The sequence below is a fragment of the Nonomuraea composti genome (assembly GCF_012034275.1).
Lineage (GTDB): Bacteria > Actinomycetota > Actinomycetes > Streptosporangiales > Streptosporangiaceae > Nonomuraea > Nonomuraea composti.
Genome location: NZ_JAATEP010000025.1, coordinates 1 through 165356 on the forward strand (window position 1 = coordinate 1; position 165356 = coordinate 165356).

141 protein-coding genes and 3 pseudogenes are annotated in these 165356 nt (G+C 72.5%); 56 read left to right on the forward strand and 88 right to left on the reverse strand.

The features are described from left to right. Position 1: 1 nt before the first annotated feature. The 15 genes from HCN51_RS30830 to HCN51_RS30900 all read right to left on the reverse strand — a co-directional run bounded on the left by HCN51_RS30830 (position 2) and on the right by HCN51_RS30900 (position 23293). The gene (locus HCN51_RS30830; RefSeq protein ID WP_168014146.1) at positions 2-3829 is read right to left on the reverse strand and encodes a S8 family serine peptidase; all 3828 of its coding nucleotides are present in this window, start codon (positions 3827-3829) and stop codon (positions 2-4) included. Between the two features lie 197 nt (positions 3830-4026). Next, positions 4027-6282: a helix-turn-helix domain-containing protein gene (locus HCN51_RS30835; RefSeq protein ID WP_168014148.1), complete on the reverse strand. Its 2256-nt coding sequence runs from the start codon at positions 6280-6282 to the stop codon at positions 4027-4029. Between the two features lie 155 nt (positions 6283-6437). Then, positions 6438-7085, reverse strand: coding sequence for a sigma factor-like helix-turn-helix DNA-binding protein (locus HCN51_RS30840; protein ID WP_168014150.1), 648 nt, complete (start codon positions 7083-7085; stop codon positions 6438-6440). Further along, positions 7063-7773, reverse strand: a complete 711-nt coding sequence (locus HCN51_RS30845) for an alpha/beta fold hydrolase (protein WP_168014152.1) — start codon at positions 7771-7773, stop codon at positions 7063-7065. The genes HCN51_RS30840 and HCN51_RS30845 overlap by 23 nt, the downstream gene beginning before the upstream one ends. Positions 7774-7978: 205 nt before the next feature. Next, positions 7979-9859 (reverse strand): AfsR/SARP family transcriptional regulator, encoded by a 1881-nt coding sequence (locus HCN51_RS30850; protein ID WP_168014154.1) that lies wholly within the window; start codon positions 9857-9859, stop codon positions 7979-7981. Positions 9860-10244: 385 nt separating this feature from the next. Beyond that, a complete protein-coding gene (locus HCN51_RS30855) occupies positions 10245-11423 on the reverse strand; it encodes an MFS transporter (protein ID WP_168014156.1) in 1179 nt (392 codons plus the stop codon). A 78-nt stretch (positions 11424-11501) separates the two neighbouring features. Further along, a complete protein-coding gene (locus HCN51_RS30860; RefSeq protein WP_206068095.1) occupies positions 11502-14255 on the reverse strand; it encodes an AAA family ATPase in 2754 nt (917 codons plus the stop codon). 88 nt (positions 14256-14343) lie between these two features. Next, entirely contained in the window at positions 14344-14727 is a 384-nt protein-coding gene (locus HCN51_RS30865) for a DUF2809 domain-containing protein (RefSeq protein ID WP_168014160.1), read from the reverse strand. Positions 14728-15062: 335 nt separating this feature from the next. Beyond that, positions 15063-16301 (reverse strand): iron-containing alcohol dehydrogenase, encoded by a 1239-nt coding sequence (locus tag HCN51_RS30870; protein ID WP_168014162.1) that lies wholly within the window; start codon positions 16299-16301, stop codon positions 15063-15065. 69 nt (positions 16302-16370) lie between these two features. Continuing rightward, positions 16371-17831 carry an NAD-dependent succinate-semialdehyde dehydrogenase gene (locus HCN51_RS30875; protein ID WP_168014164.1) on the reverse strand — a complete coding sequence of 487 codons (1461 nt, stop codon included), beginning with the start codon at positions 17829-17831 and terminating at the stop codon, positions 16371-16373. Between the two features lie 72 nt (positions 17832-17903). Further along, the gene (locus tag HCN51_RS30880) at positions 17904-18980 is read right to left on the reverse strand and encodes an ABC transporter ATP-binding protein (protein ID WP_168014166.1); all 1077 of its coding nucleotides are present in this window, start codon (positions 18978-18980) and stop codon (positions 17904-17906) included. Further along, entirely contained in the window at positions 18980-20047 is a 1068-nt protein-coding gene (locus tag HCN51_RS30885; protein ID WP_168014168.1) for an ABC transporter ATP-binding protein, read from the reverse strand. The genes HCN51_RS30880 and HCN51_RS30885 overlap by 1 nt, the downstream gene beginning before the upstream one ends. Then, positions 20047-20958 (reverse strand): carbohydrate ABC transporter permease, encoded by a 912-nt coding sequence (locus HCN51_RS30890; RefSeq protein WP_168014170.1) that lies wholly within the window; start codon positions 20956-20958, stop codon positions 20047-20049. Before HCN51_RS30890 ends, HCN51_RS30885 begins: the two co-directional genes overlap by 1 nt. Further along, positions 20958-21908 (reverse strand): ABC transporter permease subunit, encoded by a 951-nt coding sequence (locus tag HCN51_RS30895; RefSeq protein ID WP_168014172.1) that lies wholly within the window; start codon positions 21906-21908, stop codon positions 20958-20960. The genes HCN51_RS30890 and HCN51_RS30895 overlap by 1 nt, the downstream gene beginning before the upstream one ends. Next, positions 21905-23293, reverse strand: a complete 1389-nt coding sequence (locus HCN51_RS30900) for an extracellular solute-binding protein (RefSeq protein ID WP_206068096.1) — start codon at positions 23291-23293, stop codon at positions 21905-21907. Before HCN51_RS30900 ends, HCN51_RS30895 begins: the two co-directional genes overlap by 4 nt. Before the next feature lie 416 nt (positions 23294-23709). Here HCN51_RS30900 and HCN51_RS30905 point away from each other — a divergent pair, with 416 nt between their 5' ends. The 4 genes from HCN51_RS30905 to HCN51_RS30920 all read left to right on the forward strand — a co-directional run bounded on the left by HCN51_RS30905 (position 23710) and on the right by HCN51_RS30920 (position 26949). Beyond that, positions 23710-24453: a GntR family transcriptional regulator gene (locus HCN51_RS30905; protein WP_168014380.1), complete on the forward strand. Its 744-nt coding sequence runs from the start codon at positions 23710-23712 to the stop codon at positions 24451-24453. Positions 24454-24540: 87 nt separating this feature from the next. After that, positions 24541-25110: a DJ-1/PfpI family protein gene (locus HCN51_RS30910; RefSeq protein WP_168014176.1), complete on the forward strand. Its 570-nt coding sequence runs from the start codon at positions 24541-24543 to the stop codon at positions 25108-25110. Between the two features lie 19 nt (positions 25111-25129). Further along, entirely contained in the window at positions 25130-25945 is an 816-nt protein-coding gene (locus HCN51_RS30915; protein WP_168014178.1) for an alpha/beta fold hydrolase, read from the forward strand. 518 nt (positions 25946-26463) lie between these two features. Beyond that, positions 26464-26949: a hypothetical protein gene (locus tag HCN51_RS30920; RefSeq protein ID WP_168014180.1), complete on the forward strand. Its 486-nt coding sequence runs from the start codon at positions 26464-26466 to the stop codon at positions 26947-26949. Positions 26950-27120: 171 nt separating this feature from the next. On the opposite strand, the gene HCN51_RS59945 is transcribed toward HCN51_RS30920, so the two are convergent. The 8 genes and pseudogenes from HCN51_RS59945 to HCN51_RS30960 form a co-directional block, all read right to left on the reverse strand. Further along, a complete protein-coding gene (locus tag HCN51_RS59945) occupies positions 27121-28959 on the reverse strand; it encodes a cellulose binding domain-containing protein (RefSeq protein ID WP_168014182.1) in 1839 nt (612 codons plus the stop codon). Positions 28960-29414: 455 nt separating this feature from the next. Beyond that, positions 29415-29843, reverse strand: coding sequence for an arsenate reductase ArsC (locus HCN51_RS30930; protein WP_168014184.1), 429 nt, complete (start codon positions 29841-29843; stop codon positions 29415-29417). Beyond that, positions 29836-30930 (reverse strand): ACR3 family arsenite efflux transporter, encoded by a 1095-nt coding sequence (gene arsB / locus HCN51_RS30935; protein WP_346433855.1) that lies wholly within the window; start codon positions 30928-30930, stop codon positions 29836-29838. The genes HCN51_RS30930 and arsB overlap by 8 nt, the downstream gene beginning before the upstream one ends. Then, positions 30927-31310, reverse strand: a complete 384-nt coding sequence (locus tag HCN51_RS30940) for a metalloregulator ArsR/SmtB family transcription factor (RefSeq protein ID WP_168014186.1) — start codon at positions 31308-31310, stop codon at positions 30927-30929. The genes arsB and HCN51_RS30940 overlap by 4 nt, the downstream gene beginning before the upstream one ends. A 243-nt stretch (positions 31311-31553) precedes the next feature. Beyond that, positions 31554-31928, reverse strand: a complete 375-nt coding sequence (locus tag HCN51_RS58275; protein WP_206068098.1) for a molybdopterin dinucleotide binding domain-containing protein — start codon at positions 31926-31928, stop codon at positions 31554-31556. Positions 31929-32451: 523 nt separating this feature from the next. After that, a pseudogene (locus HCN51_RS63075) lies at positions 32452-33003 on the reverse strand (molybdopterin-dependent oxidoreductase); the annotation flags it as partial. 80 nt (positions 33004-33083) lie between these two features. After that, on the reverse strand, positions 33084-33389 hold the full coding sequence (locus HCN51_RS30955) for a hypothetical protein (RefSeq protein WP_168014188.1): 306 nt from the start codon (positions 33387-33389) through the stop codon (positions 33084-33086). 74 nt (positions 33390-33463) lie between these two features. Then, positions 33464-34198: an SDR family oxidoreductase gene (locus tag HCN51_RS30960; RefSeq protein ID WP_168014190.1), complete on the reverse strand. Its 735-nt coding sequence runs from the start codon at positions 34196-34198 to the stop codon at positions 33464-33466. A gap of 313 nt (positions 34199-34511) precedes the next feature. Between HCN51_RS30960 and HCN51_RS30965 the strand changes: the two genes are divergently transcribed. After that, on the forward strand, positions 34512-35477 hold the full coding sequence (locus HCN51_RS30965) for an LLM class flavin-dependent oxidoreductase (RefSeq protein WP_168014192.1): 966 nt from the start codon (positions 34512-34514) through the stop codon (positions 35475-35477). A 113-nt stretch (positions 35478-35590) separates the two neighbouring features. Here HCN51_RS30965 and HCN51_RS30970 read toward each other — a convergent pair whose 3' ends face one another. Then, the gene (locus HCN51_RS30970; RefSeq protein ID WP_168014194.1) at positions 35591-36589 is read right to left on the reverse strand and encodes a zinc-binding dehydrogenase; all 999 of its coding nucleotides are present in this window, start codon (positions 36587-36589) and stop codon (positions 35591-35593) included. A gap of 103 nt (positions 36590-36692) precedes the next feature. On the opposite strand from HCN51_RS30970, the gene HCN51_RS30975 reads away from it, so the two are divergent. Together HCN51_RS30975 and HCN51_RS30980 are read left to right on the forward strand one after the other, a co-directional pair. Further along, positions 36693-37310, forward strand: coding sequence for a TetR/AcrR family transcriptional regulator (locus HCN51_RS30975; RefSeq protein ID WP_168014196.1), 618 nt, complete (start codon positions 36693-36695; stop codon positions 37308-37310). Between the two features lie 66 nt (positions 37311-37376). Beyond that, positions 37377-38273, forward strand: a complete 897-nt coding sequence (locus HCN51_RS30980; protein WP_168014198.1) for a hypothetical protein — start codon at positions 37377-37379, stop codon at positions 38271-38273. 58 nt (positions 38274-38331) lie between these two features. Here the strand turns inward: HCN51_RS30980 and HCN51_RS30985 are convergent, their stop codons facing one another. After that, the gene (locus HCN51_RS30985) at positions 38332-39183 is read right to left on the reverse strand and encodes an oxidoreductase (RefSeq protein WP_168014200.1); all 852 of its coding nucleotides are present in this window, start codon (positions 39181-39183) and stop codon (positions 38332-38334) included. 147 nt (positions 39184-39330) lie between these two features. Between HCN51_RS30985 and HCN51_RS30990 the strand changes: the two genes are divergently transcribed. Beyond that, the gene (locus HCN51_RS30990; protein ID WP_168014202.1) at positions 39331-40038 is read left to right on the forward strand and encodes a GbsR/MarR family transcriptional regulator; all 708 of its coding nucleotides are present in this window, start codon (positions 39331-39333) and stop codon (positions 40036-40038) included. Positions 40039-40070: 32 nt separating this feature from the next. On the opposite strand, the gene HCN51_RS30995 is transcribed toward HCN51_RS30990, so the two are convergent. From HCN51_RS30995 to HCN51_RS62470, 6 genes are all read right to left on the reverse strand, one after another. Beyond that, a complete protein-coding gene (locus HCN51_RS30995) occupies positions 40071-40682 on the reverse strand; it encodes a bifunctional 4-hydroxy-2-oxoglutarate aldolase/2-dehydro-3-deoxy-phosphogluconate aldolase (RefSeq protein WP_168014204.1) in 612 nt (203 codons plus the stop codon). After that, positions 40675-42471, reverse strand: a complete 1797-nt coding sequence (locus tag HCN51_RS31000) for a BNR-4 repeat-containing protein (protein ID WP_206068099.1) — start codon at positions 42469-42471, stop codon at positions 40675-40677. The genes HCN51_RS30995 and HCN51_RS31000 overlap by 8 nt, the downstream gene beginning before the upstream one ends. A gap of 272 nt (positions 42472-42743) precedes the next feature. Beyond that, positions 42744-44024, reverse strand: a complete 1281-nt coding sequence (locus HCN51_RS31005; protein WP_168014208.1) for an ABC transporter substrate-binding protein — start codon at positions 44022-44024, stop codon at positions 42744-42746. A 28-nt stretch (positions 44025-44052) separates the two neighbouring features. Continuing rightward, positions 44053-44928 (reverse strand): carbohydrate ABC transporter permease, encoded by an 876-nt coding sequence (locus HCN51_RS31010; protein WP_168014210.1) that lies wholly within the window; start codon positions 44926-44928, stop codon positions 44053-44055. Next, positions 44925-45767, reverse strand: a complete 843-nt coding sequence (locus HCN51_RS31015; protein WP_346433856.1) for a carbohydrate ABC transporter permease — start codon at positions 45765-45767, stop codon at positions 44925-44927. Before HCN51_RS31015 ends, HCN51_RS31010 begins: the two co-directional genes overlap by 4 nt. Next, on the reverse strand, positions 45764-46576 hold the full coding sequence (locus tag HCN51_RS62470; protein WP_168014212.1) for an IclR family transcriptional regulator domain-containing protein: 813 nt from the start codon (positions 46574-46576) through the stop codon (positions 45764-45766). The genes HCN51_RS31015 and HCN51_RS62470 overlap by 4 nt, the downstream gene beginning before the upstream one ends. Positions 46577-46656: 80 nt before the next feature. On the opposite strand from HCN51_RS62470, the gene HCN51_RS31025 reads away from it, so the two are divergent. From HCN51_RS31025 to HCN51_RS31040, 4 genes are all read left to right on the forward strand, one after another. After that, positions 46657-47748: an enolase C-terminal domain-like protein gene (locus HCN51_RS31025; protein WP_206068100.1), complete on the forward strand. Its 1092-nt coding sequence runs from the start codon at positions 46657-46659 to the stop codon at positions 47746-47748. 31 nt (positions 47749-47779) lie between these two features. Beyond that, positions 47780-48655, forward strand: a complete 876-nt coding sequence (locus HCN51_RS31030; protein WP_168014216.1) for a dihydrodipicolinate synthase family protein — start codon at positions 47780-47782, stop codon at positions 48653-48655. Positions 48656-48843: 188 nt separating this feature from the next. Then, positions 48844-49554 carry an SDR family oxidoreductase gene (locus tag HCN51_RS31035; protein WP_206068101.1) on the forward strand — a complete coding sequence of 237 codons (711 nt, stop codon included), beginning with the start codon at positions 48844-48846 and terminating at the stop codon, positions 49552-49554. Continuing rightward, positions 49551-50543, forward strand: coding sequence for a sugar kinase (locus tag HCN51_RS31040; protein ID WP_168014220.1), 993 nt, complete (start codon positions 49551-49553; stop codon positions 50541-50543). Before HCN51_RS31035 ends, HCN51_RS31040 begins: the two co-directional genes overlap by 4 nt. Positions 50544-50556: 13 nt before the next feature. Here the strand turns inward: HCN51_RS31040 and HCN51_RS31045 are convergent, their stop codons facing one another. From HCN51_RS31045 to HCN51_RS31055, 3 genes are read right to left on the reverse strand one after another with little or no spacing between them, the layout of a single operon-like run. Beyond that, positions 50557-51282: a GntR family transcriptional regulator gene (locus HCN51_RS31045; protein ID WP_080039807.1), complete on the reverse strand. Its 726-nt coding sequence runs from the start codon at positions 51280-51282 to the stop codon at positions 50557-50559. Positions 51283-51331: 49 nt separating this feature from the next. Beyond that, entirely contained in the window at positions 51332-52330 is a 999-nt protein-coding gene (locus HCN51_RS31050; RefSeq protein WP_168014222.1) for an acetylxylan esterase, read from the reverse strand. Positions 52331-52347: 17 nt separating this feature from the next. After that, positions 52348-53277, reverse strand: a complete 930-nt coding sequence (locus HCN51_RS31055; protein WP_168014224.1) for an amidohydrolase family protein — start codon at positions 53275-53277, stop codon at positions 52348-52350. A gap of 78 nt (positions 53278-53355) precedes the next feature. Here HCN51_RS31055 and HCN51_RS31060 point away from each other — a divergent pair, with 78 nt between their 5' ends. Both HCN51_RS31060 and HCN51_RS31065 read left to right on the forward strand, forming a co-directional pair. Beyond that, complete coding sequence (locus HCN51_RS31060; protein WP_168014226.1) at positions 53356-55248, forward strand: DUF8034 domain-containing protein; 1893 nt, start codon at positions 53356-53358, stop codon at positions 55246-55248. Continuing rightward, positions 55245-56210 (forward strand): aldo/keto reductase, encoded by a 966-nt coding sequence (locus HCN51_RS31065; RefSeq protein WP_168014228.1) that lies wholly within the window; start codon positions 55245-55247, stop codon positions 56208-56210. Before HCN51_RS31060 ends, HCN51_RS31065 begins: the two co-directional genes overlap by 4 nt. Before the next feature lie 101 nt (positions 56211-56311). Here HCN51_RS31065 and HCN51_RS31070 read toward each other — a convergent pair whose 3' ends face one another. Then, complete coding sequence (locus tag HCN51_RS31070) at positions 56312-57094, reverse strand: RraA family protein (protein ID WP_206068102.1); 783 nt, start codon at positions 57092-57094, stop codon at positions 56312-56314. Between the two features lie 59 nt (positions 57095-57153). Here HCN51_RS31070 and HCN51_RS31075 point away from each other — a divergent pair, with 59 nt between their 5' ends. The 6 genes from HCN51_RS31075 (at position 57154) to HCN51_RS31100 (ending at position 65580) form a co-directional block, all read left to right on the forward strand. After that, positions 57154-58464, forward strand: coding sequence for an alpha-L-fucosidase (locus HCN51_RS31075; protein WP_346433862.1), 1311 nt, complete (start codon positions 57154-57156; stop codon positions 58462-58464). Positions 58465-58548: 84 nt separating this feature from the next. Next, positions 58549-59793: an ABC transporter substrate-binding protein gene (locus tag HCN51_RS31080; protein WP_168014234.1), complete on the forward strand. Its 1245-nt coding sequence runs from the start codon at positions 58549-58551 to the stop codon at positions 59791-59793. Next, the gene (locus HCN51_RS31085) at positions 59772-60743 is read left to right on the forward strand and encodes an ABC transporter permease subunit (RefSeq protein ID WP_206068103.1); all 972 of its coding nucleotides are present in this window, start codon (positions 59772-59774) and stop codon (positions 60741-60743) included. Before HCN51_RS31080 ends, HCN51_RS31085 begins: the two co-directional genes overlap by 22 nt. A gap of 18 nt (positions 60744-60761) precedes the next feature. Next, entirely contained in the window at positions 60762-61616 is an 855-nt protein-coding gene (locus HCN51_RS31090; RefSeq protein WP_168014236.1) for a carbohydrate ABC transporter permease, read from the forward strand. 35 nt (positions 61617-61651) lie between these two features. Continuing rightward, positions 61652-64648 carry an Ig-like domain-containing protein gene (locus HCN51_RS31095; RefSeq protein WP_206068104.1) on the forward strand — a complete coding sequence of 999 codons (2997 nt, stop codon included), beginning with the start codon at positions 61652-61654 and terminating at the stop codon, positions 64646-64648. Between the two features lie 62 nt (positions 64649-64710). Continuing rightward, a complete protein-coding gene (locus HCN51_RS31100) occupies positions 64711-65580 on the forward strand; it encodes a phosphotransferase (protein ID WP_168014238.1) in 870 nt (289 codons plus the stop codon). Between the two features lie 43 nt (positions 65581-65623). On the opposite strand, the gene HCN51_RS31105 is transcribed toward HCN51_RS31100, so the two are convergent. Further along, the gene (locus HCN51_RS31105) at positions 65624-66895 is read right to left on the reverse strand and encodes an ABC transporter substrate-binding protein (RefSeq protein WP_168014240.1); all 1272 of its coding nucleotides are present in this window, start codon (positions 66893-66895) and stop codon (positions 65624-65626) included. A 382-nt stretch (positions 66896-67277) separates the two neighbouring features. On the opposite strand from HCN51_RS31105, the gene HCN51_RS31110 reads away from it, so the two are divergent. Both HCN51_RS31110 and HCN51_RS31115 read left to right on the forward strand, forming a co-directional pair. Next, on the forward strand, positions 67278-69101 hold the full coding sequence (locus HCN51_RS31110) for a DUF1996 domain-containing protein (protein ID WP_168014242.1): 1824 nt from the start codon (positions 67278-67280) through the stop codon (positions 69099-69101). A 51-nt stretch (positions 69102-69152) separates the two neighbouring features. Beyond that, complete coding sequence (locus tag HCN51_RS31115) at positions 69153-69653, forward strand: hypothetical protein (RefSeq protein ID WP_168014244.1); 501 nt, start codon at positions 69153-69155, stop codon at positions 69651-69653. 27 nt (positions 69654-69680) lie between these two features. On the opposite strand, the gene HCN51_RS31120 is transcribed toward HCN51_RS31115, so the two are convergent. Together HCN51_RS31120 and HCN51_RS31125 are read right to left on the reverse strand one after the other, a co-directional pair. Further along, positions 69681-70625, reverse strand: a complete 945-nt coding sequence (locus HCN51_RS31120) for a M28 family metallopeptidase (RefSeq protein WP_168014246.1) — start codon at positions 70623-70625, stop codon at positions 69681-69683. A 61-nt stretch (positions 70626-70686) separates the two neighbouring features. Next, on the reverse strand, positions 70687-73449 hold the full coding sequence (locus HCN51_RS31125) for a hypothetical protein (RefSeq protein WP_168014248.1): 2763 nt from the start codon (positions 73447-73449) through the stop codon (positions 70687-70689). Between the two features lie 180 nt (positions 73450-73629). Between HCN51_RS31125 and HCN51_RS31130 the strand changes: the two genes are divergently transcribed. Further along, positions 73630-74733 carry a serine hydrolase domain-containing protein gene (locus HCN51_RS31130; protein WP_168014250.1) on the forward strand — a complete coding sequence of 368 codons (1104 nt, stop codon included), beginning with the start codon at positions 73630-73632 and terminating at the stop codon, positions 74731-74733. A gap of 65 nt (positions 74734-74798) precedes the next feature. Here HCN51_RS31130 and HCN51_RS59950 read toward each other — a convergent pair whose 3' ends face one another. Further along, positions 74799-76652: an extracellular catalytic domain type 1 short-chain-length polyhydroxyalkanoate depolymerase gene (locus tag HCN51_RS59950; RefSeq protein WP_240973422.1), complete on the reverse strand. Its 1854-nt coding sequence runs from the start codon at positions 76650-76652 to the stop codon at positions 74799-74801. A gap of 284 nt (positions 76653-76936) precedes the next feature. Here HCN51_RS59950 and HCN51_RS31140 point away from each other — a divergent pair, with 284 nt between their 5' ends. After that, positions 76937-77401, forward strand: a complete 465-nt coding sequence (locus HCN51_RS31140) for a MarR family transcriptional regulator (RefSeq protein WP_168014252.1) — start codon at positions 76937-76939, stop codon at positions 77399-77401. A gap of 90 nt (positions 77402-77491) precedes the next feature. Here the strand turns inward: HCN51_RS31140 and HCN51_RS31145 are convergent, their stop codons facing one another. From HCN51_RS31145 to HCN51_RS31155, 3 genes are read right to left on the reverse strand one after another with little or no spacing between them, the layout of a single operon-like run. Next, entirely contained in the window at positions 77492-78091 is a 600-nt protein-coding gene (locus HCN51_RS31145; protein ID WP_168014254.1) for a TetR/AcrR family transcriptional regulator, read from the reverse strand. A 29-nt stretch (positions 78092-78120) separates the two neighbouring features. Next, on the reverse strand, positions 78121-79512 hold the full coding sequence (locus HCN51_RS31150) for an amidase (protein ID WP_168014256.1): 1392 nt from the start codon (positions 79510-79512) through the stop codon (positions 78121-78123). After that, entirely contained in the window at positions 79499-79732 is a 234-nt protein-coding gene (locus HCN51_RS31155) for a hypothetical protein (protein ID WP_168014258.1), read from the reverse strand. The genes HCN51_RS31150 and HCN51_RS31155 overlap by 14 nt, the downstream gene beginning before the upstream one ends. Before the next feature lie 108 nt (positions 79733-79840). Between HCN51_RS31155 and HCN51_RS31160 the strand changes: the two genes are divergently transcribed. Together HCN51_RS31160 and HCN51_RS31165 are read left to right on the forward strand one after the other, a co-directional pair. Then, positions 79841-80758, forward strand: a complete 918-nt coding sequence (locus tag HCN51_RS31160; RefSeq protein ID WP_168014260.1) for an MBL fold metallo-hydrolase — start codon at positions 79841-79843, stop codon at positions 80756-80758. 189 nt (positions 80759-80947) lie between these two features. Further along, a complete protein-coding gene (locus HCN51_RS31165; protein WP_168014262.1) occupies positions 80948-81661 on the forward strand; it encodes a DUF5995 family protein in 714 nt (237 codons plus the stop codon). Between the two features lie 51 nt (positions 81662-81712). On the opposite strand, the gene HCN51_RS31170 is transcribed toward HCN51_RS31165, so the two are convergent. Both HCN51_RS31170 and HCN51_RS31175 read right to left on the reverse strand, forming a co-directional pair. Further along, complete coding sequence (locus HCN51_RS31170) at positions 81713-82195, reverse strand: GNAT family N-acetyltransferase (protein WP_206068105.1); 483 nt, start codon at positions 82193-82195, stop codon at positions 81713-81715. Between the two features lie 26 nt (positions 82196-82221). Further along, complete coding sequence (locus HCN51_RS31175) at positions 82222-82959, reverse strand: dienelactone hydrolase family protein (protein ID WP_168014266.1); 738 nt, start codon at positions 82957-82959, stop codon at positions 82222-82224. A 327-nt stretch (positions 82960-83286) separates the two neighbouring features. Between HCN51_RS31175 and HCN51_RS31180 the strand changes: the two genes are divergently transcribed. Continuing rightward, complete coding sequence (locus tag HCN51_RS31180; RefSeq protein ID WP_346433857.1) at positions 83287-84951, forward strand: polysaccharide deacetylase family protein; 1665 nt, start codon at positions 83287-83289, stop codon at positions 84949-84951. Between the two features lie 41 nt (positions 84952-84992). On the opposite strand, the gene HCN51_RS31185 is transcribed toward HCN51_RS31180, so the two are convergent. The 5 genes from HCN51_RS31185 to HCN51_RS31205 form a co-directional block, all read right to left on the reverse strand. After that, positions 84993-86162 (reverse strand): right-handed parallel beta-helix repeat-containing protein, encoded by a 1170-nt coding sequence (locus HCN51_RS31185; RefSeq protein WP_168014270.1) that lies wholly within the window; start codon positions 86160-86162, stop codon positions 84993-84995. Positions 86163-86330: 168 nt separating this feature from the next. Continuing rightward, positions 86331-90389, reverse strand: coding sequence for a DddA-like double-stranded DNA deaminase toxin (locus tag HCN51_RS31190; protein WP_168014272.1), 4059 nt, complete (start codon positions 90387-90389; stop codon positions 86331-86333). 76 nt (positions 90390-90465) lie between these two features. Beyond that, positions 90466-92772 (reverse strand): S1 family peptidase, encoded by a 2307-nt coding sequence (locus HCN51_RS31195; protein WP_168014274.1) that lies wholly within the window; start codon positions 92770-92772, stop codon positions 90466-90468. Between the two features lie 132 nt (positions 92773-92904). Next, positions 92905-93273, reverse strand: coding sequence for a hypothetical protein (locus HCN51_RS58295; RefSeq protein ID WP_206068106.1), 369 nt, complete (start codon positions 93271-93273; stop codon positions 92905-92907). A gap of 323 nt (positions 93274-93596) precedes the next feature. Further along, entirely contained in the window at positions 93597-94184 is a 588-nt protein-coding gene (locus tag HCN51_RS31205; protein ID WP_168014276.1) for an XRE family transcriptional regulator, read from the reverse strand. An 84-nt stretch (positions 94185-94268) separates the two neighbouring features. On the opposite strand from HCN51_RS31205, the gene HCN51_RS31210 reads away from it, so the two are divergent. The 5 genes from HCN51_RS31210 to HCN51_RS31230 all read left to right on the forward strand — a co-directional run bounded on the left by HCN51_RS31210 (position 94269) and on the right by HCN51_RS31230 (position 99992). Next, entirely contained in the window at positions 94269-95822 is a 1554-nt protein-coding gene (locus tag HCN51_RS31210) for an MFS transporter (protein WP_168014278.1), read from the forward strand. A 205-nt stretch (positions 95823-96027) separates the two neighbouring features. Next, on the forward strand, positions 96028-97650 hold the full coding sequence (locus HCN51_RS31215) for a RecQ family ATP-dependent DNA helicase (RefSeq protein WP_168014280.1): 1623 nt from the start codon (positions 96028-96030) through the stop codon (positions 97648-97650). Between the two features lie 311 nt (positions 97651-97961). Further along, entirely contained in the window at positions 97962-98402 is a 441-nt protein-coding gene (locus tag HCN51_RS31220) for a hypothetical protein (RefSeq protein ID WP_168014282.1), read from the forward strand. A 263-nt stretch (positions 98403-98665) separates the two neighbouring features. Further along, complete coding sequence (locus HCN51_RS31225; RefSeq protein WP_168014284.1) at positions 98666-99541, forward strand: radical SAM protein; 876 nt, start codon at positions 98666-98668, stop codon at positions 99539-99541. Further along, positions 99534-99992: a nucleotide triphosphate diphosphatase NUDT15 gene (locus HCN51_RS31230; protein ID WP_168014286.1), complete on the forward strand. Its 459-nt coding sequence runs from the start codon at positions 99534-99536 to the stop codon at positions 99990-99992. The genes HCN51_RS31225 and HCN51_RS31230 overlap by 8 nt, the downstream gene beginning before the upstream one ends. On the opposite strand, the gene HCN51_RS31235 is transcribed toward HCN51_RS31230, so the two are convergent. From HCN51_RS31235 to HCN51_RS31265, 7 genes are all read right to left on the reverse strand, one after another. Continuing rightward, on the reverse strand, positions 99944-101593 hold the full coding sequence (locus HCN51_RS31235; protein ID WP_168014288.1) for a hypothetical protein: 1650 nt from the start codon (positions 101591-101593) through the stop codon (positions 99944-99946). The genes HCN51_RS31230 and HCN51_RS31235 overlap by 49 nt on opposite strands. Beyond that, positions 101590-102330, reverse strand: a complete 741-nt coding sequence (locus HCN51_RS31240; RefSeq protein WP_168014290.1) for a trypsin-like peptidase domain-containing protein — start codon at positions 102328-102330, stop codon at positions 101590-101592. Before HCN51_RS31240 ends, HCN51_RS31235 begins: the two co-directional genes overlap by 4 nt. Before the next feature lie 3 nt (positions 102331-102333). Continuing rightward, positions 102334-102642, reverse strand: coding sequence for a CU044_2847 family protein (locus tag HCN51_RS31245; protein ID WP_206068107.1), 309 nt, complete (start codon positions 102640-102642; stop codon positions 102334-102336). A 280-nt stretch (positions 102643-102922) separates the two neighbouring features. Then, the gene (locus HCN51_RS31250) at positions 102923-103252 is read right to left on the reverse strand and encodes a hypothetical protein (protein WP_168014292.1); all 330 of its coding nucleotides are present in this window, start codon (positions 103250-103252) and stop codon (positions 102923-102925) included. Positions 103253-103537: 285 nt separating this feature from the next. After that, the gene (locus tag HCN51_RS31255) at positions 103538-103819 is read right to left on the reverse strand and encodes a hypothetical protein (protein ID WP_168014294.1); all 282 of its coding nucleotides are present in this window, start codon (positions 103817-103819) and stop codon (positions 103538-103540) included. A gap of 148 nt (positions 103820-103967) precedes the next feature. After that, the gene (locus tag HCN51_RS31260; protein ID WP_168014296.1) at positions 103968-104909 is read right to left on the reverse strand and encodes an FAD binding domain-containing protein; all 942 of its coding nucleotides are present in this window, start codon (positions 104907-104909) and stop codon (positions 103968-103970) included. A gap of 58 nt (positions 104910-104967) precedes the next feature. Continuing rightward, positions 104968-107481 (reverse strand): molybdopterin-dependent oxidoreductase, encoded by a 2514-nt coding sequence (locus HCN51_RS31265; RefSeq protein ID WP_168014298.1) that lies wholly within the window; start codon positions 107479-107481, stop codon positions 104968-104970. Between the two features lie 94 nt (positions 107482-107575). Between HCN51_RS31265 and HCN51_RS31270 the strand changes: the two genes are divergently transcribed. Further along, positions 107576-108124: a TetR/AcrR family transcriptional regulator gene (locus HCN51_RS31270; protein WP_168014301.1), complete on the forward strand. Its 549-nt coding sequence runs from the start codon at positions 107576-107578 to the stop codon at positions 108122-108124. 45 nt (positions 108125-108169) lie between these two features. Here HCN51_RS31270 and HCN51_RS31275 read toward each other — a convergent pair whose 3' ends face one another. The 3 genes from HCN51_RS31275 to HCN51_RS31285 all read right to left on the reverse strand — a co-directional run bounded on the left by HCN51_RS31275 (position 108170) and on the right by HCN51_RS31285 (position 111446). After that, entirely contained in the window at positions 108170-109060 is an 891-nt protein-coding gene (locus HCN51_RS31275; protein ID WP_206068108.1) for an aldolase/citrate lyase family protein, read from the reverse strand. Between the two features lie 88 nt (positions 109061-109148). Continuing rightward, complete coding sequence (locus tag HCN51_RS31280) at positions 109149-110342, reverse strand: CoA transferase (protein ID WP_206068109.1); 1194 nt, start codon at positions 110340-110342, stop codon at positions 109149-109151. A gap of 174 nt (positions 110343-110516) precedes the next feature. Next, complete coding sequence (locus HCN51_RS31285; protein WP_168014307.1) at positions 110517-111446, reverse strand: LysR substrate-binding domain-containing protein; 930 nt, start codon at positions 111444-111446, stop codon at positions 110517-110519. 111 nt (positions 111447-111557) lie between these two features. On the opposite strand from HCN51_RS31285, the gene HCN51_RS31290 reads away from it, so the two are divergent. After that, positions 111558-112877: a CitMHS family transporter gene (locus HCN51_RS31290; RefSeq protein WP_168014309.1), complete on the forward strand. Its 1320-nt coding sequence runs from the start codon at positions 111558-111560 to the stop codon at positions 112875-112877. Between the two features lie 13 nt (positions 112878-112890). Beyond that, positions 112891-114378, forward strand: a complete 1488-nt coding sequence (locus HCN51_RS31295) for a CocE/NonD family hydrolase (RefSeq protein ID WP_168014311.1) — start codon at positions 112891-112893, stop codon at positions 114376-114378. Here HCN51_RS31295 and HCN51_RS59960 read toward each other — a convergent pair. Next, on the reverse strand, positions 114353-114517 hold the full coding sequence (locus HCN51_RS59960; protein ID WP_240973425.1) for a hypothetical protein: 165 nt from the start codon (positions 114515-114517) through the stop codon (positions 114353-114355). The genes HCN51_RS31295 and HCN51_RS59960 overlap by 26 nt on opposite strands. A gap of 24 nt (positions 114518-114541) precedes the next feature. Then, positions 114542-114688 carry a hypothetical protein gene (locus tag HCN51_RS59965; RefSeq protein WP_240973426.1) on the reverse strand — a complete coding sequence of 49 codons (147 nt, stop codon included), beginning with the start codon at positions 114686-114688 and terminating at the stop codon, positions 114542-114544. Between HCN51_RS59965 and HCN51_RS63080 the strand changes: the two are divergent. Continuing rightward, a pseudogene (locus HCN51_RS63080) lies at positions 114642-114740 on the forward strand (hypothetical protein); the annotation flags it as partial. The gene HCN51_RS59965 and the pseudogene HCN51_RS63080 sit on opposite strands and share 47 nt — an antisense overlap. Then, positions 114727-115413: pseudogene (locus HCN51_RS59970) on the forward strand (nitronate monooxygenase); the annotation flags it as partial. The pseudogenes HCN51_RS63080 and HCN51_RS59970, both read left to right, overlap by 14 nt. Positions 115414-115684: 271 nt before the next feature. Here HCN51_RS59970 and HCN51_RS59975 read toward each other — a convergent pair. The 5 genes from HCN51_RS59975 to HCN51_RS31330 all read right to left on the reverse strand — a co-directional run bounded on the left by HCN51_RS59975 (position 115685) and on the right by HCN51_RS31330 (position 124084). Continuing rightward, complete coding sequence (locus HCN51_RS59975) at positions 115685-117916, reverse strand: FtsX-like permease family protein (protein ID WP_240973427.1); 2232 nt, start codon at positions 117914-117916, stop codon at positions 115685-115687. Then, positions 117913-121074: an FtsX-like permease family protein gene (locus HCN51_RS31315; protein WP_168014313.1), complete on the reverse strand. Its 3162-nt coding sequence runs from the start codon at positions 121072-121074 to the stop codon at positions 117913-117915. Before HCN51_RS31315 ends, HCN51_RS59975 begins: the two co-directional genes overlap by 4 nt. Positions 121075-121090: 16 nt before the next feature. After that, a complete protein-coding gene (locus tag HCN51_RS31320; protein WP_240973428.1) occupies positions 121091-121843 on the reverse strand; it encodes an ABC transporter ATP-binding protein in 753 nt (250 codons plus the stop codon). A 16-nt stretch (positions 121844-121859) separates the two neighbouring features. Next, positions 121860-122813, reverse strand: coding sequence for an ABC transporter ATP-binding protein (locus tag HCN51_RS31325; protein WP_168014315.1), 954 nt, complete (start codon positions 122811-122813; stop codon positions 121860-121862). Between the two features lie 83 nt (positions 122814-122896). Next, positions 122897-124084, reverse strand: a complete 1188-nt coding sequence (locus tag HCN51_RS31330; protein ID WP_206068110.1) for an alpha/beta hydrolase family protein — start codon at positions 124082-124084, stop codon at positions 122897-122899. A gap of 106 nt (positions 124085-124190) precedes the next feature. On the opposite strand from HCN51_RS31330, the gene HCN51_RS31335 reads away from it, so the two are divergent. Next, complete coding sequence (locus tag HCN51_RS31335; RefSeq protein WP_168014317.1) at positions 124191-124625, forward strand: SRPBCC family protein; 435 nt, start codon at positions 124191-124193, stop codon at positions 124623-124625. A 68-nt stretch (positions 124626-124693) separates the two neighbouring features. On the opposite strand, the gene HCN51_RS31340 is transcribed toward HCN51_RS31335, so the two are convergent. Then, positions 124694-125266 carry a TetR family transcriptional regulator gene (locus HCN51_RS31340; protein ID WP_168014319.1) on the reverse strand — a complete coding sequence of 191 codons (573 nt, stop codon included), beginning with the start codon at positions 125264-125266 and terminating at the stop codon, positions 124694-124696. Positions 125267-125398: 132 nt separating this feature from the next. Between HCN51_RS31340 and HCN51_RS31345 the strand changes: the two genes are divergently transcribed. From HCN51_RS31345 to HCN51_RS31355, 3 genes are all read left to right on the forward strand, one after another. Beyond that, positions 125399-126298, forward strand: a complete 900-nt coding sequence (locus HCN51_RS31345; RefSeq protein ID WP_168014321.1) for an SDR family oxidoreductase — start codon at positions 125399-125401, stop codon at positions 126296-126298. A 99-nt stretch (positions 126299-126397) separates the two neighbouring features. Next, the gene (locus tag HCN51_RS31350; protein ID WP_240973429.1) at positions 126398-126601 is read left to right on the forward strand and encodes a hypothetical protein; all 204 of its coding nucleotides are present in this window, start codon (positions 126398-126400) and stop codon (positions 126599-126601) included. Position 126602: 1 nt separating this feature from the next. Continuing rightward, entirely contained in the window at positions 126603-127709 is a 1107-nt protein-coding gene (locus HCN51_RS31355) for an FAD-dependent oxidoreductase (RefSeq protein WP_206068111.1), read from the forward strand. A 64-nt stretch (positions 127710-127773) separates the two neighbouring features. Here HCN51_RS31355 and HCN51_RS31360 read toward each other — a convergent pair whose 3' ends face one another. Both HCN51_RS31360 and HCN51_RS31365 read right to left on the reverse strand, forming a co-directional pair. Continuing rightward, positions 127774-128880, reverse strand: a complete 1107-nt coding sequence (locus HCN51_RS31360) for a PTD012 family protein (protein ID WP_168014322.1) — start codon at positions 128878-128880, stop codon at positions 127774-127776. 54 nt (positions 128881-128934) lie between these two features. Further along, complete coding sequence (locus tag HCN51_RS31365; protein WP_168014323.1) at positions 128935-130308, reverse strand: FAD-binding protein; 1374 nt, start codon at positions 130306-130308, stop codon at positions 128935-128937. 114 nt (positions 130309-130422) lie between these two features. Between HCN51_RS31365 and HCN51_RS31370 the strand changes: the two genes are divergently transcribed. After that, a complete protein-coding gene (locus tag HCN51_RS31370) occupies positions 130423-131193 on the forward strand; it encodes a class I SAM-dependent methyltransferase (protein ID WP_168014325.1) in 771 nt (256 codons plus the stop codon). 8 nt (positions 131194-131201) lie between these two features. Here HCN51_RS31370 and folE read toward each other — a convergent pair whose 3' ends face one another. Genes folE through HCN51_RS31385 form a run of 3 tightly spaced genes read right to left on the reverse strand, consistent with a single transcriptional unit; the run spans position 131202 to position 132998 of the window. After that, the gene (folE, locus tag HCN51_RS31375) at positions 131202-131786 is read right to left on the reverse strand and encodes a GTP cyclohydrolase I (protein ID WP_168014327.1); all 585 of its coding nucleotides are present in this window, start codon (positions 131784-131786) and stop codon (positions 131202-131204) included. Continuing rightward, the gene (locus HCN51_RS31380) at positions 131783-132280 is read right to left on the reverse strand and encodes a 6-pyruvoyl trahydropterin synthase family protein (protein WP_168014329.1); all 498 of its coding nucleotides are present in this window, start codon (positions 132278-132280) and stop codon (positions 131783-131785) included. The genes folE and HCN51_RS31380 overlap by 4 nt, the downstream gene beginning before the upstream one ends. Continuing rightward, positions 132252-132998, reverse strand: coding sequence for a 7-cyano-7-deazaguanine synthase (locus tag HCN51_RS31385; protein WP_168014331.1), 747 nt, complete (start codon positions 132996-132998; stop codon positions 132252-132254). Before HCN51_RS31385 ends, HCN51_RS31380 begins: the two co-directional genes overlap by 29 nt. Before the next feature lie 192 nt (positions 132999-133190). On the opposite strand from HCN51_RS31385, the gene HCN51_RS59980 reads away from it, so the two are divergent. After that, positions 133191-134153 (forward strand): golvesin C-terminal-like domain-containing protein, encoded by a 963-nt coding sequence (locus tag HCN51_RS59980; protein WP_346433858.1) that lies wholly within the window; start codon positions 133191-133193, stop codon positions 134151-134153. Between the two features lie 160 nt (positions 134154-134313). Here HCN51_RS59980 and HCN51_RS31395 read toward each other — a convergent pair whose 3' ends face one another. Beyond that, positions 134314-135522, reverse strand: coding sequence for an ROK family protein (locus HCN51_RS31395; RefSeq protein WP_428981557.1), 1209 nt, complete (start codon positions 135520-135522; stop codon positions 134314-134316). Positions 135523-135702: 180 nt separating this feature from the next. Between HCN51_RS31395 and HCN51_RS31400 the strand changes: the two genes are divergently transcribed. After that, a complete protein-coding gene (locus tag HCN51_RS31400; protein ID WP_346433859.1) occupies positions 135703-136491 on the forward strand; it encodes a helix-turn-helix domain-containing protein in 789 nt (262 codons plus the stop codon). Between the two features lie 84 nt (positions 136492-136575). Then, positions 136576-136923 (forward strand): VOC family protein, encoded by a 348-nt coding sequence (locus HCN51_RS31405; RefSeq protein ID WP_168014335.1) that lies wholly within the window; start codon positions 136576-136578, stop codon positions 136921-136923. A 4-nt stretch (positions 136924-136927) separates the two neighbouring features. Here HCN51_RS31405 and HCN51_RS31410 read toward each other — a convergent pair whose 3' ends face one another. Then, positions 136928-137371: a hypothetical protein gene (locus HCN51_RS31410; protein ID WP_346433860.1), complete on the reverse strand. Its 444-nt coding sequence runs from the start codon at positions 137369-137371 to the stop codon at positions 136928-136930. A gap of 86 nt (positions 137372-137457) precedes the next feature. Here HCN51_RS31410 and HCN51_RS31415 point away from each other — a divergent pair, with 86 nt between their 5' ends. Then, complete coding sequence (locus HCN51_RS31415) at positions 137458-138042, forward strand: TetR family transcriptional regulator (protein ID WP_168014339.1); 585 nt, start codon at positions 137458-137460, stop codon at positions 138040-138042. 90 nt (positions 138043-138132) lie between these two features. Next, complete coding sequence (locus tag HCN51_RS31420) at positions 138133-138786, forward strand: hypothetical protein (protein WP_168014341.1); 654 nt, start codon at positions 138133-138135, stop codon at positions 138784-138786. Here the strand turns inward: HCN51_RS31420 and HCN51_RS31425 are convergent, their stop codons facing one another. The 3 genes from HCN51_RS31425 to HCN51_RS31435 form a co-directional block, all read right to left on the reverse strand. Continuing rightward, positions 138787-139110, reverse strand: a complete 324-nt coding sequence (locus HCN51_RS31425; RefSeq protein WP_168014343.1) for a maleylpyruvate isomerase N-terminal domain-containing protein — start codon at positions 139108-139110, stop codon at positions 138787-138789. A gap of 129 nt (positions 139111-139239) precedes the next feature. After that, complete coding sequence (locus HCN51_RS58300) at positions 139240-139431, reverse strand: hypothetical protein (protein ID WP_206068112.1); 192 nt, start codon at positions 139429-139431, stop codon at positions 139240-139242. Positions 139432-139721: 290 nt separating this feature from the next. Continuing rightward, entirely contained in the window at positions 139722-139976 is a 255-nt protein-coding gene (locus HCN51_RS31435) for a hypothetical protein (RefSeq protein ID WP_168014345.1), read from the reverse strand. Positions 139977-140187: 211 nt separating this feature from the next. Here HCN51_RS31435 and HCN51_RS31440 point away from each other — a divergent pair, with 211 nt between their 5' ends. Next, on the forward strand, positions 140188-142017 hold the full coding sequence (locus tag HCN51_RS31440) for an RICIN domain-containing protein (RefSeq protein ID WP_168014347.1): 1830 nt from the start codon (positions 140188-140190) through the stop codon (positions 142015-142017). Here the strand turns inward: HCN51_RS31440 and HCN51_RS31445 are convergent. The 4 genes from HCN51_RS31445 to HCN51_RS31460 are packed head-to-tail and all read right to left on the reverse strand — an operon-like array spanning position 141986 to position 146790. After that, positions 141986-143662 (reverse strand): amylo-alpha-1,6-glucosidase, encoded by a 1677-nt coding sequence (locus HCN51_RS31445; RefSeq protein ID WP_168014349.1) that lies wholly within the window; start codon positions 143660-143662, stop codon positions 141986-141988. The genes HCN51_RS31440 and HCN51_RS31445 overlap by 32 nt on opposite strands. Before the next feature lie 17 nt (positions 143663-143679). Beyond that, positions 143680-144486 carry a carbohydrate ABC transporter permease gene (locus HCN51_RS31450; RefSeq protein WP_080039864.1) on the reverse strand — a complete coding sequence of 269 codons (807 nt, stop codon included), beginning with the start codon at positions 144484-144486 and terminating at the stop codon, positions 143680-143682. Beyond that, entirely contained in the window at positions 144483-145514 is a 1032-nt protein-coding gene (locus HCN51_RS31455) for a carbohydrate ABC transporter permease (RefSeq protein ID WP_168014351.1), read from the reverse strand. Before HCN51_RS31455 ends, HCN51_RS31450 begins: the two co-directional genes overlap by 4 nt. Positions 145515-145518: 4 nt before the next feature. Continuing rightward, positions 145519-146790: a sugar ABC transporter substrate-binding protein gene (locus tag HCN51_RS31460; protein ID WP_168014353.1), complete on the reverse strand. Its 1272-nt coding sequence runs from the start codon at positions 146788-146790 to the stop codon at positions 145519-145521. Between the two features lie 231 nt (positions 146791-147021). Between HCN51_RS31460 and HCN51_RS31465 the strand changes: the two genes are divergently transcribed. The 3 genes from HCN51_RS31465 (at position 147022) to HCN51_RS31475 (ending at position 153479) form a co-directional block, all read left to right on the forward strand. After that, the gene (locus HCN51_RS31465) at positions 147022-148038 is read left to right on the forward strand and encodes a substrate-binding domain-containing protein (protein WP_168014355.1); all 1017 of its coding nucleotides are present in this window, start codon (positions 147022-147024) and stop codon (positions 148036-148038) included. A 627-nt stretch (positions 148039-148665) separates the two neighbouring features. After that, positions 148666-150870 (forward strand): AAA family ATPase, encoded by a 2205-nt coding sequence (locus HCN51_RS31470; protein WP_168014357.1) that lies wholly within the window; start codon positions 148666-148668, stop codon positions 150868-150870. Beyond that, the gene (locus tag HCN51_RS31475) at positions 150867-153479 is read left to right on the forward strand and encodes an NB-ARC domain-containing protein (RefSeq protein WP_168014359.1); all 2613 of its coding nucleotides are present in this window, start codon (positions 150867-150869) and stop codon (positions 153477-153479) included. Before HCN51_RS31470 ends, HCN51_RS31475 begins: the two co-directional genes overlap by 4 nt. A gap of 134 nt (positions 153480-153613) precedes the next feature. On the opposite strand, the gene HCN51_RS31480 is transcribed toward HCN51_RS31475, so the two are convergent. The 3 genes from HCN51_RS31480 to HCN51_RS31490 form a co-directional block, all read right to left on the reverse strand. Further along, complete coding sequence (locus tag HCN51_RS31480; protein ID WP_168014361.1) at positions 153614-154495, reverse strand: NmrA family NAD(P)-binding protein; 882 nt, start codon at positions 154493-154495, stop codon at positions 153614-153616. A gap of 119 nt (positions 154496-154614) precedes the next feature. Then, positions 154615-155472 (reverse strand): helix-turn-helix domain-containing protein, encoded by an 858-nt coding sequence (locus tag HCN51_RS31485; protein ID WP_168014363.1) that lies wholly within the window; start codon positions 155470-155472, stop codon positions 154615-154617. Positions 155473-155482: 10 nt separating this feature from the next. Next, positions 155483-156253, reverse strand: a complete 771-nt coding sequence (locus HCN51_RS31490; RefSeq protein ID WP_168014365.1) for an MBL fold metallo-hydrolase — start codon at positions 156251-156253, stop codon at positions 155483-155485. 145 nt (positions 156254-156398) lie between these two features. Between HCN51_RS31490 and HCN51_RS31495 the strand changes: the two genes are divergently transcribed. Then, entirely contained in the window at positions 156399-157034 is a 636-nt protein-coding gene (locus tag HCN51_RS31495; protein WP_168014368.1) for a LysE family translocator, read from the forward strand. A gap of 15 nt (positions 157035-157049) precedes the next feature. On the opposite strand, the gene HCN51_RS31500 is transcribed toward HCN51_RS31495, so the two are convergent. After that, on the reverse strand, positions 157050-157727 hold the full coding sequence (locus HCN51_RS31500; RefSeq protein WP_168014370.1) for a response regulator: 678 nt from the start codon (positions 157725-157727) through the stop codon (positions 157050-157052). Between the two features lie 136 nt (positions 157728-157863). After that, a complete protein-coding gene (locus tag HCN51_RS31505) occupies positions 157864-159126 on the reverse strand; it encodes a histidine kinase (protein ID WP_168014372.1) in 1263 nt (420 codons plus the stop codon). 174 nt (positions 159127-159300) lie between these two features. On the opposite strand from HCN51_RS31505, the gene HCN51_RS31510 reads away from it, so the two are divergent. The 3 genes from HCN51_RS31510 (at position 159301) to HCN51_RS62475 (ending at position 162589) form a co-directional block, all read left to right on the forward strand. Then, a complete protein-coding gene (locus HCN51_RS31510; RefSeq protein ID WP_168014374.1) occupies positions 159301-160359 on the forward strand; it encodes a hypothetical protein in 1059 nt (352 codons plus the stop codon). Positions 160360-160415: 56 nt separating this feature from the next. Beyond that, positions 160416-160976 carry a dihydrofolate reductase family protein gene (locus tag HCN51_RS31515; RefSeq protein ID WP_168014376.1) on the forward strand — a complete coding sequence of 187 codons (561 nt, stop codon included), beginning with the start codon at positions 160416-160418 and terminating at the stop codon, positions 160974-160976. A gap of 203 nt (positions 160977-161179) precedes the next feature. Then, complete coding sequence (locus HCN51_RS62475; protein ID WP_168014378.1) at positions 161180-162589, forward strand: NlpC/P60 family protein; 1410 nt, start codon at positions 161180-161182, stop codon at positions 162587-162589. A gap of 62 nt (positions 162590-162651) precedes the next feature. Here the strand turns inward: HCN51_RS62475 and HCN51_RS31525 are convergent, their stop codons facing one another. Beyond that, positions 162652-163185, reverse strand: coding sequence for a hypothetical protein (locus HCN51_RS31525; protein WP_206068113.1), 534 nt, complete (start codon positions 163183-163185; stop codon positions 162652-162654). Between the two features lie 209 nt (positions 163186-163394). Between HCN51_RS31525 and HCN51_RS31530 the strand changes: the two genes are divergently transcribed. Next, entirely contained in the window at positions 163395-164270 is an 876-nt protein-coding gene (locus HCN51_RS31530) for an ATP-binding protein (RefSeq protein ID WP_206068114.1), read from the forward strand. Here HCN51_RS31530 and HCN51_RS31535 read toward each other — a convergent pair. Further along, entirely contained in the window at positions 164247-165245 is a 999-nt protein-coding gene (locus HCN51_RS31535; protein ID WP_240973430.1) for a GAF domain-containing sensor histidine kinase, read from the reverse strand. The two genes, HCN51_RS31530 and HCN51_RS31535, sit on opposite strands and share 24 nt — an antisense overlap. Positions 165246-165356: the final 111 nt, after the last annotated feature.

The following is a 165356-nucleotide window of genomic DNA, read 5'->3' on the forward strand; positions in this document are numbered from 1 at the left end:
GCTAGGTCAGGCCGTACGCCCGCTCGATGGTCTGTGTGGCCGAGCCGCCCGCCGCGTCCGAGGCGGTGACCCGCAGGGAGACGTAACCGCTGGTGTCCGCCAGGGCCGGATGCGTCACCTCGACGCGGTAGCGGCCGTCGCCGCGGCTGACGACCCGCTGGGCAGGCCGCCAGGTCGCGCCGTCGTCCACGGAGTACTCCACCGCGACCCGCCTCACCTCGGGTGCTCGGCGCAGCGTGGAGTGCGCGCCGGCGCGCAGCTCGAAGGTGAAGTGCCTGCCGGACGCGGCCCGGTTCAGCAGGTCGAGTGGCAGGTCGTAGGCGAACTGGAGCGCCGGTTGGAACGCGCACGACGTCCCGGAGGAGCAGGTGTAGCCGCGTGGCGTCCCGGCGGGCGGGGTGGAGGCGAACGACCTGGTCGTGCTCACCCTCCTCGACAGGGTGCGGCCGGTCGTGTCCGTCGACTCCAGCCGGTAGGTTCCCGCCTTCCCGGGGACCGTGAAGTAGCGGGGGCGATAGCCCTGGATCGTGGCCGCTTCCTGGCCGTCGACGAACAGTTTCGCCGCCGACGTCACCGGGTTCGGATCGCTGTAATGGCGGGAGTCGGAGTCGCGCCATTGCTCTCCGGGTACGAACCGGTCCCCGTCGCGGCACAACCCGCACGGCAGCGCGACCGGGTGCCCGGCGGGCACGTCGGCGGCTCCCGGCACCAGCGGCGCCTTGAACCACCGGTCGGTCAGGCGGTGCTCGCGCCGGGTGAACAGGTCGTCGGTCTTCAGCGTCAGCGACTCGTTCGTGATCTCCCTGGTCCAGATCACGCCGCCGGTGGCCGGGCCGTAGTACTCGGTGCGGCGTTGCGAGCGGATGGGCTGGTTGTTGATGCTCACCAGCACGAAGGGCTCAACGGTGGTCGTCAGGATGTTCGCCCGCATCTGGGCGTTCGCCTTGTCGGCGTGGTAGGTGGCGTCCACCCGGACGAGGTCCTTCATCTTCACCTTCGGCGGGCGCGCCGGCATCTGACCGGGCGAGTCGTAGCGCAGGTTGTAGACCACGTCCGGGCCCGCGTACGGCTCCAGCCGCAGCGACAGCGCTCCCCGGTCGAGCGCCGTGCGCACGGCGCGGCCCTCGGCGGCGCTCAAGCCGAGCCGCAGGGACGGCCCGTCGGGGACGCGGGCCCGGCCCCCGTCCACGTCGAGGTAGCCGAGGATGCCCACGGCACCGCGGCGCGCCGCCTCGGCTCCGGCCGCGTCCATGGCCTCGGCCGCCGACGCGTACGGCCGTGCGGCGTCCCCCGCCGGCACGCCGGCCAGCACGATCTTGCCGGTCACGTCCACGCCGTCGAAGTCCTCGGCCCGTCCCCGGCCCACGGACACGATGGGGTGCGTGGCGGGCGCGGTGAGCGCGCGCATGGAGTCCGGGCTGTACGCGGGGTGCAGTGTCAGGTCGCCGGCTTCGACCTTGGACAGGACGGGCGGCTCCATGGCCCATTGGTGCGCCAGGCGGCTCGTGCCCGTCCTCGGGGGTGCGACCGGCGTGACGTACAGGTCGTAGCCGCCTGACACTGACCAGTACATGCTGAAGCCGGTGGGATGGTCGTCGGGGTCGTTCGGATCGGGGTTGTGCTGATAGCGCACGGTGCCTGCGCCGTCGGCCGGCTTCGGCGGATCGGGTCTGATCCTGACCGTGTCGCGGGCGTCGAGGGTGACGGTCTCGTCCCCGTCGACGTCGACGGTTTTGATCACGAGGGTTTCGCGGTTGGCGAGCCGTCGCTCGTAGAGGGAGCCGAACAGCTCGTATTCGCCCGCCGGCAGGCGGAACTCGCCGTTGCCCGCGTAGTCGGTGCTCAGGGAGGAGAACCTGTAAGAGGTGAACGGGTCTTCCGGGCTCGCCGGCAGTTTCACCGGAAACACGGTCACCGCGGGCCGCTGGTAGGCGTAACGACTGTAGAACTCCTTGGTCCCGTAGGAGTTGACGAGCGAGACCTTGACGCTGTGCTTGACCGCTTCGGCGTAGTAGCTGAACGGCGTCACCACCCGCGCCTCACCGGCCTGCGCCGTCACCCAGCCGCCGTACACCCCCCTCGCGCCGGCCCGCGGGTGCGCGGTGAGGTCCACGGTGGCGGTGCCGTTCGCGGGCACCGTGACGCTGTCCGCCCCCAGCTGCACCGCGCCGTCCGGGGCGGGGTTGCCGCTCCAGCCGCGGGTGAGGAGGGAGAGCGCGAGCGTGACGGGCTCCGCTCCGAGGTTGCGGTAGGTGATCTGCCGCGTGGCCGGGCCGTCCAGCTTGCGGAAGTCGACGGCGGAGGTGGCGAAGACGGTCTGGGTGACCGCGCGGGCCACGTCCACCCGGCCGCTGCCCTGGTCGAACCAGTTGAGGCCGTCGGCGCGCACGGCGGTCGAGGTGAGCGCGTCGCGCAGCTCGGCCGCCCGCCACTCGGGATGCTGCTGCGCCAGGATCGCCGCGGCCCCCGCCACGTGCGGGGAGGCCATCGACGTGCCGCTCGCCATCAGGTACCTGTCGTTGCCCGGGATGCCGGGCATGGTGGCGCCGGCGGCGCGGGCGGCCACGATGTCCACGCCGGGCGCGACGAGGTTCGGCTTGACCGCCGCGTCGCCCAGGCGCGGGCCGCGGCTGGAGAAGTCCCCCAGTTCCGTGCCGGTGACCTTGTCCACTCCGCCCACCGCCAGCGCCTCGTCCGCCGCCGCCGGGGAGTTCACGGCGAGCGCCGCGTACCCGTTGCCCGCCGCCGCCACGAACAGCGTCCCGTGCTTCCTCGTCAGGGTGTTCACGGCCTGGCTGATCGGGTCGGTGCCGTCGCCGCAGCACCAGCCGAGGCTCAGGTTCACCACCGCGGCTCCCTGCTCGGCGGCCCACTGCATGCCCGCGATGGTCGACGACGACATGCCGTCGCCGTTGTCGTCGAGCACCTTGCCGACCAGCAGCGTCGCGGCGGGGGCCACGCCCCTGTACGTCTCCCCCGCGCCGGCGATCGTCGAGGCGACATGCGTGCCGTGCCCGACCTTGTCGGCGATACCGGAGGTCGGGCTGAAGTTCCGGGTGGCCGAGATCCGGCCGGCGAAGTCCGGATGGTTCGTGTCGATGCCGGAGTCGAGGACCGCGACCTTGACGCCCTTGCCGTCGTACCCCATCTCCCAGGCCTTCGGCGCGCCGATCAGCGGGACGCTCTGGTCGAGCGAGGCGTGCGTCTTACGGTCGAGCCAGACCTTGGCGGGGCCGCTCGCCGAGCGCTGGGCAGACGGCCGATCGGTACGCAGGCCCGCCCAGAACGCCGCCGCCGCTCCGGTGTCCACACTCATCGCGACGCCGTTGATGCTGTCGAGCACGCGGACGTTCTCGCCGGCCGGCAGGGCGCTGGCGGACCTGGACAGGGTGGCGGGGGCCGGATCGCCGGCATAGGTGACCAGCAGCGGGATGGCGTCGGTGCGCTGGTCGCGGGCCAGCGTCTCGACGTCGAACAACTCCTCGTCCAGGGTGCCGGCGGCGACCATGCCGGCGGCGTCGGAGGGCATGACCAGGTGGCCGCCGTCCTTGCTGGGCAGCGTGGCGAAGGTGACGGCGGCCCCGTCCGGCCGGGGGGCCGGGCGGACGACGATGGCGGGCGGGCCGCCGTCCTCGCCGGGGGCGTACTCGACGACGTCGCCGGTGATGAGGGTGAGGGTGGCCGGGCCGGGAGCGGTCCCGGTGTCCACCGGTGCGGCGGCCTGTGGTGGCGGGGCCGCATGCGCGGGCCACGGGGCGACGCCGACGGCGGCGAGCACGAGGGCCAGGCTGCTCAGGGCCGCGGTCAACGGGGACGGTAGAGGGGGCACGGCCCATCCTTCCGGTCAGAGGGGAATGTCGTTCGGGAGCGCTCCCGCCCGCCAGCCCGTCATGAGGGCCCGGGGCAGGTGCGCGACCGGCACCGGGGCCGCAGCCGGCTTCCGTCGCGAAAGCCATGCAACCAGCTCCGCCGGGGCCGGGACCATGCAGGAATAACGCAGAATCGATCCGCGTGCGCGAGGTGTGCTCAGTCGCCGAGAGCCGCGAGCTGCGCCTTAGCCTCGTCCATCGTCCGGGGGCTGGTCACCACGTCGTCCTGCAGCAGCTCGATCCCGGCGGTCAGATGCTCGCGGGCCTGCTCGGCCGCGCCCAGCGCGGCATGCGCCCTGCCGAGCACCAGGTGTACGTGGCCGACGTACCATCGCCTGCCCATCTCGGTGGACGCGGCCAGGGCCGGAGTCGCCTCGTCGATCGCCTCCTGCCAGCGCTGCGCGTCGGCCAGCGTCCTGGCCAGGCCCAGCTGAACGGCCGCCCGGGTCGCCTGCGCCATCCCGGGCGGGACCGGGCGCCCGTCGATCTGCCGCAGCACGGCCCTGAACTCCCGCAGAGCCTCGTCAACTCTGCCAAGACCGGCGAGCGTCAGCCCCGCTCCCACGAAACTCTGCAGGAAGGTGATGTGCGCGCCGGCGGTGTCGGCCAGCTCCCGCGCCCGGGAGTACGCCCACAGGGCCTGGTCGAGGTTCGAGGCGACCCGCCAGACCTCGCCCGCGCTCCATATCGCCTCGGCCTGCTCCTTCACCGCGCCGAGGCTTTCGGCGAGCCGGTAGGCCTCCATCGCCAGCGCCGCGCTCTCCTCCAGCCGTCCCACGCCGAGCACCGCCCAGGCGTAGTAGTTGAGGTGCCGGAGCTCTGCGAGGCGGTCAGGCAGCCGGGCGGCCGCGGCCCGCGACAGCGCGAAGACCTCCACCCATTGGCTGCTCCAGTGATCCATCGTGCCCGCGAACCAGTAGATCGCCTCACCGAGCCCGGCCACCTGCTCGTGCCGGCCGGCGGCGGCCGCCAGCCGCAGCGCCGCCAGCCAGCTGTCCCTTTCGACCTGCAACCAGGCGTGCGCCTCCTCGGGCGAGGCGATCGCGACGAGGCCCTTCCCCTCGGCCGGCGGCTCGCCGGCTTCGGGTTCGAACCATCGCCCCGCCATGGTCGCGGTCTCCAGCAGCCAGTCCGCCATCGCCTGCTCGGCCGCCGCCCTGACCTCCAAAGTCTCCTCGTCGCGCAGCCGCTGCGTCGCGTAGAGCCGGATCAGGTCGTGGAAGCGGTAGCGGTCGGCGCCCTCATGCTGCAGCAGGCCCAGCTCGACCAGCCGGTCGAGCTCGTCCTCCGCCGTGAACAGGTCCGTCCGCGTGAGCACCGCGGCGATCGGCGCCGCGAAATCCACCGAAGGCACGTGCGCGAGCCGCCGGAACAACGTCTTGGCCCTCGACGACAACACCGCGTACGACAGCGCGAACGCCGCCTCCACCCCCACATCGCCCACGGACAACTGCGCCAACCGCCGGTCCTCGTCCGACAGCCGCTCCGCCAGGTTCTTCATGGTCCAGCCCGGCCGGCTGGCCAGCCGGGTGCCCGCGATCCGCAACGCCAGCGGCAGGTGCCCGCACAACCGGGCGACCTCGACGACCTCGCCGCCCTGCGCGCGGGCGGAGCCGTCCCGTACGATCATGCGCAGCAGCTCGGCCGACTCCAGCGGCGACAGCGGCGCCAGCGCGATCCGCGACACCGCGTCCAGCCCCGCCAGCGTGCGCCGGCTCGTCACGATGGCCATCCCGGCGCCCGGCCCCGGCAGCACGGGCCGCACCTGCGCCTCGTCGGCGGCGTTGTCCAGCACCAGCAGGCACCGCCGCTCGGCCAGCAGCGCCCGCACCTGGCTGGCCCGCTCCTGCTCGTCCTCGGCGATCGCGCCCGGTTTGACGCCCAGCGCCCGCAGCAGCCGATCCAGCACCTCAACCGTCGGCATCGGCTCGGCGTCGGTGCCCCGCAGATCCACGTAGAACTGCCCATCGGGAAACACCTCACGCAACTGCTCGGCCGCCCGCACCGCGCACGCCGTCTTGCCCACCCCCGCCTGGCCGTGCACCACCACCACCGGCGCCGGCCCCTCCCCGGACGCCTCCCGCCCCCGGCGCACCAGCAGCTCCAGCTCCGGCACCCGGCCGACGAAATCGCCCAGCCCACGCGGCAGTTCATACAACTTCGGCCGCCCCACCCGGTTGCCGGACCGTTCCGCGCGCGCCAGCTCCACCAGCTCCGCGCGAGCGGCGTCACCCAGCTCCAGCGCATCGGCCAGTGCTACGAGCGTCCGCTCCTGCGGCGCCCTGGCCCGGCCGCGCTCCATGTCGCTGATGGCGCGCCCGCTCACCGTGGACGCCTCCGCCAACGCCTCGATCGTCAGCCCGGCTGACTGCCGCAAGACACGCAGCTGCTGCCCAAAAGATCTGTCCGACACTCGTGCCTCCAAGACGCAGTAACCCTGCGAACCTAAGAGCTACTGACGGTGATCGGCTATAGAACCTGCGCACCAGGAAGGCCCTGGTGACCTGCTGACCTGGTCAAACGCCTCCACGGTGGTGAACATCACAGTTGTGGCTCATAGCAGGCCGGTCAGTTCGTTCGGGCGAGATCGGCGAGCGCCGCCAGATCTCCGCGACGGGCGGCGTCGAGGAACACCGCGAGCAGACGGGACTTCTCCGCCCGCGGCACGGAACGCTCGGGGCCGGACGCCAGCCGCGCGCGGGCGCGGCGGAGCACCTGGCGCGTGTGCGGCTCAGTGAGTCCGAGCAGCTCACCGACGTTCCGGTAGGGCAGGGCGAACGCCTCGCGCAGCAGGTAGGCCACGCGTTCGCGCGGGCCGAGCCGGACCACCAGCACGGCCATCGCCGCCCGGAGCTCATCGGTGTCCTCGGCGATCTGGGCCGGGTCCGCGCCCAGCTCAGGAGGGTCGTCCACGGTCAGCCCGGCCGGAATCTGGTGCCGGGCGTACGCGCATTGCGTTCGTGTGATCGACAGGCGCTGCGTGGTGCAGGCGAGAAAGGCACGTGCGTTGCGGACGACCGTGCGGTCGGTGCGGCTCCATCGCAGCCAGGTGTCCTGGACGACGTCCTCGGCGTCAGTGGTGGTGACGATTCGGCGGGCGATCTGCAGGAGCACGGCGCGGGCTTCGAGAAAGTCGGCGAGGGCGTCGTCCCGGTCCGGGCCGGCGAGACCGACGCCTCTGGACCGCTGGCCGCTAGATGTGGGCAGCCGCTTCACGGATCACCTCGGAGACCGCGCCTGGCTGCGAGACCGCGACGGCGTGCGAGGCGCCGTCGATCTCCCGTAGCTCGCGTGCCCTCGCGCGCTGGGCCATGTACCGCGACGCCGGGGCTGGGATGTTGCGGTCGGCGCTGCCCCAGACGAACCAGTTGGGGATGGTGCGCCAGGCGGCGATGGGGGCGTCCAGGGCGTCACCGAGGGCCCGGTCGGTGATCGGCCGCTGGGTGGCGGCCATCAGAGCGGCGGCGTCCGGGTCCACATCGGCGGCGAACTGGTGGGCGAACCTCGCCGGTTCGATGGATCGGTCGGTGCTGCCGTCGGCGAGCGGCGTGCTGGTGAGAGTGCTGCCGAGGGTGCTGCCCGGGAACGTGAGCGAGAGCCGCGCCGCGCTCTCCCCTGGCTCGGGGGCGAAGCCGGCCACGTAGACCAGGGCCTTGACGGCGGGGTTGCCTGTGGCCGCCTGGGTGATGACCATCCCGCCGTAGGAGTGGCCGACGAGCATGACCGGCCGGGCCAGGCCGGCGATGGCGTCGCGCAGGTAGCCGGCGTCCCCGGCGAGGCTGCGCAGCGGGTTGGCGACGGCCAGCACGGGCAGGCCGTACCGGGTGAGGCGTTCGATGACGCCGTTCCAGCCGGCGGACTCCGCGAACGCGCCGTGTACCAGGACGATCAGTGGTTCAGCCATGACCGGTCAGCCTTTCTGTGCTGCGGGCTTCGGGGCCACCATCGGCATGAGATTCCTCCTGTGATGTGAACAAGTTGGTCAGCACGGTAGGAGGCGGCAGTGCACGCTCAGTTCACATCGAGTGTGTGCTGCGGACCACACCGTCCGGCTCATGTCACGAACCGGGCCTGCTGCGCGGTCGACGTGGACGGCGGCACGGGCCTGTTCAACGGTCGCCGGAGAAGTCGAGCAGCCGGGTCCTCGCCTCGTGCCGCTCCACCGCCGTGTCGAACTCCTCGCTGAGCTGACGGGCGTAGGCACGGAGCAGGTCGTGCATCCGGCTGCGGCCACCGCGTACCTGGACCAGCATGTGCGTGGCGAGCTCGGCCAGCCCGCTCCCGGCGCTGCGTGGCTCGGTCCCGGCCAGCGCGGCGGCGGCCTCGACGCTCACCTCCGGGCCCGGGTGCAGTGCCAGCAGCCGGAAGAGGCGGGCGGTCGGCGGGGTCAGCGCCTGGTAGGACCAGGAGAACGCCGCCGGCAGTCCAGCGAACCCGTCCAGGCTGTTGCGTGCGCTCGACAGCTCGCCCGCTATGTCGGCGAGCGTCACGGCCGGCTGTGTGACCGCGCGCGCGGCGGTCAACGCGATGGCCAGCGGCAACCGCCCGCACCGCTCGATGATCTCCTCGGCGGCCCGGGGCTCGGCGGCGACGCGGCCGGCGCCCAGCCGGTGTGCGAGGATCTCGCGGGCCTCGTGCGCCGATGGCGGCGCGACGGGCAGCGGGTGCGCTCCGCCTGCGGTGATCAGGCCGATCATGCGGACGCGGCTGGTCACGATCGCGAGGCTGCCGGGTGTGCCGGGCAGCACGTGACGGACCTGCTGGAAATTGCCGCAGTTGTCCAGCAGGAGCAACATCCGCCGCCCGGACATCCTGCTGCGGAACAGGCCTGCCAGGGCATGCAGCTGGGCCGGCAGGGCCTCTTGAGGCAGACCGAGGGAGGCCAGGAAGCCGCGAAGCACCTCGCCGGCGCTCAGCAGGGGCCCGTCTGCGGAGAATCCGCGCAGGTCCGCGTAGAGCTGCCCGTCGGGGTAGGCGGGGGCGAGCCGGTGCGCGAGCCGGATCGCGATGGTGGTCTTCCCCACGCCGGGCATCCCGTCGACGGCCAGCGCCACGGTGGGCCGTCCGTGCCGGCGGTCCTCCTCGATCAGCCGCTCGGCTCGGCCCAGCAGGTCCGACCGGCCGGTGAAGAACGGGTGATCCGGCGGGAGCTGGGCCGGGGCGGCGACCGATGCCGCAACCCGTGGGGCGAGGCGCCGGCGCAGCAACCGCTCGTACGCATCGAGCAGCTCGGGCCCCGGGTCGATGCCCAGTTCGTCGCCGAGCCTGTGGCGTACCTGCTGGTAGATCTCCAGTGCCTCGGCCTGCCGGCCGGTGGCGGCCAGCGCGAGGATGAGCCGGGCCTGGAGGGCTTCGTCCAGCGGGCTGTGCTCCACCGCCTGCCGGAGCGCGGGGAGCAGCAGCCGTTCCCGGCCGGCGCGCAGGGCGGTGTCCGCCGCGTCCCGGACGATCTGGGCGCGCTCGGCCTCGATGGCGACGAACACCGGGAGGTTCTGCGAGACCGGCTCCAGGCCCGCGGCGCAGGGGCCCTGCCACAAGGAGAGGGCCTCGGCGTAGCGCCGCACGGCCTGCTCCGGATCGTCGCAGCGGCGCGCGGCCGCGGCCAGAGCTCGGAAGCGGAGCAGGTCGAGGGAGTCCTCCGCGACGCGCAGCCGGTATCCCGCCGCATGCCGGATCAGGTGCGAGCCGACCTTACGGACCGGCAGACCCGGCTCGATCAGCCGGCGCAGCGTCCCGATGTAGCGGTGGACCACGTTGACCGCGCTGGCCGGCGGATCGCGCTCCCAAAGGGTGTCCACCATTTCCGCCAGGCCGACCACCGTTCCCGCCCGGGCCAGCAGCAGCGCCAGGACCAGCCGCTGCTGTCGGCCGCCCAGCCGCAGGTCGCCGTCGCCCCGGCGGGCCCGCACCGGTCCGAGGATGCTGAACCGGGTGGCCGCCATCATCGTGCCGCCCGCCGGCGCACGCCGTTCCTCCATCAGGCTCGACATGACAACCCCTTCCGGTCCCCTTCGTCCTGTCGCCGCCTTCAGCTTGTCGGCGCCGTGCGGCCGAATCATGAGTACGACGACGTACGCATGACCTTTCAGCAATGCCTGCGACGCGACTCGGGTGTGGAGGCGTACGCCAGCGGCCGAACCCTGACCTGCCGGTCCGTCCCAGCACCCGCGGGTGCCATTCCGGGTCCTGTCACGGAAACGGGTCGCGGCGTGGTCGACAGGGCATGAGCGACATCGCCTTCCCTGGGACGAGCGACGGCGGACCGCCCGGCGGGGTGCGGCGAGCGAGGGCGTGGCTGCGCACCGACGTCGGCGGCGCGCGGGCGATGGGGATGTGATGCAGGAGCAGTCCGGGTGGGCCCGGCTCCCCCGTGGATCAGCGCACCGGCTCTACGTCCGGCGAGCGCAACATGCGGCCGGTGGACACGGCCAGCAGCACGGCGGCGGCCAACAGCGCGGGGAGCAGGAGAAAGGCCCGGTGGGGGCCGAACAGGTCGGCGAGCCCTCCGAGGGCCACGGGCGCCACGGCGAAGGCGAGGGAGTTGGCGTAGTTCGCGACGGCGGCCGCCCGGTCGGCGGCGCCGGGTGCCGCCGACATGGCCAGCGACAGGACGAGCGGGAAATGCATGGCGTTGCCGAGCCCGATGACCAGCAGCCCGGCCCCGGCGAGCCACCCGACGGTCGAGGTCCAGAACACGACGAAGCCGGTCGCCGACAGGGCGAAGGCGCTCAGGACCAGCGGCACGGTGGAGACGCGTGCGGCGATCACGCTGCCCGCCACCCGGCCGACCAGCTTGCCGAACACCATGGCCGAGATCAGCGTGGTGGCGGTGGTCGCGGTCACGCCGGCATGGGTGCGCAGGACCGAGGCGGACCAGAACGCCACGCACGCCTCGATGGCGCCGACCACGACCAGCAGCAGCCAGGCCGGCCAGTAGGGCCGGGGCAGCCTCAGCCGGGAGGCTCCCCGGCCACGCGCGGAGCCGTCACTGTCCGGCAACCGGGTGCCGGTCACCGCCGCGACCACGGCGACCAGGCCGATCAGCAGCAGGATCAGGACCAGGCCGAGCCGCCAGCTGCCCCATTGCCTCGCGGTGAACCCGGTGGCCAGGGGGGCGAGCAGGCCCACCGCGATGGACACCGCGTACGCTTCGCTGATCGCGGCGGACGCGGCCTTGCCGTGCCTCTCGGTGATGACGGCCGCCACCCCGCTGGCGACCAGGGTGCCGCCGAGCGCGCCGAGCAGCGCGGCCGTGAGTGTCGCGCCGAACGGACGCAGCAGGCACAACGCGGTGACGGCGACAGCGAGGCCGCCGAGGCCCAGCCAGGTCGACGGGCCCCGGCCCAGCCGGCGGACGAGCGGCGTGAAGAGCAGACCACCGAGCACGCCGCCGGCGGCCATCGCGGTGCCGTGAAGCCCGGCCAGCGCGGCGGAGGTGCCCTGTTCGTCGCGGAGAAGAGGGATGAGCGGGCTGAAGCCGTAGAGGAAGAATCCCCACCCGCCGAGCTGGGCATAGGCGAGGAAGGTGACACGATCACGTTTTACCTGCGACACAGGGGACAAATATCCGAGATTTGGCGTGCCCGCAATACATCGTGTCCGCCGGATGCCGATCGTCGTGGCCGGCCGGGTTCAGCCGTCTTGCTGATCCGGTTCGTTTCCGACCTGGTCACCGAGCACCGCCGCCAGCTGGAAACGGTTGGCGACGCCGAGGCGCGGATAGATCCGGTAGAGGTACGTGCCGACCGTGCGGTGGGAGATGAACATGCGCTGGCCGATCTCCCGGTTGCTGAGGCCGCGCGCGGCCAGCACCGCGATCTGCATCTCGCGCGGCGACAGCGAGTCGGCCGGATTCCGGAGCCGGTCGGCCTTGGTCTCGCCGGTCGCCCGAAGCTGGCTGCCGGCGACCTCCGCCCAGTAGCGGGCGCCGAGCCGGTCGAAGCCGTCGCGGGCCTGGCGCAACGGCTCGCGGGCATCGACGTACCGGCGCTGCCTGCGCAGCCAGCGGCCGTGATGCAGCTGCAACCGGGCATGCGACAACGGCCAGCCGGGGGGCAGCGCGGCCAGCGCGGCGACGTACCGCTCCTCCGCCTCGGCGTCGGGCGCGAGCACCGCGCCGGTGTAGGCGAGCGCGTTGATCATCATTTCCGACGGCAGGCGGGTCGCCAGCTCCGGCAGGTCGACGAGCACCTTGCGGGCTTCGTCCTCGGCGCCCGCCGCGACCGCGGCATCGGCCAGGTCGGGGGCGACGGTCCACTGCATGAGGGAGTGGTGGTGCGGGTCGGCGGGGTCGAAGATCCGGGCGAGCAGCCGGAACGCCTCCTCGGGCCGGCCGTCGATCAACGCCAGCAGGCCGTCGGTCTGCTGCGCGATCACCGTGGCGAACCGCATGCCGGGCAGCACTGTGCTGGCGCGCAGCTCCTCGTTCATGCCGGCCGCGATGCCGGCCTCCCCGCGCAGCGCCGCGACCAGCGCGGCGGTGGCCCGGCCGCCCAGGTACGCGAACGGCTGCGCCGTCTCCCTGGCCAGCACGCACGCCTCTTCGCTCTCCACCCTGGCCCGCTCCAGCTCGCCGAGCCAGACCCGTGGCCACGCGGCGGCCAGGGCCCGGGTGAGCAGCCCCAGCCGGCCCTGGCGACGCCAGATCTGCGCCGCCTGGCCCGAAAACACCGAACAGCGGGTGAAGTCGCCGAGAGCCCGCGCGGTGCTGCCGAGAAAGTACAGGCTCCACCCGTCCGTCGACTCGGCCGCGGCGCCGTCGAGCCGGGCTAGCACGTCGGCGCCCCACCGGAACGGCTCGGCGTGCGCCCGCACCGCCAGCGTCTCGGCGGCGTCCGGGTCGGGATCCCACCGATCGAGCTCGGCCGTCGTGGCCGCGCGCGCGGACGTCTCTCCGTCCTGGAAGAAGCAACGGACCGCCGCCCGCCACAGCAGGATCCCCCCGACCTTCGGCGCGCCGCCGGCGTACGCCTCGGCAGCGGCCCCGACCAGATCGTGGACCCGCTGGTTGCGATCCTGCGGCTCGAAGAACCCGACCAGTTCGTCGGCGTTCATCAGGCGGCCGCGTTCCACCGGGCCGAGCATGCCGACGTCGACGCTCGCCAGCAGGGCACGGGCCGGGTCGGGGTCGCTCAGCTCGGTGGCCAGCTCCGCCGCTCGGATCAGCATGCCGGTACGCCGCCGTGGATCGTGGACCAGCCGGGCCGCCTGCCGCAGCGCCGGCAGAGCCCCGGTCACGTTGCCGTGCGCCTGCGCTGCCTCCGCGAAATGTTCCAGCCGGGTGGCCAGTTCCTCGTCGGGGCCGAGCGTGGCCGCGGCCTCATGGGCCAGTTTGCGGTCGGGGCCGCTCAGTGCCGAGGCGAGGGCGCCGTGGACCGCCAGCCGGTCGGCGATCGGCGCCCGGGTGTAGATGGCCGAGCGCATGAGGGGGTGCCCGAAGCGGGGGACGCCCTCGGTGAGGGACACCAGCCCCGCGTCGGTCGCCTCCTGCAGCGCCGCCACCGTGGGCGCCGCGCCGGTCAGGCCGCCGGCCACGTCCAGCAGGAGTTGCAGCGGCGCGTCCGGCTCGGCTGCCAGCGCGAGCAGGAACATCCGGCACACCGGCGTCACCGCGCCGGTCCGCGCGGCGAACGCCGCCTCCAGCCGCTGGGTCAGGGGCAACTCGTTGGGCTGCGCCGGCAAGGCCTTCACCGCCTTGGGCAACTCGACGAGGGCGAGCGGATTGCCCGCGGCGCGATCCAGGATCAGCGTGCGTACGTGCGGACTCAGCCGTGGTGCGACGGTGTCGAGCAATGCCTGGGCGGACGGTTCGCTCAGCGGGCCCAGGGTCAGCTGGGGATGGATCTCGACGGGCGGAGCCCCGCCTGGGCTGGTCCGGGCCGCGAGCAACACCAGGATCGGCTGGTCGCCGACCCGTCGCGCCACGAAGGCCAGCACCTCTCTGCTGGGCAGATCCATCCACTGCAGGTCGTCGGCCACCACCAGCAGCGGCCTTCGATCGGCGGCGTCGGCGAGCAGTTCGAGGATCGCGAGGGCCACCTGGTAGGTGCCCGGCGCGTCCTGCTCGCCGCTGAACGCGGCCCGCACCGCCTCGCGATGGGTGTCGGCCAGGTCGTCGAGCTCTCCCCGCAGCGGCTGGACGAACTGGTGCAGGGCGGCGAACGGAAACCACAACTCGGTCTCCACCCCCACGGCCGACAAGACGGTGAAACCTCGGTTCCGTGCCTCGTCCTGGGCGGCGTGGACCAACGCCGACTTGCCGACACCGGCGGCGCCGTGGACCAGCAGCGTCCCGCCACGTCCGGCTCCGGTGGCCTCCAGCAATTGGCGGATCGTGCCCTGCTCGGGCTCCCTGCCGATGAGCTCCACGGTGGGGGGCTTTGTCACAAATGTCATTGTGCCAGCTCAAGCCGGGCGCCCAGGAGGCACTCACCGCCGGCTGTGGCGGTCGCCCCGTCCTGATGTTTCCCTACCGTCAGTGTGCCGGTGGGGTGGTGTCCGAAAGCCGGCCGGCCCGATCGCCGGATCGGCCCGTTCGGCGTTCCCAGGCCAGGGCCACGGCCACACCGACGGCGTAGGCGACCAGGTCCCAGGGGTCGGGGAACGCGCCGACCAGGACACCGCCGACGCCCGGCGGGGTCGTACCGACCAGCTGGTAGATCTCGACGGCGGCGGCGATCGCGGCCGTGGTCAGGGCGCGGCGTGCGGCGGTGGTGCGCCACAACAGGCCCAAGAGCGCGTAGACCAGCATGGTGGCGCTGACGTCGCTCACGTATCCGCGGATGAACGGTTGCCCCGGACCCCGGTAGAAGAGGACGAACGCGCCGATGACCAGGGCGAAACCACCCAGAAGGAGCATGGCGCGGCGCATGAGGCTGACGTCTTCTCCGTGTCTCGGCCCTCAGGACGAACCTGATCATAGAGCTCGTCGCTTCATGACCGCACGCTGATCGCGTTCCGGCCGAAGACGACGCCTTCCCGGGCGGGGCGGAGCGGTTGCCAGGCGCGGCCACTCGCCGCCGGACCGTTGGTGCCCTTCCTGGCCGATCGTGGTGTCCAGGCCGTCCGGCAGCGACGACCCGCTCGGCCGCGCTCACCGGCCGAGGGAGGGTGTGATCGACCGCGGCGGGCCGGTGGCCGACGGTTCCGATGCCCGGGGAGGGCGAGCGGACTCGTCGTCAGGTGAAAGGCCCGTCACGGTCTCTGCTTCGGGGTCAGGGAAAGCCGGGTCCGGTCCCCGAGCCAGGCCGCTTCGAGGATGGCGGTCAGGCTGGCGGTGTCGGTCGGGCCCGGATGGTTCTGGATCAAGCGGGTGACGCCACCGGCCATTTCCGCGAAGCGGGGGAGGTCGGCGCGTGCCACGCCGATGTCCGCCAAGGTAGGAGGGATGCCGATGTCGGCGAGGAGCCCGTCGAGCCAGGTGAGGAACGTGTCCGCGGCCTCGGCATCCGAGGCGCCGCTCACGTCGAGCCCGCACACCCGGGCGAGGATGGCCAGCCGGTCGCCGATGGCGTCCCTGGCCGCGTCCAGCGCGTAGGGCAGCAGCAGCCCGACGCCCAGGCCGTGCGGTGTGTGGGTGGCCGCGCCGATGGGGTACTGGAGCGCGTGCGGAGCCGCGTTGCCCGCGTGGGAGAACGCGAGCCCGGCCAGCATGGCCCCGTAGGACATGTCCGCGCGCGCGTGCTTGTCGCCGCCGTCCCTGACGACATGGGGCAGGCTGCGGGCGATCCGCTCCGCGGCCAGGAGCGCGTAGTGGTCGGTGACCGGGTTGCGGCCGAGGAAGACCTGCTCCACCGGGTCACGCGGCCCGTGGGCCCGGGGTCGCGCGGTGTAGCTCTCCACCGCGTGGCAGAACGCGTCGATGCCGGAGTGGGCGGTGACGGTCGCCGGGCAGGTGTAGGTGAGCTCGGGGTCGACGATGGCGAAGTCGGGCACGATGTGGACGCTGGAGACGCCCACCTTCAGCTCCCGGTCCGGGTCGGTCAGCACCGAGACGGGCGTGAGCTCGGAGCCGGTGCCCGATGTCGTCGGGACCGCGACGAGAGGCGTCGTCGGCCCCGGCACCTTCGACTCCCCGTAGAAGTCGCGCGGCGTCCCGCCGTGGCACCGGATGACGCCGACGATCTTGGCGAGGTCGATCACCGTGCCGCCCCCGACGGCGAGGATGACGTCGGCGTCCACCTCCGCGGCGGCCGAGACGGCCAGGGCGACATCGGTGAGCGGCACGTCCGGAGTCGCGTCGGCGAACACGCCGACGACCTCGACCTTCTCCCGCACGGCGGCCACGATCCCGGCCACGCCCGGCTGCCCCAGCAGGACCCGGTCGGTCACGATGAGGGCTCGCGAGCCGCACTCGGCCACCACTCGCGGGATGTTCTGCGCGACCCCTTCGCCCACGATCAGCTGGCGTGGTCCGCGGACGGTCTCAAGCATGTCAGTGCCTCTCTGGAACGTCGGCGGTGATGTGCCGATCCCCGGCGGGCGCCCGGAGCAGCGGGCCGGTCACGGGAGGTCGATCGCCGCGTAGGTGACGTCGAGATACTCGAGGATGCCCTCGTGCGACCCCTCCTTGCCGATCCCGGACTGCTTCACCCCGCCGAACGGAGCCGACGGGTCCGAGATCAGGCCGCGGTTGATGCCGAGCATCCCCGTCTCCAGCCGCTCGGCGAACCGGAGCGCCCGCTGGAGGTCACGGGTGAAGACGTATCCGGCCAGGCCGTGCTCGGTGTCGTTGGCCTTCGCGATCACCTCGTCGTCGGAGGTGAACGAGATGATCGGGGCCACCGGGCCGAAGATCTCCGCTCCCAGCATCCGGGCGTCGTCGGGCACGTCGGCGAGGACCGTGGGCGGGTAGAAGTGGCCCGGCCCGTCCGGGCGCCGGCCGCCCACCAGGACTCGGGCTCCGCGATCGACCGCGTCGGCGACGAGCTCGTCGATCTTGGTGACCGCGGCCTCGTCGATCAGCGGCCCGACGTCCACGCCGTCGTCCAGGCCATGGCCCACCGAGAGCGCGCCCATCCGCTTGGCGAAGCGTGCCGTGAACTCCTCGCGCACCGGCTCCTCGACGTAGATCCGGTTGGCCGCGATGCAGGACTCACCGAGGTTGCGCATCTTGGCCACCATGGCACCGTCGAGCGCGACGTCCAGGTCCGCGTCGGCACACACGATCAAGGCCGCGTTGCCGCCCAGTTCCATGGAAGTGCGCAGCACGTTGTCCGCCGCCTGCCGGAGCAGCACGCGCCCGACCTCGGTCGATCCGGTGAACGACAGCTTGCGGGTCCGGCGGTCGGCCAGCAGCGCCGAGACCACCTCGCCGGCCCGCGTGGTCGTCACGACGTTGACGACGCCCGGGGGAACGCCGGCCTCCTCCATGATGCGGGCCAGGAACAGCATGGTGAGGGGCGTCTGGGCCGCCGGCTTGGTGATCGTCGTGCAGCCCGCCGCCAGCGCGGGAGCGAGCTTGCGGGCGCCCATGGCCAGCGGGAAGTTCCATGGCGTCACGAAGACGCACGGTCCGACCGGCCTCGGCACGGTGAGGATGCGGTATCCACCGTTGGGAGCGGTGTTGTAGCGCCCCTCGACGCGCACCGCCTCCTCGGCGAACCAGCGGAAGAACTCGGCACCGTAGGCCACCTCTCCGCGGGCCTCCGCGAGCGGCTTGCCCATCTCGAGCGTTATCAGCCGGGCGACCTCCTCGGCTCGCTCGGTCAGTGCCCGGTACGTCGCGGTCAGCGACTCCGACCGTTTTCGCGGTGGCGTCGCCGCCCACTCCGCCATGGCCTGGCTCGCCGCGTCCAGGGCGGCGAGCCCGTCGACGGCGTCGGCGTCCGCCACCTCGGCGATGGTCTTGCCGGTGGCCGGGTCCTTGACGGTGAAGGTGGCTCCGCCTGCGGCGTCACGCCAGGCGTCGCCGATCCGGAGCCGCCGGTGCTCGGGGGCCAGGACGTTCATCGGGTCACTCATTGCGTCGCCTCCTGCGATGTTCTCGGTGATGTCCGGCGTGACCTCGGCGACTGACCTCGCCGCCCTGCGCGATCACCTCCCGGCCTCGGACAGCGCCAGCCCGGTGTCCGCGTCGAACAGGTGCGCACGGTCCAGGTCGACCGTGACGAGCAGCCGCTCGCCCGGCGTGCCGGTGACGGTGGTCCGTGCCTTGACCTTGAGGATCTCCGTCCCCACCCGGACGTCGACCACCGTCCGGTCACCGAGCGGCTCAAGGCCGTAGAGCTCACCCGGCAACGACGCGTCCCCGCGCCGCTCGACGGACAGGTCCTCCGCGCGCAGGCCCAGCAGCAGCGGGCGGCCGTCCTCAGCCGTGGTCCAGCGGGGCCGCGGCAGCGTCCAGCCGTCCGCCCCGACCAGACGATCTCCCTCGGCGTGGCAGGCGAGCAGGCTGATCGGCGGGCTCCCGACGAATCCCGCGACCCACTGGTTGGCCGGACGCTCGTACACCTCGGCCGGCGTGCCGACCTGTTGCACCTTTCCCTCCTTGAGCACCGCGACCTGGTCGGCCATGGACAGGGCCTCGACCTGGTCGTTGGTCACGTAGATGAAGGTCGCTCCGAGGCTGCGGTGGATGCGGGTGAGCTCGGTGCGCATCTCGACGCGGAGCTTGAGGTCGAGGTTCGTCAGCGGCTCGTCCATGAGGAACGCGCGCGGGTGACGGACCAGCGCCCGGGCCAGGGCGACCCGCTGCATCTCGCCGCCCGACAACTGCGCGGGACGACGCTGCAGCAGACGTTCGATGTGCAGCAGGCTCGACATCCGCTCGACGGCGGCGGCGATCTCGCTCGGGGAACAGCGGCGTGCCCGCAGCGGCGAGGCGATGTTCTCGTACGCCGTGTGCCGCGGGTAGAGGGCGTAGTTCTGGAAGACCATGGCCAGGTCGCGTGCGGCGGGGCTGTCACCGGTCGCGTCCCTCCCGTCCAGGTGCACCGACCCGGCGTCAAGCTTCTCGAGGCCGGCGATCGCTCGCAGGGTCGTCGTCTTGCCCGCCCCGGAGGGTCCGAGCACGACGAAGAACGAGCCGTCCGGTATGTCCAGCGTCACCCCGTCCAGGGCCTGGACTTTGCCGAAGGACTTGCACAGCCCGCGCACTGCCACGGTTCCCATCAGGCCACCAGCTCTTCCGTGCTCACGTCGTAGACCGGCGGGGGCCCGCCGGTGTGCCGCAGCCCGACCGGCGCGTCAGTGCCGAAGCGGACGGTCGGTGGCATCCGAACCCGTACGTCGCGGTGCCCGTCGTGGTCGACCACGTAGATGATCTCGTCGCCCAGCCACTCCGCCGAGACCACGCGGGCCGGGACCGAACCTTCCGCCCCTGGCTCCGTGACCTCCAGCGCCTCCGGCCGGACGCCCGCGACCAGGCGGCGGTCGCGCGGCAGGCCCGGCGGTGGCGTGAGGGCCAGCCCGCCCTGGCTGCACAGCATCCCGTCGGCCACCTCCACCTCGATCAGGTTCATCGGCGGGGAGCCGATGAACGCGGCGCAGAAAAGGCTCGCCGGACGGTCGTAGACTTCCAGCGGCGTGCCGATCTGCTCGACGCGGCCCTTGTTGAGGATGGCGATCCTGTGACCGAGCGACATCGCCTCGACCTGGTCGTGGGTGACGTAGACCATCGTCGTCCCCAGCTCCCCTTGCAGGTGCTTGATCTCCGTGCGCATGTCCGCCCGCAGCTCCGCGTCCAGATTGGTGAGGGGTTCGTCCATGAGGAACGCGCGCGGCCGGCGTACCAGGGCGCGGGCGAGCGCGACGCGCTGCTGCTCCCCGCCGGACAGCCGGTGCGGTCGCCGGTCCAGGAGCGGGCCGAGCCGCATCAGCCGGGCGGCCTCGTCGACCCGCTCGCGCACCTCCGCCTTGGGCAGTCCCTCGGCCCGCAGCGGGAACGCCAGGTTGTCGCGGGTTCTCAGGTGCGGGTAGAGGGCGTAGAACTGGAACACCATGGCGATGTCGCGGTCGGCCGGCGGCAGGTCGTTGACCAGCGTGTCGCCGATGCGGATGTCGCCCGTCGTCTGCCTCTCCAGGCCGGCTACGGCCCGCAGTGTGGTCGTCTTGCCGCAACCCGAAGGGCCGAGCATCACGAACAGCTCGCCGTCGCGGATCGACAGGTCCACGTGATCGACCGCGACCGTCCCGTCCGGGTAGCGCTTGTGCAGGGCGCTCACCTCGATGCCCGCCATCAGCGTCGCACCGCACCGAGCGTCACACCGGCGACGAGGTGCTTGCGCACCAGGTAGGCGAAGACGAGCACCGGCAGGGCGAACACCACGGAGGCGGCGGCCACGAGGCCCCAGTCCACGGTGGTTCCGCCGATGAGGCCGGCGATGGCGGGCGGGGCCGTCCGCACGTCGTCGCTGGAGGTGAGGAAGATGGCGAACACGAACTCGTTCCACGAGAAGATGAGGGCGAAGACCGCCGTCGCGGCGATGCCGGGCAGGAGCAGGGGAAGGGTGAACCGCCAGAACGCCTGCAAGCGGGTGTAGCCGTCGAGCATGGCGGCGTCCTCGTACTCGGCGGGCACCTCGTCGACGAACCCCTTCATCATCCAGATCGTGAACGGGACGTTGAAAGCGGTGTAGATGAGGATCAGGCCGAGCTTGGTGTCGATGAGCCCGACCTGGCGGTACATGAGGAAGATCGGGATCACGACCACCACGGGCGGCATGAAACGGGTGGACAGGATGAAGAACAGCTGGTCCTTCTTGGCCTTCACGGCGAAGCGCGAGTAGGCCCAGGCCGCCGGGACCCCCAGCACGGTGGCCAGCGCCGTGGAGACCCCGGCGACCAGGACGGAGTTGAGGAACGAGGCGGACAAGGTCGAACGACCGCCGCCGGAGGCGACGAACACGTCCTTGAAATGCTCCATGGTGACCTTGAAGTCGAAGAACTTGGCCGGGATGGCGTAGACGTCCCGGTTCTCCTTGATGGACGTCTCGATCATCCACAGCACCGGGAAGAGCATCACGACGGCCAGCACGGTCAGCAGCGCGACCTCCAGCAGGGCCCGGCCCCGGCCGCCGAAGCGGCGCGAGGGGGGCGTGTGATCCCGGGCAGGGCCTGTGGACACGGCCTCGTCGACGGACAGGGCCATCAGTCCTCCTTGAGCTTGTTCAGGTAGCGCAGGTAGAGCTGGGTGAGGACGATGACGACGAGGACCATGAGGATCCCGTACGCTGAGGCGGTCCCGGTGTTGAAGCCCAGGAACGCGACCTTGTAGACGTGGAACGACAACGTCTCGGTGGAGACCCCCGGGCCTCCGCTGGTGAGGATGTAGACGAGGTCGAACAGCCGGAAGGCCTCGATGGCCCGGAACAACACGGCGATGAGGAGCAGCGGCCACACCAGCGGAAGGGTGATGGTGCGGAACTGGAACCACTGGGACGCCCGGTCGATCGCGGCGGCCTCGTACAGGTACTTGGGAACCGCGGTGAGGCCCGCGAGCGCGATGAGCATGATGAACGGCGTCCATTGCCAGGTGTCGACCAGGATCAGGGAGATCAGTGCCGTTCGCTGCCGGGTGAGCCACTCCACCTGCCCCAGTCCGAGCGAGCCGAGCATGCTGTTGATCACGCCGAACTGCGCGTCGAGCATGAAGCGCCAGAACAGCCCGACCACGACCGGCGACAGCATCATCGGAACCAGGAACAGGGTGGTCAGCGCTCCTCGCCCGTGCGCGCGCCGTGAGATCAGGTAGGCGATGGTGAAACCGAGCACGGTCTGCAGGGTGACCGCGCCGGCCACGTAGATCAACGTCGTCAGGGCCCGCTGGTGGACCTGCGGCGACGTCAGGATGGCGGTGTAGTTCTCGAACCAGAGGAACTGGGCGGGCCCCCCGCGGGTGGCCGAGTAGTCGGTGAAGGACAGGTACAACGCCCACAGCAACGGGAACACCGACATGGCGAGCAACAGCAGCAGCGCGGGAGAGGTGAAGGCCACGGCGAGCCCGCGGTCGCTCAGGCGGCTGGACCGGCCCGGTGCGGGCGGCGTCGCGGACGCCACCTGCCCGGGGTGGTCGGTCGTCAGAGGGGCGGAGTCACTCACAGGCCGCCGCCGCCCTTGCCACTACTGGCGTTGAGCACGCCCTGCTGCTGCTTGGCGATGTCGTCGAGCGCGGCCTTCGGCGCCTTCGCGCCGTTGAGAGCCGCGTTGACGTTGGTGTTCTCGATGTCGACGAGGCGCGCGTACTCGGGCACGTTCCACATGTCCCGCATCCGCGGCACGGAGTCGGTGTACACCTGGTTGAACGGCGCCGCGTTGAGGAACTCGGGCGACTCCAGGGCGTCCGTACGCGAGGGCACGCCACCGGCCGCGGCCCATTTCTTCTGGATGTCAGCCTGCTCGAACCACTTCATGAAGTTCAGGGCCTCCGCCTGGTTCGCCTCGGGCGAGTAGGCCGACACGTGCATCCCCATGCCGCCGAGAGGCACCAGGTTCGTCTTCTGGCTCGGCAGGGTGGCGAAGCCCAGCTTGTCGAGAATCTGCTCCCGCGTGGTGCCGAGCGTCGACTGCTTGGGGTCGAGCAGGCCGCCGCTCGCGGCGATCCAGTTGAACGCGATGCAGGCCTTGCCCTGGGCGACCGCCGCGTTCACCTCGTCGATGAACCAGTTCCCCGAGCCCTTGGCGGTCAGCGGCTTCATCTTGTTGACCAGGACGTCCATCGCCTCCTGGCCCGCGGCGTCGTTGAGGACGCCGTCGATCTTGCGCGTCTTGGGGTCCCAGAGGTTGCCGCCGTAGACGCCGTTGACCGTGTTGTAGGTGACGGCCGCGGCGTCGGAGCCGTTGGCCTGGTGGAAGGCCAGCCCGCTGACGCCGGGGTTGTCCGCCTGGCACTTCTCGGCGACGGAGATCATCTCGTCCCAGGTCTGCGGCGGCTTGTCGCCGATCAGGTCCTTGCGGTAGATCATCGTCCAGGTGTCGCCGAGCAGCGGCAGCCCGTACAGGCTGGCGTTCTCGTCGCGCTTCCCGGTCTCCGCCTGGGGGAACTGACCGTAGGCCGCCAGCAGGTACGGGTTGTAGGCCTTGACGTCGATGTTCTTCTTGACGAAGTCGGTGATGTCGAGGATGTTGCCGTTCGTCACGGCCTCGCCGATGTGCTGCGAGTCCAGGATCGGGATGTCGAAGTCGGTCTTGTGCGCGGCGAACTGGGTGAACATCGCGTCGTGCCAGTTCGCGTTCGGCACGGTCTTGACCTTGATGGTCACGTTCGGCCGCCCCTTGGTGTACTCCGCGTTCGCGAAGGCTTCCAGCGCATGGGCGGGGGGCCAGTCGAACCAGATGAAGCTGAGGGTCAGCGGATCCTTGGTGAGCTCCGGGATGGTCGCCGGCGCCTTGGGGGCGCTGCCGTCCTGACCGCCGCAGGCCGCCACGGTCGTGGCCACCAACATGGCCGCCGTGGCCAGCCGCGCCTTCCGACCGGGAACCGACAATCGTCCTGTTCGCTTGGGATACCGCATCTTCTTGCCTGCTTTCTGGGGGGATTTGTGGAGCCTTGCCGCGTGCTTCGCCGAGCAGTTGCCGGGTGGGTCAGGCGTGTTGCCGGCTGTCGCAGGGGCTGATCAGCAGACCGGCGTCACGAGGACGCCGCGACTTCATGGGGCTTCAAGCAGTCGGGAAGTCCTTCGGTCCTGGTGCGGCCCGATGACGAACCGAAGAGGACGTCGAGCATGCTCATAAGAGCTCCAACTGGTCGAAGCGGAGCGATGGCGGGCGATTCCCCGATGGGTGAAGGATGGCTGGCGTCCGCCACCTTTCCTATACGATCCGGGTGGGAGCGTCAACATCTGCCATGCTGCGACCGATGCCGGCAGGTTCCCGAAGACGCAGGAAAGGACCTCACGTGACGATGGACGACGAAGCGACGATCGCGCGGCGCCGTGGGGCCATGACGGGCGGGATCCCGCGGGGAAGATCTCGCGGCCGGCTCGCCGACGAGGTGTACGACACGCTGCTCGGACAGATGATGTCGCTGCGGATCGAGCCGGGCTCCCGCGTCACGATCGACGCCCTGGCGCGAGAGCTGGGGGTCTCGCAGACGCCGATCCGGGACGCCCTGAACCGCATGGAGGCCGAGGGCCTGGTCGTGCGCGTGCCCCACGCCGGCTATCGCATTCCCCCCCAGATCACCCGCCACCGATTCGAGGACATGCTCGAGATCCGCCTGCTCCTCGAGCCGGCGGCGGCGCGCAGATCCGCGGAACGCGCATCGTTGCAGCAGGTGGCCGACCTGCGGCGGCTGCTGGAGGAGATGGCTGAGCTGGAGGGGGGCGACGGGCTCATGGCCTACGGCGCCTTCGGGCTGCGCGACGCCGCCTTCCACGATCTCGTCGCCCAGAGCGCGGAGAACCAGGTCATCCGCGAAGCGCTCGCCCGCCTGCACACGCACGTGCACCTGTTCCGGCTGCTCCACGACACCCAGGTCACCCACCTGGCCATGGCCGAGCACGAAGAGGTCGTGACCGCGATCGCCGCGCGTGACCCCGACGCCGCCGCCTACGCCATGCGCCGGCACATCCTGCGGTCCGGCGAGCGGTTCCGGCGGTTGTTCGACGAGGCCGAGGGCGCGGACGGAATGGTGGTGGAGGCTTGACGGGCGGGCCGGGCCGGGGAATGCTAAGGCAACCCGATCGGATCGGATTGGATCCACCTCACCCGCCCCAGATGCGAGGAGAAGCAGGTGCCCAGAGCGCTGCTCCTGACCGGCGACGCCGCCGAGGAGCTCGACACCATGTATCCCTACTATCGCGTGCAGGAGGGCGGCTGGGACGTCGACGTCTCGTCACGGACGATGCGTGACGTTCAGCTGGTCATCCACGAGTTCGACCCCAACTCCGACGCCTACGTGGAGAAGAACGGCCGGAAGCTGCCGGTCGACGTGCCCTGGGCCGAGGTCGACGTCGAACGCTATGACGCCCTCATCATCCCCGGGGGACGTGCCCCCGAGTGGATCCGGGTCGACGCCGACGTCAGGCGCATCACCGAGCACTTCTTCGCGCGCAACCTCCCGATCGCGCTGATCTGCCACGGCGCGCAGGTGCCGGCCGTGTACGGGCTGCTGAAGGGCCGGAAGACGGCGTGCTTCCCGCCCATCACCGGTGACATGGAGAACGCGGGCGCGACGGTCATCGACGCTCCCGACGTCGTGGACGGCAACCTCGTCTCGTGCAGGGGGTGGCCGGACATGCCGCAGTTCGGCAGGGCGATGATGGAGGTCTTCTCGAAGTCCGTCAACTCCGCATCGGCATGAGCGCACCTGGCCCGTCCCGGTGACGGCATCCCGGACCGTCACCGTCGGCGGCTCCCCCGTCCACGTCATGGAGAGCGGCACCGGGCCCGCGGTGCTGATGCTGCACGGCTCGGGGCCCGGTACGACCGGATCCGGCGCCTGGGCGGCGACGGCACAGGCGCTCGGCACGTCCTGGCACCTGGTGGCTCCTGACCAGGCGGGGTTCGGCCGCACACCGCTCCCGGCCGGCTCCAGGGGCGGGCTCCGGCTGTGGACGGAGCAGGCCGCAGGCCTGATGGATGCTCTCGGTGCCGAGCGGTACGCCGTGGTGGGCCACTCCATGGGCGGCGCCGTGGCGCTGGCGTTGGCGGCCGCGCGTCCCCGGCAGGTCACCCACGTCGTGGCGGTCTCGACGATGGGCGCCCCCGGGGCGCCGCTGTCCGCCGACCTCGACGCGATCTGGGCCGCCCCAGCCGACCCGGCCGGGGCACGGGACATGTTGAGCCGCCTCGTCCTCGACCAGGCGCTCGTGACCGAGTCGGCCGTCGCCGCCCGCGCGGCCGCGATGCGAGCGGGGGCGGCCGCATACGCGTCGTTGTTCCCTCCGCCCAGGGCACGCTGGGCCGACGACCTCACCCTCCCGGCGCGAACTCTGGCAGAGGTGCGCGCGCCCGTGCTGCTCATCCACGGCGCCGAGGACCGGGTCACCCCGCTCCGGACGGCGGCCCTGCCCCTGCTCGAGCACCTGGCCGACGTCCGTCTGCACGTGCTCGGCCGGTGCGGGCACGTGCCGGCGCTCGAACACCCGCACGACTTCAGGCGGCTCCTGTCGTGCTTCCTGGAACGAGGTCCCTGACTCATATCCGTGGGCCACGGGCCCGCCCTGCCATTCAGCATCTCCCGGACGGCGAGCTTCGCAGGCGTCCCCCGCGTGGAAGTTTCACTAACACCGCCGCGCGGACGACTGTGATGACGCGGGCACGACCGCCGCATCGCACGGCGTCACATGCCCTGCGATCAGCCTGTTGATCCGCGGGGCGAGATCGCCGCCTTTTTACGGGCCGTACGGAAACCGCGATTCACCGCTTGTTTCGGAGAGCGGTCCTTCATATGGGGCTGTCCAGCTCGCGGCCATTGTGTGATCCTCCCCTCGAGAAGGCATATCCAGCGGCGTCTCGGGCGCGCGGCCCGCACGCTCAGGATTGCGACCCGCGGCAGGGAGAGATGGGAAATCTTTTCTCAGAACAATGTGGCTTACGCCGATAAAAGCACCATGGTGTCGTACGTGCCCGCCTCACCCCGATCAAGGCGGACGGCGAGGCCGGCAACTCTGGCGAGACCTCCACAGTCAACGGCGCGAAGAAAGGGAACCCCATGATCGCTGGCAACCTGATCCGCCGGGCACTGGCGGCCGGCGTGATGCTGGCCACCACCGCCGCGATGGTCGTGACCGCGCAGCAGCCCGCCGCCGCCTCAACCCTGACGCTCAACGCCACGGTGGACTGCCTCAACGTCAACTACTCCGGCGACACCCGCGACTGGTACGCCTCGTACGTGGCGGTCGGCTCCGCGCCTCCTTCGTACGGCGTGACGATGCCCTACAGCTCGATGGTCGCGAACCCGGCGAACCACTCGTGGTCGTTCACGATCAGCCTGCCCGGCGGCAGCACCTCGGTGAGCGTGTCGGCCATCTGCAGCGGCGGTCACCAGTACGACCAGGTCGGCTGGACCAACGGACCGGCGATCAGCATTCCCTCCTCGGCCACGACCCTGACCGCCACCTGGGGCTGCTCCACCCAGCAGGTCTACCCCGGGCCCTACATCACCGGCTGCAGCGCGCAGTCCTACTCCTACAGCTGAGGCTCCCGCCTCCCGGAAGGCCGTCCGCTTTCACCGCGGGTGGCCTTCTCCCATGCGGGCACGGGTACCGTGCCCATCACCAGCGCTGTCAGCGGCGGTGCGGAAGAACGGGTGCGGCCCAGCCCCCGCCGACATGTTCACCGGGGGCTGGGCCGCTGTCCGGTCGCGTGGTCACGCGCTGGTGCAGGTGTATCCGGTCGGCAGGGCCGTGTTGCCGTTGGGGCGGCTGGCCTGGAAGCCGAAGCTGGTGGTGCCGGCTCCGGGGGCCAACGTGCCGTTGTGGCTGACGCTCTTGGCCGTGACGGTCTGCCCGCTGGTGGTGACGGTGGCGTTCCACGAGCCGGTCAGTGTGTGCCCGGCCGGCAGCGTGAACGTGACCGTCCAGTTGGTGATCGTCGAGGTGCTGGTATTGGTGATGGTCAGCGGCTGGATCACGTAGCCGGTGCCCCACTGGCTCTGCACGGTCGGCGTCGCCGAGCAGGCTCCGGTGCTGGTGCCGCTGGTGGTGACCTGGACGGTGTTGGACACCGGCGAGAGGTTGCCGGCGGCGTCACGCGCGCGGACCTGGTAACGGTAGGTGGTGCTCGCGGTCAGGCCCGTGTCGCTGTACGAGGTCGTGGCCGAGGTGCCGACCTGGGCGAAGGTGCCGCCGGTGGCCCCGGGTGCGCGCAGGATGTCATAGCCGGCGACCCCGACGTCGTCCGTGGAAGCGGCCCAGGACAGATCGGTGCCGGTAGCGGTGGTGCCGGAGGCCGCCAGCCCGCTCGGGGCGGTGGGCGGCGTGGTGTCGCCACCGGTGGAGGTCGTGGCGAACGTGACGAACGCGGAGTTGGCCGACAGGTTGCCCGCGCCGTCGCGTGCTCGTACGTAGACCTGGTATTCGGTGTCGGCGGTCAGCCCGGTCAGGGTGATCGAGTTGGTGGTGGACTGGCCGAGCAGCGGGTCCGTGGTGCCCGTTACCCGGTAGACGTTGTAACCCGCCAGGCCGGAGCCGCCCTGGTCGGTGGATGCCGTCCAGGTCAGGGTGGCGCTGGTGGCGGTCACGTTGGAGGCGGCGGGGGTGCCCGGAGTCGTCGGCGGGGTGGTGTCGTTCGTGCTCTGGAACTGGTTGAAGAAGTTCCACACCACTGCCTTGGTCCAGGTCCGTGCGCCGTCGTCGGCGGTGGACCCGTCCACTGGACCAGGGGTGTGCCCCCCGTCGAACGCCGCCCACGCGACCGGGTACCCGGATCGGCATCCCGAGTAGGTGGTGACGACGTGCGTCAGGCTGCCCTGTGCTGGCTCGGGCGGATTCTGGGCCGTGCACCCGTTGTTCCTGACGAACGTGTCGCGCAGCGATCGGCCCTGAGAGATGTTGAGCACGTTGTCCCTGAGGCCGTGCAGCCCGATGTAGGCGATGGGCTGGGTGCCGCCGCTGCATCCGCTGAGCTGCGCGCCGGAGTAGACCGCGACCGCGCGGAAGACCGTCGCCCGGGCGCAGGCCAGGGCGTAACTCATGCCGCCGCCGTAGCTGAAGCCTCCGGCGAACAGCTGCGTGGTGTCGACGCACAGGTCCGCTTCGATCAGCCTGACCAGGTCGTCGACGAAGGTCAGGTCCTGCCCGCCGGAATTCGCCCAGCCGTTGTTCAGCCCCTGGGGGGCGACGAAGATCGCAGTGTTGTTCGCCAGTTGCCTGAGCCCGTAGTAGGACCAGGTGAATCCGCTGCTCCCGCCGGTGTCGACGTCGTTGGCGGTGCCGTTGAGCCAGTGGAACCCGAAGATCAACCGGTAGGGGTGGGTGTTGTTGTAGTTGTCGGGAATTCTCAGGATGAAGGAGCGAGTCTGGCCGCCGCTCTGGATCGACTGCGCGCCACTTCTGAGCGTTGGAGTCTTGCCGCATCCTGCCGTCGCGGCGGCGGCGCTCGCCACGCGTGACGTGGTTTCGCTGCTGCCCAGCGCCGTACCGCCGGTGGCCACCGCGAGAAGCACCGCCGCGATGACAGCGGCGAGGACGGATTTACGCCGCATCATCACTCACCTGCCTGTGGCACCGCCGGGAAAGACGGCGCCAGGGCTTTGGTAGCGTTAACATGAGCCGGATCAGTCCTCTCATCCGTGCGGAACTGGCGTGATCGGAGGGCATGACGGAAAAACCGTGTCGTCGTTCACATCGCTTTAGCGCGCCCGTTCCTGCCGATGGGTGGTGGTGCGACGGAGCAAATACGAGGCATGCGGATCCGTCAAGGCGCGACTCGCTCCACTGACGTTACGGGCGGCGCTTCCATGCCGTTCACTGGCACGTATCGCGTCGTTCGACCTGGAAACATATTGAAAGTTTCACGGCAAGGCTCCCAGAAAGCCATGAGGCCGCATTCAACCCTTTCTACGACGCGCGGCTTTGCCCGGTAGTAAGCCGGGAACATGTCGACGCGCGTAGTGATGAAGTGTGCGGCGCGGGCGCCGCAGCCGCGGCAGGCATAGGCGAGTCAGTCAGGCAGCAACTCGCTGAGCAGTTTCTCCACTCGGGAGCGGATGTCGTCACGGATGAGGCGGACGGTGTCGATGCCCTGGCCTGCCGGGTCGTCGAGCTTCCAGTCCTCATACCGTTTGCCGGGGAAGATCGGGCAGGCGTCGCCGCAGCCCATCGTGATGACCACGTCGGAGGCCTCAACCGCGTCGACGGTGAGAACCTTGGGCCGGGCGGCGGTGATGTCGATGCCGGCCTCGGCCATGGCCTCGACCGCGGCCCGGTTGACCTCCCCGGCCGGGGCGGAGCCGGCCGAGCGGACCTCGATCCGGTCGCCGGCCAGGTGGGCGAGCCAGCCGGCGGCCATCTGGGAGCGCCCGGCGTTGTGAACGCAGACGAACAGGACGGACGGCTTGCCGGTGAGGGTCTCGGGGGCGTTCTCAGGCATGGGCGGGCTCCTTGGCGCTGAACAGGCGGCGGGCGGCGAGGCTGACGTAGACCAGGGCGACCAGGACGGGAACCTCGATGAGCGGGCCGACCACGCCGGCCAGGGCCTGGCCTGAGGTGACGCCGAAGACGCCGACCGCCACGGCGATGGCCAGCTCGAAGTTGTTGCCGGCGGCGGTGAAGGCGAGCGTGGCCGTCTTGTCGTACGGCAGGCCGATCGCCTTGCCGGCCGCGAAGCCGCCGCCCCACATGAGGGCGAAGTAGGCGAGCAGCGGCAGCGCGATGCGGGCCACGTCCGCCGGCTGGGCGGTGATCGTGCCGCCTTGCAGGGCGAACAGGATGACGATGGTGAACAGCAGCCCGTACAGGGCGATCGGGCCGACGCGCGGCAGGAAGCGCTGCTCGTACCAGATTCTGCCCTTGGCTCGCTCGCCGAGCTTGCGTGAGGTGTAACCCGCGAGCAGCGGGATGCCGAGGAAGACCAGCACGTAGAAGGCGATGTCCCAGGCGGAGACGGCGAGCGTGGACTGGGACAGGCCGAGCCAGCCGGGCAGCACCCGCAGGTAGAACCAGCCCAGCGCGCCGAAGGCGACCACCTGGAAGAGGGAGTTGAGCGCGACCAGGACGGCGGCGGCCTCGCGGTGGCCGCGGGCCAGGTCGTTCCAGATGAGCACCATGGCGATGCACCGGGCCAGCCCGACGATGATCAGGCCGGTGCGGTACTCGGGCAGGTCCGGCAGGAAGATCCACGCCAGGGCGAACATCAGGGCCGGGCCGAGGACCCAGTTGAGCAGCAGCGAGGAGATCAGCAGGCGGCGGTCGCCGGTCACGGTGCCGAGGCGGTCGTAGCGGACCTTGGCCAGCACCGGGTACATCATCAGCAGCAGGCCGAGCGCGATCGGCAGCGAGATTTCGCCGATCTTGACGGCGTCCAGGACGGTGTTCAGGCCCGGCATCAGGCGGCCCAGGAGCAGCCCTGTGGCCATGGCGGCGATGATCCACACGGGCAGGAACCGGTCCAGCCCCGACAGGGCGCCGATCACGCCGGCGGGCGGCGCGGCGGCCGGTGCCGGCCGGGTGGCCGTCACAGCGCGGCCGCCGGCGCGATGGTGGGGGGCGGGGTGGCGGGCAGGGTGGCGGGCAGGGTGAGCAGGGCCGACAGCTCGCCGAGGGTTTCGGGCACCAGCCGGTAGTACACCCAGGAGGCGCGCCGCTCGGAGGTCAGCAGCCCGACCTCCTTGAGCACCTTCAGGTGGTGGCTGATGGTCGGCTGGGACAGCTCGAACGCGGCGGTGATGTCGCACACGCACACCTCGCCGCCGGCGCGGCTGGCCACGATCGACAGGATGCGCAGCCGCACCGGGTCGCCCAATGCCTTGAACACCCGCGCCACCCCGGCCGCCTGCTCGACGCCGAGCGGCTCGCGGGTCAGCGGCGGGCTGCACTCCAGGATCTCCAGCGGTTCCACGGCTCTCCCTAGGGGCGCTCATCGAAATCGACTGCCATCTATATTGACACATGTCGAAGTCGCGAAGCGCGGGAGAAGACGCCCCGCCGGGCAACGGGGCCTGCTGGCGTGGGGCGTTGCGGCGGGCCAGTGCCGGCATGGCCTGGTCGGCGTCCAGCCCGTACATCGTTCTGGACGGGCTGGCGCGGCGAGCCATCGCCGTGGACGCGGGGTCGCCGCCGCGCCACCGGGACGGGCAGGAGGTCAGGGCACCTTCCGGAGAGTGCAGGCGAAGCACTTGTACGCCTGCTGCCCCGAAAGGTTGCCATAGAGCTGGTCGTCCACCAGCGTGTCGGCCGCCTCGTAGCGGGGATCGCCGAAGATGTCGCCCACTTTCTGGGCGGGTCCGAACGTGTTGGGCAGGAATATGGTGTCGGTCCGGATGCCGGGCTCGATGAGGGCGGTGCCGGTCACCGCGCCGCGGGGGCTCTCGACCAGCACCGGGTCGCCGTCGGCGATGCCGTACCGGGCGGCGGTGTCGGGATGGATCTGGACCAGGCGGATCCCGTTGAGCTGCTCGCCGGTGTACGTCCAGTGCGTCACCCCGGCGAAGTGCACGACGCTGGGGCGGCCGGTCATGCCCATCAGCGGATATCGCCGGTGCACTCGCCCGTCCCCGGGGGGTGCCGAGCCGGACGGGCCGGGTCAGCGCATGAGGATTGACGGGGTTGGTGATGAACGCGTCGCCGTAGGTGAGTGTCGGGTGCGCGCCGGTCACCTCCGGGTGGGTGAAGAACACGGGAAGCGCGCCGTGCCCGCTGGGTGCGAGCCGGCTCTCCAAGGAGTTGGTGAAGATCTCCACCTTGCCGCTGGGGGTGAGGAACCGATTGCCGGAGCCGGGCGAGCGAGCGGCCTGGTACCAGGAGGGATGATCGAGGTAGAGGGTGCTCACGCCTGGATGCCCGGTGGCGGGGCAGGGCCGGCGCAGCGGCTCGGTGCGGGCGCGCAGGCGGTCGCGGGTCACGCCGGCGGCGCTGGGCGTGTTGGCGACGAAGGCGGCCCACAGCTTCTTGTCGTCGGTCCATTCGAGAGGGAGGGCGTCCGTCCAGTACGCCGGCGGGTGCCGGCGGTCGTTTCGCGCGAGCGCGTGTGCCAGCCCGATGAAGATCTCGTTGTCGGAGCGTGATTCGCCGGCTCTGGGCACGGCGGCGTCCTGCCAGCGGATGGCGCGGTCGTCGCGCCGCATGTAGACGCCCTCGAACTCCATGCCGCTGCACACGGGCAGGATGACGTCAGCGTAGTGGGCGGCCTCCCCCATGAACAGCCCTGTGTAGACGTAGAACTCGTTCGTCCGTTCGTCTCGCGCTTGCCGGGAACGGGATCGTCGCCGCGGAGCATCCGCCGCCGTACATCGTGAGCCGGCGCCAGGGACACGCCCGACGCCTCCGCGACCCTGCGCAGCGGCTTCGTCGGCTCGGCCGCGAGAATCTCCGCGGGCGATGGCACGATCCGACCAGTGCGGATGAGACTTGATGATGCGGTCCGCAGCCGCCCGGCGATCGGCATGCGTCAGCGGCATGCCATGAGTGACGTTGCGTTCGACGGAGACGACGAACGCGTCCTCCTCGGGGCCATCGTAGAAGTACGCGGTGATGCTGCCCTTGCCGTTCAACTGCGCGGCGCGAACACGATGGGCGCCGTCGATCACGCGCATCGTGCCGCGTTGCACGAGGATGGGCGGCAGCGACAGGTCGACCTCCGCCAGCCGCTGCACATGCTCGCGATCCTGGCCGTTCAACCGCGGTCATGTCGCTCGAGAAATCCGTCGCCGTCGGTGTCGAGCTGGACGAAGCGGCGAGTGAGCTTGTCGCGCCGGAAGTCGGTGAGCTGCGGCGGGATCTCGAAGCCGGGGCGGCCGAACGCGGTCCCCAGCCCCCGCAGGATGATCCCGTCGGTGCGCGGCCCGGAGTCGATGAGCGACACCAGCACCGCGTTCGCCGGCAGCCCGGCGACGACGAGGAGCAGGGCCGACGCGGTCACCAGAACCTTCCTGCCACGTTTCGGACGCCCGCCGTCGAGGGGTCGCGGGGCGACAGTCATGGGCGCAGTGTGGCCACCCGCGCGTGCCGGGGTCTTGAACGAATGTTCCCGGCGGCACGCGATCTCGCGCGGTGTCAGACCTGGCCGATGCCGCCGTCGACGGGAAGGTCGATTCCGCTGACGAAGCTCGAGTCCGCGGAGGCGAGGAACAGGGCCGCCGAGGCGATCTCGTCCTCCGTGCCGAGGCGCCCGGCGGGCACCCGCGCGGCGATCCGCTCCTTGAAGCCCGGCGGCAGGTCCGCGAAGGCGGGGGTGTCGATCGCGGCGGGGCTGAGGACGTTGACCCGGATCCCGCGCTCCTTCAGGTCGGTGGTCCAGGTCCGGGCGAACGAGCGCAGCGCCGCCTTGCTCGCCGCGTAGACCGTTGTGCCGGGGTCGCCCTTGTCCGCGGCACCCGAACCGACGAGCACGATCGAGGCGCCGTCGGACAACAGCGGCAGCAGTTTCTGCACGGTGAAGAACGTCCCGCGCACGTTCACCCCGAACACGGCGTCGAACGACTCCTCGGTCACGTCGCCGATGTGCTCGTTCCACGTCCAGACGCCGGCGCTGGCGACGAGAACGTCCACCCGGCCGAACGCGGAGGCCACGACGTCGGCCAGGCGGCGCACGTCCGCGATCTCGCCTACGTCGCCGGCGACACCGGTCACGTGGTGGCCGATGGCGGCCACCGCCGCGTCCAGGCGATCCTGGCGGCGGCCGGTGATGACCACGTGCGCACCCTCCGCGACGAACGTCTTCGCCGTCGCCAGTGCCAGCCCGGAGGTCGCGCCGGTGATCACCGCGACCTTTCCGTCGAGCTTCGCCATGCCACTCCCCTGTCCCGAAAATGAGGCTGCTCTCATCTTTAGCGACCCCACCGTAGCTCAAAATGAGGGCGCCCTCAAAGTTGAGGCATGCCGCAGCAATCACGACTTGGAGGCCGCGAGCGTTTCGCCACCCGAGGTCCCGCGGCTTCCGGGCGCGGCCGGCACCGTCACCCGCCATCCCGCCCACACCGGGCCCAGGTAAGACTCTGTCGGCCGCGCCCGGAATAACCGGACAACACGTCCGGTTGCGGAGAGAGGTAAGTGGGCATTCCGTCCACTTATACGGCCTGCCTGGGAAGGATGCGCGATGGACATGAGCAACGTCGGGATCGTGTTCGGCAGCTTGACGCCGCCGGAGGAGCTGACCGAGGGGGCGGCGCTGGCCGAGCGCCTCGGCTTCGGCGAGTTGTGGTTCTCGGAGGACTGCTTCTTCACCGGCGGCCTGTCCGGGCTGACCCAGCTTCTGGCCGCCACCCGCAGGGTCCCCGCCGGGCTGGGCCTGGCCAGTGTGATGACCCGGCACCCCGCGGTCCTGGCGATGGAGCTGGCCGGGCTGGCCCGGATGTACCCGGGGCGGACGCGCGCCGTCGTCGGGCTGGGCAACACGCACTGGCTGCGCCAGATGGGCCTCATGCCTGAACGCCCGCTGACCGCGGTCGTCGAGACCGTCGAGGTTCTGCGCGAGCTGCTGAACGGCGTTGCCGTCGATCGCCGGACGGCCACGCACCGGTTCGACGGGATCCGGCTGGAGTTCCCGCCCCGGCAGCCGCCGGAGCTGTGGGTCGGCGCGGTCAACCGGCGCGCGCTGCGGGCCGCGGCCACCGTGGCGGACGGGATCCTGCTGTCGGTCCTGGCCGGCCCCACGTACGTGAGCTGGGCCAGGGAACAGGTGACCGCGGCGGGCCGGCCCACCCCGCCGATCACGGCGTTCGTGCTGGCCGCGGTGGACGACGACGAGCGGGCGGCGCGAGACGCGGTACGGGAGGCCGTCGGCTTCTTCCTCCGGGCCGAGGCGCACACCGCGCTGGTCGAGCACTCGCGGCACGGCGCCGAGATCCGCGACCGGCTCGCGAAGCTGGGGGCGGACGAGCCGTTCGTGGTCGAGGACGCCTGGATCGACGAGTTCGCCGTCGCCGGCCGCCCCGGCCACGTGCGCGAACGGCTCCAGGAGCTGCTGGCCGCCGGCGCGCACAGCCTCGGCCTCTGGCTGTTCCCGCCCGATCGGCTGGCGGGACAGCTCCAGCGGATCGCCAGGGAGGTGCTTCCGGCGACGAGCTGACCCACGGGAACCGCCCTGTCGGCGGGCTGGTCGCGCATCAGGACCGCACGCCTCGGCCTGGTCCGAACGGCTTTCGCGGAACGGAACCGGCCCGGCCGAGCGTCACCGCCCGTTCAGGGCCGCAGCGCCAGCTTGCCCACGGTGGCCCGCGCTTCCAGCTCCGCGAGCGCTTTCGGCCCCTCGGCCAGTTCGTACGTGGTGGGCCGGCCAGGGCCGAGCACCCCGGCCGCCAGAAGTTCGGACAGCTCGCCCATGACCTCGCCGAAGAGCTGCGGTGCGGCCTGGATCAGGATGCCGATGTTCAGGCCGATGAGGTGGATCTGGTGCCTGTAGACCAGGTCCCCGTTGGTGATCGTGGCTTCGCCGCCGGCCAGGCCGTAGACGACGACCCGGCCGGTGACCCGCTTGGCCGCGGCCAGGCCGGCGCTCAGGCTGGCGCCGCCGGCCGACTCCAGGACCAGGTCGGCGCCCGTGCCGCCGGTCAGGCTCAGGACCTGGGCGGCGAGGTCGGCGGCGCGGGAGTCGACGACGTGGTCGGCCCCCAGCGCCCGCACCGCCTCGTGCTTGCCGGGCGAGGCGGTGGCGATCACGGTCGCGCCGTAGTGCTTGGCCATCTTCACCGCGGCCTGGCCGGTCCCGCCGGCCGCGGCGTGGATCAGCACGGTCTGCCCCGCGGTGAGGCCGCCCAGGTGCCTGAGGGCCGCCAGCGCGGTCGGCCAGTTCACGACCAGGCCCAGGGCCTGCTCGTCGGCCCAGCCCGCCGGCACCGGGACCGCGCCGGCCGCGGGCAGCACCATGTACTCGGCGAAGGCGCCGCCTGCGATGCCGGCGCCGATGACGTGGGCGCCGGGTTCCAGCCCCGTCACCCCCTCACCGACCGCGGCGACCTCGCCGGCGCCCTCGATGCCCGCCAGGTACGGCGGCCGCGGGCCGCCCGCGAACGTGCCCCTGGCCTGCGAGATGTCGACGAAGTTGACGCCGGCGGCGGTGACCCGGACCAGGATCTCCCCCGGACCCGGCCTCGGGACCGGCGCGTCGTCGATCAGTCGCAGGTCCTGTGGGCCGTTCAGCGACGTCTGCTGTAAGGCGCGCATGGTGGACGGAAGGCTCATGGTGCTCCTTTGTTTGTCGAACGACAAACAAACCGTGGCATGGCCCATGACCCAGGTCAAGGTAAAGTTGATCGAACGACAAACAAATCGGGAAGGACCTGGGATGGCCGCTCGCGGCAGGCCGCGCACCTTCGATCCCGACGCCGCCCTGCGCACGGCCCTGGACCTGTTCTGGGAACGCGGCTACGAGGGCACCTCGCTCAGCGACCTGGCCCAGGCCATGGGCATCGCCTCGGCCAGCATCTACGCCTGCTTCGGCACCAAGGAAGACCTGTTCCGCAAGGTCATGGCGCTCTACGGCACGACTTCGGGCGAGCCGCCCAGGCGCGCGCTGCGCGAGCAGCCGACCGCGCGCGCCGCGATCCACGCGATGCTGCGCGCCACCGCCGACGAGATCACCCGTTCCGACGCCCCGCACTACTGCATGCTCATCCTGGCCGCGCCCACCGGCGCCGTGGAGAACCACGCGGTGCGCGAGTTCCTCGCCGACATCCGGCGCGACATGTACGCCACCGTCAGAGACCGCCTCGCCCGCGGCGTCGCCGACGGCGACCTCACCGCGTCCCCCGCCGGCCTCGACGCCATCGCCCGCTACTACACCACCGTCGTGCAGGGGCTCTCCGTCCAGGCCCGTGACGGTGCCACCCGCGCGGAGCTGGAGGCGGTCATCACCTGCGCGATGGCCGCCTGGGACGCCCTCACCTCCCCCGCCCCCCGGTGAACGACGCCCCCTGTCCAGGCCGGCCGCCGGCTCGAACCCGGCGCCGTCGCGGCGCGTCTATCAGTCATGCGGATCATTCCGGCGGCGCTGCTCGTGATGCTGATGGCGGCCTGCGGTTCCGTTCCCGGGCGATCGGTGGCGGTCGGGGGTGACGACTTCGACCAGCGTGCCCGGCAGCTCGCCGAACGCTGGCAGGCGTCGCCCGAGCGCGGGCCGTGGACCGACGGGTTCGTGCCGTTACGGAACCTGACCCTGGAGATGGACTGGGCGCACGTCCCCAGGTGGGTGGGGCGGAGCCTGATCAACACTGCCTGGAAGCTGGAGACGGAGCTTCCCGCCCAGACGCCTGCCCCGGCCGAGCTGCGGTTCGCGGACGGCGGCACCATGAGCGTGCCGGCCCTCACCGCTCGCGCCGCCTACGCCGGGCTCACCAAGCCGAAGTCGTTCGCCGACGAGCCGTGCCCGGCCCGGGGCTGCCGGCCGCTGCGGGTGATCGGGGCGAGGCTCGGGCAGGCCACCGTGCCCAGCAGCCGGGGCGAGGTGCGGGTGCCGGTCTGGGAGTTCACCGTCAAGGACGTGCCGCAGCCGTTGCGGCGGGTCGCCGTGGATCCGGCCGTCATGGGCGGGCCGCCCCGGCCGTTGCACGACGACGTGCAGGAGGTACGGACCTACGACACGCCGCGACCCGCCGAGCTGCGCCTGAGCTATCTGCACGGCACCTGCGACACCACCTACGGGGCGCGGGTCCACGAGAGCGCGCAGGCGGTGGTCGTGGACGTCGATGTACGCGAGGACCACGTGGAGTTCTGCAACGCCATGGGCAAGACCGACCACATCGCCGTCACCCTGGAGCGGCCCCTGGGTCGCCGCGTGGTGCTCGACTACAGCAGCGGGCTCCCCCTGCTGCCGGACAGCGACATCCACCTGGCCGAGTTCAGGAACTACGATCCGCGCCGCTCCTGACCGGGCGTGACCGGCGCCCACCACCTGCGGGCGCGGGGTCGGAGCGACATCGCGCGGCCTATTTCGGGGTGCCGGTCTTTACGGTGCCGTTCTTCGCGGTGCCGGTGACGAGCTTGTCGAACTCGCGGTCCGGCAGCGTCCTGTTGAGCTCCAGGAGCTTGTCTGCCATCCAGCCGACCGCGTAGCGCGTCTCGGGCTTGCCGGCCTCGACGGCCTGCCGGATGACGGCGGCGACGACAGCGGGGTCGCTGCCCGGGCTGTTCTCGCCGAGCTGCGCCTCGGCGCGCGCGGCCATGGCCTGTGCCATGTCCCGGTACGCGGTCGCGCCGGAGATCTCGCGCAGGTCCTGTGCCGTACGGTCCTCGAACCCGGTCTTGATGATGCCGGGCTGGATGACGACGACGTCGATGCCGAACGGCTCGACCTCCATGCGCAGGCTGTCGGAGTAGGCCTCCAGGGCGTGCTTGGTCGCGTAGTACCAGCAGCCGAGCGGCAGCGCGATCTCGCCGCCGATGGAGGAGACGTTGACGATCGTGCCGGACCCCTGCTCGCGCATGTGCGGCAGGGCGAGCTGGATCAGCCGGGCCGGCGCGAACACGTTGACCTCGAACTGGTCGCGCGCCAGGTCGAGGGGGACGTCCTCGGCGGCGCCGTGCAGGACGGTGCCGGCGTTGTTGACCAGGACGTCGATCCGGCCCTGCTCCTCGACGACGGTGGCGACGGCGCGCTCCAGGTCCTCCGGGCGGCGGGCGTCCAGCTCCAGGGCGTGCCCGCCGGCGTCGCGCAGCTCGCCCATCAACGGCACGCGCCGGGCGGCGCCGTAGACGGTGTGGCCGGCGCGGGCGAGCTCGAGTGCGGTGGCCTTGCCGATGCCGGCGGAGGCGCCGGTGATGAGAACGACCTTCTGCATGGTGCAACCAACCTCCTCTTCGGTCTGAGGGAACGCTAGGGTCGTGCCCAGAATCGAAGCAACTCGTGAAACTCATCTGCGCAGGTCAGACCGTCTATTCTGGTGCAATGAGCGTGTAGCTGAGTGCAACATGGCAAGGAGGGGCACATGCCGGGAGGCCGGTTGACCGCTGAGGACCGCCGCCACATCGCCGAGGGGCTGGCGGCCGGCCTGACGTACGCGGAGATCGCCCGCCGGCTGGGGCGTTCCAGGTCCACCGTCACCCGCGAGATCGCCAGGAACGGCGGGCCGCACGGCTACCGGGCGGCCCGCGCGCAGCACGCGACGAGCTGGCGCGCCCGCCGCCGCAAGCGCGCCCCACGCGCCGGCGTCCCGCAGGCCGCCGGCAACCGTGACGCGGGCACGGTGCGGGAGTTCGAGGAGCGGTTCGTCGCCATGATGGTGGAGACGGGGCTGGCACCCATGACGGCCCGGGTGTTCGCCGCGCTGTTCCTCAGCGAGAGCGGCAGCCTGACCGCCGCCGAGCTCGTGCGGCAGCTGCACGTCAGCCCGGCGACGATCTCCCACGCGACCACCTGGCTGGAGCAGCGCGGGATGGTCGCCAGGGAACGCGAGGCGCGCCGGATGCGCTACTCCGTGGACGTCGACGTCTGGTACCGCGCCTGGACGGCCAGCGCCCGGGCGATGGCGATCTGGGCCGACACCACCCGGCACGGCGCCGGCGTCTTCGGCACCGACACGCCGACCGGCGACCGGCTCCAGACCACCAGCCGGTTCCTGGAGCTCCTCGGCCACGACATGGCCCAGGCGGCCGAACACTGGCGCCAGGCGCTCTTCATGCGAAGCAAGCACTGAGCCAGGACCCGTGCGAGGTGGCGTCCCGGAGATCAGCGGGTCAGGGCGGACAGGAAGGTGCGGACGTCGGCGGGAGTGGCGCGGGTGAGCTCGCCGCCCATGCCGACCGCGACCGCCCCCGCCGCGATCCAGTCGGCCGCCGTGCCGAGGGTGACGCCGCCCGTCGGGACGAGCGGCGCGTGCGGCAGCGCCTGCAAGACGTCCCGCAGTACCTGGGGCGAGCTGCCCGCGGCGGGGAAGACTTTGACCAGGTCGGCCCCCTCCTCCAGGGCGGTCACGATCTCCGTGGGGGTGGACGCGCCGGCCGCGACGGGCACGCCGTGGCGGTGCGCGGCCCTGATCACCTCGCGGCTGAGCGACGGGCACACGAGGAAGCGGGCTCCGGCCTGGAGCGCGAGCACCGCCTGGGCGGCGTCGAGCACCGTCCCCGCCCCCACGAGCGTCCCCGGCGGCGCGGCGGCGCGCAGGGCGGTGACGGCGGGCAGCGCGTCCGGGGTGGACAGCGAGATCTCGACGGCCGGCACGCCCGCCGCCGCGAGGCGGGTGCCCGCCTCGACGGCGGCGTCCGGCGACGGCGCGCGGACGATGCCGATCACCCGCCGCTCCACGAGGCGGGCGGTCAGCGCCCAGCGGTGCTCAGCCACGCGCCACGACCTCGATCTCGTACACGCGGGCCACGTCGAGCGCGTTGCCGGACGGGTCGGAGATCGACAGGCGCACCTCGTCGGCCGTCACCGAGGCCGGGACGCGGACCGTGCCGGCGGTGTTCCCGGTGATCGTGGCGACCTGCTGCCACCCGGACGCGGTGTGCGCCTCGACGGCGAAGTCGCGCAGCACGTCCGTGCCGGGGACGGGCGCCTTGCTGTAGCCGGAGTGCACCCGGATCTCGCCGATCGGGTACGCGCGGGCGAGCCGCACGGTGATCGACGGCGCGGTGTCGCCCTCGGCGGAGATCCACCGGCTGTCGTCCGAGCACAGCCCGTCCACGGCCTTGCCGCCCTCGGTCCCGGCGCGCAGCACCGACGACACGGTCACGGGAGCGTTCAGCGCGACGTTGAGGCCGCCGGCGCCGGAGGCGAGCAGCCGGTCGGCGATCTCCGAGAACGGCCCGCCCGCTCCCGGCTCGCCGTCGCGCGGCACGGTGGCCCGCCACAGGCCGCCGATGAAGGGCGCGGTGACGTACAGCAGGTCAGTGCCGTTGACGGAGCGCTGGGCGCGCAGCCGCTGGAGGCCCTGGCGGACCTCGCCGAGCGGGCTGAACGCCCACGGCCCGGCGCCGGACCGCTCGGCGCGCACGACCTGGCTGCGGACGCCGCCGCAGCCGCCCGCCTCGGCGACGAAGTAGATCCGGGTGACGGCCCCGGCGCGGGTGACGCCGATCGTGGCCGAGTTGTCCACGGCGTGGTCGGCCCGCGCGAGGACGGTCTCCCGCTGCCAGGCGGCGCCGTCCCAGCTCGCGTAGCGCACGTCGAAGCCGGTGAAGGTGCTGCCGGAGCGCGCGGTCAGGTACCGGTAGGCGATGCCGGCCAGCCGGTCGCCGTACACGGCGAGCTTGGCGGTCTGGACGGCCCGGCTGGTCGAGGTGATCGTCTCACCGTCCTCGTACGGCTGGTAGACGACGGTGTTCCCGGCGCCGGGGGCGAGCGGCACGGTCAGCGCGGCGCCGGTCACGTCGTGCCAGGAGCCGTCCGCGGGGTCGAAGACGGCGTACGAGCCGAGGTGCCGGTGCGTCGTCGCGGGCCACGGGCCCCACTCCCACAGCACGTGCACCCGCCCGGCGGCGTCCACTTGCAGGTCGTCGGGGTAGAAGGAGTAGTTGGTGCCGGAGGCGACGACGGCGACGCGGCTCCAGGTGTGGGTGGCGGTGTCGAAGCGGTACAGGCGGCCGTCGCGGACGGCCGCCGCGTCCCGGTGTGCCCGGACCAGCACGTACGCGGAGCCGTCCTTGCCGCGCGCGGTGACCGGGTAGGTGAAGCCGAGCCCGGCGTCGGGCAGGGTGGCGGACGCCTCGGCCAGAGAGGTGACGTCGCCGGGCCGGGTGGCGCGGTAGTAGCGCCAGCCGTCGCCGTGCATGGAGACGAAGGCGTGGATGACGCCCTCGCCGTCCAGGACGATCGACGGCTGGTTGTGGCCGACGTCGTCCACGTACGTGACGCAGGCGCCGGAGGCGTCGGGCAGGCAGCCGTCGCGCCAGGTGCCGTCGGCGGCGCGGGCGGCGATGTGCACCTCGTGGCGGCCGGCGGTGGCGGCGGGGGCGTTGTAGGCGAAGTAGTCGGTGCCGCCGAACGAGTCGAGCGGGCGCCACCAGCCGGACTGGTTGGAGGAGTCCACGGTGACGGGCACCTGCTCAAGGGAGGTCGAGCCGGCGGCGGGCAGGGGGGCGAGGCAGGCCGCGAGCAGCGCGGCGGCGGTGAGGATGACTGGGCGGAGCACCGTTCCTCGATTCATGGGAGGTGGGGGGTGGAAGGTGATCCGCATCGAGGACGGGGCGGATGAGGAGCGCCCGGCGCGCGTTCGTGCGAGCATGACGGGGACCACCTGTGTCGTGAAGGGCATGCGGTGTCGTCGGAGGCCGCCCGGTGGGCAGGGGCCGCCGCCCGGGAGTTGCCGCTCCCGGCGGCGCCGGCGTGCGAGGAGTTGCCGCTCCCCGCCGTGCCGGGGCGGGGTCGTTGTCCCCGCCGTGCGCCCCCTGCCGGGCGGCCGTCCTACTTCTGCAGCGGCTTGGCCGTCTCGGCGGCCTTGGCCAGGGCGTCCTTGGCCGTCGACCGGCCGACGAGCACGGCCTGCACCTGCTCGGCGATGGCGGTCTCGATCTGGGCGTAGCCGGCGTAGCGCCAGAACGGGTTCGGGGCCGCGGTCTTGGTGATCTTCTCGGTCCATTCGGTGGTGAACGTGTCGCCGGCCACCTTCGGGTCGGCCAGGCCCGCCGTCGTGGTGGGCGGCAGCTTCACCTTCTCGAAGAACGCCACCACGGTGGCCGTGTCGGAGGTGGCGTACGAGGCGAAGTCGGCGGCGGCGTCGGAGCCCTCGCCGTCGACGACCACGATGACGTGCCCCCACAGCAGCGCCTGCGGCGTGTCGCCGGCCTTGAGCACGGGCCTGGCGAGCGGCGCCATCTTCTCCGTCAGCGACTTGTCGGGCGACTGCGCGGCCACGACGCCCCGCGTGATGACGGCGTCGTCGTAGAAGGCGGCCTTGCCCTGGGCGAACAGGGCGCGGGCGTCGAAGCGGTCGACGTCGGGGGCGATGAGCTTGGCGTCGTACAGCTTCTTGTACCACTCGACGGCGGCCACGGACGCGTCGTCGCCGACCGTGATCGTGTCGCCCTCCATCAGCGGGCTGCCGAACGTGCGCATCCACGGCAGGATGTCCTTGAGCTGCGCCGCCTTGGTCGCCGCCGCGTACGGCGTGATGCCGTCGCCGAGCCCCGCCACCTTGCGCAGGGCGTCCTCGAACTCCTCGATCGTCGCGGGCATCCCTTCGACGCCAGCCTTCTTCAGGAGCTCGGTGTTGGCGACCAGGCCGATGGAGCCGGTCGTCCACGGCAGGCCGAGCTGCCTGCCCTGGAAGCGGCCGCTGGACAGCGCGACGTCGGTGTAACCGCCCTTGGCGGCCTGCGGGCCGAGGTCCTTCAGCCGGCCCATCGCGGCCAGGGCGGCCAGCCAGGAGATGTCGAGCTGGACGGCGCCGGACAGCTGGCCGCCGCGCAGCTTCAGCGTCACCTGGTTGAGGTACTCGTTGTACGGGAACGACGCCGTGTTGATCGTGACGCCGGCCTTGGCCGCGTACGCGTCCACGGTCGCCTGCACGGCGGCCTTCTGCGCCTCCTCGTTCAGCGACCACGACGTGAAGCCGAACGTCTTCGCCGCGGCGTCGCCCTTGGGCGCGCCTCCTCCTGCGGCGTCGGGTGCGCAGGCGGCCAGGGCGGCGCCGAGCGCGGTCAGGCCGGCCAGGCGGAAGGCGGCGCGGCGGTCGAGCGTTTCCATGTTTCTCCTACGGGGTGGGGGTGGAGGGTCAGCCCTTGACGGCGCCCGCCGTGAGCCCGCCGACCAGGTACCGCTGCAGGAACATGAACGCGGCGATGACCGGGAGCGAGACGACGAAGGACGCGGCCATGAGGTCCGGCCAGGCGGTTTGGAACTCCCCGAGATAGGTGTGCACCAGGCCAGGGGGCAGGGTCTGCCGGTCCGGGTCGGTGAGGGTGAGCGCGAAGATGAAGTCGTTCCAGGCGCGGACGAACGCGAACAGCCCCGCCGCGACCAGGCCGGGCGCGGCCAGCGGCAGCGCGATCCGGTGCAGCGTCCGCCAGCGGGAGGCGCCGTCGATCGCCGCGGCCTCCATCAGCGTGGACGGCACCGTGTCGAAGATGCCCTTCAGCATCCACACGCACAGCGGCAGCGTGAACGTGGTGAACGACAGGATGAGCGCGGTGTAGCTGCCGAGCAGGCCCGTCGCGCTGAAGACGGCATACAGGGTGACGAGCAGCAGCGCCTGCGGGAACAGCTGGGAGGCGAGCACGAGGTGCATGAGCGACTTGCGCCCGCGGTAGCGGAACTTGGAGAAGGCGTACGCCATGTACGCCGACACCACGACGCTGAGCAGGGCCGTCACGACGGAGACGACGACGCTGTTGACGAGGTAGCCGAACAGCTGCTCGTTCTCGGCCAGCCTGGTGAAATGCTCGAAGGTGATCTCGGCCGGCACCAGCGAGGGCGGGAAGGTGAAGGCCCGCTCGTCCGGCGTGAACGCGGTGACGACCAGCCAGTAGATCGGGGCGAGCCCGAAGAGTCCGATGACCGCGACGGCAGCCCAGGCGGCGGCGCGCGAGCGGGGCCGCCTCCGCCTCGGGGCGCGGGTGAGCGGGACGGAGCGCGACAGCGTGGCCGTCATGCGTTCTCCTTCCTCAGGTAGAAGGCCATGAGGACGAGCAGCAACAACATCCACAGGCCACCGAGCGCGGTGGCGTGGCCCAGGTCGAACCCCTTGAACGCGGTGTCGTAGACGGCCACGGCGAACGTCTTCGTCGCCCCGGCGGGGCCGCCGCCGGTGAGCACGTAGATGGTGTCGAAGTGCTGGAAGTTCCAGATGAACTCCAGCAGGAACGCGATGCCGGCGATCGCGCGCATGTGCGGCACCGTCACCGACCGGAAGCGGCGGATCGCTCCCGCGCCGTCGACGGAGGCGGCCTCGTGCAGCTCCTTCGGCATCGTCTGCAGGCCCGCGAGCAGCATCACCATCATCCAGGGGAAGCTCGCCCACGTCTTCGTCACGATCACCGCGATCATGGCGGTGGCGGGCGTGCCGAGCCAGCTCACGTGCGTGCCGAGCAGGCCGTTCAGCACGCCGTAGTTGGCGTTGAAGATCCACAGCCACAGGAACGAGACGACCACGCCGGGGATCACCCACGGGAACAGGAACACGCCGCGCAGCCAGCCGGGCAGCCCGGCGTTGAGCGCCAGGGCGAGCGCGTACCCGATGACGAACGGCGCGATCGTCGCGCCGAGCGTGAACACCAGCGTGTTGCGCAGCACCGGCCAGAAGTCGCCGCCGAGCAGGTCGGCGAAGTTGGCCAGCCCGACGAACGCGCGTCCCGGACGGACCAGGCTCTGCTCGAAGAAGCCCGTGACCAGCGCCGACACCAGCGGGTAGGCGATGATCGCGCCGAACAGCGCCAGGCCCGGCACCATGAGCAGCCAGGCGAACTGGCCGTCGGTCAGCCGCCGGTTCACGCGGTACCCGCCCTGCCCGCCGGGGCGGCGTGGACGGGGCCGACGTAGCCGAGGCCGATGCTGATGGAGTCGGCGGTCTCGATGACCGTGCGGGCCAGCTCGGCCTCGCGCGCCTCCAGCGCGATCGCCGACAGCGGGCCCGAGATGGAGATCGCCGCCACCACCGCGCCCGACATGTCGCGGATGGGGGCCGCGACGCAGGCCCGGCCGAACGCCAGCTCCTCCACCTCGGTCGCGTAGCCGCGCCCGAGCACCGCGCCCAGCTCCTGGTCGAGCCGCTCGTGCGTGACGATCGTGCGCGAGGTGAACGCCTGCATCGACGCCTCCGGGACCAGTTCGCGCCGCTCCTGCGGGGTGAGCCCGAGCAGCAGGCACTTGCCGATGCCCGTCGCGTACAGCGGCTTGCGCTGGCCGGTCAGCACGAACGAGCGGGGCGCCAGCCTGCCCTCGAAGTTGAGCAGGTAGAACATCGACTCGCCGCGCCGCACCGCCACGTTGACGCCGAGGCCGAGCGCGGCGGCGAGGTCCTGGGCGACCTGGCGGGCCTCGCGGTGCACCGGGTTCTGGTTGAGCGCGACGCCGCCCAGCGTGATCGGCGCCGTGCCCAGCCGGTAGAGGCCACTGACCTCGTCCCGCTCGACGAACTCCAGCGTCTCCAGCGTGGCCAGCAGGCGCGACGCGGTCGAGACGCCGAGCCCGGTGGCCTTGGCGACGTCCGACACGCGCAGCTCCGGCCGGCCCGTCAGGAACGCCCGCAGGACCGAGATGGCCCGCTCGACGCTCTGGTTGTTGCTCTGATCGGAAGCCACCCTGTCTCCATTGCAATTGGCTTGCACTATGTGGGATGGTCACGCACATGGCGCAAATCCGTCAAGTGCAATGTTTCCCGGTGAAGCTCCGGCACCGCGACGCCTACCTCGGCGCACCCGCGCAGGAGGAGGGCTACTTCGTCCGCCCGCCGTGGCGCAGCCTCTACTCGGCCCGCTTCGAGACGCTGCTCGTCTCGATCACCGCCGACGACGGCACCACCGGCTGGGGCGAGGCGCTCGCGCCCGTCGCGCCCGAAGTGCCCGCCGCGATCGTCGAGAAGCTCCTCGCCCCCGTGCTCGTCGGCGAGGACCCCACCCGGATCCGCCCGCTCTGGGACAAGCTCACCGGCCTCATGCGCGAGCGCGGCCACCTCACCGGCCACCAGGCCGACGCGCTGGCCGCCGTCGACATCGCGCTGTGGGACCTCACCGGCCGCCTCACCGGCCGCTCCGTCGCCTCCCTGCTCGGCGGCGCCTTCCGCGAGAGCATCCCCGTGTACGTGAGCGGCCTGCCCCGCCCCACCGACGCCGAACGCGCCGAGCTGGCCCGCGAATGGGCACTCAAAGGTGCCACCATGGTCAAGCTGCACCTCGGGCACGGCGTCGAGGAAGACCTGGCCACGTACGACGCCGTCGCCGCCTCCGGGCTGCGCGTCGCCGTCGACGCCCACTGGGTCTACGACGTGCCGCAGGCCGTCCGCCTGGCCCGCGGGCTGGCCGAGCGCGGCGCGCTGTTCCTGGAGGCGCCGCTCGCCCCCGAGGACGTCGAAGGGCACCGGGAGCTCGTCCGCCGCGCCGACCTGCCCATCGCCGTCGGCGAGACCCTGCGCAACCGGTACGAGTTCGCCCACTGGCTCGGCCGCCGCGCCGTCGGCCTCGCCCAGCCCGACGTCGGGCGCACCGGCATCACCGAGCTGATGTCCATCGCCGAGCTCGCCGCCGCGCACCACGTCCGGGTGGCGCCCCACCACTCCACCGGGCTCGGGGTGGCGCTCGCCGCCGGCCTGCACGTCAGCGCCGCCCTCGGCAACCTGGCGTTCTTCGAGTACCAGCCCACCACCTGCGAGGCGGCCGGCGCCGTCCTCACCGCGCCGCTGCCCGGCGACGCCACCGGCTTCCCCGTGCCGTCCGGGCCCGGCCTCGGCGTGGACGTCGACCTCGGCGCCCTGTGACCCACCGCTGTCGTTTGAGAGGGAGTAACCGTTGGTTCTGTCTGGACTGATCCCCATCCTCGCCACCCCCTTCACCGAAGGCGGCGAGCTCGACCTGCCCAGCCTGCGCCGGCTGACCGAGTGGCAGCTCGCCTCCGGAGCCGACGGAGTGGCCGTGTTCGGGATGGCCAGCGAAGGCTTCGCCCTGACCGCCGGCGACCGCGCGCGCGTGCTCGCCGAGGTACGCGCCGCCGCCGGCACCGCCCCCGTCGTCGCGGGCGTCGGCGCCACCAGCACGGCCACCGCGCTCGAACAGGCGCTCGCCGCCCGGGACGGCGGCGCCGACGCCCTCATGGTGCTGCCGCCGTACCTGGTCAAACCGTCCGGGGCGCAGCTCGTCGACTTCTACGGCGCCGTGGCCGAGCGTTCGGGGATCGACGTGATGGTGCAGGACGCGCCCGGCGCCACCGGTGTCAGCATGCCCGAATCGCTCATCGTCGAGCTGAGCAAGCTCGACGGCGTCACCTCCGTCAAGGTCGAGGCGCCGCCGACCGCCCCCAAGGTCGGCGCGGTCGCCGCCGGCGTCCCCGACGGCTTCGCCGTCTTCGGCGGGCAGAACGCGCTGTTCTGCCTGGAGGAGTACGCGCTGGGCGCCGTCGGCACGATGCCCGCCTGCGAGTTCACCGACCTGCTCGCCCCGGTGCTCGCCGACTGGGGCGCCGGCCGCACGGCCCAGGCCCGCGCCGGCCACGCCCGGCTCCTCCCCCTGATCCGCTTCGGCATGCAGCCGGGGCTGGCCTGGGCGGTGCACAAGGAGGTGCTGGTCCGCCGCGGCCTGATCGCCTCGGCCACGGTACGCTCCCCCGCCCGCCCCCTGGACCGCCACACCCGCGCCCTCCTCGACGCGCTCATGGCGGAGCTGTGGTGACGGCCCCCGACGGCCTGCCAGTCACCCCGGGTGCGATGGCTGCCGACCCGCCACGCCCGGCCGGTGGCGCGGCCGGCGGCACGGCGGGCGGGGCGCCGGAGTCCCCGAGCGGGGTGCCGGAAGCGCCGCGGCCGGGGAGCGGAGCATCGGAAGCGGCGGATCTCGGGAGCGGGCCTACGGCGCGGGGTGTGCTGGTGGCGGGTGGCAACTCCGAGATCGGGCTGGCCATCGCCCGCGCGTTCGCCGAGCGGGGCGACCGGGTGGCCGGGATCGGGCTGCGGCCGTGCGCCGACCCCGTCTACGACGCCTTCATCGTGCGCGACTGCGCCGTCCCCGACGAGGCCGGTGCCGCCGTCGCCGAGGCCGCGCACGTGCTCGGCCGGCTGGACGTCCTGGTGTTGGCGACGGCCGTGATGCCGGTCGCGCCGGTGGTGCGCACCACCGACGAGCAGTGGCGGGCCGCGATCGGGGCCACCCTGGACGCCGCCTTCCACCTGTGCAGGGCGTCACTGCCCCGCCTGGCGCCGGGCTCCGCCGTCGTCGCGGTCGGCTCGGTGAACGCGTTCCTGGCCGCGCCGGGCGTGCCCGCGTACGCCGCCGCCAAGGGCGGGCTGGACGCGTTCGTCCGCCAGCTCGCCCTGGAGTACGGTCCTGCCGGGATCCGCGTCAATTCGGTGGCACCCGGCCTGATCGGCGGGGACGACCTGGAGAACGCCGCGGAGGGCTACCCGCTCGGCCGCACCGGCACGCCGCAGGACGTGGCCGAGGCCGTGGCCTTCCTCGCCTCGCCCGCTGCCGCGTTCATCACCGGCGTGGTCCTGCCGGTGGACGGCGGCCTGTCGATCACCTCACCCGCCGCCTACCTGCGCCCGGACCTCCGGGCCCGCTTCCTCCCATGACCGGCCGCACAACCGGCCGGGAGCCCGGCGCCGAGCGGAAGGCCGATGCCGGGGCCGGGCGGATCGATGTGGTGGGGGTCGGGGAGGCGATGGTGCTGCTGGAGGCGGACGACCTCGCGGGGGCGGAGCGGTTCGAGGTCTCCGTGGCGGGCGCCGAGCTGAACGTGTGCACGGCCGTCGCCCGGCTCGGGTTGCGGGCGGCGTTCGCCTCGCGGGTCGGGGCGGATCCGTTCGGGACGCGGGTGCTGCGCGACGCGGCGGGAAGGGGCGTGGACACCGGCCTGGTGATCACCGACCCCGCCCGGCCCACCGGCGTGTTCTTCAAGGAGATCAGGCCGGACGGCGGGCGGCGCGTCCACTACTACCGGGCGGGTTCGGCCGCCTCCGCGATGGACGTCCCCGACGCGGCGCCGATCCTGGCCCGGCGTCCGCGGGCGATCGTCGTGTCCGGCCTGACCGCCGCGCTCGGGCCGGGGCCGGCCCGGCTGGCCGCCGCCCTGTGCGAGGGGGCGGGGGACGCCCTGGTCGTTCTCGACCCGAACCTGCGGCCCGCCCTGCCGGTGCCCGCGCTCGCCCCGCTCCTGCCCGGGGTCGGGCTGCTGGTGCTCGGGCAGGACGAGTCGCGGGTGCTGTTCGGCGAGAGCGACCCGGCGCGCGTGTTCGCCGCGGCCAGGGCCGCCGGGGTGGGCGAGGTGGTGCTCAAGGGCGGCCCCGCGGGCGCCTGGTACGCGGGGGAATCGGGGCCCGAGCACGTGCCGAGCGCGGCACGCGAGGTGCGCGACCCCGTGGGGGCGGGCGACGCGTTCCTCGGCGGCTACCTGGCGGCCAGGCTGTCGGGAGCCGGCCCGGGCGCGGCCACCCGCCTCGGCGCCGAGCTGGCCGGACGCGTGGTCGCCACACCCGGCGACACGTCCGGTCTCCCCGCCCCGGACGTCGCCCGCGCCCTGCTCCGCCACGCCCTGGCAGAGGAGGGCGTGGCTCGCCGATAGAACAGAGAAGGCGTTACGTGACGGTGCCCGCCGCCTTTTTGCGAGTGCGGCGGTCGGGCACCGGGGAGCGGCCGGCGGCGTGGTCGGCGAAGGCGTCGGCCGCCGTGGCGGCGTCGCCGTCGCGCAGCAGCGTGACCAGGCGGCCGTGCTCGTCGGCCATCGCCCGCCAGTCGCCCTCGAACAGCGGGTCGGCGATGGCGCGCAGCGCGCGCAGGTTGGGTTCGAGCACCTCCCACATGCGGGTCAGGAACGGGTTGCCGGCGATCTGGACGACCCGGGTGTGGAAGGCGATGTCGACGTCGCGGAAGCGGCCGACGTCGTTGACCCGCACGGCCTCGTGCATCTCGGCGACCACCTCGTCGAGCTCGCCGAGCTGTTCGGCGGTGATGCGCTCGGCGGCCATGGTGGCGGCCAGGCGCTCGAGCGGCTCGCGGACCTGGCGGGCGTATTCGGCGTCTTGGGTGGAGATCTCGACGACGAAGTTGCCGCGCCGGGGCACGTGGACGAGCAGGCCCTCGCGGGCGAGTTGCTTGACGGCTTCGCGGACGGGCGCCTGGCTCACTCCGAGGCGGCGGGCGATCTCCGACTCCACCACGCGGTCGTTGGGGGCGAGGTCGCCTTCGACGATGGCCTGCCGGAGCAGCTCGTACACCCGATCGGAGATCAGGGTGGGGCGAACGGAGTCTTTGCTCGTGGCCAGCCGCGAGGCGAAGCCGCTCACTTGCGGTGTCGATGCCATGTGTTCCCCATCATGCGCTGTCGCGTCCCCCTGTTCATCATAAGAGTGATCATCGCTTGGCAGGTATCGATGGTGACAGCCGCTCGGCGAGCCAGGCGAGCTTGACGACCTCGTGGTCGGGGCCGCCGCCTTCGTGGTCGTTGAACGGGTAGACGCTGATCCGCTTGTCGCCGGCCGGTAGCGCGGCGCGCGTCCCGTAGTGGTTGAAGGCGGCGTAGACGGTGGACGGCGGGCAGATGCGGTCCATGAGGCCGACGGAGAACAGCGCGGGGGCGCCGGCCCGGCGGGCGAGGACGGCGGCGTCGAAGTAGGACAGGGTGCGCATCACGGTGCCGGCGTGCGCGCGGTGGAGCTTCACGTACCGGGTGATCTCCACGTAAGGCGGCTGGTCGGTGAAGGTGGCGGCGCGCGGGAAGCAGCACAGGAACGGCACGTCGGGCAGGACCGCCTGGAGGCCGGGCGTGAGGCCGGCCGCGGCGAGGGCGATGCCGCCGCCCTGGCTGGTGCCGGTCACCGCGACCCTGGCGGGGTCCACTGCGGGGTGAGCGCGCACGGCCGCCACGGCGCGCACGGCGTCGGTGTAGAGGCGGCGGTAGTAGTAGCGCTCCGGATCGAGCACGCCGCGGGTGAGGAAGCCGGGCGCGGCGACGTCGCCGGTGGCGACGTCGGGGTCGGGGGTGTCGGCTCCCTGGCCGCGGCTGTCCATGACGAGGTGCGCGTACCCGGCGCACGCCCAGAGCCGTTTCTCGTGCGGTACGCCGCGGCCGCTGCCGTAGCCCAGGTATTCGACCACGGCGGGCAGCGGCCCGGTCCGGGTGACCGGCAGGTGCAGCCAGGCCCGGACGGGATGGCCGCCGTAGCCGGCGAAGGTGACGTCGAAGGTGTCGATCGTCGCCAGGCCGTTCGCCACCGGCTCGGCCGTCATCGCCAGGTCGTGCGCGTCGCTCTCGGCCAGGGTCTTCGCCCAGAACGCGTCGAGGTCGGGCGGCTCGGGCAGGGCCGGCCGGTACTGCTCAAGCTGGTCAAGCGGCAGATCGAACTGTGCCATCGCCCACCAATCATCGCTTATCGATCGTCAACCGGTGCATCGAAGCAGGGGCTCCGATCGTTGTCAACCTGAGGCGTCAGGCCGTACGCGCGCCGGGCGGTGCCGCTCAGCACGAGGCGGCGGCCGGCGTCGTCCAGCGCGGCCAGCCCGCGCCCGGCCAGCCGCAGCGAGGCGGCGCGGGAGCCGCGGGCCAGGCAGATCGGCCAGTCGGAGCCGATCATGCACCGGGCGGGGCCGAACTCCGCGACCGCGTGCGCGACCAGGGCGGCCACCCGCTCCTCTGGCACGCCGTGCTGCTGGGTGAGCAGGCCGGAGATCTTCATGAACACGCCGGGCACCCGGGCCGTCCGCCGCACCTGCTCCCGCCACTCCCCCGCGTCGGCGGTGGCCAGGTTCGCGGGGTTGCCGAGATGGTCGATGATCACGGTCAGCCCGGGGTGGCGGGCCGCGGCCTCGGCCGCCGCCGGGAGGGCCGCATGGTGCAGGTTGAGCTCGAGCGCCACGCCGTGCCGGGCCAGCACGGGGACGAGCGCCCGCGCGCCCGGCGGCGTGGCGTCCCAGGAGGCGCCGCCGAGCCGCATGCCGTTCGGCCGGGTGCGGTCCAGCAGGTCGGCGAAGCGGGCCGGGCCGAGGTCGTGGCAGGTGTTGAGGTTGCCGACGTGGCCGAGGATCAGGCCGGGGTGGCGCAGGCGCAGGTCGCGCAGCAGGACGTTCTCGGCGCGGTCGCCCCGCGACGCCTCGACCAGGATCGCGCCCACCGGTCCCGGACCCGCGCCGGACGCGGCCAGGCCCGCGCCGCCCAGCTCCAGGCTCGCGCCGCCCAGCTCCAGGTCCGCGCCGGACGCGGCCAGGTCGTCGGCGGTGAACGCGCGGTGGTGCGGCGACCCCGGCCGGATCCAGGGATGGCCCTGGGCGGGGTCCCAGAGGTGGACATGGCAGTCGATCACGTCGGCTCCGTGTTGACAGGCGGTTTCGGGCTCAAGAAGATTCATATCATCGGCTATCGATGAACGATTGGTGTTCTCATGCGCATCTCACACCCGCCGGCGCTGCGGGCGAGCCGCACCGTGACCGACCCGCCCGCGTGGGCCGGGCTGCAGCGCGAGCTGTTCGCCGCCCAGGAGAAGGCGTGGCGGATCTTCTCCGGCCGCTACACCGAGGGCGACGGCCGGCTGGTCTTCCGCGACCGGCTCGGGCAGGGGCTCGACGGCCGCGACGGCGTGGACGACTTCTACGAGGCGTTCTTCAACTGGCCGACCCTCTACCTGCTCGGCGGCAGCGACGACGTGCTGGCCGCGGCCCGCCGGCACTGGCGGGGCGTCACCGCGCAGCTCAGCGAGATGGGCATGCTGGTGGACGGTTTCGAGCGCGGCTACGACTGGTTCCACCAGGGCGAGGGCCTGCTGCTGTTCTACGGCCTGTGCCTGGCCGAGCCGGAGGACGGCGAGCTGCGGGAGCTGGCCGCCCGCTTCGCCGACCTCTACCTGCCCGGCGGCCCCAACTACGACCCGGAGCACCGGGTGATCCGCGCCCCGCACAACGGCGCCGCCGGGCCGCGCTGGGGCTTCAGCGACCACGACGTCTACTTCCCGTGGAGCCTGGCGCTGCGCCCCTACGGCCTGCCGCTCGACTGGATCGACGAGGCCGCGCCGTTCGACGAGCTGGCCGCCGACCCGGCGCGCGCCCGCGCGTACGGCAAGGTGATGTGGGAGCGCATGGGGCGCGGCGACACGATCGTCAACCTGGCCGCGACCAGCCTCGTCGCCAACGCCTACCTCCTCGGCGGCGAGCAGCGCCACGCCGCCTGGGTGCGCGAGTACGTGGACGCCTGGCGGGAGCGGCTGGACGGCCGCGAGATCGTCCCGGACAACGCCGGCACGCACGGCATCGTCGGCGAGCACCTCGACGGCCGCTGGTACGGCGGCCACTACGGCTGGTCGTGGCCGCACGGCCTGCCGCCGGTCGGCAGCGCCGCGATCATCGGCGCGGCCAACGCGGCGCTGCTGACGGGCGACCGCTCCTACCTGGAGCTGGCCCGCAACCCGCTGGACGCGGTGCTGCGCGAGGCGGCGCCCCGGCGGCCCGCCGAGGTCAGCACGATCACCAAGCGCTGGCGGCCCCACCTGCGCGGGCTGGCGGACGAGCCCACGCTGCTGGCCCCGATGCGCCGCGACGACTCCGGCTGGTTCGACCACAACGTCATGCCGACCCAGCTCCCGGTCGCGCTGTGGCACTTCAGCAGGGACGCCGCCGACCGGGAGCGGATCGACCGGCTGCGGGAGGCGTCGAGCTGGGACTGGACGGCGGTGCACACCCAGCGCACCAAGGAGGAGTCCGGCCACGAGGAGCCCTGGTACGAGTACCTCGCCGGCCGCAACCCCGGCTACCCCGAGCGGATGCTGCGCAGCGCCGCCGACAGCTGTGCCGAGCGGGTCGCCGCGATCGAGAACGACCCGGTGGACCCGGCCGTCGGGCCCGACGCGTTCGGCATCCACGACTGGCAGGACCGCAACCCGGTCGTCACCGAGGCGCTGCTGCAGCTCACCACCGGCTCGCCGCAGGTGCTCTACAACGGCGGCCTGGCCCAGATGCACGTGCGTTACTTCGACGCCGGGCGCCGCCGGCCCGGGCTGCCGCCGGACGTGGCGGCGCTGGTGTCGGCCATCGACCCGGACCGCACGGTGATCGAGCTGGTCAACCTGGGCGGCGCGGAGCGCTCGCTGGTGGTGCAGGGCGGCGCGTTCGCCGAGCACCGCATCGACACCGCCGGCGCCGACGACGAGCCGCCCCGCCCTGTCGGGGGCCCGCACGTCGGCGTCCGGCTGCCGGCCAGGACACAGGTGCGGCTGACGCTGTCCATGACGCTGCACGCGGCCCGCCCGGTCATCGCGACGCCGCCGTGGGAGGTGGCGGGATGAGCGTCGCGCTGCCCCGGCTGGGGCTCGGCACCGCGCCCATCGGCAACCTGTTCGCGCAGGTGAGCGAGCGGGACGCGGCCGCCACGGTGGCCGCCGCCGTGGCCGAGGGCATGACGTACTTCGACACCGCGCCCCGCTACGGCCACGGGGTGGCCGAGGACCGCCTCGGCCGGGCTCTCGCCGAGAGCACGGCGGGCGGAGCCGCGGGCGGCGCGGCGGGCGGAGCGGCGGGCGGAGCGGCGGGCGGCGCGGCTCCTCAAGCGGTGGTCTCGACGAAGGCCGGATGGTTGCTGCGGCCCGGGGAGCGGGTGGTCACCGACTGGAGCGAGCGCGGCCTGCGCGAGTCGCTGGAGTCGAGCCTGCGCCGGCTGCGCCGCCCGGCGGTGGACGTGCTGTTCCTGCACGACCCGGACGACTTCCGTGAGGAGGTCCGGCGCACCGGCTATCCGGCGGCGCGCCGGATCCGCGAGGAGGGGCTGGCGGGGGCGATCGGCTTCGGGATGAACCACTGCGAGCCGCTGGCGGCGTACGTGGCCGAGTTCGAGCCGGACGTCGTGCTCATCGCCGGGCGGTTCTCGCTGCTCGACCACGACGCGCTGACGACCCTGCTGCCCCTGTGCGCGAAGACGGGGACCACGGTGGTGGTGGGCGGGGTGTTCAACACCGGGCTGCTGGCCGACCCGAAGCCGGGAGCGATGTTCCACTACCGCGAGACGCCGCCGGACGTGCTGGCGCTGGCGCGGCGGTGCCGGGAGGTGTGCGCGGAGTTCGGGGTGCCGCTCGCCGCGGCGGCGCTGCGGTTCCCGTACCTGCATCCGGCCGTGGGGTCGGTGGTGGTGGGGTGCCGGTCGGCGGAGGAGGTACGCGCCAACGCGGCGGCGGCGCGGACCGAGATCCCGCCGGAGCTGTGGCACCGCCTCGCCGCGGAGGGCTTCGTCCCGCCCGAGCTCCTGGAGGCGTGACCGGCCCTGGGACCTGCCGGCCAGCCGTGACCGAGCCCTCATAAAAGCGGCCCGCCATAAAAGCGGGCCCGGCGTGAACCGGGCCCGGCAGGTCCCGGGGGTCAGCCCGCGTCGCGGGAGGCCAGGTACTCCTCCAGCCCGGCCCCGGTCAGCGGGTAGTAGTCGGACAGCCGCCCGCCCTCGTCCAGCCGCCGCCGCGCGAACTCCTCGCGGTCCTGGTGCAGCAGCGAGTCCTCGGCGAGCGCGACGGCGCTGCGCTGCGGCACGACGACCGCGCCGTCCTCGTCGGCGACGATGAGGTCGCCGGGCGTCACGAGCGCGCCGCCCACGCCGACCGGCACGTTGAACGCCGACGGGAACAGCTCGGTCTGCGAGGCGTAGTGCGGCGTCACCCCGGTGCACCAGATGGGCACGCCGAGGGCGCGCACGCGGGCGGCGTCGCGTACCCGCCCGTCGACGACGATGCCCGCGCCGCCGCGCAGTTTGAAGTAGCGGACCAGCATGTCGCCGAGGCAGCCGGTGAAGTGGCTGGCCTGGGCGGACACGACGAGCACGTCGCCGGGCCTGATGGTCTCCAGCACCGCCCACAGCGCGGTCTTGCGCTCGGCGTCCTCCTGCTCGCCGCCGGAGAAGACGTCCTCACGCTGCGGCAGGAACTGCAGCGTGACCGCTCCCCCGGCGACACGGACGTCCGGCTCGCGGTGCAGCGGCACGGGCCCGTCGATGAAGGTGCGGGTGATGCCCATCTGGTGCAGCTTGGCGCAGGCGGTGGCGGCGCTGACGCCGTCGAGCGCCGCCACCATCCGCGCGGTGGGCCGGACGAAGGGCGAGGACTGCGCCGGCCCCAGCATCGTCTCGTAGGTCTCCTGCATGTTCGTGTTCACGCGTTGCATCCACCCAAACGTCGACAATTATCGCCTATCGATGGTAGATGTAACTGCCGATCGTCGAGGGCTGTCAACAGCGGAAGGAGACGCCCATGTCAGACGGATCGGCGGAGCGGGCCGGGGCGGAGTGGTTCCGGGCGGCGCGCTTCGGATTGTTCGTCCACTTCGGCTTGTACAGCCTCGCCGCGCGGCACGAGTGGGTGCGCAGCCGCGAGGCCATGTCCGACGCCGACTACGACCGCTACCTGGAGCGGTTCGACCCCGACCTGTTCGACGCCGCCGCCCTGGCCAGGGCGGCGCGCGAGGCGGGCATGCGGTACGCGGTGCTGACCGCCAAGCACCACGACGGCTTCTGCCTGTTCGGCTCGGCGCTGACGGACTACACCTCCGTCCGGGCGGCCGGGCGTGACCTGGTCGCCGAGTTCGCCGAGGCGATGCGGGCGGAGGGGCTGCGGGTGGGGCTCTACTACTCGCTGCTGGACTGGCGCCATCCCGACTTCACCATCGACCGCTACCACCCGCTGCGCGACAGCGTGCCGCCTGAGGAGGCGAAGGGGCGTGACATGGCGCGCTACCGGGCGTACCTGCACGGGCAGGTGCGGGAGCTGCTGACCGGCTACGGCCCCGTCGACCTGCTGTTCTTCGACTTCACCTATCCGGCGAAAGGACCGGAGGAGTGGGGCGCGGCGGAGCTGATGGCGATGGTCCGCGAGCTGAGCCCGGGGATCGTGGTCAACGACCGGCTGGGCATCCCGGGCGACTACGTCACGCCGGAGCAGTACCAGCCGGACGCGCCGCTGACCCGCGACGGCGCGGAGGTGATGTGGGAGGCGTGCCACACGCTGAACGGCTCGTGGGGCTACGACCGCGACAACCACGACTACAAGAGCCCGGACCTGCTGGTGCGCATGCTCGTGCAGTCGGTCGCCTGCGGCGGCAACCTGCTGCTCAACGTCGGCCCCACGGGGCGGGGCGCGCTGGACCCCCGGGCCGCCGAGACGTTGCGAGCGATCGGGGCGTGGACGTCCCTGCACGCGCGGGCGGTGCACGGCGCCGGGCCCAGCGCGTACGAGCCGCCGCCGAACGCGCTCTACACCCAGCGCGGCGACCGCCTCTACCTGCACCTGCTCGCCTGGCCGCTCAAGCACGCGCACCTGCCGGGGCTGGCCGGCCGCGTCCGGTACGCGCAGTTCCTGCACGACGGCTCGGAGGTGCGCATGCGGGAGCTGGACGGCGGCGAGCACGAGCACAACAACCTCGCTCCCCCGGGCCGCGAGCCGGGCACGCTCACGCTCACCCTGCCGGTGGCCCGGCCGGACGTGCTGCTGCCGGTCGTCGAGCTGGTGCTGCACGGCGAGGAACCCTGAGGCCGCACGAACTGGCTCTTGAACAAGTGAGGCACGCGAAATAACATCACCTATCGATAGACGATTAATGATGGAAGTAGGAACATGAACAGGCGACTGCTGGCGGCCGCGGCGACGGCCCTCGCGTTAACGGCGACGTCGGCGTGCGGCGGCGGTAGCGGGGGCACGGACAGCGCGACGGGCAAGACCACGCTGCGAATGATCGTCAACATCACGCCCAACCTCACCGAGCAGTTCTGGAACGGGCTGTTCGACCGCTACGAGGCCAAGCACCCCGACGTGAGCGTGCAACTGGAGCTCACCGGCACCATCGAGGCCGAGGCCAAGCTGCGCCAGGACCTCGCCGCGGGCGACCCGCCCGACATCGCGCAGCACGTGGTGCCCACCCCGGAGACCGCCGAGCTCTTCGTGGACCTGTCGGGCGAGCCGTGGGCGGCCAAGACGCCGCTGTTCGACGCGTACGCGATCGGCGGCAAGCACTACGTGGTCGGCGTCGGCGAGCAGATCCAGTCGCTGGTCTTCTACAACAAGAAGGCGTTCGCCGACGCGGGCCTCGACGCCGCCAAGATCCGGACGATCGCCCAGTTCGAGGAGGCGATGGGCAAGCTCAAGAAGGCCGGGCTGGTGCCGCTGCAGACCGCCGGCCAGTGGGTGACCGGCGCGCAGTTCAGCATGCTGGCCGACGCGGGCGTGCTCACGGCCGACCCCGACTGGACGGTCAAGCGCAAGAAGGGCCAGACGACGTTCGCGGCCAGCGGCTACAAGCGGTACTACGAGCTCTACCGGTCATGGCTCGACCAGGGCTTCCTCGACAAGAGCGCGCTCGGCCTGCAGTACCCCGACGGCCAGGCCGCCTTCCTCAAGGGCGACTCGGCGATGTACATCATGGGCTCGTACTTCGTGCCCGCGGCCGACGAGGCCGGCAAGAGCGACGGCATCGGCGTCTTCCCCGTGCCGTCCGACGGGGCGTACCCGCCCGGCCAGTTCGGCAACATGGCGCAGCCGTACACGGTGGTCGCGCAGTCCAGGCACCGCGAGGCGGCGATCGACCTGGTCGAGTGGCTGGTGACGGACGAGGAGGCCATCAAGGTCCAGCTCGCCGCCGACGGCAACCTGCGCAAGGGGTTCTCCTATGACGTCTCCAGCCTCGGCGACGGCGTGCAGAAGGTCCTCGACGAGACGCCCGTCGTCCTGGTCAAGCAGGGCGACCGGCAGCCGGTGCAGGGCTACGCCGACGAGCTGAACAAGCAGATCCAGTCCCTGTTCACCGGCGCCTCGCCCGCCGACGTCGCCACGAAGCTGGACCAGTGGTGGGACTCGCAGGGCTGAGCGCGGGCTCCGTGCGGCCGGCCGCGCGGAGCCCCGAACCGGATCGCGGCACACCGGGCGGCCCGTCATCGCGGAGCCGCCGCCTGCGCGAGGCGGCGCTGAGCGCGGGCATGCTGGCCCCCGCCGTCGTGGTCTACACGGTCATGACGATCGTCCCGGTCGTCGTGGCCCTCTACCTGAGCCTCACCGACTGGAACGGCTTCTCCGCGGCGGCCTTCGTCGGCCTGGACAACTACGCCCGCCTGTTCGACGACCCCGACACCACCAGGGCCGGGGTGGTCACCGTGATCGTGGCCTTCTTCGGGTCGGTGGGCATGCTCGGGCTGGGCCTGGTCTACGCGCTGCAGCTCAAGGAGCGGAACTGGGCCAACTCCTTCTTCCGCACCCTCGCCTATTACCCGCACGTGATCAGCTCGCTCATCCTGGGCTTCCTGTGGAGCGCCATCCTCGGCACCAACGGCGCGATCAACAACACCCTCGCCGACCTCGGCATCGGCCCCGTCGGCTTCCTGTTCGACGAGAACCTCGCGGTGATCACGCTGGTGGGCGTCATCGTGTGGGCGGGCTTCGGCTTCAACGTGGTGCTGTTCGTGGCCGGCCTGCAGACGGTGCCGCGCGAGCTCGTCGAGGCGGCGCAGATCGACGGCGCGTCCCGGCGGCAGATCAACCGCAGGATCGTCATCCCGATGATCGCGCCGGTCGTCACCGTCGCCATGGTGCTCAACCTCGTGGGGCTGATCAAGGTGTACGACATCGTCGTCAGCCTCACCGACGGCGGCCCGGCCGGGGCCACCGAGACCATCGCGTACGTCATCCTCACCAAGTCGTTCGCCGGCACGGACGTCGGCTTCGCCACCGCCCAGGCCGTGGCCCTCATGGTGGCCTCCGCCGCGCTGTCGGTCGTCGTCACCGCCCTGCGCAACCGGCAGGACCGGGCCGCGACCGGCTAGGTATTCCCAGGAGCCTCCATGACCCCCAACCCCCGCGCCGGCGCGCGGCGGCCGTCGCCGGTCCGCGTCGCGCTGCTGACCCTGCTGTTCGCCGTCATGACCGTGCCGGTCTACCTGCTGCTGGTCAACAGCTTCAAGTCGCAGCAGGACATCCAGAACAGCCCGTTCTCGCTGCCGTTCGCCAGGATCTCGCTGGACTACCTGGCGGCGGCGGTGCAGAGCCCCCAGTACAACGTGCTCAAGAGCTACGGCTTCACGCTCGTGCTGGTGGTGGCCGTCGACCTGCTGTGCATCCTGTTCGCCGGGCCGGCCGCGTACGTGATCGCGCGCAGCCTCAAGCGGCGCACCCAGTTCCTGCTGCTGTTCTTCCTGGCCGGCACGTTCATCCCCGCCTCGGCCCTCATCGTGCCGCTCATCTACGTGCTGCGCGCGATCGGGCTGGGCAACACGGTGGCCGGGCTGATCCTGCACGACGTCGCCATGACGCTGCCGGTGAGCATCTTCCTGTTCGTCGGCTTCATCCGCACCGTCCCCCGGGACATCGACCACGCGGCCGCGATCGACGGGGCGGGGCGGCTGCGCACGTACTGGCAGGTCATCTTCCCGCTGACGCGACCGGCCGTGATCACGGTGCTGATCCTCAACTCGATCGGGATCTGGAACGACTTCATCAGCCCGCAGATCCTGCTGAGCCCCGGCTCCGGCACCTACACGGTCACCACCGCGATCTATGCCGGCATCAGCCAGTACTCGACCGACATGACCAAGGTCTTCCCCAACCTGCTCCTCGCCGTGGCCCCGGTGATCATCTTCTTCGTCTACATGCAGCGGCACATCATCAGCGGCCTGACGGTCGGCGCGCTCAAGGGCTGAGCGAGCCCCACCCCCCATCTCGGAAAGGCGGAACAGTGTCCATCAGACGACGGTTGTGCGCCACGTTGGCGGCTTGTCTCCTGTTACCCCTGGCGGCGGCACCCGCGCCGGCGCACGCGGGGACCGCACCAGGGAAGATCCTCTACGTCGCACCCGGCGGTGACGACGCCGGCAGCGGGACGAAAGGCCGCCCCTTCCGTACGCTGGAAGGGGCCAGGGACGCGATCAGGAAGCTCAAGGCCCGCCACGGCCTGCCCCGCGGCGGGGTGACCGTCTACCTGCGCGAAGGCACCTACCAGCGCACCGCGTCGTTCGCGCTCGACCAGCGCGACTCCGGCACGGCGAAGGCGCCGGTCGTCTACCGCTCCTACCCCGGCGAGACGGCCCGGCTCACCGGCGGGCGGCAGCTCGCCCACGACAGCTTCACGCCGGTGACCGACGAGGCCGTGCTGCGGCGCATCGTGGACGAGCCGGCCCGCGGCAAGGTGCTGCAGGCCGACCTCAAGGCCCTCGGCATCACCGACTACGGGCAGCTCAGCCGGCACGGCTACTGGAAGGCCAACGACGTCAGCACCGTCCCGCCGATGGAGCTGTACGTGGCGGGCCAGGGCATGACGCTGGCCCGCTGGCCCAACGACGGCACCGTCCAGATGAACCAGATCATCGACGCCGGGCCCACCGTGAAGGACGCCGACCTGCAGAACCGGGGCGGCACGTTCAGCTACGGCTACGACCGGCCACGCCACTGGACGCAGGCCGAGGACGTCTGGCTGGACGGCATCTTCGGCTACAGCTGGGAGTGGTCGTACAACAAGATCGCCAAGATCGACACCGAGGCGAAGACGATCACCCTGCGCTACGGCGAGATGTCGGGCCTGATGAAGTCGTGGTACCCGGACTTCCACTTCGCCCAGAACCTGCTGGAGGAGCTGGACGCCCCCGGCGAGTACTACATCGACCGGGCCAGGGGCGTGCTCTACCTGATGCCCAACGCGGCCTTCCGCACCAAGCAGGGCGACATCACCGTCACCATGCTCAAGGAGCCGATGATCAAGACCGCCGGGACCTCCCACGTCTCCTTCCAGGAGCTGGCCCTGGAGTACGGGCGCAGCCTGCCCGCGGTGATCCTCGGCGGCAGCCACGTCACCATCGAGCGCAGCGACATCCAGAACTTCTCCGACGGCGGCGTCTACATCAACTCCGCCGGCCGCTACGTCTACGACGGCATCCCGGACAAGACCAAGGGCCGCGACCACGCCGTGGTGTCCTCCACGATCCGGCACGTCGGCGGCGTGGGCGTCGTGCTCAACGGCGGCGACGACAAGACCCTGGAGCCGGGCCGCAACCGGGTGGAGAACTCCCACATCCACGACTTCGCCTACTACCACAAGGCGTACAACCCGGGCGTGATGTTCGACGGTGTCGGGAACACCGCGCGCGGCAACGAGATCCACGACGCGCCGCACCCCGGCATCATCGTGCACGGCAACGACCATCTCATCGAGTACAACGACATCTACGACATCTGCCAGGACTTCCAGGACCTCGGCGCCATCTACATGAACGCCGGCATGACGCCGCACGAGCGCGGCACCGTGATCCGGCGCAACTACTTCCACCACATCGGCGAGGGGCGCGGCGGCGTCGAGGGCGTCTACCCCGACAACCTGACGATGGGCCTGACGATCGACGAGAACGTCTTCTACCGGATGGGCAACGACGCCATCAAGAGCGGCTCCGGCGACCACATCAAGGCCAGGAACAACATCTTCGTCGACACCCACGTCCCGTACGACAACTACGAGATGTGGATGGGCGACCAGCCGGGCAACACGGTGGACAAGAACTACCTGCCCGCCTGGCGCAAGCTGTTCGACGAGAACGGCGGCTTCGCCGGCACCCCGTACGCCACCAAGTACCCCGAGCTGCTCACCTTCTTCGACGAGAACCACTACTTCCCCGCGAAGAACTACTTCGAGAACAACCTCGTCTGGAACCCCGAGCTGGCCCGCGCCACCAGCGTCAACCAGCACGGCGCGCGGGACGTCAAGAACCTGCTCAACTACGCCGGCAACTGGGTGGCCGACCGCGACCCCGGCTTCACCGACTGGAAGTCCGGCGACTTCTCCCTGAAGGCGGACGCCGAGGTCTTCCAGCGCATCCCCGGGTTCAAGGCCGTCCCGTTCGCCGAGATAGGCCCCCAGGGCAAGGTCGGGCTGCCCGGCGGGCCCGACCGGATCGAGCTGACCGCCCTCCACCTGCCCGGCGACGAGCTGACCGTCCCGCTCGGCAGGACGGTGTCCGTCCGGGCCGAGCCGGTGCCGTGGAACGCCACCGACCAGGCGGTCACGTACGCCAGCAGCGACCCGGCCGTGGCCACGGTGAGCGCCGCCGGGGCGGTCACCGCGCTCATGCCGGGCACCACCACCGTCACCGTCGCCTCCAAGGCCCACCCGGAGATCACCGACACGGCCACCGTCACCGTCAGCGAGGGCGACGGCGTCATGCACGCCACCGACTTCGAGTCCGGCGGCAACGGCTGGCCCGTCGACCCCAACCGCGCCATCGTCGCCGACGCCGCCGGCAACCACTGGTACCGGATCGTCAAGGGCGCCAACGGGCTGCTCGACCGCGCCTTCACCGACTACGCGCTGGCGTACCGGCTGCGCACGCCCGCGCAGGTGCCCGAGGGGGCCGTCCTCATCATGTACGACCGCCAGGCCAACGGCGGCAGCGGCTACGTCCGCTACCGGCACGCGGCGGCCGGGCCGACCTGGACGCTCTACGACGCGCAGTGGCGGACGCTGGCCCAGACCGTCCTGCCGGCCGAGCGCGGCCTGCGCCCCGACACCGTCTACGACGTGCGGATGACGGTGCGGGGGGCGTCGGTGAGCGTCAGCGTCGGCGGCGAGACCGTCCTCGAAGGCGAGAACCCGGCGCACAACCCGTCGGGCAAGGTCGGCTTCTACGCCGAGGGCTTCACGCACCTCGACTTCGACGACGTCACGTTCTCGCTGCCACGGGCGTCCTGAGGCCGTGCCCGGGGCGCCGCGGGTGGCGCCCCGGGCCGCGCCGTCCGGCATGATCTGCGGTTGTGAGTGCATCCGAGCATGGTGAGGAGAAGGACGGCGCGCGCCTCGCGCCGGCGGACCGCGCGCTGCTGAGCCGGCTGCTGCCGGACGTCGGGCCGGCGGATCTCGCGGTCCGCCAGGGGCAGTTCCACCAGGTGGTGATCGCCGCGGACCGGGTGGTCTGCCTGCCCCGCACCGCCGCGGCCGCCGCCCGGCTGCCGCGGCGGGCCGCCGTCCTGCGCGTGCTGGCCGGGCTCGACCTCGGGTGCGGCACGCCTGAGCCGCTGCGCGAAGGGACGGATTTCCTGGTGCTCAGCCGGATCCCGGGAGCGCCGCTGGAGGCGGACGCGCTCGGCGATCCCGAGGTGGCCGAGGCCGTCGCGGCGCAGTACGTCACGTTGCTGTCCGGGCTGGCCAGGGCCGGCGCCGACGAGAAGGCCCGCGCGGTGCTGCCGGCGCCACGGGGCCGGTGGCGGCGGTTCGCGGCGGACGTGCGCGCCGAGCTGTTCCCGCTCATGTCCGGCGGCGGGCGTCGCCGGGCCGGGCGGGAGCTCGCGGCGCTCGACGACCTTCCCGACCTCGCCGACGCGGTGGTGCACGGCGACCTCGGCGCCGAGAACGTCCTGTGGGTCCGCGACGGCGGCTTGCCGCGGCTCAGCGGGGTGATCGACTGGGACGAGGTGACGCTCGGCGATCCGGCCGAGGACCTGGCGGCCATCGGCGCGAGCTACGGCCAGGGCTTCCTCGGCCGGGTGCTCGCGAGCCGGCCGGACCGGAGCGTGGCCGCGCGCATCGCCGCCATCCGTGGCACCTTCGCCCTGCAACAGGCCCTGTCCGCGTACCGGGACGGCGACGACGAAGAGCTGGCGGACGGGCTGGTCGGCTACCGCTGAACGACCGGGACCGGCCCCGGCCCTGTTTCGGCCCTGCTCCGGCTCAGCCGGCGATGAGGGCGTTGGCCTCCGTGAGGAACTTCCTGGCCGCCTCGTCCGGGCTCATCCGGCCGAACAGGACGTCGTCGGTGTACCGCTTGAGCACCTCCTCCATCGCGCTGGCGCCCTTGGGCGGGGCGGCCGGCGGGTCGGTGAGCTCGTCCTTGATCTCGTCCAGGAACGCCAGCGTCTTCTTGTCGGCTTCGGGAAGGTGGTCGCGGACCGCCGCCAGCACCTTCGAGCTGGCGGGCAGGCCGCGGTCGCTGAGGATGATCGCGCCCGCCTCCGGGTCGTTGACCATGAAGTCGATGAACGCGTCGGCCTCGGCCTGGTGCCCGGTCCTGGCCGAGGCTGCGTAGAACATCGCGGGCTGCAGGAACATGCCGCCGGTGGCGGCCCCCCGCGCGCGCGGCATGCGCAGCAGCTCCATGTCCTTGCCGCCCGACGCCTTGCTGATCGCGCCGAGCTCGTTGCTCCACCACATGCCCATCGCGCCGTCGCCGGTGGCGAACAGCGAGTGGTCGACGTTCTGGGCGCTGAGCTCGATGCTCTTGGCGGCGTCGGGCGAGCCCTTGGTGTCGATCAGCTTGCGGTGGACGGCCCACCACGCCTTGATCGTCGCCGCCGAGACGCCGATCCTGCTGCCCTCGTAGAACGACTCGCCCCGCTGCGCGGCGAAGATCTGCAGGAAGGCGGGGTTGAACGCCTGCTGCGTCCCGTACACCTTGCCGCCGCTCCTGGCGGTGATCCTGGCCGCCAGGTCGATATACTGCTCCCACGTCCACGTGGGGCCGGGCGGCTTCTGGCCCGCGCTCGCGATCGCCTTCGGGTCCGCGATGAGGGACCAGGTGTTGACCCCGGTGGGGATGCCGTACTGCTTGCCGCCGATGGCGCCGGTGGCCAGCACCTTGCCGTCGATCTCGCCGGTGTCGACCCGGCCGGACAGGTCGGCCAGCGTGCCGCGCTCGGCGTACTCCCGCAGGCCGCGGATCTCGATCGTGATGACGTCCGGTGCGGCGTCGCTCGCGACGGCCGTGGTCAGCTTCTCGTAGTAGTCGCCGAAGCCGGAGAACTCCCCCACGACGTCGATGTGCGGGTACTTGGCCTCGAACTTCCTGATCGCCGCTTCTGTGCGCTGCTTCCGCACGTCGCTGCCCCAGTAGGAGAAACGTAAGGTGACCTGGTCACCGGCGCTCTCGCCGCCGCAGGCCGACGTGGCGATCAGGACAGCGGTGGCCAGCGACGCCGCTGCCCACCTCGTGGTACCGGAGCCCATGCTCTGCCTCCTGTGTGGCCGGGGGGTGGGGGCCGGCTTCGGTCTCGTGGTGGGCACACCACGGGCCGGTCCGGGCGGATGCCGGGACCGGAACCGAAGAAGATCGCGCAAGGCTACCCTGACTCCCCGTGTCGCGCACGCCGCCGGGAACCCGTGAAACGGCATCACAACCTCTGGCCGGTACGCAGGCTTCTACGTGAGGTCGAACTCTCCCCGGTGATCCCGCGTATCTCGGGATGGCGACGGCCGCGCCCCTTTCACGAACACACCTCGTGGGCGGCGGGCCGGAGCCGCGATCACAGCTGGAGGGATTGTGATGAGACATCGACCTGCCTCGCGTGCCCGCCGAAGAACGGCGGGCCTGCTCACCGCTTTGATGGTCATGAGCAGCGGCTTCGTGACCAGTGCGGCCGCCGCGTCGGCCACGGCCTTGGCGTCGGTCATCTCCTGCCCCGCCGTGGCGGACCGGCTGGGACAAATTCCCGCTCGCGCCGAGGCGGAGGTGCAGCGCAACCTTCAGCAGCTGGAGACCCAGCTCGCCGAGGCCAACCGCCGCCTGGCGAACTCGGCCGGCCAGGGCGGCCCCAACTTCGTCCAGAACGCCATCCTCGGCCCGCTGAAGGACAAGCGGGCCGCCGCTTTGCAACGCATCGCGATCGCCTTCCAGCGCGCCGGCGCCGAGGCTCCTTCCGGACTGCGCAACCTGGCCGCCTGCGCGGTGGAGGACGACGGGAACGACGAGGGCAACGGCGATCAGGAGAACGGCGGGCAGGAGAACGGCGGGCAGGAGAACGGCGGGCAGGACACCGGCAACCAGGGCGATGACGGACAGCAGACCGGTGACCAGGGCGACAACGGCCAGAACAACGAAGACCAGGGCAACAACGGCGACCAGGGTCAGGGTGATGGGGGCGGCCAGAACAACAACGGTGCTCCCGGCCAGATCAACTGCCCCGCCGTGGCGGACCGGCTCGGTCAGGTCCCCGCTCGCGCCCAGGCAGAGGTGCGACGCAACCTTCAGCAGCTGGAGACCCAGCTCGCCGAGGCCAACCGCCGCCTGGCGAACTCGGCCGGCCAGGGCGGCCCCAACTTCGTCCAGAACGCCATCCTCGGCCCGCTGAAGGACAAGCGCGCCGCCACCCTGCAACGCATCGCGATCGCCTTCCAGCGCGCCGGCGCCCGGGCACCGGCCGGCCTCCAGACCCTGGCGACCTGCGAGCTGCGCAACCCCGGAGGCGGCGGCAACAACGGCGGCAATGGCGACAACGGCGGGAATGGCGACCAGGGTGACCAGGGCGGCGATGGAGGGAATGGCGGAAACGGTGGCGGGCAGGCCAGAGGTCCCGTCCCTGAGGACTTCGTCGACATCCGTTCCGTACGACCGAACGTGAACACCCCCCGCACCCAGCGCAACGGCTCCCGAGGCACGTTCAGCGTGGACTGCGGCCGCAACGAGCGGCGGATCTTCAACTCCGACAACGTGATCGTGGCGCCCGGCGTGTCCAACGGCGCGCAGCACACGCACGACTACGTCGGCAACGTCTCCACCAACAACCAGTCCACGAACGAGAGCCTGCTCGCCGCCGGCACCACGTGCCGCAACGGCGACAAGTCCACGCACTACTGGCCGGTGGTGCGGGCGCTGGGCCAGGAGGAGTTCGACGCCGACCAGCGTGGCGGCGGTCTCGACCTGAACGTCGGCAAGATCCTCACCCCGGTTCAGGTGCAGATCACGTTCAAGGGCAACCCGACCGCCAAGGTGGTGCCCGCTCCGCAGTTCCTGCGCATCATCACCGGCAACGCCCGGGTCGGCGGCGCCGACCCGAACGCCGGGTGGACGTGCACCGGGTTCGAGAACCGCCAGCTGACGGACAAGTACCCGCTCTGCCCGCGCGGCAGCTGGCTCGTGCGGGTCTTCGACTTCCAGAGCTGCTGGGACGGCCAGAACATCGACAGCGCCAACCACCGTACCCACGTCACCTTCCCGCAGGCCGACGGGAGCTGCCCGCAGGGCTTCCAGCCGATCCCGGCGCTGGAGCACCGGCTCGTCTACAACGTGCCGCAGGGCCCCAACTTCGCCGTCGACGGCTTCCCCGAAGAGCTGCACAAACCGATCACCGACCACAGCGACTTCATCAACCTGATGAACGAGCAGCAGATGCGGCAGGTCGTCGACTGCATCAACGCGGGCAGACGCTGCCGCTGACCGCCTCACCCGCCGCTGCCCCCAGGACCCCGGGGGCAGCGGCGACGTCACGTGAAGAGGAAGGGCAAGATCATGGCCGGCTTCTCCCACCCGCGACCCGATCGGGGCGCCGCGCCGGCGGTCCTGGCGCTGGCCCTCGCCTCGGCGCTCGCCCTCACCGGCTGCGGCGGCCAGGCGCACACTGGGCACGGGCCGCGGCCGGCGGCGGGCATCGCCGCCGCCGGAGCCCAGCCCCAGCGCACGTACACCGTCGAACAACTGGCGGCCACCATCGGCTGCACCGCCAGGATCACCCTCAAGGCCCTGGACTACCGCCAGGGGGAATGCGTCAGCGACGGCGTCCCCTACGTGTTCCTCGACTTCGACACGGCCGCCGGCCAGCGCGAGTGGCTCGACTACGCCGAGATGTACGGCGGCCTCTACCTCGTCGGGGACCGGTGGGCCCTGTCGGCGAAGTCGAAGTCGTTCATGCAGGAGCTGAGCAAGCGGCTCGGCGGCACCGTCGAAGAGCACGGCGCCGCCCGCCCCGGCCCGTCCCACAGCCCGCACTGACGCCCGAGCGGCCTGGAGCCCGCCTGTTCAGCCCGGCGGCAGGCTCACCGCGAGCAGCGTGGCGAGGGTCAGGCGGGTGACGTCGGCCAGGTAGCCGTAGTCGAGGGTGTCCACGTCGTCCGAGGTGTCGTGGTAGTGCGGGTTGCCCTCCCCTTCGTACGCGCCGATCGTGACGTGGCCGCGGGCCTCGAACGGCATGTAGTCGCTGGCGAAGATGGGGCCGAGCCGCACCGGCAGGTCGGTGTAGTCGGCGGCGGCCTGGGCCATGACGTCGCCGAACTCGCGGGAGGGCCGGTCGTTGCCGGGCACCACGTTGCCGAGGTCGCGTTCCACGGTGATGGAGCCGTCCGGGGGGCGGAAGCCGATCATGTCGAGGTTGATCAGGCGGTGCACCGGGGTGCCGGCCGCGGCCAGGTCCTCCGCGTACGCCGAGGAGCCCCAGAGCCCCTGCTCCTCCCCCGAGAACAGGACGAACCGGATGGTGTCGCGCAGCGGCACGTCGCGCAGGACGCGGGCGATCTCCAGGACGGCGGCGACGCCGCTGGCGTTGTCGTCCGCGCCCGGCGCCCGCGACACGCTGTCGCCGGCCGTCGCCATGCGGCAGTCGTAGTGCGCGCACAGGATGAGCAGGCGGCCTGTCCCGTCGTCGGCGGGTTTGTCGCACACGACGTTGTCGGCGGTGTGGCCGGAGCGGGTCCAGGGCACGCGGGCCGGTTCGTAGCCGGCGTCGGTGAGGCGGCCGGTCAGCCGGCCGGCGGCGGCGTCCAGGTGCGGGGAGAAGGTGTGGCGGGTGGGGAAGGCGGCCAGCTCCGCCACGTGCTCGCGCAGCGCGGCCGGGCCGATCAGGTCCACAAGGGCGGCCACGCGCGGGTCGCGGTCGGCCTCGGCCGACTTGGAGCGCGCGACCGGGACGCTGGCCGAGGGCGGGTAACGCTTGTCCGGGACGGGGTATCCGGGCGGCGGCGTGCTCATGGCACCCTCCGGCCTGCTGAGCGTGGCCCGCTCATGACGTGTCCTCGCCCGCGCGGCCGGCTCATGACGTGCTCCCGCCCGCGAGGTTCGGCAGGCAGTGGGGGCAGCCGTGGTAGCCGCGGGCCAGCGCGCCGGTCTCGGTCTCGAACGGCTCCCTGCGCTCGGGCGGGAGGTCCGGCCAGGTGGGGCAGGTGGCGACGTGCAGCTCGCCGGTCTCCGGGTCGCCGAAGAAGAAGCCCTCGGTCTCCTTGACCGCGACCGTCTCGATCGTCATCCGGCCGGCCGCCAGCCCGTCCCGGTACTGGGTCACGACCAGCGGGTAGGTCTGGAGGTGCTCGGCCTTGCCGGAGACGTCGATGACCACCTCGACGCCGACGCGGTCGTCGCGCAGCAGCGGGAAGCCGGTCAGCCGGCCCTCGCCGCCGCCGCGCAGCCGCAGCACGGCGGCGGCACCGCCCGCCGGGGAACCGGTGGCGCCGCCGGCGCCGGTGAAGCCGGTGGCGGCGGCGCCGGTGACGACGCGCGCGGCCGTCCTGATCTCGATCGTGCTGTCCGAGGGCAGCGCGCCGGCGTCGACGCTCAGTGTGCTCGTGCCGGCCCGCGTGCCGCCGCGCAGCCACAGCGACACCTTGGTCCGGCCGCCCGGCACCGACAGTTGCGGGACGACGTTGCGCTGTCCGACGTTGTTGTCGTAGCGGACGAGCCGGTCGTGCGGGACGGGCCCGGTGAGGGTCGCGGTGACGGCCGGGTCGGCGGCACCGTGGGCGACGGCCAGCAGGCATTCGTGCCCGGCGAGCTCCGGCGTCCACGCGAACGGTCCGACGCGGGCGGACCCGCCCGCCGGGATGGGGTCGGCGACGGGCAGCGTCCCGAGAGACTGGAAGTGGGCGGGCCAGATCATGCCGGTCCCGGGGTCGCAGCGGAACGCCTCGACGGTGAACGTCCCGGCCTCGGCCTGCTGGGTGCCGCGGTTGCGGACCCGGACGTACAGGAAGTTCGGGCGGCCCACGACGGGCGTCTGGTGGCCCTGGGCGGGGTCGTCGCCGTCGGCGGGCGAGACGTTGCGTACCCAGATGTCGGGTGAGGTCCAGTGCACCTCAGGGCTGGGGATCAGGCCGGTGTCGGCGTCGCTGTCGCCGATGTAGACGTCCACGGGGCGGGGCGGCCACAGGCCGCGCGCCACGAAGGCGGCGTCCATGACCTTGCCGTACAGGCCGCCGGTGATGCGCTGGTCGGCGCTGATCATGCCTTCGGCGAGCGAGCGGGCGTGCTCGGCGCCCTGCGAGGAGCTGTCCGGGACGATGGTCAGCATCTCCAGGAACGTTTTGATGACGGCGTCGGAGGCGTCCCGGCGGCGGCCCGCGTCGGCGGAGTCGCCGCCGAGCGCCAGGTAGGTCTGCCAGACGGCGGTGCCGAGCATCGAGTTGCGCAGGTTGTGCTCGAAGCCGTCGAAGCCGTCGTCGTCGAAGCGTTCGGTGCGGTCGAGCGTGCGGGTCTCGCTCCACCGGTCGGTGGCGTTGTTGTCGAACGGGAACGTCTCGGCGCGGCGGTGCCGGGTCAGCGCGGTGCGGTCGCGGAAGACGGCGGCGATGGCGTCGCAGAAGCTGTGCTCGTACGACAGCGAGCCGCCGTGGTCGCTGCCGAGGAACTCGAAGACGCCGTGCAGGTACTCGTGCAGGATGACCCCGGTGTCGGCCGCGTCCGGCACGCCGCCCTCGCCGAAGCGGATGCGCGGCGGCGTGCCCGGCACCCACTGGCTGTTGTCGGCGCCGTCGAACGCCTGCGGGTCGACGTCCACGCGGCGCATGTTCTGGTTGAGGGTGGGGTGGCCGAGCCCGCGCAGGTAGCGGGCGAACGTGTCGAGCCAGTAGTAGGCGTTGGCGCTGAGGAAGCGCCGATCGGCGGGGTGGGTCCGGTAGTGGAAGGCGGCGGCCGGCTCGTCGGGCTGGGCGAAGGTGGGCGTGTCCCAGTCGACGCACCTGAACCAGTCGCCCTGGAGCGCGAACCGGCCGTTCACCGCCGCGTCGATCTCGGCCTGGACGACGTGCCGTGAGCCGTCGAGCGCGGCGGCGCCGGATGCGGAGCTGAGGGTGGCGTCGTCCGACTCGCTGACCGGGTCGGGCATGAAGACGCTCAGGTCGGCGGTGACGTACTTGCCGCGCAGCGCCACCCAGAGCACGTCACCGGAGACGGCGTCGGCCACGACCTGGAACTGCTCGTACGGGTCGCCGGTCTCGACGCCGCAGTCGTAGACGAGGTGGATCGCCCCGTCGGGCGCGGCGCCCGTGGCGAGCAGCGCGGCCGGGGCCGTGGGGTAGTCCTCTGCGGGCACCGGCGGGCGGTGGTCGTCGCGGACGTACCCGAGGGTGTGCCGGTGGACCTGCGCCGTCCCGGCGTATCCGGCGAACACGGCGGTCACCCGCTCGCGCACCTCCTCGAACGGGCGGGCCCGCGCGGGGTCGGGCGCGCCGGCGAGGTCGCCGTCGGTGGTGTTGTCGACGTTGGTGACGCCGGCCTGCTCGATGTCGGCGACCGCCTGGGCGCCGGACCCGAGGACGGGCAGGCCGTTGTGGTACTGCTGGTAGCGGATGCGCAGCGTGTTGATGCCCTCGGACGCGTCCACCTCGCGCAGGTCGAGCGGGCCGGTCTTCATGTCGCTCGCCCGGCCGGCCATGAACCGCTCGATCGCCTCGCGGGCGGAGGCGGCGCGCTCGCGCGTACCGGCGGGGTCGCTGAACGTGCGCAGGACGTCGTCGCGCACCTGCTCCCCGACGCCGGGGGTCACGCGGAGGAAGTCCGGGTCGTGATGGGGGGTGTCAGTCATGGCAGGTCCCGGTGAGTGAGTCGATGACGACTTTCACGGTAGGGAGCGGGACGGGCCGCCTGCCTCGGGGGACGGCCTAGGAGTTTCCCCAGCATTGGGGTTGAGGTTGACCTTGGGTCAGGGTGGACGCTCGTCCCGACGCCGATCCAGGCGCGACACCTTCCAGAAGGGCGACCCATCATGACGACCACTTTTTCCGGCTCGGATCGTCCGGAGCTGCGCGAGGCGATCGAGGAGATCGTCGAGTCCGGATTCTTCGCGGTCTCGCTGCGCGTGCACGACGAGCAGGGCGCGTGGGCGGGCAGCGCCGGCGTGGCCGAGCTGGGCGGCACCGCGCGGCCGCCGGTCGACGGGCATGCCCGGATCGGCAGCAACACCAAGACGTTCACCGCGACCCTGGTCCTGCGGCTGGTCGCCGAGGGCAGGGTCGAGCTGGACGCCCCGGCGGCCGGCTACCTGCCCGAGCTCGGGCTGGACCCGCGGATCACGGTGCGGATGCTGTTGCAGCACACCAGCGGCCTGTTCAACTTCACCGGCGAGGTGTACGACGACGGCTCGATCGTGCACGGGATCCCCGTGCCCTACGGCGCCACCGGCAAGGAGTGGCTGGAGCGCCGCTTCCACACCTACCGGCCTGAGGAGCTGGTACGCCTGGCGCTGTCGAAGCCGGCCCGCTTCGAGCCGGGAACGGGCTGGAGCTACTCCAACACGAACTACGTGATGGCGCGGCTGCTGATCGAGAAGGTCACCGGCCGCCCGCTGGCCGAGGAGATGCGGCGGCAGATCCTGGAGCCGCTCGGTCTGTCGGGCACGGTGGTGCCGGACGCGTCGCCGGACCTTCCCGAGCCGCACGCCCACGTCTACTACCGCCACGAGGACGCCGGCCGGCAGGAGACGATCGACATCACCCGCCACAACCCCTCCTGGGTCTCCACCGGCGGCGACATGATCTCCACCAGCCGGGACCTGGCCACGTTCATCTCCGCGCTGACGCGGGGCGCGCTGCTGCCCGCCCCGCTGCTGGCCGAGATGTGCGCCCCGCGCGCCACGGGCCTGCCGGGCATGGGCTACGGGCTCGGCGTGTTCGTCCAGACGACGGAGTGCGGCGGCACCGTCATCACCCACAACGGCGGCACGGTCGGCTCCGCCGCGCTGATGTACAGCACGCCCGACGGCGCCAAGACCCTGACCGGCGTACTGAACTGGGTGGACGACGCCGGCCTGTCGATCGGAGCGGCGTTCGGCAAGGCCCAGCGGAGGCTCGTCAAGGAGGTGTTCTGCTGAGGATCCGCCCTTGGTCACGGCCCGGTCCCGGACGGGCCGTGACCAAGGGAAGCTCGCGCCGGCGGTCAGGCGCAGGTGTAGCCGGACGGCAGGGCGGTGTTGCCGCTGGGCCTGCTCGCCTGGAAGCCGACGCTGGTCGTGCTGGCTCCGGGGGCGAGCGTGCCGTTGTGGCCGACGCTCTTGAGCGTGACGGTCTGGCCGCTGGTGGTGACGGTGGCGTTCCACGAGCCGGTCAGCGTGTGCCCGGCCGGCAGGGTGAACGTGACGGTCCAACTGTTGATCGTCGAGGTGCTGGTGTTGGTGACGGTCAGCGGCTGGATGACGTACCCGGTGCCCCACTGGGACTGCACGGTCGCGGTGGCCGAGCAGGTGCCGGTCGTGCCCGCCTGGGTGGTGACCTGGACGGTGCCGGAGACGGGCGAGATGTTGCCGGCCGCGTCGCGCGCCCGGACCTGGTAGCGGTAGGTGGTGCTCGCCGTCAGGCCCGTGTCGGTGAACGAGGTCGTGGCCGAGGTGCCGGCCTGCGTGAACGTGCCGCCCGTCGCGCCGGGGGCGCGCAGGATCTCGTACGCGGTCACGCCGGTGTCGTCGGTGGAGGCCGTCCAGGTCAGGGTGGTGGCGGTGGCGGTGGTGCCCGAGGCGGTGAGCCCGGCCGGGGCGGTCGGCGGCGTGGTGTCACCGCCGGTGGCGGTCGTGGTGAAGGTGACCGGCGCGGAGTTGCCCGACAGGTTGCCCGCGCCGTCGCGCGCCCGCACGTAGACCTGGTACTGCGTATTGGCGCTCAGCCCGGTCAGGGTGATCGAGGCGGTGGTGGACTGGCCGAGCTGCGGGTCGGTGGCGCCCTGCTCCCGGTAGACGTTGTAGCCGGCCAGGCCGGAGCCGCCCTGATCGGTGGAGGCGGTCCAGGTCAGCGTGGCGCTGGTGGCGGTCACGTTGGACGCGACGGGGGTGCCCGGCGTGGTCGGCGGCGTGGTGTCGGTCTGGCTGGTGGTCAGGCCGAAGAACTGGACGGCGTACATGGCCATGCCGCTCTGCGGGAGGACGTGCCCGGCGCCCTGGATGCTGTACGCCTCCACCTGCACGGTGCCGGACGCGTCGGCGTACCGGCTGCGGCTCCAGCCCGACTGCGGGGTGTCGGTGCTCGTCGGGGTCTGGCTCAGCCCGAACACGTTGGTCCACTGCTCGATCGACTCCCGCAGCAGCGAGTAGGGCACGAGGGTGTCGGCGGTGCCGTGCCACAGCTGGATGCGCGGGCGCGGGCCGGAATAGCCGGGGTACGCCTGGCGGACCGCGTCGCCCCACTGCTGGGGCGTGCGGTCCATGCTGCCGCCGGTGCACTTGCTGCTTCCCGGCGGGTAGTCGGAGGCGCCGGCGAAGCAGTTGAACGGCACGCCCATGAAGGACGCGCCCGCCTTGAACACGTCCGGGTAGAGGGCGAGCATGTGCTGGGTCATCATGCCGCCGGACGAGCTGCCGGTGGCGTAGACGCGGTTCGGGTCTCCCTGGTAGGTCCGCTCGACGTACTCGATCATCGAGATGATCGAGACCGGGTCGCTGCCGCCGCCGCGCCGCTTGGCCGCGTCCGACCAGGTGTCGAAGCAGTTGCCGAAACCGGCCGACTGGGTGGCGCTCGGGTAGATGACCACGAAGCCGTACCGGTCCGCCAGCGAGGCGAACTCGCTGCCCTGGTAGAAGCCGGGGCCGGAGCCGCCGCAGCCGTGCATGGCGACCACGATCGCCGGCGAGGCCGGGCGCGAGTCCGGCACGTAGACGTGCATCCGCATGTTGCCGGGGTTGTTGCCGAAGCTGGTCACCTCGACCAGGCTGGCAGCGGCGGCCGGCGATCCGAGTACCACGGTCATGACGGCAAAGAGCGCCGCGGCGCAGGCACCGGCCAGCGCCTTGGTCAGTCGTCTCATTCGCGCTCCTCCTCTCCCTGTCCGCGGCGCGCCGCGGATCGACCTCGGTCGCTGGAAAATAGAAGGGCTGCGATTCACCGTCAATGTCCGGCGGGTGCCCGCGCTCGCCGCTTCACCTGGTAGAAAGCCGTTTCCCCTGGTTATCAAGTAACTTGCTATCAAGGTCCTTGATACGGGGTGAGGAAACTTTCATCGAGCCCGTTCCGACAGCGGCGCGATATCGTCTCCTGGTGACCGATCCGGGTGTCCCCGCGGCCGCTGCGCCGGACTCGCCTCCGCCCCGTGTGAGCTACCTCGTGTTCCGGCTCGAACGCCGCATCCGCGCCTGCCTGGACGAAGCACTCGCCCGGCACGGCCTGACGACCACCGAATACATGGCGCTCAGCGAGCTGCGCCTGCGCGACGCCCCGTCCTCGGCCGACCTGGCCCGCATCGCCTTCGTCACCCCGCAGGCGATGAACCTGGTCATCCGCGACCTCGAACAACGCGGCCTCATCCGCCGCGACCCCCATCCCCGCGGCGGCCGCGCACTGCGCACCCGTCTCACCCCCAAGGGCCTGAACACCCTGCGGCGGTGCGATCGCTCCCTCGACAGCATCGAAGCCGTCATGCTCGCCGACATCGACGAAACGGACCGCACGACCCTCGCGGAAACGCTCACCCTGTGCGCCCGGGCCCTCCCCCACGACACCCGCGCCCTGGCCTCGGTCTCCCGCTCCCAGAAACCGCCACCGCCGCCCGAGCCGTAGCCCACGTACCACGCCGAACCCGGCGCATCCTCCCGGCCGGCCCTGCTCGGCGCGCTCGGCGGCACGCTGGGCGGGTGATGTGGCCGCCGCTCAGGAGGCGGTCGGCAGGACCTTCCGTACGAGGTCGTCGGCGTACCGCGGGGTGAGCCCGTCGGGCCGGAACAGGATGCGGTAGATCATGGGCGCGACCACGTGATCCATGACCGTTTCGACCCCGGGTGCGGGCTCGCCCCGCCGCCTGGCCCGTTCGAGGATGACCTCGACCTGGTCGGCGGCGTAGGCGGAGCATTGGCCGGCGTTCGAGCCGTCGGGGTCGCCGAGCAGCGCGTCGCGCAGGTAGGCGCGGCCGGTCGCCGAGCCCATCTCGTCGAGGAACTGGGTGGCCCAGGCCGACAGGTCGGCGCGCAGGTCGCCGTGGTCGTCGGGCGGCGATTCTGGGCGCAGGCGCTCGACGGCCACGTCCGACAGCAGCTCGTGCAGGTCGCCCCAGCGCCGGTAGACGGTCGAGGGGGTGACGCCGGCCCGGGCCGCGATGGCGGGCACGGTCAGCGCGGCGCGGCCCTGCTCGGCCTCCAGCTCCCGGACGGCGGCGTGCACGGCCTGCTGCACCCGGGCGCTGCGCCCGCCGGGGCGGATCGCCGGCCTGGACCCGGCCTTGGACCCGGCCTTGGAGCCGGTTTTGGAGCTCATGCCCCGCATCTTAATGCGAATAAATTGCGTCAAGCGGCCACCGGCGCCAGGGCTCCGGCGCGGTCCAGTGCCCGCTCGCAGGCCCGGCCGACGCTCAGCAGCAGGCTCTCGCCCAGCGCCGGCCCCATGAGCTGCAGCCCGATGGGCAGGCCTGCCGCGTCGTGCCCGGCGGGCAGGGTCAGCGCGGGCACGCCCGTGATGTTCGCGGGGGCGCTGAGCCGGACGTAGGCGTCGGAGACGGCCTCGACCGTGCCGTCGGGCCAGGTCACGCTGTCCTGCCCGGCCGGGGCGGCGGTGATCGGGGTGGCGGGGGCGGCGATCACGTCCACCCGCTCGAACAGCTGCGACCAGGCCAGGCGCATGAGCGAGCGGGCCCGCCGGGCCCGTACGTGGTCGGCCGCCGGGATCAGCGCGCCGGCCTCCAGCAGGACGCGCACGTCCGGCGCGTACAGCTCGGGCGAGGAGCGCAGGGTCGGCTCGTGGTACGCGGTGGCCTCCGGCACCATCAGCCCCCACTGGGTGGCCTGGAGGAACCGGGCGTAGGGGATCTCGATCTCCACCAGCCGGGCGCCGAGCTCCTCCAAGCGGGCGACGGCGGCCCGCACGGCGGCCTCGACGGCGGGATCGACGTGCTCGACGTAGTGGTTGACCGGCACGCCGACGCGCAGCCCCCGCAGGCCCTCCCTCTCCTCCGCCTGGAACGCGGCTCCGGGCAGGCTCGCCGGGTCCCTGGGGTCGTGGCCGGCCAGCGCGGGCAGCACGAGCCCGGCGTCCGCCACCGTACGGGTGATCGGCCCGACGTGGTCGAGCGACCACGACAGGGGCACGACGCCGTGCCGGGAGACCAGGCCGTAGGTCGGCTTGAGCCCGACGACGCCGTTGAGCGCGGCGGGCACGCGGATGGAGCCGCCGGTGTCGGTGCCCAGCGCGAACAGGGCCGTGCCTGAGGCGACGGCCACCGCCGAGCCGCCGCTCGACCCGCCGGCCACGCGGCCAGGGTCCCAGGCGTTGCGGGTCTGGGGCGTCGTCAGCCCGTAGGCGAACTCGTGCGTGTGCGTCTTGCCCACCAGGATCGCGCCCGCCTCGGACAGCCGCGCGGCCACGGCGCCGTCGGAGGCGGCGAGGTGCCCCTGCCGGACCTTGGAGCCGGCGCCGGTGGGCAGCCCGGCCACGTCGATGAGGTCCTTCAGCCCGAACGGGACGCCGTGCAGCGGGCCCCGGTAACGGCCGGCGGCGATCTCCCGTTCGGCCTCGGCGGCCGAGGCGCGGGCGGTCTCGGCGATCACGGTCGCGTACGCGTGCAGCGTGCCGTCCACGGCGTCGAGCCGGGCGAGCACGGCGTCGGTCAGCTCCACCGGGGACACCTCGCGCCGCGCGAGGGCGGCGGACGCCTCGGCCACGGTCATCTCAACCAGCGACATCGGCACTCTCCCCTCCGGCAGGCGCGATCAGCGTGTGCTGCCATCCGGCGGGCGGGGCGCCGGGTGCGGTCTCGCCCAGGTCGAGCTCGCGCAGGGTGCTCACGACGGCGCGGATGTGGTCGGCGATGGCGGCCACGACCGCGTGGCGCTCCTCCGCGAGCGGCAGCCCGGCGCGGTCCGCCCAGCGGGCGGCCTCCTGGGCGGTGAGGGTGGGTGTCATCTGGACCTTCCCAACTAAAAGCCAAAATTTCGCTTTTAGGGAGCATAGGGGTGTACGGTCACTAACGCAAACGTTTAGCTTTAAAGCGACCGAAGGGGGAGACCCACCATGCCCGCCGACACCACGCCCGCAGGCACCTGGACCGCCGACATCACGCCCGCCGGCTCCTGGACCGCCGGCGACCTCGTCATCCAGCGCATCGACGAGACGGAGCTGCCGCCGCAGACCGGCCCCTGGCTGCTCCCGGACGCCACCCCCGAGATGGTGTCCGGCGAGCCGTCGCTACGACCCGGCTTCGCCGACGACCAAGGCACCCTGCGCCTGACCACGCACAGCTTCGCCGTCACCGCCGGCGGCCTGCGCGTGCTCATCGACACGGGCATCGGCAACGGCAAGACCCGCGCCAACCCCGCCTGGCACAACCTCGACACCCCGTACCTGAGCCACCTCGCCGCCGCCGGCCACTCCCCCGAGGACATCGACCTCGTCGTCCTCACCCACCTGCACACCGACCACGTCGGCTGGAACACCAGAAAAGACGGCACGGACTGGATCCCCACCTTCCCCAACGCCCGGTACATCACCTCCCGCACGGAATGGGACCACTGGGCGGCGGCCGACATGGACGAGCCCCGCAAGGCCATGTTCCGCGACTCCGTCCACCCGATCAGGGACGCGGGCCTGCTGGACCTCGCCGACGTGCCGCCGCAGGGGGTGGAGGTCGCACCCGGCGTGCGGCTCCTGCCCACGCCGGGCCACACGCCGGGCCACGTGGCGGTGTCCCTCGGCGACGGCGCCGCCCTGATCACCGGCGACTGCGTGCACCACCCCGTGCAGCTCCGCCGTCCCGCCATCACGAGCTGCGTGGACATCGACCCGCGGCAGGCGGTCGAGACCCGCCGGCGGCTGCTCGCCGCGCTGGCCGGCACGGGCACGCTGCTGCTCGGCAGCCACTTCCCCGCGCCCACCGGCGGCCTCGTGGAGCGGGACGGCGAGAGCTTCCGGCTCGTCCCGGCGGCGGAGTGATCAACCGGGCCCGCACTCGGTGAGCGGGAGGCGGACGCGGACGTTCCGCGACCACCGCATCGGTAGCCGCACCATGGGCGTCTCATCCCCTGGCACAGGCTTGATCAGGATTGGTCACGGCGAGATGCCGCGGCGCCAGCAACGGGAAGGACTCCCGCCACGCAACGACGCGCGAACGAGGAGCAGCAGATGACGGCGGACCAGCACGACCTCGCCACCACCGTAGAAGCGGTCATCGACCGGATGCGCCGGATCGGCCAGGACCTCGACCCCCTCGACGGGGTCGCCTGCTTCAACCGGATGTACCTCCAGGTGACCGAGCTGGTCGCGGCCAACCTCGTGGAGGGCTTCTTCGACGACGCCCCCTTCGTCGAGCGCCTCGACGTCGTCTTCGCCAACCTCTACTTCCACAACGTCGACGCCGCCCCGCGGGGACACAAGCCCGAGGCCTGCTGGGCGCCGCTGTTCGAGGCCCGCGACAACCGCACCATCTGGCCGGTCCAGTTCGCCCTCGCCGGCATGAACGCCCACATCAACCACGACCTCGCCCTCGCCGTCGTCCAGACGTGCAAGGAGCGCGGCACCACGCCCTCCACTCCCCCGGTCCATTCCGACTTCCTGAAGGTGAACGAGCTGCTGGCCAAGGCCGAGTCGCAGGTACGCCAGTCGTTCGAGACCCACCTGGTGAGGCTGGCCACCAAGGACGCCGAGGCGCTCAAGCACATCGTCGGCAGCTTCAGCATCGCCCGCGCCCGCGACGCCGCCTGGGCCACCGTCACCATGCTCTGGCCCCAGCGCGACACCGCCTTCCTCTTCGACGGCTCGACGGCCACCCTGGCCCAGACCGTCGGCACCGCGGGCCGCCTGCTTCTCACCCCGGTGATCCCCCCGCCGGCGCAGTAGTCCGTCCTTCCCGGCCGGCTCGCGGTCGTCGTGAGTCTCGCCCGCTCGCCGTCAGGGATGGAGGTCGAGCCAGGCCGCCACCTCGTCCCCGTCGCGGGACAGGGTGGCGCCCAGATCAGCGAGTATCCGCCGCATGGGCGCGTTGCCGGCGGTGGTGCTCGCGTACAACCGGCGGGCCCCGCGCGCGCGGGCGAGGTCGGCGAGCTGGGTGAGCACGGCGGTGCCCACGCCCTGACCTCTGTGTGAGCGTCCGATCCAGATGCCGGCCTCCACGGCGTCGTCCAGCGGGCACAGCCGGGCGGCGCCGGCCGCGCGGCCGGCGAGCAGGATCACGTAGGTGTCCTCCACGGGCTCGGGGGCCAGTGCTCTCGATCGGTGGAAGCGCAGGAAGGACTGGCGCCGCTCGTTCGTCCAGCCGTCAGGACCCGCCACCGGGGGCATCACCTCCAGCGGGTCCGCGTCGGCCACCGCGCACGCCAGCAGCTCCGGCAGCAGGCCCTCCGTCAGCCGCGCCAGCCGCACCTCAGAGCGCACCGCTCCTCCTTCCGCCTCGTCCGGGGTCACGACGGGTCGCGCAGGCATTCGGCCAGGAAGCGCTCCAGGCTCCACCAGGCCCGCTCCGCCGAGCGCCGGCTGTACTGGATGCCGAGCTCCGGGCTGTCGGCCTGCTCCGCCATGAACGAATGGTAGGTGTGGCCGAACGCGTGGAGCTGCCAGTCGGCGCCGGCGGCGGTGAGCTCGGCCGCGAGCGCCGTGACGTCGTCCGGCCGGGCGAACGGGTCCTCCCAGCCGTGGTAGACGGCGACCTTGCACGAGGTGGGCCGCGGCGTCCAGCCCGGCGGCGGAGTGAGCACGCCGTGGAAGCTCGCCACGCCGCGGACCGCCGCGTCGTGCCTGGCCAGGTCGAGGACGCACAGCCCGCCGAAGCAGAACCCGATCGCCGCCAGCCGGGACGCGTCCACCTGCGGCAGCCCGGCCACCGTGGAGACGACCGTGGACAGCCGGTCCGCCAGCATCGCCCGGTCCCGCAGGAACGGCCTCATGAGCGCGTCGAACTCCTCGGCCGTGGAGCCGGTGACGCCCTTGCCGTACAGGTCCATGACGAACGCCTGGTAGCCCCACCGCAGCAGCCGCACGGACATCTGCACCAGCACGTCGCTCCTGCCCTCGGCGCCGTGGCACACCAGCACGGTGGGCGCGGGCTCGGGGATCATGTCCCCGTGCAGCAGCAGCCCTTCCATCTCGGCCGAGCCGTGACGGTACTCGACCGGCGTCGAGATCACCAACCCAGGTTTCATGTCCTCACGTCCTCTCTGCGGAAGCTCGGTGATCTTGGCATGGGGCGCTCGCAAAACGATCACACGGCGCTGACATCCGTGAAATCGCTTCCTTAGTTTCACGACCGCCCGGTCGATCATGACCGGTCATCGACCCCTGGTGACCATTCGCCGCACTCCGCCCCAAGGCCGTCGATCACGCCGTCCGAGCCGCTTAGCGTCCCTTTGCCGCCGGACGGCGCGGTCAACCGCATGGCATTTCCCTGGACAGGAGCGGAAGAGACGATGCGTGGTAATCGATGGCGAACAATCCGTGGGCTGGCCACCGCTGCGATCCTCGGTGCGGGGGTGAGCCTGGTCGCCCTTCCTGGGCCCGCGTCCGCCGGCACGCCCGTGATCGACCGGCCGAGGTGCACCGGCTACGTGGGGCTGACGTTCGACGACGGGCCCACCCCCGGCAACACCCCGGCCCTGCTGAAAGCGCTGAAGGCGGCCGGGTTACGGGCGACCATGTTCAACGTCGGCCAGAACGTGCAGGCGAACCCGCAACTGGCCAAGGACCAGGTCGCGGCGGGCATGTGGATCGGCAACCACAGCTGGGACCATCCGTACATGACCCGGCTCGGCGCTGAGGAGCAGGCCGCGCAGATCTCCCGCACCCAGGACGCCGTCAAGGCGGCCACCGGGATCACGCCGCAGCTGTTCCGGCCGCCCTATCTCGACACCGACGACGCGCTGCGGGCGGTCGAGCGCCAGTACGGGCTCACCGAGGTCAACGCCGACGTGGACTCCCAGGACTGGAACAACGCCACCGCCGCCCAGATCGTGGCCAGTGCCCGCAAGCTGCAGGCAGGCGACGTGATCCTCATGCACGACTGGCCGGCCGCCACGGTCGAGGCCGTCCCGCGGATCGCCGCCGACCTGCGCCGCCGCGGGTTGTGCGCCGGCATGATCTCCCCGGACACCGGCCGGGCGGTCGCGCCCCGCGACGTGCTCGCGCAGGCCCACACCGCCGGACGCGTCCAGGACCTGGGCACGAGCGTGCGCTACACCTGGCCGGGCGTCTCCTTCGAGGGCCGCTTCCGCGGCACCGGCGTCGGGATCGTGCTGAACGACGCCGTCAACGACTACGACGTCCAGGTCGACGGCGCCGCCCCGGTCACGCTGCGCACGCCGGGCAGGACCACGTACTGGATGAGCGGTCTGCGCGACGGCACGCACACCGTGCGGGTCGCCAAGCGCACCGAGAGCCCGTGGCAGCCGGGCGAGTTCGGCGGGTTCGTCGCGGCCCCGGGCGGGCGCGTCCTCGACGGGCCCGCTCCCCGCGCCCGCCAGATCGAGTTCATCGGCGACTCCTGGACCGCCGGCTACGGCAACATGTCCACGGTCCGCGACTGCGGCGCCACCGGCGGCGTCAACCCCAACTCCAACGCCGACCAGACCTTCGGCGCCCTGACCGCCCGCGGTCTGAACGCCGACTACCAGCTCACCGCCTGGTCCGGCATGGGCATGGTGCGCAACTACAACGGCGGCAACCCGGGAACCACCTTCCGCACCTCCTACGACCGCACCCTCCAGGCCGCCGATCCGGAGGTGTGGCAGCGGCCGCGCGGCTGGCAGCCGCAGCTCGTGGTGGTCGGGCTGGGCATCAACGACTTCTCCACCGCGCTCAACCCCGGCGAGCCCTGGGCGGACCTCGACGCCCTCGCCGCCGACTACCGCACCGCCTACCTGGGCTTCCTGGACACGCTCAGGGCCAGGTACGGCAAGAGCACCTACATCGTGCTGACCTACCCCACGATGTCCAACACCACCGCCCTGGCCGACTCCGTCCAGCAGGTCGTGCGGCAGCGCAACAGCCAGGGGGACGGCCGGGTCAAGGCGCTCCACTACGACAACGCCGCGCTGGGGCTCGACCTGCTCGGCTGCGACTGGCACCCGTCCCTGCACGACCACAAGGCGCTGGCGGGCGCCCTCGGCTCGTTCATCGCCACCCTGCCCCTCAGGTGGTGAGCTCCTGAGACCCTCCCGCCCGGCCGCCGGGCGGGAGGGCGTCAGCTGGTCTGCGGCGGCTCGCGGAAGGTCATCAGCTGCCGGGACCGGTAGATGAACGACGGCGCCGTGTTGCCGCTGACCAGGATGTCGCTGATGGGAGAGCCCTCGTGGGCGACGAGCCCGATGCCCGACCTGATCTTCCCCTGGTAGTCGGGGACGAGCGGGCCCACGGTGTTGCCGGTGATCTCCACGGTGGTCAGCGGGTTGGCCTCGGTCTCGGACGCCCGGACGTACACGCCGCCGTTGCAGCCGGTGATCCGGTTGTTCCGGATGTGAACGGCTTCGGTGTTGAACGGCGTGATCGCGTCGTAGCTGGTGTTGTTGACCACGTTGTCCTCGATCCAGACCCGCGAGTGCCGCACGCCGGGCACGGCCGTGTGCGATCCGACGAGGGTGCCCCAGGGGCCCTGCGATCCCGACTGGTCGCACGTGTTGCCGAGGACGCGGATGTCGGTGCAGGGCGTGTGGTCCCTCGCGCCCGCCCACGTGTTCTTGTCTCCGGGCAGGTCGAGCTGGATGGCCTCGCCGTGGTAGCGCTTGTCGACGTACTGGGGGTCGAGCACCCAGCCGTACAGGGCGCAGCCGCTCACGGTGGCGTTCCGTACGGCGTTGAGCTCGATGGCGTGGTACCACTTGACGTTGTAGATGGTCAGGCCGGCCAGCTCGACGCCCGACGTGTGCTGCATCGTGATGACGTTCGACGGCGGCGGCGTCCGGCCGTCCTGGAGGTACTGCCAGATCGGGTCCCAGGAGCCGCCGGTGATCCTGATGGTGCCCGGCGCGCTGTACCCCCCGGTCGTCGCGCTGGGAACGTGGTTGAGCACCATCGTCTCGGAGGTGCCCGGCGCGGTGAAGGCGGCGACGAACCGCGCGTTCGTCGCGTCCAGGTGGGTGTTGCCGCCCACGATCAGCCGCCCCTTGAGCACGTGGCGATGGTTCGCCGTGGCCCGGACGATGATCCGCCCCTGGGCGTCGCGCCCGGCCGGTCCGGCGATGCCGTTGGCGGCGTTGTCGAGCGCGCGGCGCAGCGCGACGACGACGCTGTCCTCGCCCGCCGGATAGGTGTTGACGGCGCCGGCCGCGTGAGCGGCGGGCGCCATGCGCAGGACGCCGCCACCGGCCAATGCGGCCAATCCCAGTTTGACGGCTTCCCGCCGGCCTAATTCCATGACGGTGTCTCCGTGTCCCCGCGATTCAGCACGCCGCAGAAAAGCGGCCCTGGATTGAAACACGGGCCCGTTTTCCCGGTCAAGACAGCGCAATCGGGAAATCGCGCGGGCCGAAGGCGCGGGCGTCTTTCGACGGCCGCGCCTTCGCCGGAATTCACCCGCCGGTTTTCAGTCCAGCCAGCGCCCGACCCCGCGCACGGTGATTTCGAGCAGCTCCGCCGGATTGTCCGGATCGGGATAGTAGATGATCATGGTGGTGCCGGCCGGCAGCAGCATCTTGACGGCCTGGACGCACCCTGCCACGGCCTGCCGCTGCCGGTCGGGCCCGGTGCCGGTGAGCGGCACCGCGTCGCAGACGCCGCCCGGGTTGTTCATGACGAGCCGCAGCGTGGAGTCGCGCAGGGCCACCTCCCGCGTGGCGACGCGGTAGGCGAGCTGCGTCTCCAGGTGCCAGGCCGGAGGCGCCATGGGCAGGCCGAACTGCTGCCGGTACAGCAGGTCGAGGCGGTTCTCCAGGGCGGCCAGGTCGTCGTGCAGGCCGCTCTCGACCGTGTAGTTCGCCCATTTCGACAGGTCGTCGGCGGGGGGCAGGTTCGCGATCGGCAGGCCGTTCGCGTCGAGCACCCGCCCGGACTCGTCGACGATGTAGCCCTGGTTGTTGAGCTGCTTGATCGATTCGCTCACGTCCCTGAGCTTGCTCGCGGCGTCCGCGTACGGGCACTGCCCGCCCTCCTGGACGCAGCCGATGGGCAGCATCCGCACCAGCGAGGTCGCCAGCGAGGACTCGTAGGTCGCCACGATGATCGTGCGGTCGGACATGTGGTGGAGCAGGTACATCGGCCCCCAGATCGAGTTGTACTCGGCGAAGCGCAGCTCCTCCGGGATGAGCGACTCCACGAAGGTGCCCTTCCACTGGCTCGCGTTCTCGTTCCAGTCGGGATCCTCCGTCAGGTCGAAGGCTCCGGTGACGCAGTCCGAGAAGCTGGACACCCGGCCGCTGAGGGCGCCCTTGAAGGCGGACTTGCAATCGCTGATCATCCCGTACTGCTGGGCGGCGTTGAACAGGTCCAGCGCGGTCAGGCTGATGTACTCCTCGGCGAGACGGTGGGTCTCCGTCTCCCGGTCGGCGATCCCCGTCTTCGCGAAGGAGAACAGGGGGCTCATGACGACGGACAGGCACGCGTCCAGGGCCTTGCCGACGAACTGCCGCCGGCACTGCTCGGCGTTCGCGTGCGCGTAGCCGTCCGGGTCGTGCAGCGGCCCCTTGGGGTCGTTGAGAATGTCCTCCACGTAGGCGTTGCAGTCGTGGTATCCGGGCAGTCCGTCCTCCGGCCCCCATTTGCAGTGCCCCAGCCATTCGCCTTTCAGCGTGTTCAGGCGGCGCTGGGCCTCTTCCCGGTAGTGGTCGAACACCTCGGCGGCGATCCTGGCCGCTTCCGAGGCGCTGTTGCCGGCCCGGATCTGCGCCGCGTACGCGGTGTCGTAGGCGGCGTAGGCGCCGGCCGCGTCCTGGGCCGCCGAGACGGCCGAGGCGCGGGCCCAGCGGGCCGACAGCGACGCCCTGCCCGCCGACTGCTGCGCCTGCTGGGCCGCCGCGGCGGCGGTGCGCACAGCCTGCGCGGCCCGTTCGGCGGAGGCGGCGGCGTCGCGGGCGTGGGCGACGGCCTCGGTGGCGTACGTCCGCGCCTGGTCGGCCGCCCTTCCGGCGGCGTTGGCGTACCCGACGGCCTCCTCCGCCGCGCCCCGCGCCTCCGCCGCGGCGGCCTGCGCGGTGCGGGCGAAGTCGACGGCGCGCTGCGCGATCTCCGACGTCTCGATCATCAGGGACGTGGCGATGTAGTTGTGGGTGGCGGTCGCGTAGTCGCGCTCGGCCGCGCGGTGCCGCTCCACCTCCAGGAACTCGGCCTGCATCGCCGTCGTGCCGGCCAGCGCGATCTGGGCGCCGTTGCGCACCTCGGTGCCGTTGGAGGCGTCGCCGGCGATCGCGCCCACCTTCGAGCGGATGTCCATGGTGTAGGCGGTGTTGTGCTTGACGTCCAGGAACTCCTGGAGGGCGCCGGGGTCGTCCGAGCGCAGGGCGAGGTTCGCCGCCTCCTCGGTCTGGGCGTGGCCGGCCTCGCGCGCCTCGGCGAGGATGCGGCCGACCTGCTCGCGCTGCTCGGCGGCCCGCTCGGGGTAGTCGGGGTCGTCGAGGAAGGCGACGACGTCGGCCCACGCGCCGTCGAGGGCTTGCTGCGCGGCGGCTCTCATGGCGGGGGTGCCGGTGGGCATGAGACCGGTCAGGGTCGTGCGGTCGTCCTGCTCCTCGGCCGCCGCGAGCCCGGTCTTGACGAAGGCGACGGTACGGACGTCGTCGTCCTCGCCGAGCGCCGCCATGGCCGCCGAGCTGGTCCACGTGCCGGGCACGGTCGCGAAGTAGCGGGCCACCTCGCGCGCCTTGCGGGCGGCCGTCGCGGTGTCGGCCTGCGGGTTCGCGGCCTCGGCGATCAGCGCGTCGATCTCGGGCGTGTGGTAGCGGCGCATCGGCGCCGCGAAGCCGCGGGCGTCGCCCAGGCGGGCCTCGGCGGCCTTCTGGCTGACGTGCCGGGCGAAGGACAGCTCGAGTTCGAGCTCGTGCTTGAGCCGTTCCGCGTCCGCCGCGCGTGCCGCCTTGTACACGGTCTGCGCCGTCTCGGCGGCCTGCAACGCGTCCTCCGCCGCGCGGTAGGCGTTGTTGGCGTGCTGCGTCGCCAGCTCGGCCGCGTTGACGGCGTTGCCCGCGTGCTCGGCCGCGCTCTTCGCCGCGCTCGCCGCCTGCTCCGCGTACGTCACCGCGCGCGTCGCGGCGTCCCTGGCCTTGCCGGCCGCGTCCTTGGCGATGTCGGCCTGGCGCACGGTCTCCTCGGTGGCGCGTTTCGCCCGCTCGGCGCTGGCTCCCGCGCGGGCCGCCGCCGCGAACGCGGCCTTGGCCTCGGCGCTGGCCTGCCCCGCGTACCGGCCGGCGGCCTCGGCGGCGCGCCCGGCGGCGGCGGTGTTCGCCCGCGCCGAGTCGGCGGCGGCGACCGCGGCGTAGGCCTGCTGCGTCACGGCGGTGATCTGGTCGATGGGCGAGAGCCAGGCGGTGATCTGCGGCCCGATCTGCTGCATGACCCGGTTGTGGTTCTCCGCGTCGGCGGCGGCCTTGGCATCCAGCTCCGCCGCCGCCGCTGCCGCCCACGCCTCGTCGGACTTCGTGTGCGCCCGCGCCGCCGCGGTCGCCGCACGTCCGGCGGCGCCGGCCGCCGCGCGGGCGGCCTGCGCGGCGGCCTGCGCGGCCTGGACGGCGACGCTGGAGGCGATCGCGGCGCGGTCGGCGGCCTCGGCCGCGCGCTGGGCCTGCCGCTTGGCCTCCGCCGACTCCTGCCCGGCCAGCGAGGCGAGGCGTTCCGCGTCCTGCGCGTCGGCCTTGGCCGCCGCCGCCTCGGCTTTCGCGCGGTCGGCCTGCGCGACCGCGGAGACCGTCTCGAACGCCGCGAGCCGGGTCGCCTCCGTGGCACTGGCCCGCAGGTCGTTCAGGGTCTGGTTCTCGTTGTCCCTGGCCTGGGCCACGCCCCAGTCGATCTGGACGAATCTCTCCTGCATCTCCAGGCTGCCGTCCTGCAGCGCCCGGTTCGCCGTGGCCTGCACCTGCGGGCCGCCCTCCGCCATCGCGCGGTTGACGACCGCCCGCAGGTCCAGCTTGTACGGCAGCCGCCACCCCGACTCGATGAACTGCCCCAGGGCCTCCCGTGACCCGTTACGCAGCACCGCGTTCGCCGCGGCCTTGACCTCGGGCCCGCCGGCCGCCTTCATCTGGTTCACGCTGGCGCGCAGGTCGATCTCCCGGGCGCTCTGCCAGCCGCCGTCGAGAAACTTCGACACGGCGCCGGAGTCGTCGGAGCGCAGGGCTGCGTTGGCGGCGGCGGCCACCTCGGGCCCTGCATGGGCCTTGATGCGGCCGGCCTGCTCGCGGTCGTCCTGCGCCGTGAGCCGGGGCAGCTCCGCCAGCATGGCGCAGATCGCCGCCTTGTCCCCGAGCAGGGCCTGCTCCGCGGCCGGGCGCACGTTCACGCCGCCCGTGACCCACGCCTCCAACACCACCTGGCGCTCGCACACCGGCGCGGCGGGCGGGTCCGCCGCCGCGGCCTCGGTGATCGGGCTGCCCACGAGAAGCAACGCGAGCACGCTGCCCACGACTCCCGTGCCACGTAACGCTCGATTCGTCTTCACGTCCACCGCTTCCGTCCACACGATCAAGGAATGGGGGGAACGGCCGGCCCCCGGACGGTGGCCGGCCGTTACGTTGTCAGGCGACGACCCGCAGCTCCAGCAGGGTCTCGCGGCAGTTGTCGGGATAGTCCGGGTGACCCTCGTCGCAGGTGGTGTCCGTACGTCCGAACTGCTCGCTCTCGTCCCGCTCGACGCGCTTGGTCCGCTCCGCTCCGGAGGACACGTTCACGACCGTCGCGTCCACGTCGTGGCCGGCCCCCGGCGAGCGGCTGTCCCCCTGCACCTCGTAGACGTTCGGGATGCGCAGCTTCACCCAGCCGCCGGCGCCGAGCACCTTGAAGCAGACCGCCGTCACGCCGAGATGCGGCTCGCCGATCTCGGTCTGGCCGTTCAGCAGCCCGGGGAACACCTTGATCACGCCGACCCCGTTCTCGGGGGCCACGGTGCACGAGACCCAGATGAGCCCGCCGTTGCCGGAGATCAGCTCGAAGTTGCGCGCCTCGGCCTCGTCCGTGCCCCAGTCGGCCTGGCCGGAGGTGCCCGCGTAGGCGTGCGGGAAGTTCAGGGGGTAGGCGTACCGCTCCACGATGGAGTCCTGGCCGATGGCCGGCGTCACCGTGACCGGCACCACCCGTACCGGCGGGAGAGCCCGTCCGGCGAAGTAGGTGATCTGGTCGCCCGGCCGGTAGAGGAACAGGTGGCTCTGCCCGCCCGTGCCGCGGTAGTCGAAGGCGATCATGCGGTCCTTCGCCATCTCCAGGTCGTAGCCGCCGATGCCGGCCGAGCTGTGGAACACCGCGGTGAACGCGTTGCCCGCGCCGTGCTTCAGGATCCAGGCCGTCTTCCCGCCGGGACGGTAGAGCAGCAGGTGGTCCAGCCGCCCCGAGTGCTCGTAGTCGAAGGCGATGATCCGGTCGGCCGTGCTCTTCAGGTCGTAGCCGCCGATGCCGGTCGAGCTGTTGAAGACGGCTCTGAACGTGGTGCCCGTGCCGTGCTCGAGGATCCAGGCCGTCTCCCCGCCCGGACGGTAGAGCACCAGGTGATCCAGCTTCCCCGTGCCCTTGTAGTCGAAGGCGATGATCCGGTCCCGCACGTCCTTCATGTTGTAGCCGCCGATCCCGCCGTCGACCGTGGCGAAGACCGGCGCGAACGTGGCGCCGCCGCGCTGCAGGATGTGGACCGTGCCGATCCCCGGCCGGTACAGCAGCAGATGGTCCTGCTTGCCCGACCCCGCGTAGTCGAAGGCGATGATCTGGTCCTCGTCCCTCTTCAGGTCGTAGCCGCCGATGCCGGCCGAGCTGTGGAAGACGGCCTTGAACGTGGTGCCGGTGCCGTGCTCGAGGATCCAGGCCGTCTCCCCGCCCGGACGGTAGAGCAGCAGGTGGTCCAGCTTCCCCGTGCCCTTGTAGTCGAAGGCGATGATGCGGTCCCGCGCGTCCTTCAGGTCGTAGCCGCCGATGCCCGTGGTCGAGGAGAAGACCGAGGCGTAGGTGCCGTCGGTGTTCCGCTTGACGATGGAGACGATCTGCGTGCCCGGCCGGTAGAGCACCAGGTGGTCGAGCTTGCCCGAGTGCTCGTAGTCGAAGGCCACCACCTGGTCACGGTTGTCCTTCAGGTCGTAGCCGCCGATCCCGGTCAGGCTGGACCCGTACTGGGCGAAGGACGTCGTGGGTTCGGGGGCGGCGGTGCGGATCCAGCTCGCCAGGTCGTCCACCCGCATCGCGTCGCCGCCGCGCGTCCCGTCGGCGGCGGCACCGAGGCAGCCGCCCTGTCCCGAGCCGGAGCTGAGCCCGACGAGCTCCGCGCGGCTCCCGTTCGTGCGGAGCACCGGCGCGCCCGCGTCCCCCTGGCAGGCGCTCACGTCGCCGCTCGCCGCGCTCCAGCCGAACGAGCCGGCGGCCACGGTCCCGGCCACGACCGGCGCGGCGTGCAGCAGGCTGGGCGCCCACTGCTCGGCGGTCCGGCCGAAGCCGGCGACCTGCAGCGCGTCCCCCGGGACAGGGGCGGTGGAGCCGAGCGTGACAGGCGTGATGCCGACGGCCCGCAGGGTCAGCTTGACCAGGACGACGTCCCGGGTGGGGTGCGGGTGGATCCACTCCACCGGCAGCACCCGCCCGCCCGTACCGGACAGGTCCGTCCTGCCGACCGTGACCGTCGTCGCGGTCTTCGGCGCCCCGCTCGTCAGCGACTGCCCCGGGGAGGCGAAGCAGCTGGTGGCGGTGAGCACCCACTGCGGGCTGATCAGGGCTCCGGTGCAGCCGTGGGTCTCGCCCACGTTCACCTTCGCCACGAAGCCCCAGGTGCCGTCGGTCACGGGGCCGCCGCCCCGCACCGCCTGGGCCGGCGTCGCCCCTGCCCAGAGCACCGCCGAAGAGATGACCATCAGGAGCGAGAGGGTCGTGATGGGTAAGGACCGGATGATTCGCTGGAGTTTCACGGCTCGATTGTGAAGATCACGCCGTACGCGAACCAGGGCGTCACCCGGGCATAAGGCGGGCATTTCCCGCCTGGTCGCCTACGGCTCCGGGGTCAGCTCCCTGCGCGCGCTCGCCGCGGCCGCCACCACCGCGTCCTTCTGCGCCCCGGTCAGGCGCCCCGCCCGCACGAGCTCCCCCGCCGCCCTCGCGACCGTGGAGACGAACGCCCCGTGGGTCGCGAACGGCGCCCGGTCCCACACCACGTCGAGGAACGTCAGGCCGTCGGTGCCGGGCGACGGGATCCCGCTGACCGGGACGTCGTACTCCGGCAGCCCGTCGTCGCGCTGCACGTTGGGCACGCCGGAGTCGATGCTGCCGAAGACGATCTGCGGCTCCACCCGGCGGAAGTACGCCGAATGGGGCTGCTCGCGGTAGCCGCCGCTCCGGGGGACGCCGACGATCGGCACGAGCAGCGGGCCCGCAGGAACGCCTTCATCCGGTCCCGCTTCTCCTGCAGCAGGCCCGCGTGCAGGCGCACCTCACCGAGCTGGAACGGCCTGACCGGCGTGTTGCTGCCGGCGCCGACGTACGGGATCCCGGCGGCTCCTATGGCCGAGGTCCGCGCTGCCGCCGGGAGCGGTCCGGCCGTCGCCGGGAGCGGTCCGGCCGTCGCGGCCGGCGCCAGCCCGACGGCCGACGCGCGGACGAAGGTGCGGCGGCTGACTCCTGGCTGGTCGGAGGCTGTCATGGTCCGTCTTCCCTGCGCTCGGGAGCCCCTGCCGGCTCCGGTTCAGTCGCCGGGCGGCCGGGTGCCGTCATCGTCGCGCTGGTGCCCGCGCCGCGCGTCGCGGTCGAAGATGCCCATGATCTCGCACGGCCCGCCCTCGGCGCCGAGGGCGTGCGGCATCATCGTCGGGAACTCGGCGGCCTGGTTGGCCTCCAGACGGATGCGGCGGTGGCCCAGCATGAGAGTCGCCGTGCCGGACAGGACGACGAGCCATTCCCGGCCCGGATGGGCGCGCATGCGGGCCGGGTTGTCGGGCGGCGGCTCGGTCAGGCGCTGGCGCATCACGGTCATGCCGGGGTCGCCCTTGACCGGCCAGCGCATCCAGCCCTGCGTGCCGTCGATCATCGGGCTGATGACGACGTCGTCACTGGCGGTCTCGACCAGCTGGTCGAGGGAGGTGTCCAGGGCGCGGGCGAGGGTGACGAGCTGATCGAGGGCGAGGCGCCGCCGGCCGTTCTCGATGCGGCTCAGCGACGACTGGCTGAGCCGGGCCCGGGTGGCCAGCTCCTCCAGGGACCAGCCCTGCGCGACCCGCAGGGCGCGGATGCGTTTGCGTACGAGGCTGTCCAGGTCCTCATCTTCTTGCTTCATAGGCAAGATGCTATGCCCCTCGTGCAAGGCGTGGCTAACGTCGCCGGTGGCGGCTTCGACCTGCCTTGATCGAGAGGACATTTCATGAGCACCAACCCTGCGGAAACCGGCGCGCCGGACGCGCGCCGGCTGCGCACCATCCTGATCGCCGTCTGTGTCGCGTTGATGGCGGTCATCGCCTCGGTGACCGGGTTGAACGTCGCCCAGCCCGACATGGCCGTCGAGTTCGGCGCCTCACAGACCACCATCCTGTGGATCATCAACGTCTACACCCTCACCCTGGCCGCCCTCCTGCTTCCGCTCGGCGCGATCGGTGACCGGCTGGGCCGCAAGCCCATGCTGGTCACGGGGCTGATCATCTTCGGGGCCGCCAGCGCCCTCGCGGGCCTGGCCCCGTCCGCCGACATCATGATCGCCGCCCGCGTGCTCAGCGGCGCGGGCGCGGCCGTGATCATGCCGATCACCCTCGCCGTGATCACCTCGACCTTCCCCGACGAGCAGCGCGGGAAGGCGATCGGCGTGTGGACCGGCGTCGCCGGAGGCGGCGGCATCATCGGCATGTTCCTGTCCGCCCTGCTCGTGGACGTCGCGCACTGGCGGTGGCTGTTCCTGCTGCCCGTCGTCCTGGTCGCCGTCTCGCTCGGCATGATGCGATCGGTGCCCGACTCCCGCGAGCGCTCCGGGCACCCCTTCGACACCGTCGGCGCGCTGGCCTCCGTCGTCGCCGTCGTGGGCCTCATCTTCGTCCTCCAGGAAGGCCCGGAGCGCGGCTGGAGCGACCCCGTCACCCTGGCCGGGCTCGTCGCCGGCCTGGCCGCCCTGATCTTCTTCGTGGCCTGGGAGCTGCGCCGCGCGGACGCGTCCCTGCTGGACGTGCGGCTCTTCCGCGAGCGCGGCCTGGCCGGCGGCTCCATCACGCTGCTGGCGGTCTTCGGCGTCCAGGCGGGCGTGTTCGTGGTGCTCTTCCCGTTCCTGCAAGCCGTCCTCGGCTGGTCGGGGCTGCTGTCGACGCTGGCGATGATGCCCATGGCCGTGCTGATGATGGCGACCTCCGGCCTGGCGCCCCACCTGGCCGCGCGCATCGGCGCCCGCGCCACCATGGCGACAGGGATCGCGCTGTTCGGCGCCGGCCTGGCCCTCATGGCCGGCATCGTCTCCGTCGACGGCGGCTACCCGTCCATCCTGCCCGGCATGCTCGCCATGGGCATCGGCATGGGCCTGGCCATGACCCCCTCCACCGAGGCCATCACCGGCTCCCTGCCCCGCGACAGGCAGGGGGTCGCCTCCGCGCTCAACGACATCACCCGCGAGTTCGGCACCGCACTCGGCGTCGCCCTGCTCGGCGCCCTCCTGGCGAGCGGCTACCGTGGCGCCGTCGACGACCGGCTCGCCGGCCTCCCCCAGGGCGCGGCGGACACCGCCCGCCAGGGCGTCGCCAACGCCATCGAAGCCGCCGGCAGCGCCGGCCCCCACGCGCGGGCCCTGGTCGATGCCGCCCGGCAGTCGTTCGTCGAGGGCTGGCAGCAGGCGATGTGGGCGGGGGTCGCCGTCATGGGCGTCCTGCTCGTCTACACCGCCGTCCGCGGCCCGCAGCCTGCGGCCAAGGAGGAGACCCCTCCTGCCCGGGTGACCGCGTAAGACCTGAACCGGCTCGGCCGTCACGCCGCGCTCGATCGGAGTCGTACCAAAGCCGCCGTGAACCTGCGCCGGTTCGTGCCTCCGTCGGATGACATGCCGACCGCCTGCCGGGGCAGGAACGACAGTCCGGCAGTGCGAGCGCGGCGGGAGGTCCGATGACAGAGGTGGGCGCCGAGTGCGAACGGGTGGCGCGGCGGGAGGTCCGATGACAGAGGTGGGCGCGGAGTGTGAACGGGTGGCGCGGCAGGCGCTGGGCCTGACCGACCTGCGGCCCGGCCAGCTGGCCGCGATGACCGCGCTCGCGCGGGGCCGGGACGCCCTGGTCGTGATGCCGACCGGCGGCGGCAAGTCGGCGATCTACCAGGTGCCCGCGCTGCTCCTGCCCGGCCCCACCGTCGTGGTCTCCCCGCTGATCGCCCTCCAGCGCGACCAGGTGGAGGCGCTGCGCGAGCGCGACGAGGAGGCGGTGAGCCTGGACGCCGGCACCCCCGCCGGCGAGCGCAGGACGACCTTCGAGTCGCTGCGGGCCGGGGAGACGGAGTTCCTGTTCTGCGCGCCGGAGCAGCTGGCCAAGCCCGACGTCGTACGCGACCTGGCCGCCGCCGGGCCCTCCCTCCTGGTGGTGGACGAGGCCCACCTGATCTCCTCGTGGGGGCACGACTTCCGGCCCGACTACCTGCGGCTCGGAGCGGTGGCCGAGGCGCTGGGCCGCCCACCGATCGCGGCCCTGACCGCCACCGCCGCCCCGCCGGTGCGGGCGGAGATCACCGAACGGCTGGGCCTGCGCGACCCCATGGAGATCGTCCAGGGCTTCGACCGCCCCAACATCTCCCTCTCCGTACGCCGGATGCTCGACGACCCCGCCCCCGACATCGTCGCCACGGTGCGCGAGGAAACAGGGCCGGGCATCGTCTACACGGCGGTACGCAAGCAGACCCACCGCCTCAGCGACCTGCTCACCGACGCCGGCGTGCGGGCCGCCCCCTACCACGCCGGGTTGCGTCGCGCGGAACGCGACGACGTCCACGGCCGGTTCATGGCCGGCGACCTGGACGTGGTGGTCGCCACGAGCGCGTTCGGCATGGGCATCGACAAGCCGGACGTCCGGTTCGTCCTGCACGCCGAGGTGCCCGGCTCCCCGGACGCCTACTACCAGGAGATCGGCCGAGCCGGCCGCGACGGCGACCCCGCCAGGGCGGTGCTGTTCTACCGCCCCGAGGACCTGGGCCTGCAACGCTACTTCACCGCGTCCGTACCGGACCTGGAGACTCTGACCGAAGTGGCGCAGGCCGTCGCCGAGGCCGGCGCGGGCACCGACCGCAAGACGCTGAGCACCCGTACCGGCCTGTCGCCCCGCCGCCTGACACTCCTGCTCGACCTGCTGGAAAGAACCGGCGCCGTGCGCCTGTCCGCCCGCCGGATCGAGCCGGCCCCCGACGCCCCCGCCCCGGGCACCGCCGCCGACCGCGCCCGCCGGCTGGCCGAACGCCGCCGCGACGTCGAACGCACCCGCCTGGAGATGATGCGCCACTACGCCGAGACCGACGACTGCCGCCGCCGCTTCCTGCTCGGCTACTTCGGCGAGCAGCTCACCGACCCCTGCGGCAACTGCGACACCTGCCTCGCCGGCACGCCCGAACGCCGGCAGGAGGAAACCGGCCCGTTCCCCCCGCACGCCCGCGTGCAGCACCGCACGTGGGGGCCGGGCGAGGTCATCCAGCGCGGCGAGGACCGCCTGACGGTTCTGTTCGACACGGCCGGATATCGCGAGCTGCAACTCGACGCGGTCCTCGAACAACACCTCCTCACCGAAACCTCGCCCTCATAATCCTTGAGGCCCGATCGCCAATTCAGCGGCCGGGAGCGCCGCCGGACGGTTCTCGGCATTGCATGCTGGAACCTGGAGAGCTGGTTCTCGGAGGCCCACCATGACCGGGTTGCTGTCGGTGGCCTGGCATCGGGGCTGGCCTGGCTGATCGGCAGCCAGATCACCTACCGCTGGGACGACGTCAAACGACGGCGAGAGCTCGATCTGCCGCCGTCGAGAGCTTCTATCGCGCCTACGGATGTTTCATCGAGGTCTGGCGTCTGTGGGGCGCGCACAAACGCCATTCACTGCAGGTCGCGACTCCGGACGACATGCAGTGGCAATGCCTGCAACGCGCGGCGGCCGTGGAAGGCAGCCTGGAGGCGATATTGAGCAAAATCGTGCTCGAGCGGCGGCTCACGGAGGACGACCTGCGGCTGCTGGCCTGCTTCAGGCAGGCGTACCAGTCACTGCGGGAAAGCGTTCGCGGCGACAGTGAACTGCGATGGTATGCCAGTGACGGTGATGACGAGGCTTACCGCCGGTACCGGGCGTTCAAGGCGCTCGCCGTCCATGCGGCCGATCTCCTGCAAAGCAACCAGACGAGATGGTTCATCGGCAAGCGGCGTACGGACCTCCCTTCGGGGCTGGAGAGCGTCGGCTTCCTGCTGGCGGCGACCGACGCGGCCAGAACGTATGACTGGCTGGAGACAGCCGAGCGCATCCTCGACATCGAGTCCCTGGCACCGCGCCGCACCGGCGTCCGCTCGTAGTCCCGCTCCCATGGGCGTCGAGTTGGGCGAGCGGACCGGCAGCGGTGTCCTTGCGCCGGCTCCATCCTTGCCACCTCCAGAACTCGAGCAGGAACCTGACCAGCGCCGGCCCCTCAGCGCGTCCTAGTCACGTGGTGATCCGCTCCGGATACGCATATGCAGACGTTTCGGAACGTCCGCGTCACGCGCATCGCGCACCAGGCATTCCTCCGCTACGTTCGTACCCCATAAACGTTGGTGATCGCCTGTTGGGTGCGTGACGAATGTCCAATCCGCAGCTAAGGCTGCCCGATTACGTTGATCTGCGCCTACTGGGTCGATGCAATCTTGAGTGCCCGTTCTGTTTCGGTCCTCGGCATGAAGTTCCCTCCATGTCCGAGCGGACCGCGATGCGGGTGGTCGCTACCGTACGTGAAGCAGGGGTCCGTGGCGTTGTGATCTCTGGCGGCGAGCCCACGCTTCTGCCCTATCTGCCGAGGTTGGTCGAGGCACTGAGCAGGCCGCTACCGTCCGGTGAGCCGGGGCCCAAGGTGGTGTTGTCCACGAACGGGCTGGCGCCGCTGCGGTCGATGGAGCGAATCCTGCCCCACCTGGCGTGGATCGCGCTCCCCATCGAGTCCGCCGATGACGAGGAGCACCGGGCGTTGCGGATAGGGAAAGCGCCACACCGTGACAGGGTGCTGAGACTTCTGCATGAGGTACGGAAGAATCATGCGCGGGTACGGGTGAAGCTGGGCACCGTCGTCACCCGGCGCAACGTTGACGGGGCGCCGGGTGTTCTCGACCTCATCGAGGATGAGCGCAGCCTGCCCGATGTCTGGAAGATCTACCAGATGTCGGAGACCAACTACGGCGAGGACAACAAGGAGTTGCTGTCAATCAGCGACACAGCGTTCGAGCAGGTGGTCGAGCGTTGTGAGAAGGCCGCGGCGAACCGGGGCGTGCGACTGCGCGTCTATCGCAATGCCGGCCGCTCCGGCAGTTACCTCTTCATCGATCCCGACTGCCAGGTGGTGGTCGTTCAGGGTGGTCGCGAACGAAGGGTAGGCAACCTGTTCGAGCTCGACACCGACATCGAGTTGGCGGTCGACTCTGCGCGTAACGTAGGCAACTTCGTGGGGACATACCCGGATGCCTGAGAACCCCGTCGTCAGGGTCGGCGTCCAAGTGATCGTCCGGTCGGACGACAAAGTGCTGCTGGGGCTCCGGCACAATACCTTCGGGCACGGCACGTGGGGGCTTCCCGGGGGGTTGGTCGAGACGGGTGAGACGCTGCTGGAAGCCTCCGCCCGCGAGTTGGCCGAGGAGACCGGGATCCGCGCGCTACGCATGCGGCTGGCCTGCGTGACCGACCCCGACGTCCGCGCCAACTACCATATGCAGATCGGTCTCGAGGTGCTGGAGTACGAGGGTCAGCCTCGCGTCCTCGAGCCCCATCGCTGCACGCGCTGGGCCTTCTGGCCGGTCATGGCACTGCCGGAGCCGCTGTTCGTCGGCTCCGACCACGTGCTGGCCCGCGTCCGGAACGGTGACCTGTATGCTCACGACGCCCTGGGGATGCTGAGCAGGTCGCGCAGATTGCGCTTGTAGTGCTCCTCATGCTCCCGGAACTGCTCGACGCTGCTCGACCCCTTCCACAACCTGGTGAAGGATCGTTCTCCGATCGCGTAATAGAGACTGTGCTGGTCGAATTCGATCTCGAACGTCAAAAGCCCATGTCCGGTACGCCCTTCGGGATCGGCGAGCATGTAGGGCTCGTAGAATCCGACGGACGAGGTGAGCAGCGTCGTTCCGGGAATGTCGAGCGAGGTTACCCGGAATTCGATCTGCCCCGGATACTGTTCCTGCAGCGTCTCGTACGCCGCGATGACCGGCCTGAAGGCTTCCCGATAGTAGCGACTCGACTCGATGCGCGCGATGACCTGATCGGGATCCGCCCCATCCTCGTCGGCGAACAGCCCGATGTTGTTCCAGGGATTGCTGATGATGACGAAGAATCGCACTTTGTTTTCCAGCGCTTGAATGACGCTCGGCAGGAACCGCTGCAGGGAGTTGAGGAAGAATGAGGCGCCGGCGTGTGCGATCAGCCTGACCCGCTCCCCTTCGTTCTCCAAAGCCGCCTTTTTGGCGCGGTTTCGCAGGTCGTTCTCATGCGGTCGGTACGTCCGGTCGATGTGCTCATGGTCGGAGACCAGCGCCGCGAACTCCTTACGGGCGCCGCGCAGATTGTTCAGCGCGATGAGAGACTGCGGATGCCCGCCGCCGAGGCTCGCCGAGCTGTGCTGGGAAGCGAATCCCAAAAGGTCGAGCGCGCCCCGCTGTCGCTCGGGGGTCCCATGAGCGCGGGCTTCTCGGTACTCGATGTCGCTCAGGTTGGCCAACGCCGTGAGCGACTGCGGGTGGTGCGCGCCCAGCGTCGCGGAAAGGAACTGAGTGGCGAGCTCCAGCTCGTCGATGGCCTTCCCGGCACGTACCCGGTCGCCGAAGGCGTCGGCGACCTCGTAACGCGCGACCGCCATCGAGGCCCAGACGACCAGTGACTGAGGGTGATCGGCTCCGTACACGTTCACGAACCGCTTCGACACCTTCTCCAGCTCGCGCAACGCGGGCTCGAGTGCGGTGTTCCCGCGCACGGCGATGGCCATCCGCAACGAGGCGATCAATACCTCGCGTTCCAGGTCTGCCGTTTCCCGAGGCATCTCCGAGGCGTCTCTGATCCACCTTTTGGCGCTTGTCGTGTCGTCCTGGGCCAACGCAACCGCACTGAGGTTGACCATGGCTCGGACCTGCAGATCCTGGTCGGCCTCCCGCCGTGCGCAGGTCAAGGCGTACCACAGCGCCATGCGCCCTTCGTCGAGTTCGCCGTGGTCCGCGAGCAGCACTCCCGCCTGGTTCCAGCGCTTTGCCATGGTGCGCTCTTCATACGCCGTGGCCCGCTCGAGTCGCCGTATCGAGACTCGGACGACGATCAGCGAGTCCTCTCGCATCTCCAGATCGGTGAGCAGTTCGGCGAACCGGTGGAGCTGATCGACGATTTCCCCGGTTTCGCCGCGCTCCTCCGCGGCTTGCTCGTGCTCCAGCCGGGTGACGTAGCGCCTCAGCTTGCGCCGGTCGGGGCTCTGCCACGGTGAGGGGTCACCACCGAGCGCCTTCTCCGCCACCTCGATGGCCTCCTCGAGAGTATCGATCATCTCTTGTCCCCCCAGAGTCTTTTCTGTATGGCATGCAACGGAGCCATCCAGCCGTTGTTCCCCCATCGGCTGTCTGACGGCGCTGAGCTGTTGCTGTCGCCCGGCGGTATCGGGTCGTCGGGATCCTCCGCGAACGGTTTCAGCAGGAGGCTGAACCCGCTCATCGCCTCCCTGATCGTCGCCGCGAACAAGACGTTGGAGCTGTGCCGACTGTGCGAGTCGATACGCTCCATGTACTGCTGGAGGATGACACCGAGGACGGCCGGAGAGCGGAATTTCGTACAACGTTCCACTGGGCTGCCCGAATAGCCGTGGTAATCCCCGAGCAGCTGGTTCACCAGGAGCTGGATAGCCGTGATCGCCGTGCCATTGGGCAGTTGATGGTTCGGCACCACCTTGCTCACCTGGCCGTCGAGGAAGGGAGCGTTCTGCTCGGGACGATATGTGCCCTCCCAGAGATCACCCCTCGCGGCCCGGTCGGTGCTGGGCCGCGGAATGCCCGATTTCTCGGGAGGTAGATTCAGCTTCAACAGGGTGAGGTCCACTTCAGGCCGCTCCTCGACGACACCGGCCTCGACCGTGGAGTCGTCGGGCAGGCGCACGGTGAGTCGCCACCGCGACGGCTCCCCCGTCAGGCAATGCGCGGCAGTCATCACATACTGCCTGGTGATGCGTACACCGCCGCCTGCGCGAGAGCCCCTGTCCAGTACCTCCACCCAGTATTCGGTGCGGGCCACCGGTCACCTCGCTCGTTCGACGGTGAGGGTCACTTCGAAGGATGCCTCCACGGATCCTTTCGCGACGATGACGCTCGCCTCGGTCGCGAGCGTCAGCCCGAAGCTCACCTCGAGCTGGCTGACATGCCACTTCGGATCCTCAGGAAATTCTCGCAGCGACTCCTGAGCGATTCCGGCCGCCTGCGCGATGGCGGCCCGGATCTCGCCCCGCTGCTCGTCGAGTGGAACGGTGGCCCGATTTTTACGGCTGATGTTCTGGGTATTCGATCTGTCCAGCTCGACCACTTCCACGCGAACGGCAGGATCTTTCACATTCCCCTCCATTCGACGGGCGGCCGTGTGCGACTATTGTGCCGGACCTTCTTCATCGTTTGAAGAGTATTGATTTTTGGGACCGCTGTGGCGCGAGGGTTCAACGCGGCCCGGCGGCCCGTATATCAATCTTGATGGGTCATCTTGCGATGTGCGCCGCTCGAATACCGAGGTAGGCGGTTATGCGGCGCGGCGGGTATTCCTTGATCATGCCTGTGGCGACGGGGTTTCGGTGAACGGATCTTGGTCGTTGAGGTCACCCGCATCGAGGTGTGCCCGGTCAGCGCGTCCGGCCACTTTCAGTGGCGGCGGAAGCTGATGGCTCCTGTCGGTCCACAGCTATCTCGCCGTGCTGTGCCACCGTGACGTCGCATCCCGTGGCCATGACAGCATCCACGCCGCGTCTGCCCAGGGACGGCAGGTTCTCCCAGTCGAGGGTGCGGGTGGCCGGGGGCGTCGGTCGTTTCCAGGTGGTGAGGTCGTTGGAACCTTCGAGGGCCTGGTCGCTCATGCGGCTGGTGTCGTAGGAGTCCTGACGGGCGAGGAAGTCGGTGCGGTCGAGCGTCAGTGCCTGGATCGCCTTGCGCCGGTACACCTCGTCGCCAGTCATCACCCACATCAGGGCCTGGGCGAGCGCGCCCAGCGCATCGTCGACCTCCCGGCAGCGCAGCCCGACGAGACTGAAGCCGCCGTCCAGCGGCTGGTCCGGCTCGACACCGGCGCGTGCTTCCGCTGCGCGTTGCGCAGCTTCGCCGCCGACAGGCTGATTCCGGGATGGACGAATCCCGCATCGCCGGCCTGTTCCCGAATCTGGACCACATGGTCCGTGAACGGGTCGCAAAAGTTGTGACTGGCCACATGGCGCAGCCCTTCTCGGGCTCATCGCGGCCCGAGTTCAGGAGTGGTGCTCGGGTGGGGCCCAGACACCGGACCACCCGAGGCGTCGCGGGCGTCCACCCATGGCGCGACCGGGCGCGAGGAGCCCGCGCAGCCCCGGCCCCACCGGAGTCAGGCTGAGGGCGCCGAGCCAGAGCGCGCCGTGGCCGGCCTGCCAGCCCACCAGCGGTTCGAACACCTCGTACAGCAGGCAGCACGCAAGAAAACAGGCCGACGCGGCGAACAAGCTCCAGACCACGAGCAGGGCGGAGCTGCTGCGCCCCTTCGACCTGGCCGTCACGCTGTACGGTCCCTACGTCGGCGACGCCTCGGCCGCGGCGCTCGGCGCCGTCCCGCTCCCCCTGGACGACCTGTGGAGGAGCCGGAAGTCTCGCGTCCGGGCTCCCCCTGGCCCACCCTGTACGGCCGGTCGATCTGGCCGCCAGCGCCTAGGAGCTCGATGTGCCCGCGGCCCGTTCCAGCACCTCCAGCACCGTGCCGGCCAGCAGCGTGACCTTGTAGGCGTTCCCGGGCGCCGGCGTGCAGCGGCCGGCGGTCAGCGCGGCCGCCGTCGCGAACGGCTCGCCCGCCAGGACGGCCTTCTCCACCTCGTCCAGCCGCAGCGGGACCCGGGCGACGCCGCCGGCGCCCACCGCGACGTGGCTGATCCGGGTGCCGTCCAGGACCAGCCGGGCGACGGCCTCCACCAGCGGCCATTCGGCCTCGGAGCGGCCGGTGGCCCGGTGGTAGGCCGCCCGCTCACCGGCGACGGGCGGCGGCAGGTGGATCGCCAGGACCAGCTCGCCGGGGTCGAGCAGGTGGTCGCGGGACGGGTCGGAGCCGTCCCCGTAGAGGCCGGCGACCGGGAGCGGGCCGCGGTCGTGCACCTGGACGGAGGCGTCGTAGGTCAGCAGCGCCATGGCCAGGGACGACGGGTGCGGCGCCAGGCAGGGGCCGGTGTCGATCACGGCCGCGTCCAGGGTGTCGCCGGTGCGGGCCGGGCAGGAGTTCCCGCCGTTCTGGTGGCAGGTGAAGGCGGGGTTGCGGTAGTACCGGCAGCGGTTGCGCTGGAGCAGGTTGCCGCCGACGGTGGCCACGGCCCGGATCTGGGGGGTGGCCAGCGCCTGCGCGGTGAGGGCCAGCGCGGGGTACGCGCTGCGCAGCCGGGCGTCGCGGGCGAGGTCGGCGATCGTGGTCAGCGCCCCGATGTGGACGGAGCCGTCCGGCTGCCAGGTGATGCCGGACATGCCGGGCAGGTCGCGCAGGCCCGTCAGGTCCACGTGCGGGCCGGCGGCGGGCCGGCTCATCAGGTCGGTGCCGCCCGCGCGCGGCTCGCCGTCCCGTGCGGCCTGGAGGAGGTCGGCGGGGAGGAGTTCGGTGGGGACGGTCATCGGCCGATCCCTTCGAGGAGCCGGAGGAGGTCGGCCGGGAGGAGGTCGATGGGGATGGTCATCGGCCGATCCCTTCGAGGAGCCGGTCGGGGCGGATGGGCAGGTCGTGGGGGCGCCAGCCGGTGGCGTTGTGCACGGCGTTGGCGACGGAGGCGGCCACGCCGACGGTGGAGACCTCGCCCAGGCCGACGCCGTGGCCGTTGACGTGCTCCCATCCGTCCTGGTGGAAGTGGATGGTCATCTCCGGGGTGTCGCCGATGCCGGGGATGCGGTAGTCGTCGAGGCCGGCGGTCAGCACGGTGCCCGTCACGGGGTCAGTGCGGCGTTCCTCGTACAGGGCGTAGCCGATGCCCTGGATGATGCCGCCCTCGCACTGGTTGCGCGCCGGGCGCTCGGCGTAGATGCGGCCGGCGGCGATGCCTCCCCAGACGCGCAGGGGCCTGATCGTGCCCAGGCGGGTGTCGACCTCGACCTCGGTGACGTGCACGGCGCCGCTGAACCCGCGGCCGAGCGCCATGCCGTGCACCGGGAACGGGGTCAGGTAGCCGCCCCGGTCGCCGCGCCGCCGGCCCACGACCTTGGTGCCGGGCCGCAGGCCCTGGGCGCGCAGGAGGCGGGCGGCGTCGCGGGCGGCCGGGCCGACGGAGGCGGTGGTGCGGCTGCCGAGGGCCGGCGGGCCTGGCACGAAGCCGGACCTGCCGATCTCGACCCGGATCCGGTCGGCGGGCAGGCCGAGTTCCTCCGCCAGGACGCCGGCGATCACGGTGCGGGCGCCGGTGCCGATGTCCTGGGTGGCGGTGCGGGCCACGACCGTGTCGCCCTCGACCTCCAGCTCGACCTTGGTGGCGGGGGCGATCAGGTACATCCAGTTGGCGGCGGCCACGCCGACGCCGCGGCGGAAGCGGCCCGAGCGTGACCCGGTGCGCGGCCGGTCCCGCCAGACGGGCAGGGCCGCCGCCCAGTCGTAGAGGGCGTGCCGCTTGGGGTTGCCGTCCCAGCGGCGGCGCAGCGCGATCGGGTCCTCGTCGAGGCGGTGGGCCATCTCGTCCACGGCCTGCTCCAGCGCCCACAGCATGGGGGGCGCTCCGGGGCCGCGGAACGGCGTGCCGGGGGGCTCGTTCGTGACGATGTCGAAGTCCCGCAGGCGGCGCGGCGCGGTGCCGTACATGAGGCGGGCGAGCAGCGCGGCGGAGGAGCCGATGGCGACGCCGCCGCGTCCGTGCACGTCCATGGCGAGCGCGGACAGCTCGCCGCCGCCGTCGGCGAGCAGGGCGATCCGGGTCCGGCTGCCGGGCCGGTTGCCCGCGTCGGTGAGCTCTTCTGCGCGGCTGAGCACGACGCGGACCGGGGCGCGGCAGAGCCGGGCGAGCTCGACGGCGGCGACGGCCTCCACGGTGATCCCGGACTTGGCCCCGAAGCCGCCTCCGACGTGGTCGGCGATGACGTGGACCCGGCTCGCGTCCAGCTTCCAGCGCTTGGCCGCCTGCTCGGCGGCCAGCGCCACCGTCTGCGTGGACAGGTACAGGTGCAGATCTCCCCGCTCGTCCCAGCGGGCCACGCACGCGTGCGGCTCCAACGGCGTGTGCACCTGCACCGCCGTGCTGAACGTCCCTGTCACGAGCAGCGGGTCGGCGCGTCGCCGGGCGGCCTCGATGCGGTTCACCGCCGTACGGGAGCGCCGGCTCGCCCCCGCGAACGGCCCGCGCACGTTGCCGTTCCAGCCGCCGGGCAGCGTCATGCCCTCGCTGGAGCTGGGGGCGTGCTTCCTGCTCTGCTCGTCGTAGACGGGCGGGGCGTCCGGGGCGTCGTCGAGGGCGGCGGGCAGCGGTTCGTAGCCGATCCTGGCGCTTTCGGCGATGGCCAGGACCTCCTGGCGGGTGGGGGCGGCGACGGCGGCGATCGGCTGGCCGGCGTAGCGGACGACGCGGTCGGGCGGCAGCAGGTCCACCACGTGGGCGTGATCCACCTCCACCGACGTGATCCGCGCGTGCGCCTGCGAGGATCGGATGATCGCGCCTTCGAGCCGGCCGTCCAGGTGGACGTCGGTGGTGTACCGGGCGCGGCCGGTGATCTTCTCCATGGCTTCGACGCGGGCGGGCGCCGTGGCCTCTCCGTCGTGCTCGCCCCGGCAGGCGGCCTCGACTGCGGCGTAGATCCCGGCGTACGCGCCGCAGCGGCACAGGTGACCGGCCAGGGCGGCGGCGATCATGTCGCGCGGCGGCGTGACGTCGCCGTGCTCGGCGCGCCAGGCGTCCACGAAGGCGGCGGCCTCCACCACGAAGCCGGGGGTGCAGTAGCCGCACTGCAGGCCGTCATGGGCGGCGAACGCCCGCTGGACGGGATGGTCCAGCCCTTCCGCCGTGGTGACCGCGCGGCCTTCCACGGCCGCGGCCGGCAGCAGGCAGCTCACCTGGGGCGTGCCGTCCACCGCGATCGTGCACGCTCCGCAGACGCCGGTGCGGCACGCCGCCTTGGCCCCGGTCAGCCCCAGGCCGTCGCGCAGCACGTCCACGACCGGGTCGTCCCTCCCGGCGTCCGTCTCGTGCGGGACACCGTTCACCATGATCTTCATAGCTCTCCTGCTGACGTTGTCAACACGACATGTGGACAGTGTCAGCATTTGCGTTGACGTTGTCAACATGGCACGTCGTGAGAGAGTGGGAGCCATGATCGACGGCACCAGGACCCGGCTGATAGACAGCGCGCTGAGTCTGCTGCGTGAACAAGGATTGGACGCCGTGACGCTGCGCGCGGTCGGCGAGCTGGCCGGCCTGTCCCGCATGGCCCCCTACCGGCACTTCGCCGACAAGACGGCCCTGCTCGCGGCCCTCGCCGTCCGGGTCATCGCCGACCTCACCGCGCACCTCGCCGCCGCCGTGCTCCAGCACGGCGAGCACGAGCAGCGGCTGCGGGCCTTCTACCGCAGCTACGTCGAGTACGCCGTGGAGCACCCCGAGGAATACCGGCTCGTGTTCGCCTCGCAGTTCCCCGTCGGCCACCACCCCGAGCTGGAGGAGGCCATCGACGAGGTGATGACCGCGCTCAGCCCCGACGTCGCCGGCCACGGCCCGCGCAGCAAGGCCACCATGGCGGCCCTGCTGGCCACCGCGCACGGGCTGGCCGAGTTCGCGACGCTCGGGCCGCTCGCCCACAAGGGCATCGGCCTGGACGACATCATCGACGTGATCGTCAAGGGCGTCGGCCGGCCCGGCTGAACCTTTCAGCGGTCCAGCCGTGGCCCCGCCCGCCGAATCCGCCCGTCAGGCGGGGGTTCGCCGTGCCTTGTGGAGGGCGGCGCGGGCTCGGGCCGCCATGGCCTCGTCCACCATGTCGCCCTCGAAGACGATCGCGCCCGCGCCGCTCGCCTGAGCCTCCTCCATCGCGGCGAGCAGGCGCTCGTAGCGGGCCAGCTCCTCCGGAGTGGGAGAGAAGACCTCGTTGATGACGGGCACGTGGGAGGGGTGGATGGCGATCATGCCCTCGTAGCCGAGCGAGCGGTTCTGCTCGGCGAAGGCGCGCAGGCCGTCGAGGTCGGCGATGTCCGTCCACAGCCCCGCGACGGGGCACGGCACGCCCGCGGCGCGGGCGTCGAGCAGGACGCGGGCGCGCAGGGCCAGCGTCTCCGCGCCGGACGGGCTCCAGCGGTAGCCGACGGCCCGCTCGACGTCGCCGCCCTTGCCGGTGACCGCGCCGACGTAGGCGACGCGCGGCGCGGCGCGGGCGATCTCGTACGCCTCGCGCAGCGCCGTCGCGCTCTCCAGCAGCGGGACGAGCGCGATGTGCCCGTCGGGCAGGCCGTGCTCGCGCTCGCACCAGCTCAGCAGCCGGTCGGCCAGCCGCACGTCGTCGGGGCCGTGCACCTTAGGCAGCACGACGGCGGTGAGGTGCGCATGGGCGACGGCGCGCAGGTCCTCGGCGCCCGCCCAGCCGTCGAGCGGGTTGACGCGGACGAGGAGCGCCAGGTCGCCGGTCGTGTTCGCGACGGCTTCGGCCACGGCGGCGCGGGCGGCGGCCTTCCCGTCCGGGGGGACGGCGTCCTCAAGGTCGAGGATGGCGGCGTCGGCCCCGGCGGCCTCGGCCTTGGCCAGCCAGCCGGTCCTGGTGCCGGGGACGAACAGCAGCGAGCGCAGCGGCGGACGTCCGGACGGCACCCCACTACTCCGCGGTGGGCGTGCGGAGGGCGCCTCACTGCTCCCCGGCGGACGTGCGGAGCGCGCCTCGCCGCTCCCCGGCGGGCGTTCAGATGACACCGCGTCGCTCCAGCTCCGCGAGCTCGTCGGCGGGCAGGCCGAGCCAGTCGCGGTAGACGAGCGCGTTGTCCTCGCCCAGCGCGGGGCCGGTGCGCCAGATGTGGCCGGGCGCCTGGCGGAAGTGCGGGAGCGCGGCCTGCATGCGGACGGGCCCGAGGTCGGGGTCGTCGACGGTGACGATGTCGCCGCGCTCGGCGTAGACGGGGTCGGCGACGATGTCGGCGGCGGTGAAGACGCGCGAGGCGACCACTTCCGCCTTGGCGAACGCGCGCAGGCACTCCTCGGTGCTGCGGGCCGCCACCCAGGCGCGCAGCTCGGCGTCCAGCCGTTCCCGGCCGGCGAGCTGCTGGGCGGTGGTGGCGTACTCCTGCTCGGGCAGGCCCAGGAGGCGGACGACGTTCAGCACCGATCTCAGCGTGGCGGAGGTGACGGTGATCCAGTCGGCGTCGGCCGACAGGTAGGTGTTGATGACGGCGGCGGGGGCGACGGCGAGCTGGTTGCCGGACCTGCCGGGGACGACGCCGAGCTGGTCGTGGGTGATGATCTGCCATTCGACGAGCCGGAACAGCGGCTCGAACAGGGCCAGGTCGATCCATTCCCCGTCGAAGGCCGGGTCGTTCGCGCGGCGGTGCAGGGCGGCGAGCACGGCGTAGGCGCCCATGAGGCCGGTGACGGCGTCCCCGTGGGAGAAGCCGGTGTGCACGGGAGGCCCGTCCGGGAAGCCGGTCAGGTGCACCACGCCGCTGCGGGCCTCGCCGACCTTGCCGAAGCCGGGCGCGTCGTCCTGCGCGCCGAAGCCGCTGACCTGCAGCAGGACGGCTTTAGGGTTGATGCGGTGCACGCTGTCCCAGTCGAGCCCCCACGCGCGCAGCCGCGACGCGCGCAGCGTGACGATGACGACGTCGGCCCAGGCCACGAGCCGCTGGGCGACCTCGCGGCCGTCGGGGTCGTGCAGGTCGAGCGTGACCGAGCGCTTGTTACGGCCGGCGACCTTGAACCACAGCGGCACGCCGTCCCGGGTGGGCCCCATCGCGCGGGCGGCGTCGCCGCTGCCGGGCGGCTCGACATGGACGACGTCCGCCCCCTGGTCGGCGAGCAGCGAGCCGGCCAGCGGCCCGGCCACCACGTGGGCGAACTCGACCACCTTCAACCCGCGCAACTGCCCGCGCTGTTCAACGGCCACGCAACGACTCCTTCGACCTGCTCGACTTCGACCTGCTCGACTTCGACCTGCTCGACTTCGGCCCGCTACGGCTTCGGCCGCTCGGATTCGGCCCGCTCGACGGAGCTTCATCGTGCACGGGTGCGGCGATGCGGGTCCAGCACGGGAAGCGGATTAATTCATGCGCTTACCGGATCAATGGGTGATCCAGGCCGCGCCCTCCGGCACCTCCCGCCCTTCGGTGCGGGCCTCATCCAGCAGGTCGAGGAACGCGGCGGCGGCGGGCGGCAGGGTGCGGCGGGCCCGTACGACGATGTCGAGCCGGCGCTCGACGGCGGGGCCCACCAGCGTGCGGTGCACCACGTGCCCGGGCCCCAGCAGCGGCAGCACGAGGGCGGGCATGGCCGACACGCCGAGCCCGGCGGCGACCAGCCCGCCCACCGTCGCCACGTTCCCGGCCTCGGCCGCGGGGGCCACCACCACACCGGCCTGCTCGAACGCCGCGTCGGTGAGCCGGCGCACGCTGGACTCGGGGCCGACGGCCAGGAAGGGCTGGGCGGCCAGGTCCTCCCAGGTGACCTCGTCGCGGTCGGCGAGCGGATGGCTCTCGGGCAGCACGGCGCGGAAGCGGTCGCGGATCAGCGGCCGGTGCTCCAGCCGGTCGGAGGCGGCGCCGACGGTGGTGACGGCGAAGTCGGCGTCGCCGTTCAGCACCTTGCCGAGCACGGCCCGCTCCAGGCCGTCCATGATGCGCACGCTCACGCCGGGCCGCCGCCCGCGGAAGGCGGAGATCAGCCGGGGCAGCAGCACGGCCGCGACGGACGGGAGGGTCGCCATGGCCACCACGCCGGACTCGCCCAGCAGGTAGCGGCGCAGCTGCTTCATCCCGGACCGGTGGGCGTCGACGATCTGCTCGGCCACGCGCAGGGTCTCGCGGCCGGCGGCGGTGAGCTGCACGTTGCGGGTGTCGCGCTCCAGCAGCCGGACGCCGAGCACCCGTTCCAGGTCGGAGACGGCGCGGCTCAGCGTCGACTGGGAGACGCGCAGGCGCGCGGCGGCGGCGGTGAACCCGCCGGCCTGCGCGACGGCGACGTAGGCGGCGAGTTGCCGCAGGCTGGTGTCCACAGCTCACCACTTTTGCGCATAGCGCATGGATAAATCCACCTTTGATGGTGGACGTGAAACGTCGCCGCTCGGAAACTTGCCCGTAACCTCCCGCCCGGCGAAAGGCGCCAGATGATCGCGATACTCGGCTTCCTCACCATCGGCCTGTTCCTGGTGCTGACCATGACCAGGCGCGTCTCGGTGCTCACCGCGCTCGTGCTGGTGCCCGTGGCCACGGCGCTGGTGGGCGGCTTCGCCTCCGGGATGGGCCCGATGATCCTGGAGGGGCTGGGCAAGGTCGCGCCCACGGGCATCATGATCGCCTTCGCGGTCCTGTACTTCAGCCTGATGATCGACAGCGGCCTGTTCGACCCGCTGATCAGGGGCATCCTGCGCCTGGCCAAGGACGACCCGCTGCGCATCGCCGTCGGCACCGCCGTCCTGACCATGTGCGTGGCCCTCGACGGCGACGGCGCCTCCACCTTCCTCATCACCGTCTCGGCCCTGCTGCCCGTCTACAAGCGGCTCGGCATGAGCCCGCTGGTGCTCACCGGCGTCGTCGCCCTGGGCGCGGGCGTGATGAACATGGTGCCCTGGGGCGGCCCCACCGCCCGCGCGATGGCGGTGCTGAAGCTGGACGCCTCCCAGGTGTTCGCCCCGGTGCTGCCCGCCATGGTCGCCGGCATCGCGTGGGTGCTGGTCGCGGCGTACCTGATCGGGCTGCGCGAGCGCCGCCGCCTGGGCGCGGCGTCCCTGCCCGCCGAGCCCCAGCCTGAGCCCCAGCCGGTACGCGGCGACGGGCCTGGCACCCCGCTCGCCCCGGAGCGCAGGAGCGCGGCCCTGACCGTGTTCAACCTCGTGCTCACCGTCGTGCTGCTGGTCGCGCTGGTCCTCCAGGTGATGCCGCTGCCGGTGCTGTTCGTGCTCGGCTTCGCGATCGCCGCCGTCGTCAACCTGCCCACCTGGGAGAAGCAGCAGGCGCTGCTCGACAAGCACGCCAAGAGCGTCGTCCTGGTCACCACCATGATCTTCGCGGCCGGCGTCTTCACCGGCATACTCAACGGCACCAAGATGATCGACCAGATGGCCACCGCGTTCGTCGGCATCATCCCCGACTCCTTCGGCGGCCACCTGCCGTTGCTCGTGGCGATCACCAGCATGCCGCTCAGCCTCGTCTTCACCCCCGACGCCTACTACTTCGGCGTCCTGCCCGTGCTGGCGCAGACCGCCGCCGGCTTCGGCATCGACTCCGCCGAGATCGCCCGGGCGGCCGTCCTCGGCCAGATGACCACCGGCTTCCCGCTCAGCCCGCTCACCGCCGCCACGTTCATCCTGGTCGGCATGAGCGGGGTGCAGCTCGGGCAGCACCAGCGCTTCATCTTCGGCTGGGCGTTCGCCACCACCGCCGTCATGACCGTCGTCGCGCTGCTGACCGGCGCCATCTCGTTCTGAGGAGACCCCCTTCATGACGTACGGCCACCTCCTTGCCGCCCTGTCCACCGCGTTCACCACGCTCACCGCGCCCGCCGCCCCGGCCGACCCGTTCTTCTCCTACGACCGGCCCGCCACCTACGAGGTGCGCACCGAACGCGTCCAGGTGCCGCTGCGCGACGGCGGCCACCTGGCCTGCGACCTGCACCGGCCCGCCGCCGAGGGCCGCTTCCCGGTGATCGTGTACGACTACACCGCCTACGACCAGCTCGAAACGCTCGGCCGGGCCGCGGCCTGGTTCGTCGCCCGGGGCTACAGCGCCGCCGTCTGCAACGCCCGCGGCTCCGGCGACTCGCCCGGCCACCTCGACCCGTTCAGCGCCCAGGAGCAGCGCGACAACTACGACCTCATCGAATGGCTGGCCGCGCAGCCCTGGTCCACCGGCAGGGTCGGGCAGACGGGCGTCAGCTACGGCGGCCACTCCTCCCTGCTCGTCGCGGTCAACAAGCCGCCCCACCTGGCCGCGATCATCCCCGTGGACGGCATCAGCGACTGGTACGAGAACACGATCTACCGCGGCGGCATCTACTCGGCCAGGATCCGCGACTGGCAGCGCGCCACCGCCCCCGACACCCTGACGACCTACGCCCAGCACCCGCTCTACGACGACTTCTGGCGCGAGCGCAGCGTCAAGGCCCGCTGGAAGGACCTCGACGTCCCGGTCCTGGAGATCGCCGGCTGGTACGACCGTTACCGCCAGGCCATGGTGGACAACTTCCGCGCCCGCCCCCGTAACGTGTGGCTCGTGGCCGGGCCGTGGCAGCACGGCTGGCCCGCCGGGCAGCCCGCCGACATCGGCAACGGCCCCTACCTCGCCTGGTGGGACCGCTGGCTCGGCGGACGCCGGGACGCCCCGCTGCCCGCCGCCAAGGTCACCTCCTACGAGGCCGGCGCCGGCGGCGGCTGGAAGAGCTGGTCCACCTGGCCCCCGCCGGGCGCCCGCCGGGAACGGCTCGGCCTCGGCGGCGACGGCACGCTCACCGCCCGCCCCGGCGCCCCCGTGGTCCGCCGCTTCGCCGTCAACACCGGCGAGGCGCCCGCGACCCCGGACGAACGCCTGACATTCCAGACGCAGCCATACGGCTCCGATCTGGTCCTGACCGGCGAGATCACCGCCGAGGTCCGGGCCGCCTTCACCGCCACCGACGGCAACATCGCCGTCGTCGCCGAGGACGTGCGCCCCGACGGCACGGCCACCCGCATCACCCAGGGCTGGCTGAAGGCGAGCCACCGCTTCGGGCACACCCGCGCCGTCCCCGTCCGCCCCGGCAAGACCTACGACCTGACGATCCGCACGTGGCCGACCCACTACCGGCTCGCCGCCGGGCACAGCCTGCGCGTCACCGTCTCCAGCGACGACTACCCGGAGATCGACTCCGACGCCCCTGCGGGCCACGTCGACCTGCGCCTTGGCCGCGGCGGCACCGGCATCACCCTCACCACGTGGACGGAGCCGCGATGACCCGCCTGCGCGCCTTCCTGGCCGCGATCGCCGTCCTCTCGGTCACGGTGGTGCCGGTCACCCCCGCGGCCGCCGGCTCCGGCGGCCGGGCCTGCGAGAGCCTGACCGCCGTCCGGCTGCCGCACACGACGATCACCACCGCCGAGTCCGTCCCCGCCGGCGCCTACACCGCTCCCGACGGCCGCGCGCTGCCGTCCGTGCCCGCGTTCTGCCGCGTCCACGGCGTCGCCAGGCCGGTGCCCGGCTCCACCATCGGCTTCGAGGTGTGGATCCCCCGCCGGTGGAACCAGCGGCTGCTGATGTACGGCAACGGCGGCTACAGCTCCGCCATCGACTTCTCCTCCATGGGTGGAGCCGCCCTCGCGGCCGGGTACGCCACCGTCGGCACCGACACGGGCCACACCGGCGACGACCCCGACGTGTTCGTCCAGGGAGCGGCCAACCCGGAGATCGTCGTGGAGCGGACATTACGCCGTCCCGTACCCGTTCGTCTGCGCGGGGATGTCGTTCGTGGCCGAGACGCCCGAGTTCGCGGCGGCGGTCACCGACGCGGGCGGCATCGGCGCGATCGGCGCCGCGCTGCTGCCCCCGGACCGGCTGCGGGAGATGATCCGCGAGGTGCGGGAGCGCACCGGGGGCCGGCCGTTCCACGTCAACCTCATCACGTTCTTCCCCATCGGCGAGCTGGTCGAGGTGTGCGCGGAGGAGCGGGTGCCGATCGTCTCCTTCCACTGGGGGCATCCGCCGGCCGACCAGCTCAAGCTGCTGCGCGAGGCCGGGGTGTCGGTGGGGGAGCAGGTCGGCTCCGCCGACGGGGCCGAGCTCGTCGTCGCGCAGGGCTGGGAGGCCGGCGGCCACAACTACGGCGGCCTGCCGACCATGGTCAACGTCCCGGCCGTCGTGGACGCCGTGGGCGGGCGGGCGCTGGTCCTGGCGGCGGGCGGGATCACCGACGGGCGCCAGGTCGCCGCCGCCCTGTGCCTGGGCGCGGACGGCGTGTGGGTCGGCACCCGCATGGTCGCCTCGCAGGAGGCCCGCGTCCATCCGGAGCGCGAGCCGGTGCCGGTGCGCAAGTTCCCGCTGATGCTGGCGGGTCGCGGGGACCGAGGCCGACTGGGAGGAGATGCCCTGGCTGATGGGGCAGGGCGTCGGCCTCATCCACGACATCAAGCTCGCCGCCCGGATCGTGGCGGACATGATGGGGCAGGCCGAACGGGTCCTCAGCGGCTTCGGCACCGGGCCCGCCACCTGACCGGCCTCGGCGCCGGGTCACCACCTGACCGGCCTCGTCACCTGATCGGCGGGCTCAGGTGTCGCCCGCGCGCAGCACCTCGCTCAGCCGTCGCCGGCGGCGCAGCGCCGACTCGACGGGCACCACGACGGCGACCGCCGCCAGGAGCACGGCCGTCACCAGCGCGAGCGCCCACCACGGCGGCGCCGGGGCCAGGTCCGCGCCGGTGAGCAGGGGCAGGGCGAGCGAGCCGAACGTCAGGCGGGCGAGCAGCACCCCCAGCAGCGGGCCGCCCACGGCGGCGAGCGTCACCGGCGGCAGCAGCTCTCCCGCCGCGACCCAGCGCGCCTCTCGGGGCCGCAGGCCGAGGGTGCGCAGCCGGGTGAGGGTCTGCCAGCGCTCCGGCGCGCCGGCGGCCGTGCCGAGCGCGAGCCCCAGCAGGCCCAGGACCGGCAGGGTCACGGCCGCGGCCCACGTCAGCCGCAGCAGCCCCGAGGCCAGCGGGCCGTCCGCGGTCGCGTGGCCGAGGGCGGTCGCGTGGCCCAGGGCGGTCGCGTGGCCCAGGGCGGTCGCGTGGCCCAGGGCGGCGCCGAGGGTGAGCGCGTACGCGGCCAGGGCCGCGGCGGTCACGAGCACCAGCAGCGGCAGCACCCGGGCCGAGGCCGCCGCCGCCCGCGCGGCCCCGAACACCGCCAGCGGCCGGCGCGACCGCAGCAGCCGCCTGAGCACGAGCCGCGTGGCGCGGGGCAGCGCCCGGGCCAGCAGGAGCGCGCCCGCGATCGCGCAGAGGGCGGGCGCGCTCGCGGGCAGCACCCCGCCGCCGACCCCGCGCTGGTGCAGGGCGACGGCGGCGCCGGCCGCGGCCAGCAGCACGCCGGCCTCGACAGCGGCCCGCCGCAGCCGCGCGGTGTTCCGCAGCCACCGGCGCGCGCTCCGGTTGGCCGGGACGCGGCGGTCCCGGGTGGCGCGGGCGGCGGTGAGCGTGCCGAACGCCGGTCCGGCGGCGACGGCGGTGACCACCACGGGGGCCGTCCACTGCCAGGAGACGCCCGGCGCGACGGCCAGGGCCAGGCCGAGCCCGGCCGCCGTGGCCAGCAGCGCCATGACGGCGGATTCGAGCAGCAGCTCGCCCCCGATCACCGGCAGCGACATCCCGCGCTGCCGGGCGGCGGCCAGGGCGGCGGCGCGGCGGCGTACCAGCAGGTCGGCGGCGAGGAGCAGGACCAGGACCGCGACGGCGAGCAGGGTGAGGAGCAGGACGGACGCCTGCGCGAACGCGGCACCGACCTGGGCGCTGACGTTCCGCAGCACGCCGTCGAGCCCGGTCTCCCACTTCAGCGAGCCGTCCCGGGCGCCGGAGGAGCCGGAGGCCGCCTTGAGCGCGACCACCTTCGCGATGACCGACGGGACGGCGTCCCAGGTGAGCCGGGCCGGCTCGGGCGTGAAGCGGACGGTGCGGCGCAGCTCGTCCTGGCCGAAGGCGAGCCGGGCGTCGGGCAGCGACTCGCGGGACAGCAGCCCGGCGAACCGGGTGCCTCCCGCGCCGTCGGCGCCGGCGACGGGGCTCAGCAGCGCGGGGACGGGCCGCCAGGCCGGGTCGGCGCTGTCCTGAGGCCGGAAGATGCCGCTGACCTGCGCCTTCTTGACGTTCCCCTGGTCGTCGGCCAGCGGGATGCGGGCGCCGGGGCGGAGCTGGAGAGCGGCGGCGTCCGCCTCCGACAGGCCCACCTGCACCGGCCACGGCGGCGCGCCGTAGGGCACCTGCGCCGTCTCGGAGGCGGTGGGCTCGGGCGGCCCGCCCGCGATCCAGGTCACGGCGGGCCCGCCGTCGCGGGCCACGTAGGCGAGCTGGAACGTGCGCAGCACGCTGCCGTCGGTGATCTTGAGGGTGGGGCTGATGACGGTGGCGACGGGTGGGCGCAGGACGGCGCGCAGGCCGGGGCCGAGCTCGTCCGCCGCCCTGGCGCGGAAGTCGTCGACGTCCTCGGCGAGGCGGGGGTGCCGGGCGCGGCTGCCGCCCGGCCCGTCGTCGTCCTCCATGCGGGCGTGGACCTGGAGGTCGGCGCCGCTGCTGCGGACCGCGTCCCGGACGGCGGCGTCGGCGGTCGCGGACACCAGGGGCGGCACCGCGCCGGCGAGCAGCGTGACGACCGCCACGACGACGGCGGCGAGGATCAGCGGCCCGGCGTCGGCGCGGGCGCGCCCGGCGACGCTGGGCCAGTGCGGCACCGGGATCCGCATGCCACGGGCGCGGCGCGGTGCCGGGGTCCTCTCGGCACCGGTCGGGCGCGGTGCCGGGGTCTTCATGACGCCACCCGCAGGTGCGCGGCGTCGGCGCGCCGGGCCTGGACGGCGACCACGGCGCCCACCGCCAGCGCGCACCCGGCCAGCAGCCCGCCGAGCAGGGCGGCCTCGGCGGCCCACGGCCAGACGGGCAGCACCTCGGGCACGGGGGCGGCACCGGTGTCGGAGCGGACGAGCAGCGGCGCCACGACCCGGGTGGCCAGCGCGCCGACGACCGCGCCGACGGCGAGCAGCGGCAGCAGGATGCCGACGTGCTGGCCGAGCAGCACGGCACGGATCTCGCGCCGCGTCATCCCGATCCCCCGCAGGCGCGCCACCTCGACGGCGCGGGCCCGCAGGTCGAACATCACGTGCAGGACGATCCCGGCGATCATCAGCAGCGCCGCGGCCGGGACGAGCAGCCGAAGCACGGCCGGCAGCCCCGCCTGGAGCGGGCCGCCGGTGAGCCGGGCGGTCTCGGACGCGCGCGTGGTGACGCCGCCGAGGCGCAGGTCGGTCTTGGCGGGGCGGCCGACCCACCAGGCGTCCACGGGCACGTCGAAGTCGCCGCTGACGGCGAGGGCGCGGGACAGGGCGTCGAAGTCGGCCAGGACGGCCGCGGCGCCCGGGGCGGACGGCACCGCCGGCAGCACCTCGGCCACGCTGACCCGCACGGGGGTGAGACCGACGGTGAGGTCGAGCCGGGACCCTGGCCGGGCGCCCGCTTCCTCGGCGAAGCGGGCCGACACCGCGACGGGCACCGGCACCGGGGCCGGGAAGGCGGTGGCGACCAGGTTCCTGGCGGCGTCCGGTGGGCCTTTCAGCGCAACGGTCGTGGTCATCCGCAGCTCGGTGCCGGCGGAGGTGCCGGTCAGGGCGACGGCGGGGTTGCCGAGCTGCCCGGGGGCCGGGCCTGCCGAGGTGGCGGTCCATTGTGGCGTCTCCCCGGTTGTTCCCGGCACGGTGAGCGTCACGGCGACGCGGCTGTCCCCCGCCGGGGATTCCGTCCAGGCGGAGTGGCCGGTGCCCACGTTCCCCGTGTCGATCGCGACCGGAAGGGACACCGCGACCAGGCGGAGCCCGCCGGCCGTCGCGCAGTCCGGCAGCGGGTGCGCCCGGCCGTCGAGCGGCACGGGCGCGCCGGTGCACGGGGTGCGCAGCCCGCTCGCGTCCTGGAGCAGCAGCCGGGGCGTCACGGTGAGCGGCGCCGGGCCGGTCGCGTTCCCGGTCAGGGTGAGCGCGGCGCCGGCGGGGACGGGAACGCCGGCGGCGCGGGCCGGCGGCGCGAGGCGGGCGCCCACGGCGTCCCAGGTGCGGCCGTCGTCCAGCCGGCCGCGCAGCAGCGCCCCGGCGCGCGTGGTGTCGACGGCGATCAGGCGCGGCGGGTCGCCGGCGCCGCCGAGCCACTGCCCGACCGCGATCCCCCGGTCGGTGGCCGGGCTCACCTCTCCCCCGCCGGCCGCGCCGACCAGCGGGCCCTGCCCGGCGGCGGGCGGGGCGGTGAGGGTGATCGCGAGATCGGTGCCGACGGACAGGTCCGCCTGGTCCTGCTGGGAGCGCTGCCACGTGGCGTCGAACCCGATCCCGTACGTGGCCGCCGCGCAGCCCAGCCCGACCAGCAGCCCCGCCGCGACCGCCTGCGGCCGGCGGGCGGCCTCGAACGCGGCCAGCGGCACCATCAGCCCGCGAGCCCGGCGGGCCAGCCGCTCCACGAGGCGCAACGCGGGCCACACCAGGCGCAGCGCCACCGCGGAGCCGGCGATGAGCAGCAGCGCGGGCGCGAGCACCCGTACGGCGTCGACGGGAGACCCCGAGCCGGCCGGTTGGTCGCGCAGCTGCCACCAGCCGACGGCGGCGAGCGCCACGAGCAGCAGGTCGGCGCCGGAGCGGGCGAGCAGCTCCCGCCGCCCGCGCACGCCCGCCGCGGAGAGGGCCCGCAGCGAGGGGACGACGAGCACCGCCGCCAGCGCCAGCGCGGCGCCGGCGACGGACAGCACCTGCGCGGCGTTCACGCCGGCGGGCGCGGCGAGCCCGGCCTCCGCCATGGGGGCCAGCCGGGTCAGGCCGGCGTGCAGGGCGGACGAGGCCGGGATCGCGGCCGCGGCGGCGAGCACGGCGAGCGCGCCGGCCTCGGCGAGCGCGGCGCCGGCGAGTTGGCCCCGGCCGACGCCCAGCGCCGACAGCAGGGCGGTCTCGCCGGCGCGCACACCGGCGCTGAGCCGGCCTGCGAGGGCGAGGGCGGTCGCGGTCAGGACGAGGCCGATGGCGGCGACGGCCAGCACCGCGGCCGTGGTGACCCGCTGCTGGTCGTGCGCGGCCAGCAGGGTCGCGGGCAGCCGGGAGGCGACGCGCTGGATCCGTACCCGGTCGCCGAGCGTGCGCCCCAGCCGGCGGTCCGCGCCGAGCACGGCCTGGGTGACGGTGTCGAGGTCGCGGACGGTGGCGGCGGACAGGTCGGGGTGGGCGGTGATCTCCAGCCGGTCGAGCGTGGAGCCGCCGCGGAGCAGGTCGGCGAGGTCCACGAGGAACGGCCCGTACGCGTGGACGGGCCGGGCGGAGCGGCCGTCGCGGTAGGCCGGGTCGAAGCCGGTGGCGGCCAGGGGATCGCGGTCCCAGCCGGTGCCGGGCAGCGGGCGTGCGACGCCGACCACGCGCATCTCGGCGCTCTCGTCGGGGTCGTCGGCCAGCTCCCTGCCGAGGCGAACCCGGCTGCCGGCGCCCAGGCCGAGCTGCCGCGCGGTGCTCTCCAGGACCACGGCCTCCGCCGGCGCGGCACCCGCCCGCGGCAGCCGCCCGGTGACGAGCTGGGCGCGAGACGGCAGGTCCGACACCCCCGACAGGTACGCCACCGACGGGGCACCCGCGCCGGGGAGCGCCCGCATCACGGACGACGCGCGTGCGGCCGTCGTCGCCGCGAACGGGGCGAGGGCCGAGGTCAGCACGTCGCGGGTGTCGTCGGCGACGGATCGCGCGTGCTCGCCGCGGATGGTGACGGTGTAGGCGGTGACGTCGACCTGGTCGGCGCCGGCGCGCGCGGCGGCGGTCTCCAGCGCCTGCTCTGCGGTACGGGTGAGCAGGAGGGCGCAGGTGCCCAGCAGGGTAGGACCGACCACGGCGACGGCGAGGAGGGCCGCCAGCAACGGCCATTGCGCCCGGGCCCGCCGGGCGACCAGCTTCAGCACGGACGGCTCTCGCTGATCAAGACTCGCCCCGGCCGTCGGAGCGCTGGTCGAGCCGCCCATCGAGCCGCGCGTCCGACTGCCCGTCGAGCCGCCCGTCGAGCTGCCCGTCGTTGATGCGGATCACGCGGTCCGCCAGCGCGAGCATCGTCGGATCGTGCGTGGAGACCAGCGCCGTGACCCCTTCGGACTCCACCACCCCACGCAGCAGCGCCATCACCGACAGCCCGGTCTCGGCGTCGAGCTGCCCGGTCGGCTCGTCCGCGATCAGCAGCCGGGGCGAGCCGGCCAGCGCCCGGGCGATCGCCACCCGCTGCTGCTGCCCGCCCGACAGCTCGCCGGGCAGCTGCTCGGCGTGGGCGGCCAGCCCGACGAGGTCCAGCAGCAGCGCGACCCGCCGCTCCCGCTCCGCCGCCGGTACGCGGGCCAGCCGCAGCGGCGCGCCCACGTTCTCGGCGGCCGACAGCACCGGGATCAGGCCGAAGGTCTGGAAGACGTACGAGACCTTCTCCCGCCGTAACAGGGACAGGCCGTCCTCGTCGAGGGCGGTGACGTCGGTGCCGTCGACGAGGACGGTGCCGGAGTCGGGGCGGTCGAGGCCGCCGATGATGTTGAGCAGCGTGGTCTTGCCGGAGCCGGACCGGCCGACGAGGGCGGTCATGGTGCCGGGCGCGAGGTCGAACGTCACGTCGCGCAGCGCGTGCACGGCGGTCGCGCCGCTGCCGTACCGGCGATGCACCCCCCGCACGCTGACCAGGGGCCCGCCGCTCATCCAGCCTCACCGCCGCTCATCCGGCCGCACCGCCGCTCATTCCGGCCTCGCCGTCGTCGGGGCGGATCGCGACGTGGTCGGCCTCCAGCACCAGCCGGACCCGCCGCGTCAGCGCCAGCGCCTCCCGGTAGTCGCGCGGGACCTGGATCCGCCCCGCCCGGTCCATTACCGCGTACTCCTCGGCGATGACCCGCTGGGCGCCGTCGTCGCCGGTGGCGGTGCGCCGCAGCACCTCGCTGCTCGTGCGCCCGTCGCGGATCGCCACCGTCCGCTCCACCTGCCCGCTGACGGCGGGATCGTGGGTGACGATGACGACGGTGACGCCGAGCCGCCGGTTGACCTCCCGCAGCAGCCCGAACACCGCGGCCGACGTGGCGCTGTCGAGCTCCCCGGTCGGCTCGTCGGCCAGCAGCACCCTGGGCTCGTTGGCCAGGGCCACCGCGATGGCCACCCGCATCTGCTGCCCGCCGGACAGCTGCGCGGGCCGCCGGTCGGCGCAGTCGGCGACGCCGAGCAGGCCCAGCAGCTCGGCGGCGCGCTTGCGGCGGACCCGGCCCGGGGTGCGGGCCGCCGTCATCGGCAGGTCGACCATCTGCCGCGCGGTCAGGTACGGGATGAGGTTCGCGGCCGTCTGCTGGCGGACGAAGCCCACGGTGTGCCGCCGGTAGCGGACCCGGTCGGCCCGCGACATGTCCAGCAGGTTCCACCGGTCGACCCGCACCCGCCCGGCGGTGGGGGCGTCGACCCCGGCCAGGATGGACAGCAACGTCGATTTGCCCGACCCGGACGCCCCGACGACGGCCACCATCTCGCCGCCGTCCACGACCAGGTCCAGCCCCTGCAGCGCCTGCACCTCGACCGACCCGGACTGGTAGATGCGCACCAGGCTCTCGCACACGATCAGCGCGTCGCGCCCGAACTCCGGCGCCTTCGCGGGCGGCTGCGGCAGGGACAAGGGCGTGATGGACATCCCCCTCCTCACCCCTGCGCCGCTCATGATCCGGTGCCAGACTCTACCGTCCCCGCAAACCGGACCCCAAGCCCCTTCCCCTTTCAGGGGTTCTGGAAGGTCACTTCCGGGTTGGCGGGCGACGGGCCGTCCAGGAGGGGCTGGTGCTCGCCGTTGAGGTGCTGGTCGAAGAAGGCGCCCACGTACGCGGTGGTGATCTCCCCCGACCGCTTGCCCGGCAGCGGCGCGGAGGGGTCGGTGATCCCGGCCTGCGCGCCCAGGACGGGCAGGTCGATGAAGGTGAAGTGGCCGGCGTCCGCGACGGTCAGCCAGCGCTTCCAGCCGTTCAGGCGCTGCCAGTCGCGCGGCCAGGTGGTGTCGGCGGAGCCGGGCGAGTGCTGGGCCTTGGTGCCGAGCATGAGGAACGGCCGCCCGCCGAGCCCCTTCGCCGGGACCGGGTCGAAGAACGAGCCGTCCAGGTTCGCCCCGGCACGGACGCGCCGGTCGGTGGCCATGACGCTCGCGGCGGCGTTGCCGCCGAGCGAGTGGCCGGCCGCGCCGATCCGGCGCGGGTCGATCATCTGCCAGTGCTTCCAGGCGGGCGCGGAGCGGCGGGGACGGGTGAGCCGGTCGATGACGAACGACAGGTCGGCCGCCCGCCCGGCCGCGGCCCTGCCCATCAGCTCCTTCTCCGCCTCGTCGGAGGGGGCGCTCTCCACCGTCCGGCAGGCGACGCAGGTCAGGGTCCGGCCGCCGGGGAAGCTCGTGCCGAACGACTCGTAGGCGTGGTCCACGAGGGCGACGACGTACCCCTTGGAGGCGAGGTCCTCGGCGAGCGTGGTCAGGGTGGCGCGGTTGAGGGTGAATCCCGGCGACAGCACCACCAGGGGGTGCCGGCCGCCCACGGGGCGGGCGCGCAGGTGCGCGTTCGTGCCGACCCCGGCGAGCTGCTCCGGCTTGATGACGGCGTCGAGCTTCTGCCCCTCCAGGAGGAGCCGGGCCTCCTCGACGGTCATGTACGGCGCCGCGTCCCCGCCCGCCCTGGCCGGGAAGTACACCGACACCATCAGCTCGCGGGCGGCCGTGGGCACCCACGGGTCGCGGCGGCCGGTGTCGACGAGGTGCAGGGTGTCGCGCCCGACGTCGTACCGGCCGGTGGGGTGCGGGATCGCGAGCCGCACGTCGGCGGCGGCCGCAGCGGCGGCGGGTGATGACGCGGTGGCGGCCGTCACCGGCAGGGCCAGGGCCAGGGCGAGAAGCAGGGCGGCGGAGTTACGTCGGGTTCTGATCATGCCCAGCACTGTAGGAACAACGCCGCCCCGCCCGGCACGCCCGAAAGTCCAGCTCACCCCCTGACTTTCGTCAGGGGCCGGACGGACCCGCGCCTATCATCGCCGGGTGATCGAGCTTCAGGAATCCCGGGAGATCGCCTGCCCGGCCGCCCGCGCGTGGGCGGTCGTCGCCGACTACGGTCAGGATCCGCGCTGGCGCGAGAGTGTCGAGACGATGGCGCCGAGCCCCGAGGGGGTCGTCCGGGTGGGCACGACCACCGCCGAGGTGATGCGGTTCGCGGGCCGGACCTACCGCAACGGGGGCGAGGTCGTCCGGGTGGAGCCGGGGCGCTCGTTCGGGTGGCGCACCACGTCCGGGATCGACGCCGAGGGCGGCCGGCTGGTCGAGCCGCTCGGCGCGGACCGGTGCCGCTTCACCTTCCGCGTGCGCGTCACCCCGCGCGCGACCTCCGAGCGGCTGCTGGAGCCGGTGCTGAGGTGGTTGTTGCGGCGCTCGATCCGCGCCGACCTCCGCCGGCTGGCCGCTCTGTGCGGCTCGTGACGGCGAACGGACGCGGACGTCCGCGACGTACCGGGTGACGTCGTCGCCGCCCTCCGCCGTCCTGGAGGTCAGGAGGGGTCGCGGGCCAGGGCCAGCAGTTCGCGTAGCACGTCCTCGGCGAGGTCGGTGAGGGAGCGCCGCTCGTCCTCGCGCAGCCAGCGGATGAAGGCGACCTTGAACACCGTGACGCCTGACTCCGCCGCCAAGGTGGCGGCGAGGTCGTCCACGCCTCGCGCGCGCAGGGCGTCCGCGATCGCCGCGGCGAGGCTGGCGAGCTTGTGCCGCTCGCGTTCCTGCAGCGCCGGGTTCTGGTCGATGACGGCCTGCCGGCTGCGCGAATGAGGGCGGCGCTCGTCCGGGAAGGAGGACGTCGCCGAGCGCAGCGCGGAGGCGACGATCTCCATCGGGGACGCGTCGGGCGGCGCGGCCTGCACGCCGTCGAGGAACGCCTGGGTGAACAGGTGCTGCCCGTGGAAGAGGACCTCGCGCTTGTCGCTGAAGTGGCGGAAGAAGGTGCGCTCGGTCAGGCCGACGGCCTGCGCGATCTCTGTGGCCGTCGTCTGCTCGAACCCCCGGGTCGCGAACAGGTCGAGCGCGGCCTCCTGCAGCCGTTCCGCGGCCCCGGGCTCCCAACGCGTCATGCGGTCAAGTCTAGTGATGACAGCGACCGACATGCGGGGGTACGGTGATGTCTGTGACTGACGTCAGTCACAGACATCACTTCCAGGAGAACGCGCTCCGCCCTGGCGGCGGTGCGCCGAAGGAGAACCCTCATGCGCGTTTTCGTCACTGGAGCCTCCGGCTGGATCGGCTCCGCCGTGACCGACGACCTGCTCGCCGCCGGCCACGAGGTCACCGGCCTGGCCAGGTCCGACCGCTCCGCCGCCGCCCTGGAGGCCAAGGGGGCCCGGGTCCGCCGGGGCGACCTCGACGACCTCGACGGCCTGCGCCTCGGCGCCCAGGACGCCGACGCCGTCATCCACCTCGCGAACAAGCACGACTGGGCCGACCCGGCCGGCACGGCGGCGGCCGAGCGGGCCGCCGTCCAGACCATGGGCGAGGCGCTGGCGGGAACCGGCCGCCCGTTCCTGGTCGCGGCAGGGGTCGCCGGGCTCGCCCAGGGCCGGCCCGCCACCGAGGAGGACGCGTCCCCGCACCACGGCCCCGGCTCGCCCCGGGGCGGGAGCGAGAACCTGGCGCTGGAGTTCGCCGGCCAGGGCGTGCACAGCGTGAGCCTGCGCTTCGCGCCGACCGTGCACGGCACCGGCGACCACGGGTTCATCGCGATCCTCGCCGCGATCGCCCGCGAGAAGGGCGTCTCCGCCTACCCGGGCGACGGCGCCAACCGGTGGTCCGCCGTGCACGTGCGCGACGCCGCCCGCCTGGTCACCCTCGGCCTCGGCAAGGCGCCGGCGGGCTCGCGCCTGCACGCCGTCGCCGAGGAAGGCGTCCCGACCCGGGTGATCGCGGAGGCGATCGGGCGCGCGTTCGACCTGCCCGTCAGCTCGATCGACCCCGCCGACGTGCCGGGCCACTTCGGGTGGATCGGCACGTTCTTCGGCATGGACCTGGCGGCGACCAGCACCGCGACCCAGAACCTCCTCGGCTGGACGCCCACCGGGCCGACCCTCGTCGAGGACCTCGACGCGGGCGCGTACGCGACCGCCCGCTGACCCCGCGGTCGTCCCATCGAGGGCGCCCGCACCTGGCGCGACCCCGGACCGGCCGCCGCGCGGGCGTTCGCCTTCGACGAGCCCAACTTCCAGGCCGGCGTGGACCGGGACGTGCTGCTGCGCCGCTGGCGGAACGTGCCGGGCCGCACCATGTGGGAGTCCCCCGGCGGGCGCGCGGGCGGCGACCGCTTCCTGGTCCTGGGCCTCGGCGCGGGCGAGGCCGCCGACCTCGTCCCGCCGCCGGACCGGCGGGACGACCTGGTCGCGGCCCTGGTCGGGCTGCTGTTCCCGGAAGAAGGATGAGATGCGCGCACAGTGCTGTGTCGTCGGAGGCGGGCCCGCGGGCATGATGGCCGGGCTGCTGCTGGCCCGCCAGGGCGTGGAGGTGGTGGTGCTGGAGAAGCGCGCGGACTTCCTGCGTGACTTCCGGGGCGACACCGTCCACCCCTCCACCCTGCAGCTGTTCGCCGAGCTGGGCTGGATCGAGGAGTTCCTGGACCTCTCGCACACGAGGATGCCCCAGGTGACGGTCAACATGGGCGGCCGCGACGTCACCTTCGCCGACTTCACCCGGCTGAACGTGCGCTGCCCGTACATCGCGTTCATGCCGCAGTGGGACGTGCTGGACTTCCTGGCCGCCAAGGCCGTCGCGTACCCGTCCTTCCGGTTGCTGCGCCGCGCCCGCGCCACGGACCTGATCACCGAGCGGGGGCGGGTGACCGGCGTCCTGGCCGACACCGCCGACGGCCCCCTGGAGGTGCGGGCCGACCTGGTGATCGGGGCCGACGGCCGCCACTCCACCGTACGGGACCGTGCCGGCCTCACCCCCGTCAGCTCCTCGCCCCCCATGGACGTCCTGTGGTTCCGACTCCCCCGCCACCCTCAGGACCACGTGCCCTTCTTCCAGGGCGGCAAGGGGGCGCTGATCTCCATCGACCGCGGCGACTACTGGCAGCTCGCCTCCGCGATCCCGGCCGGCGCCTTCGCCGAGCTCAAGGCCGCCGGGCCGGCCGCGTTCCGCGAGCGGGTGGCGCACCTGGCGCCCGCCCTGCGCGACCGCGTCGAGCACCTCGGCGGCTGGGCGGCGGTGCACCATCCGAGCGTGCGCGTGGACCGGCTGCCGCGCTGGCACCGGCCGGGACTGCTGTGCATCGGTGACGCCGCCCACGCCATGTCGCCCGCCGGCGGCGTCGGCATCAACCTGGCCGTGCAGGACGCGGTGGCCACCGCCAACCTGCTGGGCCCACTCCTCGCCCGGGGCGGCACCCCCGAAGACGCCGACCTGGCCCGGGTGCAGGCGCGAAGGGAACGCGCCGCCGATCTTCACCGCGTTCCGCACGCTGCCGCCGCTGCGCCACCTCCTCGGACGTTTCATCGGCCTGGGCGTCCGTCCGAGCACATCGCCGCGTAAGGGGGCCGTGATGGAGCTGCGGGCCTGCCCCGCCTCGGTCATCGCCGGCTGAGCACGGTGCTGCTCAAGGGCAGGCGGGTGTGACGTCGCCGCAGCGTGCCCGGATCGCGCCGGTGGCGCGTTCGATCGTCTCGCTCGGGTACGGCGTCGTCCGGCTGGTGCCGTACAAATCCCAGTAGAAGTCGTTCAGGGCCGCCGCGACGGGCGCGTACCGGCGGATGATCGTGGCGGCGGCCGGCGGGGCGCCGGCGGGGTCCGCGCCCGCCGCGCACGCGCGGATGTAGTCGTTGCGGGGCCGCGGTTTGCCGTCCGGCGGCGCCGGCACCCCGCAGACGTGGGTGACGAGCCAGTTGACCAGGCGCGTCATCGCGTAGGCGAGGTCGTGGGTGCGGTTGCGGCGCAGGAAGCTGCGCTCCTGCTCGGACAGGTCGAAGCGGGAGGAGGTCGCGAGGCCGAGGTCGGCGAGGTAGAGGCGGTCGCCGTCGGTGAGGATGTTGCCGAAGTGGCCGTCGAAGTGCATCAGCTCCTGGCCGTTCATGAAGGCCACGTCGGTGAGCAGGCACGACTCGACCATGGCGATCGCCTCGGTCGCGGCGTCGTGGCCGGCGGCGAGCTGCGCGGCGAGCCAGGTGTCGAGGGTGTGCGGGATGTACTCCTGGAACAGCACGATGCTCGCCGACGCGCGGGCGAGGGCGTGCAGCCGTTCCCCCACCGCCGCGGATCCGTCCCAGTAGCGGACGGCCGCCTCGACGTCGGCGTGCTCGGAGGTCGGCGGCGGCGCTCCGGGCAGCACCCGCCAGTGGTAGAGCAGCGCGAAGGCGGCGCTGCGGCCGGTCAGGACCCAGGTGGTCGTCATGACGCTCGCCGCGAGCTCGCGCCAGGCGCCGAAGCCGGGCGAGCCGATGGCGGCGATGCCGTACTGGCAGAACGGCGGCAGCCCGAACAGGTTCGCGGTGGACATCATGTTGCCCGGGCGGCGTTCGAGGTCGGTCAGGGGGATGCGCTTGGCGAAGACGGGCACGCCGCCGACGTCGAGCAGTGCCGAGGTGCCGCCGATGCCGGAGCCCAGGGGCCGTGCCCGCGCCAGCGACTCGCCGAGCCGCCGGTCGCTGTGCAGCGCGAGCGCGCTCGCGACGTCGCCGTACCTGCTGATTCGCGCGCGGGGAGACATGTCTTGCTGCTGCAACGGCAGGCACCCTTCGTGATCGGCTTCGCGGGGTAGACGCTACCCGTCGTCCGGCTCGTAGCGGCCCGGCGCGAGCACCCCCCGCGGGTCGAACAGCTCCTTCAACCGGCCGAGCACCTCGGGCGGGCCGCCGGCGGTCATGTGATCGACATCCAGCCGGTACGGCAGCCAGCCGTGCTCGGCGAACCGGCGGTGCAGCAGGTCCAGCGCCTGGTGGGCACGGGCCGCCCCGGCCTTGGGGAACAGGCACGACACCGCGAGGTCGATCACGTCGCCGGAGATGGCGTTGACGGTGGCCTGCCAGCGCGTGCCGGTCTCGGCGCCCACTTCGCGCACCAGCGTCCGCGCCCGGGCGACCGCCGCGCCCCGGAACGGCAGCAGCGGCAGGAAGAACAGGTAGCCGGTGCCGGGGTTGGCGTCGACGCCGCCCGAGGTCGTGCCGAACCAGTCACGCAGCACCGCCTCGTTCCCGCCCGGGTCGCCGCCGAGGCAGCGGCGCAGCTGGTCGGGCAGCTGCTCGCCGCCCGGGTGCGCGCACACGTCGTCGAACAGGCCGCTGCCGCCGGCCCGGCGCAGCAGCAGGTCGCGGGCGAGCGCGGCCAGCTCAGGGTCGCCGTCCACGCAGCAGTACGCGGTGCACTCCTCGGAGTCGCCCGGCTGGTAGATCTTCAGCACCCCGCCGGCCAGCCGCTGCCCCCGGTAGTCGCGCAGCTCGTCCACCACCTCGGCCAGCCGGCCGGCGCCGAAGCGGAGCCGTACCAGGTGCAGGGCGCACGGCCTGGGCAGCAGCCGGATCACCGCGGCGGTCACCACGCCGAAGCTCGACTGCGTGAACAGCGGCATCAGCGCGGGGCCCACCTCGTGCCGGTACGGCACCACCCGGCCCCGCTCGTCGGGCCATCTCCCCAGCCGCAGCAGCCGGCCGTCGGCCAGGACCACCTCCAGCCCGGCGACGTCCTCGCAGCGCTGGCGGCGCAGCCCGACGCCCCGCTCCAGCGCGTTGCCCACGATGCTGGTGTGCGCGGAGGAGGCGGTGACGTTCAGCATGTACGCGCTGCCGTCGAGCAGCCCCGCCAGCCGGCCCTGGGTGACGCCCGGCTCCACCACGGCGGCTCCGACGTCCAGGTCGAGGTGGCGGACCCGGTCGAGCCGCCGCAGATCGAGCAGCACGGCGCCGTCGCGGACCGGCTCGCGCGAGCCCAGCCCCCAGTTGTGCCCGGTGCTGAGGGGGTGGAGCGTCACGCCCGGGACGGCCGTGCGCAGGATGGCCCGGACCTGCTCCACGTCGCCGGGGCGGAGGGTGCCGAGCACCCGCCGGGGCCGGAACATGCCGACGTTTGTGCCCGTTTCCGCCTGGCCGGCCGGTCCGAGCCGGTGACTCCATTCGCGCAGCCAGCGTTCCGCCTCGCTCACACCTGGTGCTCCTCTTCTCCGGGGTCGCCATGCCTGTCATGCCCCTACGGAAAGTGTTCAATTGACTACGGACAGGTATCGTACGAGTATGCCGACCGTACAGAAGGAGGTCGCGTGACGACGAGCCCGCGCGAGGTGTACTACGAGCTGTGCCTGCGGCTGCTCGGCCCGTACCGGACCACCGAGCTGACGGGAGCGCAGCTCTGCGAGATCGGCGAGGTCGTCTACGGCGCGCCCGAGCGTTTCAGCCTGTACGGCGTCGCCGCCCCCGCGATGGCGGCCACCGGGCTGCGGGTGCTGGGCCGCACGGCCGCCGAGTGCTGCGCCGACATCATGGCCACGGCCGTCGCCGACACGGTCGCCGACCTGCACGGACCGCCCGGCGAGCACGATCGGCCGCTCGTCGCCGAGCTGTTCTGCGGCTCGGGCAACCTGAGCCTGCACCTCGGCCGCCGGCTCGGCGTGCCGGTGCACGCGGCCGAGCTGGACCCGCTCGTGCACCGCGCCACCAGCCACAACCTGGCCCTCATGGGCGCCGCGACCCGGCTGGAGCTGATCGACTACCGCGAGCTCCTCCCCCGGCTCCCCGCCCGCGGGCCCCGCGACACCTACATCGTCGAGCCGCCCTGGGGGCCGGCCATCTCTCCGGACGGCCTCGACCTGCTCGGCACGTCGCCGCCCGTGCCGGAGATCCTGGCCGACATCCTGCGGGCCCGCGACGGCAGGCCGTGCCTGGTGGGGATCAAGACCATCGACCGCATCCTCCACGACTCCCTGAACGCCGCCTTCGCCGGCGCCCGCCACCTGCGTACGATCGCGAACGAGCGGGCGTTCCCCGACGGCGCCAGGATGCAGTTCCACTTCTACGGCATCGGCCACGGCTGAGAGCGGGGTCAGGCTCGGCACAGGCCCATGAAATCCCTGCGGGCCAGGGTGTCGCGCTCGAAGACGCCTTTGAGGTGCAGGGTCGTCATCTTCGCCCCGGCCGCCCGCACGCCGCGCAGCGTCATGCAGGAGTGCTCGGCGACGACCTGGCAGGCCGCCCCCATGCAGTCGAGCCGGGCGCACAGGCTCTCGACGATCTGCTCGCCGAGCCGCTCCTGCACCTGCGGCCGGGCGGCGAAGCCCTGCGCCATGCGGGCCAGCTTGGACAGCCCCACGATGGGCGCGCCCGGCGACGGCAGGTAGGCGACGGTCATGCTGCCGGTGAAGGGCAGCAGGTGGTGCTCGCACAGCGAGATGAACGGCAGGTCCGTGACCGCGATGACGCCCGACTGCGCGGACTCGGCGGGGAAGGTGACCTCCAGGTGCCGGCCGGGGTCCTCGCGCATCCCGGCGGTCAGCTCGTACAGGGCCGACACGAGCCGGGCGGGGGTGTCGGCGAGGCCGGGGGCGTCCAGTGGCAGGCCGAGCGCGGCCATCAGCCGGCGGGCGTGCGCGGGGGCCTGGTCGATGGCGGCGGCCTTCTCGATCGTCATGACGCCGCCGGTCGCCTGAGTGAGGGAGTTCGCCCGCCGTTGCCTGGCACGTACTCGGCCGCGTTGACCTGGGTCTCCGTCACCAGGACTCGGCCGACCCTCGCGCCCGCCGCGCGCTCGCGTCCGTCCAGGATCGCCTCGGACGCCCTGGCCAGCAGCACCGCGACCGCCTCCACCGTGGGATGAGGCAGGTCGCGGACGTAGGGGGCCTGGCCGAACAGGTAGACCTTGCTGCCGTGCGCGGCCAGCAGCGGCGCGAGGGGGTCGTCGGCGCCCAGCATGGCGCCGTGGTCGAGGTGCGCGTCGATGAACGCGCGCAGCTCCTTCTTGAACGGGCCGAACTCGACGATGGTCTGGTCCGCGCTCAGCTCCTCCGCCTCGACCACGACCTCGGCCCACCACGAGTGGCCGTGCAGGCTGTGGCACTTGCCGCCCAGATGGGGCAGCCGGTGAGCGGTCTCGAAATTATGGCAGACCCGGATCCGATGCGTCATCAAGCGCCTCTCTGTCGTAGTGGGTCGGGTCGGGGGTGGCGCTGCGGGCGTACGCGCTCCTGCGGGTCATGCACGCGATGCAGGTGCCGCAGTGGACGGGACCGTCGAGGTAGCAGGTCCAGCTCTTGTGCATGGGCGCGCCCAGGCGCGCGCCGTAGGCGACGATGTCCTCCTTCTGCATGCTGATGAACGGCGCCTCGACCCGCGGGGTGTGGAACCCCCGGGAGGCCAGCCGCACCATCTCCCGGTACGCCTCGAAGAAGTCGGGCCGGCCGTCGGGCATGGGGTAGCCCTCGCGGGTGTGGTGCACGCCGAGCGCCACCACCTCGGCCCGGCGGGCCGTGGCGACGGCGACGGCCATGTCGAGGATGAAGGCGTTGCGGTTGGGGATGGTGATCGAGCGCAGCGCGGCATCGGAGGGGACCAGGGTCGGCACCTGCTCGTCGGGGTCGGTCAGCGAGCACCCGGTCAGCAGGGGGCTCAGGCCGGTGATCGTCACCGTGTGGTGCTCGGCCTCCAGGTGTGCGGCCACGTCCGCGCCGGCCGCGAGCTCGGGTGCGCGGTGCCGCTGGCCGTAGTCGAAGGAGAGCAGCAGCAGCCGGTGTGTCCTCGCGTAGTGGACGGCCAGCACCGTGGAGTCGAGCCCGCCGGAGAAGAGCACGACGGCCAGGGGCGCGGGGGTGCCGTCAGGACGGGGAGCGGATCGGGGAAGCCTCACATCCCTACTCTAAGTAATTAAATACTAACAGAGAGTCACTTAGCCGACAGACTGACGTCACTCACGGCAACCAAAGGCTCACCGGATACCGCGCCCCGCTCCGTCCGGAGCGAGATATCTTTCATCGCCGCCCGCATGTTGGTTGAATACTTTCACCCCTGCTTCCCCTCAACCCCCCGGAGGGAACAGCTCGTGAGAACCATCACTCGCTTATCGGCCGCCGTCGTGGCGGTCTGCCTGGCCCTGCTCGGCTCCGCGAACCCGGCGGCGGCCGCGAGCACCATCGTCGACAACGCCACCGCGGGCCAGTTCACCGCCGGCGCCGACTGGGGCACCTCGGCGTGGTCGGCGCAGCGCTACGGCGCCGACTACCGGTTCGCCACACCGAACACCGTCGCCAGTGACGCCGCCTGGTTCCGGGCCTCGATCCCCGCGGCCGGCCCCCACCTGGTGGAGGTCTGGTATCCGGCGGACGCCGGCTACAACAGCGCCACCCCGTTCGTGGTGGCCACCGCGGACGGCACCCGCAGCGTGACCGTCGACCAGCGCGCCAACGGCGGCCGCTGGGTCAGCCTCGGCACGTTCACCCTGGCCGCCGGCGACTACAACGTGGTCGGCGTCAGCCGCTGGACCAGCCAGCCCGGCTACGTCGTCGCCGACGCGATCCGGCTCACCCCCTCGACCGGCGGGGCCGCGTTCTCCCTGCCCCTGCCGCGCGGTGCGCTGCCGCGCAGCGAGTACGACGACCCGCACCACGACTACCCCGCCATCGACCTGCCGGTCGGCACCGGCACCCCCGCCTACGCCGTCCGGGCCGGCACCGTGACCGTCATCGACGACAGCCTGTGCGGGCGCGGCATCAACCTGACCGGCACCGACAGCGCCATCTACACCTACTGCCACTTCTCGTCGTGGTCGGTCTCCAACGGCGCGTCCGTCGGCGTCGGCCAGCAGATCGGGCTGACCGGCAACACCGGCAACTCGACCGGCCCGCACCTGCACTTCGGCATCCGCACCGGCAGCACGCGGCGCTGCCCGCAGAACTTCCTGCTGGCCATCTACGACGGCGCGACCCCGCCGGCGGCGAGCAGCCTGCCCACCACCGGCTGCTTCTACGCGAGCCGCTCGACGGAGCCGGTCATCCCGCTGGGCTGAGCCCGGGCATCAGGGCGACGACCGCGTCCAGGTCGTCGCCCTGACGCGGCAGGCGTCGTCCCCGGGCCTCAGAGCCCGCCGGGCGAGCGTTCGTTCTCGACGTACCGGCATCGGCGGCGCGCGAGCCTGAGCGGGACGGCATGGCCGGGTGCCCGCGCGATCACCGCAGGGCGGCCAGCGTGTGGAGCGGGTTGTCCAGGAGGCCGGCGAAGGCCAGCTCGGCGGCACCGGCGAGCGTGGTGTCCTCGCCCAGGGCCGTCACCGCCAGGCGGACGCGTTCGCGTGACACCGGCAGCACGTGCGCGTCGATCCGCGCGCGGACGCGGGCCGCGGCCGCCGGGTAGACGTCGCTGAGCATCCCGCCGAAGACCACGAGCGCCGGGTTGAACAGGTTGATGAGGTTGACGACGCCGACGCCGAGCCAGTCGCCGACCCGGTCGAGGGCGTCCCGCGCCCGGGCGTCACCGGCCGCGGCGAGGGCGACGACGGCCCGGATGCCGTCGCGTCCGATGAGGCCGTTCGAGCGTCCGGCGTAGTCGAGCAGCGCCTCCTCCCCCACCTCGGCCTCCAGGCAGCCGCGCGACCCGCACAGGCACGGCCTCCCCTCGAACGGGTTGACCAGCATGTGCCCGAGCTCGCACCCGTAGCCCGCGTCGCCGTCGAGGAGCTTCCCGCCGACGATGATCCCCCCACCGACGCCGACGTCCCCGTGCAGGTAGATGAGGTTGTCCACATCCCGCCCGGCACCCCGTACGTGCTCGGCGACCGCGCCCAGATGCGCCTCGTTGCCCACCTCGACGGGCAGCCCGAGACCCAGCCCGGCGGCGAGCTCCGGCCCGAACGCCTGGTCCTCCCAGCCGAGGTGCGGCCCGTACCGGACCGTCCCGTCCGCACGCTTGATCAACCCGCAGTACGACGCGCCGACCCCCACGCACAACCCGTCCGCCCCGGCGACCAGCTCCCGCCCGAAGGCCGCCAGAACGCCGACGACGTCCTCCAGATCGACCCCCGCCCGCGTCCGCACGGCCGCACGCCGGTCGAGCACCCGCCCGCCCAGCCCGACCCGCGCCGCGAGCAACCGATCCACGGCGACGTCGAAGGCGAGCCCGTACACCTTCTCCTGCTCGGGCATGACCACGATGGACGGCCGCCCCGCCCGCCCCTGCCCGGTGGGAACACCTTCCCGGACGAGCCCGGCCGCGATGAGCTCGCCGGTGAGATCCATGATCGTGCTCCGGTTGAGGCCCATCCGGCGGCTGAGCACCGCCCGCGACACCGCCCCTTCCTTGTGGACGCACCGCAGCACCTCGCTCAGGTTCCGCTGCCGCACCTGCTCCTGCGTCCGCACGCCCGCCGCCGCTCCCGTCACCCCCGCCAGCTTAGAGCTTGCCGCCCTGCTGACCACAACGTCCAGGACGGTACCTGCACCCGCGGTCCGCATGACGTGGGCCGCCGGCTCGCCTCGTGTGGGGGATCCGGTCGCCGGCAACGGGGACCTGGATGGCCGGGCGGCTACCATGATGTCCTCTTGCTGGGGGTGATGGCTGTCGTGGCTGAGGGGCAACAGCGGGCCGCGGCGCTGGCGCCGTTCGTCGTGAGGTCGAGTGACTACGAGCTAGGGCCGGTGGCCGTTCATCGGGGGCTGCCCTCGTCCACGTTGTCGATCACGATCCCGCGGTCGGGGGCCGTGGAGATCGGGTGGCTCGGGCGGCCGGGGTCGGGGCGGCGGTTTCAGGCGGCGGTGGCCGGGCTGCATCTGGGGGCGGCCGAGCTGAGGCAGCGGGGCGGCGCGCGAGGGGTGTGGGTGACGCTCAGCCCGCTGGGGGCGGTCGCGTTGCTGGGGGTTCCGGCGTCGGAGCTGGCGGGGGACGTCGTCGAGCTGGCGGACGTGGCGCCGGCGATGGCGGAGCTGCCGGAGCGGCTGGCGGGCTGCGGGTCCTGGCCGCAGCGGCGGGCTCTCGTCGAGAACGCGCTGCTGGCCGGGCTGGTCCGGAACGAGGAGCGCGCCGGTGGGCCCGCGCTCGGCGCCGTGCTGGCGGCGTTGTCGGCGACGGCCAGGGTGGAGGAGGCGGCGCGGGCTCTGGGGTGGTCCAGGCGTTATCTGAGCCGTACGGTCCGGGCCGCGTGCGGGGTGACGGCGAAGGAGTACCAGCGGCTGCTCCGGTTCGAGGCCGCGCGGGGTGACCTGGTGGCGGGTGCCCGTGCGGGGGCGGTCAGCCTGGCGGCGGTCGCGGCGGGGGCGGGGTTCGCCGATCAGGCGCATCTCACGCGGGAGTGGCGGGCCATGGCGGGATGTACGCCGGCCGCGTGGCTGCGCGCGGAGGGTATGGCCGGGTAAAGGTCCCAAATCTTCAAGCTCGGCCGCGGCGCCCCTGGAGACGATGGGGCCCCACGTTGCTTTCGTCTACCAGGAGGACCGCTCATGTCCGTCCGCCGCGTCATGCCCGACATCCGTTCCGAGGCCATGGAGGAGAGCCGGGACTTCTACGCCCTGCTGGGATTCGAGGAGGTCATGAACCTCGGCTGGGTCATGACGCTCGCCTCCCCCACCACCCCGAGCGCGCAGGTCACGTTCATCAGCCAGGACCGGAGCGCGCCGGTCGTGCCCGACCTGAGCGTCGAGGTGGACGACGTGGACGCTGCCTATGCGGCCGTGCAGGCGAGCGGCGCGGAGATCGTGCACACGTTGCGGGACGAGGAGTGGGGGGTGCGCCGGTTCTTCGTGCGCGATCCCAACGGCCGGGTGGTGAACGTGCTGAGCCATCGGTGAGCGCTCAGCCGTGAGCCTGCGCGCGTACGGAGGCGCCCTTGCGCAGGATCCAGGGCACCAGCGCGCGGTGGATCGGTGACAGCGCCGTCCACACCACGCGTCCCCGTGGCCGGTCGTACCGGAGGAAGGTGGCGGCCGCCACCTGTCCTTCGGTGGCGCGCACCACGATGTGGGCGGTCAGGAACGAGGACGCGGCCTCCATGCGGATCCAGTCGGGCCCGCGTTCGGCGATGCGCCAGCCGGCCACGGTGTCCGGCGACGGCTGCGCGCTGAGGCGCAGGCCGAGGAAGCCGCTCCAGATCAGCCGCTCCGAGGCGTTGGGCACGTCGCCGAACATCGCGCGGGCCCACTGCTCGGGCGTGGCCCGGACGTCGGTGGCGAGGGTGAAGTGGTCGGTGTAGCCGGACAGCGGGCTGAGCTCGCGGACGGCGGCGGGAATGGTCGTCACGCTGGTCTCCGTTCGTCTATACGCTACCGTATACATCGAGGTTAGCCCCAGTTATACGGTGCCGTATAGACGGTGGACAGGGTGAGGTGGGACACATCGTGGGCGCGATCCGGACACCACGCGACAAGTGGATCGAGGCCGGGCTGCAGGCCCTGGCCGCCGGAGGCCCGGACGCCGTGCGCGTCGAGGCGCTGGCCAAGCGGCTCGGCGTCACGAAAGGCGGTTTCTACGGATATTTCGCCGACCGCGACGCCCTGCTGACCGCGATGCTGGACACCTGGGAGCGGGAGAGCATCGACGAGGTGATCGAGCGCGTCGAACGCGAGGGCGGCGACCCGAAGGCCAAGATCCAGCGGGCGGGCATGCTGACCTTCTCCAGCGACCGCCTGCTGCCCATCGACCTCGCGGTACGCGGCTGGGCCAGGCGCGACGAGGCGGTCGCCGAGCGGCTGCGGCGGGTCGACAACCGGCGCATGGCCCTGCTGCGCGAGATGATCGGTACGTTCTGCGCCGACCCCGACGAGGTCGAGGCCCGTAGCGTGCTGGCGTTCTGCGCGGCGATCGGCGCGCACTTCCTGGCCGCCGACCACGCCGGGCGCACCCGCGCCCAGGTCCTCACCCACGCCGCCGACCTGCTGCTCGACCGCCCCCGGCCCGCCACCGGGAGCTGACCCGGCGGGCGCGATGGCGCGAGGCCGCCGGCGCGAGGCCCGCCCGGGCGATGGCGCGGGGCCGCCGGTGCGGCGTATCGTCGGCGTGTGATGGGTGAGCAACCGCAGCCTCCGCCCGGCGGCGCGTTCGTCGTCCGGATCAAGGCCGGCAGCGTCGCCCGCCAGGGCAGGGCGAGCTGGCTCCTGTGGGGCCTGGGGATCTGCCTGGCGCTCGTGATCTGGTTCCTGGCCCGGCCCTGGTTCGTCACGACCCCGCAGGAGAGCGGCGGGTCGGCCGTGCTGGGAGCCGTCGCGTACGTGGTGATCGGCCTGGCCGTCGTCGCCCTGCTGCTCGCCGCGCACGCCGCGTGGATGTTCGCGTTCGAGCTGGTCAGGCCGCGTTATCTGCGGATCTCGGCCGAGGGCGTCGAGCTCGCCCGCGGCCTGCGTCATGTGCGTTTCGCCTGGCCGCGCATCGCCTCGGTCGCGATCGTCCCGGGCGTCGGGCGCAAGGCGCACGCCACGTTGGTCCTGCGCCCGGTGTTCGACTTCACGGGCGCCGACCCGTTCGAGGGGCAGCGGCTGTCCTGGACCGCCGCGCGCTCGCCGTGGCGCGACAAGGCCACCGACACGATCGGCCTGTGCCGCCTCGACGAGCTGAACACGACGCCGGGCCGGCTCGACGCCGCCCTCCGCCACTTCAGCCCCCGCCCTGTCACCCCCGGCCCGGACGGGCCCGGGGCGCCTGGCCGGCCGGGCGGCTGATCAGAGGAAGACGCGCGCGACGTCGAGCCACGTCCGCGCGTCCTGGCCGACCGCCGTGACGCCGGTCTCGGCCAGGGACCTGCGCCGGGTGACCCGCAGGCAGAAGTCGAGCGCGCTGCCCTGTACGCGTTGCGCGGCGACACCGTCCTGCCCGTGCGCCCACGTCTCCATCAGCCGCAGCGGCGCCATGAGCGCCGCGTCCGCCTCCAAGCCGTACCACGGGAACGCCTGATCAGCCGGTACGTCCCGGAGCCGCGCCACCACCAGGGCGTCGAGCTCGTCCCCTTCGGCCCCCAGATCGTCCAGCGCCCGGCCCGGCTCCACCCGGACATGTCAAGGCCATAGGTCACGATCGATGCATCCCACCCCGATTCGCCTCCTTGGCAAGCTCCTCCCGATCGCTCGACTCGACCTGGAAACCTGGCGAGGAGTCCAAGCATTGAGAATGTCATCTCACTCTTCGGGAAGAGCGTCCGCGGTGAGCAGGAAGGCGGGCGGTGCGTCGCTCCACTCGGGGACGTCCAGCGCGTTCAGGGCCGCGGCGATCTTCCGTTCCTCGTAGGTGAAGTGGGATTCCACGAGCGCCGCCAATCCGTCCAGCTCGCCTTGCACATTCCGGTTCTGGGCGTCGCCGAGGCCGTCCACGAGGCGCTGCAGCCTGCGCAGGGTGTCGCTGACGATCCGAGCAGAACACCGGGCAGTGGGCCGACAGGTCGGGGGCTCGCGCCGAACGGGTCGTCAGGTAGGCGTAGGCGTCGTCGCGGAGGGTGGCGAGCTCTTCGCGCAGCCAGGCGTGCACGGTGATCAATTGGTTGCCGAACGCGGTGAGGCGGTCGGCGGGGGTGGGAGTGCCCATGGATGTCCCAGGTTTCGGCGCCTCCATGCCCTCGGCGGCCTGCTTGCCGGGTGCACCGCGACGCTGACGACGGATCCCATCACTCTTGTGATCGTCCGTCAAGCCGGTGGGAGTGGCGCAGGGCTGTGGTGATGCGGGTGCGCAGGGCGTGCAGGGCCTGGCGGAGCCCGGCCGGGCCCGGCCACGACCACGCGCCGAGCGTGAGCCGGCAGGTGGCCGGGGTGACCTGCTCGACGGTCGATCCGCCGGGGGCGAACCTGGCGACGGTGGAGGCCGGCCACGGTCGCGCGCTCGCCGTCGTCCTGCTCGCCTCTGCCGTGCTGTACCGGGTCACGGCGTTCGTGATGCTCGCGCTTCCCCGGCGATCGGGCGGATGACGGGCCGTTGACAGCCTTCGGGGAGAGATCTACGATCCGATCGAATCGATTCGCTAAGCTCCGCACCCCCTCTTAGCAGCGCCCTTTCCGACACCGGGCCGTGACTGCGCGCCCAAGTACGGAATCGATTCAGCAAGGGCTGCGACTCCCCCGAAGGAGCCACGCACGATGACGAACACCCGACGACCGCCCCTCAGCCGCCGCCTGCCGCAAGCCGTGGCCGCGGCCCTCATCGCCGTCCTCCTCCCGGCCGCCCCCGCCCCGGCGCGGGCCGCCGACGAGGCCATCAGCGTCGACTTCTCCGTGGCCGGCGGCGCGCCGACCTACCGCGCGTCCGGCTGGATCTACGGCATGACGGAGAACGCGGCGGCACCCGCGGACCACTTCTTCCGCGACGTGAAGTTCCGTTACATGCGAGCCGGCGGCGCCCAGCTCGGCTCGCCCGGCGGCTGGGTGGCCGGAAGCTACGACCGCAGGTGGAACGCGACGCTGGCCCAGGCCCGCCGGACGATCGCGCTCGGCGGCCAGTTCGTCATCCTGCCGCACGACCTGTGGGGCGCCGACGGCTACCCCATCTCGCGCTTCCCCGGCGACAACGGCGACTGGTCCGACTACGACGCCTTCCTCACCCGGCTGATCAACGACGTGCGCGCGGCCGGCATCACCGTGCAGTGGGACATCTGGAACGAGCCGAACCTCTCCCTGTTCTGGAACCGCCCGCAGTCCCAGTACTTCGAGCTGTGGCGGCGCAGCTACCAGCGCATCCGCGCCGCGTTCCCGAGCCACCTGATCGTCGGCCCGAGCTGCGCCTGCGTGCCCTCCACCACGCACGCCTTCTGGAACGCCTACCTCGACTTCGTCCGCGCGAACAACGTGGTCCCCGACATCGTGAGCTGGCACTCGCTGCCCGGCGACCCGGTGGCCAACGTGGCCGCCGCCGACACCACGCTCGGCTCGCGCGGCATCGCGCACCCGCGCCCGTACCAGATCAACGAGTACGGCGCCACGAACGAGCAGAACCCGGGTGACGGCGCCTGGTACATCGCCCGCCTGGAGCGGGCCGGCGCCGACGGGCTGCGCGCGAACTGGGCGAGCGCCGGCAACCTGCACAACGATCTGGCGAACCTGCTCGTCCGCAACAGCGCCGGCCAGCACCTGCCCAAGGGCGAGTGGTGGGCCTACCGCTTCTACGCCTCCCAGACCGGTCAGATCGTGTCGGTGACGCCGAGCCCGGCCTACGACGCGTTCGCCACCAAGACGGCCGGGACCGCCAAGGTCCTGGTGGGCGGCGGCGGGACGACCGGCAACGTCGCCGTCGCCCTGCGGCGGCTCGGCGCCACGAGCGGCATCGTGCAGAACAACCAGGTCCGGGCGGTCGTGCAGCGCATCCCGTACAACGGCGGCGGCGCGGTGCAGGGGCCGGTCACCGTGCAGAACACGGTCCTGACGCTGTCGGGTGATGGCGTCACGCTGAACCTGCCGCACACCAACGCCGACGAGACGTTCACCATCACCCTGCTGCCGCCCTCCGAGGGCGGCTTCCAGTCGGTCGCCGTCGCCCAGCACTCCCAGCAGTGCCTGGACAACACGGGCCTGAGCACCGCCGACGGGAACGTGCAGCAGCAGTACTCCTGCGAGGGCGGCGACCAGCAGCTGTGGAACTTCCGCCCGGTCGCGGGGGTGGCCAACACGTTCACCCTGGTCAACCAGCAGAGCGGCAAGTGCCTTGAGGTGGGCGGGAGCTCCACGGCCGACGGCGCGCCGATCAGCCAGCGGTCCTGCGCCGACGGGGCGCAGAACCAGCAGTTCACCCTGCGCAAGGTCACCTACGGCGGCAACGACCCCCACGACTACCAGCTCGTCGCCCGGCACAGCGGCAAGTGCGTCGACGTGAGCACCGTCTCCACCGCGCCCCGCGCCCCCGTCCATCAGTGGACGTGCAACCCGGCCGGCCAGGCGAGCCCGCTCAACCAGACGTGGCGGCTGTGGGGCCGCTGACGGCGGCGCGCCGTTCGTGGGCGGCGGCGAGGATGAGGTAGGCGCTGGCCGTCCAGGTGTAGGCGCGGTCGCGCAGCCCCTCCCCCGTCTGCGCGTCGAAGTTCTCGGCGAATCCCGATTTTTCGCACAAAGCGCGGAATCGGGCGCTGATCTCGTCGGCCAGGGCCGGGTAGCCGGCGCGGCGCAGCCCGTCCTCGATCAGGACGGTCGAGGGCGCCCAGATCGGGCCGCGCCAGTACCCGTCGTCCTGGTAGTGCGGCGAGCCGGGCAGCTCGGTCGCCAGCCCGAACGCGGTCAGGTGCCGCTCGATCCGGGCGGCCAGCGCCGCCCGGACCGGTTCGGGCAGCTCCTCCCCCAGCACGATGGGCATGAGGTCGAGCAGGCTGGAGCTGCCCCAGGTGCGGCCGGTGAGCGCGCCGCGGGCGACGAACCGCTCGCCGTCCCACAGCTCGGCGAGCAGCGCGTCGCGCATCCGGTCGGCCTGCTCGCCCCACCCGGCGTCCGGCGCGAGCCGGGACAGCTCGCGCAGCTGGAGGACGAGGAAGGCGGCCAGGTCGGCGGTCTCGACGACGCGCTCGGGGTCGAAGGTGGTGGCGTTGTCCCAGCCGCTGTCGTTGCCGTGCTGGTAGTGCGGCAGCTCGCGGCCGGGGGCGCGGCGGGCCTCCAGCCAGAACGTGGTCCAGCGGGCCAGCGGCTCGTAGACGTCGGGCCCGGCGGGCAGGCGGCCCAGGGCCCAGCCGTGGATGGGCGGTTTGACGAAGTTGTAGAGGATCTCGGAGTGGGTGACGGAGTCGGGCAGCGCGCCGGCGGCGTCCTGGTGGTCGAACGGCAGCCGGTACTGGTCCCACGCCAGCTCGGGCAGCCCGTCGGCGAGCGCGAGGGCGTTGAAGCAGTGGTCCCAGCTCCACACCTTGTCCATCCAGTGCTTCGACATCAGCACGGCGGGGCGGGTGACGAAACCGGCCGGCCGCACGGTGGCCGACCACAGCACGTAGGCGGCCAGCTCGGCGGCGGGCGTGCGCTCGGTGCGCCAGGGCGCGACCGCGGCGACGAACGCGTCGAAGTCCGCCCGCGCGGCCTTGACCACCTGCTCGAAGGGGCCGGTGCCGGTGTAGGGGACGCGCGCGGTCTCGTACTCCTCGATGGCCAGCTCCCAGTCGCCGTCGAGGACGAGGCCGCGTTCGGCGGTGGCCAGGGCCTGCGTGCCGAGCTGCTCGGCCTGCCCGGACAGGAGGGTGACGCGGTAGCGGCGCCCGGTCTGGTAGACGGTGAAGACGCACGAGCCGTCCACGGGGTCCTGGTAGAGGTACGGCCCGCTGAACGGCGTGAGCACCGGGTCGGCGGCCAGCAGGCGCAGCCCGAGGCCGCGGCCGCGCACGCGCACGGTGTCGGTGCTCTCGTAGGCCAGCTCGATCCGGCCGTGCTCGCCGGCCCAGGTGAGCCGGTGCGGGGTGGCGGTGATCGCGGCGGGCGCCGTGGGGATCAGCTTCAGGATCGGGTGCATGCCGGTCTGGTGGGAGACCAGGTGCACGTCCTCGGCGTAGGTGTGCTGCGCCACGACGGGCGAGAAGCCGAACCATGATCCGCGATGGCTGAACGGGATGTCCCGCAGGGAGAACACCGGGCCGGAGGCGGCGGCGGTCATGAAATGAGGGTCCCTTCTCAATCTTTGACGGCCCCGGCGGTGACGCCGGCGGCGACGTAACGCTGGGCGATCACCAGCAGGACGGTGGCGGGGACGGAGGCGATCACGGCGGTGGCCATGATCGCGTTCCACTCCTGGTTGTTGTTGCCGATGTAGTGGTAGATGCCGAGGGTGATGGGCTGGTGGTCGCCGCCCTGGTCGAGGGTGGAGGCGAAGACGAAGTCCGACCACGCCCACAGGAACGCGAACAGCGACACCGTGATGATCGAGTTGCGGGAGACGGGCAGCACGATCGACAGGAACGTCCGCACGACCCCGGCGCCGTCGGTGCGGGCGGCCTGCAGCAGCTCCTCGGGGATGCCCGACATGAACGTGGCCAGGATGAGCACCGCGAACGGCACGGCGAGGGTGGAGTCGGCGACGATGAGGCCGGGCACGGTGTTGAGCAGGCCGGTGTTGAGGAAGATGGCGTAGAACCCCATCGCCATGATGATCCCCGGGATCATCTGCGCCACGAGCAGCACGAAGCTCAGCGCCCCGCCGCCGCGCGGGCGCAGCTTGGCCAGCGAGTACGCCGCCGGCGCCGCGACGAGCAGGGTCAGCGCCACCGTGCCCAGCCCGACGACCAGGCTCACCCCGAGGTAGGGAAGCTGCTGGTCGAGCACCGCCCGGTAGCCGTCCAGGGTGCCGTCGATCGGGAACCAGTTCGGCGGCGACTTGCGCATGTCGGTGTCGCGGGTGAACGACACGTTGATCATCCAGTAGACCGGGAACAACATCACGGCGGTCAGGACGACGCCCACCACGCTCTTCCAGCGCCTCATGCCAGGGCCTGCCTGCGCTGCACGCGGATGTAGACGAGCCCGAAGGCCAGCGCCATCACGATGAGCAGGTTGCCGACGGCGGCGCCCGGCCCGAAGGACGGCACGAGGTTGCCGAAGCCGAGCCGGTAGGACCAGGTGGCGAACGTGGTGGACGCGCCGCTCGGCCCGCCCTTGGTCATGATCCAGATGATGTCGAACACCTTCAGCGTGTAGACCAGGCCGAGCAGCAGCGTGATCGCCGACACCGGCCGCAGCAGCGGGAAGGTGATGCGCCAGAACCGCTGCCGGCCGTTGGCCCCGTCCAGCGCGGCGGCCTCGTACACGACCGCGGGGATCGCCTGCAGGCCGGAGTACAGCACCACGAGGTTGAACGGGACGCCGATCCAGATGTTGGCGATGATCACCGACCACAGCGCCCAGTCCGGCGAGGTCAGCCAGTTCACCGGCCCGAGCCCGACCCACGACAGCGCCGCGTTGACCACCCCGGAGTCGCTGTTGAGCATCCACGACCAGGTCGAGGCCGACACGATCAGCGGCAGCAGCCACGGCACCAGGAACAGCGCCCGCAACGTGGCCGACAGCGGGAAGTGCCGGACGAAGAACAACGCCAGCGCCAGCCCGATGCCGAACTGGAAGACCAGCGACACCAGCGTGAAGACCACGGTGTGCCACAGCGCGGGCCCGAAGGTGGCGTCGCCGAACACCTTGGCGTAGTTGCCGAACCCGGCGAAGGGCGCGCCGCCCTGCACGAAGGAGCGCACGGTGTAGGTGCGCAGGCTCAGCTCGACGTTGCGGAACAGGGGGTAGGCGTAGAAGAGCAGCAGGTAGAGGACGACGGGGGCGAGGAACGCCCACGCCGCCCACTGCCCGGACCGCGCGCCGCCGGATCGGACACGGCCGGATCGGATGCGGCCGGATCGGATGCGGCCGGATCGGATGCGGCCGGATCGGGCGCGGGCGGATCGGGCGCGGGCGGATCGGGCGCGGGCGGCCGGGGCAGGCGCCGCCGTTCGGATGGTGTCGCTCATGCCGTCACTGGGCCGCGGCGGTCTGCGCCGCCGTCATCGCTTCCTGCGGCGACTTCGATCCGCTCAGGACGGCCTGCACCGCGCCCCACATCGGCTCGGAGATCTTCGGATACCTGGTGCCGAGGTCGTCGCTGGTGCGGCCCTTGGCCGCCTTGACCGCGTCCACCCACACCTTGAGGTCGGGCGTGGCCGCCACCTGCTTGGCCTGCACCGCCTCCGTCGGGGCGACGTAGGACAGGGTCGTGGTGGTGGTGAGCGAGTTGTCGGTGCTGGTCAGGCAGGTCACCAGCTTCTGGGAGGTGGCGTAGCGGCCGGTGTCGGCCTGCACGGGGATGCTGACGAACTCGCCGCCGGTCGGCGCGGGCGCGGTGCCGCCCGTCTTTCCCGGGATGGGGATGATCCCGTACGGGAAGCCGGCCTTCTTGGCGTTGGCGAGCTGCCAGGTGCCGTTCTCGGCGAAGGCGTAGTCGCCGGTGGCGAACTCCTGCCAGCTCGTGGTCTGGGTGTTGCCGATGACCGAGTTGGGGGCGTACCCCTTCTTCAGCCAGTCGCTCCACAGCGTCACCGCGGAGACGCCCTCGGGGGAGTCGAGCTTGGTCAGGCTCGCGCCGGAGCCCCAGAACCAGGGCAGGAACTGGAAGCTGCCCTCCTCGGTGCCGATCGCGGAGAACGTGATGCCCTTCTTCCCCTTCGCCTTCACCTTCTCCAGCGCGGCGGTCAGCGACGCCCAGTCCTTGACGGAGGCGATGTCCACCCCGGCCGCCTTCAGGACGTCCTTGTTGTAGTACAGGGCCAGGGTGTTGGCGCCGATCGGGACGCCGTAGGTCTTGCCGCCGCTCTGCCCCGCGGCCAGCAGGTTCGGCGCGATGGCCGACACGTCGAGCTTGTTCTCCTCGGTGGTGGTCAGCACGCCGGCCTCGGCCAGGGTGGAGACCACCGGGTTGTCGACGATCAGCACGTCCGGGGAGTTGCCCTGCTGGGCGGCCAGCAGGGCCTTGTTGGTCAGGTCGCTGGTGTCGTAGCCGGTGCGCTCGACCTTGACGCCGGCGCCGGTGCCGCACTTCTCCAGCAGCTTCACCCACTCCGAGGTCTTGTCGTACTGCGGGTACGGGTCCCAGATCGTGTAGGTGCCGCCGCCCGCGCTCTGCCCGGCGCCCGTGGTGCCCGCGCCGTCGCCGCCGCCGGGCGTGGACGAGCAGGCGACCAGCCCGCCCATGGCGGCCACCACCGCCAGGCTCGCGCCGGCCGTACGCCGGCTCCTTGCCGCTGATCTCATTGAGCTGACCTCCGCTGACAGGCGTTACGCGGCCGTTTCGAGGTGATGTCGAATCGATTCGTCGAATCGATTCGCCTGAACATAGGCCCGCTCCCCCGCCCGCGTCAATGCGTGCGCGGGCAAGGATGCGGAGCCGTTGCGTGAGAACGCACCTCACGCACCTGGGTGCCGCCGCCAGAACCGGTTCGACATACGATGGTCCGCGACCGGCAGGTTCGGACGAGGAGCACGGTGAACATCGGAGAGATCGCCAAGCGGGCGGGCGTGTCACGCAGCACGGTCTCCTACGCGCTCACCGGCAAGCGCCCGGTGTCGGAGGAGACCAGGCGCCGCATCCAGGCGGTCATCGACGAGCTGGGCTACCGGCCCAACGCCTCGGCCAGGGCGCTGAAGGAGGGCCGCACCCGCACGATCGGCCTGGTCATACCGCCCGCCGGGCAGCGCCTGACCGACATGCAGCTCGGCTTCGTGGCCAGCGTGGTCGACGCCGCCGCCCGCGCCGACCTCGACGTCCTGCTGTCACCCTCGGGCGGCGAGCACGACCGCTCCTTCGAACGCGTGGTCAGCGGCCGGCGCGTGGACGGCGTCATCCTGATGGAGATCCGGCTGGAGGACGACCGGGTCGCCCGGCTGCTCGACAGCGGCGTGCCGTTCGTCGGCATCGGCCACACCCGCCACCCGGAGGAGATGTCCTGGGTGGACGTCGACTACGACACGCTCATCGCCAAGTGCGTGCACCACCTGGCCGACCTCGGCCACCGGCACGTGGCGCTGGTCAACCGCAGCGCCGAGCTGGTCGCCGCCGGCTACGGGCCCGGCCACCGCGCGCAGGCCGGCTTCGACCGCGCCGTGGCCGAGCGCGGCCTGCACGGCGTGCGGGTCTGCTGCGCCGACGACGTCCAGGCCGGGCAGACCTGCCTCCAGCAGCTCCTCGCCGCGCACCCCGAGCTGACCGCGATCGCCACCATCAACGAGGCCGCCGTCGCCGGCCTCTACCGGGGCCTGGCCGAGGCGGGGCTGAGCGTGCCGCGCGACTTCTCCATCGCGGGGGTGGCGGCGCGGCACTGGGCGGAGAGCGTGCACCCGCCGCTCACCGCCGCCGACGTCCCGGCCGACGAGATGGGGGCCCGCGCGGTGGAGCTGCTCATCCAGCGCATCGCCGACCCCGCCACCCCGCACCGCCACCTCCTGCTCGCCCCACCGGTCTCCCTCCGCAGCACCACCGGCCCAGCCCGCCCCCGCCCCTGACCGTCCCGCCGCATCTGACCGTCCCGCCGCATCTGACCGTCCCGCCACGCATCCCGACCGGCCAGCACGTCCCCGCGTCTGGCCGGCTCCTTCCGCACCACGCTTGACCACCACCGGGCGCGACGCTCATGATCCTGGTCGAATCGATTCGACCAGGAATGGCGACCACCCATTCGTCCGGTCGCCGGCCAGGGCGGTGCTCTACACGCGGACGTCGTCCGGTCCGGGCCTGCCACAAGTCGCGCAGGCGCAGTCCTCCGACGGCATCCGCCGCCGCACGCCCATCACCTGGGACGCCGTCGAGCCCGGCCGGCAGGACCGCGATCCCACTGGCGCCCGTCGCGGCTTGCAGCACGACATGCCGCAGGTACTGATCGTGCTCGCGGGGGTCGTAGGGCGGCGACTGCGGCAGACCGGAGCGTCTCGGCCTGGTCGGCAGCACGCCGGCGTTGCTCCTGCAGCGCGGAGCAGGGACAGCCGGGCGATCAGCGCGGCGAAGTGGTCCTTTCCCGCCCCCATCTCCACACCCCTGCCCGTGCCGCACCGGTATGAAGCTCGCCATTCATGATGTGCTGACAAATCGAAGTCTGTCTGTCACTCTACTCTTACAGTCGGTAGGGAGGGGCCATGACCGATGATGTGTGGATTGCGGGCTTAGTGACCGCTCTGGCCCTTTCATTGATCCCCAGCTCTCTCGCCATCGCGTGGCGCTTCGCAAGCCGGGCCAAACGCCGGCCGACGTTCTTGGTGCCCACCAGCCTGCCGGTCGCACCCCCCTTTCTCGCCGGCCGTGAAGAGGAACTCCGGTTCCTCACCACACATATCGAGAACAACGCTCGCTCTATTCTGATAAAAGGGGAAGCCGGAATAGGAAAGAGCGCCCTCGCGCTGACCGTCGCGCACCAGGTGGCGGCCCGTTTCACCGACGGCCAGCTCTTCACCGTGCTCAACCCCCTGCGCCCGCCGGGCCTGCAGATCGCCGACGCGCTGGGCGACTTCGTCCGAGGGCTCCAGCGAGGCGACGAGAGCGTGCCGAACTCACCGGCCACCCTGCTGCGCAGATACGTCAACCTCACCAGGAGGCGGCGGGTCCTGGTGGTGGTCGACGACGTTCCCGAGGGCATGGACATCCACAAACTGGTGCCCGCGGGCCCCAACTGCCTGTTGATCGTCACCTCGCGCGGCGAGGTGAGCGGCGTCCGGTTCGACACCCGGATCCCGCTCGGCCCGCTGCCCGCGAGTGACGCGCTGAAGCTGCTGAAGGACGTCCTCGGCGAGGAGCGGACCAGCGACGAGGACTGGACATTCCTGATCTCGGAATGCCATTCCGTGCCGCTGGCGCTTTCCCTGGCGGCCTCGGCGCTGGCCACCCGGACGAATTGGCGCATCGACGAGGCCCGGCGGCGATTGCAGGAATTCGCCCGGCAAAGAGAGCGACGCCATGCCGCGGCCAGCCCGTACGACGCCGTTTATGTCTTTCTCACCGAGGAGGAGAAGAACGCGCTGCGCTCGCTGGCCGCCATCGACACCATCGAGTTCCAGCCCTGGGAGCTCGCCGCGGCGGCCGGAATAGATCCCGAACGGGGTAATCATCTCGCCGTGCGGCTGGCCGGCGCCGGTTTACTGGAGCGCCGCGGCTCGGCCATTTCCGGCCTGCCGTATTTCCGGGTGGTCGAGCCCGTACTGGAATATGCGCGGCGGCTCGCCCCGCTCGACGACCCGCAACTGCGCAGCCGGCGCAGCACGCAGCTCGCCATCGCCCGCCAGGAGCGGATCGACCGCGACATCATCCGGCAGATCCGCGTCGACGTGTACACCCAGCTCCAGGCCGGCCAGCTCACCTCGGCGATCAACACCGCCAAGGACGCGGCGCAGATCGCCGCCGACCGGGAGAAGAGGGTGCTGAAGGCGACGGCGTACGCCGCGTTGAGCGAGATCTACACCGAACTCGGCGACATGGCCGAGGCGGAGAAGATCGCCGGCCTCGCCGTCGAGTGCGGCGACCCGGGCAGTACGGCGCGCGCACTGCGCTGCCGTGGCCGCAACGCCCGCCGGCTGCAGCAGTTCGACCAGGCCGCGCACCACTTCGACGAAGCGCTGCGCAACGCGGCCGAAGCGGGCGAGGGCTATGAGTCGGTGCGGATCCACACGGAGTACGCCGTCCTGGAGGGCCTGCGCCATGACCTGCGGGCCGCCCGCGAGCATCTCAGGGCGGCCGCCGAGCAGGTGGAGCGGGAGGCCGGCGCGAGCGAACTGCGGATCCGGCTCGCCTGGGCGCGGAGCAACGTGGAGACGAGCGCCGGGCATTACGGCCCGGCGGAGCGGGCGCTGGTCGAGGCCCGCAAGACAGAGCGGGTCGGGCTGCTCCAGAACGCCTGGATCGACCATGCTCTGGCACGCAACGCGTACGTGGCGGGCAACCACCGGAAGGCGACCGAGCACGCGCAGGCAGGCGTGAGCGCCTTCCAGGCGATGCACAGCCGCTACGGCGCCGCGCTGTGCCGCCACCTTCTCGGGATGGCGGCGCTCGGGCGCAACGATCCGGCGGAGGCGGCGATCTGGCTGCAGGAGGCCGTCGCGGCCTTCGCGGTGTGCGGCGATGCCTGGGTGGAGGCCGACGCCTCGCTCGAACTCGCCCGGATCTACCGCCGCATCGGCCATGAGCAGGAGGCGCCGCGCCTGGTCGCCGCAGCCAAGGACGCGTTCCAGCGACTCGGCGACACCGAGGGGATGCGCCGGGCCGCGGCGGAGGAGATGGAGGTGGCCGCCGCCCTGGCCCGCGGCCGGCGCCGCCGCGCGCTCGTCTCCAACGGGCCCGCCCCCGCGACATGATCGGCCGGATCCGGCATCTCAAACCAGCGGTGGCATGCCTGCTGGCCGGCGCGACCGCCGGCGCGGCGGCCGCGCTCGACGTGGGGGTGCCGGAACACTGGAAGATGCCGCTCTGGGCCGCGTGTGTGGTGTTCGCGGCGGCCGGGATGGCGTTCACCCTCACCTGGCAACGCTGGGGGCGGATTCGCCGCCCCGCCATGCTGCCGCAGCGGCTGATGAAGTTCCGGGGCCGCGCCGAGGAGCTCGACTGGCTGCACCAGCGGCACCGCGAGCAGTCCGGCGTCTCCCAGGGCAACCCCAAGATGCTGCTCATCCACGGCGGGCCGGGGGTGGGGAAGAGCGAGCTGGCGAACGAGCTGGCCCACCAGTTGCGCGACCAGTATCCGGACGGCCAGCTCTACAGCAACCTCGGCCGTGCGGCGGACCCGCGCGAGCCGCAGGTGATCCTCAAGACGTTCGTCGTCAAGCTCGGCGAGTCCGAGGAGAAGGCCGCCCAGCTGACGCTGAAGGCGCTGCAGGACCTCTTCCTCGCCATGACGGCCAGGCGCCGGATCCTCATCGTGCTGGACGCGGCACGCGACGCCGACCAGGTCAAGGCCCTGCTGCCGAACTCCGGCCAGTGCGCGGTCGTGGTCACCAGCCGGAGCAACCTCGGCCCGCAACTCGCGCACCGCCCCTTGCACCTCATGCCGCCGACCGCCGCCGACGCGATCGAGATCCTGCGGGCCTACGCCGAGCCCGACAATCCCGAGGACGCCGGCTGCGCCGCCGAGGTGGTCGAACTGTGCGAGCGGCTGCCACGGGCGCTGCGTGCCTCGGGTGACGCGGCGCGTACCGACATCGGGCTGCGCCGCGTGTGTGAGCAGCTCAGACGCCCAGAAGACCGGCTGGAGCGGCTGAAGAACTACCATCGCGACGTCACCGAGGGCTACTCCATGGAGCTGAGCCGGCTGGACGAGCCCGTCCAGCAGGCGTTCATGCTGCTCTCCATGGTGAAGACGACCACGTTCGTGCCGTGGGTGCTGCAACCGCTGTTCGGCGCCATCGGCCGGGAGGTCACCACGGACGAGGCGGGCAACATCATCGCGGCCCTGAGCGTGGCCGGCCTGCTGCTCCCGGTCGAAGGCCCGGACTCCGCGCGCTACCGATTCCCCCGCTACCGCTTCTCGCCGCTGGCCCGCCTGCTGGCCGACCAGCTGCGGCTGGCGGCCATCCGTCCGGGCGGGCTGCTCGCCACGACCACTCAGGACGACGTCAGAGACTGTTTCCTGCGTACGGTGCTCGCCATGTCGTGCGAGGTCATGGACGGCGGGCAGGGCCCGCCCGTCCCCCGGCCCGAGGTCCCGCCCGCCTGGGTCCCGCGGCGCGACGCCTGGCTCGAGATCGTCCGCGACGACCAGGAGCATTGGCGGCGGGCCGAACACGAGAACCTGCTCAGCGCCGCCGTCTTCGCCCGTACCCGCTATCCGGAGGCGAGCCGGCAGTTGCTGATCCGGCTGGGCGGCGTCATGGGCATCCCGGTCAACCTGGACGACTTCGCGGGGCACGTGGAGCAGGCCGTCGCGGCCGCTCTTCCCGACGAGACGCTCGAGCTCCGGCTGGCACTCATGCACCATGCCGTGGCCGTCGAGGACCACATCCGCATGCTGGCGGAGCACGAGGCGCTCACCAAGCAGCCGGCCCCGCCGCGGATCTCCGCCGAGGCGCTGTTGCTGAAGGGCCGCTCGCTCCAGGAGATCGGCCGCTACAACGAGGCCGGCGAGGCGCTGCGGGACGCGTTGCGGGCCGTGCAGTCCACCAGCGCCATGATGCTGGAGCGCGCGGTCCGCGCGACCCTGACCGAGAACGACGCCACGCTGGATCCTGAGTCGTGGCGCGATGACGGGCCGACGGAGGGCGAGCCAGTGCGCAAAGGGCACGACACCTACCTTTCCGCGCTCATTTCGCTACTGAACGGACGTATCGCCGCCAGACGCAACGACCTGACCGGGATGACGCAGTCGCTGGAGAGAGCGGGCCGGTTCGTCGTCGGCGATCTGGCCTGGGAAGCGCGCCTGGCCTGCGAACGCGTCCGGCTCCGCCTGGACCACGGCGGCGAGGGCCCCTCACCGGAATCGGCCATGGCGGACGTCTGCCAGGCCCGGCTGGCGTTCGAGGCCATGGGCAACGTACCCGGCCAGGCCAGGGCGCGTCTCCTGCTCGCCCGGCTGCTGATGGAACGCGGCAATCTGCCGGGCAGCGCGCAGGAGATCGACCGGGCCCGGAGCCTGCTGCGGACCCGCGACGAGGGCCTGCCCCTCAGCGCCGCCCTGCAGCGCGCGGCGGCCGACCTGTCCATGCGCATGAGCAGGCCGGACGAGGCCCGGCGCGGCTACGAGCTGGCCCTGCTGCAGTACACGACGGCCGGGGACTTCTGGTACGGCGCCTGCGTCCGGGTGGGCCTCGCCGAGGCCGAACGCGCCCTGGGGCAGCCCGCGACCGGCGAGGCGCACCTGTGGCAGGCCGCCGCCCTGTTCTCCGCGTGCGGCGACAGACAGTGGTTGCGGCAGACCAGGGAACGGCTCTGCGTGCTCGGGGCCGAGGAGGAGGACCGCAGAACTCAGCGGTAGCGCAGCACCCCGCCCGAGCGCCAAACGGGGAACACGCGAGCACTGCCCGCAGCTTCTGAAATCGCTGTGGGTCGTACTCCGCTGACGCGCGCCGGACGGCCCTTCAGCCGGCGTCCGCCCCGATCGCTCGCCGGTCAGTCGAGGACGCGGGCGAGGAACTCCTCGAAGGTGGTGGGGGTCGCGGTCTCCGCGGTACGCGGCTGGAGCATGGTGATCCTGCGTTCGGCGACGTCGAGGGTCATGGCGGTGGTGCCGTCGGCCATGTGCGGGGAGAAGCCGGCGGCCAGCAGGCGCTCCCTCATGGTGGCGGCGTCGATCTGCTCGTAGCGGGCCTCCGGCCGGCCGAGGGCCCGGCCGATCGCGGCGGTGATCTCGGTGAGGGTGACGTCCCGGGGGCCCTGCAGTTCGAGGGTACGGGCGCCCGCCTCGCGCCGGCCGGTGAGCAGGTCGGCGGCCACGGCGCCGATGTCGGCCGTGGCGATGGCGGGCAGGGGCAGGTCCGCGGGGATGAGCCCGTGGGCGGTGCCGGTGGCGCGTACCTCGTCGATCATCGGCAGGGCGTTCTCCATGAACCAGCCGGGACGCAGGTGGGTCACCTCCGCGCCGGCCAGGGTGTCCAGCGCCTCCTCCAGCGGGCGCAGCCCCCACACCGGGCCGCAGGCCCCGTCATGGTTGGCGGCCCAGCCACTCAGGCTGACGATCCGGGTGCGGTCGCCGAGCCCGTCCAGCGCCTGCCGGAAGGCGTCGATCACCCGCCGCTGGTAGGCGGGGAAGTCGGTGCTGCCGGGAATGATCCCTGGCGCGATCATGACGAAGGCGGCGCGGGCGCCGGCGAAGGCGGCACGCAGGCTGCCGGGGTCGTCGGTGCGGGCTTCCACCGCTTCGGCGCCGCGCTCCACGTACCGCTGGAGGCGGTCGCGGCTGCGGCCCAGCACCCGGACCTGTTCACCGGTGGCGAGCAGCGCGTCGGCGACGGCGGAGCCGGTGTCGCTGGTGGCGAATGAGACGACGATCATGGTGTTCCTCGCAAGAGATGCGTGTGCGATGGACGGCGTCGACGACCGGCCGGGCGCCGGCCGAGTGCCGGCCGGTCAGGCGGCCGAGTGCCGGCCGGTCAGGCGGTTGTGAGGGCCGGTCAGGCGGTTGTGAGGGCCGCGAGGAGAGCGAGCCGGTCGGCCGACTGCGTGCCGGGCCCGGCGGCGCTGATGATCAGGCGCTGCCCCGGGTCGTCGGGCAGGCGGAGGATCTCCTCGTTCAGCTCCAGCTCTCCCACGACAGGGTGACGGTAGCGGCGCACGGTGTGCAGGCAGTCACGCACGGCGTGCTCGCGCCACAGGCGCGCGAAGTCGTCGCTGCCGGTCGCCAGCTCGGAGACGAGCTGGTGCAGGGCGAGGCCGCCGGGACGTTCGGCGCTGGCCAGCCGCAGGTAGGACGCGAGATCCCCGGCCTGCCGCTCCCAGTCGGCGAACAGTTCGCGAGAACGCGGGTCGAGGAAGACCCGCCGCGCCTGGTTCGGCGCCCCCGGCGTGCCGATGGCGGCGATCTCGTCGCCCGTCAGGCTCCACAGCGCGTACCCGAGCGGGTTGCCCGCCAGGATGTCGGTACGCCGCCCGACGAGCACGACGGCGCTCAGGCTGCCGGCGATGAGGTCGCGGACGGGAGCGCGGACGTGGTCCTCCTGACCGGTGCCCCGCACCGGCGGAAGAGCCCGCGCCAGCCGGTAGAGGTGCGCCCGCTCGTCCGGGGACAGTTTGAGTGCCCGTGCGAGGGCGTCGAGGACCGAGTCGGAGACCTGGTGGCTCTCACCCTGCTCCAGACGGGTGTAGTAGGTCGTGCTGAGCCCGGCCAGCGCCGCGAGCTCCTCACGCCTGAGGCCGGGCACCCGGCGCCGGTCGCCGTAGGAGGGCCGGATGCCGAGCTCCTGCGGCGTCACGGCGGCACGACGTGCCCGCAGGAACTCGCCCAGCTCCTGCGACGACGACCGGCCTGCCATCACCCCTCCATCATCCCTCGTCACGCGCGGGCCTCGCCTGGCCGGGCCAGGGCACGGGCCGGTACGGTACGGGCACCCACCGGGCCTCACCGTCGCGGAAGGCGATCCGTCCGATGCCGGGGAAGGGCAGGTGCGCGCCGCCGACCGTCCGTCCCCGCGTCCGGATCTCCTCCAGGACGCGCTGCCGCGCGGCGCGGGCGCCGGCCCGGTCACTGCCGATCTCCATCGCGACGTGCGGGGCGCGCAGCTGGACCGTGTGGTTGTGCATGGTGTCCCCCCACATCAGCAGCTGCTCCCCTCCACCGTCCAGCAGGTAGCCGCTGACGTCGTCCAGCCAGTGGCGCGCCTCGAGTGCCGCCACGTGCACGGTCGCCGAGGGGAACGCCGCTTCCCCGTCCGCCGTCACCAGACCGTAGGCGTGATCCTGGTGCAGGTGCGTGATGAGGACGTCGTCGACCTGCTCCGGCCCGGCTCCGGCGGCGCGCAGGTTGTCCGGCAGCTGACCGGTGCCCGGGCCGAGGGAGGCGCCGGCGCCGGCGTCGACCAGCACGAGGCGCCCACCGGAGCGGAACAGGAACGCGTTCACGGCCGTCGCCGGATCGCCCTCCGGCGGCAGGAACCCGTCCGCCAGCAACGCGGCGATCCGCTCCGCCGGCTCGCCGTGCATGTCGGCGGCGTAGATCGGCAGCGCTCCGTCGTAGACGGTGGTCACCGTGACGGCGCCGACGCGGGTGCGCGCGAATCCCGGCGCCTGAGCTGAGGTTGTCGCGGTCGTACTCATGGCCTCAGTTTTCGAGGGCCCGGCCGTGGCGTGCCTGCCCATGGCGTGGATAGGCAGCACCACCGCGGGCCGTCCGCGCGGACGCGCCGGCGCGATCTGTCACCATGGGGCGAGCAGGGAAGTGCTCACCGGGGCAGGGGTGCCGATGACGAACGAGCTGATCGCGTTCTCCGTCGCGTCCTTGCTGGTGTCCATGGCGCCGGGCCCCACCACCGTGGTCATCCTGCGGCAGTCGATCCGGTCGGGCCGGGCCGCCGGGGTGGTGACGGTGCTGGGCAACGAGACCGGCTGGCTGCTGTGGTGCCTGGCGGCCGCCCTGGGGCTGTCCGCGCTGCTGCTGGCCTCGCAACTGGCGTTCGACATCATGCGGATCGCCGGCGCCGTCGTCCTGGTGGGCATCGGCGCGCGGACCCTGTGGCAGGCGCGCTCCTCGAACGATCCCGCCACCGGCGTCCGCACCGACGTGCCTGCCGGGGCGTCCTTGTGGGGTTGCTACCGCATGGGGCTCCTGACCAATCTGGCGAACCCGAAGGCGGGCGTGTTCGCGCTCTCCTTCCTTCCCCAGTTCGTGCCGGACGGGGCGCCGGCGCTGCCGACGCTGCTGCTGCTCGCGCTGGGTTCGGCCCTCATCGACCTGGTCTGGTACCTGGGCATCGTCCGGCTGGTCTGCGCCGCCCGAAGGCTGTTCGCGCGGCCGGCCGTCCGGCGGTGGCTCGAGTACGTCTCGGGCACCGTCCTGATCGGGCTGGCCATGCGCCTGGCCATGACGAGCAGGACGTGAAACGGGCGGGAAGGGTCAGAGCCCGGCGTCGTGCACGATGAGGGCCAGCTGCACCCGGTTGTCCAGGCCCGCCTTCGTCAGGATGCGGGAGATGTAGCCCTTCACGGTGCCGACGCTCATGTGCAGGTCACCGGCGATCACCGCGTTCGGCTTGCCCTGCGCGACCGCCAGCGCCACCTCGCGCTCCCGCTCGCTCAGCCGGTCCAGCACCCGGCGGGCGTCGGTACGCCGCCGGGTCTCCTGCTCGGGCATCAGGTGCGCGATCAGCTTGCGGGTGATGCTCGGCGACAGGATCGGCTCGCCCGCGACGACCTTGCGCACCGCGTCCACGATGCCCTCCGGCGGGGTGTCTTTCAGCAGGAACCCGCTCGCGCCCGACCGCAACGCCTCGAACACCAGCTCGTCGGCGTCGAACGTGGTCAGCACCACCACCTCCGGCGCTCCCGCGCGGGACCGCAGCCGCCGCGTCGCCTCGATGCCGCCGACGCCGCCCATCCGCAGGTCCATGAGCACCACGTCGGGCTTGTGCTCGGCCACGGCGCCCTCCACCTCGGCGCCGTCGGCGACCGCCCCGACGATGTGCAGGTCGGGGGCGCCTTTGAGCATCAGGGTCAGGCCGGCGCGGACGAGGGCGTCGTCGTCCACGATCAGGACCCGGATCGGCGCGCTCTCGTCGGCTCTCACCCCGGCCATGCTAACGAGCCCCGCGCCCTGCCGTCGCCGAAGCCGTGCTCTGCCGTCACGAGCCCCACTCCCCGCCGTCACCTACGCCTGCGCCGTACCGTCATGAGCCCCGCGCCCTGCCGTCACGAGGCTCGCTCCCCCGCCCTCATCGAGGCCACGGCAGCCGGGCCACCAGCCGGAATCCGCCATCCGCCGTCTCCCCCCACTCCAGCCGGCCGCCCGCCAGTGACGCCCGCTCCGCCAGCCCGATCAGCCCCGCCCCGGCGCCGGTCCCGGCGAGGGCTTCCGCCGCGTGCCCGTCGAGGGCCCCCGCGCCGGTCTCGGCGTCGGACTCCGCGTCCGTCCCGGCGGGGGTGGGTGGTTCGCTTTGCGGTGGGTTGCGCACCTCGACGACCAGCTCGGCCCCTTTCGTGCCGGACACGAGCACGGTGACGGGCCGGCCGGCCGCGTGCTTGCGCGCGTTCGTGAGCCCTTCCTGCACGGTCCGGTACGCGGCGCGGCCCACCACGTCCGGCACCTCGGACAGGCGTACCCCGTGATCGTGCAGCTCGACCCGCATCCCGGCCCGCCGTGACTCCGCCACGAGCGCCCCGAGATCCAGCCCGGTCGAGGGCGCCTCAAGACCGGCGACCGGTGCGGGCGTCGGCGGGAGGGCCGGGTCGCGGAGGACCGAGACGACCGCGCGCAGTTCCTCCAGCGCCTGGCGGGCGCTCGTCCCGATCACCCGGGCCGCCTCCGTGACCTCGCCCGGCGTCGCGCTCGCGTTGAACTCCAGCGCCCCCGCGTGCACGGCGAGCAGCGACAGCCGGTGGGCGAGCACGTCGTGCATCTCCCTGGCGATGCCGAGCCGTTCAGCACGGCGGGCCTGCTCGGCGCGGGCCCGCTGCTCGGCCTCCGCCCGGCGGGCCCGCTCGGCCAGCGACAGCAGCAATTCCCTGCGGGTACTGGCCAGCATCCCCCACGCGGTCACCGCCACCCCGAACAGCACCGCGACCAGCGCCCACAGGGCGTAGGGGGCGAGCCCGGGCGGCCGTACCGCGAACCTGACCAGCGACGCCCCCGCCCCCGCCGCCCCCACCGCGATCGCCACGCGCGGCGGCCGGTACAGGGCCGCCATCAGCGCGGCGACGCCCGCCGCCACGGACGCGGACGCGGCGGGCACCGACAGCGCGATCACCGCCAGCCCCGCCGGCACCGGCCACCTGCGGCACAGCAACAACCCCGCGCAGGCCAGCGCGCCGCCCACGACGTCGGCGACCAGGTGCCAGCCGGGGCCGCCCGCCGGATCCCCCCAGATCACCGCGACCGCGGCGGCGAACGCGGGCACGAGCCCGCCCAGGCCCGCGACCCAGCCGCTCCGCGACCGCAGCCGGCCGATCCGCGCCTCATCCGCGCCGGTCAGGAACACAACCGCCGATCGTAGCCCGCCCCGCGGCCCCCTCGTCGGCAACCGAAGTCACGACGACCACGACCAAAGTCGTCAGGAAGGTGTCCGGACGGCCGGCGCGGCAGCGACGCGGGCTGCCACGTTCCGGCCGTCCGCCCGCAGCGGCCGGCACCCGCCGCCCGGCACGCTGGGCCCATGAACGCACCCGACCCGCCGAAGGGCGGCCGCCGCGCCGCGCTGCTGCTCGCGGTGATCACCCCGGTCATCGCCGAGCTCACCCTGGGCAACCCGCCGCTCAGCCGGATCTGGCTGATGCTCCTGTGGATCCCGATCTACGGCGCCGGCACGGTGCTGATCCGGGAGCTGGTCCGGCGGCGCCGCGGGGGCTGGCCGTCGATCCTGCTGCTCGGGCTGGCGTACGGCATCGTCGAGGAGGGGCTGGTGCTGCAGGCGCTCAGCAGCCCCACCATGTACGGGGTGGCCGGGTGGGCGCCGAGGATCCTCGGGCTGAACAGCGCCTACGCCGAGCTCAACCTGCCCTACCACGCCGTGTTCAGCGTGGCGCTGCCGATCCTGCTCGCCGATCTGGCGTTCCCGTCTTTGCGGGAGCGGCCCTACCTGAAGCGGACGGGGGTCGTGGTGGCCGCCATGGTGTTCGTACTGGGCGGGGTGCTGCTGCGGCTGACCGTGGCGACCTCCATCGACCCCGGCTACCAGGCACCGGCCGGGGTGCCGGCCGCGTACGTGGCCGCCGTGGCGCTGCTGGCGGTGGTGGCCCTGCGCGTCCTGCCGCCCCGTCCCGCGCTCCGGACGGGCTCCCACCCCGCGCCCGAGCCCGCGTCCCGGCCGAAACCGTCCGGGGCGGCTCCCGTGCCGTGGGTGGCGGGGGTGCTCGGGGCGGGCGTGGGGTTCGGGTACCTGGCGCTGCTGTTCCCGTTCGGCGGTGCCGTTCGGCCCGCCTTCACGCACGGCGGCTGGGTGGCGGTGCCGATGCTGGTCGCGGCGGCGGTCGCGGTGACGGCCGGGTGGCTGGTACGGCGGTGGGCGGCGAGCGGCGGGTGGACGGACCGGCACAGCCTCTTCCTGGCCGGCGGGGCGCTGGCGGGGCACACCGCGTTCGGAGTGGTGGCCAACGCCGCGACGCTCGCCGACAAGCTGGAGCTGTCGGCTCTCGGGGTCGTCACGATCGCGCTGCTGGCGCTGCTGGGCCGCCGTACGGAGAACGCGGCGCGAAAAATCTCCCGGCGGATGTAGAGAACGCCGCCCCGGCCCCGACCTACCCGTGAAGGCAACGAGAACAGGAGCAGGACATGCGCAAGATCATCTTCTGGGTGCACACCTCCGTCGACGGCCACATCGACGGCCCGAACGGCGAGTTCGACTGGCCCGTGATGGGCGAGGAGCTGTCGGCGTACAGCGAGGCGCTGAGCGAGCGCTGCGACACCTTCCTGTACGGGCGCGGCGTGTGGGAGGGCATGGTGGCGTTCTGGCCGAACGCCGAGTCGGTGTCGGACCACCCGCACGTCCTGAAGTTCGCGCCGCGCTGGCGCGACACGCCGAAGATCGTCTTCTCGACGACGCTGAAGGACGACGACTGGGCCTCCCGGATCATCGGCGACGACCTCGCCGGGCAGGTCACCGAGCTCAAGCGACAGGACGGCAAGGACCTGCTGCTCACCGGCGGTTCCGGCCTGGCCGCCGCGCTCACCGAGCACGGCCTGATCGACGAGTACCACGTCGCGGTGCACCCGGTCGTGCTGGGCGGTGGCCGCCCGCTGTTCGCTCAGGACGCGCGGCGGCTTGGGCTGCGGCTGGTCGAGTCGCGCACTTGCGACGGCCAGATCGTGGTCATGCGGTACGAGCGCGCCTAGCGACTTTGTGCTCCGTTCCTTCGTCCGCGGCCTCCTCCGCCACGAACAGTCCACATTCGATGCCGGCGATCCGCCGGGCGGGGGACGTCATGCCCGCACGCCCGTCCGAGGTCGCCCGCGCCAGCACGGACTGGGAGGAACCGCATGACCGAGCACCACCGCGATCGGGCACCCCACCGCCCCCGGCCCGGGGACGGCCGCCCGTGATCCTCGACACCGGAACGGCCGCGAAGGCCCTCGCCACGGGAGGCGGGCTGATCACGAGCGCGGCACTGATCATCGCGATGGGCGGCGGCACGTACCCCGCCGCCGCCTCGACCGACCCCGGGCAGATGGGTGGCACCAGCTGCGAGCCCGCCTCCCCGATGGGCCAGGATGGCAACCTTCCGGGAATGCCGGGAGCCGACGGCGACGAGAGCGACCTCGACCTGCCCGGGGCATCCGCCCGGCGGACCGGCAAGGACGGGAACGGTCCCGCCACGCCTGGGCCACCCACCGAGCAGACCGGCAAGGATGGGCTGTCCACCGGGCGGACCGGCAACGGCGGGAGTGACCTTGGCGTGCTCGGGCTGTCCGCCCGGCAGGCCGCCAACGCCGGAATCATCGTCGATGTCGCCGCCCAGCTCGCATTGCCGCGGCGGGCCGCCGAGATCGCGGTGGCGACGGCGCTGCAGGAGAGCCGGCTCGACAACAACGCCGTCTCCGCCGAGGGCAGGTCCTTCGGCCTGTTCCAGCAGACGCCCGCGGCCGGTTGGGGCACCCGCGAGCAGGTCACCACCCCCAGCCACGCCGCCCGTTCCTTCTACAAGCGGCTCGTCGGCGTGCGCCACTGGACGACCCTGCCGCTGACCCAGGCCGCCGCCACCGTGCAACGGCCGCGCGCCGACCTGCGCGGCGCGTACGCCAAGCACGAGAAGCTCGCCAGGAAACTCGTCGCGTCCTTATGGCCGGAGCGGCGGTTGGCGGCGGGTGAGCAGCCCACACGTCCCCTTGCGGCGGGTGAGCAGCCCACACGCCCCTTGTCCGAACGCATGCGCCCCGGCACCATGCCCGAACGAGGCGCGGGCCTCCCCCAACGGGACGCGGGCCGGACCGGGCGACGTGCCGGCCTGCCCGGGCGAGATGCGGGCACTTCCGAGCGAGGCGCGGGCCTGTCGGGCGATGCGTTCGAGCCGGGATGCGGCGAGATCGGTGCCGCCTCGCTCGCGGTGAGCGCCGCCCTGGCGCAGCGCGGCATCCCGTACTCCTACGGCGGCGGCGGGCCCGCCGGCCCCGGCTACGGCATCGGCCGCGGGGCGCGAACCAAGGGGTTCGACTGCAGCGGGCTCACCGAGTACGCCTGGAGCAAGGCCGGGATCAGGATCGGCGGCACCACGTACGAGCAGGTCGGCAGGGGCCGCAAGATCCCCCGCTCGCAGGTCCGCGCCGGCGACCTGGTCTTCTACGAGACCGACGCCTCCCGCCCCGGCCCCGACCACGTCGGCCTGGCCGTCAGCGGCACCAAGATGGTGAACGCGCCCCGCACCGGCACCGTCGTCCGCCTCGACGCCATCGACCGGCCGAGCTACGTGACAGCCGTACGCCCCTCGGCGATGGGGCCCGGCCGCCGATAGACCACCCCCTCGGCACCCCGGCCCGGCGGCTTGCGCCTGGGCTTGCGCCTGGTGGCATGCGGTTACCGCATCGCCTTCCTCCGGTGCACGATCACCGCCGCCCCTAGGGCGAGGACCGCATACGCGCAGGTCACAGCCAGGCCCGCCCACGGCGGGAGCGGATAGTAACCGCCGAGCGGCGACAGGACCACCTCCACGTGCGCGAACGTCGGAACGCTCTGGGTGATCGCGAAAGCGGCGGCGGGGGTGACCGCCAGCAACCATGGCGCCAGGCCCGCGACAGCCAGCAGGTAGGGCAGGACGACCAGCGCGACGGCCGGCACGGCGGCGACAACGGCCCGACCGACCAGCGCGGCCAGGCCCAGCGCCAGCACGGCGACGGCCGCGGTCAGCGCTGCGAAACCGGCGATCACCCGCAGCTCTGTGGCGAGGGTGATCAGCTGGATCGGGTTCTGGTGCGCACGCAACAGCGCCGGCCCGGCGGGAACGACGACCCCGGAGGTCACCAACCCCGCCACGAACCCGACCACCCCGACCACCACAGCCTTCGCCACCAGCAACCGCACTGGCTGCGGCCCGGTCGAGGGACGACTCATCGGCGCGGGCTCTCCCGACGTCCGCGCCGCAGGGCCCTCGCACGGCGACCGCTCGCTGGACAGAGGCACGTCCGGCGAGCGCTCGGACGACGGGCGCTCGCCGGGCAAACCCACGGTCGGCGGCCCTCGCCGATCCCGACGCGGATGCCGATGCCCTGCGGGCGGTCTGCCAGGAGGCGCTGGCTCTGGGCGAGCACCAGGAGCGGCTGGTGCGGGCGCTGCTCGCCCTGGCCACCAGCGAGCGCGGCGTCGGGCGGCTGGAGACCCTTGACCTCGCCCAGGTCACGCGGCAGGTGCTCGCCTCTCGCCGGGACGAGGCGGCGCGGGCGGGCGTGGAGCTGAGGGGGCGGCTGGCGCCCGCGATGACGGTCGGCGATCCCGGGCTGGTGGAGAGCCTGGTCGCCAACCTGGTCGACAACGCCATCCGCCACAACCGCGCGGGCGGCCACGTGAAGGTCATCACGCACCCGTCTGGGGAGGGGACGGTCCGCGCCGGGACGGTCGAGGCTGACGTGTCCGGGGCCGGGGCGGTCGCGACTACACCGGTCAGGGCTGGGACGGCCGGCGCGGAGGCGATCGGCGCCACAGCGGCCGGTGCCACAGCGCCCGGTTCCACAGCGGGCGATGCTGCGGCGGGCGGTGCTGCGGCGGGCGACACTGGGGTGGCCGGGGCTGTGAGGCCCCGCGTTGGGGCGGTCGTCACCATCGCCAACAGCGGCCCCGTCGTCCCTCCGGACCAGGTCCGGCGCCTGTTCCAGCCGTTCCAGCGCCTGACGCCCGAGCGGCACGGCCGCCGTGACGGTTACGGTCTCGGGCTGCGATCGTCGATGCCGTCGCCCGCGCGCATCGCGCCACGATCACGGCCACCGCCCGTCCCGAGGGCGGCCTGGCCGTCACGGTGGAGTTCGCGCGGGGCCTGCCTCCCGCCGACCGGTGACCTCGAAGCCGGGTCGACGTGCCTCCGGCCGACCGGTGACCTCAAAGCGGGGTCGACGTGCCTCCCGCCGACCGGTGACCTCGAAGCGGGGTCGACGTGCCTCCCGCCGAGCCGTGAGATGGCCTCAGAGGGGGACCTGCCAGCGTAGCCGCGTCCCGCCGCCCGCCGGCGACTCCAGCTCGGTGGTGCCGCCGAGCCGCGCGGCCCGTTCCTCGATGTTGCGTAGCCCGCTGCGGCGGCCGCCCTTGCCCAGCCCGACGCCGTTGTCGGTGACCAGCAGGGTGAGCCGTTGGCCGGCGGCCTCGACGGACACGTCGGCGCGGGTGGCGTGGGAGTGCCGGACGACGTTGGACAGCGCCTCGCGCAGGACGGCGACGAGCTGCTCCCCGACCGGCTCGGGCACCAGGGTCTCGATCTGCCCCTCCATCCGCAGGCCGGGCATGAACCCCAGATGGCTGCCGGCTCCTTCGAGCAGGTCCACGATCTGCCCGCGCAGGCTGGGGGCGGCGTCGTCGTGGGAGCCTTGCAGGGCGAAGATGGACGAGCGGATCTGCCGGATCGTCTCGTCGAGCTCGTCGATGGCGTGCTGGAGCCGTTTGGCCGCCTCGGGCCGCTCCACCAGCCGGACGGTGCTCATCAGCGTCATGGCGGTGGCGAACAGCCGCTGGATGACGACGTCGTGCAGGTCTCTGGCGATGCGGTCGCGGTCTTCGAGCAGGCCGAGCCGTTCGGCGTCGCGGCGGGCCTCGGCGAGCTCCAGCGCGATGGCGGCCTGGCCGGCGAAGGCGCGCAGCATCTGCTGGGCCGCCCCGCTGAACGGCAGCCGCCCGCTCCGCTTGGCCATGACGAGCACGCCGCGGATGGCGGGTGCGGCGCCGAGCGGCACCACCAGGACCGGCCCGTAGCCGAGCCGGCTGAGCGGGGAGCCCGGGTAGGGGGCGCTCTGCAGGTCGGGGCTGGACAGCGGCTCGCCCTGGGTGAAGGCGTCGCCGACGAGCGTGCCGGTGATCTCGACGGTGTCGCCGAGCACTTCGTCCGCGCCCTCACCCTCGGCGACCCGTACCACCAGCGACTGCTTCGTCTCGTCCGGCAGCAGCACCTCGACGAGGTCCGCGTCGCTCATGTGGCGGGCGTGGCCGGCCACCACGGCCAGCACCTCGCGCGGTCCGCGCCGGACAGCAGGCTCGTGGTCACCTCCGAGGACGCCTGCAGCCAGGTCTCCCTGCTGCGCGAC

Excerpts from the sequence above, each read along its gene's own strand:
- HCN51_RS31470 (WP_168014357.1), top strand. The coding sequence starts at position 148,666 with ATGACCGATGATGTGTGGATTGCGGGCTTAGTGACCGCTCTGGCCCTT.
- HCN51_RS31495 (WP_168014368.1), top strand. The coding sequence starts at position 156,399 with ATGACGAACGAGCTGATCGCGTTCTCCGTCGCGTCCTTGCTGGTGTCC.
- HCN51_RS31160 (WP_168014260.1), top strand. The coding sequence starts at position 79,841 with ATGCCCGCCGACACCACGCCCGCAGGCACCTGGACCGCCGACATCACG.
- HCN51_RS59950 (WP_240973422.1), bottom strand. The coding sequence starts at position 76,652 with ATGAGACGACTGACCAAGGCGCTGGCCGGTGCCTGCGCCGCGGCGCTC.
- HCN51_RS31195 (WP_168014274.1), bottom strand. The coding sequence starts at position 92,772 with ATGGTCATCTCTTCGGCGGTGCTCTGGGCAGGGGCGACGCCGGCCCAG.
- HCN51_RS30920 (WP_168014180.1), top strand. The coding sequence starts at position 26,464 with ATGATCGCTGGCAACCTGATCCGCCGGGCACTGGCGGCCGGCGTGATG.
- HCN51_RS30960 (WP_168014190.1), bottom strand. The coding sequence starts at position 34,198 with ATGGCGAAGCTCGACGGAAAGGTCGCGGTGATCACCGGCGCGACCTCC.
- HCN51_RS30870 (WP_168014162.1), bottom strand. The coding sequence starts at position 16,301 with ATGCTTGAGACCGTCCGCGGACCACGCCAGCTGATCGTGGGCGAAGGG.
- HCN51_RS31005 (WP_168014208.1), bottom strand. The coding sequence starts at position 44,024 with ATGGAAACGCTCGACCGCCGCGCCGCCTTCCGCCTGGCCGGCCTGACC.
- HCN51_RS31230 (WP_168014286.1), top strand. The coding sequence starts at position 99,534 with ATGCCTGAGAACCCCGTCGTCAGGGTCGGCGTCCAAGTGATCGTCCGG.
- HCN51_RS30890 (WP_168014170.1), bottom strand. The coding sequence starts at position 20,958 with ATGGCCCTGTCCGTCGACGAGGCCGTGTCCACAGGCCCTGCCCGGGAT.
- HCN51_RS31420 (WP_168014341.1), top strand. The coding sequence starts at position 138,133 with ATGGGTGAGCAACCGCAGCCTCCGCCCGGCGGCGCGTTCGTCGTCCGG.
- HCN51_RS31130 (WP_168014250.1), top strand. The coding sequence starts at position 73,630 with ATGACGACCACTTTTTCCGGCTCGGATCGTCCGGAGCTGCGCGAGGCG.
- HCN51_RS31270 (WP_168014301.1), top strand. The coding sequence starts at position 107,576 with ATGATCGACGGCACCAGGACCCGGCTGATAGACAGCGCGCTGAGTCTG.
- HCN51_RS31120 (WP_168014246.1), bottom strand. The coding sequence starts at position 70,625 with ATGAGCACGCCGCCGCCCGGATACCCCGTCCCGGACAAGCGTTACCCG.
- HCN51_RS30845 (WP_168014152.1), bottom strand. The coding sequence starts at position 7,773 with ATGGCTGAACCACTGATCGTCCTGGTACACGGCGCGTTCGCGGAGTCC.
- HCN51_RS31290 (WP_168014309.1), top strand. The coding sequence starts at position 111,558 with ATGATCGCGATACTCGGCTTCCTCACCATCGGCCTGTTCCTGGTGCTG.
- HCN51_RS31090 (WP_168014236.1), top strand. The coding sequence starts at position 60,762 with ATGACCCCCAACCCCCGCGCCGGCGCGCGGCGGCCGTCGCCGGTCCGC.
- HCN51_RS31405 (WP_168014335.1), top strand. The coding sequence starts at position 136,576 with ATGTCCGTCCGCCGCGTCATGCCCGACATCCGTTCCGAGGCCATGGAG.
- HCN51_RS31125 (WP_168014248.1), bottom strand. The coding sequence starts at position 73,449 with ATGACTGACACCCCCCATCACGACCCGGACTTCCTCCGCGTGACCCCC.
- HCN51_RS31175 (WP_168014266.1), bottom strand. The coding sequence starts at position 82,959 with ATGAAACCTGGGTTGGTGATCTCGACGCCGGTCGAGTACCGTCACGGC.
- HCN51_RS30975 (WP_168014196.1), top strand. The coding sequence starts at position 36,693 with ATGGCCGCTCGCGGCAGGCCGCGCACCTTCGATCCCGACGCCGCCCTG.
- HCN51_RS31330 (WP_206068110.1), bottom strand. The coding sequence starts at position 124,084 with ATGATCAGAACCCGACGTAACTCCGCCGCCCTGCTTCTCGCCCTGGCC.
- HCN51_RS31145 (WP_168014254.1), bottom strand. The coding sequence starts at position 78,091 with ATGAGCTCCAAAACCGGCTCCAAGGCCGGGTCCAAGGCCGGGTCCAGG.
- HCN51_RS31460 (WP_168014353.1), bottom strand. The coding sequence starts at position 146,790 with ATGAGATCAGCGGCAAGGAGCCGGCGTACGGCCGGCGCGAGCCTGGCG.
- HCN51_RS31155 (WP_168014258.1), bottom strand. The coding sequence starts at position 79,732 with ATGACACCCACCCTCACCGCCCAGGAGGCCGCCCGCTGGGCGGACCGC.
- HCN51_RS31040 (WP_168014220.1), top strand. The coding sequence starts at position 49,551 with ATGACCGGCCGCACAACCGGCCGGGAGCCCGGCGCCGAGCGGAAGGCC.
- HCN51_RS31440 (WP_168014347.1), top strand. The coding sequence starts at position 140,188 with ATGACGAACACCCGACGACCGCCCCTCAGCCGCCGCCTGCCGCAAGCC.
- HCN51_RS31295 (WP_168014311.1), top strand. The coding sequence starts at position 112,891 with ATGACGTACGGCCACCTCCTTGCCGCCCTGTCCACCGCGTTCACCACG.
- HCN51_RS31110 (WP_168014242.1), top strand. The coding sequence starts at position 67,278 with ATGAGCAGCGGCTTCGTGACCAGTGCGGCCGCCGCGTCGGCCACGGCC.
- HCN51_RS30930 (WP_168014184.1), bottom strand. The coding sequence starts at position 29,843 with ATGCCTGAGAACGCCCCCGAGACCCTCACCGGCAAGCCGTCCGTCCTG.
- HCN51_RS31325 (WP_168014315.1), bottom strand. The coding sequence starts at position 122,813 with ATGTCCATCACGCCCTTGTCCCTGCCGCAGCCGCCCGCGAAGGCGCCG.
- HCN51_RS31250 (WP_168014292.1), bottom strand. The coding sequence starts at position 103,252 with ATGACTGGCGACGAGGTGTACCGGCGCAAGGCGATCCAGGCACTGACG.
- HCN51_RS31010 (WP_168014210.1), bottom strand. The coding sequence starts at position 44,928 with ATGACGGCCACGCTGTCGCGCTCCGTCCCGCTCACCCGCGCCCCGAGG.
- HCN51_RS31260 (WP_168014296.1), bottom strand. The coding sequence starts at position 104,909 with ATGACCGTCCCCACCGAACTCCTCCCCGCCGACCTCCTCCAGGCCGCA.
- HCN51_RS31340 (WP_168014319.1), bottom strand. The coding sequence starts at position 125,266 with ATGACGCGTTGGGAGCCCGGGGCCGCGGAACGGCTGCAGGAGGCCGCG.
- HCN51_RS31185 (WP_168014270.1), bottom strand. The coding sequence starts at position 86,162 with ATGGAATTAGGCCGGCGGGAAGCCGTCAAACTGGGATTGGCCGCATTG.
- HCN51_RS31150 (WP_168014256.1), bottom strand. The coding sequence starts at position 79,512 with ATGTCGCTGGTTGAGATGACCGTGGCCGAGGCGTCCGCCGCCCTCGCG.
- HCN51_RS31535 (WP_240973430.1), bottom strand. The coding sequence starts at position 165,245 with ATGAGCGACGCGGACCTCGTCGAGGTGCTGCTGCCGGACGAGACGAAG.
- HCN51_RS31485 (WP_168014363.1), bottom strand. The coding sequence starts at position 155,472 with ATGGCAGGCCGGTCGTCGTCGCAGGAGCTGGGCGAGTTCCTGCGGGCA.
- HCN51_RS30905 (WP_168014380.1), top strand. The coding sequence starts at position 23,710 with ATGGACGACGAAGCGACGATCGCGCGGCGCCGTGGGGCCATGACGGGC.
- HCN51_RS31165 (WP_168014262.1), top strand. The coding sequence starts at position 80,948 with ATGACGGCGGACCAGCACGACCTCGCCACCACCGTAGAAGCGGTCATC.
- HCN51_RS31360 (WP_168014322.1), bottom strand. The coding sequence starts at position 128,880 with ATGTCTCCCCGCGCGCGAATCAGCAGGTACGGCGACGTCGCGAGCGCG.
- HCN51_RS31235 (WP_168014288.1), bottom strand. The coding sequence starts at position 101,593 with ATGATCGATACTCTCGAGGAGGCCATCGAGGTGGCGGAGAAGGCGCTC.
- HCN51_RS31380 (WP_168014329.1), bottom strand. The coding sequence starts at position 132,280 with ATGACGCATCGGATCCGGGTCTGCCATAATTTCGAGACCGCTCACCGG.
- HCN51_RS30885 (WP_168014168.1), bottom strand. The coding sequence starts at position 20,047 with ATGGCGGGCATCGAGGTGAGCGCCCTGCACAAGCGCTACCCGGACGGG.
- HCN51_RS31220 (WP_168014282.1), top strand. The coding sequence starts at position 97,962 with ATGCAGTGGCAATGCCTGCAACGCGCGGCGGCCGTGGAAGGCAGCCTG.
- HCN51_RS31215 (WP_168014280.1), top strand. The coding sequence starts at position 96,028 with ATGACAGAGGTGGGCGCGGAGTGTGAACGGGTGGCGCGGCAGGCGCTG.
- HCN51_RS31450 (WP_080039864.1), bottom strand. The coding sequence starts at position 144,486 with ATGAGGCGCTGGAAGAGCGTGGTGGGCGTCGTCCTGACCGCCGTGATG.
- HCN51_RS31225 (WP_168014284.1), top strand. The coding sequence starts at position 98,666 with ATGTCCAATCCGCAGCTAAGGCTGCCCGATTACGTTGATCTGCGCCTA.
- HCN51_RS31105 (WP_168014240.1), bottom strand. The coding sequence starts at position 66,895 with ATGGGCTCCGGTACCACGAGGTGGGCAGCGGCGTCGCTGGCCACCGCT.
- HCN51_RS31345 (WP_168014321.1), top strand. The coding sequence starts at position 125,399 with ATGCGCGTTTTCGTCACTGGAGCCTCCGGCTGGATCGGCTCCGCCGTG.
- HCN51_RS31480 (WP_168014361.1), bottom strand. The coding sequence starts at position 154,495 with ATGATCGTCGTCTCATTCGCCACCAGCGACACCGGCTCCGCCGTCGCC.
- HCN51_RS31490 (WP_168014365.1), bottom strand. The coding sequence starts at position 156,253 with ATGAGTACGACCGCGACAACCTCAGCTCAGGCGCCGGGATTCGCGCGC.
- HCN51_RS59945 (WP_168014182.1), bottom strand. The coding sequence starts at position 28,959 with ATGATGCGGCGTAAATCCGTCCTCGCCGCTGTCATCGCGGCGGTGCTT.
- HCN51_RS31320 (WP_240973428.1), bottom strand. The coding sequence starts at position 121,843 with ATGAGCGGCGGGCCCCTGGTCAGCGTGCGGGGGGTGCATCGCCGGTAC.
- HCN51_RS31045 (WP_080039807.1), bottom strand. The coding sequence starts at position 51,282 with ATGGCATCGACACCGCAAGTGAGCGGCTTCGCCTCGCGGCTGGCCACG.
- HCN51_RS31080 (WP_168014234.1), top strand. The coding sequence starts at position 58,549 with ATGAACAGGCGACTGCTGGCGGCCGCGGCGACGGCCCTCGCGTTAACG.
- folE (WP_168014327.1), bottom strand. The coding sequence starts at position 131,786 with ATGACGATCGAGAAGGCCGCCGCCATCGACCAGGCCCCCGCGCACGCC.
- HCN51_RS59975 (WP_240973427.1), bottom strand. The coding sequence starts at position 117,916 with ATGAAGACCCCGGCACCGCGCCCGACCGGTGCCGAGAGGACCCCGGCA.
- HCN51_RS31355 (WP_206068111.1), top strand. The coding sequence starts at position 126,603 with ATGCGCGCACAGTGCTGTGTCGTCGGAGGCGGGCCCGCGGGCATGATG.
- HCN51_RS31205 (WP_168014276.1), bottom strand. The coding sequence starts at position 94,184 with ATGAAGCAAGAAGATGAGGACCTGGACAGCCTCGTACGCAAACGCATC.
- HCN51_RS30980 (WP_168014198.1), top strand. The coding sequence starts at position 37,377 with ATGCGGATCATTCCGGCGGCGCTGCTCGTGATGCTGATGGCGGCCTGC.
- HCN51_RS30985 (WP_168014200.1), bottom strand. The coding sequence starts at position 39,183 with ATGCAGAAGGTCGTTCTCATCACCGGCGCCTCCGCCGGCATCGGCAAG.
- HCN51_RS30990 (WP_168014202.1), top strand. The coding sequence starts at position 39,331 with ATGCCGGGAGGCCGGTTGACCGCTGAGGACCGCCGCCACATCGCCGAG.
- HCN51_RS31510 (WP_168014374.1), top strand. The coding sequence starts at position 159,301 with ATGAACGCACCCGACCCGCCGAAGGGCGGCCGCCGCGCCGCGCTGCTG.
- HCN51_RS31060 (WP_168014226.1), top strand. The coding sequence starts at position 53,356 with ATGCGCATCTCACACCCGCCGGCGCTGCGGGCGAGCCGCACCGTGACC.
- HCN51_RS31050 (WP_168014222.1), bottom strand. The coding sequence starts at position 52,330 with ATGGCACAGTTCGATCTGCCGCTTGACCAGCTTGAGCAGTACCGGCCG.
- HCN51_RS31500 (WP_168014370.1), bottom strand. The coding sequence starts at position 157,727 with ATGGCCGGGGTGAGAGCCGACGAGAGCGCGCCGATCCGGGTCCTGATC.
- HCN51_RS31265 (WP_168014298.1), bottom strand. The coding sequence starts at position 107,481 with ATGAAGATCATGGTGAACGGTGTCCCGCACGAGACGGACGCCGGGAGG.
- HCN51_RS31525 (WP_206068113.1), bottom strand. The coding sequence starts at position 163,185 with ATGAGTCGTCCCTCGACCGGGCCGCAGCCAGTGCGGTTGCTGGTGGCG.
- HCN51_RS58275 (WP_206068098.1), bottom strand. The coding sequence starts at position 31,928 with ATGACCGGCCGCCCCAGCGTCGTGCACTTCGCCGGGGTGACGCACTGG.
- HCN51_RS31515 (WP_168014376.1), top strand. The coding sequence starts at position 160,416 with ATGCGCAAGATCATCTTCTGGGTGCACACCTCCGTCGACGGCCACATC.
- HCN51_RS30965 (WP_168014192.1), top strand. The coding sequence starts at position 34,512 with ATGAGCAACGTCGGGATCGTGTTCGGCAGCTTGACGCCGCCGGAGGAG.
- HCN51_RS30865 (WP_168014160.1), bottom strand. The coding sequence starts at position 14,727 with ATGCTCCTTCTGGGTGGTTTCGCCCTGGTCATCGGCGCGTTCGTCCTC.
- HCN51_RS30955 (WP_168014188.1), bottom strand. The coding sequence starts at position 33,389 with ATGACTGTCGCCCCGCGACCCCTCGACGGCGGGCGTCCGAAACGTGGC.
- HCN51_RS30880 (WP_168014166.1), bottom strand. The coding sequence starts at position 18,980 with ATGGGAACCGTGGCAGTGCGCGGGCTGTGCAAGTCCTTCGGCAAAGTC.
- HCN51_RS31210 (WP_168014278.1), top strand. The coding sequence starts at position 94,269 with ATGAGCACCAACCCTGCGGAAACCGGCGCGCCGGACGCGCGCCGGCTG.
- HCN51_RS30970 (WP_168014194.1), bottom strand. The coding sequence starts at position 36,589 with ATGAGCCTTCCGTCCACCATGCGCGCCTTACAGCAGACGTCGCTGAAC.
- HCN51_RS31475 (WP_168014359.1), top strand. The coding sequence starts at position 150,867 with ATGATCGGCCGGATCCGGCATCTCAAACCAGCGGTGGCATGCCTGCTG.
- HCN51_RS30875 (WP_168014164.1), bottom strand. The coding sequence starts at position 17,831 with ATGAGTGACCCGATGAACGTCCTGGCCCCCGAGCACCGGCGGCTCCGG.
- HCN51_RS30850 (WP_168014154.1), bottom strand. The coding sequence starts at position 9,859 with ATGTCGAGCCTGATGGAGGAACGGCGTGCGCCGGCGGGCGGCACGATG.
- HCN51_RS31445 (WP_168014349.1), bottom strand. The coding sequence starts at position 143,662 with ATGACCGCCGCCGCCTCCGGCCCGGTGTTCTCCCTGCGGGACATCCCG.
- HCN51_RS31065 (WP_168014228.1), top strand. The coding sequence starts at position 55,245 with ATGAGCGTCGCGCTGCCCCGGCTGGGGCTCGGCACCGCGCCCATCGGC.
- HCN51_RS31455 (WP_168014351.1), bottom strand. The coding sequence starts at position 145,514 with ATGAGCGACACCATCCGAACGGCGGCGCCTGCCCCGGCCGCCCGCGCC.